The organism is Pontibacter arcticus (assembly GCF_003284895.1).
Taxonomy (GTDB): domain Bacteria; phylum Bacteroidota; class Bacteroidia; order Cytophagales; family Hymenobacteraceae; genus Pontibacter; species Pontibacter arcticus.
The window spans coordinates 1-230,686 of sequence record NZ_QMDV01000002.1; the positions used below are offsets into that span (position 1 = coordinate 1).

Here is a 230,686-nt window from a genome sequence, read left to right on the forward strand (position 1 = left end):
TTTTACTACTTATTTTTAAAACAGACTTTTTATGAAACGCACCCAACTTTTAGCCGCCGCCCTCGTTTCGTTTTTTACAATTTCATGTGAGCAGTCCGAAGTGGCCGCTCCAAGCGTTAGCCAGTCCATTGCAGGCGAGGTAAGCCAGCAGCAGCAATCTGTTATCTCTTCAGTAGAGACGTACCGCAAAAACCTGCTGGTAGAAGAGCGCTTTGAAACCCCTGAACTGGCCGATTTCATTTCGGGCAACTACAGTGCCTTCTACAAGATGCAGTCCTCCAGGCTCTACAGCTTTGATGCCTCCGCCGAGAAGGCAAAGAAAGGAACGCGTTCAGGTAAGTTTGAGATGCTCAAGGCCGATGCCGCCGCAGGCGTGATCCGCTCGGAGGCGGCCAGTCGTAATGCTGAAACCAACCGTCACCGCTGGTACGGGCTGAGCCTGTATCTGCCATCCTCGGACTGGAGCACCTCCAATGACTGGGAGATCATCACCCAGTTCTGGAGCCAGCACGATGCGGGCGAGGAGGCACACAACCCACCTATTGAATTGTTTGTCTCCAAGGGCCGCTTAAAGCTGGGTGTGAAGTGGGCCTCTGCCCCGATCCACACGGATGCCACCCGGGACGGAGAATTAAAGTTTGACCTGGGCCTGCTGCCCAAAGACAAGTGGGCGGACTTTGTCTACCACATCAACTACTCCTACAAGGAAGACGGCCTGATTCAGGTATGGATGGATGGCAAACTGGTGGTCAACCACAAAGGCCCCAACAGCTACAACGACCAGAAGATACCTTTCTTCAAATACGGCATCTACAAGCGCAACTGGGACACCGCCACCACCAAGCGCAGGCTCTTTGTGGATGAGGTGCGGGTAGGAAACGAGAATGCCACCTACAACGACGTGGCCCCGACCAGAAAACTTTAATATAGGTTATACTTCAAACAGCACAGGCAGAAGATCACTCTTCTGCCTGTGCTGTTTTTAATGTGGGAAGGATAAAGTATTGAATGAAAAAAGTTAAAACAAAAGAGCTGCTGGTTTTAAATTAATGCTGATGTGGCGGACATAAATTCAGCAAGTCCTGTACTTCGTTTAAAGTATAGCGGCGGTTTTGGTTGCCGAAGTTTGTCTGGATGTAGTTGAGCAGGTTCGTGATATCATCTTCGGGCATGGTTTCGACGCCGGGCATTTTCTGATTGTATTCCACGCCATTCACGGTTATACTTCCTTCTATGCCATGCCGGATGAGGCAGGGCAGTTCGTTGCGGTGATTTTCCAGGTAATCAGCACCGGCAATAGGTGGAATAACGCCTCGTAATCCTTTGCCATCTTCGAGGTGGCAGCTCTGGCAATGCTCTGCATACAGGCGTTCCCCTTCATTCTTTTTCTGGGTAAAGCATTGGGTTAGACTTACGAGCGCCACTGCCCCGATAAGGCCCGATACAAATCTACTTTTTTGCATGGGGCTGCGCTTTCAGCAGAAGCGGAATTTCGGACAACAATTTATCTACAGCCTCCTCTTTAGTGCCATCGTAAATGCCCCGGATGTGGCGGTTTTCATCTACTAACACAAAATGGCCGCCGTGCGTAAAGCCGCCTTCTATGGTCTGGTCTTCCTGGGCGGGTACCAGGTATTGCATCGCTACATCATAAATACTATCCTTATCACCAGTTACAAACTGCCACTTAGCTGTTTCAACGTTCAGCCTTTCGGCGTACTCTTTTAGAACAGCCACCGTATCGTGCTTCGGGTCGATGGTGTGGGATAGCAGCATCACCTGCGGGTTGTCTTTATACTTTTCGTAGATGCGCAACATTTGGCTTTTCATTTTAGGGCAGATGGTAGGGCAGGACGTGAAAAAGAAATCCGCTACGTAAATTTTACCGGCCAGTGTGGCATTTGTTACCTTCTGACTATCCTGGTTCACGAATGCAAAATCCGGAATCTGGTGGTAAACAGTATCCGTAACCGTTTTACCATCTACTTCTTTTTCAATTGCTTCGCGCTCGCCAAGTATAGGCAAGGTTGTTTCTTCGGAAGATGGACTGCATGAAAAAAGCGCTGTAGCTGCTAACAGGGCCGGAAGTATACTTTTGAAAATGACGTTATTTCGTATCATGTTGGGCTAGGGTTTTACGGGCAGCTACCAAAGTGCTGTCCATAATGGTTTTTACTCGTTCGATCTTTACAAGTTCCTGGTTCAGGTAATGCAGGGCTGCCTGGTTTTCGAGGCTATCCGGGGCGGTGTATTCACGCATCCAGTTCATCATCACTTCATCAGCCAGTGCCAGGCCTTCAATGTCGCGTTCTAAAATGGCTTGTTCGGCCGTATCAGTCTTCTTTTCTTTTAAAGTGCGCAGGCTTCTGCGTAGTTTCGAGATCTCATCCATCTTGTTCATGGCCTCATCGTGTACGGTAAGCACCTCGGTTTCCAGTTCTTTCTTTTGATCTTCTGTGGAGGAGCCGCCTGAGCAAGCGCTAAAAAGCAGTGTAGAAACTAAAGCAACCGGGACTAACATTTTGTTCATAGAAGGCAGATTTCGGTACAGCCTGTAATATTACAAGCCACTCAGGTTTCAAATAAAACATACGATAAACAGCAGCTAAAACGTATATGCGCCCCGCTGTTCCTTCCGGCAAAGGTATACCCCGAAGGTGGCTTGTGCAAGTGCGTTTATACTTTATAACGGGTAGTTTATACTATAATTCAAGTTTTTACCTTGTTTAGCTGCAAAAACAGAAGTACTGCAATTTCGAAAGCAAAGTATAAAAAGTAGCCTAGCTGAGTCAAATAAATGGTTCGGCAGGATGATGGCTTGTAACATGTTAACATGCAGTGGCATAGCTTCTGGTTTGGCAACTGCAGTGCTAGTAAAGTATAGCTTTTACTTGATAATGCGTTGGCAGAGGAAGTATACGTTTGCGTAGCAGGCAGCACGCTGAATTGGCAGACCAAATCAAAGTATACGGGTTGCGCTTGGTGCTGCAGAATTATACTTTGGCGAGTTGATCGGAAGTATAAAAAAAATAACACAGCCCTATGGTTTTGTTTGGCCGAACAAGCCCAGCATCTAAATAAAATCCTGGCAGGGAGCAATCATTTATACTTCAGGATTAAGAAAAACAGGAAAGTAATTTGTGCTATTACAGGGTTGGAGCAAGTATAAAAGGCACGATGGCAGGCACTTTTTTGTTAAGTATCAGGGGGTTATTGCACAGCCACCTAGCGAGGCCTGCACCAGGTAAAGCATACAGTTTACAAGCCGCTTTAAAAGTATAGCGAAAGCCAAAAAAAAGTGGTACTTTTACCTTAGTAAATAAGCATCATTAAGTTAATCCATTTCAGTAAGACAAGGCAGGTTTAACACCTGGAAACAGGTTGTGCAAAACGTTTGCTTTGCTCTTGTTCTTATCTGATCTACCTTTTTACCTATGAGTGAAGTAGAAGATACAAAACAAGCATTTAACGATTATTCGGCAGATAGTATTCAGGTACTGGAAGGTCTGGAGGCAGTTCGTAAACGCCCGGCCATGTACATCGGCGATATCGGCATAAAGGGTTTACACCACCTGGTTTGGGAAGTAGTAGACAACTCGATAGATGAGGCTATGGCCGGCCATTGTGATGAGATATCTGTGTCTATTAACCCGGATAACTCCGTAACCGTTTCGGATAACGGACGCGGTATTCCAACCGATTTTCACCAGAAAGAAGGCCGCTCTGCCTTGGAGGTAGTAATGACCGTACTACATGCCGGCGGTAAGTTTGATAAGGATTCTTACAAGGTATCGGGTGGTTTGCACGGGGTGGGGGTTTCCTGCGTTAACGCACTCTCCACAGACCTGCATGTAACCATTCACCGCAATGGTAAAATATTTGAGCAGCATTATAACATTGGCGCGCCAGCTTACCCGGTACGTGAAATAGGTGTAACAGACAGAACAGGGACAACGGTACAGTTTAAGCCAGACGGTTCTATCTTTACCACCACCGAGTACAAGTATGATACGATTGCCAGCCGCATGCGCGAGCTTTCGTTCCTGAACAAAGGCATCCGCATTAACCTGCAGGACCTGCGCGAACTGGACGAAGAAGGAAAGCCGGTTCTGTTCGATACGTTCTATTCGGAAGGCGGATTGAAGGAATTTGTTGCGTACCTGGATGAAGCGCGCGAAAACCTGATCCCGGAGCCGATCCACGTAGAAAGTGAGAAAAACGGTGTTCCTGTTGAGATCGCGCTGCAATACAACACGTCTTATACAGAGAATATTTTCTCTTACGTTAATAACATCAACACCATCGAAGGAGGTACGCACGTAGCCGGTTTCCGTCGCGCGCTTACCCGTACGCTTAAAGGCTACGCCGAGAAATCAGGTATGCTCGATAAGCTCAAGATCGATATCAACGGCGATGACTTCAGAGAAGGCTTAACAGCCGTAATTTCAGTTAAAGTAGCAGAGCCGCAGTTCGAAGGCCAGACCAAAACCAAGCTGGGTAACTCCGAGGTTTCAGGTGCGGTTGATACGGCGGTTGGCGAAATGCTGAACCGCTACCTGGAAGAAAATCCGAAGGAAGCCCGTATCATCGTAAACAAAGTTATACTTGCCGCACAAGCCCGTAACGCAGCCCGCAAAGCCCGCGAAATGGTGCAGCGCAAGAACGTACTTTCGGGCACCAGCTTACCTGGTAAACTAGCCGACTGCTCGGATAACAACCCTGAAAACTGCGAAATTTACCTGGTAGAGGGTGACTCAGCGGGTGGCTCGGCCAAGCAGGGCCGCGACCGTAAGTTCCAGGCGATACTGCCATTGCGTGGTAAGATCCTGAACGTGGAAAAAGCGCAGGAGCACCGCATCTACGAAAACGAAGAGATCAAGAACATGTTCACAGCGCTGGGCGTAAGCTTCGGAACACCGGAAGACCCGAAAGCCCTGAACATGGACAAGCTGCGTTACCACCGCATCATCATCATGACGGATGCTGACATCGATGGTTCGCACATTCGTACCCTGATCCTGACGTTCTTTTTCCGCTACATGAAAGCCCTGATCGACAATGGGTATATCTACATCGCCTTGCCTCCTTTGTACCTGGTGAAGAAAGGAAAAGAGGAGCGTTATTGCTGGAGCGAGCAGGACCGTATCGATGCCATTGCTGAACTAGGCAAAGGAAAAGACGACAGCGTAGGCGTGCAGCGTTACAAAGGTTTGGGTGAGATGAACCCGGAACAACTCTGGACCACCACCATGAACCCGGAAATGCGCAGCTTAAAACGCGTAACCATCGAATCGGCAGCTGAGGCAGACCACCTGTTCTCGATGCTGATGGGTGATGAAGTTGGCCCGCGCCGCGACTTTATTGAGCGCAACGCCAAATACGCCCGCATCGACGTGTAAAAGTTTAGCTAAAGTATAAATTTGAAAGCCGGTTGTACTACCAAAGTATAACCGGCTTTTTTTGTGTACATTATAATTTAATATCACTATATTTATAAAATTATAGATATACATTATTTCTTTAACCAAACCTAACGCTATGTTAAAAACTTACTTAAAAATTGTTCTTACTGGCTTTCTGCTTTTCGCATCCATTACATCCATACAAGCGCAGGATTGTAAATGTACAGAGGTAATTGACGCGGCAGCAGACGCTTATGAAAAGAACTATTCGCTATTCATTTATAAAGTTACAGACCAAAACAGAGATCTTTATAATGCACACAAAAATGTAATTCGGAATAAGGCTGAACTAGTAACTGATTTAAGTGACTGTAAAGCTATTCTGAACCAGTACTTGCATTTCTTCAGAGATGGCCATACGTATGTATTAAACTCAGATAAGAAAACCTTTTATAAGGAAGAAATAAAAATTAATGAGAAACAGTTTAAGAAAGCTTACAGCAAAAATAATTATAACTTAAATCAGATTATTGGTATTTGGGAAAATGGAAGTTATACAGTAGCTATTGTTCCGAACCCAGCCAAAAGTAGCCGTGAAAGAGATTTTGTAGGTATTGTTCTGAGCAGCACTAACCCGGAATGGAAGCAATCTGACGTTAAATTTGAGTTGACTTCGAAAGCCGGTGCTTCCTACCAGGCAAACTTTATGATGGGGGACCATTCTGTTAAAAAAACGGAAGGAACACTGGTTGGTAAATCATTGCTCGAAATAGATGGTTCAGGCGATTGGAACAAAGTATGGCCTGAAGTAAAAGGCCAGCAACCAAAAAATGAGATACAGGCAAAATACAAGCAGTTTCATCTATCTTATATTGGTGATATCCCTTACTTAAGGCTTCCGGATTTCTATTCTGTAGAACGATCTTTTGTTGATAGTCTGATGAAATCGAACCACGATAAAATCATGAAATCAGATTTTATGATTATAGATGTTCGTGGAAACAGTGGCGGGAGTGATGGTACTTATTTTCCGGTATTACCTTACGTTTTAAGTGGCCCGATAAAGTTACCTATAAACGGTTTCTGGCTGAGCGAATATAATATCCAGAAGGTGATGGATTATAAAACAGGCAAACCAGGAAAAAAGGTGGAAGAGTATACGAAGCAGGAAAAGGAAGACTATGATTATATGATGGCGAATAAAGGGACTGCCGCCTTCGAGAACCCAAATGATTTTTGGACTTTTAAGACAGACACCCTTTACAACGGTCCGAAAAAAATTGTGATTCTAACAGATAAAGAAACGGCTAGTTCAGGCGAGACATTTGTGTTTCGGGCTAACCAAAGCAATAAAGTTGTTGTGTACGGACAGAACACCGCTGGCGTAGTGGATGGTTTTAACGGGCTTTCTAAAGACATTGGTTGTTTTGAGGTTGCATTTCCATCATCTTACAGAGCAAAAGATATCAAACAGAATCCTATTGACCCGTATGGCATAGCCCCGGATGTTTTTGTGAATGAAAAAGTAGATGCATTGAATTATGCCATTGAGCACATGCGGCATCTCCTGAAAAATGAAAGTATTAATCAGTAAAAAAAGCCGGCAAGTATAGCCGGCTTTTTTTGTGCTGTGTAATTTTGAAAATATAAACTGCAAATGCTCACGTATACTTCAACTCAATTCTTCTAATGAGAAAACTTATTACGCTATTCATTTTTATACTTGCTTTGCCCATGCTTTCGGAAGCGCAGCAGCTTAAGAAAATTAGGATTGAGCTTTACGCGCCAGGTTTAGCCGATACGACAACCGTTTTTATTGCCGGTAATTTGCCGGAATTAGGTAGCTGGAACCCTGGTAAAGTAGCTATGCAAAACGACGGAAATCACACCTGGACAATTAATCTGCAAATTCCCCTAGAAACAGCTTTAGAGTATAAGTATACTTTGGGCACCTGGGACAAAGAAGGAACAGATGCTGCAGGCGCCCCGCTTACTAATTTCAGCAAAGTTATACTTTCCGATCCGCTCCTGCGTGATACCGTGGAGCATTGGGGCAGCAAGAAATTAAAAACGATTGCAGGAGGCATTACAGGTACTGTTAAGTACCACAGAAACTTAAAAGCAAAAGGCCTGCAAGACCGTGACATTATAGTCTGGCTCCCGAAAGGCTACACCGAAAACGCAGGTAAAAAGTACCCGGTTTTATACATGCACGACGGACAAAATATAGTAGATCCTGCTACCAGCTCGTTTGGCGTAGACTGGCAACTCGACGAGACCGCAGATAGCCTGATTGCAGCAAAAGATATTGAACCGGTTATAATTGTAGGCATTTACAACACCTCAGACCGCAGCGCCGAGTATACGCCCGGCGAAAAAGGAAGCGCTTACATGGATTTTGTAGTGCATACCGTAAAGCCTTTTGTAGATGCGCACTACCGTACCAAACCTGGTCGGAAACATACGGTAGTCGGAGGTTCGTCGGCGGGCGGTATTATGGCGTTTATGCTGGCATGGGAGTACCCAAAGATGTTTTCGAAAGCCATCTGTATGTCGCCGGCCTTTAAAATTCAGGATATCGATTACGTAGATGATGTGCTGGCTTATAAGGGCAAAAAGAAGAAGCTGTTTTTCTACATTGATAACGGTGGCGTAGAACTGGAACAAAGATTGCAACCCGGCATAGACGAAATGCTGCAGGCACTTCAACAAAAAAAGTATAAACCAACAAAAGATTTCGTTTGGGTAAAGGCGCCGCAGCACAAACACTCCGAAGCTGCCTGGGCCAGCAGAATGCCCTTTGCCCTTAAACTTTGCTTTCCGGCAAAAAAGTAGCGAACTTATACATTAACTTCTCCCGAAAGGGCAGGCAAAGCATGGGATGTGCGTATCCGGTAACTTTGTGAAGTATAAAGTCTTTATAAGATTAAAATGCCTTTTAAGGTGCCCTAAACTATATAATATCCGTTACAAGCTATATATTAGCAGGATTTACTAATTCGTTGGTAAAGTACCTTACTGCCGCGCCCGCAAAGCCCGGGCAGACTATAAACACCCTGAAAGCATGCTTATTAATAAGATTTCCGATCAGATAAAGAAAAGTAAATACATTAGCCGCGACCTGAGCTGGTTGCGCTTTAATTACCGTGTACTCGACCAGGCCCGCGATACGTCAAAAAACTTTTTCGACAGGCTGAAGTTCATGGCCATTACCTCGTCTAACCTGGACGAGTTTTTCATGATCCGGGTTGGTAGTTTATATAATTACATCGATTACGGAAAAGAGCGCCTCGATTACTCCGGTCTGCGCGAATTGCCTTTCCGCAAGAAGCTGCTCGATTATGCCCACCGTTTTGTAAACGACCAATACCTGACCTACAGCAGCGAACTGAAGCCGCTGTTCTGCAAACACGGTTTTGATATTCAGAAAGTAGAGGAGCTCTCGGAAGTAGACCAGAAAAAAGTGGATTCATACTTCCGGAACACTATTTTTCCGTTGCTCACGCCGATGGTATACGATAATTACCATGGGTTCCCGTTGCTGATGAACCAGCTGTTAACCTTTGGGGTAGTTACGCGCACTACCGACGAAGTAAAAGCCCAGGATCGTTTAACCTTTGTACAGATACCACAGAACCTGGCGCGTTTTTACGAGATCAACCACAAGGATAAGATCATTTTTGTACCAATCGAGGAGATCATCCGCTGGAAAATAAAGAAGCTTTTCCGGAACGTCGAGATCACGTCAGTAGACCTTTTCAGGATAACCCGTAACGGCGATTTTACGCTCGAAGAATCCGATGACCTGGAAGCGGACTTTGTGAAAGAGATTAAATCAAAGCTGCGTACCCGTAAAAAAGGCCGAGTAGTAAGATTGGAGCTCGAGCGAAACCCGTCGCCGTTTATGCTTAATATCCTGAAAGAGCGTTGGGCGATCGATAATGCGAATATCTTCGCCATCAGCAGCCTGATGGATTTGCGCAGTTTGTGGCAGATCATTAACCACCGCCAGTTTAAAGATAAAGGCTTTAAGCAACCGGCTTCGGTTTTGCCCTTAAGTATGCCTTCGGATGTTGTAGACCTTTTTAGCTACCTGAAAGAGCATGACGTGTTGCTGCACCACCCTTACAATAGCATGGAGCCGGTGGTCAGTTTGCTGGAACGTGCCGCCGAAGACCCATCCGTACTTGGAATCAAGCAAACGATTTACCGTTTGGCAGACCAATCCAGGGTAACGGCTGCCCTGCTGAAAGCGGCTGAAAATGGCAAGCACGTGTCGGTTTTGTTTGAGGTAAAAGCTCGCTTTGATGAGGAGCGCAATATAAAGGAAGGCGAACGCCTGGAGAAGGCAGGCTGCTTTGTGATCTACGGTATCAGCAAGTATAAAACGCATACCAAAATGATGATGATCATCCGGAAAGAGGGTGAAAAAGTGACGCGGTATGTGCACCTGGGCAGCGGCAACTACAACGAATCCACGGCCAGGTTATACACCGATGTGAGTTTACTGACGACCAACGAAGTATATGCCCACGACGTGTCTGAATTCTTTAATGTCATAACAGGGCACTCGCGGCCAAATGAGTATAAACACCTGCTCACGTCGCCGGTAGCGTTGCGCCTGCAACTGATCGAACTGATACGGAATGAAGCCCGAAACGCCAAAAAAGGCCTGAAAAGTGGCATCGTGATCAAGATAAATTCCCTGGAAGACCGCGAGATAATCGATGAATTCTACAAAGCATCCAAAGCCGGAGTGCAGATAAAATTAATCGTGCGCGGCATCTGCTGCCTGCGGCCGGGACGTGTTGATCTGAGCGAGAATATTACGGTAAAATCTATTGTAGGCGAATACCTGGAGCATACACGTTTATACTATTTCCATAACAACGGCGACCCGAAAGTATACAGCGGCAGCGCCGATTGCATGGTACGCAGTTTCGACAGGAGAGTAGAAGCACTGTTCCTGATCGCGAATGAAGAACTGAAACGCGAGGCGATCAACATCCTGCACTTCAACGAGCTTGATAACCAGAACTCTTACATTATGCGCGAAGATGGCACTTATATTAAGAAGAAAGCCGCCGCAAACGAAGAAATAATTGATGCACACAAAGTGTTTTACAACCGCACGTACGTAGAGGCCAATGTGGTGGAACTGGTGTAAGCAAAGATAAAATCGAATAAAAAAAGGCTGGAGTTTAAACCTGTTATCGGTTTAGCTCCAGCCTTTTTTATACGTTAGATTTATACTTTTGAGCCTGATCAAGTTGTGTGTTGTAAACGGCAAACGCTAACAGGTTATCGGTGAAAACACCAACAACGGCAGCATCGCAGAACAGCGACAAAGTATAAAAATTTTACTTTATACTTCGGATAATGAATTTCTCGGGATGTTGCTGTTCATATAAGGCAGTCAGCATGCCGTCTTTAAGGCCAACGGCGGGCACCTGCATACTTTCGATGCCAGCCCATTTCATGGCAGACAGGTAGATCTCAGCGGCAGGCAGAATAACATCGGCGCGGTCCGGGTTCAGGAGCAGGTTCGTCAGGCGTTCTTCCATCGTTAAAGAGGCAATACTGGATACCACTGCTTCAATCTCGCTTCTTAAAACAGGCAGGCCCATCGGTTTGCGAGCCATCTCGAATATTTTATTGATGTTGCCTCCAGTACCAATGGCGCACGCAGGTTTATAGTTTTGCGAGTTGACCTCAATCCAGTGGCGCATGTTATTCCATAACTCTTCCGAATCGCGGCCGTGCATATGCCGGATCGAACCTTGCTCAAACGAGCGGGAAGCCACTTTATCGCGGTTCACATAAAAGTTAAACTCGGTGCTGCCCCCGCCTACATCAATGTGCAGGTAATTCTGATCATCCAGGAAATTCACAATCACTTTATTGATCAGTTCGGCTTCCATTTCACCGTCTATTACCTGAATGTGCATCCCCAGGGTCTCCTGAACACGGGCAAGTATATCAGGCGCGTTCAGGGCCGAGCGCATGGCCGATGTGGCACAGATCATCAAATGGTCTACTTCGTGCACATCGATCAGCAATTTACAGGCATGCATCAGTTTGATAAACTTCACTATTTTGGCTTCGCTGATGTAGCCTGCCTTAAAAACATCTTCGCCGAAGCGGATAGGGTATCGGATGTATTCGATCCGTTTAAAAATTACTTTACCGTGTTGGTTTAATACGCTGGAAATCTGGCACCGAACTGCGTTGGAGCCTATATCGATAGCTGCTAACTTCAAAAGCTTAAGGTTTTATAATTGGCACAAGTGTAAATATAATCAGAAAACAGGATTTTGAAAGTGCATTTAGCGTTGCCTGCCAGTAAGGAACAGTAAATGCGGTATTAAGTTTTGCGAAGTGTCGCCTAAAACTAAGCGCTAAGAGAAAGGTTTATAAAAGTGACATTCGTGAAATAAAGGACGGTGCCTCTGGCTTTATTACTCAAAAATTCCCAAACTACTATATATTGTTTCCCAAAACAGGAAAAATTGAAATTGGAAAGCATGAGTTATATGGCTTTAGAGGCTTTAATTAGCATTTTATTTTTTTGGCACGTGTCTTGGAAATAGAAAATCAGACACAACAAACACAAACAACCCAAACGTTAATAACCACTTATATGAAAACGCTTCTACCTAAAATCTTCCTTTTCGTTTTTGCAGTAGTATTATTTGCTTCTTGCCAGCAGCGTGCCCTTTGCCCGGCTTACAGCAGCATCAGCACAAAAGCTACTCCAAAATCTGAGTTTGTAAAAGAACAAATATCCTTAGGACGCTAAGCAACATTTTATACTTAACCTTTCGCTTATCGGGAAATAAGAGATGGTGTAAAGTATAGAAATCAGTTTTTGATACCTTGAATAATTTATCCTTTCACGTAGCTGCCGCATCTGGCGCAGCTACATACTAACGGGTAGTTATACTTTGTAATAGCCTTTTATTCTGCAGTGGTAGCTTCTGACGTATAGATCCAGCCTATTTCGCCTTCCGGGTTTTGTACGTAGCTGAACGCATCAAATGTACCTAATACAGCCACGCTGCTTCCTTTTTGGATGTTCGCTTTGGCGGCTGCCTGCGGGTGTGCCTCATCCAGTAACTGCGTTTCTTTTGCGAGTTTTAACGAGCGTATCTGTTTTGTAACAGGCGCAACGATGCTTTCCGCAATATAACCTTCCGCGCCATCCGGCAATTTTATCCTGTACCAATCCGAAGTGCCGCCGGTTACTAATAATGGCGTATGCCTGTTCAAAGTATAAATAACGCTTCCTTTGGCGGACGGCTGCAAGCGCACGTTGGCTTTTGTGGCATCAACCCGTACCCAATTCCCGATCCGGGAGCTTTCTATTTTTACAGCCGGTATTTTTTTAGTGGATTGGTGTACATAATTGTAAGGGTTAACAGCGCCCTGCCCGGACCGATAGATACCAAAATGCAGGTGCGGATTGATGCCACGCGCATTTCCGGTGTTCCCGATCAAACCGATGGTGTCGCCTGCCTGTACCTGCTGGCCTTCCGTAACCAGTTGCGCATCGAGGTGGGCATAGTATAAACGCTGGTTCATTTTAGGGTCCGTCAGCCACACTACTTTGCCGCCCAACCCGTTTGTGCCCACCCTGGATATAGTGCCAGCAGTTGCAGCCAACGCAGGTGTGCCACGCTTTGCAAAAATATCGATGCCTTCGTGGCTGCGTGCGCCGGCATCACGGGCATCGCCCCAGACGCTGGCAATGTGCTGGCTGGTTTTGCCCTGCACCGGAAACGCTAACGTTGGTTTTGCCTGGATGGTAAGGGTATACTGGCCGCTCTGCAACAGTTCTGGCTGCAGGCGCAGAAGGTGTTGCAGGTCTTCGGTTACATCGTACTGCAGTTGCATAGTTGCCGTATCAGCAAAGGCCACAGGGGCTGCGCCCGCCCTTACCGGAACTTCGAAAAGATCGGCAAAAACCTGCAATGTTCCCCTGCTTTTTATCTCCAGCGTTACTTCAATTCTTTCGCCCCGCTTCGCATCGAAACGGTAGTTTAACGCACGCGGATCATCGGAAGCGAAATAGCCGGTTTCTTTAAAAGGAAGCGTGATGGTGATAGAATCCTGTAGGGCATTGTCGGCGGCAGCCAGCCATTTTTTACCGAGTGCCGTTTCATCTAACTTCGCAGATTTTATACTTGCAGCATAGAGCTCGTGGGGCGTTTGCTGCTTAAAAACGCCGCGCAACGTCTGGCTGTTGCTGCAACTGGCAAGTACAAGGATAAGGCAGGTATAAAGTATAATTTTAAATGATCGCATACAGAATTAAACCGAATGGCCGGTGTAAAGTTTAAAAGACTGGTTATAACACGTTTTACTCAGAAATGATGCCCGCGCGCGTTAAGAATACAGCCAAACCGAACCGCTTTGCTATATAGCTAAAGTAATAAAACCAACCGCACACCGGCACAGCCGTAAACTATACCTTGCATACTTACTAAATAAGACCATGAAGAAGATACGCTCGGGAAAAAAGAAAAAACTATCGAAAAAGCTGCTGCCGTTTTTTGCACCGTTGCTGCTTTCGCCGGTAGCGCCCTCGCTGCATTCTACGGCTTCGGGTGTTAATACCAAAGAACTTAAAACACGCATTTCCACGCTTAAAGTATTGGAGTTTAACCAGGCGGCACATACCCTGTATCAGCAGCTCGGTCTGCAAAAGCAGGGGTTGAGTTTCGAAGTGTTTGATAAGGCGCTGACTGGTTACTACAACATGAAACGGGAAGGAGCACTTTCAGATAAATCGATTATTACGATCGTAGACTTTACAAAATCATCCACTCAGAAAAGGTTGTGGGTAGTAGATGTGGAAGCGCAGGAAGTGCTGCACCATACGTTAGTGGCACATGGCCGAAACTCAGGAGAAGAGTTTGCTGAATTCTTCTCCAACGATAACAAATCGTTTATGAGCAGCATCGGTTTTTATGTAACGCAGAATACTTACAGTGGCAAGCACGGCCTTTCGCTGAAACTCGAAGGAATGGACAAAGAGTTTAACACCAACGCCAAAGACCGCTGTATTGTGATGCACGGTGCCGAATATGCTTCCGAAAACTCGATCAAGCAACTGGGACGGTTAGGCAGGAGCCTGGGTTGCCCGGCATTGCCGATGGAAGAGCATAAGGAAGTGATCCAAAGCGTAAAAGGCGGAACGGCTATGTACATACATGCAGCCCACGATGACTATACATCACAGTACCTGGACCATGCCACTGCGTTGGCAGAACTGGTGAAAGAGAAAAATGAAAAGCTTAGTATGCAGGGAGGTTTGGCTTCTTTGTAAGCACGATTCTATACTTTCGGAAGTATAAATAACGTATAAAATGCCTGAACTGAAGCTACTTTACGGATGCTTGTTCAGGCATTTTTTTGTTCAGTAAAGTATAAAGGGTGTAGTTCAGGATCTCATCTTCGCCGGCCAGCAAATGGTCTGCTACAACATAATCCGGTTTTACGCCAGCTAACTTTTCATTGCCGTTTGGCCTCACGATATAGCCTTTCGGGACTTTCGCGATGATGCCGGTTTTAGGTAACGGAAACGAAAACTGGGACGCATACAAGGTAGGTACATCGCCTGTTTCCTCACCAACCAGTTCCGCAAAACCATAATCCTGGATCAGCGCCGCGCTTACAGCTGCCATAGAATAGGTCTGGCGGTTTATGAGCACATATACTTTGCCTTTAAAGCGTCTGGCTGCCGGAACCGGGTTTTGCATGGGTTGGTCGTAGGCAAAGGTTTCGCCGTTCTGGTGGCTTAAAATGGCTTTGGTGTAAGCATCTGTGGTATCGGGTGTGTTTTTTAAAGTATGCTCTTTGAGTACTTTACTTGTCTTGATCTGAAAACTGGAAAACCACCGGAAGGGCTTGTCAGCGAAGTAAGAGATAAGGTGATCGCTGTATGCATTGTGCCCGCCTGCATGATTTCTCAGGTCGAGGATAAGGGTGTTTGCTTTTTTCTGGTGGATGTCTGCAAAAACGGAATCGATGTAAGCCTTAAATTGCTGTTCGCCGTCTGCTGCTGACGAACTGAAAGGGCCTGGATTTAAGTATGCGACCTCATTATGGTAACTAAAAGTTGGTGCCGCACTCAGAATCTCGCCACCGCGCTCTGTTTCGTAAGTCATAACCGGAATAGCTTCCAAGGTATAACTTTCTGTTTTGCCAGTTGCTTTTTTAACTTTTACGATAAAAGTATCCCGAGCTCCAAAGGTAGACCAGTACAACCGCGGGAAAGACCAGAATTCCAGCTTTGCGTTTTTAAAATAAACCCGTTCCGCAGACAGGTAAGGGTGGATGGCTTTCTGAATTTGCCCGATAGGTTTGCCGTTTATACTTTGGAGTTGGTCGCCGGGCGCGATGGCAGTATTGGAAGTATAACTTTTACGCACATAGGCTTTCCCGTTTTCGAAGGCTAGCTCCAGCGGGAAAACCATACCGCCATCCTGAGCAAAAGCAATGTAGGGCTGCACTGCAAAATCCACTTCGCAGTGGCCTGCATTACCGGTAGCGGCCAGTTTCTGAAACAGTTTGGTCGTTTCCAGTAAACTAACAGAGTCTTCCCCGACAGACTTCACCAGGTTTCTATACGCTTTATCATACTTGTTTTTACTTACATAAGCATACAAATTATAATGCGCTTCCTGCAACGTGTTGTACAGGTATGCCAAATCTGTTTTAACATCAGCAGCTGCAAATTTTACTTCTTTGCTTTGGGCAAACGCAACCTGAAACGTGGTAAAAAGCAAGATGAATGGTAAGCAGATGGTGCTCCTCATTTTAGAGTTTTTTTGATTGTAATCGCGCAGCAAAAGGGAAAGCAGCCATAGTTTAAAATATAAAAATGCTCTTTACTCCGATTATTGATAGGATGACGATTTTCTATTTCGGGTTAGTATAAGCATAACTATGCCAAACAGAATTTCAATAGTTGCACCTACTAACAGCGTTGTATGCGAAGATGCATTCATCACTAATAACGCATAAGCTGCTATTCCTAAACCAATGCCGAGTGCCCAGTAAATTTTGAGACCGTATAGTGTAGCAAAATGTAAATATCTGCCTCCGATAATGAGAAGCATCCCCTGGAAAAACCATTCTATTTTATAGAAGGACAGCCCAAAGGCCAGGGGTATGCACATAATCATAAATACGGTTCCTTCCATAGCAAGCTTACCCAGTGGGTTACTTGGGTTATGCGCACCAGGAGCCCCCAAAATTTTGTCGAGTAACATGCTTAGAGGATAGATAAGAACTCCACCGATTAGTAAAGCCCAAACCGCTTTCTCAGGCGACACGAATAAGGCAACAAGTGCTGAAACCAGCCACACCGAACCAGATACGATTACCCCAGGATAGCCGTGCAGGTAAGCAGTACGCATATCCTGTTGGGCAATTTCAATGTGCTGTAAATCTTGTACAGCACATTGTGTATTCTGATCAGAGTTTCCTATTGGCATTTTGATCTTTAGGTTTAGTAGTAGGAGAATTTAGAATAAGCTTCTGTTATTGATTTTATAAACTATTTTTCAACTACTATACCAGCCTGACGCATGCTTAACTTACAGAATTAATGTAAGGTTAAAGTATAAAAATCTTATTAAGCTACCAATAAAAAAGGAAAGTATAGCGTTTTTGAGCTATACTTTCCTTTAGCTTTTAATTTATACTTCGGCTTATACTAAACGGCCATAAGTTTGTGCCAACTCTCGTAATGCTTTTGCTTGTTTCTTAGAAAATTGACCGGGCTGTAGGCGCCATTCCCAGTTGCCATCCGAAGTAGACGGAATATTCATTAGCCCTTCTTTGCCTAAACCCAGGATATCCTGCATCGGAAGTATGGCCAGTTGCGAAACCGAAGCATATGCCAGGCGGTTCATAATCTCGTGCACAGTATCGTTAGTTATCGTCTGGCCTACATAGCGACTCAGGCTTTTGCGTTCTTCCGTTTTGGCGGCTTTGTACCAGGCTTTCACGGTGCTGTTGTCGTGGGTGCCGGTATACACGATGCTGTTTACGTAATGGTTGTGCGGCACAAACGAGCTCTCGAACGCAATGCCATCGCCGAACGCGAAGATCAGAATAAGCATGCCCGGCAGGTTAAATTCCTGTATCAGGTCGCGCACAGGCTGGTCTATTTCGCCCAGGTCTTCCGCTATAATCGGCATTTCAGGGTGGTGCTTTTTGATGAGCGTCAGGATATCATGACCCGGAGACTTTACCCATTTCCCGTTTATGGCCGTTTTTTCTGTTGCAGGTACTTCCCAGTAAGCAGAGAAAGCCCGGAAGTGATCTAATCGTAACACACTAAATAACTGCAAGCTGTGCTCGATGCGGCGCAGCCACCAATCATACTCGTTTTTACCAAGTTCTTTCCAGTTGTAAACTGGCGTTCCCCATAACTGCCCTGTTTCACTGAAAAAATCTGGCGGCACCCCCGAAACACCCGTTGGCCTGCCACCTTTATCCAGCTTAAAGTATGACTGGTGCGCCCATACATCTGCACTATCGTGGCTTACATAAAATGGCATATCCCCAAAAAAGTGAACATCTTTATCAAGACAATACGCTTTCAGTTTCTCCCACTGGCTGTAAAACAGGAACTGCAGAAATGCCTCGTATTCTATTTCATCGCTTAGCTGGTTAGCCAGTTCCTGCATCGCTTTTTCATCGCGTTTGCGTAGTTCTTCCGGCCAGTCGCCCCAGCCTTTTCCCTCGAAGTGTTTCTTAAGGGCAGCGAACAGTGTAAAATCCTGCAGCCAGTGTTTATGGGTTTTCTGGAAATCAGTGAAGCTTTTCTTTAGCGTACCTGGCTGGTTTTCCTGGTAGTTCTGGTAGGCTTTCTGCAGCAGTTCATGCTTAAACGTTGTTACACGCCCGTAATCCACGCGCTCATCCGGGAACTTCTCTTTAACCCGCAAATCCTTTGGTTGAAGCAGGCCATCTTCTGCAAGCAGGTCCGGGCTGATGAGCAGTGGGTTTCCTGCAAAAGCGGAGTGGCTGCTATAAGGCGAATTTCCATAGCCGGATTCTGTCGGGTTTAAGGGCAGAATCTGCCAGTAGCGCTGGCCTGCTTCCTGCAATAAGTCTGCAAATTTATAGGCTTCCGGCCCCAAATCGCCGATGCCATACTTGGATGGGAGTGAAGTGATGTGGAGCAGGATGCCCGCACTGCGTTTTTCTATCGTCATTAGATTGTTGCCGTTAAAAATGCTACCGGGAAAGTTTTAAAAATTTCAGATGCCGGAATGTAACCAGCCGCCTTTACGTCCTCATCGCCATAAACCGATTGCCATACTTCAGGCGCATCATCCGGTAACTTTATCGCGGTATCTTCCCATACTTCACCCAGCGCAAATTCGGTTGGGCTGATAAGGCTGGCAAGTTGAAGCGGCGTAGCTACAATACACCACTTGTGTTCGTAATAGCGCGCAAACGCGATCAGGTGGTGCTGGTGCTTGCCGGTTATCTGCAACGGAATGTAAGCGCCTTTATCAAAAACTGGCTGCCACGCCCGACGCTGGTTCAGGGCTTTGGCCAGTACATAGAGTTTCACTTTGCCATCGGCCGGGTTCTGCAGCAGTTGTTCCTGAAGCTGGTTTATACTTTTTTCTTGGTTGATCTCTTGTAAAAACTGTGCACGCTGCTCGTAATCCACTGGCCGGCGGTTATCGGGGTCAACTAAGCTGAGGTCCCAGAATTCGGTACCCTGGTACACATCCGGCACGCCGGGACAGGTAACTTTTAGCAGCGTTTGGCAGAGCGCATATTGCCAGCCGTAATGCGCTATTTTCCGGAAGAAAGGCAGAAAAGATTCTTTAAATGCCTTATCTTCCTGCACCAGTTTTTGCACCAGTTCTTTTACCGCTTCTTCGTACGGTTCGTTTGGCTCGGCCCAATCGGTTTTCACTTTGGCTTCGCGCAGGGCTTTGGTCAGGTATTCCTGTAGGCGCTCCACCAGTTGCTCGTCCATCTGCTCATCCAGCGTCAGTACACCCAGCATCGTCTGGAAAATGAAGTATAAATCGTTGTTGGTGGGCTTGGAAGTATACTTTTTGCTGATCTCGATCCACTGCTGCACGTGCTGTCCCCATTCTTCGGGCAGTTCGCTGAGTACGTTTAACCGGATGCGGGCCCCCTCGCCGCGTTTGGTATCGTGGGTTGCGGTGGCATTTAAAGAGTGCGGATACGTGCGCTGGCGGTATTCCATGCGCGCATGAAATTCATCATCTTCGAGGTTAAAAATATCCGGGCTGTTGCCCACTTCGTTCAGCGATATCAGGCGGTTGTAGTTGTAAAACGTCGTATCTTCTACACCTTTTGCTGCCAACGGGCCCGTAAACTGCTGGCTCCGCATGACAAAGTATAACTTATCGTGTTTGGTTTCGTCTGTATCGCCGGGCTGCAACGTGAACAAAGTATGCAGGTGGTCGAGTTGGTCTTTTACCTCAGGTGCCTGCTTGTACGCTTCTTCAAAACCTTTGTCTACTACTTCCATTTCGGTTTTGGAGAGCGGCAGACGGTTGCCGTAGATGCAGTAAACCGGCCAGGCAGTTAGTAGATTTGCCAATGCTTTCCGCCATACTTCCTCCTGATCCAATGGTATAAGCTTGCGTTCCTGCAATAAGCGCAACAGGTTTTCGAGCTCGCCCTGCATGTAATTTGTCAGGATGAACATTTTTTTATCAAACACCAGTTGCTCGTAATCGGTGCGTGAGTTGGGGACCAGGCGTTTATAGATCTCAGTAAGTCTGCGGCCTTTTCCGGAAGTATACAGGTTGCTCACCCAGGCCAGGAAATCGTAGCCGCTATTGCCTTCAATCGGCCAGCGTTCGGGAAGCTGCTCTTCGCCTTCCAATATTTTTTCAACGATAATATAACTTTCCGGACCGGCCAGTTTACGTAGGCGTTTCAGGTATGTGGGCGGGTCGAAAAGTCCGTCTACGTGGTCAGCGCGCAAGCCCTGCAACAAACCCTGGTCGCAAAGCTGTTTGATAAACTGGTGGTACTGCTCGAAAACTTCCGGCCGTTCCACGCTCAAACAGATCAGGTCGTTCACGGTAAAAAATCGGCGGTAGTTGATATGCTGCTCGGTTTCCTGCCAGTGGCTCAATATAAAATGTTGCTTCTGAAGTATACTTTGCAGCTTTTCAGAATCGCTGTTTATACTTTCGAGTATACTTTCAATGGCCTTTTTAAGACCGGCCTGTTTGTAAAGCTTGGTTTTGAAATTGCTCCAGGATGCCGGATTTATACTTTCGTGGGCTTCGAGTTGCGTTAGTTCCTGCGCCAGGTATTCCACTGCTTTGCTCACTTCCGGATCACTGGAAAGTTTTAAAGCTTCATCTAAAATGTACCGGTACGTAGCCACACTCAGCGGATAAGCGCTATCAAAATAAGTTACCTGCAGGCCATCGTCGGAAAATGAAAGTTGCAGCTGATTTTGCTCCAGAATCTGATCGAGCGGCTCGCCCAGGAAAGGCACCATCACCTGGCCGGCAAAATCCGGGTGGTTAAAATCAATGTCGAAGAAAGTATAAAACTGCGATTGCGGCCCTTTTTCCAGCACATCCATCAGCCATTTGTTTGTAGGATGAAAAGCCATGTGGTTTGGTACAATATCCTGCAGCCAGCCCATGTTCCGGTTTTTAAGTTCGGTGGCTATCTCTTCGAGTTCTTGTTGGGTGCCAACTTCAGGGTTAATTTCATAGGGTGCCGTTACGTCGTAGCCATGTTCGCTGCCGGGCTTAGATGTAAAAAATGGTGCAGAATAAATGGTACTGATGCCGAGTTCGTGCAGGTAAGGGATCAGCTTTTTAATATCCCGCAGCTTAAATTTAGGCGATACTTGAAAGCGGTATGTGGCAGAAGGTATATAAGTCATATCAGATTTTCAGTTGTAAGGATTCGTAGAGTTGTTCAAATTTTTTGCACCATACTTCAGCTTCCGGCCAGTTGGCGCGGGCTGCATTTCGCTGGTTGTAGGTGCTCTGTTTTAACCGGAAAGCCAGGTTTTGCGCATGCCAGATGTCGGGTTTCAGTTTTAGTCTGGCAAGCAGCGGTAACAGTTCGGTAAGCAGGTTCATTTGGGTGATGCTGTCGGGCTTTTCCGAAAGCTGCAGCATCAGGCGATCGATCAAGCGGGTAGCTTCGTAGTTATGCATTTTGGTTATCAGCTTTACATCCATACGATTTACCTCGTCCAGAATCCGGTTCAGTTTTAAAATGCTGGGTTTTTTGGCGGCAAGCTCGCGCTGCAGCTTCAGGTTGGTAATGTAAGATAGCGTAAGGTGCAGCGGGCGCGGCAATTTGATTGACAGCGTTTTCATGGCGGCCATCAGCGGGTAATTGTTTTCGTAGATCTGCTGAAAACTGTTTTCTACATTGTGCATGGCGCGCGCCAGTACTTCGTCCAGTATTTTGCGCTGGTCGTCTTTAAACAAGTGCCAGAACGAGTAATTATGCGACTCGAAATGCTTATCCAGCAGCATGATCACTTCGTTTATATTGCCCCGGTCGAAGGCGGTGGTTAGCTCTACAGACAGCGCTTCGTAGGCTTCTTCGGAAATAAATTCGCGCACGCCGCCAAACAACTGGTGGTCGCCGAGATGCAGCATGCCAAACGTAACGGTCAGTTCTTCCCAGGTTACAAGCGATTTGATGGTGGCATGGCCGATCGCCATTTTCTGCTTTCCGGCAGTTCGTAATTCATACTTTTCAAGGGTTGGTTTAAAGCTTTGCAGCTTCAGTTCTTCCGGATCATCCGTAAACAAAGAGGTAATGCCAAAATGCGCACCCACCCGCAACAGGTCAATCATCATGGGTTTCACCTTCAGCCGGTAGGTTTGTGCGGCATCCGCTTCTTCGGGGATGTTGCTTTTCGCTTTCTGAAGGATTTGCAGGAAATCTACTTCGAGTTGTTGCCCGCTTATACTTTCGGCCAGTTGTAAAGCACGGGCGGCATACAGCAGATCCTGTACCGTTTCGATGCCGGTCACTTCATCAAAAAACCACCCGCAACTGGTATACATCAGCAAGGTATGGTACTGCATTTCGAGCAGCTGCAAAAATTTGGTTTGCTCAGTTTTACTTAAGTTTCCGGAAGTATGGTGCTTGATAAAAGCCTGTACGTTTGCCTCCGACCTGTCCATGATCACGCTGATGTAAGCGTCGCGTACCAGCCAGGGATCAGTTATGCCGAGTGCGCTCATTTCGCGTTCGTACAGCGGTATCAGCTGGTCGCGGAGCCAGTCATAAGCTTCGCGCAGCGGGGCGCGCCAACGCTGGTTCCAGCCTTCTTTTCCGCCTGTATGGCAGCCGCAATCGCTTCGCCAGCGCTCTACGCCGTGCGCGCAACTCCACGACGAATTTTCGATGATCTGAGCTTCGTAAACAGGCGGAAACATAGCGAGGTATTCTCCATAAATGGTTAGCCTTGCCAGTTTTTCACGCTCGATGTGGTGCAGCGCATACGTCAATGCCATCTCCCCAAAACGGTGGTGGTGCCCATACGACTCACCATCAGTAGCAATATGCATGAGTTGGGGCTCGGAAGTATACGGAGTGAAATTACCGGCCAACCGGTTGGCAAAACCTTCGCCGCTGTTTAATAACCGTTCAAACGCAACACCCTGCGAGGCCGGCCCATCATAAAAGAAAAGCACGATGCTGTTGCCCGACGGTAGGTTGCAACGGTAAGGCTGGCGCGGATCGATGTGAGCACCGGTAGCATCAAACCATTGCCTTTCGCCGATGCGCCGGAATCCCCTGGCCTGGTATGGCGAAAGTATAGTAAATGCGATGCCGTTGGCTGCCAGCACTTCCAGGGTTGGCGTATCCACGGCAGTTTCGGCGAGCCACATGCCTTCCGGTTTGCGGTTAAAGCGCTTTTGAAAATCATAAATGCCCCAAAGCACCTGCGTCTGTTTATCACGGGCATTGGCTAACGGCATAATGATGTGGTTGTATACCTGCGCCAGCGCTGCACCGTGCCCGGAAAAGCGTTTCATACTTTCCTGGTCGGCTTGCAGAATGCCGGCATAGGTTTCGGGCGCTTTCCGCTCCATCCACGAAAGCAGGGTAGGGCCGAAATTGAAGCTGATGCGGGCATAGTTATTCAGCAGATCGGCAATCTCTCCTTTCGGACCCAAAATACGGGAGGCGGCATTGCGGCTGTAGCATTCTTCTGTAATGCGCTCGTTCCAGTCGTGGTACGGGTGTGCCGATTCCTGTAATTCTATTTCGTTCAGCCACGGGTTTTCGCGTGGTGGCTGGTAAAAGTGCCCGTGTATACAGATGTAGCGCGTATTCATGCTTATGTTGTACGGCCAAGTAACAGCATCGTGCTGGCAGGCAGCGTAATTGTTTCCGTTGAGCGGACGGATGTTTTACCTGATCCGCCATTTCCGGCCCATTTCGCATCATCCGAATCAAGTATAACCTCCCAGTCTTGCTGGCCTTCCAGTGCATCAGATTTAAAAGTCTGTGGTTTGTTACTTATGTTAAATAGACAATAGAGTGGTTCATCGTTTCCAGTATGTACTAAGTGCAGTACCAGGTTTTCTTCATCCAGTTGTACCACCATCTTTTCTTTGGAAGGCTTGGCCAGGGCAGGGTGCGTTTTACGAAGCTGTATCAGAGCTTTGTAGAATTCGCGCAGCTGGTTTTGCTTTTCGTTCTGGGTATAGCTGTGCTGTAGTTTCGATTTGTTGAAGGTGTCTTCGCTTTGGGGGTCCGGAACTTCGCCCTGCCAGGTAAAGGCTTTAAATTCTTCGCGACGTCCTTTCTGTACCGCTTTCACCAGGTCTTTATCGGAATGGCTGATGAAGTATAAAAATGGGTTTTCTTCGCCATATTCTTCTCCCATAAACAGCATCGGTACGTACGGCGAAAGTATAACCAGGCCTGCCACCACCTTCAGCATATCAAACGAAACTAGTTGCGTCAGGCGGTCGCCTAACATGCGGTTGCCTACCTGGTCGTGGTTTTGGGAGCAGACCACAAACTGCTGCGCCGGGTTAGCAGTAGCATCGGTGCCTACTGTTTTTTTGCGGTGCTCTGAGTATAAACCGTTGTAGACAAAGGTTTGCTCCAGGGCTTTTTTGAGGTGGGCCGGTTTCCCGAAATCTTCATAATAGCCTTCCTGCTCGCCTGTGATCAACGTATGGATGGCGTGATGGTAATCATCAAACCACTGCGCATCCAGGCCATAGCCGCCTTTGTCTGGAGAGTTAAGAAGCCGTATATCGCTTTGGTCGCTTTCCGCTATCAGCAAGTATGGTTTGCCGGTTTGTTCTGTTAATTGGATTACTTGTTCTTGTAACTCCTGCAAGAAATGCTTGGCACCCATATCGTAAATGGCATGTACGGCATCCAGGCGAAGGGCGTCTATATGGTAATCGCGCAGCCACATCAGCGCATTCTGGAAAAAGAAGTTGCGCACATGGTCGGAGTGGGCCTGGTCGAAGTTTAGAGCAGCGCCCCAGGGTGTATTGTACTGCTCGGTAAAGTAGGGGCCGAAGTCGTTGAGGTAATTTCCTTCGGGGCCGAAGTGATTGTACACCACATCCAGCACCACCGAAATACCTTGCGCGTGGCAGGCATCAACCAGTTTTTTCAGGCCTTCGGGTCCGCCATAAGTGCTTTGTGCAGCAAACGGGTAAACGCCATCATAGCCCCAGTTGCGGCTTCCCGGAAACTGTGCGATCGGCATCAGTTCGATAGCGGTAATGCCCAGGTCTTTTAATTCGGGCAGTTTATTTATAACCCCTTCAAATGTGCCTTCTTCTGAAAAAGTGCCGACATGCAGTTCGTAAATAATGAGTTGCTCCAAAGGCGGGGCCTGCCAGTTTTCATCTGTCCAGCTAAAGGAAGTATGGTCAACTACTTCAGACGCTTCGTGCACATCGTCGGGCTGAAACTGGGAAGCAGGATCAGGGCGTTCTTTGTCGTCGTTTAATTTGTATTTATACTTTGCGCCCGGCTTTGCATCTTCGGCCAGGCCGGTCCAGTAGCCAAAGGCTTCGCGCTGTAAGGTAATGGTCTTCTTTTCGGGCTTGCTCAGTAGAACTTCTACTTTTTCGGCTTCGGGTGCCCATACGGTAAAAGTTACTCCTTTTTCGGGGTGGTAACTGGCCCCGACTTCTCTGGTAATCGACATAAGTTTGTTAGGTTTGGATCAGAGTTTTTAACTGAAAAGAGCGGGTTTGGGTTGTCGGAGTTTTTGAGCAGAAGCTATGAAATTCAGGTTTATACTTAGGGGTTTACATAATTCAGCTCAAAATCTAAAAAGCAGGTTGAGAATAATGTATAAGATACTTGTAAGAGCTGCGTTTTATACTAGGTGATGATAATCAGTTTACTTACCGCTCACTCCACCTTAAAACATACTTTATCAAAGTATAAATGGAGCGATTATACGAATGAAATGTGTTACAGTATTACTTGATAAATCTTTAAACATCTTATACTTCCGGCGGTTAAAGAACTGGAAAACGACAACGTTATGGAAAATATACAAAGTGATAACCTGCTTGCCCCTGATACCCGCACCCGTATTACAGAAGCCTTTGTGCTGCACGTGCTCGAAACTGGCAGAGAGCCTGTTTCGGTGTTTAAGTTTGCCCAGAGTTTAGGCATACGCGAAGAAGAATTTTACACCTATTATACTTCGTTTCTGGGCGTGAAAGGTGGCGTGTGGGAGCAGATATTCGAACGCACCATCCGGAGCATGGAAGCCCAGCCGGTGCACGCTACTTACTCGGCCAGAGAAAAACTGCTGGCCTTCTACTTCACTTGGATCGAAGAATTAAAGAAGAACAGAAGCTATCTGCTGGCTTTATACCTGCAGCCCGAAGGTTTCAGGAAGGCGATGCCCGAAGAACTGAGAGGTTTTAAAGCCAGGTTCGAGGCGTTTGCCAACAACCTGATCGCAGAAGGAAAAGCAACCGACCAGATCGCTGAAAGAAAGTATATTTCAGATAAGTATGCGGATGCGCTTTGGGTAGAGACACTGTTTATACTTCAGTTCTGGCTCAAAGATACTTCGCTTTCTTTTGAAAGAACAGATGCCGCCATCGAAAAATCGGTGAACCTGGTGTTTGATCTTATTGGCAGAACAGCAGTTGATTCGTTAGTCGATTTTGCCAAGTTTCTTTACCAGTCTAAATAATACTCTATGAGTAATCAGCCTCAGGAACAAAATCATATACCCACATCCAAAGTACAACGCGCTTCTAAATTTATTGGCACCGGCGCAAAAGTAGGCGGTAATTATATAAAGCATTACGCCAAAAAGATGGTGAACCCATCGCTGAGCAAAGATGAGTTGCATGCCAATAATGCCGAAGATATTTATACTTCGCTGAGCGAGCTGAAAGGCAGTGCGCTGAAAGTTGCTCAGATGATGTCTATGGATAAAAACGTGCTGCCCGGCGCTTACCAGGATAAATTTATGATGGCCCAGTACAGTGCACCGCCTTTATCTTACCCGTTGATGGTGCGTAATTTTCAGAAGTCTTTTGGCAAAACGCCCGAAGCCATGTTCGATACCTTTACCACTTCCGCTGTAAATGCAGCCTCCATCGGTCAGGTACACAGAGCAACAAAAAGTGGAAAGACGTTTGCCGTAAAAGTGCAGTATCCGGGCGTAGCCGACAGCGTAAGTTCGGACCTGAAAATGGTGCGGCCGTTTGCGTATCGGTTGCTGAACATGAACGCCAGAGAACTCGATCATTACATGGAAGAGGTGGAAGGGAAGTTGCTCGAAGAAACGGATTACAAACTGGAAGTACGGCGGTCGCAGGAAATATCGGGGGCCTGCAGCCACATCCCAAACCTGAACTTTCCGCAGTATTACCCCGAACTGAGCAGCGAGAAAATTATTACCATGGACTGGCTCGAAGGCGCCCATTTAAAAGAGTGGCTCAAAACCAACCCGTCGCAGGAAGCCAGAAATACCATCGGGCAGGCGCTTTGGGAATTTTATCACCACCAGGTACACAACCTCAAAAAAGTACACGCCGATCCGCACCCGGGCAATTTCATTATTCAGGAAAACAATACCTTGGGCGTGATTGATTTTGGTTGCGTAAAAGTAATTCCGGAAGATTTTTACCAGGGCTACTTTTCGCTTCTCCGCAAAGATGTACTGTTGGATGAAGCAGCGCTGAACCAACTTTTCTTGGATCAGGAATTTATCAGCGACCAGGATACGCCGGCAGAACAGGTATACTTTAAAACGGTGTTCAAAGAAATGATCTCGTTGCTGGGCAAGCCGTTCCATACTTCGGAATTCGACTTTGCAGATGATGCCTATTTTAACCAGCTGTATGCGCTTGGCGAGCGGGTTTCGAAAGATAAAATGTTCCGCAATTCGCGGCAGGCGCGTGGCTCGCGGCATGGCCTTTTCATCAACAGAACATACTTTGGCCTGTACAGTTTGCTAAACCAGTTAAGGGCAAAAGTCCAGACCACCAAACCAGCCTGGTTCAACTAAAAAGAAAAGCCGTTTGATTTATTTCAAACGGCTTTTTCGTTTTCAGGGCAGTTTTATACTTCGGAAATACCAGCTGTTAAACACGCATTTCATACTAAAGTATAAACCGACGTTGTTGGCTCTCAGATTAAATGTAACATTTAGCTCCTAAACGTATTTGTTGGCTTAAAACGATTATATACGCTGTTATAGTTCTTTAAATGCTGCAGATTTATACTTCCTGCATTATAAATTGTAACCTAATTCCGGTAGCATAGTACCTATTCTGAGGTAAACCTTAAAGAGTACATGGAAGCATTGGAAGGAACAAAGCGCGTCGTTATCGAGCATGTAAAACCTCAGGTAGATGGCGGAAAATATCCTGCAAAAAGAGTAGTAGGAGAGCAGGTAGTAGTAACAGCCGACGTTTTCGGCGACGGACATGATGAAGTAAAAGCGGAACTGATCTACAGGCATAGCCGCAAAAAAAACTGGCACAAAGTACCCATGGCGTTTCTGGGCAACGACCGCTGGCAGGCTACTTTTACCCCGGATACCATGGGCCGTTTCGAGTATACGATACAAGGGTGGGTCGATCATTTTTATACCTGGCAGAAAGGCCTGAAAAAGAAGTTTGAAGCCAACCAGGACATAACCGTTGAACTGCAGATAGGCGCCCAGTTATTAGAGGAAGCCGCGGCGGCAGCCAAACCCGGCCAACAGAAAAGACTGCGAAAATGGGCAGATCAGCTCAATAGAAATAATTCACCGGCCGATGCCGTGACGCTGGCCACCAGCCAGGATGTAACCGACCTGATGAATGCCTGCTGCGATCGCCGCAACGTAACCATTTACAACCAGGTGTTGCAGTTGGATGTAGAGCGCCACAAAGCCTTGTTCAGTACCTGGTATGAGTTTTTTCCGAGATCGGCGGCGCAGGAGCCAGGCCAGCACGGTACCTTTAAAGACTGCGAACGCCTGATGCCGCGCATTGCTGAAATGGGCTTCGATACGATTTACTTACCACCTATCCACCCGATCGGGTACGCGTACCGCAAAGGAAAGAACAACGCTGTATCAGCGCAGCCCGGAGAGCCTGGCTCGCCATGGGCCATTGGTGCAGACACTGGCGGGCACAAAGCAATACTTCCGGAACTAGGCACGCTCGATGATTTCAGAAGTATGGTGCATGTGGCCCGCGAGCATGGCATCGAAATAGCCCTTGACTTCGCCATCCAATGTTCCCAGGACCACCCGTACGTAAAAGATCATCCGCAGTGGTTTAAATGGCGACCGGACGGCACCGTACAGTATGCTGAAAATCCACCGAAAAAATACCAGGACGTACTTCCAGTAAACTTCGAAACCGAAGACTGGCAGAACCTGTGGATCGAACTCAGAAGTATACTCTTGCATTGGATAAACCAGGGCGTGTATATTTTCCGGGTAGATAATCCGCATACCAAAGCTTTTGCTTTCTGGGAGTGGGTGATCGCCGATATTCACAAAGAGCATCCGCAGGTTATTTTCCTGGCGGAAGCCTTTACACGGCCACGGGTAATGGAACGCCTGGCCAAAATCGGTTTCACGCAATCCTATACGTACTACACCTGGCGTAACACCGCAGCCGAACTGAAAGAGTATATGCAAGAGCTGACGCAAACTGATATGCGCGATTATTTCAGACCGAACTTCTGGCCTAATACACCGGATATTCTGCCGGTTGGCTTGCAGGAAGGTGGCGAAGCGGCTCATATTCTGAGGTTGGTGATGGCGGCCACGCTTTCGTCTAACTACGGCATGTATGGCCCGGTTTACGAATTCGGAATTGCCACGCCGGTGCCCGGTAAAGAAGAATACCTCGACTCCGAAAAGTATGAGATCATGCACTGGGACTGGGGCAAACTGACCAAGATCAGGGAAGTGATTACGCTCATCAACAAGATCAGAAAAGTGAACCCGGCCCTGCAAACGACCTGGAACATTGCCTTCGGCGAAACCGATAATGCACAGCTGCTCTGCTACGGAAAATGGGATGATGCCCGCCAGAATAAGATGCTGATGGTCGTGAACCTGGACCCGCACCAGACGCAGGCCGGCTGGGTAAAAGTGCCTGCCGATGCCCTAGGCTTAGAAACCGACCAGCCATACTTAGTGCACGACCTTTTAACCGAACACAAGTATACCTGGAGCACCGACTGGAACTACGTAGAGCTAAGGCCGCACGAAATGCCGGTACACGTTTTCAGGATAGAAGAAGCAAGCAAAGGCATGGGCCACAACAACCTGGATGATACCTGGCTGCCAACAGACCAGCAAACACATAACTAAAAGATAACTTCCGATAGACCACACATTATGTCAAACGAGAAAGACGTACTAGACGATAACATACATTGGTACAAAGATGCCATTATTTACGAGCTGCACATCAAGGCTTTTAAAGATGGCAACGGCGACGGCATCGGCGATTTTAAGGGCCTGATGCAGAAGCTCGATTACCTCGAAGACCTGGGCGTTACGGCCATCTGGCTGCTGCCTTTTTACCCGTCGCCCCTCCGCGACGACGGCTACGATATAGCAGATTATTTCAGCATAAACCCGAGTTACGGCGATATGCAGGACTTTAAACTGTTCGTGAAAGAGGCGCATCGCCGTGGGCTGAAAGTGATCACGGAGCTTGTTATCAACCATACTTCGGACCAGCATCCGTGGTTCCAGCGCGCACGCAAAGCCAAAAAAGGCTCCAAGTACCGCGATTATTATGTGTGGAGCGACGACCCGACCAAGTATAAAGACGTCCGCATCATCTTCACGGATTACGAACCAAGTAACTGGACCTGGGACCCTGTGGCGCAGCAGTATTACTGGCACCGCTTTTTCCATCACCAGCCCGACCTGAACTACGATAACCCGGATATGCAGCGCGAAGTGTTCAAGATGCTGGATTACTGGTTCGATCTGGGCGTGGATGGTTTCAGACTGGATGCTGTGCCCTACCTGTTCGAGCGCGAAAACACAAACTCCGAAAACCTGCCGGAAACGCACGATTTCCTTAAAAAACTGCGCGCCCACGTAGATAGCAAGTATAGCGGGAAACTGCTTTTAGCGGAAGCCAATATGTGGCCCGAGGATTCGGCGTCATACTTCGGGAACGGCGACGAGTGCCACATGAACTACCACTTCCCGATCATGCCGCGCTTGTTTATGTCGGTGAAGATGGAAGACCGTTACCCGATCATCGATATTTTTGACCAGACCCCGGAGATTCCGGAAACCTGCCAGTGGGCCATGTTCCTGCGCAACCACGACGAACTTACCCTGGAAATGGTAACCGACGAAGAGCGCGATTACATGTATAAAGTATACACTAAAGATCCGCTGGCCCGCATTAACTTAGGTATACGCCACCGCCTGGCACCGCTTTTAGGCAACGACCGCCAGAAAATAGAACTGATGAATGTGTTGTTGTTCTCGATGCGCGGCACACCGGTGGTATATTATGGCGATGAGATTGGGATGGGCGATAACTACTATCTCGGCGACCGTGACGGTGTGCGTACCCCAATGCAGTGGAGCGATGAGCGAAATGCAGGTTTCTCGGAAGCCAATCCGCAGAAATTATACTTGCCAATCATTATTGATCCCGAGTATAAGTATGAATCCGTGAACGTGGATGCGCAGCACCATAACCGCAACTCGCTGCTCTGGTGGATGCGCCGCATCATTAATATGCGCAAGCGTTACAAAGCGTTTGGCCGTGGTACCATCAAATTCCTAAACCCAACCAATTCCAAAGTGCTTGCCTTTATACGCGAGTACCAGGACGAAACCATACTTGTTATCGCCAACCTATCGCGCTTCCCGGAAGCCGTAGAACTGGACCTGCAGGAGTATAAAGGCCGGGTGCCGATGGAGGTATTCAGCAAAAACAACTTCCCTGGTATAAAAGAAGATGCTTACCTGTTCACGATTGGCGCACATGGGTACTACTGGCTAGAGTTGAAACAGCAGGAAGTAGGCACAGATGGCGGCCAGGATACGCAGAAAGCAGCCGTACAAATCAGCTCCCTGAAAGCAGAACTGGACAACAAAACTATCAAAGCCCTCGAAACAAAAGTGCTGCCGGCTTATGTCATGAAGCGGCGTTGGTTTGGTGGCAAAGCCCGTAAGATACAGCGGATGCAGATTGTTAGCAACATGCCGTTGCCTGCCGGTAAAACCTATACTTCGCTGCTTTTGATTGAAGTGAGTTACAACGATGGCTTGCCGGAACTTTACCAATTGCCGGTTGCCTTTGCCACCGGCGACCAGGAAGAAAATCTTACGACCCATTGCCCGGCAAGTATAATCGCACGTGTTTCTATCGACGGAAAAGAAGGGATATTGTATGATGCCGTGTACAGCGAAGATTACCGCCAGCTGTTGCTGCAGCTCATGGTGAAAGCCAGGAAACACAAGTATGGCGCAGCCGAACTCGAAGGCTACAGCAACCGCGAAGTAGCCGCTGTGCTTAAGTCAATGGATCAGCCAATTACGTCTAAAATTCTGGGTGCCGAGCAAAGTAATACTTCTATACTTTTCGATAACAAATTCTTCCTGAAAGTATACCGCAAACTCGACAGAGCTATTAACCCGGACATGGAAGTGGTGCAGATGCTGACAGAAGAAGTTGGGTTTGAACATGTTCCGCGCTTTATGGGTGCCATCGAGCAACGGGAGCAAGGCAAGCTACCGATGGTGCTGGTGATGTTACAGGAGCTGGTACCAAACCAAGGAGATGCCTGGACCTACATGGAAGATGCCCTGAAACGGTTCTATGAGCGGATTTTAACAAATAATGATCGCTTGGAGGTTAGTGCGCCGCAAGGTTCGCTGGCCAGGCCGTTGGCTTTTGCTACCATACCCGAGGAACTTCAGATGCAGTTGGGTGGTGCCCATGTAGAGCGGGTTGAACTTTTAGGGCTCCGTACGGCAGAAATGCATTTGGCGCTGGCATCTGCCACAGATCATAAAGATTTTAAGCCGGAAGAATTTTCGTTGCACTACCAGCGCTCGCTGTTCTCGTCCTTAACGTCATTGGTGCGCAGCAATTTCGACAGCCTTAAAAAGCACTTGCCAAACCTGCCGGATCATGTGCGGGCCGAAGCAGAAGAAGTACTGAACATGCGCGAAGAAATTCTGGAGAAATTCAAGATGATCTTCGCCCATAAAATCGATACACTCAAGATCAGAAACCACGGCGACTACCATTTAGGCCAGGTACTTTTCACGGGTAAAGATTTCTATATCATTGATTTTGAAGGTGAACCAGCCCGTTCGTTCAGTGAGCGAAGATTAAAACGCTCCGCACTCCGCGATGTAGCCGGTATGATACGCTCTTTCCATTATGCAGCTTATAACGCTTTGTTCCAGCACAATGGTCTGCGTAAAGAAGATGCCGAGTACCTCGAAACTTGGGCCGAACAGTGGTTCCATTATGCCAGCGGCTTCTTTATGCACAGCTATTTGGGTACCACCTTGCCAAACAGTGACGGTCTTGTGCCGGCAAATGAAGATGATTTTGAAGTGCTGATGCAAACTTTCCTGCTCGAAAAAGCAATTTATGAGTTGGGTTATGAATTAAATAATCGTCCGGATTGGGTGCTTATTCCGATCAGAGGTATTAAATACATTATGAGGAAGTAGACGAATGGCTAAGAAAAAAGAACGCACAACTACCGAACAGACAGAAATGGGCGCAACTTCCGGCCAGGCTTCCAGCGCACAGACGCCGGAAAGTATAAACCCGCTGGAAGTTCAGAAACCGAAGCGTACCCGAACAAAAAAATCAGATGCGCCACTTGCTGAAATGGGCATTATGGATACGGCTGCAGCTCCCGAAACAGTAGTAACCGTTGAGAATGCACAAACAGCTACATCAACAGCAAAAGGCAGGTCGAAGAAGGCGATTGATACTTCTTCGGAAAGTATAAAACCAGCCAAGCCAGGCCGGGCAAAAAAAATAGCATTAGTGCCTGCTGTAGAGAACATACCAACCGGACCGGAACAACCTGTATACTACAACGCAGGTCACATCACCGATTTTGATATCCATCTGTTCCGGGAAGGCCGACATTATACCTTGTATGAAAAGTTAGGCTCCCATGTTATTTCCCACCAGGGCAGGCAGGGTACTTTTTTCGCGGTTTGGGCTCCCAATGCGGCGCAGGTTTCTGTGATCGGTGATTTTAACGGCTGGAACCGCGAAAGCCACCAACTGCAGGCCCGCCCAGACCATTCCGGTATCTGGGAGGGCTTTATTCCGGGTGTAGCGGCTGGTATGCTGTACAAGTATCATATCAAATCCAGTTACCATTTATACCACGTCGAGAAAAGTGATCCGTTCGCTTTTCAACGTGAATTACCGCCGCATACTGCCTCCATTGTTGCTGATATCAACCACAACTGGCAGGACGAAAGCTGGCTGAGCCAGCGCAGCGCACAGCAAGCTGAGCCGCAACCCTATAGCGTGTATGAGCTGCATGTGGGCTCGTGGCGGCGCAAACCGGAAGAAGGAAACCGCTCGCTTACCTACCGCGAACTTGCCCAGGAGCTGCCGGCTTACCTAAAGGAAATGGGCTTCACACACGTCGAGTTCATGCCCATTATGTACCATCCTTTCAACGGGTCGTGGGGGTATCAGATAACTGGTTACTTTGCAGCAGCCAGCAATTTTGGTACACCCGAAGACCTGATGTACCTGATCGATGTGCTGCACCAGCATGGCATTGGCGTACTGCTCGATTGGGTACCGTCGCATTTTCCGTCGGATGAGCATGGACTGGCGTATTTTGATGGCACTCATTTATTTGAGCATGCCGACCCGCGCAAAGGCTACCACCCTGACTGGAACAGTTATATCTTTAACTATGGCCGTAACGAGGTTCGTTCATTTCTGATCAGCAATGCTTTGTTCTGGCTCGATAAGTATCATATTGATGGCCTGCGTGTAGATGCAGTTGCCTCTATGCTATACTTAGACTACAGCCGTAAACACGACGAGTGGGTACCAAACGAGCATGGCGGCCGAGAGAACCTGGAAGCTATTTCTTTCCTGAAAGACTTTAACGAGGCTGTTCATACCCGTTTCCCGGATGTGCGCACCATTGCAGAAGAATCAACAGCCTGGCCGGGTGTTACTGCTAAAGTAGCAGATGGCGGCTTAGGGTTCGATATGAAGTGGATGATGGGCTGGATGCACGATACGCTTCATTATTTCTCAAGAGAGTCGATTTACCGCCGTTATCACCAGGGAGAGATCACGTTCAGTATCATTTACGCGTTTGCTGAGCGCTTCATGTTGCCATTATCGCATGATGAAGTGGTGCATGGCAAAGGCTCGCTCATCAATAAAATGCCCGGCGACGACTGGCAGAAATTTGCGAACCTGCGCACACTTTATACTTACATGTATGCCCACCCAGGTGCCAAGTTGCTCTTTATGGGCAACGAGCTGGCACAAGGCCGCGAATGGAACCACGACAGCAGCCTGGACTGGCATTTACTTGACCAACTGCCGCACGCCGGAATGAAGGAACTGGTAAAAGAGCTGAACCACGTTTATAAAAACGAGCCTAGTTTATACTTCCATGGCTTTGAAGGGCAAGGCTTCGAGTGGATCGATTTTAACGATAGCCACAACAGCATTATCAGCTTTATGCGCAACGGGCAAAACGGAAGCGAAAAAATGCTGGTAGTCTGCAATTTTACGCCTGCCGTTTACGATCACTACCGCATCGGCGTGCCGCTTGCCGGCAACTGGGCCCAGGTATTTAACAGCGATGATGGCAGGTTTGGTGGCAGCAACTATGCCGCAAATGGTACATTGCATACAGTAGCCGAACCAATGCATGGCCGCGACTTCTCTTTAGAGATAAAAATGCCGCCACTCGCGGTTTTATACTTTAAATATTTACCTTAATTCTGATGTCCGTATTTATCACTTTTACGCTTGATAAATACGGACATTTAAATTTAATTACCTAAAACTTACAGTTTTATATTAAAATATCTATATAGGGTAAACAGTACTAAATAAATCAGCGTATAGAGTAAGGCTAAGCTACGCGCAACTATATCTAATTTCCAAAACTGGAATTCCCATACGTAGAAAGGCATTAGAGCCAACTCCGATGTAGTGTTAAAGCGGGCCTGCTTATAAACCTGAGCACATGTCAAAACTTATCATAGTTTCAAACAGATTACCTGTTAAGTTGCAGGAAAAGGATGGGATGCTTACCTACAAAACAAGCGAAGGCGGCCTGGCAACCGGTTTAGGATCTATTTACAAGCAGGGAGATAATCTCTGGATCGGGTGGCCAGGCATGGTGGTGGAAGAGGAAGAAGTGCAGGGAAGGATAGCAGAAGACCTGAAAAAGGAAAATATGCATCCGGTTTTCTTAACCGAAACAGAGATTAAAGAATTTTACGAGGGCTTCAGCAACGAAACGCTGTGGCCTACCTTCCATTATTTCAGCCAGTATGCCATTTACGAGCAGCAATTATGGGAAACTTATGTGGCAGTAAACCAGAAATACTGTGATGAAGTAGCCAAACTGGCCGGCCCTGATGATACCATCTGGGTACACGATTATCAGTTGTTGTTGTTGCCAAGTATGCTGCGCGAGCGGCTACCGAACAGCACCATCGGCTTCTTTCAGCATATTCCGTTTCCGAGTTACGAGATTTTCAGGTTATTGCCTTGGCGCCGTGAAATACTGGAAGGTATGCTGGGTGCCGATCTGATCGGTTTCCATACGTATGATGACATGCGCCACTTCCTGAGTTCGGTGAACCGGATTATAGGCTATGGCAGCACGCATGGCTGGATCAATACAGGTTCGCGCTCACTGCTGATCGACTCTTTCCCGATGGGTATTGATTATGAAAAGTATGCAGAAGTAGCCGCCACCGAAGAAGTGATCAAACGCGAAAAAGTATACCGTGGCAACCTGGTAGCTAAAAAGATCATCCTTTCCATCGACCGCCTCGACTACTCCAAAGGTATACCGCAACGGTTGCACGCGTTCGAGCAATTCCTTGCCAAGTATCCTGAGTTTCATGAGAAAGTAACCCTGGTAATGCTGGTCGTGCCAAGCCGCGATGCTGTCGGAAAGTATAAAGAACTGAAAGAAGAAGTAGACGAACTGGTAGGCCGCATCAACGGGCGCTACAGCCATATCAACTGGAATCCGGTGCAATATTTTTACCGCTCTTACCCGTTGGAGACTTTGTCTGCTTTCTACCGTATGGCCGATGTAGCACTTGTTACACCCATGCGCGACGGTATGAACCTGGTCTGCAAAGAGTACGTTGCCAGCAAGCTGGATCAGAAAGGTGTCCTTATCCTGAGTGAAATGGCCGGTGCTTCCAAGGAGCTTTCCGATGCGCTGCTCATCAACCCAAATGATATAAACCAACTGGTAGATGCGCTGCATGAGGCCTTGGTTATGCCGGAAGAGGAGCAGGAACAGCATATGCACAGTATGCAGGAAACCCTGAAACGCTTCAATATTCATCATTGGGTGTCGATGTTCATGAACAGGCTGTCGTATGTCAAAATCAAGCAGTTATCGCTGGCTACCACGTACCTGGATGATGCTACTTTCTTTGAGATGAGCGATGCCTACGATTCTGCCAGCTCAAGATTACTGTTCCTAGAGTATGATGGTGCTTTGGTGGACTATAAGAACAAGCCGCTGATGGCCCGCCCGGATGAGGATCTCATCACACTGCTGGAAAAACTGAGCAGCGACCCTAAAAACCGTGTAGTAGTGGCCAGCAGCCGCGAAAGAGCCAATTTACAGGACTGGCTGGGCAACCTGAACATCGATATAATTGCAGAACATGGCGTTTGGATAAAGCAGCGCGGCACTGGTTGGCAAACCATCATGAGCATGATGGACGACTGGAAAAACGACATCCGACTGATTGTGGACCTGTATGTAGACCGTACGCCTGGTACTTTTATCGAAGAAAAGGAATACTCGATTGTTTGGCATTACCGCAAAGCCGAAACAGGTTTAGGCGAGATGCGTGCCCGCGAACTGGTGAACCACCTCAACTTCCTGGCATCTAACAGCAACCTGCAGGTGCTGGATGGACAGATGGCCGTAGAAATTAAAGCGCAGGAAATAAACAAAGGCAAGGCGTCCAGTTTCTGGCTGAACAAGTTCCCGCATGAGTTTGTGCTGGCGATAGGAGAGGATTGGGGCGATGAAGATATCTTTAAAGCCATGCCGCGCGAAGCCTATACGGTTAAAGTGGGCAACGCCTTATCCGTAGCTAAATACCATTTGGATAGCTGCAAGGAAACCCGGAGCCTGTTGAACCGATTGGTGCAGGGGCAACAGCAGGACCAGCTGCCTCCCAGTGCAAGCAACTCCATGATGATGGGGTAGAAATTAAAAAGCCGCTCTGAATTTATACTTCGGAGCGGCTTTTTAATGAGCTATACTTTATACTTTAAAACAGTGTATCCCTGTCGTTATCGGCAACTTTTAATTTCTGAGGTTCTTCGCAATTTTCTTCGTTAAATACCTGGTCAATGGCTTTTTCGGCTTTGCGCAGTTTTTCCTTGCACAGTTTTATAAGCTGCGACGAGCGCTGTACTTTCTGGGTCAGTTCATCTACATCTACGGCATCGTTTTCAATGGCACGTAATATTTCTTCCAGTTCGCGGGTTGCTTCGCGGTAGGTCATGTTGTCTGGGTCTTTAGCTGTCATCTCGGTCTATATTTACAACAAGGCTGTGCAGGTTGCCATCTTTTAACTTGGTTTCCACTACGTCGCCGTCTTTTACTTCATTTATACTTTTTATGATCTTGCCATTGATCAGGGTTAAAGTATAACCACGCAGCAATAGCTTTTCCGGATCGTTGGCTTTTATACTTAATTCCAGCAAATTAAGGCTGTGCTGTGATGTCTGCAGCTTTGTTCTCGTACTGTACACCAGCCGGTCGTTATACTTGGTAAAGCTTAGCTGTTTTTGTTTGAGCTTTTCTTTTACCTCGGTTTCCACGCAATGTACCAGCGTATTCAGCTCGTGTTCTTTCATGTGCAGGTAGCGCTGACTTTTTCCTTCCACGCAAACGGCCAGTTCGCTTAACTGCGTCTGGCGCTCGTGCAGCAGGTCTTTGGTGCCGGCTGCGGTGCAGCGCTCCAGGTTGCTGATGACGTGTTTCTGAGCCTCCAGGTATGATTTTGGCTTTACCAGGAACCCACGCGAAAGTTGCTCCAGTTTATCTCTTCCATCCTGCAAAAACGATTTGGTACGATTCGAAATCCGCAGGCTGATGCGCTCCAGCTTATCGTCTGTCAGGCTGAGCTGTTGTGCCGAAAACATCCGGATGCTGTCAAATAAATTCTCTGCCAGTTCTTCTGCCGACCGGAACTGTTCGATCAGAAAATCGGCCACAGCGGTTGGTGTTTTAAGCCGGGTATGCGCTACAATGTCGGCTATACTTTCGTCACGCTCGTGGCCAATACCGGTGAGTACAGGCAACGGCGAGTTAGCAATAGCGGCGGCAATCGAATAATCATCAAAACAACTCAAATCCGTCTGCGAACCGCCACCTCGTATAATTACAACTGCATCAAACCCGGATTTATACTTTGAAATCAGCTGCAACGCATGCCTCACCGAAGCAGGAGCCTCATTGCCCTGCACCGTAGCCGGAAAAAGCGTGGTTTCGAACGCATAGCCGAATGGGTTATGCTGCAACTGATGTATAAAATCCTGGTAACCGGCCGCCGTAGCCGAAGAAACAATAGCCAGACGTTGGGGCACCAGCGGAAACTCGTGCGCTTTGTTACGTGTGAGCAAGCCTTCCGTTTCCAGGCGTTTCAGGGTTTCCTGGCGTTGGCGGGCAAGGTCGCCGATGGTATAATTAGGGTCGATGTTTATAATGTCCAGGCTCATGCCGTACAGCTCATGAAACCGTACATTTGCCTGGAACAGTATCTTGAGCCCGGCCTTTAGCGGCTGACCTGTCTTGTCTTCGAAGAAGCGGCTCAGCATCTGGTAACGCGAGCTCCAGATGGTCGCTTTAGCCTGGGCCAGCACTTGCCGGGCGTTAGCTCCTTTATCAACCAGCGTAACGTAGCAATGGCCGTTGTTCTGCTGCCGGTTTATGGAAGCAATTTCAGCCACTACCCAATAACTATCCGGAAACGCCATTTCCAGCTCTTCTTTAACCTGCTTATGCAGCTCAAAGAGCGAAAGCGGCGCTTCGAAAACAAGTTCGTGTTTTAGTATAACTGAAGCCATGTGCTGAACAGGTGCCGGAAAGCAGAAGTATATCTGCCAAATAAAAAGACCAAGATAAGCGTTTGAAATGGCCTCTCAAAGTGTTGGTGCTCAGCTTTTTTAACATGAAGGTATGACCATACTTCTATATAGGCTGATGTTCAGGATATTCTACTTATAATTTACTTTATAGACCTGCGCTTCGATTTCCTTTATATAGCTGCCAAGTATAAATTTACTTTCAGGCTGATACCTGGAAAACAACAACATAGGAACCGGTGAACCCTCCTTTACATAAGGCGGCTGCTCGTACTTTACCTCCTGATGAAGTATAAAACCCAGCCGTTTATAGAATGTTATGCGACGCCTGCTATCTTCGTTCGTTGGCATTTCAACTTCCAGTATGATTTGCTGATTGGTTTGTGCTGAAAGCCATTTGATGAGCTGCTGCCCGATCTGCCTGCCCCGCAATTCCTCTACCACGGCCAAATGCTCCAGAAAAACGAAGTCATCCAGGTGCCAGAAAATACAGAAACCAGCAAATACATCATCCAGCACTGCCACATAAATGTGCATGGCTTTGTTAGGGAGCAACTCCAGCAGATCCGTAAAGTCCCGCCGCTCATACTTCGGGAAAGCGCTTTCATACAGGTTCTGCAAGGCTGGCAGAAACTTACCGCTCAAATCAGTTACCCGTAGCATTTCCAAATTATACTTGCTTCGCAGCCAGATCCTCTAAAATACCGGTTACACGTTCCTGCCATACTTGTTTTTCAAGTATAAGCGGCGGAGCGGCACGTTCCAGGCAGTCCAGGGCAGGGCAGCGTTCGCAGGTTTCGTTTACCAGCCTTTTAAGTATACCTGGGTCATCCAGAAAACGGATTTTATGGCGCAGGTTTTCATTGATAAGTAAACCGATGCTGATGGTGCCATGCGCAGTTTCGGCGGGCTGGGCCAGTGCCAGCACCAGGTATTCGTTTGTAGAGTTGATATAGGAAGAGCGTTGCAAACCTACCATAGGTGAAGATGCACCCGATTGCAGTTGCATTTCTACATCCGCAAAAAGGGTTAACGAGATCCAGCGGCGGCAATAATGTTCCTGTAAAAAAGAACCGTGCGGGTTATGCAGGCCAGCCAGATGCAGCTCTTTGGTAAGCTGAAAATTATCCTGGCTTGGCGACTTATGAAAACGCAGGAAAAACAACTGGTTAATGTTGAAAAATTTAGGCAGCAGCGAGGTAAGCCGCTGCAGAAAAGTCTCGGGAGAAGTGTTGTGCTTTTCCATAAGCTGCAGCAACAACTGCGGCTGCCAGGTAGGTTGCGCAAAAAGTAAGCTGATATCCTGCACCAGCCTGTCACGGTTCAGGAGCAAGGCACCGGCAAAGTAAGAAGCTTTAAAGTTGTTCAATACTTCCTCAAAAGAGCCTACTTTAACCCACGTGGAAGTATAAGGACGCGGCTGTAACTGCAGAAACTGGAAGCCTATTTCGCGGGCCACGGCAAAGGCACGCTGCTGCTCCGTTAAAACCGGGTTTAGCTGCAGGCAGGGCTGGGGGCCAGGTACGAAAACAGAACGCAGCGGAGCCAGCTCCGGGCAGCTAGCAAAAATAGTATCTGCTACCGTAATGCCAAATTCCTGTTCCAGTACTGCGGTCAGCTGCGCATAGGTTAGGGTCTGATCGGGATCCAGTTGGTATTTCTCCAGAAACTTTTCGGCCTCTACTTCAATATCGTCAAAGTAATTATCGTGCAGCTCCTGGTACGAGCGCAATGCAGAAAAATAGAACTGTTCTACCCGCAGATCAAACGCCCGGGATATTTCGAGCAGCGTGTTTACAAACGCACTTAACTTAGCAGGGGCTGTGGCAAATAGATCCAGCACCCGGCTCATGTCCAGTCCAAAGTGCTCGAGCGGTAACTCAGAAAGTATATTGGATTGCAATAATTCCCCCACAGGCTGCAGGCGCTTATTTAACTTTAACGATACCAGGTAATCATAACTCACGCCTAAAGCATCGGCAATGGTAGCGGCTTTACTTGGCTTGGGGTGCTTTTTCCCTTTCTCAATTTCATTCAGATACGAAATCGAGATGTTGGTCGTTGCTGCCAGATCGGTCAGCGAAATACCTTTATCGGCGCGTAACTGCTTTACTTTCAGGCCAAAAATTAACCTGATTACTTCTTCCTGAAGTCTCATACTTTCTCTAACTATCAATCTATAACCAATTAAATAACATTTAGCGATAAACTAAGCAAAAGCGAATAAAATATTTTTAGCGAATTTTCGCTAAAAATATTTTATTCGCGTATAGTCCTAAAAAAGACACACATAGTTCTATCAGCCATTAACAATTTGCCTTATGATCTTAGAAACTGCTACCGAGACAAACACTAAGTATAAACCAGGATATGAGGACATCCTGACACCAGAAGCCATCAGTTTTCTGGAGATGCTGCACCAGAAGTTTGATGGCCGTCGGCTTGCGCTTTTGCAGGCACGCACAGACCGGCAAAAGCGCATTGATGCAGGCGAACTACCGGATTTTCTGCCGGAAACCGCAGCTATCAGAGCATATGACTGGAAAGTGGGAAGTATACCGGCAGATTTACAAAACCGTCGTGTAGAAATTACCGGACCAGTAGACCGCAAGATGGTAATCAATGCCTTAAACTCAGGGGCAGAAGTTTTTATGGCCGATTTTGAAGACGCAACTTCTCCCACCTGGCAAAACCTGTTAGATGGCCAACGAAACCTGCGCGACGCCATCCGCAGAGACATCGACCTGACCGTGCAAAATGGCAAAACCTACCGTCTGAACGAGAAAACGGCTGTTTTAAAAGTACGGCCACGTGGTTGGCATTTACCGGAAAAACACTTCACCATCAATGGAAAAGCGATCAGTGGCAGCCTGTTTGATTTTGGATTATACTTTTTCCATAATGCGCACGCGCTTTTAGACCGCAATACAGGGCCATACTTTTATTTGCCTAAACTGGAAAGCCACCTCGAAGCCCGCCTCTGGAACGATGTATTTGTAGCAGCCCAGGAAGCTCTGAACATACCAGTCGGTACCATTAAAGTGACCGTTCTGATCGAAACCATCACCGCCGCTTTTGAGATGGAGGAGATTCTGTATGAACTGCGGCCGCATATTGTTGGCCTGAATGCGGGCCGCTGGGATTACATTTTCAGTGCGATCAAGAAGTTTAGGAACCAGCCCGATATCATTTTTCCAGACCGGACAGCCGTTACCATGCAGGCGCCTTTTATGAAAGCTTATACCAGCTTGCTCGTTAAAACCTGCCATAAACGAGGTGCCCATGCCATTGGCGGAATGGCTGCTTTTATTCCGAACCGCCACGACCCGAAAGTGAATGAGCATGCGTTCGGGAAAGTAAAAGCCGATAAGACTTTTGAAGCGGAAAACGGATTCGATGGAACCTGGGTAGCCCACCCGGACCTGGCACGTGTTGCACGCGAGGCCTTTGATAAAGTACTCGGAGAGAAGCCGCACCAGAAAGAAGTGCTGCGCGATGAGGTACAAGTAAATGCCAAAGACCTGCTCAACTTTAGTATACCAGGCGCTGAAATTACCGAAGCCGGCCTACGGCTGAATATTAATGTGGGCATCATGTACCTGGGCAACTGGCTTTGCGGAACAGGCGCTGCCGCGATCCATAATCTGATGGAAGATGCCGCTACCGCCGAAATATCACGGGCACAGGTATGGCAGTGGCTTCACCATCCGCACACCAAAACCAGCGATGGAAAAGAGATAACCGAAGAACGGGTATTGCAGCTGATAAGCGAGGAAACCGAGAACATTAAAGAGGAAATCGGGCTGGCAAAATTTGTGAACTGCCATTTTGAGCGCGCTTCCCAACTCTTTTCTGAACTGGTGCTTTCCGGGTGCTTTGTCGAGTTCCTGACGCTGCCTGCCTATAAGTACCTGGATTAACAATGCACATCGCAAAGTATAAATAGTAACCTCTCATCTCCAAAACCATGACAAAGCAAGAAAGAATACAGAAGATCGAAACAGACTGGATCGAAAACCCACGCTGGAAAGGTATTGTAAGACCCTACACCGCCGAAGAAGTGGTAAAGCTGCAGGGTTCTGTTAAAATTGAATATACGCTGGCCCGGAACGGAGCCGAAAAATTATGGAAACTCCTGCATTCAGAACCGTATGTAGCCGGCTTGGGCGCGCTCACCGGAAATCAGGCGGTGCAGGAGGTGCAGGCCGGCCTGAATGCCATTTACCTGAGTGGCTGGCAGGTAGCGGCAGATGCGAACGGCTCCGGGCACATGTATCCCGACCAGAGTTTATACCCTGCCGATAGCGTACCGAACGTAGTCAAAAAAATAAACAATGCTTTGCTGCGCGCCGACCAGATCCAGACTGTAACCGGCGAAGGCGAGATAGACTGGCTGGTACCGATCGTGGCAGATGCAGAAGCGGGTTTTGGGGGCAACCTGAACGCGTTCGAGTTAATGAAAATGATGATAGAAGCCGGTGCGGCAGGGGTGCATTACGAAGACCAGTTATCGTCTGCTAAAAAGTGCGGCCACCTGGGCGGTAAAGTGCTGGTTCCCACCCAGGAAGCAATTAATAAACTGGTGGCAGCGCGCCTTGCCGCCGATGTGATGGGCGTACCGACGTTACTTGTTGCCCGTACTGATGCGGACGCTGCTAATTTGTTAACCTCAGACATCGATCCGCGCGACCATGCATTTATTTTAGATGAACAACGCACCAGCGAGGGCTTTTTTAAAGTTCGTTGCGGTTTGGAACAAGGCATTGCACGTGGTTTGGCCTACGCGCCGTATGCCGATTTGGTCTGGATGGAAACATCAAAGCCCGACCTGGAGCAGGCCCGTAAATTTGCAGAAGCCATACTGGCCGAATACCCGGATAAATTGCTGGCCTATAACTGTTCACCGTCTTTTAACTGGGCAGCCAAACTCAGCGTGCAGGAAATGGAAACGTTCCGGGAGGAGTTGGCGGCGATGGGTTATAAATTCCAGTTTATTACGCTGGCCGGTTTCCATGCGCTTAATAGCAGTATGTTTGAGTTGGCCAAAGCTTACAAGCACCGTGGTATGGCCGGTTTCTCGGAGTTGCAGGAACGTGAATTTGAATTGGCTAAAGATGGTTTTAAAGCGATCAGGCACCAGTCTTTTGTAGGCACCGGTTATTTTGATGCCGTTCAGAATACGGTTACCGCCGGTGCTGCTTCTACGGCTGCGCTAGCAGGCTCCACAGAAGAAGAACAGTTTCATTGAAAGTATAAACCTGACCACAGAAAAGCGCCTGACATACAGAATCAGGCGCTTTTTTAGTTTATAGCTGAATGTATACTTTTCAGCTTATTCCAAAGTATAAATTAATGTACAACCCGCAGTACGGGCTCCTACAGCGGCGTTCTGGTATTGGGGTCCACATCAAAATAACCCGCCATGCTGGGGGCGTAACCTAAGTTAATTTTAACGTATTTGTTGCGCTCGGGCAGCATTGCGCTCAATTTGGATTTGAGTTTTTGATAGTCTTGTAGCAGTTTTTCTAGTTGCTGCTCATTTTCCTGTCGTGCTTGCTGGTGGTCTGTGCCAAGTGTAGTTCAGTTATCAGGTTAAGGGTTGTTTTCTTCGTGGTACAGCGGGAGCAGTTCAACTTCCAGCAGGCGTATCTCACGTTCGGCGGCCAGGTATTATTTTACTTTATTATCCAGCGGCAGCAGCGATCCGGTTAAGTATGAGACGAGGTTTTCCATAGTTATTTGTAGCAGTTCAGACAGTATTTACGCAGATTTATGGCTACCGCTGCATTAAAAATCCTGTTCCTTTCTTATCGATCCATCATAAAATCAAGTATAACCTGGCAGCCGGATTACCAACGTATAGCAATAGAGTTTATGCGTTGGCGTTAAGGTAAATTCGTATCTTTGGCAGGCTGCTTTACAGGCGGCTTTATAAACAGGACAACTACTATGAAAATAATAGAATGCCCGCGCGACGCGATGCAGGGCCTGAAAGATTTTATTCCGACACAAACCAAAATAAATTACCTGAACCAGTTGCTCAAAGTTGGGTTTGATACCCTTGATTTCGGCAGTTTTGTTTCTCCTAAAGCTATTCCGCAGTTAAGCGATACCACCGAGGTTTTAGCAGGACTGGAGCTTGCGCATACGCGCACCAAACTGCTGGCTATTATTGCCAATGTACGCGGTGCCGAACAGGCCGCGCAACACCCAGAGATTGCTTACCTGGGTTTTCCGTTGTCGGTTTCCGAAACGTTTCAGCAGCGCAACACCAACAAAAGTATAGCCGAGGCGATGCAGGAACTGGCGCAGATTCAGGAGATCTGCCAGAAAAGCAACAAAACGCTGGTTACGTATATTTCGATGGGTTTCGGTAATCCGTATAACAACCCCTGGAATGCGGAAACCGTGATCCGTTTTGTAGAACAGCTGGATAAACTGGGCATTAAAATTATTTCGCTTTCCGATACGATCGGGGTATCCAACGAGGAGAACATTTCATACTTGTATAAGAACCTGATACCGGCTTTCGGAAGTATAGAATTTGGCGCGCACCTGCATACCACGCCTACCACCTGGCTCGAAAAAGTAGCAGCTGCTTACGAGGCTGGTTGCCGCCGGTTTGATGGCGCGTTACGTGGTTTTGGCGGTTGCCCGATGGCCAAAGACGAACTGGTAGGCAACATGCCAACCGAAAACATGGTCGGTTATTTTGAGGCCGCCGGCATTGAGTTGAACCTGGATAAAGCTGCTTTTGAGGCAGCACTGGCGCAATCCGGCGCTGTATTTAGTTAAGTTATGGCAAGTAAAACAGTAGTTGATATTTTTATACCGTGCTTCGTTGACCAGGTTTTTCCGGAAACAGGCATGAACATGGTAAAAGTGCTGGAAAGCGTAGGCTGCGAGGTACACTATAACCCCAACCAGACCTGCTGCGGACAGCCCGCTTTTAACGCCGGTTTTTTTGATGCTGCACGCGATGTGGCTGTTAAGTTTCTGGATGACTTCTCAAACGAAAACTCCCACTATATTGTAGCCCCTTCGGCTTCGTGTGTGGGCATGGTGCGCAACTCGTACCAGGATATTTTCGTGAAATCATCGAACCTGGTAAAGTACCGCGCCATGCAGAAAAAGGTGTTTGAATTTACCGAGTTCCTGACCGATGTATTGGGCATCACCAGCATACCCGGTGCTACGTTGCCGGGCACCTTTACGTACCACGATGCATGCAGCGCCCTGCGGGAGTGTGGCATAAAAGCGGGCCCGCGCGAGTTACTACGCAACGTGCATGGCCTGGACATGGTGGAGATGGAAGAAAGCGAAACCTGCTGTGGTTTTGGCGGTACGTTTGCCGTTAAGTTCGAAGCTATTTCGTCGGCGATGGCCGAGCAGAAAGTAGATAACGCACTGGCTACCGGTGCCGATTATATTATTTCTACAGACAGCAGCTGCCTGATGCACCTCGAAACCTATATCCGTAAGCAACAGAAACCCATCCGGACCATGCACATAGCGGATGTGCTGGCAAGTGGCTGGTAATTAACCTGTAAAGGAGAAGTATAACCCAAGGCCCGTCTTCCAAAGCCGGGCCTTGTTGTATTTAGCTGGTTACGCAAACACAGGGATTTATACTTATTAAATTCTTGGGAACATACGTAATCTGCCTTCAGCGCAATTTCTTCCAAAATCATAATCCGGCAAGGTACGTATAGTCGATTTACTGTATTTAAGGTTTAAACAGAAATCAGCTATACTTTATGCCAGATGCTCAAGGGCAGTTACGTTTGCACAAACCGCTCAAAAGTTCTCTGAAAGAATATGCCCGGGGTATTGCGGGCGGTTTGCTGTTCAGTTTTCCGTTACTGTTTACCATGGAAGTGTGGTGGGCAGGTTTTTCTGTTACACCCGGCCAGCTCATGCTGCTGCTGCTGGCTACTTACGTGTTGTTGCTGGGATATAACCGTTTTGCCGGCATGCGCCCGGGCAGTTCGTGGCGCAGCGTTTTCATCGATTCGGTGGAGGAGATGGGGCTGGGCCTTGTACTCGCCTTTCTTGTTTTGCTGATGCTAAACCGCATACAGCTGCATGGCATGGAGCTGCTGGAGATCATGGGCAAAACGGTGATTGAAGGAATGGCTGTTGCTATTGGTGTTTCGGTTGGCACGGCGCAGCTGGGCGCCCAGAGCGATGAGGACGAGCAAGAGGCCGATGAGCTGCAAATAGAGCAGTGGTCTGGTAAACTTAAAATGGCTGTATTAGCCTTGTGCGGTGCTTTTATTATTGGCAGCAATGTAGCCCCTACCGAAGAAGTACTGATTATAGCCTATAGTACCACACCCCTGCAGTTATTGGTTATGGTACTCGTTTCGCTGCTGCTAACGATCGTTATCGTATATTTCAGTGATTTTACTGGCACTAACAGCAAAAGATCCAGGCATTTTATGTACGAACTGACTTTTGATACCTGCCTGAGCTACCTGGTGGCATTGGGCGGCTCCGGATTTATACTTTGGTTTTTCGGCCGTTTTGATGGCGAAAGCTTTTGGGGTATATTTTCGCAGTGTATTGTGCTGGGCCTGCTTGCCTCGCTGGGAGCTTCGGCGGCACGTCTTTTAATTAAATAAGGTCTGATGTCAGAAGACAAGGAAAAGAAACTACGGACAATACTCGAGGAAGAAGAAGCTAAAAATCCGCTTGAGTGGGCGGTTTTTGCGCTGGGCCTTGTGCTGGTACTGGCTATTTTAGGTTACCTGGGTTTCAAGACCTATACCTATCGTCCTTCGCCTCCGGATTTGCAGCTTGCGTATGCGCCAGAGCCGACCATGAACGAGCCTAACCGGTTTCGGGTAGTTATCTCAAACAAAGGAAATACAACGGCAGAAGAAGTAAAGGTACAGGTGGTGCTGCAGAAAGCAGGGCAGGAACTTGAAAAAGTAGAGCTACAGCTTCCGTTTGTACCGCGCGGTGCCAGGCGTACAGGCTGGGTTATTTTTACGGAAAGCCCTGCCAGTGCCGATACCGTCAGTGCTAATGTAATAAGTTACAGAACCCCTTAACATGTGTTAACTTGAATAGATAAGAAATGGCTAGAAAACAAGTTTCCAAAAGATACGAAAGACACAAAGATTCGCCTGTACCAAAAGGGCGTTTGCTTGCCATCGGCGGCTCCGAAGACAAAGGCAACAGCGAGTTATCTGATGAACAAAAACAGAATTCAGGTTTTATAAAGGAAGAAATCCTGAAGAGGTTTGTGGATGAATTGAAAGGCGACAACCCTACCGTATTGGTAGTTCCTACTGCTTCCGGCGAACCCGAAGAATCAGCCAAAGATTATATTAAAGTTTTCTCAGATCTCGGTGTAAAGAAAATAGAAATCCTGGACATCCGAACGCGGCAGGATGCCCTGAATCCGGAAGGCTGCGAAATGGTGGAGCGAGCATCGGGTATTATGTTCACTGGCGGCGATCAGTTGCGGCTGACTTCTATTTTAGGGGGTACTGCCGTGCTGCAATTAATGAAAGAGCGCTATACGTATGATAATATTATTATAGCCGGCACCAGCGCAGGAGCTGCCGCTATGTCTACGCCTATGATTTATGAAGGCGATACAGAAGGCGGTTACATAAAAGGAGATGTACGTATTACCACGGGCCTCGAGTTTATGCGCGACGTGGCGATTGATACGCACTTTATAGCCCGTGGCCGCATCGTGCGTATGTCGCAGGCAATTGCGACGAACCCGGGTTGCATTGGCATTGGCCTGGAAGAAGATACTGCTATTTTAGTAACCGAAGGCAAAGAAATGGAAGTGATCGGGAGTGGCTTGATTACCGTTGTAGACGGCTCCAACATCAGCCATACCAACATTTACGAAATAAAAACCGGCGAAACATTCACCGTCCGGGATCTGAAAGTACACCTGCTTTCAAACGGGCAGCGCTATACGTTACCTATCTACGACCAACTGCATATTTAAAAATAAACATAACGATAAAATATAACACCCAGCCTTCGGGTTGCTGTGAAGCAGCCGGAAGGCTGGGTGTTATACTTTAAGCAAAAATCAGGACGTTACTTCCGGGTTTTCCAGGGTAGCATTATTTCTGGCAGCAAGCCATTGCACGGCAATGATGGTTTTGGCATCAAATTGTTTTTGTTTCTGAAGCTCTTCAAAAGTAAATGCCTTTACCTTGATGTGTTCGTGGTGTTCTTCCAGGCCGCCTCCTTCTTCCTGTTTCTGGCTTACTTCTGCATAATATAAGTATACTTTCTCGGTGCAGGCACCCGGCGATGTATAAAAATCCCAGATGTGTTCGAGCTTATCTACAGCGTAACCGATTTCCTCTTTTATCTCTTTTCGTATCGTTTTTTCAGGGTCATCTTTCTCCACTACACCGGCTACTATTTCGAGCATTTCCATTTGGGCGCTGTAGCGGTATTGCTGCACGAAGAGGTACAGGTCTCTGCTGGTGTCGTACACGATAGCGGCGGCGGCACTGCCGCTATCAAACTGCTCACGCTCAAACTCTTCGCCGTTTTCTTCCACAATCAGTTTCCTGAAAGTATAAAATCCGTTGTATATTGTTTCTTTCCGTTTTATCTTCATAACACAAGAAGTTAAAGTTTAGCTACATACGCAGGCAAACTAAGTACGGTCAGATTATTTTCCTTAGCCGGAACAGGATGCCTGCCATATCGATAAGTAAGAGCAGCATGAACAGATTAGCAGGTATAGCAAAGCTACAGGGTATTTACTGGGCCGTAACAGGCATTTGGCCTTTGCTGCACATGTACAGCTTTTTGTGGGTTACAGGTCCTAAAACAGACCTCTGGCTCGTCCGGACGGTGGCCTTGCTGCTGACCGTGATCGGGTTGGTGTTACTGTGTGCAGGTATCCGCAGAAATGTAACCACAGAGATTAAATGGCTTGGAATAGGAGGGGCGGCAAGTATGGCTTTCATTGATTTTTATTACGCTTTGCAGAACGTGATCCGGGATGTATACATGCTGGATGGCGTGGCCGAACTGCTTCTTATTTTGCTCTGGTTCCGGGCAGGCCGAAACGTAACTAACACAAACGCTGCCCATGCCACGCACTAAGAAAGCAATACCCGAATCAACTATCTGGGACGACCTGGAAACGCAGGCTACCAAAAAGGCAGCTGCCCCGGATAAGCCCAAACCTGTTCGTAAAGCCCCGGTAAAGCGCAAGCCCCGCACAGCCAAAACGCAGAAATCACCTGTACGCTTCTGGGTTGGTGTAGGCGTGCTGGCCTCTATTGCGCTGTTGTTTATTTACGTGGAGTTTTTCGTGGAGAAACCTGTTCCGGTATGGCCCGTCGGGCACGAAATTTACGGCGTGGATGTATCGCATTACCAAAAGGATGTAAACTGGCAGCACGTACGCGAGAGCCAGATTACCTTTGCCTTCATCAAAGCCACCGAGGGCAAAAGTCTGAAAGATAAAAAGTTTGACCGCAACTGGAGTGAAGCCGGGAAAGCAGGGTTGATGCGGGGTGCATACCATTTCTACAGGCCACGCAGCAGCCCCGAAAAACAAGCCAACCACTTTGTAGCAAACGTAACGTTACAACCCGGCGATCTGCCGCCGGTTTTGGATGTGGAGCGCCGCGGCTTAAAGCCTATCAAAGCGTTCAGGCAGGATATTAAAGTATGGCTGAACCTGGTTGAGCGAAGTTATGGAACTAAACCGATTATCTATACCGGTTATAAATTTTACAAAGATTACCTCGAAGGTCATTTTGATGAGTACCCGCTCTGGATCGCGCACTACAAAGTACCGAAACTGGCTATGGAACCCACCGAAAAAGCAAAACTACACTTCTGGCAGCATACCGACGGCGGAAGCGTGAAAGGCATTGAAGGCAACGTAGACTGTAATGTGTTTTACGGAAGCATGCGGCAGCTACGGGAAGTATGTTTGAAGTAGGATTACCCCTTTTCTTTGGAAACAACCTCAAGCAAGGTATACTTTAAACTCGACCCGTCAGCGGGCGGGTTTGCTACTTTCTCTATTTTTACTTTCAAAGTATAAATAAAGCCTTCCTGGTAAGTAAAACCTTCGATGTTGTTATAAAAAAGCTGCCAGTTATTGCTGCCAACCTGGTCTCTTTCCTGGGTCAGGTAACAAGAAAACACACCCTCTGCCTGGCACGTCTGTTTATAGGAGTTTACCCGCAACAGGGTTTCGGCCGGTGCTGCTTCCTCTTTTTTGCAAGCAGAAAAAGCTACTAAAAGACCAATCGAAAAAAGTGAATTTCTCATATCGTGATGCATACTGCCTGTGTGTTTCGGATTATTTTTACGATTTAATTTCCAGATCAAGTTGTCTTCCTTCTGCCAATGCCTTCTTATCCATGGCAGTGCCCACGGCGCTCCCGATGCCCAGCCCCAGCGGCAAGCCTATTCCTAAAAAAGCCATATTCCCTGATGTAAGCCCGAAAGCTACCCCTATTGGAATCCCAAAAGAAGCCATGCCTAATCCAAGCCAAATGTTACGGTAATAGGCTTTGGGTACAAGCTTCAGTTCTTTTTCAAGGGACCGGACCAGCCTGGCTTGCCTGCTTTTAAGTTCTTGCGCCAGCAGCTTGCCATCTTCCGGCATCGCGTTTAATGCTTCAACATCTTTATTGATGGAAGCAACCACATGTTCCGGCAATTTCCTTTTAGAGAGCTCTTTCAGCAGTGTTTCGTATTGCAAGTATGCTTTGCTGATTTTAGTGTCCTGTCCAAGGTCCTGCCGAGGTTTTAAGGTGCTGATTTCCATAGTTTACTTATGAGCAAGTATAAAGTACTTTAGTTGTCAGGGCCGATATAAGTTTATAGCTCCCTATTTGAATTTAAGGTATAAGTCGTTGCTTGCAGCATACTTAAAAGAAAGCAATATAAAGTATAACCCCAAAGGCTTACCGAATATAACATTTTTACAGTATAGAGTAGATATTATAGTTGCGGTATTTTCCTCTTCGAAGTATAAATTTAATAAGCGGCTTCTGTCCTTCTGTGAATTAGTATACATGAGCGATTAAAAAGCCTTAGCCACAAAAAAGGCGCTACCAAACTGATAGCGCCTTTCTCTGTCATTTATACTTGTTTAGTACTGGTCGTAGTTGTTTTCTCTGTTGTTCCGGAAGGTGCGTTCACGGTTTCGGCTCTGGATATAGCTGGCATCGTGGTCGCTGTAGCCGCCACCCGAAAAGCCGCTTCCACTAAAACGCTGATTAGAAGATGGATTACTTTGGGTATTAAAACTACCAAAGTTGCCATCGCGCGAGCCATAATCGCCTCTGGATTGGTTGCTGTAGCCGTATTGGCTCTGGTTTCTGCTTTTGTATGGGTCTCTGGAGTAATCGTTTTCCTTGAAGCTGTAGCGGTGTTGTGCCTGCGCACCCTGGAATCTTCGTTCGTTGTCGGAGCCATATAAATCCGGGTTAGAGTTGAAGCCCATATCGCTGCCGTGGCTGTCAGAGTCGCTTTGGTAGCCGTACGCGCGGTGCTGGCCAGTACCGTAGCCACTTCTGCCTGCTTCGCGTGGGTGGCCCATGCCACTATCAAAATCGTGGCCCGATGAGCCGGAAGTATAAGCGCGTTGTGATGAGTAACCGCCCCGGTCTGAGCCGAAACCTTGCGCGCCGCCGTAACTGCCCATATTGCCCTGGTTACGCGATGTGCTGTACGTGCTGCCATGCAGGTCGTGGTTGGCTACGTTTCTGGAGCCAGCGCCTTCATCTCCCTGGTTTCCCCAGGTGCCCGAATATCCTTCGTTGCCATAGCCACCGTGAGCTGCCGAGCCATAATCATCGAAGCGGTAATTGCTTTCCTGTTCCGGAAAACGGTAACGCTCCGACCGGTTGGTACGGTTCGAATTGCTCTGGTTATGGCGGTCAAATTCTGATCTGTTACTGTTCATAGCTTTTAAGTTTTGTAGGTTTAGAATAATGGTTATCCTTTTACTAAACGAAGGCAAAAGGCGGGGGTTTAGGCTTAGGCCTTAAACCTTATGTATTTATAAGTATCTGCCAAAGTATAAATGAAAGTAAAGTATAGAATTATAAAAAGGAAAATCAGCCTTATTTAAAGCTTTTAAGCTTCCCGGTTCGTATTTTACAACCATCACCCTTTTAACTAAGTAAAAGTTTTTATTGCGCATGTGGTACATTCCGGTACCTGCTCAATTTGCACGGCACCCCGCTGTGTAATTTTTCTTCAGATCAAAAAGGAAGTATAAAACTGAAAATAAATAGCATCATGGCTAAAGTAATAGAGTTACAGGGTGGAATTCATCAGCAGGCTGCGCATGATTTTTACCAGCAGGCGCTTGAGCTGCTGCAATCCAGCAACCAGGATTTTATGGTGGGCGGCGGGTTTGCACTCCGGTTGTATACCGATATCATGCGCGACACCAAAGACCTGGATGTGTTCTGCAAAGCCAGCGACATGCCCCGCATTTTAAAGCATTTTGCTGAGAATGGTTTCGATACGGAAGTAACCGATGCGCGCTGGCTGGCCAAAGTAAAGTTGGGCGAGCACTTTATGGATATCATCTTTAACAACCCCGGCAACCACTGCGCCGTGGACGACAGCTGGTACGAGCGCTCCACCAAAAGCGAACTGCTGGGCATAAAAGTACGCGTTATTCCACCCGAAACGCTTATCTGGTCGAAGTTGTATGTGCAGAACCGCGAGCGTTACGATGGAGCCGATATAAACCACCTTATACTTCGGTACGGCACCAAACTCGATTGGAAATGGCTCTGGCAGCACATGGATATCCACTGGCATTTATTGCTGGCGCAGTTTCTTTCGTTTCAGTTTGTGTACCCATCCGAGCGAGAACTGATACCAAAATGGCTTTTCGATGAATTGATACTTCGGGCCAAAGAGCAGTACGATATGCCGACGCCTTTAGAGAAAATCTGCCTTGGCCCGCTTATCGACCAGACCCAGTATGCCCCCGATATTACCGAGTGGGATTTTAAAGTAGTAACCATGAGATCAGTGTAAACTATGACGGAAGAGCTAACCGACCCCCGACCAACCACCAGAATTGCAGCCGTAGGCGATATCCACGTACGCGAAAACGACCAGGGTAAATGGGAAGAGTTTTTCAGGCAGGCATCGCAACAGGCCGATATACTTTTGCTGTGCGGCGACCTGACCGACACTGGCCGAATTGCCGAAGCCGAAATACTGGTAAAAGAACTGAAAGCCTGTACCATACCAATTGTAGCCGTGCTGGGTAACCACGATTTTGAGCGCGATAACCAGAAAACCATCCGCAAAATGCTGATCCAGGAAAATGTGCACATGCTGGATGGCGACCACATTGTGATCGGAAATGTTGGGTTTGCCGGCGTGAAAGGATTTGGTGGTGGTTTTGACCAGGGTATGCTGGGTATGTTCGGCGAAAAGATGATCAAGAATTTTGTGCAGGAAGCCGTAGACGAATCCCTCAAACTCGATGGCGCGCTGGCCCGATTGGATGGTGAGTATACCGATATCAAGAAGATCGTGCTGCTGCATTATGCACCTATCAAAGCAACCGTAGTAGGCGAGCCCGAGCAGATTTTTCCATATTTAGGATCTTCCCGTTTGGCAGAACCTATTAACCGCCGCGATGTGGTAGCCGCTTTTCATGGGCACGCGCACATTGGTACTTTGCATGGCGAAACCTCCAGGGGCGTGAAAATATTTAATGTATCGCGGCCTATACTTTTGCGCGACGGCTACGAAACCGGTTTTTATATTTTTGAAGTATAAACCTATACTATACATGATAAAACGGGTAGCAGATGTAAGATTTGCTGCCCGTTTTTTTTAAGAATTGTTCATACTTTAACGCTTTTTAGCGTTTTAAATAAAATTGTTTTGCTGCCCTTGCTGCGTGTTTTCACCAGCAAATCCTGGCTAACCCGCCATTGTCGGTGAAAACACCAACAATGGCGGGTTAGCCAGGATTTGCTGCTCGTTTTTGTTTGAGACTTGTTTATACTTTGTAATTCAGAACCGGCATCTTAATTTCACTTCTGATTAAACAAGAATGTATGGTAACAATATTTCATAATGCGATGTGCAGCAAAAGTCGCGGCACCCTAGACCTTATCCGGAATGCGAACGAAGAAGTGCAGGTAATAGAGTACCTGAAAACACCCCCTACCAAAGCGGAACTTACTGGTATACTAGCCAAACTTAACCTGAAACCCCAGGAACTGATCCGGAAAGGGGAGAAGGTGTACAAGGAAAACTATGCCGGCCAAACTCTGACAGATGAAGAGTGGCTAGACGCAATGGTGCAACACCCCGCCCTGATCGAGCGGCCTATTGTGGTTAAAGGTGATAAAGCTGTGATCGGGAGGCCACCCGAGAATGTATTATCCATACTTTAAAGAGGCACACTGGCTTTCATACTTTAGCCCTCTTTGTACTTTCCCAAATGTAGCAGCGCAATTCCTATCTTTGGAAAAATTTAAGTATGATTTGCAACATTTAGAACATACTCTAAAAAATATTGAATCATTAGTATGATTTTTTAAAGTATAAATAACTGAAATCAAGCTATTTATACTTGTTAAGTCGATCTTTTTAAGATAGCTCCGGGTTTAGGAAAGAAGTTGGCATGTATTTTTATAGGTAGCTGGTACGCTGCTGCTTTAAACAAGTATTTACAGCCAAAAACTGAACTGCCACGCCATGAAAATACTACCTTATAACCTGACCTCATTAAACGATCAACTTACCTTAAAGCTATTTTGTTCTACAGAGCTTTTCAGTTTATATATCAATTATGTGCACCAGGTAACGGCTTTCGTGTGGCACAAACACACCACAAGCCAGCAGTACAAACAAGGCATTTTATGGCTGAACGAAATCGTTTTAACAAACAACATTAAAACAATTCTGATAGACGCTACCGATGCACATGAACTGGGGCATCAGCAGTACGACTGGACCTTGCAGACCTTTGCCAAGTTCCAGGGTACATCAGCCGTACAACGCGTGGCGCAGATCTTAAACCCTGATTTTTCTGAATCGGATAACGAGGTAGAAGCTTCGGCAGCATCTACGGCTTACCCGCTTGAGTTTTCAGCGCAAACTTTCCATAAAGAGTCCGATGCCGTTCGCTGGCTTTTAAACGAGCGAATTTTTAGTGTGGCATAAGTAGTAGATCTACTACACAAAAAAGGCCTTCCGTTGCTGTAAACGGAAGGCCTTTTTTATGGAATATTAACTATACTTTAAAAAGGATAGCCAATGGCAATGTTAAGTACCATACCTTCTTCGCCTCCAAATTTAGGTTTGAAATTGCTTAATACGTTCTGCTCTCCTTTGGGTAGATATGGTATTTTTACAGGTATACCCAGGTCAAAACGGATAACAAAGAAATCCACATCAACGCGTAAACCGAAACCTGTACCAATTGCCACATCATTTAAAAAATTACTCGCTTTAAACACACCGCCCTGCCGTTCAGGTACTCCTTTCTCATCCAGTGTTTCGTTGGCCAGCCATACGTTACCGGCATCCACAAACACTGCACCTTTAAAGAAGCCGGCAATCGGGAAACGATATTCTATGTTTGCTTCAATTTTTATATCGCCTACCTGGTCGAAGTAGGAGGAAGCCAGCGAATCAGGAATATTGTAACTGCCCGGACCTATACTTCGGGCCCTGAACGCGCGGATACTGTTTGGCCCACCCACCGAGAATTGCTTTACATACGGCAACTGCGATGAGTTGCCATACGGCATGCCAATACCTACGGCCAAGCGCGTTACCAGCTGGCTTTCTTTAGTTAAGTTAAGGTAATGCCGGAAATCGTTTTCGAGGCGGATGTATTGCGAGAACGGCTGTTTGGCAATAGTTCTCGGGAACTCGTCTGTGCCTTTTGGCGTGCCGCCTAATGTTTGTAAGGCATTCAGTATATTTCCGGAAAGGTCGAGGGAGGTATTGTTAAAGAAATGGTTCGTTTTACCCTCGATCATCTGGTTGCTGTACGTAACCTGGAAAATCGACCCGATAATAAACTGGTTTTCGAAGCTGCGTTGTAAGTAAGGCCGGTCACGAAGGATGGTGTCAAAATCGGCCGTAATGCGGCCAAGTTTTACATATTGTAGGTTAATAGGCGTGGCATCGAAAGTCAGCGTTCTTTTGGGGCGCCAGTTGTAGCCGTAGCTTGCGTTAAAAGAGTTCATCTGGTAATACTGCACCCTGTTCAGGAAACTGAAACCAGCTGAAATTCTGGTTTTCGGGACAAACTCTGTACGGAGGTTGCGCAGCTTAAACGGAGAAACAATGCGCGGAAAAGTTAAGGTGCTCTGCACACCTAATTCGTAAGAAGTAAGGCTGGCGTTTCCGCTTGAAGATTCATCTTTTGTTTCCACATCTTTGCCGCGGCCACCACCAACAGAGTTCTCCAGGTTACCGGTAAGTTCTACACTCAGCAACTCAGAACCCCGCAAGGCATTCCGGTTCCGGAACGAGACAGTAATGCCCGGCCCCGCAAAACCATTCGATTTATTGACCATCCGGGCTTCGGCCTGCAATGATTTTTTCAGGGAAGGCGTCAGGTAAATAAAGGCATCCAGTTTGCCCAGTTCGGTCGTATCACGCTCATACTGTACATTCACAAATTTGTAGGCTGGTAAGCCCATCAGCCGGTTCACGGTTAGCAGGTGGTCCTGGCGGGTATGGATGCTGTCTTTCTCCAGGAAAACATTGCGAAGCAGGTACCGTGCTTTTACATAATCCTCGTTAGGCAGGTAATGGTAGCCCCTGACGTGAATGGTATCCCGGGCATAAAGGGTATCGTTCAGTGTGTAATTGGCAAAAATAAAGACTTCATCCAAAGTATAAGGCCGCAGCGCATAACCCGGTACATCCTTTTTTAGGCGTAACAACACATCAGCCTGCCTTCCGCCGGAGGTAGTATCCACACTAAAAATCAGGTTTTCGGGGCTGAAGTAGTAATAGCCCATTTCTTTCAGCTTCTGATCGATGCGTACGCGCTCGGCCGTCATTTTGGAAAGCTCGTAGGGCTCGCCGGGTACTAAGAGTGAGCCTGCCTTTATCCCCTCGATGGCCTGTTGAATCGGCAACGAGTCGCTGAGCGTATATTCTATTTTGCGGATGCGGTAAGGCTCACTTACAGTAGCTGTCCAGTCGATGGTGGCCATTTTCTTGTTAACCGTGGTTGCGCTTTCAACGGTATTTACAAAATAGCCTTTGTTGTGCAGCCTGCCGCTCATTACGCCACTGATGCTGTTTGTATCCACTGCAGAAAGCAGCACCGGTGGTTCACCGAACTTAGTCTGGATCCAGTGTTTCAGTCCTTTTTCTTTTTCGGTATAGAAGGCGTTGTAGATCCATAGTTTAGGGCGCAGGCCAAGTATGGAAGCGTTGGGCTTGGGCCTTACGGTGGCTGTTAACTCAGTCTGTAGCTCGCTGGTACGATTGCTGCTGTCGCGCTCATCGTTGATCTTAACCTGGTAACCGGCAAACAAAGCATCTCCTTCGGGTACTGTTTTGGTACTGCTGCAACCGGAAAGTATACTTGCGGCAGCCAGCAAAAATACCAGCAACGGCGCGTGTAAACGGTTTATGCAGTGTTTGTATGCTATCATAAAGTATAAAACTACTTAGCGTGTAGACTGGCTTTTAATATTTTCTTCTTCGCGGCGGATGGCATCTTTTCGTAACTTGGTTTCCATACTTCTGAAAAGGTCTGAAAAGTTATTGTACTCGCGCTGGTAAATAAGTGCAGCGCCCGTTGCCCGTACGTCGCCTTCAAAATCTTCGTACTGGTTGCGCTGGAATGCCTGTACACGCAGCCTGCCATCAGCCGTAAGAGAATATTCTACGGAAATGTTACCCCCGAAACCGCCCATTTTATTGTTGGCCTCTCTTTGTCCTTCCAGCCCGATGTCGCTGCCTACTCTTACGGTCAGGCGGTCGTTCAGGAATTGCTGGCGGAGCGCTACATTCAGATCGGTGCGGCCTTGTGCCGAGCCGGAAGAATAATCCTCATAAGAATCAACACCCAGTTCCAGACCCAGGCCACCGGCGTAGCGGTTGGTCAGGTTGTTAAGCTGGTCGGTCATGGCGCCGCTTATGCTGTTACGGGCCGAGGCTGCAAAGCCACCACCCGAACTCGCTAACGGATCAGGCGCCATAAAGCGATTGAGCACCAGTAACGCGAAAACCTGTTTGTTCATTTCGGATTCGTCCTGGCGCAGGCGGGCAAGCGCTGCTGTTACTTCGGTGCTTACACTTCCCCGCTCTTCTTCAGGCAACCGTATATCGAAGCCGATCTCCGGTCTCAGCAACTCACCTGATAGGTTAACAAAAACCTGGAAGGGTACCTGGTTGCGTAGAGAAGGATTATCTGTGTTATTTGTTTGAGAAGCAACAAGCTCCATAGGTGCCGTTTCTACGTTGTAGATGGCGCTGATCTGGAAATCGGCCTGCATCGGGTCGCCTTGCCAGGCAATGTAGCTGCCTTTCGCAATATCCAGCTCTCTTGATACGATATCGTAAAAAGCCATGCTATACTTGCCGTCTGTAATGGTATAGCGGCCTGTCATGTTCATTTGCCCGTTTGGAAGAATTCCCACATATAGCGGTTCGGCTGTTCCGCGCACCACTAAATTATCGCCTGTAACAGGGTCAATTATGATCGTGATCGGGGTGGCATCTGTTACGTTTACTTCTACATCAATCTTAGCACCAACAAAACCTGAACTGGCTGAATCCTGGGCTTCCATCCCTAAAATAGCTGAAAGCGAATCGTTCAGGGTTACAAATTCCACGATGCCCTCCCTTCCGGCAGCGCCGGCCTCATCGGCAGGAACAACAGCCGTAAAAGCGGAGCCATCCAGCACATTCACTTCTATATCCATCACAGGCTCCAGCATAGTACCCGTTATTGTGGCATTGCTCCCGATATACACTGTACCATAGTAGAGGTCATTGTCTTTGGCAGTGGAGTTCATGGCCAGGAAACGGTCTGTTTCGGCGCGCAGATCAAAGCGATAATCCATGTAATTCTGGGTTAGCACATTGCCGTTAATGGTCAGGTTCTGGCCCAGCGAATCGGTTATGGTAAAGTTAGGGAAGTTGATGCCCTGCTCGTTAAATACCAGTCGTTCGTTTTGCAGGCGGTACAGCGAGTTTAGCATACTGACGTTGAACTGCGCCTGGTTAAAGTTAAGCTGGCCTAAAATGTTCGGGTCGTCTAGGGTGCCTGTAATCCGGAGTTTTCCGTTCGCGTTACCGCCCATATCTTTCACCATGCCCATGGTAAAGCCCTGCAAAGAGGCCAGGCTCAGGTTAGCGACATTGGCATCCAGGTTTAGTAAACTGGCATTCGGCTGTGCTTCGTAAAAACCTGTTATTGTTAGCTGGTTTCCGTTTCCGGTGAGGGCTGCATCCAGGTTATAGCGGTTAGCTGTGGCCGAGTTGGCTTTCAGGGCAATGTTGCCTACCGGCACCTTCTGGAAAGTGAAATCAGTTACATTGATATCCGAAGTGAATGCGAGGTTACCGGCCATCAGGTTCTCTACCGTGGCGACGCCGTTTATAGTCCCATCAACCAGGCTGTCCTGTTGCTCAAAACTCTGCATCAGGTACCCGATGTCGAAATTGCTGAACTGCGCCTGCAACGGTGCAGCAGGCGAAACAGGGCCGATGCTGTTAAGCAGTATAAAACTGTTATCACGCTGCAGTTTGATGTTGTTGGCATAAAGCAGGTTGGTATCGAACTGTAAGTAGTTGTCTGCTGGCACTGTCCATTTATCGTAATTGATCACGAGCTGGTCCGGGTTAAACACGAAGCGGTAGCCCTGGCCCAGGCCATTTAATAATCCACCCAGCACAAAGCGTTCGCGTCCGTTCTCAGGAGCCATAGCCAAACGCGTGGTGATGCTGTTATCGCGGGCAGCCCCGCTAAGCGACACATTTCTGGCCTGCAACGAAGGCGAAAGTATGGCACCCAGGCCCAGGTTATAAGCCAGTTGATCTTTATCGCCGTTAATGCGCAGGGTCAGGTTTTGCAACGTATAATCGGTATACTTTATACTTCCGAAGCCGCCCTCTACACGCATCTGTTTGGTAGCGGCATTGTACGTACCGGCCAATGGGGCAGAAGGGGAGAGCTGTTCCAGGCCAGGCACAAACGCTTTTATCACTTCGCTGTTCTTCAGTAAAATGCTAAAAGTAAAATCGCCGAGGTTGGTATTGGCCGGATAAGGGGAATCGGGCTGCAGGTCGAGGTAATTTGAGAAATGCTTTTGCAAGGCAACTGGCAAGGTGCCCAGGTCGTTTCCGAAGCGCAAGTCCGCATTCGCGATGTTAGACTGTAATCCGATCAGGGTGCGGTCGCCGGGCTGCTGCAAGTTTAGCCGCAGCGAATCGATCGGATAAGTTACCTGGTTCAGTTTTACTAAAACATCCTGACCTTCCAGAATACCACTTATACTTGCTGCATCGGCACCGCTCATGTTGGCTGCAATTCTGCCTTGCACTTCCAGCGGTTCGTTGTAAAAATTCAGCTTCTGCAGGTCGGCTTCTCTCAGATCGAGGGTGAAGTTATACTTTGGGACATCCGCATTACGCAAATTAAAATCACCGTTCAGCGTAAAATCCAGGTTCTGGTCTCCGGACACCGCATTTACAGTATACAGGTTCTGGTTGATAGTGGCGTTCAGGTTGATGTTGTTGTAAGTATAGTTATTATACTCAGCCTGTTTGATGCTGGCTTTCGCAACGGCCTGCATGGTTTCCGGGGCAAGTCCGGTACCGCGAACAGTGGCATTCATGGCAATAACACCAACGCCCAGGCTATCGGTAAAGAGTTGGGCCATGTCTATCCGGTTGGTGCTTACGGTTGCACTGAAAGGCTCACGACCGGAAGGGCCGGGGTTCATATCTACTACTGCATTCAGGTTACCCACAGAAGTCCGGATATCTGCTCTGGCATCGAAGGCGGTCATGGTGCCGGTATACTTGCCGGTCAGGCTCATGTTGTTGGGTATTCTGATGTTAGGAGGTACCGTGCCTGCAGGCAGCAGCGCCATCACATCGGTGCGGGTAGTGGCAAAGCGGTTAATGTTCAGGTCGGCAAACAGTTTATCCGGGTCCATGGCATTTTTAATATTGCCGCTTACCGCTATGTTCGTGCCTTTTAAACCTGATACCTGCAGCTGTTGTACCTGTATATTATCGAGCCTGCCTGTCGCTTTACCATCTAATTTTACAGTAGAGCCAGCTATACTTCTGAACGACGGATTGGAAGCCAGGTCCGGGGCAAAGTATAAAACATCCTGCATCCCGATGCGGGTGTTGTCGATATCCAGGTTTAGCGTAATCAGGTTGGGGTTATCGGCAATTGTGGTAAGGGATGGGTAGCCAATGGCCAGGTCCTGAGCGATGCGGCTGTTGCCGGTCTGCAGATCGAGGTTGGCCAGGCGTGCACTGGTGGAATCTACGGTTATATCAGCGTTAAAATTATTTACCCGGAAACCGCTTTTTTCCTGTAGCTTAAGCTGGTTCAGGGCAAGGCCCATTTTGCTCTGGCTATACAGGATATCTTCCGCGTTAATCTCTACATTGCTGAACTGCAGGTGGTCGTAATCCATGCCGCGTTGGAGTGGGGCAGCATTAAAATTATCGAACTTCACATTTAAGCCGGCAATATCCAGGTTGTTCAGGTTAAGTACCCAGTTTACAGGCTGGCCCTGCGTGGCTTCCACATCTTTATCCAGTTCATCTACCGTTTGGGCCGGGTTTACGGCAAGCGAATCGGTGGGCTTATACTTTTCCTGTTTGTATATAAGGGCCGTGTTTTTGAGCTCAAACTTATCCAGGTCGATGCGGGCGTTCGGTACATCAATTTTATCTGCCAGCAACTCCGATTGCCCTACTTTCAGGTCGATGTACTGGTCAGCGAGTTTGTTGGCATAGTGTACTTCGATATTATCCAGGGCTACGCGGTTCAGGCCAAACTGCATCTCAATGGGCTCCGATTCGGAAGGCGGTGCGATCTTGGTTTGTTCAAAATCGATGCGGGTATTACTCAGTTCTACTTCATCTACCAGGTAGCGTTGCCCTTCCAGGTCAAGTTCATCCATGGTGGTAACCAGCTTGCCGATGCGGCCTTTGATCCAGTTTCCGCCTGCTTCATCGTTATAGCTCAGCTTAATATTCTGCAAACTGATCAGGTCGAGGTTAATCTTCAGGGGCGCTGCCGAAGTATCTACAGGCTGGGCGGTAGTGGTGTCGGTGGCAAACGCATCCAGTATAAAATCATAGTTGGTGGTGCTGTCCGATTTTACATGAATGTTGGCGGTGGCCTGTTGCAGATCCAGTTTACTGATGTTTACTTCACCCTTCAGGAGGGCCAGTATTTTCATGTCTACGCCCAGGCGCTCGCTGTACCAGAGCGTGTCCTGCTGCTGGTCTTCGAGGTATACTTCCTTCAGCACAATGGCATTGCGAAAATCAGTGGTGAGGCCACCAATCTCGACGCGTGTGTTCAGGGTGTTGGCTAAATACGATGCGCCTTTCTGAGCCAGAAAGTTCTGAACTTTCGGGAACTGCAGTGCAATCACAGCAACCAGCACAATCCCGACCAGGGAAATGAGCAGCCACATCAGCACTTTCAGGAAGACTATTCCGATATGTTTTGGAGAAGCGATAGTTCTAAATATTAAAATTTGCTGATTTGCCTTACGTAAATTCAGGGCCAAGGATAGACTATAGCGCTAAAAATTGTGCTTTTTTTCATAAACCTCCTTCTTTTAAAAAAGCCGGTTTATACTTTTATGTACGATCCTGACGTGCTTGTTATCCTTATACTTACAGATGATGGAAGTATGAGTACAAAAAGATCCCGGCTTTATGCTTGTTGCCTGAAGTATAAAACCGGGATGGAAGCCTGGCCGAAGTGTTGTAATATAAAATTTATATTTCCTGTTCGAGTTCTTTATACTCCGGGTGGCGCTTTACATAGGTATCTACGGCAGGGCAGGAAGGAATAAATTTATAGCCTTTGCTTTTTACAAATTCCATGCTTGCCTTCACTAATTTATCGGCTACGCCTTTCCCGCGCTGGGGCTCCGGTACGAAAGTATGGTCCAGGTCCAACACGCCCTCCTCTGGGTAAGTATAGGTTAACTCGGCTTCGCCTTCTTCAAATTCAATATAAAAACGTAAGTCTTTTTCGTCGTGGATTACCTGCATAAGTATAGTTTTTTATATCGCTATACGCCGGGCTGTAGCCAGAGTTCAGGAATGTGACGGACAGATAAGGGAGACTAAAGAGGGTGGGAGCATTAAATTTCGCTTAAATCTTAACTATAGGCCCACCGATCATCGTACTGCTTTTATACTGGCTGCTACATGGCCGTAATTTTTTCAGAAACATGATCTGATAGAATGATTAGACGCAACAAAACACCCGAAATTGAGACGGACGTAATTTTGATCGGAGCAGGCATTATGAGCGCTACGCTGGGCATGCTCCTGAAACAGCTCGAACCAAACCTCAACATCCAGATATTTGAACGCCTGGATACAGCTGCCGCCGAAAGCTCGGATGCCTGGAACAATGCCGGCACCGGCCACTCTGCCTTCTGCGAACTGAACTATACGCCAGAACAACCAGATGGCACTGTTGATACAAAAAAAGCGGTCGTGATTGCCGAAGCCTTCGAAACATCCAAGCAGTTCTGGGCTTACCTGATCGAAAACAACATACTTAGCCTGCCCGATTCGTTTATAGAGCGCATCCCGCACATGAGTTTTGTCTGGGGACATGATAACGTAAACTTCCTGCGCAAACGCTACGAAGCCCTCACCACCTGCCATCTTTTTAAAGGGATGGAATACACAGAAGACCCTGCGCTGTTGCAGGATTGGATCCCTTTGATGATGGAGGGCCGCAACAACTCGGAACCGGTAGCCGCCACCAGAATGGATATTGGGACGGATGTTAACTTTGGTGAGCTTACCCGCTGCATGTTCAATCACCTGAAAGACCAGGAAGGCGTTACGATGCATTTTGCCCATGAAGTGCGCAACCTGAAAAAAGAAGAATCAGGGAAATGGCGTGTAAAAGTAAAAGACCTGAAAACCGGCGAAAAGCGAAGAATACATGCCCGGTTCGTGTTTATCGGCGCAGGTGGCGGCTCTCAATATCTGCTCGAAAAATCGGATATACCGGAGAGCAAAGGTTTTGGCGGTTTCCCGGTGAGTGGGCAGTGGCTGAAGTGTCTGAACCCGGAAGTGATTGAACGCCATCAGGCAAAAGTGTACGGAAAAGCCTCGGTTGGTTCTCCACCTATGTCGGTACCGCACCTGGATACACGCATGATCAATGGCAAAAAAGAACTGCTCTTTGGCCCATATGCCGGTTTCTCGACCAAGTTTCTGAAAAAAGGCTCTTTCCTGGATCTGCCTCTTTCTATCAAACCAACTAACCTGCGGCCTATGTTAGCAGCTGGGATTAAGAACATCGGCCTGACAAAATACCTGGTAGACCAGGTGATGCAATCGCCGGAAGACAGGTTTGCTGCCCTGCAAGCCTATTTCCCAAAGGCTCAACCCGAAGACTGGAAACTCGAAATTGCGGGGCAAAGGGTACAGGTTATTAAAAAAGACCCGAAACATGGCGGCGTACTGGAGTTTGGGACGGAAGTGGTGACAGCTTCGGATGGTTCATTAGCTGCGCTTCTGGGGGCATCGCCGGGTGCATCTACGGCTGTTTCTATTATGCTTGACCTGTTAAAGCGCTGCTTTATAAACAAAGTAGATTCTGTGGAGTGGCAAACCAAACTCAAGCAGATGATTCCGTCTTATGGGCAATCGCTGGGCAAAGACGCCAGGCTGCTGGAGCAAGTTAGAAGCCATACTTCGCAGGTTCTGAATTTATAAAGTATAGAAACTCAGATAACATAAAAGTGCATCGCCGGCCGGTAAATTCTCTCAGAGATACCGCTGGCGATGCACTTTTTTAATGGTTAAGAGACGATGTTAAGGTGTGTGTTGCAGTAGTTTTTTTAATCCGTTTTCAGTTGCCCATGTGTCATGGCAGGTCGCTGTACAGGTAACATTTCTAGTTACAAAGCAACCCGGGCCGACACCGCTTAGAGCTGTCTGAAAAAGGCAAAGCAGTTTTGTTAATTTTCAGTAAAAAAGAGGCAAAGTCGAAAAGCGTAGTGCGTAATAGGGCGCGTATTGCTTCTTAAGCAAAGCTGCGGATTGCAAAAGGATGTCCCAAACGATCATAAATCACCTGTTGTTCGCGGGGAGTTATCAGACGGTTGTGCAGCTCAATTCCTTCTTTTTTTAGCCAGTTATACAGGGTCTTACGTGTAATTCCGTATTCGTCGGCAATTAATTGTCTTGTTTTTACACCGCTTTTCATTTTGTTGTTGTTTTAGTAGGTGAGTATTAGTTTTATTTTGGTTCGGAACCGGAAGTAGTATCCGGCAGTATTAAGCGCTACTGTGTTTACTTGAAAAACTTATCTCCTGGTGTTATAAATTTAACCAAGCCCTATGTTTGCTTTAGCTATAAATCACATTATAGTCTTGTCAATAAGCTACTTGTAATCAGCTTATCAAATATAAGTAACCTCCAATTCAAAAAAAGGGAAACTTTTCATAAAAAGTAACATGATGTTTTGGGCTAATTTTAAGGGAAATAAAAGCTTAACGCTATTTAAAGCATGTTTGTTTCTGTATAATGTGGTTAATAAGTAACATTATTTCAAATAAAAATTCATGCTTATTTTCTGATTTTACAGCAAGTAAAAGCACTGATAATCCGCAGCAACTAAAGTTGCCGGTACTTTTGTCTCAATATTTGTTTTGGGAAATTAGAAAAGCCCTGAATAACACCCGGAAGTATACTTTGTAGCGTAACTTTATGAGTCGGCTTAACCTGCTTTGGTTTGCCCAAATGGCAGATCAAGCAAATCTACGTTACCACCTGATAAAAGGATGCCAACTTTCTGGCCTTCGAACCGGCCTTTTTCAATTAACAGTGCAGCCAGGGCAACGGCGCTGGATGCTTCCACAATGATTTTCATGCGTTCCCAGATCAGGCGCATCGCTGCTATAATAGCTGCTTCCGAAACCCGTATAATTTCCTGCACATGTTGTTGGATGATCGGGAAATTACGGTCGCCGAGTTCGGTGCGTAAGCCATCTGCAATAGTGTTAGTAGCCGTATTGGTTTCAATGCGACCCGCTATAAGGGAGCGGTAGGCATCGTCTGCGGCCTCAGGTTCGCCGCCAATTACGTCGCAGTTATTTCCGAAATAGTGCGCCGCAAGCGCTGTACCTGCAATTAAACCGCCACCACCCACCGGCGAGAAAATAGCGTTCAGGTTTGGGTGGTCTTCCAGCAGTTCGAGCGCTGCAGTTCCCTGGCCAAGTATAACTTCATCCTGGTTGGAAGGGTGGATGAATGTAGCGCCATACTTTTGTACCAGGTCGGATGCGGTTTTTTCGCGTGCTGCTAAGGTCGGTTCGCATTCAATGATGTGCCCGCCGTAGCCGGAGACTGCATCTTTTTTAACCTGTGGCGCTGTGCGCGGCATTACAATATAAGCAATAGTGCCTACCTCGCGCGCAGCCAATGCTAAGGCCTGCGCAAAGTTGCCCGACGAATGTGTAACCACGCCTCTTGCCCGTTGCTGTGCTGTTAGTTGCAGGATGGCATTAGTCGCTCCTCTGAACTTAAAAGCACCCATTCGCTGAAAATTCTCACATTTAAAGTATAAACTGGCTCCCGCCAAATCGTTGAGCAATTGGGAGGATAGTACGGGTGTGCGGTGTATATAAGGAACGATGCGGGCTTGGCAATCAAGCAGATCCTGTTTCAGCATAAAATTGGATAATAAAGTTTAAACTAAAATACGAATAAGTTGTAAGTTCTGAAACGGCTGATGGTTTATACTTTATAATGAGACAAGTACAGGCAAGTTTAGAAGTATAAAAGCAGTTGCTTTAAAAGATTGTTAACTTTGAAGGCCGTTATTAAAGAAACATACTTTGAACCCGGCTTACGTTTAAGATTTCTATGAAAAGATACCTATCCGTTTTAGTTGTTCTGTTTTTGTTTTTTTCAGCGTGTAAAGAAAGTGACAGCCCATCGCCTTATAACCTGAACGGGTTGTGGGAAGGAAGCCATACCTTAACCAGAACAGCAGGCGAGAATTGTGAAGCCGAATTAAAAGCAGACCAGTTCCGGATGATCTGGCGCGTGGATTTCCGGGATACCCTAACGGCAACTGAGCAGCAATATTCTGATTTTTCGAAGCGCTGGTTTAACCTGACCACAACCTGGCGCGGCACCGTAGCCAGCGATTCTGTGGTGCGTGTAACCAAGTATTACGACAGTGCATGCAACACATTGGCTAAACGGGATTCCGTAGTTTTCAGGGGAACTGTCCGGTTGCAGGAAGGGTACCTGGTTTTAAATTTAGCTGGCAACGAAATACGCTGTACCACTACCGATACAGTTTCCTGTGCTTATACCAGCAGCTACCAGATCCGGAAAAAAATCGAAGAATAACAAAAAAGGCCCGGTTCTATACCGGGCCTTTTTGTTAAATATACTATGGTTACCAATCGGAGGCTTGTTTGCGGTGTTCTATAATACGGAAGCTTTCCACCATCTTAATTGCCTCCGGTATATCCTCTGAGAACATCGTGATAAAAGAGCCATCCGGGGCATATTCCAGGGCATATGCCAGCGCGCGGGCTTCCTGTTTTATTTCCCGCGGCTCCAGCTCCGGTTTCACTGAAAAAATACCTTCTTTTAGTAAAGAGTTAATTTCTTTGCCGGTTCTGCCACGCAGGTCTTTGTCCTGCCGGATAATGATCTTATCAAATATCTCGGCGGCCAACTTGCCTACGGCCCGTATATCTTCATCGCGCCGGTCGCCTACGCCTGCAATAATACCTATTTTAACCGGAGCCTCTACGTTGCGCATAAAATCAGCAATGGCCTCCATACTTGCTGTGTTGTGTGCATAATCAATTAACACATCCAGGTGCGGTAGTTTAAACAGGTTCATGCGGCCCGGCGTTGTTTCGGAAGAAGGCAGGAACGTACGCAAAGCGGTTTTGATCTCGTTCACTTCCATATGAGACGTATAAGCTGCCAGCGTAGCTGCCAACACATTTTGTATATTAAATCTGGCTTTTCCGCCAAAGGTCAGCGGTACATCCGCTACGCGGTCTACCCGAATCTTATAGGTGTTTTTAAAAATAGAAATGTACCCATCTTCCAGCACAGCTGCTAACCCGCCTTTGGCAATATGTTCTAAGATGCGGGGATTGTTTTCATTGAGGCTGAAGTAGGCTATTTTGCAGCGCAAGCCGGTTGCCATTTCGTAGACCAGGTCGTCGTCTGCATTTAAAACAGCATAACCTTCGGGGCAAACGGTTCGGGCAACCACCACTTTTACGCGCGCCATATCTTCGAGCGTGTTGATATCGTTGAGGCCCATGTGGTCTTCGGATACATTTAACACAATTCCGACATTGCACATCGTAAAAGCCAGCCCGGAGCGTAACATACCACCGCGTGCACATTCCAGTACAGCGTAATTTACGGTTGGGTCTTTTAAAACGAACTCGCTGCTGTAAGCGCCTGTGGTATCGCCTTTAATAATTTTGCGGCCTTGTATGTAAATGCCATCTGTGGTTGTGTAACCTACTTTATACCCTTTAAACTGCAGCATATGCGCAATCAGGCGCGAAGTAGTTGTTTTGCCGTTGGTACCTGTTATGGCTACAATCGGGATACGCGACGGCTGCCCATGCGGGAAAAGCATATTTACGATGGGTTCTGCAACGTTACGCGGTAAACCTTCGGTCGGGGAGATATGCATCCGAAGGCCTGGTGCGGCATTCACTTCAATAACGGCACCTCTTGTTTCGGGCAACGGAATGGCAATATCGGTGGTCATCACATCGATGCCGCAAATATCCAGGCCAATAATGCCTGCAATGCGTTCGGCCATCAGTACGTTGTAAGGGTGTACAATATCGGTTACATCGGTGGCGGTGCCGCCTGTGCTAAGGTTGGCGGTGGTTTTTAAGTATAAAATTTCGCCTTTCGGAAGTATGGATTGGAGCGTTAACCCTTTCTGGCGAAGTATGGCCCTGGATAGTTTATCTATTTTAATGAAAGTAAGCGCTTTTTCGTGCCCAACACCGCGTCTGGGGTCTTTGTTAACTTCGTTTACCAGTTCTCTTATTGTTGAGTTGCCATTGCCGGTAACCATGGCGGGCGTGCGCTTGGCGGCGGCAGTAAACTTGCCATTAATAACGAGCAACCGGTAATCCAAGCCTTCAATAAACTGCTCCACCATAACTGATTGGGAGTAACGCTGTGCTTCTGTCAGACCCTTCAGGGCATCTTTCCAGTTGTTGATGTTCACGGAAGCGCCTTTGCCCTGGTTGCCATCCAGCGGTTTTGTTACGATCGGGAAGTCCAGTTCCTCAATAGCCTGCTCCAGTTCAGCCACATTCCGGGCAATGGTGCCACGCGGAACCGGAATACCTGCTTCTTCCAGAATTTCTTTGGTAGCGTTTTTATCACCGGCATGTTCTACAGCAAAAAAGGACGTACTGCTACTCATGGCAGCCTGTATATGCCGCTGATGTATACCGTACCCCAATTGTATAAGCCCGCGCTGCTTGTTCTGGATGTAGGGGATGTTGCGGTTAACGGCTTCGGTAACAATGGCTTCGGTGCTTGGCCCGAAATACTCATCTTCGCGTATCTGGTGCAGTTTGGCTACATCCTGAATGATGTTCACTTTCTCGCCACGCGCCAGGCATTCGGTTATTTTTACGGCTGCTTTAACGGCATATTCACCGGCACGCTCTTCCTGGTAAGATACTACAACGTACTCGTGGCCAGGCTCATTTGCGGTATAACGGCGCCCATACCCGCTTTCCATCCCAGCCATTGTTTGCAGCTCGAGGGCAATATGCTGCACCACTTTGCTAAAGGATGTTCCTTCCTGGATCAGCTTAAAGAAACCACCTTCGCTACCCACTGACGCGCGGTGCAGGTACATCTCGGGGAAAAGTTTTTCGAGTTTTTGTGAGAGGTTGGGAATGTCTCTGGTGGATGCCTCTGCGAGGTCTTCCAGGTCGAGTTTGAGTACGATGATTTTAGGATGCTTGATAGACCAGTAGTTTGGCCCCCGCATTATTTTCAGTTCTATGATTTTCATCTTTCAGGTCTGTAAAACTGATTAGCTGAACAGTTTTGCTTTAAAGAAGGAGCTGATAGAATAAGATATTTAGAAGCATCTCCAACTAGAGAACTATACGCAGTAACATTTTTAAAGTAATAAGTAAAGGCCTGATTTATCAGTAAATAAGTATAAAAGACTCGTGGGCGTAAGTATAAACTGACCAGGGTTACAAGTATAAAATTTAAATCGGCCGATAATAAAAAAGCCGTCCATACTTTTAAAGTATGGACGGCTTTGGGAAAGAAGTATAAAGTTATACTTTACTTGGCAGGATACCAGTTGCGTAACCGCACATCAATCTTCTTGTTAGAGGTGTTTACCAGTTTTTTAAATTCTTCCACATCACTGAAGCCATCTTTGCCTCTGAAGTGGTACGGATAAACAATGCCCGGTTTAAAAGCCAGTACGCCGCTTGCCGCCTGTTTCACATCCATAGTATACGGTAAGTTCATGGTCACAAAAGCTACATCTATATTTTTAAGCGCACGCATTTCAGGAATATCCTCTGTGTCGCCTGACAAATAGATCGTTTTACCACCTACCAGCATCAGGTAACCGTTGCCGCGGCCTTTCGGGTGCATCGCATCAGCGGCTTCGGGCAGGTTATACATAGGCACGGCGGTAAGCGTAATGCCCAGTTTCTCGGTTTTGGCACCGTTCGCCAGTACGGTTGTTTTGGCTTTCATAGCTTCCGGAAGCTTGTCGGCTACGGCTTGCGGGGCTACAATCACAGCTTTTGAAACATCTATACTATCCAGCGTGCTCATGTCCAGGTGGTCGCCGTGAATGTCCGTGATCAGGATCAGGTCGGGTGCTGCCATGCCTTTAAATGCCGCCGCGCCGCCGTATGGGTCCACGTAAATGGTTTTGTTATCCCAGGTAAAAACAACCGTACCATGCAAAATTGGCTGAATAGTGAGTTCTCCTTTTTTGGTTGCCAGTTTATCCGGTGCGGCCAGCTGGGCCTGTGCACTTAAAAACGTAAGTGCGAGTAGTAATGTGAAAATAGTTTTCAGTTTCATACGTGTTATTTGTTTTGAAGTATAAATAGTAGAATTCCCGTTCAGATCAACTTAAAAAACGACCCTGCTTTGTATTAGTACGGATTAAAACGAATCATATAGCACTGTATTAAATGAAACAATGCGCGGTAAAATCCGGAAAATATATACGATAACAGTTTTCGCTTTGGAGCGTTGCCCTGGGAGAACAGGAAAGTGCGGATTTTGTTAAAAACAAAAGGGCTCCTACGTATAGGAGCCCTTCATTGTGTGATCAGTTTATAAAACCTTTCAACTTTTAGCCGTGCAAATATACGGAGCTTATTTCTGATTTGTTCTCCCTTTTCTGAAAATAAACTAAAAATTTTCCAAAAAAGTGGTTTAATAATAATAGTAAATTGATTATCAGTATGTTGTATTATTTTATGATTAAGCAATAACACAGGATGTTCTGCAGTTACATAGTTTTATCGGGCGTTTATATAGTATATCTAATACCACATGTATCTAAACAGTAAATTAACCGTTGAAATGCTAGTTTATGCTTTACCACGTCCAAACCGGGCATTACAAATTTCGCGTTAATACAAGTATAAACTTTGGAATATGTTTTGCTTTGTGCATCTTAAACAGATAATCCAATGCAAGGCTTTCACTCTAACTTTATTTCATGTCGCTAAAAAAGTATAAAAGCCATACAAGTTACCTGCTGCTGGGTATGCTGCTGCTATCCGGTTGCTTCGAAAAAAAATCAGCTAACCAGGAAACAGAGCCGGCTGCCACTACAGAACAAACACCGCAACCGGAACCAATTGCACCTGCTGCAGATGAAAGTATGGAAACCCCGGTTAGTGCTCCGGATAAAGTGGATGTGCAGGTTTACCTCGAGATATCGAACGGCATGAAAGGTTTTATGCCGCAAGCCGCTGCCGACAAAGAGCCAACCGGTTTCCAGAGCAAATTAAACAAGCTGATCTCCGAAGTGCAGGACGGCCGTTACGTGGTCAGTAAAAGCTATTACCTGGCCAAACAGGATGCGAAAGGTAACCCGGTACTGGATAGCGTGAGTTACCAGACCATGAAAGGCACTATAGTAGGTGGTATAAAAAGTGATGTACTGGGTACGCCGTTGCCTGCCATGCTGGAAGTCGCTTTAAAAAACGCCGTTTCGCAGAATGCCGTCAGCATCATCGTTTCTGACTTTATACATGGACCGGACCCACGCAAGCCTGAGCAATTCATTTCTTTGGATTCTGATATCCGCAGCAGCCTGAAGCTGGCTGAGCAGAAAGGGTTGGCCATTGCCGTATTAGCAGATGCTTCCGAGTTTTATGGTTCGTACCATCCGGCTGTTAAAAAACCGGAAATTAAGCGCACCCTTAACGGCGAGTTAATACCTTATTATATATGGGTGATCGGCAAGCAGCAGGAAGTACAGGTGGTTACCAGTAAGGTTTTACGACAGCTTCCAGCGCAGCAGGCATATTTTGGCTTCAGTTATACTTCGGTGCCGTTTAGCGCGTTACTCAAATCAAAAACATTTAAGCCGAACGGTAATGTATATTGCGCTTCGCGTACGGCTGAAGTTTGCAAAAGTATAAATCTGCTGCCTGAGAAGAACGTACCGGTTGAGTTTACAATTGGCCTGAATTTGAACAACCTGCCGCTATCGATGCAACAGTCGACTTACCTGAAATCAAACCTTAAACTAAAGAACAACGGCATCAAGGCAAGTATACTTTCGGTACAAGCGGCCGACGAAAATACCAAAGCAACACCGGAACTGGCAAAGTATAGCCATTTTGTAAACCTGCAGGTGCCGCAACTTACCGCTTCGTCCGGGGCAATATCGTTACACTTACCGCAGCAAACACCTAACTGGATCGCAGCCTGGTCTACCACAAACGATAACAACCCGGCGGCGGCTCCTAAAAAGACGTACCAGTTAACCAAAATAATCGAAGGCGTATACGCCCTTTACCGCGACCGGAGCGAAGACGTTTTTCAGGCAACCATACAATTTAACAAAGCAGACTAACCATGATTCAGAACTTTTTTTCAGGGCTTTACGAGCTGTTTTTAGGCAGGCCGCTCCCTGCTAATTTTACCAACGATTACCGCGAAGTTATTTTCCCGAACACCGGCCTAATGCTGCTTCTTATTACCCTCGCGCTGGTTCTCATCTATTATTATGTACTGAACAGTATGATGAGCACAGGCTTGTATAAGACCAAACACTGGGTACTTTTCCTTGTTCTGAATGCGATCATCGCGTTTGCCATTCCGATTTTCCAGGTGCAGGGCAACGAGGTGGAGGTGCATTCTTATACTTACACGTTTGCTTTCGTGAACACGCTATACAGTATCGTCCTTTTCTTCGTTTTCTCTATACTGTTAAAAAGAGGCTCGGTGCAGGCCTGGACAACGCCCACCAAATGGCCCACTAAAAAATAAACTATGCCAAAATTATTTGTATTCGGAATAGGAGGGACCGGCTCCCGTGTGATCCGGTCGCTGGTGATGCTGATGGCAGCCGGCGTAAAAGTGCAGAACTGCGATAAAATTGTGCCTATCATCATCGACCCGGACACACAGAACGGCGACATGAACCGCACTGTGGATCTGCTCAAAACTTATAAACAAATTCACCAGCAATTAGGTCGCCGCGACGAAGGATTTTTCCATAAAGATATCAGTACGCTGTCCAGTATAGCCGGCGACGGCAGTTCCAAGATCAGGGATAGTTTTGTGTATGATTTTGGGGGCATCAACAAGCCGTTTAAAGACCACGTAGGCTACAACCAGCTCGACATTGATAGCCAGGCTTTGGTTGATCTGCTTTTCACAAGAGAGAATTTAGGAAACAGTTTGGATGTTGGTTTCCGGGGTAGTCCGAACGTAGGCAGTGTAGTTCTGAATGAGATCATCGACTCGCCGGAGATGCGTTTTTTTGCTTCCAACTTCCAGGAAGGCGACCGTGTCTTTTTTGTGAGTTCGATATTTGGCGGGACAGGAGCAGCCGGTTTTCCATTGCTGCTGAAGAACTTTAAAGATGCCCATACTTCACTGCCGAATGGTGCAAGCCTGAACAGGGCGTTAACCGGTGCGATGGTGGTGTTGCCATACTTCTCTCTGGAGCAACCAGCCGCCGGCAGCGAAGCAGATTTTATCGATTCCAACGCCTTTACCACCAAAGCCAAAGATGCACTTTCATACTACCAGCATCATCTGGATGGCGTGAACGCTTTGTACTATATCGGCGATACCCCTGACAAACCACTCGAGAATAACCCGGGACGAGCCAGCCAGAAAAACGATGCGCACTTGATTGAGTTGCTGAGCGCGATGGCTATTGTAGACTTTATGGACTACTCGGATAATGAGCTAGACAATGGCCAGGTATACCACGAATTTGGTTTGCGCGAAGATGTGGACCAGGTACAATTCGCACACCTCGATTCAGAAACCCGCGATAAAATAGCCAAACAACTCATTCGGTTCCATTATTTTGAGCGTTACTTCACCATGCACACCGCCAGCGATGCACAGGCCGCTTACGCAAAAGGAGTAGACCTGCCAGGTGCCATGCGAAATGAACCTGTTTTTAAAGAGCTCAACAAATTTCTGACGCACGCTGAGTTTGGTTACCAATCGTGGCTGCGCGAGCTAAACCGCAAAGAGCGCACGTTTGCTGCGCTTAATCTGGATGAAACTGATTTTAACCGGATGGTTTCGGATAAGCAGATCGAAACCGGTCTGTTCAACAAAGGCATTAACCAGAACGCTTTTGTAAAAGAACTGAACAAAGCTGCAGAAGCCAGCTCAGAGCGCAATGCCTTTAAAGCAACCATACAAGCCTTCGAGAAAGCAACCGATGTGCTGGTAGAGGGTAAGCTGAAGTATAGCTAAATATAATGTGAGCTTCCGGGCTGGTGTTTTCTATAAACAGAAGTAGTGTGTGTTGTCATCCTGAAAGGATCTTGTGGAAAGTGAGTATAGACTTCAACAATGAAAAGTCACAACTACTTTGTGTACATTATTACAAACCCAGGCAAAACAGTGCTATATACAGGCGTAACGAACGACTTATACAATAGAATTAATCAGCACAAAGCAAATCGGGGAAAGCCGGATACTTTTGCCGGACGTTACTTCTGCTACAAGTTGCTGTACTTTGGACGCTATACTTATGTACAACATGCTATAGAACGTGAGAAAGAGATAAAGCTTATGAGTAGAAAAGATAAGTTACAATTAATAAAAGCAGAAAATCCTGCTCTGCTGTTTTTGGATGTGTGGGAGTAGTGAGGCTTATTGGTTCTTGCCTACAAGATCCTTTCAGGATGACAAAAGAGTAAAGTGTTATTGAATGTAAATAAGTGGCCGGAGGCCCAACTATAGTCAGTAAAGAGCCAGGAGGCTCGCGCCATTTTTGGCAAAAAAACATTACAATAAAAGAAACAGAATATGCCGAAAGTTCTTCGTCTACATAAAACCGGCTCTAACGTAGAAGGCTGGTCCAAAACAGCACAGATCACCAGCACCGAAATAAAGGATATGGTGGATGGCGCAGGTGGTCGCGCGCAGAAAATAAATGCTTCCATACCCACGCCGTTTGCGCGCATGCACCTCTTCGAAACCGCTTTCGATTTTGTGAAGCAGGGCGTAGCCGGAAATGGCAACAGCATCTATCATAAATTTGTAACGCACTTCTGGGACCTTTGGGAGCTGCTTTATAACTATGAAAATTACGCGCAGGCAGGCAACAAGATCATCATCCGGCGCTGGAACAAAAACCAGCAACTGGCGGCCATGCAAAGCAACCCAAACACCAGGCTGCTGGGCAAAACGCTGGAGCTATTCATGAACGATACCCGCTTTCAGGGCATCGAAGACCTGTTCCTGGTATACTTCGAAAATATCAACGCATACGGCAACAAACATACCCAACTGATCGGGGGTACTTCGCCACTTACGATGCTTTTTGTGTCGCCTAATGTGGAACCATTAACCATAAATAGGCCGCAGAATGTGGGTGTATACTTTGATAACCGCTTTGTGCCGTTAGAGGAGCGCAACCCGGAATTCAAGGAATATATTCACAGGCTTTTCCTTTCTGATCCTGCGTATTCATACTCTTTTCCGAAGGTATTTAACAGCCTCGACGAAAACCTGCTGCGCAACCTGAATATGGCTGGTGCAGCCGGAGCGCATGCCATAACTGCAGAGTATACACCATTGGTAGATTACCAGCAGAACCCGGTACACGTCGGGCATCTTAATTTCCTGATCAAAAAAGAGCAGAGCGCCGTTAACAGCAGCGACCTGTTCATCAGGCCAACCAACCCATACTTCAGCAGCGACAGACCTTTGGTTTTAAAGCCGGATCTGCGCCTGGCGCCGCATGTAAAGTATGTAAATAACCTGGCCTGGCCGGTAAATACAGTGGTTGGGTACGCAGATAGCAAGCCGCTTGCCAGTCGCTCGTTACCCGGTGTTGGTTTTAATTATCCCTACTTAACGATCAACGACCTGTTGCAGGAAACACTGGTGCAGGTGCCTTATGAGGTAAACACCGACCGATTTTATAGCGGCACCGTAGTGTACCAGCCAGGCGTAACCGATAAATCTTTTAGTTGCTTATTACCGCTCACCAGTTTATACTTTGATTTCTTCACGCCCCAGGACCTTGCCAACCAGCTTACTTTTTATGTGGATGTGAACCATGTGCGCGTAACGCTTCAGGTGCCAACCGAACAGGGAAATGTGGTATATGAGCGCAGTTATTACGACAACCCGTTGAACGCTAAAAATGAGCAGGGCGAGGTGATACCGGAGAAAGGCCGCATCCTGAAAGCAAAGATCGGATTAGGCATTTTCCCTTTTTACAAGTTTACCGATACCACCGCACTGAATGATTTTTATAAGGTGATGCTGGTAGATGAGGACATTGATCCGTTGCTGGTCAATAAAAACCATGCGCTTAACTTTTACTTAGGTGGTAAATTAATAGAAGCGGGTGGCGGCATTATCTCTGCATCCGGCCACAAGCGTACCAAAAAGAGTAACAGCAGCGCCGGCAGTACCTACTACGAGATCAAAGGAACACACTTCGATTACGCTGAACTGGATTGCGTAGCAGCCGATATAACCGGAAAAGCGTTAATCGTACCAAAGTATAACGAGGTACAGCAGGGCATTCATACCTTCACGTTTGCCATCGATTTTGGTACATCCAATACCCACATCGCTTATACTTCCGGGCCAAACCAGGCACCAAAAGAATTTGCCGTTACAGCCAACGATCTGCAGGTGGTGATGCTGAACAAGCCTTCCGATGATCCATCGTTAACAGATTACCAGCGTTTCCACAAGCGTGGTTTCGGGCGTTTGTTTGCTGTGGAAACCTTGCTGAAGCGTGAGTTTATACCACTGATCATCGGCTCCGGTGGTTCGTTATTTTCGTTCCCGACCAGAACGGCTACCTGCGAGTCTGTGGATTTCGAAAACCAGATACCGAACCTTTTTGGCAATATCAACATCGGCTTTGCTATTAATACCGAAGGCACGCATCAGGACCAGTACAAGCAAACCTACCACACCGATCTGAAGTGGAGCGAAACGCTTACCAACACCGGAAAGCGCCGTATCGAAGCGTTTTTTACGGAAGTAATGTTGCTGCTCAAAAACAAAGTTGTCCTGAACCACGGCAATGTAGGCGCAACTAAGATTGTATGGTTTGCACCGTTGAGCTTTGATGACTATTCGCGCAATATGTTCCAGAATGTTTGGGATGGCGTGTATAACAAAGTATTCCAGAATGGCAGGCAAACCGTTTGCATCACAGAGTCGGTTGCGCCTTACTATTACTTGTCAAGAACGGGGGCAGTGGTACCGAGCCAGGATGAAAATCTGATTAACGTGGATATTGGCGGCGGCACGACCGATGTGCTTTTATTTACGAACCGAAGGCCTTCCTATAGTTCCTCGTTCCGGTTTGCCGGTAACGATCTATGGGGCGATGGTTTTGCAACGGTCAAGACCAAAAAAGATAACGGCCTGCTGCAGTATGGTATCGAGCATGTGCTGCGCATCCCGTTAACAGAAGAAGGAAAGGAGTATAAAAAATTCCTGGAGACGGCGCTGGATAACCCGGATTTTGATTCGGCGGACATTGCCAGTTTGCTGTTCAGTTACGATAAAGAGTTGCATTACAGCTCGCAGTTGTTGCAGGCGCGCCAGCTACGGTTAATGTTCTACCTGCACTTTGGGGCATTGATGTACCATTTGGCGCAACTCACAAAACAACTCGATGTGCAGACGCCACGCTACATTTGCTTCAGCGGACAGGGCAGTTTATACATTAAATTGCTAAGTGCCGGCAATAACCTGAGCAACGTAGAGCGCTATGCCAAAGCGATATTCAAAAAAGTAACAGGGCAGGAGCCACCGGCTAACTTTAAACTGGTGCTGGTCGATAACCCGAAACAGGTAACAGCCAATGGCGGCGCCATGGCCCTGGAAGGTGCCAATCTATCTGACCTGACTGAGATTCCGATTATCAGGCCAACTGGTTCTGCCAACCCGGAAGATGCTTTGCAGCCACTTAACAGCAGCCAGGTTACAGGTATGTTGCGCCAGGAGGTGCTGGATAATGTAATGAACTGCCTGGAGCTTTTATTGGATGACCCGGAAATTGCGCCGCAAATGCGCTCGATGGGCGTGGAAGTAGAGCCGACTCAGGTGCTCAGTTTCATGAAAGCCAATATACAGGACAGTTATACCCTGGTGCTGGAAGAAACGCTCCGTGGATTATCGCCGCGCGAACTGTTGCCAGAAACGATGTTCTTTATGCCTTTGAAGCAAACCTTATACTTGCTCTCAAAAGAGCTGTTTCAGGAGCAACAACAGGTAAGGTAAGTATAAATGCAGCTGTACAAGGGAAAACCAGGTATGGCTGCATTTTTTGAGCATGATGAATCAGATCCGGCTTATTTCCGGACAATTTTAAAAGTATAAAACTGTATAGTTATGGATGCAATTGCCCTTGTCGTTGGAGGTTTGGCACTATTGGGTGTCATTTACGCTATCCTTCGCATTAACAGAGTAGCTCAGGATCAGGACCGGGATATCAAAGCGCTCCGGTCTAAAGTGAGTGCGATAGAGCAGGAATTACGGAAATCTAAAACGCCATCTGGCCAGGGAAACAGAAACAACCCGAACCCGGCGCAGCAACAAAACAGAAGCCGCAACGAACCGATGCAGCCATCTGAGCCTCGGCAAAGTGATCGATCATCCCAGCAAAACCAGCCTAAAAAGCGGAACGAGTTCAAGCAAAACGAACCCCGTCAAAACGAGCGGCCTCCGCAACAGAATGAACGTCAGAAGCAGCAGCGGGAACAACAACCGGAAAAGCAGCCGCAGCAACAACGCGAGCGGGCACAGCAACCTCCAAGAGAAAAGCCCAAGCAGGCAAACACACCGAAGCCCAGGCCACTACCCATGCCCGAAATAGACCTGGACCAGATAACCGGGCAGGAAGCCACGGTACAACAATCTGTTCAGGAGCAGCCGGCACCGGAAGCTTTTGCAGCACGCAAGTATGCGATTATACCGGAAGATGGCATGATCCGGCAGCACCAGTTGCAGGTACAACCCGACTCCGACAGTTATATTGAAGTAGATATGCCACAGAGCGGGCAAAGCAATTTTACCAAGTATAGATTTAACTTATCCGGAAACCAGGCTTTTGTTATTTCGCAGGGCATCGACAGGCTGGAAAACGCCTTTGCTTTCGAGAAGCCGTCAAACCGCATGGTAAGCCGGATTCTGCAGCAAGGCGATGGCGTGCTGGCCAAAACCGAAAGCGGTTGGCGCATCCAGGAAAAGGCCAAAATTGATTTCAGATAAACAGGAATAGCTGCTACCTTTCATACTTCGGGGCAGCTATTTTTGTAAGTGGCATAACCGGAGCAAGCATCATCCAAGTATAAATTATACTTGCACCCCAATTTTTAATAGCATAGAATGGAAGTCGTATTTATTTTAGAAGCCCTTTTGGTGGTGGCCATTATCGGTTACCAGTTTTACGTATACCGGGGCACCAAAAGCCGCATCGAACTTTTAAAAAATCTTTACCCAACCCAGGAAAAACTAGCTGTAAAAGCCACCGCTTTTGGCGAGGCAGCACCTGCAAACGCAGCTTCTTCAACAACAGAAACCCAATGGCAGCAACTACTCACCGGAAAGCCATTTAAAGAGTATGCCCTTACCAACCTGGTGACCAAACGTGCTGTATCTGCTGATGAAAAGACGGTGCAGATAGAATCCATGGATGGAAATGAGGTGCAAAAGTATGATGTAAGTATAGAGCGGCTCCAAAACCTTTTACAAAACGGGAAGATCTTTTTTCTGGAAGAAGGCTTCGTAAATGCACCTGCCGAAAAAGTTGGCTTAAGCCAGAACGCCGTATACTTTGATCTGATCGAAGTACAAAACCCGTCCGCCACCTTCAGCAAGATCATTCACAGCACCAACGAGTACCTCAAGCGCAACAAAGGGGCCGCTGCAGACTTTAACATCCTCAAAGATATATCGGAACGCTACGCTGAAGCCCTGGATAATGAAGTGCAGGCTACCGTTGCGTCGCCGCTATACATTGGTTTGTTGGGTACTTTCTCAGGTGTGATCATCGGTCTTTCGAGTTTGGTTTTTGCCGGTTTCAGCGCCGGCGATTCAGAAGTCTCCTCTTTTATCACAGATCAGAATATACCTTCGTTTTTGTTTGGTGTGCTGATTGCGATGGCGGGTAGTTTCTGTGGTTTACTATTAACGTTGCGTGGCAATTACGAGTTGAAAGATGCCCGTAGCACCCGCGACCGCCTCAAAAATGATTATTATACTTTTCTGCAGGCCTACCTCTTGCCCAAACTGAACTCCGATATGGCCGCTAGTTTGGGTAACCTGAAAGCCGTGCTGGATTCGTTTAATAAAGATTTCCTGGATAAGATCATGGGTTTCCGGCCAATTGTGGATACCCTAACCGAGAACATCAGCATACAAAAAGACTTTGTAGAGCGGCTCGATAAAATTGGTTTTACGCAGATGGCCAACGCGAACCTGATGGTATTTGATAAACTAAAGGAAAGCGAATACCTGTTCCAGAATTTTATACAATACCAGGTGGCCTTAAACGAATCGGTACAGAAAGGTGCAGAACTGACCGGCACCATCGAACGTGTATTGTCTCGCTTGACAGGATTGGAAGAAGGCTTCAATAAAATGCCCGGTTACCTCGAAAAGCACGATGAATCTATCCGGCGGCAGGTTAACTTCTTTTCGTCGCATGAACAGGAGTTACAGACTATTGCCGCGCGCGTAGAGCAGTATTTCGATAAAGCCACGCTGCAACTTACCAACCTGATGGAAGCCCGCCTGGAACACCACGAGCGCGACGCACAGAACGCGTACAGTAAGTGGCAGGAGCATTTCAGCCGCCTGAACAACGATAATGTGTACCAGCGCATTGTGGAATACATGCAGCCGTTCAGCCACCTGAAAGAGGAGCAGGAAAAGCTCAACCAAAACCAGTTGCAGCTGGCGCAAAGTATAAACCAATCGAATGAGAGGTTTATGCAGAAGCTCGAAGCAGATGCGGAAGTACAACGCCGTTTGTTGGAGCAGATAACCCTGAGTAATGCCCTGATGGCTAAACAGGCTGAACCCGGTCCGTTGAAAGCAGCTCTAAACAAAGTGTTTGGCACAGGCGATAACCGTAAACGTTAGGCGGCATGAGCAAGGAAAGCAGGGATTTTTTCTGGCCGAGTTACGTGGACCTGATGACGGTGCTGTTTCTGGTGATGCTGGTGCTTTTTGTGCTGAGCTATAAAATGTTTCAGAACAAGGACATCGAAAACCGGAACAATATTGCCAGGCTGCAGGTAGAAGTGCGCGAAAAACGGAAACTGGATGAGATAAAAGCAGCTCTCTCGAAGCTGGAAGGCCGTTATTTTACTTACAACGAAAAGTATAAACGCCACGAGTTGCTGGTTGATGTGGTATTTGAGCAAAGCAGCGCGCGCATTCCGCAACGGGCCCTGGAACCGCTCCGCAAAGCAGGAGAGCAGTTAAGCAAAGTTGTAAATACCGTTACCGACCAGGATGTAAAATACCTGATCGTGATTGATGGCCGCGCTGCTCGTTTCCCCGAAGGGGATAGCCGCAATGTTACCCAGCGTGATTATGCCCTCAATCTGAGTTACCAACGGGCCTTGGCGCTGGTGCAATACTGGCGAAGTGCTGGTATACAGTTTCCGAGCAATAGAATAGAGTTGGTGGCGTCGGGGAGTGGTTTCGAAGGCGCAGGCCGCACCGGCGATATTCGTGACAGGCGTTTTGTAATCCAGGTGCTGCCAAAAGTCGGGACGCTGGAATCAGAGGAAATAAACTAAGTATGACTTAAAAAAAGGAAGGCTCCCGAATCAGATTCAGGAGCCTTCTCTTTATGTGATCAGTTTTTGAAAACTTTTCAACTTTTAGCCATCCTTTTATACGGTAGTGTTTTAAGGAAGGTTATACTTTAGTAAAAAATAGTTGAAATTATTTTTTTGGAAGTATACTTTTTAAGTATAAGTTATTGAATATCATGTTTATAATTCGGAATATGCTTGGTTAAAAATTCATCTAAGCTTAACCCAATGCTGTAAATTAAAAAATTAGCTCATTCGGATTTGTAATCCGAATGTTGCCATGATCCGGATTTACAATCCGCTTTCCTGCCTCTATCCCTTTCACTGAACTATAGAAGTATAAAATCGGATTACAAATTCTGATAGTACGTGCTTTCGGATTGCAAATCCAGAAGAGCGAAGCAAGTTGTTGGTCAGAAGACGCAACAACGGCGCCTAAAACCCTTAAGTTGGCGGCATTGCCACGAACCTCACCGAAGAGGGGAATTTTAGAAGAACATTAATTTATCGTGATTCCCCTCCTCGGAGGGGCTGGGGTGGGTTAACTCTTGCTCCGTATTTATGAATACAAACTGTTTATACTTCCTTATCAAAAGTATAAAATGCAAAAAGGCCGCTTAAAGTATAAGCGGCCTTTTTGTTATTCTTTAATCTTAAAAACTACCAGATTTTGTTTCTGTCTTCTGGTTTTTTGTAAAGCTTATCTCCAGGCTTCACATCAAATGCTTTGTACCAGGCATCCATGTTTACAGGTGCACCAATAGTACGGAACTGACCCGGAGAGTGTGGATCGGTTACGATCTGCTGTGCAGCACTTTCCGGAAGAATGTTGGTTCTCCATACCTGCGCCCATGCCAGGAAGAAACGCTGATCCGGCGTAAAGCCATCGATCTTCTCGTTAGACTGCCCTTGTTTCGTCATTTTAAAGGCTTCGTACGCAGCATTTAAACCACCTAAGTCACCGATGTTCTCCCCTAAAGTAAGTTTACCATTTACATGGATGGTATCTAAAACTGTGTAAGCGTTATACTGCTCTTCCAGTGTTTTCGCTTTTTCCTTGAAGCGGGCCAGGTCTTCCGGCGTCCACCAGTTGCGCAGTGTACCGTCTTTGTCGTACTGGCTTCCTGAGTCATCAAAACCGTGCGAAATCTCATGGCCGATTACTGCACCGATACCACCGTAGTTCACTGCATCATCAGCTTTGGCATCAAAGAACGGGAACTGAAGTATACCAGCCGGGAAAACGATCTCGTTCATTACCGGGCTGTAGTAAGCATTTACGGTTGGTGCCGTCATGCCCCACTTGGTTCTGTCAACGGGCTTGCCAAGCTGGCTTACCATGTCGTTGTAGCCCCAAACACCGGCGTTGCGCACGTTCTGGAAGAAAGACTTACGGCTGATCGCCAGGCCATCGTAGTTTTTCCAATTGTCAGGATACCCAACTTTCGGACGGAACGCATATAGTTTGGCAAGGGCTTTTTGTTTTGTTGCATCGCTCATCCAGTCCAGCCCTTTGATACGGATCTCATAAGCCTTTACCAGGTTCGAGATCAACTCATTCATGCGCGCTTTGGCTTCCGGCTTAAAGTGTTTCGCTACGTAAAGCTGGCCCAGTAATTCGCCTACCGTGCCGTCTGTTAAAGACGACATACGCTGCCAGCGTGGTGTTTGTACTTTCTGGCCTGTTAAAGCCTGGTTGTAAGCAAAGTTAGCATTTACGAAAGCAGAGCTCAGGTATGGCGCTGAAGACTTCAATACATTCCACTGCAAGTAGGTTTGCAGGTCCGTGATCGGCGTAGATTTTAGTAAGCCGTTCAGGGTTGTGAAGAAAGCAGGAGAGTTAACTAAAACGGTATCCTGTCCGGTTACTTTCATGTTTGCCATCAGCTTCTTCCAATCCATGTTCGGAGTGGTTTTCGTGAAGTCAGCAACGGCAAATTTGTTGTAGGTTTTGTACGGGTCGCGCATTTCTACGCGGCTCATTTGTGCTTCAGCCAGTTTTTTCTCGAAGTTGAAGATCGTTTCTGCGTTTTTGGCAGCTTTATCCTTCGGAACGCCGGTTAACGTGAAAAGCGTCGTGATGTAAGTTTTGTAGGCATCCTGAATTTTTGTGCTACGCGCATCATTTTTCAGGTAATAGTCACGGTCAGGTAGGGTAGTACCGCCCTGGCTCAGTTGCGGAATCATTACTTCCACATTTTTGCGGTCCTGGCCTACGTAAAATCCGAAGAAAGGAGAACCGGCACCAGACGTACGAAGCAAAGCTGCCTCGGTTAATACGCCATCCAGGTTTTTAACGCTTCCAACTCTTTTCAGATCGGCTTTGATGGGCGTATAGCCGGCTTTCTCGATGGCAGCGCTGTCCATAGCAGCGGCATAAAAATCGCCTACGCGTTTTTCTACAGATCCGGCAGGCGCCTTTGTGTTTTTAGAGGCTTCGTTCAGGATGTCTTTTACTGCCTGAATGTTGAATTCGCGCAGCTGGTTAAAGCTTCCCCAACGTGTTTCTTTTGCAGGCACCGGGTTGTTTTTGATCCAGTTGCCGCTGGCGTAAGTATAAAAATCATCGCCTGGTTTTACGCTCAGGTCCATGTTGGCTTTATCGATAAACTTACCGTTAGCCGGAGCCTGTGCAAAGGTATCTGCAGAATAAAGCGCAGCTGCACCAAAAAGGGCCAGCTTCAGGTTATTCTTCCAGAAAGAAGTGTTTTTAATTGACATAGAATTGTATGCTTGTTTTAGTTTAGGTGTAATCCGGTTACTTTGACTCGAATTTAATAAAACAGTTTAATTCAAGTATAAATAAAATTCGAAAGGATACTTAGGGAAAATATAGGGTTAAAAGAATTGTAAAGCATATAGCTGAAAGAAAGTTGCTTTTAAACGATCACATCCCCATGGGTATAATGGTGATAATCTTTGACTATGGTTTGCAGAAAGGGCCATTCATCCATATCAGAAATTATGCCAGTAGTTTCTTTTACCCGGATAGCCACTTTCTCTAATAAAGTATAATTGTTATGTTGCTGAGCTTTAAAGAGCAATTTCCTGATCAGGGCTACGTCGCTGTCAGTCAGTGCACTCACTTCAGGGAATCTGATCTGATAATCTGGTTCAAGGATAACCTGGATCCTGTCTTTAACCCGGATAACCCGCTGCTTGATGACACAAGTGCCAGCAGCCATATCGCCGAGGCGTTGACCATGCTTCGTACTGGCAATGGTTACAATAGCTACTACACCACTCGTTAAAGCGGTATCTACCAACCTGAAGAGCCAACGTAGCAGATAATCGCCTACAGTTGGTGCCTGGCCGGATAACTTTATCACCTGTATATCCCGGGCTCTCTTGCCGATGCTCTGCCCGTTAAAAAATATTTCACAGATCAAGTGATAAAAAACAATAGGCAGCATCAGAATCAAAAAGAACATGATGTCATCATTCGCACCGATACCCTGAAGGATAATCACTACCAGGATCATCCATACGAAATAGACGGCATAATCAATTAGTTGAGCCACTATTCTGTCGCCTACGCTTGCCATAGGGTATTCAACTTCAACATTTTGGGTAGTTCTTATTTTAATCGTCTGCATATACCAACTTTACTTTTATTTATATTACAATGTACATATATTTGGTAAAGATTAAAATTCTATTCCAGTGCGTGAGGCAGCCTTTATCAAGAAAAACAAGCTTAAGTGGAAATCTTTCGAGTCTCAGGCACCCGGTAATCCGGATGAGCTGGCCGATAGATTTATTGAACTGACAGACGACCTGGCCTATGCGCGAACGTTTTATCCTGAGTCAGATACAACAGCTTACCTGAACAACCTCGCAGGTAAGTCGCATATGAGCATTTACAAGAACAAGAAACTGGAAAAGAACCGATTTGTGTCTTTTTGGAAGTATGAGTTGCCCTACCTTTTCCGTGACCACCAACGACAACTGCTTTACGCGTTTCTGATTTTTATACTTGCCGTAGGTATAGGTGCGCTCTCTGCAGCCCTCGATGACACATTTGTGCGCTTGATTCTGGGTGATTCGTATGTGAACATGACGTTGGAAAACATCCGGAAAGGCGACCCGATGGCAGTATACAAAGGAGAAGGCGAGGCGGAAATGTTTCTGTTTATTACTTACAATAATATAAAAGTATCTTTCCTGGCTTTTGTACTTGGTGTTTTCTTTTCAATTGGTACCGGCTGGATATTGTTTCAGAACGGAATTATGCTGGGAGCCTTTCAATATTTTTTTTACAAGCAGGGCGTTTTACTTCCGTCCTTATTAACCATCTGGATACACGGCACCCTCGAAATTGCAGCCATTGTTATAGCAGGATGCGCTGGCTTAGTGATGGGTAACAAACTGCTTTTCCCTAAAACGTATTCCCGCCTGTATTCTTTTAAGCAGGGAGCCAGGCAGGGACTTAAAATCGTTATCGGGCTGGTGCCTGTGTTTGGCATGGCCGGTTTTCTGGAAGGTTTTGTAACGCGCCACACCGAAATGCCTGTGTGGCTTAGCCTGGCAATCATACTTTCATCTGCTGCTTTTATCATCTACTATTTTATACTTTACCCACGCTTACTGCACAAACAAAATGCAACCGACAAGTCAGAAGATTAATCTCAGGGAGGAAAGAGGTTTTGGTGAGAAACTGAATGCTACTTTCGCTTTTATCAGGGCAAATTTCAGGTCACTTCTTAAAACCTTATTTTTTTATGTTACTCCCGTTGCGCTTGTTTCAGGGTTGGTGTCCGGGTTTTACCAGGCGCGGCTTATGAAAAGAGTTGCAGGCGGGCAGGTATATGAATCTTATGGTGAATTCAATTTTTTCAACCAGGTAAATTCAGTTAATTACTATTTTTCAATCCTGTTCACCCTGATCAGCTTCTTCTTCTTATCGCTTACGGTTTATAGTTTTATGGTAGTATACCAGGATGAGGAAGGGGAAGTAGAACCGGCAGCAGTATGGCGACATATCAAAGAAAACCTGGTAAAGGTGATTTACAGTGGGGTGGTGCTGTCTGTTTTTACCTTTCTGAGTGTTTTTATGCTTGGCTTTGGTATTTATTTCGGAGTAGTGATCTCGATGTTCGTGCTTATTATGGTACGCGAAGAACTTGGTTTTGTAGATACCATCGAGCGAAGCTTTTACCTGATAAAAGGGCATTGGTGGGCTACCTTTGGACTTTTGTTTGTGGCAGGATTTATACAAAGTATAATAGGTTACCTGGCAGCTTTGCCAGTAGGTATCATCACATTTTTACGCGTAATGCAACTGCCCGGTGCAGAAAGCGACCTGCTGCTGGTGAGCGCTACCACCCTGGCAACGGTACTTACTATCTACATCTACTCCGTTAGTGTCATCGCCTTAGGTTTTCAGTATTTTAATTTAGTAGAGAAAAAGGATGGCATCGGCTTCATGGAACAGGCAGAGCTAATTGGTCAGCAACAACAGGGTGCAACAGCAAATGCAGGCCAGTATTAAAACTGTTTTAAGTTTATTTCTCTGTTTTAGCCTGTTTTTCGGGAATGGGAGGCCAAGCTATGCCCGGCAACAGGATAGTGCGGCAGCTGCAACTGCACCCATTAAGTTAAGAATGCCCGACCAGAAAAAGCTGGAAGCCCTGAAGAACGACAGTGATTTTAATTATTTCGAAGAAGTTAAAACGGATAATACGAGGTGGCAGGGCTTTTTGTACAAAGTAAAACAATGGCTTAAAGATTTCTTTTATCAGCGCCAGGCAAGCGGCTTCTGGGAGTTTCTGATGTATGTTGCACTGGTAGGTGTGATCGGCTTTGTAATCATTAAAATGCTGAAAATGGACATGCGTATGCTGTTTGGAAAAAAATCCAGCTCAGTAGAAATTCCTTATGATATAGTAGAAGAAAACATACACGAACTGGACCTGGAAAGCCTGCTTGAAAATGCCATAACACAACACGAATACCGCAAAGCTACACGTCTGCTTTACCTGCAAAGCCTGAAAAAACTAACAGAAGCAGAACTCATAAACTGGAAGCCTGGCAAAACAAACAGAAGTTATATTTCGGAAGTGAAGCAACCGGTAGTGAGACATGAGTTTGAGCAGCTTACCAACATGTTTGAATATGTTTGGTATGGTGGCGCAACACTGGGCGATTCACTTTTTGCAGAGGCCCATAAGAAGTTTGGGCAATTCCATATCCTTTTAAAAGAACATAAATGAAAGGGTACCGCCGTTATATAACCTTAGTAGTACTGCTTTTTGGAGGACTTATTCTGCTTGATTATTTTCGGCCGAAGCCAGTTGACTGGACCAGGACCTTTTCGAGCAAAGACAAAATACCCTATGGAACTTATGCTCTTTTAGAGCTATTGCCGGGCATTTTTGAAAATGCTCCTATTCAGGCGGTGCAACAGCCCATCTTTAACCAGCTGCAGGACAGTACGCTGCAGGGAAATTACATTTTCATAAACCAGACTTTTAACGCAGATAGCCTGGACACAGACCGGTTACTTGATTTCGTTAAAAGGGGTAATTATGTGTTTATCGCAGCCGAAAGTTTTTCAGATAACTTTACAGACACACTTCGTTTTCAGACTAAGTTACTCAATACCACAGATCCTGACTCTACTGGCCTATATTTTAAGAACCCGGCACTGCAGGGCGTTTACAGGTATCCACCCAATAACAATACAATCTACCTGCTAGCGGGCGATAGTCTAAAATATACTCGTTTAGGGGGCAACAAAGCCGGGAAAATGAATTTCATGGAGCTGCCTTTTGGCCGCGGTTCCTTTTTTATAAGCACCGTGCCACTATCCTTCTCGAACTATGCCCTCCTAACTATAGATCAAAGTGAATATGCAGCAAGCGCGCTGTCGCATTTACCGGTAGCGCCCGTTTTATGGGACCAGTATCAGAGCCAGGGTATGTCCGGAGGAAATACCTCTGTATTCAGCGTCTTGCTCAGCCACGAAGCATTAAGCTGGGCGTATTATGTGGCTTTGTTGACAGTTATACTTTTCCTGCTGTTCAAGAGCAAGCGTACGCAACGCATTATTCCGATCATTGAGCCTCCCCGTAACACAACCCTGGAATTTGTAAATGTAATCGGCAATCTATACTATAACAACGGGAACCATAAAGATATAGCAGAAAAAAAGATCACTTATTTTCTGGAACACCTCCGCTTACATTATCATGTTGCTACAAGCGAGCCAGAAGAAGAAATGCGCGGGCGGGTAGTAACCAAATCCGGTGCAGCGGAAGAACTGGTAACACGCATCTTTAATTTAATTGAAAGCATCAGGCGCAGTGATAGTTTAGGCGAACAAACGCTCCTGATGCTGAACACTTACCTGGAAGACTTTTACGAACAAACATTAAGCAAGCCTGAAGGCTCTAAATAACATATGGAAAATGAAGCACTAACTTTAGTACAGGAAAATAAAACCGACTACAGCGTCTTACAAAATGCCATGCAGGCTATCAAACAAGAGTTACGGCAGGTAGTAGTAGGGCAGGATAACTTAATAGAGCTTTTACTGGTAGCCTTGCTTGCAGACGGGCATGTACTGCTCGAAGGGGTGCCCGGCGTAGCTAAAACGCTTACAGCCAAATTACTGGCGCGCACCGTGCAGGTAGATTTTAACCGGATTCAGTTTACACCGGATCTGATGCCTTCTGATGTACTCGGTACTTCTGTTTTTCATCCGGTAACCGGCACATTCGACTATAAAAAGGGACCTGTTTTCGCTAACATTGTTCTGATTGATGAGATTAACCGCGCTCCAGCCAAAACCCAGGCTTCGCTTTTCGAAGTAATGGAGGAACAGCACATCACCCACGATGGTGTACGTTATACCTTAGATGCTCCGTTTATTGTGCTGGCAACCCAAAACCCAATAGAACAGGAAGGTACTTACAGGTTGCCGGAAGCACAGCTGGACAGGTTCATGTTTAAAGTTCTGGTTGCCTATCCTAGCCTGGCCGAGGAAGTGTTTATACTGGAGCTCCAACATAAAGGAGCCAACTTAAAAAAAGACCTGGAATGTGTAAAACCTGTACTTACTGCTGCTGAATTAATTGACTTGCGACAAGCCGTGCAAGCTGTACATCTTGATAAAAAACTACTGGAGTACATAGCACAATTGGTAGGCGAGACCAGAATCAGTAAATCGTTGTACCTGGGCGCTTCCCCGCGAGCTTCTATTGCTTTGCTTAACAGCGCGAAAGCACTAGCTGCTATCCGCGGCCGCGGTTTTGTTACGCCGGAAGATATACAGGAGCTTGCGCCAGTTGTACTTCGACACCGCGTTATGCTTACTCCTGAGCGCGAAATGGAAGGGAGTACACCGGATGAGGTCATCAAAATGATCATTCAGAAAATAGAAGTACCTCGCTAGTGCAGTTTTTACGCAGTTTATACTTTACAAACCGGTTATACCTGAGCCTTTCGGGTATCGTGTTTCTTTTTGTGCTTGCTTTTTTCGTTCCTGTACTTTATGTAATTGCTAAAGTAGTTGCGGGCTTACTGTTATTGTTTTCCCTGCTGGATGTGTTCCTCCTTTACCGGACGCGTGAGGGAATGTTTGCCAGCCGTAGCATGCAGGAAAAACTATCGAACGGAAGCGACAATGAGATTTACCTGTACCTCGAAAATAAGTATACTTTTGCTGTGCATGCCGAAATAATTGACGAACTGCCGTTTCAGTTTCAGAAACGCGATAACCTGTTTGAGGCGCATATTCCCAAGAACCGTACACATGTGCTGCAGTATACTATCAGGCCTACGAAGCGGGGCAGCTATAACTTCGGGGCCATTAATGTTTTTGCAATAGGCATGCTACAACTTGTAAAACGGCGCTACCGCTTTGCCCAGGATCAGGAAGCCAGCGTGTACCCATCGTTTATACAAATGAGACAATATGAGCTGATGGCTCTGTCAAACAGGCTGCAGGAGCGCGGCATTAAACGGGTAAGGCGCATTGGGCAGAGTACAGAGTTTGAGCAGATACGGTCTTATGTAGCCGGAGATGATCAGCGCTCCATCAACTGGAAGGCATCCGCACGCAGGTCAGAATTGATGGTAAACAGTTTCCAGGATGAAAAATCGCAACAGGTATATTGCCTCATCGACAAAGGCCGTGTGATGCAATTGCCATTTGCTGGTCTCAGTCTGCTGGATTATGCCATTAACGCGGCCCTGGTTATTGCTAACATTGCACTCAAAAAGCAGGATAAGGCCGGCGTTATCACATTTTCCAATAACATCAGCAACATACTTCCGGCCCAACGGAATGCCGGACAATTGCGGCACATTTTGGAGCTGCTTTATAACCAGAAAACCATGTACCAGGAAACAGATTATGAACGCCTGTACGTAACTGTCCGCCGAAAAATTACGCAACGTAGCCTCTTACTGTTATTTACAAACTTTGAAACACTGAATGGTTGCCAGCGCCAGTTGCCGTACCTGCGTGCGCTTGCAAAGCATCATTTGTTAGTGGTTGTGTTTTTTGAAAATACCGAACTGCAGACTTTACTGTATAAGCCAGCCGCTACAACAGAAGCTGTTTACACTAAAACCATTGCCCAGCAGTTTGATTACAACAAACGCCAGATTGTAAAGGAACTCCAGCAACACGGAATCCATACTATCCTGACAGCACCTGAACAGCTGACCGTAAATACCATCAACAAATACCTGGAACTGAAAGCCAGAGGTCTGATCTAAAACAAGCACATCAAAAGTAACTGTTACGCATTTATACCGATATAGGACATGAGATTAGATGCAAGCGTTACTCTTTTACTGCTGATGTTAAAGTTTGCCAGCCAGCTCCATAAGCTTATTGACAGTGGCCCAGTTGCGGGTGGTGGCCTTCAGCTTTAGTTTGTTCTCGAAAAAATTGTTGCTCATTTTGGCTTTGCCATAATTTGCCGGCGAATAAAAGTATAGCGTTGTACCAACCAGGCGGTATTCTTCCGGATCGTAAGCTGAGGCGTTAATCTTTACCAGGTTCTCAGGTGCGGGTACCTCAGATAGAAACGTAACATATTGCCTGCTCAATTCCTTTTCAGGTTCGTGCAGGAACGGATTGGCGTTTATAGCTTCTTTAAGTTCAGGGGGCGTTCTGAGCAACGTAACTACTTTAAAATTATACTTTGCCAGGATCATCTTTTCGATCTCAGCCTGAAGTATAGCTGCATTTTTTTCTTCGGATTGAAAGAGCACGTTCCCGCTTTGGATGTAAGTCTGTACGTTGGTAAAGCCCAATTCCTCGAAATGTTTTTTCAGATCAGACATCAGGATTTTCTTCTGGCCGCTCACATTGATGCCTCGTAGCAAGGCGATAAAAGTCTGCATGTTCTGTTAATTAAAGCCTTGTGGTCTTTTCTTGGTTCCTCTGATTGCCTGTGCAGTTAAAGGGTCGTCGGGCCAGTGGTGTTTGGGGTAGCGGCCGCGCAGGTCTTTGCGCACGTCAAAATAGCCTGTGTTCCAGAAGCTGCGGAGGTCACGGGTAACCTGTACCGGGCGCGAAGCCGGCGAAAGCAAATGTATGAGCAAGGGCACTTTTCCGCCGCCAATCCGGGGCGTGTCGAGCATCCCGAAAACTTCCTGCAACCGTACGGCAAGTATAGGCGTTGCTGGTTCAGAATAATCCAGTGCAATGCGGGAACCGCTGGGTACGGGCAAATGGGTAGGCGCTAACCGGTCCATTTCCTGGCGCTGCTCCCAACTCAGTTCAGAAAGCAACATTTCGTTAAAATCCAATCTTGCCACCTGTTCCAAAGACCGTAACCCTGCCAAATGGGGAAACAGCCATACTTCTATACTTGCCTCCAGTGCTTCATCAGATACATCAGGCCATTGCTCAGGGTTAAGCTGCTGCAGAAATGCCAGTCTTTTGCGGGTTTGGTGTGCTGTTTCAGACCACGGCAAGCGGGCAATTCCTTTTGCTAAAAGCGCTTTTAGTAGCGCTGCTGCCACCAACTCCGGGTCAGGTTTGGGTTGCGTTTTCTCATCCAGCAGGAGTGCTCCTAATTTGGTGGTCTGCCGCGCTAAGACGCGTTCTGTTTTCTCATCCCAGTATACTTCCTGTACTTCGGCTACCTGTTCGGCAAAATGTTCCAGTAGTTCTTCTTTCGTAACTGGTGCTGCCAGCATCACGCGGGCCTGCTGGTTATTTTCGAGATGGGCCACGCCATAAAAAGGTGCTTCGCTGAAGAACTCGGTTGGCAGAACGGCGCGCTGACCGGTGATCAGGCGTACTTTACCGGAGGTTTCGCGCTGTGCCAAACGGTCGGGGTAGGCGAGGGCGGTCAGCAAGCCTGCCATGTCGGGTTTTATACTTAAGTTTTGTTCCCGAATGCGTTGCTGCAAGTATAAAGTCTGCTCGCGCACTCTTCTCAACCCATTTTCATCTACCTGAAAACCGGGAGTATGAGGCCGTTTGCCCTGAAGGAGTTCTAAGCGTAAAGCCAGATCGGGGAGCAGGTTGCTGCGGTTTTGCTCTACGGATTTCAGAACGTCTTTTTCAGAAAGTATGGCTGCAATGGCGCAGGCAGTGGCCCCAAGCCCCATTTCCTGGCCACGTACCACCAAATGGCCCAACCGGGGGTGCAAGCCTAAGGCAGCCAGTGCTTTGCCGTGTTTGGTTGGTTTTTGATCTTCGTTAATGGCCTGTAGCCTGACCAGTAAATCTTTCGCAAGCGAAAGTGCGGCCGGTGGTGGTACATCGAGCCATTTTAAAGTAGTGGCATCTTTTACGCCCCAAAGTGCTAGTTCCAGTACTAAGCCTGTCAGGTCAGCTTCACAAATTTCGGGGGCTTGGCGGGGAGTTAATTGCAGTTGGTCGGCTGAAGACCAAAGGCGGTAACATGTACCCGGTGCCAGACGCCCGGCACGCCCGCGGCGCTGGTTGGCGGCAGCTTCTGAAACAGGAATGGTAACTAAAGTGGTTAATCCGGTGCGGGGCACAAACTTGGGTACACGCGCAAATCCGCCATCTATTACAATGGTCACGCCTTCTATAGTTAAACTGGTTTCGGCAATACTGGTGGCTAAAACAATTTTGCGTTTGCCTTTGGGGGCAGGCTGGATGGCGGCCAGTTGTTTGTTTAAAGTGAGGTCGCCGTGGAGCAGGTGCAGGTCGGTAGCAGCGGGTAGTTTGCCATCCAGTTGCTGCGCGATTTTCCGCATCTCGCCCATGCCGGGCACAAAAACAAGTAAGTCGCCTACCGGGTGTTTTTCCAGCGCTTTCCGGATCGCTTTCGGAACCAGGTTCGCCAATCGTTCGGCAGGGCGGTTGCCGGCAGCGGCCACCTCAGCAGGCGAAAGGTAAAGCGTCTCTACCGGAAACATACGGCCTTCGCTGCGCACAACAGGCGCTTCCAGCCAACTCCCCACCGAAGCCGCATCCAGCGTTGCGCTCATAACAAGCAAACGCAGATCGGGGCGCAGCACAGCCTGTGCATCCAGTGCCAGTGCCAGCCCTACATCAGCAGGCAAACTGCGTTCATGAAACTCATCAAATATAATAGCTGTAACACCTTCAAGCGCCGGGTCTTCCTGCAAAAGCCTGGTGAGGATACCTTCGGTTACCACTTCAATTTTAGTTTTTGCAGAGGCTACATGCTCCATGCGCACCCAGTAACCTACCGTTTGCCCGACTGGCTCGTTAAGCAGTTCGGCCATGCGTTGTGCGGCAGCGCGTGCCGCCAGGCGGCGGGGCTCCAGCATCAGTATTTTACCATCGTAGCGCCAGTCGGCTTTTAGCAAAGCAAGGGGAACCAGCGTGGTTTTTCCGGCTCCGGGAGGCGCTTCAAGTACGGCTCTGGTATGGGTGTGTAAAGCAGCAAGTAACGCAGGCAGCGCTTCTTTTACAGGCAGGTCGGGTAAATCAGGAAAGGGGGTAGCAAATGACATAGCTAGGCAAAGTTGCGTAAACTTTTTGAAATATACGTATCCGCTTCCTGCTTCCGAAATGGAGTTGATGCAGATTTGGAAAGTATAGCGAGGATATACTAACTGGCAGGGGTAAGCTTTGGTAAAGAGGCTCTGGTTTTCCTGAAACAAAGTATAAATGTGGTTCCCTCCCCCGGCTGGCTTTCCACTTTGATGGTTCCGTTTATGGCTTCCATCTGCGTTTTAACCATGTACAGGCCAATGCCCCGACCTTCGGCCTGCCTGTCTATTTTGCCATAAAGTTTAAAGAGCTGGTTACTGTTTTTTTCCAGGTCAATCCCTTTTCCGTTATCGCTCACGCTGATCTCATACCTGGTTTTAAGCGAAATATATCTGATCGTGATCTGCAAAGGCCGGTGCCTGTTTCTGTACTTAATGGCGTTTGTGATCAGGTTAAAGAAAATACTGTACAGAAAAGCCCTGTTTGCCGTCACACAAATTCTGGCCGGAATCGCAATTGTAACGCTGGCATTTATACTTTCGAGTTTCCCTTTCAGGCTGTTTATGATCTCCTGGCAGATCACCTTAAAACTTACTTTTTCATACTTTACAAGCCCGTTGGCGTTCCGGACGGAGAGGATTTCGTTCAGGTCTTTGATAACGGTATCGAGGCCAACGGATGTCTGTTTCAGGTTGCGGATGGTTCTGTTGACGACCTCCGGCGAGTTGTGGTAGTTTTCAAGGATGGAAGTAAGACCAAGGATGTTGGCTACAGGCGCACGCAGGTTATGGGAAACTATGTAGATGAACTGCTGTAAGTCTTTGTTATGCCGGATCAGGTCTTCTGTGAGCAGGCGCATTTTCTCCTGTGTTTTCTTTCGTTCATCAATATCATTCTGAATGGCAAAAAACTGGATCAGGTTACCACCCGCATCAAAAAGCGGAATAATATCCATGTTAAACCAGAATTTTTCGCCGTTCTTCCGGTAATTGATCACCTCTACATAAAACGGTTCTGCTGCCCGTATCTTTTCGCGCATGAACTGGATGGTGGCCGTATCAGTGTCTTTGCCTTGCAGTAACTGCCCCGGTGTAATGCCCATCGCGTCCTGCAAGGTATAGCCGGTAACGCGTGTAAATTCATCGTTTACCCATTCGGTTTTACCGGCAGCATCGGTTATCAGAACACAACTTACAGCTTTACTGGCTACCAGAGATAACTTCTCGAGTTCCCTGCGGGCTGCTTGCTCGGCACTTATGTCGCGGGCAATGCCCAGTATACCCAACTTTTTCTCATCCAGGAAAACGGGCACAATTACAAAACGCAGGGCTTTCGGAACACCGGCTGCTGTTAAAATGGTATCTTCAAAAAAAGAAGGATTGCGGTCTGTTAAATTTTTTAAGGTGTGTTCGATCTCTTTTTGGAAAGCTGCTCCCGAAAGCAAAGTATAAGGTTGGCCGGCCACATGATCGGTGGTGTAACCCAGCAACTGCAAAACATTTGTATTCACCTTCTCAAAAATACCTCCCATCGAAATTGTAAACACAAACCCCGGGTGGGTGCTGAATAATGCGTGGTAATAGCTCAGATCTTTGGTTGCGCCTGCACTTTGGCTCGCGGCCTTTTTTAAGATAACAACAAAGCCCTGCCCGGTGCTATTGCAGTTAAATTCCATCAGAAGCCAATTGCCGGTGGCAGTTCTTAGATGGCCATAAGTTGTGCCGGGTTCTTTATACTTATTAAAAGTGCAGGTTTTGATGATATCGGCCTCCTGTGGGTGCAGGTAGTCTGTCCATTTTTTGCCGGTCAGTTGTTGTGGGGGATACCCAAGTATGGCCTCACTCGATTCGCTGACATATGTAAGTACGCACTCCTGATCTGATACAAAAACCAACAGGTTACTTTGTAGTAACAGAGTTTCATAAAAAGCTGTCGTAAGCGCTGGCTTATCCATAGTTTAGGTTTGCGTATCTGGTCTACATAATAAAGGAAAAATACAGGGCAAGCTAAGTAGTTATACTTTTAACTTTACTGGTATACAGCAAACATGTTTAAGTTAATTAAAATAAAATATTAAGCTGAAGCTAAATGCAAGTGATTATTTATCAATTAGATTGAAATTGAAATTGCTGCTGCAAACCCTGTGCTTGCCGTGGATTGATTGTTTGGTTTTTATTTTCTGGCACACCGTTTGACTTTGGCACAAACAGATTCGTATAGTGTTCAGAATTTAAAATTTAAGATCATGAAAAAAGTAACTTATATCTTAACCCTCTTGTTTGTCTTCACGCTCGCTTATTCAGGCTCAGCACAAACACAAGAAAGAAAACGTTGGAGCCCGCAGGCTAAAGGTGCCGTAATAGGTGCCGGTACAGGTGCTGCTGCCGGTGCTATCATTAACAAACGTAACCGTGTAGTAGGTGGCGTTGTAGGTGGTGTAGTAGGTGGCGCAGCCGGTTACGGTGTTGGCAAAATAGTGGATAACAAACAGAAGAAAAGAGAAGCGGAACGTATTGCAGCCGAAAACAGAGCCGCAGCAGCCAACCGTGCCATACTTGCCAGCAACAACACGCCGGCAGTAAGCTCGCCGGCCAGAAAGCAGCAGGCAGTTCGTAACAGCGTGCAATCCGACAGAGCCGCGATGGCTTATACAGCTAAAAACGATGAACCTACGCCTTACCTGATGAGTGCGATCTATTTACCAAACGAAGCCTACGGCGACCGTACCAAGCCTTACTCTACTTCCGAATACAGAAGAAAAAGCTGGTAATTTTTATACTTAATATGCCCGAAACTACTTTAGCTATTTTACGTTTCAGGCAACACATTTAGTACAAACCATAAAAAAGAGAGCAGCTTAAGTCGCTCTCTTTTTTTGATAAAAAACGTGATATTATGAAAAATCTAATCTTATTACTCACCCTGGCGGTAACATTTGCCTCATGTGCTGATAAAGAAGCGCCAGTAAATGTACAGCAACTGAACCAGCAATTTATCGGAGCCTGGAACAACAGAAATGCCACCGTGCTGGATTCGCTTTTAGCCGACGATGTTAGTTTTGTGCAGGGCGAAATTCATTTTAACGGTAAAGCTGAAGTATCTGAAAAGTGGGTGGATGAAACGCTTGGTACCATTGCCGACCTTAAAACAAACGTGGTAAGCTCCGGCACTGACAGTGAGATTGCCTATGAAGCCGGTACTTTTTCAGTGGATGTGCTGCCGTCTGGCCCCGGCGAACCGGCAGGCGAAGGGGAAGGTAATTTTATGCTTCTCTGGAAAAAGCAAAAGAACGGTGCCTGGAAACTAAGCTATGCCCAACTCGAAGACTTGCCCGTTGAAGTGAAAAATAACTAACATACATTTATGCCTTATTACAAAAGCCATACTTGCCGGGAGCAAGTATGGCTTTTGTAATTGTAAGCAAGTATAAAGTATAGCCTGCTGTAAAAACTATTTGATGGAGATCTCTTCCTGTACAGGTTTGTTCAGGTTTTCTGCAGTCGGTGCAACAATCGTATCGGGTTTGCTGAAGGCTTTGGCTGCCCAGCGCGGGAACACAATCGCACCCAGAACCAAGTATAAATAATAGGTTAACAAGCGGTAAAGTAACACAATTACGGTCGTAAAGCTGCCCACAAAAACTCCGAAAAAGGCAGGGAAAGCAATCTCCGCCAGACCGGCAGCGCCCGGTGTTACCGACATCATCAGCACCACTTTATAGATCAGGTTGCGGGCGAAAATAATCACATGGTCGTTGAGGCTGAGTTCTGTAAAAGCGGCAATCATACAACCAATAATGGCATAACGGGCCGTCCAGACGAAGATGGTAGATATACTTGCCCGTAACCAGTAAGAAGCATCCTTGTGGCGCATGTGTCTGGAGGCAACCAGCAACTCGTTGGCATGGTTAAATAAGGAAACGCGCCAGCGCTTAAACAAACGCAGCATACTAATCCGGATCAATAGTCTTTTAACGGCACGCGGGTTTATAAACAGCGCATAAGACATTAAAAAAGCATAGAGCGTTACCAGTATATAACTTACCAGAAAAGCCACTTCAAGGCTGTTAAGCACAGCCTGATTTAACACATCCAATCCGGGCATGGCCGCATCCCAGGCAAAAAGCACCACCAACGGTACAGCCAGCACAAAGTATAAATTATCGAGCAGGGCCGTTACCATTACCTGCGCAATAGATTTGCCTAACGGGATTTTCTCTTTGTAAAGTATAAACGCAGCCACTGTAGAGCCACCCACCACCGAAGGAAGCGCACACGAGGCAAATTCCCAGAGCAGGATCACGTTCAGGCTTTGTTTCCAGCTAAGGGCTTTGTCGGTCACGTAACGGATGCGGTAGATGTAGCCAAAATCACGGATAAAAAGCACCAGAAACATAATCCCGATCCAGAGCGGGCTTGCCTGCATTAAGGTTTGTAGCTGGCCGGGCTCAAAGTTTCGGTATAACATATAACCGATGACACTCAACCCCAGCGCGACTGGCAATAATATTTTGCGAGCTGAAAATTGTTTCTGGAGTTTTTGCTCATTCAATGCCATACTATTCTTTCTACTGATTTAATATTGACAGCCCCGGCAAAGGAACAGAAGCTGTGGTACCAAAATTAGCGTATTTTTTTAACCTTTCAGCAACGCTAAACTTAACCTTGGTAATTGCTCTTACTACATCTACCTGTAAATTACGGTTCCTTTTTAAACAGGTCTGTGTTTTTATAAAGTATGACTTACGGCTACAATGTAAACCGGGATCTTAGCTTATTGCCTTTAAAAGTACAGAAGCCATATTTGCCTTAAATTGTTTTCATGCAGGGCCTAAATCAGGTCTGGCCTATAGAGCAGGGCCCCAGTCTTAAACTGAAAGAAAACGAAAGAAGTATAAAACAGACAGGCTTTTGCTGCTTTTTTCTGGCTTAGGAATCTTTTTAAATGTAATTTAAATTCAATTTAGCTGCCGTAACAGGTATCTTTGTAGCAACAGGCTATCGTGCTGCAAAGTATAAATGGCACATTTGCAGAAGTTTATAAAACTGAAGGCAGTTTGTACAGTAAACAAAAAAGAGAAAAATTGAGCGATAACCTCCAGAACTCCGATCCAAACTTAGATACCCGCTCACGGTTAAAAGCCATTATCGATACGGCCATTGATGGCATTATCACGATTGACCGGCATGGTACCATTGAAACGGTAAACCCGGCGGCGGCACGCATTTTTGGTTTTGACCCTGACGAAATGATCGGCCATAACATACGCATGCTGATGCCCGAGCCCGACAAAGGCCTGCACGATAGCTACATCAAAAATTACCTGACTACCGGCATCGGGCAGATCATAGGCAAAGGCCGCGAGGTACAGGGCAAGCGAAAAGACGGAACCGTTTTTCCGTTTTTGCTAAGTATAAGTGAGGTAAAGCTTCAGGACCGGATCATATTTACAGGCATTGTGCACGACATCACGGAGCTGAAAAGAGCGGAAGATGCCCTGCGCGAAAGCGAAAACCAGATCAACTCTATTATCCAGACTGCTGTAGATGGCATTATTACCATTGATATGCGCGGAAAAATGGAAATGGTAAACCCCGCTGCCTGCAAACTGTTCGGTTACCAGCCCGAAGAGATGATCGGCAACAACGTAAGCATGCTGATGCCCGAGCCCGACCACAGCCTGCACGATAATTACCTATACCACTATCACCAGACCGGCGAAAAAAGAATCATCGGGATCGGGCGCGAAGTATCAGGGCTTAAAAAAGACAAAACGATTTTCCCGCTATACTTAAGTATAAGCGAAGTACAGCTCAGCGACCGAAAAGTATACACCGGCTTTGTGCACGACATCACGCAGCAAAAGTTAAGCGAAGAGCGCCTGCGCCGTTATGCCGCCGAACTCGAACGCAGTAACCGCGAGCTGCAGGATTTTGCCTACGTTTCGTCGCATGACCTGCAGGAGCCGTTGCGCAAGATACAGGCCTTCGGCGACCGGCTGAAGACGAAAGAATACAACACCCTAAGCGACCAGGGTAAAGATTACGTGGACCGCATGCTGAATGCTGCCTCGCGTATGCAAAACCTCATCAACGACCTGCTTGATTTCTCAAGGGTGGCCAGTAAATCGAAGCCTTTTGTTAAAATATCACTCGAAACGGTACTGCAGGAAGTGCTCTCTGACCTGGAAGTTTCGATAGAGAACAGCCATGCCACGGTAACTTATGAAGCGCTGCCCGAAATACAGGCTGACCCGCTGCAGATGCGCCAGCTGTTTCAGAACCTGGTAAGCAACGCCATCAAGTTTAAAAAAGAGAACGAGGCCCCGCGCATCCATATTTACGCCCGCGATGTACAGGCCCGCGCCCATTTAACCTCTACGCCCGGCGATGAGCTGCTACAGATTTATGTGCAGGACAACGGTATCGGGTTTGAGGAAAAATACCTCGACAGAATTTTTAATATCTTTCAGCGCCTGGAAGGGCAAAAGTACGAAGGGTCGGGCATAGGGCTGGCTGTTTGCCGCAAAATTGCCATTCACCACGGCGGCGATATTACGGCGCAAAGCAAGCCCGGCGAAGGCACAACGTTTATCATCACCATTGCAAAACAACATTTTAAGGATTAACTATAGCATACATGAGCCCTCAGAAAAGATCAATTGTAATACTTATTGCTGATGATGATGCCGAAGACCGCATGCTTGTAAAAGACGCGCTGGAGGAATGCCATCTCTCAAATAAAATGCACTTTGTTGAAAACGGGGAGGAGCTGTTGGATTACCTGCATAACCGGGGCAAGTATACGGATAAAATTGCGCACCCGGCACCCGGCATTATTTTGCTGGATCTGAATATGCCGAAAAAGGACGGCCGCGAAGCGCTGAAAGAGATCAAAGCTGATGAAAAGTTACGGATCATTCCGATTGTAGTGCTAACCACTTCCAAAGCTGAAGAGGACATTATGCGCACCTATAACCTGGGCGTAAGTTCGTTTGTAACAAAGCCGGTTACGTTTGCGGCGCTGGTAGATACCATGGCCACGTTAAGCAAATACTGGTTCGAAATAGTGGAGCTGCCGCGCCCCTGATCAGTAATAAACTAAACGTAAGCGGGTTGAAAAGTATGAATACCCTTATTCGGCTTAAAACTCAGAACACGACTCAAAACTAAAATGATGCCCGAAAAGATTCAGGTTTTGTTGATTGATGACGACGAAGATGATTTCGTGATCACGCGTGATATTATAAGCGATATACCGGGGCGAAAGTATACGTTGTCGTGGGCTTCTTCTTTTAAAGAAGCCGAAGAACTTATAAAACAGCAACTGCACGATGTGTACCTGATCGATTTCCATTTGGGCGCACACGACGGCCTGGAGTTACTTACCAGAGCTGTTGCAGCCGGCACCAAAGCCCCGTTTATACTTTTAACGGGCCAGAGCGACATCGAAACAGACGAAAAAGCAATGCGGGCCGGCGCGCTGGATTACCTGGTAAAAGGAACCTTTAACCCCTTCGACCTTGACCGCTCGATCAGGTATAGTATAGAACATGCCAAAAGCCTGGCTGAGATACAGAAACTGAACGCAGAACTGGAGTTGCGCGTGGAAGTACGCACCCAGGAACTAGCCGAAGCCATAGAAAAGCTCGAGAAAACAAACGAAAGCCTTTATGAAGCGCAGCAGGAAATTTACAAAGCCCTGCAGAAAGAAAAAGAACTGCACGAACTTAAATCCCGGTTTGTAACCATTGCTTCCCACGAGTTCCGGACACCGCTCAGTACTGTACTGTCCTCGGCTTCGCTGATCGGCAAGTATAAAACAACAGAAGATGACGAAAAACGGCAGAAGCATGTTAACCGCATCAAGTCTTCGGTTAGCAACCTTACCACTATTCTGGATGATTTCCTGTCGTTGAGCCGCATTGAGGAAGGTATGATCCACAATGTGCCAAGCACGTTCAATATAAAAAACCAGTCCACCGAGATTGTAGATGAGATGCAGGGTTTCCTGAAACAGGGCCAGAAGATTACTTACCAGCACCTCTCCTCACACGAAACCGCTAATGTAGACAGGCAGCTTTTTAAAAATATCCTGCTCAACCTGTTATCCAACGGTAGTAAATATTCGGGGGCAGACAAAGAAATCCTGTTAACCACCAAAGTAGAGAAAACAGCTATAACCATACAGGTACAAGACCGGGGCATAGGGATACCTGAAGCTGATAAAGCGCATTTGTTTACCCCTTTTTTCAGGGCACAGAATGCGGTAAACATACAAGGCACGGGCATGGGCCTGAACATTGTAAAACGTTACGTAGAACTGATGCAGGGCACTTTAACTTATACCAGCGAACTGGGCCAGGGCACTACTTTTACCATCACACTTCCCACTAATTAAGAAACATGAAAAAGATACTCTTAATAGAAGACAATCCCGAAATACGAGAAAATACAGCCGAAATTCTGGAACTGGCCAACTACACGGTAGTTGAAGCAGATAACGGAAAAACGGGCGTAGACCTGGCCCGGAAAGAGCTTCCTGATCTGATTGTGTGTGATATTATGATGCCCCAACTGGATGGCTACGGCGTACTGCATTTGCTTAGCAAAAACCCGGAAACGTCTGGCATCCCTTTCATTTTCCTGACGGCGAAAGCTGAGAAAGAAGACTTCCGGAAAGGCATGAACCTGGGTGCAGACGATTACCTGACCAAGCCATTTGACGATGTGGAATTGCTGGACGCGATTGAAATGCGCCTGAAGAAAAACGAGATTCTGAAAGCTGAATTCCAGAAAAATGCCACCGGTCTGGCCCAGTTTATCGAAGAAGCAAAAGGCTACGAAGAACTGGAGAAATTCATTTCGGAAGAGTGCAAAATGACTGTTTTCAAAAAGAAGCAATACCTCTTCATGGAAGGCAACCGGCCCAATACTTTATACTTCCTTAATAAGGGCAAGGTAAAAGGTTTTAAGTCGAATGAGGAAGGCCGCGATTACATTACCAACCTCTACAAAGAAGGCGACTTTATCGGCTACCTCGACCTGCTGGAAGAATCTCACTACCGCGAAACAGCCATTGCCATGGAGGATTCTGAAGTATATAGTATCCCGAAAGAAGACTTTTTCTCGCTGATGCACCGCAACCGCGATGTGGCGGCCAAGTTCATTAAAATACTGTCTGATGACCTGGCTGACCGGGAAGAGCGGTTACTGAAACTGGCTTATAACTCGGTGCGCAAACGTGTGGCAGAAGCTTTGTTGCTGGTGCATAAACAGTTTCAGAGCGATGAGGCACAACCGCAGATCCTGATCACGCGCGAAGACCTGGCCAGCATCGTGGGCGCTTCCAAAGAAACGGTTATCCGGACACTCGCCGACTTTAAAGACGAAAAGATCCTCGATAGCCAGGGTAGCAAAATTACGATTCTGAACATGGATAAACTGACCAAAATGCGGAATTAGTGCTCAAATGCTTGCAGCGTACATTTTTGCGATAAATCATTAGGGATAGCTCCGGCGTATAGCTGTGCTTGTTTCTGGCCGGTACATATTACTAAGTTGCAGTCTGGCATTTAACCATTTAGCGCATTACTGACATCAATCAAGTATAATAACTGACATAGATCATGTTTTTGAACCGGCTTTATGCTGAAATTTGCATCCGAAGATTAATACTCCACCATGCAGAACAGATTTAAAGCCCTTACTTTATCTTACAAATCGGCCCCGATTGCCGTGCGCGAAGCCGTAGCACTGAATGAGATCGCGAGCCGGAACCTGCTGGCCAAGATAAGCGAATTTACAGATGCCACGGACGTACTCGTACTTTCGACCTGCAACCGCACCGAGGTGTATTATACTTCCGAAGCCGATCTTTCGCAGCCACTGATCAAGCTGATTGCGATGGAAAGAGGGTTTATGGCAACCAAAAATATCGCGCCCTATTTTACAAGTATAACTAACGCAAAGGAGGCTGTGCAGCATTTGTTTTATGTAGCGCTGGGCCTGGAGTCGTTGGTGGTGGGCGATATGCAGATCCTGAACCAGGTAAAAAAAGCGTACCAATGGACGGCAGATGCAAACATGGCCGGCCCTTTTCTGCACCGCTTGCTGCACACTATCTTTTCTGCTAACAAACAGGTTTTTAACCAGACATCATTTTTTGATGGCGCAGCTTCGGTTTCGTATGCCGCTGTTGAACTGGTAGAAGAGCTGACCAAGAACATCGAAAACCCACGCGTATTAATGATCGGAGTAGGGGAGATCGGGGCGAATGTGTGTGATAACTTCCAGAAATCTTCTATTAACAATATCATCATAGCCAATCGTACCTACCACAAAGCGCTGGAACTGGCCAAAAATACCGGTGCCACTGCGGTTTACTGGGAAAACGTGCAAGCTGAAATAAAGCTGGCTGATGTGATCATTTCTTCCGTACCCGGCGATTGCTTTTACATTTCTAAAGTGGATATAGCCCCACTACAGGCGCCTAAGTTTTTTGTGGATTTATCGATGCCACGCAGCATCGATCCTGCTTTAACAGAGCTGGAAGGCGTTACGGTACACAACATCGATAACATAAAGAACCGTGCAACCGAAGCCCTGGAAATACGGTTGGCAGCCATCCCGGCGGTAAAGCAGATCATTGCGGATAACATGGAAGAGTTTGCCACCTGGACCAAAGAACTGGCTATGTCGCCGGCTTTGCAACAGTTTAAAAGCCGCCTCGAAGAAATCAGGCAACAGGAAGTTAACCGTTATTTAAAAAAGCTGGGCGATTCTGAAAAAGAAATGGTGGAAGCCATTACCCGCAACATCCTGAACAAGATTGTAAAACTGCCAGCGTTAGAGCTAAAGGCGGCCTGTATGCGCGGCGAATCCGAGGCCTTGCTGGAAGGCTTAAGCGCGTTGTTTAACCTCGATCAGCAGGAAGCTTAATTCCAACTCCTGTACCAAGTATAAAATCTCTGTAGGGCTCTCAGTGGCATACTTGTAATGGCGTTGTTAAGCACAATTATCCATTTATAACCTTAACTGAGTTCAGCAACCGGCTCCATTCTTAACAGAGCTCCCGCACAACAAGCCGAAACAGCTTGTTGTTCAAAGCAATAACCTGTCTGTTAACTCAGCATGGCTTCGTGGTGCCCGGAAATGTAATGTTCCAGTTTGCCAATAATGAACTGCTGCTCTTCGATAATATACTTCACCAGATCACCTATAGAAACAAGGCCTTTCAGTTCGTTATTTTCGATAACCGGTAAATGGCGGATAAACTTTTGGGTCATCAGGTTCATGCAATCCTGCACGGTGGTATCAGAAGTAACGGTCAGTAATTGTGTGCTCATAATTTCCCGGATCGGCGTTTGTTTAGAGGCCTTGGCTTTAAGGATTACTTTGCGGGCATAATCCCGTTCCGTAAAAATACCGGTCAGCTTACCTCCATCCAGTACCAGCAGCGACCCTACATTCTTTTCAACCAAAAGCTCCAGCGCCCTGAACACCGTAGCATCCGGGTTTATCGAAATGATTTCATGCCCTTTTTTCTGTAAAATGTGTCGAACTGTTCCCATCTGCACCTCCTTTTAGATTAAAACACAATATTTAAATAGTTAAGTCTTATATACGATTATTTAAAATAAAGTATAGCTAAAGCTGAGTTTAATACAGAATGAATAGCTAAACTTTCATGGATAAAAAGCATGGCTAAATCCAAGATAGGGGAAAGCAGTTAATGTAATTACTGTAATCAAAGTATAAATTCCACTTAAAAACACTTGCAGCAGCTAAAGAGAATCAGCATTGGAAAAGCAGTTTATATGTTGTAATAAAGTATAATATAGAGCAAAAAGAAACCGGCCAACGCATCGGGTTACAGAGACGTTGGCCGGTTGAAGGCGAAGTATAAAACAGCTGTTACTTTACGAACTGCACGATAACATAGAGCAACCTGCTTTCTGGCTTGCCCAGTCGGGACGCCTGGCAAAGAACTCCTTATGTACGGTTTCGTAAGGCTTCTTCATGGCTTCCTGTAGTTTCAGGAACAGCGTGTTTTCGCCTTTTTCCAGTTCTTCGATAGCCTGGTGCAACAGGTAGTTACGAAGTATAAATCGTGGGTTAGCGGCCTGCATCATCTGCTGCGAAGCTTCCCTGGAAATGCTGTTCTGTTGAATCCGAGTTGCATATTGCTGCATCAATTCAAATAGCAAAGTGCTTTCTTTATTAGTCAGCTCTTTGTAAAAGCTTTCCTTGAAATGATTTGCAACTTCTATCTCATTATCAACTGATAACGGTAGGTTTATCAGTAACTGGTAGAAAATTGTCATATCGGGTTGCAGTTCGCCGAGCATCTCCTCGAATTGCGTGATAAAGGCTAGGTCTGCTTCCTTTATTTCGTCAAAGCCCAGTTTGTTGCCCATCATGGTGTAATACTTCTCTGATACTACTGCCTGGTAGCTTTCCAGCAGCGCGATCAGTTCTTTGGTATCCGGAAGCAGCGGAGCAATAGCGCTGGCCAGGCAGCCCAGGTTCCAGTGCGCCACAGAAGGCTGTCTGCCGAAAGCATAGCGTCTGCCGGGTAGGTCGGTGGTGTTGGGCGTAAAGTTCGGGTCGTAATCATCCAGGAAGGAGTAAGGGCCATAATCGATGGTGAGGCCAAGTATAGACATGTTATCTGTATTCATAACGCCATGCACAAAGCCGACCCGCATCCATTCCACCACCATACTTGCGGTGCGTTCCATCACCTCTTTAAACCAGGTGAGTACTTTATCTTCTCCTTTAATGTGTGGATAGTAACGGTCTATCGTCCAGTTGGTAAGGTTGCGAAGATTGTCCAGTTCTTTGCGCGCAGCCAGTATCTCAAAATTACCGAAGCGCAGGAAGCTGGGAGCTACACGCATCACAATGGCGCCGGGCTCATACTTGGCATTGCCGTTGTAGAACATATCGCGCAGTACAGGTTCCTCCGTTTCCACGAGGCTGAGGGCACGGGTAGTAGGTACGCCCAGGTAATGCATGGCTTCGCTCATTAGATACTCTCTAACAGACGATCTCAGCACAGCGCGGCCATCTGCCCTACGCGAGTAGGGCGTCGGTCCACCGCCTTTTAATTGCAGTTCCCAGGTCTTGCCATCCGGGGCTTCCATTTCGCCCAGCGTAATGGCCCTTCCATCGCCGAGTTGCCCTGCCCAGTTACCGAACTGGTGGCCCGCATAGCAGGCAGCGTACGGGTACATGGTATCGGCAATGCGGTTTCCGCCCAGGATGTCTACTTCCTGCTGTTCGGTGGGCTTCTCGATGCCAAGTTCCTGTGCCAGCTCATCAGACCAGGCTATGAGCGTTGGTTGCGCTACTGGCGTAGGGATGGCTTTGCTGTACAGCACACCAGGTGTCTGGCGGGGCTTCTTGTCGCCGCTCTCATCTCCCGGAAAATGGTCTGTAAATTCTTTTTTATATGTTTTGGTGCTTAAGCTTTGCATGTCTCTCTTTTAAAAGTAGGGATAAACCGGTTTAAAGGTACGGCTGGCGTGCTTTAGTTCCGGTTGTTTTTAAACAGAATTTATACTCGAAAAGTTGAAAAAGTGGTCTGTTTACTTAAAGTATGTATATTGGTTTATGCATATAATATACTGATTATGAAAAGTATAAAGATTTTAATTTAATTTAAAAATTAAATCGGGTAGTAAAGTATCTAATGTAAACAGCTAAAAATCTGAATTTATACTTGGGGTGATTTTGAGCGTAACAGGAAAACTCCAACTACTCATACTTGCATGCGCGTTCTCTGGAACTACCTGAAACCCCACCGTGGCCTGGTTATACTTTCGCTGTTACTGGCAGGCATTAGCCAGGTGCTGGCCCTGCTCGACCCGGTTATCTTCGGAAAAATAATTGATGATTATGCCACGCCGCCTTATACGATGCCGGCCGATGAACGGGTAAAAGGTGCCGTTACCCTGATGGCGCTGGCAGTTGGCATTGCGTTGCTTTCGAGGCTGGCCAAAGCTTTTCAGGAGTATATGACCAACCTGGTGGTGCAGAAATTCGGAGTGCAGATTTTTAACGATGGCCTGAAGCAGACGCTGCGCCTCTCGTACCAGGAGTACGCCGACCAAAACAGCGGCGAAACATTGTCTATACTTCAGCGGGTGCGCCGCGATACTGAACGCTTTATCACAGCTTTCATCAACATCCTGTTTTCGTCTATCGTGGGGGTTGGGTTTCTGGTTTGGTATGCCATAACAAAACACTGGGCGCTGGTGCCTATTTTCCTGATTGGAATTGTGGTGCTGGGCGGACTGACCAGCTTGCTGAGCGCGAAGATCAAAACGATGCAGCGTTCCATTAACCGGGCAACCAACAAAATGTCAGGAGTGATCACCGAATCGCTGCGCAACATAGAACTGGTCAAAAGCCTGGGGCTGACGTTTCAGGAAGTACGCCGGCTGCGGCAGCACACCGAGCAGATCTTTGAGCTGGAAATGGTAAAAGTAAAGCGCGTCCGGACCTTGTCTTTCCTGCAGGGCACGGCCCTCAACCTACTCAAGCAATCTATACTTTTTACCTTGCTCTGGCTGATTTTCCGGGATAAACTGACTACAGGAGAACTGATCTCGATGCAGTTTATTTCGGTGAGCATTTTCGGGCCGTTGCAGGATTTAGGTACTATCATACTTGCTTACCGCGAAGCGGAGGCTGCCCTGTTTAACTTTGATGAACTGATGAAAAAGCCGGTTGAGAAACGCCCCGAATCTGCCATCGACATTGGCCCGATACAGCAGTTGCGTTTTGAAGACGTGGTATTCCGGCACCGCGATGCGCCACAAAATGCTTTAGACGGAATTTCGTTTGAAGCCAACACTGGCGATACCATTGCGTTTGTGGGACCGTCGGGTTCGGGTAAATCTACGCTGGTAAAATTGCTGGTCGGGCTTTATGTACCCGTTACCGGCGAAGTATACTATAACAACACGTCGGGCAAAGAGATCTGGCTGAACGAGGCGCGCCGGCAACTTGGCTTTGTAACCCAGGAAACCAACCTGTTTTCGGGCACCATCAAAGACAACCTGCAATTTGTAAAACCAGACGCGACTGACGACGAAATTGTAACGGCTATGCAGAAGGCATCCTGTACCAATTTGCTGGCCCGCTCTAAAAACGGAATTAACACGCAGATAGGGGAAGGCGGACTGAAAATGTCTGGTGGCGAAAAGCAGCGTTTGTCTATTGCCCGCGCCCTGATCCGGAACCCGCGTCTCCTCATTTTTGATGAAGCCACCTCCGCTTTAGACTCCCTGACAGAAGAAGAAATTACTGCGACTGTGCGGGAGATCTCCGCGTTGCGCGAGCAGATCACCATCCTGATTGCGCACCGGCTTTCCACGATCATGCACGCCGATATTATTTTCGTACTTGAAAAAGGAAAGATAGTGGAGCAGGGCAGCCATAATGAGCTATTGGAGCAAAAAGGCTTATACTATGCCATGTGGCGACAGCAGATTGGGGAACGTAAGCTTGAGTTGATTAAATAAGTGGTAAGTTATACTTTGCCTGCGTTGCTGGCTGCTTAGGTTAATTGAGAAGTTCTTTTTTTATAGTGTGCTTTTTCGCCTCGCCGGCTAGGCCTCACTTTTCTCCTTGATGAGAACAGAGGGCCCCTACCCCCAAAGTAAGCAAAAGAATCAAGACAATTCGAAACTCGCTGAACGCTCAAACAGCGAATTGTCGGCAACGTGCACCTGGCTAAGGTCTATTTCTCTTTGCGGTAGTATAAATTATTATTCGTTATGCGAATAATTTAAGCTGATAGAAGAGAAAAACTTATCCCAGTTCTTGGGTTGAGCGCCTTGTGAATTTCCGGTGCGCAGCAGCCGTAAGGCAGGGAATGAGCACAGCGCGATACCCGAGAACGAGTCCCAGCGGACTTGGAGCGAAAAAGCTAACTATAAAATAAAAACTTCTCAATTGAGTCAGGAAGAAGTTACGCTAGCAAAGTATAAAACTCACTACTAACCACCAATTTTATACTTTACCTATCCTTACGATGGCTTCCCTTTTTGGCTCTTCTTTCTTTGGCGCGGTCGCTTTTCAGCTTCTGGAATTCGTCGTTCGAGATAACGACAGTATAAGTTAGAGCAGACAAAATAGAAAGGCCTTCGTCAAAATCCACTTCAATGCTGAGCTCCAGGCGTTTGTTTTCATTTAAAGTATAAGTACCGTCCTCGGCTTTATCATATACCTTAAACTCAAAATCACCTTCTTCGGTATGCTTGGTGTTATCGCGCGCCAGGCAATCGCCGGTAAGGATGAGGGGCGTTTCCAGTTCATCAATGTAATCGAAAGGCTGGTGGTATTTTCCGTCTTTTTTGTACGTAATGTACTCGATCTTATCAATCTCCAGTTCGATATCAGCGTTGTTACTGTCGCGTTTGGATTTGATATTCAGAATATTGCCCTTTAATTTCATGTGCTGTGCGATTTGTTTTGCTGGCCAAAGTATAAAACAGGCTACAGGCCGTTGTTGCAAAGTATGCTACAAAAGTACGTTTTAATTTCTGTAGGCGTATCTTTAAAATGGATTTCCGGTTTATAGCTACTTTAAATTTGTAGCTAAGCGCAACAATTTGGTTAATTTTGGTTGCTGCTATTTACCACCTGTTTACGTCATTTTATACTTTCGTTTCCGTATGTCTACAGCCGATACAAGCGATTTTTTTAAAGAACAACGCAGCACCTCCGAAATCAAGTCGGAGCTGCTGAACGAGTTTTTCAAGGCCTGGTGCAGTGCACAACTGGGAGGGCAGCGGTATGTAGCCAACCCGGCACTGGCTTTTATAGACCTGTATGCCGGCGACGGAACCAATGAGGAAGGCAAACCAGCCACGCCCGTTAAGATACTCAACAGCATTTTTGGCTCGCAGCAGAAAGTAAATCTGAATAAAATTGTCCGCACATTTTTTAACGACGAAAAGCAGGCCACAGCAGCCAAATTAAAGCAGCACCTGTTGCAATTACCTTACTACGCGGAGCTGATTCATAAACCGGTGCTGCTGCACGAAGAAGCCAACTTCAGTTTGCTGGCAAAACTTCTCGGCACCGATACGCCTACCTTGCTCTACCTCGATCCGTTTGGTTATCCTTTTTCGCAGCAGTTGCTTTTGCAGTCCGTTAAGAAATGGGGCCTCGATGTGTTTATGCTCTTTAGTCCGGCGAAGATACGGGCGGCTGTAACCAATGCATCTGAGAAAGATATTTTGTATGAGTTGTTTGGTGCAGACCGCATCGCAAGTATAAAAGCTTTCTGCGAAAAGCACCAGGACGCCAACCAGCGCGAAGATTTCATCACGGATCAGCTGGAAGAGATATTTAAGGAGAAGCAGTATAAAACTTTCAGGTTCAAGATCAGTTTGCCCAAAAAGAACCAGACCAGCCATTATTTGTTTTTCGTGTCTAAGACGGATGCGGCCTACATGAAAATGAAGGAGCTGATGTTGTCTTACAGCGATTACCAGGAAGACGGCGTACCTTTGTTTGGAGCTAACATCAAGCACCAGTTATCGCTTTTTCAGGAGCAGTATCGTTACTCTATCAAAAACCTGACTGCCGATTTAGCCGCTAAAGCCAGCTTTTACAACAACCTGCCCCTGGAAAGTATTTACAAGCACCACAACATCGGCACGAACTACATTCGCGGTAATTACCTCGAAGCGTTCGAGCAGCTTAAAAAGGCGGATGTTGTTACAGCTATCAATCCGGTTTCCAGGCAGCCCATGCGTAAGTTGGGTTTTACTTCTATTATTGCTTATAAATAAGATGTGATTTATACTTTGCTGGCGTAGTTTGCCTTTTCAACTTTTAAAGTATAAGTAGTATGGTTGGCTTTTTCGCTCCAAGTCCGCTGGGACTCGTTCTCGGGTATCGCGCTGTTTACTTGAAGCTGCCCTCGCTCCGCTGCGGGCTGCCCCTATCGTGGCATCGCAACAATTAAAAGGCGCTCAACCCAAGAACTGGGATAAGTCTTTTTCTTCGATCAGTTAATTCTTCAACAAAGTATATATCATACTTCTGTTAAATCAGACGGCTTCAGCGGTTCTAACTCCCCTCCTTTTTCAAGGAGGGGTGCCGCAGGCGGGGTGGTTAAACGCATCAAGTCGCAGATCCCGATGAATATCAGGAGAGAAAAGTAGGGCCCAGCCGGCGAGGCGAAAAAGCATGTTATGAAATAAGAACTTGTATGATAGGGCACTTAAAAGTTGAACTGCAACAATCAAAACAAACATGAATAATCTCTATTTTTGCTTTAACTAAAGTATACTTTTACCATGCAGGATTTAAAACTTTTTATGCTGATGCTGGGGTGCAGGCCGGCTGGCAGAAACACCGAGCAACACGACATGCTTTTCGGAATTGCAGAAACTGTAAAAGATCTGGTACCAGAGATCAAAGCATTCTGGCCCGAGGCAAAGGGCAACATACACGTCGATGCCTGGCGCGCAGTAACATGTGTGAACGGTTACGCTATCAAAGTAGTACCGAAGCAGGAGGCAACACCATCAGAAAACACGGACAAGCTTTTCTTTTTGAACCTGGGCGGATACAAACCGAACGAGTTTGATGAGTTTCATTATAAGATGTTGGTAGTGGCCAGCGATCAGGCTGGCGCCGTAAAGCAGGCCAAGCAAACCGCTTTTTACAAGCACACCGGTTTTGCAAGTGCTACCTCACACATCGACGATAAATTTGGGGTAGACGTGGATGATCTGGCTGAAGTAAAAGACATGCTCTCTGCAGAGGTAAAGCAAAAGTATAGCCTGCAGTTAACACCGCATTCAGCTGCACCGGAAGACGAAATGCACCTGGGTTATTTTCAGCTGCATAAGTTATAACCCTTCGCCAAGTATAAATAAAAAAGCCCGGCATATAGCTGGGCTTTTTTTGTAGGTATAAAGTATGAATTAGTCTTTCTCGTTGCCAAGGTTTTCGTTGCTCTTATGGCCTTTTAAGGTGCTGGCATTAGGCTGGTCATTCCGGAACTCTTTATCAGAACTGTCGGCTCCACGGCTGGTTGTTGTCAGGTTTGCGCTGTTGGCAAGTGTGTTCTTGTCTGGTGAGTCTTTGCCAGCTTTAGCTCCGCCGCTATTTCCCTCACGGCTTGGCTTATTTTCGCCGCGTGTATTATCGGCTCCGCCTACTACAGGCCCGCTTTGTGTGCCTTGTCCTAATCCGCTCACGCCTTCGCCTTTTCTTGAATTTTCGTCTTCCTGGATATTTCTGTTATTATTGCTCATAGCTTGGTTTCTTTTAGTTTAATAGAAAAAGTATTAACTCCTGTTTTATACAACATGGAGATATCCGGGTGTACGCAGGAACAAGGGGTAGAGGTTTTGGTTAATAATATAAGTAATTGATCATCCATACTTTAAAGTGTAAGGTAGCTGCTGAAATGATTCAAGCTTCTTTTGCGCAGGTGCATTTATTTCAGAGGAGCCAGTAACTGAACACCTTTCAGCAGAATATTTAAACGTGCCACAGCCTCATTCAGTAATTCTCTGTCTAATGGGTTGGTAATGGCCTTATCTGCATCCTTTAATACTGCGGTTGCATGGCTGCATATGGCCTGTACCTGTTCGGGGGCGGGTTGCTGATGTAGCATATTCTCAAAGCATTTCAGGAGGCGTATATTTATTTGCAGGTCACCCTTGCCATACGTCCGGATAGGGCTGAGGTAGCGGGTCATGAGCTCGTTTAGCGTAACCGTTTTATCTATAACCCGCACTTGTTGCTGCTCGTCCAGTAAGCAATTATGCTCCGTACATTTTAAGCGTCTTATAAACAGGAGGGTCAGAAAATCGATCGCTTTCTGGGCTGTGCCAGGGTCGTTAATACCGGGGCTAAGCGCTTTTACCGCAATTTCGGATATCTGTTTTACGCCCTGTTCATAATCCTTCATCACCACCTCTTCCTGGCTAAATGTAAAGCAACCTTGCAATTCTTTCTGTGCTTCCGGTGGCAAGGGGCTGTTTGTATAGTTTAAAAGTGGTGTTCCTTCTACCGCAAAACCTCCTACTTCCACAAGTATTTCTAGCTGTACCTGATGTTTGGTAGCCAGTTGCTGCAGCGCTGATAAGTCTATTTGTTTCAGGTACCCGTTGGCATCGTTTTTCAAGGTATGGTCTGGTGCAGCATTCCGGAAATTAGCCGGGGCATGCGTTTTCTTTACTGCTTTTTCTTCCTGGTTTAAGGCTTGCGTGGCATTCAGGAAAATGGTATTCAGGATGTTATCAACCTGTATTGCTTTGGAAACGCTATGTATAAAATATACAAACAGGATAAGGCATACAATCCCCAGTAGCAGCCCTATAAGTATAGCAATGGCAGGCGTTTGCTGTGTTTTCTCGTCAGGTTTATAACTCAGCAGCAAAAGGAATATATAAATGATAGTACCAATGTAAAAACCCAGTACAAGTTGGTGTGGCCGGGCGGTGGTTAGGCCCGGTATAACCCGGGGCGATAAGTTACTGGATGCCTGGCTCAAAACGATCATAACCATCGAGAAACTAAACACTGTAAGCGAAATAGTACTGGCTGCCAGTGTACTTAGTATGATCCGCGCATTTTCCTTATCACGAACCAGGTCGAAGGGCAGCCTTTTTTCAATAGCAGTGCTGTAAGGTGTAGTTTCAAAGTAGAGCATAACCAGCGCCAGCAGAAAAAATGCTGTCGTTATAATTGAAGGCAGAAATGCAATGCTGCTTGTAATAGATGCTTGCTTCCTGTAGGTCGAAGTTGTGAATTTAGCCATGTTTTAAAGTAAACCTTTGCTGGGTAGTGTTATACTTTCTCTTTTGTGATGGTGTAAATGACTTGCCAGCTTCGAAATATTTGCCCCCGCTGGCAAGTAGCGGCTTAGTTTCTACGGAAAGTATGAAATACGGATTGTGCAGGCCGGCTTTAAAGACTCTTGTTTTGCTCTGGTTTATACTTTGGTTTTAATGGTTTCATGCATCTGATTTAAGTAATATAAATATTGCTATCTGTATATTATAAAGACTATATATCTTTTAATTATGCAATTGCTTGAAACTTTGACACTATAATTAAGTATCTATTACTCTGTGATACCCTGGGTCTGGGGTATTGTTTTTAAACCAGGCTCGGGCAGTATCATATCGAATTATATGTCTCACATTAATAAAGCAATGTTTTATGCTGGCAATGAACTACCGTGGCCCGAGAAGGGTGCGAATTGATAATAAGCCAATGCCCGAGATCCTGCATCCGGAAGATGCCATCGTTCGGGTTACCCGCTCCTGTGTTTGCGGGTCTGACCTGCATTTATACAACGGCAACGTGCCCGATACCCGCGTAGGTATGACTTTCGGGCATGAATTTACCGGCGAGATTGTAGAAGTTGGTTCTGAGGTTACAAAAGTAAAAGTAGGAGATAATGTACTGGTACCGTTTAACATTGCATGCGGCAAATGTGCGTTCTGTAAACAAAAGCTGTTTGGTAACTGCCACGAATCAAATTCACAGGCAACAGCTGTAGGTGGTATTTTTGGATACTCGCATACGGCGGGTGGCTACGATGGCGGGCAGGCAGAGTATGTGCGCGTACCTTATGCAAACGTAGGCCCTACCGTAATACCGGAAGGCATGCACCCCGATGATGCCGTGATGCTGACCGATGTTGTGCCAACAGGTTACCAGGCTGCTGAAATGGGCGGCATACAACCCGGCGATACCGTGGTGGTTTTCGGGGCAGGGCCGGTAGGTATTATGGCAGCAAAATGCGCCTGGCTGTTTGGTGCAGGCCGCGTTATCATAATCGATCATGTAGAATACCGTCTCGAGTTTGCACGTAATTACGCACAATGCGAAGCTTACAATTTCAGGTCGCTGGAAGATCCGGTTGTGTTCATCAAAAAAACAACCGACTGGATGGGAGCTGACGTTTGTATTGATGCCGTAGGAGCCGAAGCAGCCGGTAATGCCATGCAAACCATAACAGGGCGTAAATTACTTTTGCAGGCAGGTTCGGCTACGGCCCTGCACTGGGCCATCAATGCTGTTAAAAAAGGCGGAATTGTTTCGGTAGTGGGTGTATATGGCCCAACCGATAACCTGGTACCGATCGGTAACGTGGTGAACAAAGGACTTACCATCCGTGCAAACCAGGCTTCTGTAAAACGATTGTTGCCTAGGCTGATCGAGCATGTGCAGAACGGTATACTTGATCCGAAGGCGCTGATCACGCACCACTTTGCTTTGGAAGAAGTAGCCGATGCCTACCATATTTTCTCTGATAAATTAGACGAGTGTATCAAGCCTGTTCTTGTTCCACCTTCAGCACAGTAAGTTAAATTTAGAACATCATGGAAAACATACCAGAAGATAAAAGACACATAAAAGGGTGGGGCGTGGACATCGATCCTAAAAACGACCCTACTTACCCAATGAAGCACCGCACCAACGAAGAGCACAAAGGCTATAGCTGGGAGCGGCCATCGCTGCAACCGGTAAACATCGAAGTGCTGCATTCGAACGAACGACCAAATGTAACAGCTGTGTTCGGTACCTCTACACCGCCCAGCGGCCTGAGTGGCATGATCCGGCGTTATGCTTTTAAGCACAGCGAGAACAGTTACCTGCATTGGTTGCCTTTATTACTGGCAGATCGCGTAAATGTAGTGGAAGGGATCGTGGATGATTTCAAGCAGGGACATGTACCAAACATTTTTGCTGAGAAAGGCATGAAAGCAGACTGGAAACACGACAAAGCCGGCCTGTTTCAGAAAGTAGCGATTACAGCACTTGTTACAACAGCGGCTGTACTTATACTTACCGGCAAGCACAAAGAACTGGCTAAGAAGTTCTAGAAAAATGGAAGTATAACTCTTCTTAATACAGGAGTTAGGAATGAAAAAGGCACCACTTGCATCGTAATTTATACGTTGGGAGTGATGCCTTTTTATATGCCATTGCTAGTATACATTTTGAGTAAAAAATAAAAGGGGCGGTTAAACTAACCGCCCCTTTTACATCCTGTATAGTTGTTAAATCTAAACGATTAACCTCCAGTAGTTCCGCCGGTTGTTGTGGTGGTACCAGATGTAGTAGTACCAGAAGTGGTCGTCCCTGTAGTAGTGCCGGATGTTGTCGTGCCACTCGTGGTAGTTCCAGTAGTCGTAGTTCCACTCGTGGTAGTTCCAGTAGTAGTGGTACCACTAGTTGTGGTTCCGGTTGTGGTAGTTCCACTAGTGGTAGTACCTGTGGTAGTCGTTCCTGTTGTGGTAGTACCTGTCGTCGTGGTTCCAGCTGTTGTTCCGGTTGTCGTTGTACCTGATGTCGTTGTTCCTGCAGTAGTTCCTGTTGTTGTGGTTCCTGCTGTTGTACCAGTAGTTGTCGTACCTGTTGTTGTTGTACCCGCTGTCGTCCCGGTCGTTGTTGTTCCAGTTGTAGTACCAGTAGTGGTCGTGCCGCTGGTAGTAGTTCCAGTAGTAGTTGTACCCGTTGTAGTCGTTCCGGTAGTAGTAGTAGTAGTAGTACCCGTGGTAGTAGTTCCGGCTGTAGTGCCTGTTGTAGTTGTGCCGGATGTTGTAGTCGGCATATCAGGAATCTGATCGTCGTCATCGTCGCATGATACTAGAACGACTGAAGATAGAAGCAATCCGCCTGTTATTAATGAAATCCAGTTCTTTTTCATAGCTTGTAGGTTAATGTTATTTTGTATTTAATTTATCCTTTTACGGAATGAAATAAATTTGATGCTAAAAAAATAACTCATAAATGCCTGATTAATTGTGTTTACGATTTTATTTAGGGATAAACAGGCGAAAAGCGGTTAGAAATCAGTTATATATAAAATATAAATATAATAATGTGTAAAGTATGAATATAGTCGCTTCATAACCTCAGCATTAAGTTGGTACAGCTTGCTGGGGCACTGATGCGGGGTTTTATCCCTGCTTCAGTATAAAAGAAAAACAAGCCCTACGCACTGTCGTAGAAAGCTTTATACTTTTATAAGCCAACCTTAACAATTAAACTAATGGCAGACGCTTCAACACCTACATTTAAGAAAACATACTTGCTGGGCAACGATTTTACAGTAAACAGAATGGGCTACGGTGCCATGCGCATTACAGGCGAAGGCATCTGGGGGCCTCCAAAAGATCACGACGAAGCGATCCGGGTACTGCAGCGCGCCGTAGAACTGGGCATTAATTTTATCGATACCGCAGATAGTTATGGCCCGAACGTATCAGAAGAACTGATTACAGATGCTTTATACCCTTATCCGAAAGATCTGCTGATCGCGACCAAAGGCGGCCTCACCAGAACCGGCCCCAATGTATGGCCCATCAATGCAGACCCTGCTTATCTGAGAAAAGCACTGGAAGGTAGCCTGAAACGGTTGAAGCAGGACCGGATTGACCTTTACCAACTGCACCGCATAGACCCGGAAGTGCCGTACGAGAAAACCCTGGAATTTTTGCAGCAGGCACAGGAAGAAGGCCTGATCAAGCACATCGGCCTTTCGGAGGTAACGGTGGATGAGATCAAAAAAGCGCAGGAGTATTTTAAGGTCGTATCGGTACAGAACAAGTATAGCGTCGATTTCAGGAAGTGGGAAAGTGAACTCGAATACTGCGAGCAGCAGGACATGGCCTTTATTCCCTGGAACCCGATCAACGCCGGTAATATAAAAGACCTGAAGCCGCTTACCCAGGTAGCTGAAAAGTATGATACCACACCCAACCAGGTGGCGTTAAGCTGGCTGTTGCATAAATCGCCGAACATCCTTCTGATTCCGGGAACATCCAAAGTAAAACACCTGGAAGAGAACTATAAAGCGGCATCGCTGGCGCTTACGCAGGAAGATATGGCTGCACTCGAAACAATCGGTAAAAATGCTTAAGTACCACAGCAGCAAAGTATAAATTCAACTATTTTCTGAGCGTATAAAATGAAAGCAGGTAAGTATGTTTGCCTGCTTTCATTTTATACTTTAACCCAGCTGTTTTGCAAAGTTTATTACAGTAAATTATACCCTCGCCTAGACCTGAAATCAACCTGAAGTATAAACAGCCTGCAGGTAACCAAAGTATAAAAAGGGAATGCACAGGATTGAAAAATTAGCTGTTACTTGCATATAGTTACGCATAAATCAAATCTGAAAGCTTATACTTCTTTGCCCATGAGATTTTACTTGTTCGGGTTACTTTTTATACTTGCCTTGGCTGCCTGCTCTAAAAAGCAGGAAACAACCCAGGCTGCCGTGATGGATATTTCCGAATCGGTGTATGCTTCCGGGGTTATAAAAAGTAAGAACCAGTACACTGTTTTCCCGATGGTGAGCGGCATTTTACAGCAGGTGCTGGTAACCGAAGGCGACGAGGTTAAAAAAGGCGACCCGCTGATGCTGATAGAAAATGAAGCCGCCCGCTTATCAACCGAAAATGCACGCATTGCCGCTGAATATGCCCGGCTGGATGCCAACCGCGAGAAACTGAACGAACTACAGGCCGCTATTGAACTGGCCGAAAGTAGCAAACGCAACGACTCGCTTTTGCTGGTACGCCAACGTAATTTATGGGCCGAAAAAATTGGAACGCGTGTAGAACTGGAGCAACGCGAACTGGCTTATAAAAATGCTGTAACTGCCCATCGCTCGGCCATACTTCGTTACAACGACCTTAAAAAACAACTCGATTTTACTGCCCAACAGGCACGTAAAAACCTGCAGATCAGCCAAAGCCAGTCAGATGAGTATACTATCAAAAGCGAGATGGATGGCAAGATATACAACATCCTGAAAGAGAGAGGCGAACTGGTAAACCTGCAGACGGCTGTAGCGCTGGTAGGCGATGCAACAGAATTTATACTGGAGTTGCAAGTAGATGAGTACGATATTGCGCGCGTAAAACCGGGCCAGCAGGTGCTCCTGAACCTGGATAGTTACAAAGGGAAGGTGTTCGAAGCCAAAGTATACAAAGTAAACCCGGCCATGAACGAGCGCACCCGTTCGTTTACCGTAGAAGCCAGCTTTGTAACCCGTCCGCCCGTGCTTTTCCCTAACCTGACCACCGAAGCCAACATCATCATCCGGACAAAGAAAAACGCCTTAACCATACCACGCGAGTACCTCCTGGACAGCTCGTATGTACTTACCGAAAACGACGAAAAAATAAAAGTTAAAACCGGCCTGAAAGATTACCGGAAAGTGGAGATACTGGATGGACTTACCAAAGAACAGGTGCTCGTAAAACCGGTGCAATGAACAAAAAACTGATCATCAGCATAGCAAAGTCGTTGTTACTGGCGCGCTGGCGGCAAAGCCTGGTTGCTGCGGTGGGTGTTACCTTCAGTATTGCCATGTTTATTACACTGCTGGGTTTCATGACAGGCTTAAACGACCTGCTGGATGGCCTTATCCTGAACCGGACACCTCACATACGTCTCTACAATCAAATAAAGCCCAGCGAAAACCAACCTGTAAATGCAGCAGCTGAGTTCAAAGATTCTTACAACTTCATCCATTCGGTAAAGGCTGGTATTACGCGCCAGGAGCTTTATAACAGCGGCCCGGTTATGCAGGCTGTGAAAGCAGATGCGCGCGTGGTGGGGGCAGCACCAAAATTAACGGCGCAGGTTTTTTTTAACGAAGGCACCATCGATATTACAGGCGTGATAAATGGCATCGAAGTAGAGGAGGAGATGCGCCTTTTTAACTTCCGGGATTATGTAACGGCCGGTTCTGCCATTGATGTAAAAAATGTAGCCAACAGCATTATTCTGGGCAAAGGCCTGGCCGACATCCTGGTTGCCGATATTGGCGATGTGGTGCAGGTTACAACGGCACAGGGCGAGCGTTTTCCGCTTAAAGTGGTGGGCTACTTTCAGTCCGGCATTCAGGAGATAGACAAAGTACAGAGTTTCGCATCCATTGGCACCACCCAGAAGCTGCTGGGCAAACCCGCCAACTACATCACCGATATACAGATAAAACTTACTGACCTGAACCTGGCGCCTGCCGTTGCTAAAGAATATACAACGCTTTTTGACGTGGATGCAGAAGATATACAAACGGCAAATTCGCAGTTCGAGACGGGCAGTTCGGTGCGCACGCTTATTTCTTATGCCGTTGGTATTACGCTGCTTGTGGTGGCGGGCTTCGGTATTTTTAACATCCTGAACATGATGATCTATGAAAAAATGGATTCCATCGCCATCCTGAAAGCCACTGGTTTTTCGGGTTCAGATGTAAACGCCATTTTTATCGTGATCGCGCTAAGTATAGGTTTTTTCGGCGGGCTGGTTGGGCTGGTACTGGGCCTGGTTTTTTCCCTGATCATCGACCAGATTCCGTTTGTAACAGCAGCGCTGCCAACCGTCACGACTTACCCGGTAAATTACAGCCCGATGTTTTATATTATCGGCGGCGTGTTCTCGCTGGTAACCATGTATTTTGCAGGTTTTTTTCCGGCGCGCAAAGCCAGCAAAGTAGATCCCGTCGAAATTATCCGGGGCAAATAAAGTATAAATCAGCGTTGCGTTATACTTGCCGAAAACACGTTCATCATGCAGGATATCATTTTAGAAGCCAGGCACATCAATAAGTATTTTCATGATCCGGTTACAACCCAGGTACTGACGGATGTGTCGTTTTCGATCCGTAAAGGTGAGTTTACGTCCGTGATTGGGAAGTCGGGTTCCGGGAAATCAACACTGCTCTATATTTTGTCTACAATGGATACCGATTACGAAGGCGAAGTGTTGATCGATCAGGAATCTATGGCTAATAAAACCGATAAAGCACTGGCCCTGATCCGCAACGAAAAGATCGGTTTTGTGTTCCAGTTTCATTATCTGCTAAACGAGTTTTCGGTGCTCCGCAATGTGATGCTGCCCGGTTTAAAGCTGGGCAAGTACAGCGCCCAGGAAGTAGAGCATAACGCCATGCAGCGCCTCGAAATGCTGGGCATCGGACACCTGGCCACCAAAATGGCGAATAAAATTTCGGGTGGCGAAAAGCAGCGGGTGGCCATTGCACGCGCGTTGGTAAACAACCCGCACATCATCATGGGCGACGAACCTACCGGTAACCTGGACAAAAAGAACAGCGAAATTGTGTTTGATATTTTCAGGGAACTGACGCAGGAGCACAACCAGACTTTGTTAATTGTAACCCACGATCAAAGCTTTGCGGAAAGAACAGGCCGCATCCTGGAGATGGAAGATGGCAAATTGATCAGCGGCTAGCCAATGCTACCATTCCGGTTCATCTTCGTCATCATCAAATTCATACTTTTCCAGGTAATCAGTTTTGGCCAGCAAGGCATCGATCAGCGGCTGGTTTGTTTCTTCGTAGATCAGTTCGCCGCGCAGCAGAAACCTGTTGGCATCCAGCAGTACTTCATAAATAGGGGTATGGATGTGCTTTGGGATCTTAAATAAACGCGGGTCGTGCTTAGTAAAAGGCGTGGCAATTTTGGAGCTGAACAAATAAGGGATCAGCGTTTTAGAGCAGCTGATGGCAATGCGGTGGATTTCGTTCTCCTCAAAGTATGATTGCAGCCGCTCGTTTATATTCTCGAAAAACTCCATCGTTTCGCCTAACCGCACTCTAGAGCCAGCTCTCGATTTGCCTTTGGTTTTAAGGTATTTGATCTGGCTTTTGCCCTGCTTTTTCCGGACCATGTACGAACGGAATACTTTATGATCGAGACACCTTCCGTTCTCAAAATAGCCCAGCGCGCAGTTACCAGATTGCACCAGCAGGATCACATAATGTACCGGATCATCCGGCTGCGACTTTAAGTTCGGCGGAGATATCGTCAGTGGCAACCGAAAGTATAGCTGATCTTGCCCGGCATTATCTGTTACAACCAGCCGGTGTTTTTCAGGTTCGTAGGTAGTTTTGAACGCAGATGTCTCCAGTGTGCGGAGCAGCTGGCGCGCGATCTCTTCGGGTATGTAGCGGTTCACTGGCATTTCTGGTTCAAGCTTACGTATTTTCCCTGAAATTGCAAGGAGCTTTACCAAAGTATACTTTACATTTCTGATGGGTTTATACTTTCCTTAACTGCCCCCAGCACCTCAGAACAGGCTATTTATAAGCAGCTACATTTTCCCTGTAATTGATGTGGTAATGTACTCTAAATAAGTGCTATATATCCGGTTATACTTGATGGGTACGCGTATACAAAGTATACTCTAAAGTATAGCAAATTATGAAAACCAAGACCTTACTATTATCTGTTTTTCTGGGAGTTACGATGTTGCTGACAACTCATGTCATGGCGCAGAGTCAGGAACAAACCAGAGAGCAAATCGAGATGAATAAGGAGAAGCAGCGCCAGGACAAACAACGCCTAAGCGATGCAAAAGACCTTAAAAAAGAATCCAAAAAATCAGCAAACGAATCGAAAGAACGTGCCCGTGAAGCCAAAGCTATTTCCAAAGAAGCGAATCGTGTGGAAGATGATGCCTCGGATGCAGCAAAGCAGGCAAACAGAGCTGTAAAATCAGAAGAAAAAGCCCAGCGCAACCGCGAAAAAGCTGACAAACAAGCTAAAAAAGCTGCCCGCGCCAGCCAGAAATCGATCGATAACTAAATGGTAGTTGTTGCTTGATCTATACTTCAGTTAACAAGTATGATTTGGTTTATACTTGCTTTGTGTGATAAACACACATGCCGCACCGCCATTGTTGGTGTTTTCACCAATAACTCTGCTTTATCAATGAGTGCTTGATACTACTCACCTACAAATAGATCATACTTTAAAAGCGACTATTCCAAACCGGGATAGTCGCTTTTTTATAGTTTAAATTCAGATTGTTATTTGAACAACTATATTACTTCGGATGCTGGCAACCCACCCCTAACCCCTCCCGGGAGGGGAATATTTCTGTGGAAGTAAGCATCCTTTATATATCCCCTTCAAAGTACTTTCAGAAGTAAGTATAAATTTCCCCTCCCTGGAGGGGTTAGGGGTGGGTAAAACTTGCCGGTGTCAGTTTTATACTTTTACAATCTATAAAACTGGATTCCAAAGTATAAACTTACTGTACTAACAGTTGCTTCAGGAAGGGGGCTGTTTTACTGTCCGGTGAGGCTGCAACCTGTGCGGGTGTGCCGGCTGCTACAATTCGTCCGCCTTCTTCACCTGCGCCCGGCCCGACATCTATTACCCAATCACTGTCAGCCACCACACGCATGGTATGTTCTACCACCACCACAGTATTGCCGGCATCAACCAGGTTATTTAACTGCGCTAGCAGCTTTTCTACGTCGGCGGGGTGTAGGCCGGTTGTTGGCTCATCGAGTATATAAAGGGTGTTGCCGCGCTGGGCTTTTTGTAGTTCTGTGGCCAGTTTGATGCGTTGCGCTTCCCCACCCGAAAGCTCTGTTGCCGGCTGGCCCAGACGTAAATAACCCAACCCAACTTCGCGCAGCACAGACAGTGCCCGGTGTATGAGTGGTTCTTCTTCAAAAAACGAATGGGCAGCATCTACCGTCATGTTCAGTACATCGGCAATATTCTTATTGCGGTACAAAACTTCGAGGGTAGCAGCATTGTACCGCGCTCCGTGGCAGACAGGGCAGGGAGCATACACGCTTGGCAGAAAAAGCAGTTCGACCATGACAAAACCTTCGCCCTGGCAGTTTTCGCAGCGGCCTTTAGCCACGTTAAACGAGAAACGGCCGGCATCATACTTGCGCGCACGCGCCATTGGCGTGGCCGCAAAAAGCTTGCGAACATAATCGAAAAGGCCGGTGTAGGTGGCCATGTTGGAGCGGGGCGTGCGACCAATCGGTTTCTGGTCTACGCGCACCAGTCGTTTTATACTTTCCATACCTGCGGTTATATAACCACCGGTTTCCTGCGGTTCTGTCCGTTCGAGTGTATCGGTTTCTTCTTCTTCCAATGGCAACGCATGGCCCAGGTGTTCGGCTACCAACTCCACTAAGACCTGGCTTACCAAACTCGATTTGCCTGACCCGGACACGCCTGTTACGGTTGTAAACACACCCAGCGGAAAAGCAGCTTCTAAGTTGATCAGGTTATTTCTGGTAACACCAGCCAGCTTAAGCCAGCCCATTGGTTGGCGTGGGGTACGTGCAGGCAAAGTAAGTTCTCCGAAAAGATAAGGTGCTGTGCGGGAAGTGGTTATTTGTTGCAAACCCTGCGGCGGACCGCTGTATAAGATCTGGCCGCCTTTTTCGCCGGCATCCGGGCCTACATCTACCAGCCAGTCGGCGTGCCGGATAATGTCCAGGTTATGCTCTACCACAAACAGCGAGTTTCCGGCTTTCTTCAGACCTTCCAGTGCTTTTAAAAGTGCCAGCGTATCGGAAGGGTGCAGCCCTGCAGACGGTTCATCCAACACATATACAACCCCAAACAAATGCGAGTAAAGCTGGGTGGCAAGCCGTAGCCGTTGCAACTCCCCCGGCGACAAGGTAGGCGTGCTGCGCTCCAGTGAAAGGTATCCCAGGCCCAGATCGAGCAATACCTGTATGCGCGCTACCAGATCCTGGGTAATGCGTTGTGCAACAATGGCCTGCTCCGGATGGTCGGTTTGCTGCTGAGAGTTTAGGTTGGCTGTGCCATCAGTATAAGGAATAAGTATACTTGCCATCCGTTTAAGCGGCAACCTGGACAGCTCTGTTATATCATACCCGGCAAATTTAACCGATAAAGATTCGGGGCGCAGGCGCTTGCCCTGGCAATTGGGGCAATCTGTACTGAGCATATATTGCTGCACCCGCTTCTTCATTTGGGGGCTGTTGGTGTTGGCAAACGTATGGAACACATGGCGGCGCGCGCTACTGAACGTGCCCATATAATTTGGTTCTTCTTTGCGTTTGAGGGCGCGTTGGGTTTGCTCTGGTGTGTAACCCGGATAAACCGGCGCTACAGGCTGTTCCTCTGTAAACAAGATCCAGTCGCGGTCTTTTTGCGGAAGTTCGCGCCAGGGAGTATCTACATCAAAGCCAAGCGTAACCAGAATGTCGCGCTGGTTTTGCCCGCCCCAGGCTGTTGGCCAGGCCGCAATAGCTCGCTCGCGTATAGTAAGCGAGTCGTCGGGTACCATTGATTTTTCAGTTACTTCATAGATGCGGCCCAGGCCATGGCAAACCGGGCAGGCACCTTCTGCGGTGTTGGGAGAGAACGCTTCGGCGTAAATAATGGATTGTCCCGCCGGGTAATCGCCCGCCCTGGAGTACAGCATTCGTACCAAGTTAGAAAGCGTAGTAACACTGCCCACCGAAGAGCGGGTAGTTGGCGTGCCACGTTGCTGCTGCAAAGCCACTGCAGGCGGCAAACCTTCAATGGCGTCTACTTCCGGCACTGCCATCTGGTGAAACAAGCGCCGCGCATACGGCGAAACAGACTCCAGGTAACGGCGCTGCGCTTCGGCGTACAGGGTGCCAAAAGCCAGCGAAGATTTGCCCGAACCGGAAACACCAGTAAAAACTACCAGCGCATCGCGCGGAATGGTAAGGTCTATATTTTTGAGGTTATGCTCGCGCGCGCCACGAACGGTTACATACCCTGTAAAGTTTTTTGCAGTTGAATTTGTTGGGTCTTTTGCCATGAAAGAGGATACGAATCTATACGAAAGTAGAGGCTTCAGCAAAGCCATCAGTTGTAAACCGTCTTTTACTAAAATAGCAGCAGAATGGTTGGTGTGGAAGTATAAACAGGCGTAAACAAAAAATCCCTGCAGGTTATCGGCCTGCAGGGATTTTGATGAGTGTATTTATACTTAGTTTGTAACGGCACGGAAGGCATTTACTCTGCCATAGCCATACTGCGGATCGCGACCTGGTTTGCCCAGGTCATCTGCTGATTCGCGAAGTTTGGCAAGTACTTGTGCCGGATTCATGCTGCCGCCATTTTTACTGATGATCAGGGCAGCTACACCTGTTGCATGCGGTGCAGCCATACTTGTACCCACAGACCAATAGTAAGAAGCTGTGCCTGGTGCCAGGTTGCTGCCCGCACTGAACACATAATCGAATACATACGCATACTGGCGAACACCACCGATCGTCACGATTTCGTTACCCGGATACTGGTAATCACCGCCTGGTGCTGCAAAATGAACATCAGATGTACCGTAGTTAGAGTAAGAAGCTAAATGATCCATGAAGGTAGAGTAGGGGTTAAGCGCCCAGCCACGTGGAGCAGTTGCGGAAATGGAGATTACGCCAGTTGAGCCCGATGGTAAATGTACCAGCGACTTATCTACGTTACCATCATTGGCTTCGTTACCGGCAGATGCAATTACTGTTACGCCGTTTTTGGTAGCATAACTTGTAACACGGCTAAGCGCTACGAGTAATTCCTGCGTTGCTTTGGTATCACTTACAATAAAGTCATCAGACGGATCGTCCGGAGTGCCGTTATCATCCAGGAATTTACCGTTACGTGGCAAAGCAGCACCAATACTCATGTTGATCACATCAGCTCCCTGGTTTGTAGCGTGGATAATACCATCCATGATCCAGGAGAATGCTCCGGAACCTGAGTCACGCAATACTTTTACCAGTATCAGTTTTGCCTGTGGAGCTACACCGATAATACCGATGCCGTTATCTGCAGCAGCAATAGTGCCGGCTGTATGAGAACCGTGGCTACCAACGCCTGGCAGGGCATAGCCTAATTGTTCGCCTACAACAAAGTTTTTGCTGGCGGCCATGTCAATATTAGGGGCAAGGTCCGGGTGGTCCAGGTCGAAACCGGAATCAAGCACAGCTACCCGTACACCCTCGCCGCGTACGCCTGTGTTCCATGCTTCTGATGCCTTGATGGCAGCATGTCCCCACTGCAGGTCAAAATAACGGTCGTTGTCGCCGCTGGCAGGAGGGGTACCAAAATCTTCCAGGGTAATGATCTTCTCATCTTCCGGGTTAAACCATTGGATGTTAAGGTCACGTACCACCGAGCGTACACCGGCAATTTTACCAGCTTTAGCTGCAAAAGCAGGGTCATCAGAATAAACGGTGGCAACACCGGCTTCTGTCATCAGGCTGGTAACCTGTCCGTTAGCAGCAGCCAGGTTATTAGCCAGGCCTGCAGGCAGTTTTTCGCCCGTAGAAAGTACGATGTAGTGTTTAGACCGGAAAGAAATTTTTGAATTTGTGGCCCCTGTTACGGCGCTGGTTGCGCTTTGGCTAAGCTGAGAAGAAGGTTCAGCCAGTTCGTTATCCTGGCTACAGCCAAATAAGCCTGCAAAAGCAAACATAACCGGCAGCACTAACTTCGTCGGGGTTAACTTTTTGTTATCCATACTACACAATAAGGTTGAGGTGAAAGAATTATAAGAGAATTATTAAATGCTGAAAAAGGATGCCAGACGGCGAAACAGAGGATTTGTGGTTATGTGTGATTAACCAATCGTTTCTCATCATACTATCTTATTGTTAAACTGAAAGTAGAGCCTTATACTATGGTTGCGTGTAAGGGTTACACGTTCATTATGAATAAGTTAACGATGTTTAAACAGTAAAATAAGACAGGCAGGTATATACCTATTCTCTAATAAATCTGAAGTATAAAATTACTTGTTACCTGTGTGCTATAGCTTGTGTTATACCTTGCCAAAGTTATACTTTTACCAAGGGCGAAGAAGAATCCAAAAAAAGATAAAAAAATTTAAAAAAAATATGGCAGCCAACCTGTTCAGCCTGGGTTTCTGGTCAGCTACAAAAAAGCAGCAAGTATAAGTAGGCCGGATACTTACTGCTTTTTTTAAGATGTGGTAAATAACCTGACCTTTGTAAGGTATACCGTTTGGCTAGTTTTTAAAGTATACATTAAATGTTGTTCCCTTGCCGACTTCGCTTTCCACGTCGATGCGGCCGCCGGCATTTTCAACAATTTTCTTTACCATATAAAGTCCGATGCCAGAGCCTTCGACGTGGTCGTGGAGGCGGGTAAACATGGTAAACAGTTTTGTGTTTTCATCCAGCGCCATGCCCAGGCCGTTATCCTGCACCGTTAATAAAATGTAGTCACCTGCAGGCCTGCAGCGGATTTTTATAAGGGGCCTGCGATCAGGAGAATGGTATTTAACCGCATTCGAAACCAGGTTATAGACAATGGAGCGCAGGTTTTTCTGTGTAAAGTTAATGCCTGAACAATCCTTTAGATCGGCATCAATTGTAGCGCCGGCCGCCTGGAGTTGCGGGGCCAGGTCAAGTTTCACTTCCTCCAGTACCTGTTCCAGGTTAACCCTCACTACTTCCTGGTTATTTTCTTTCTGTAGTTTCACTACTTCCGTCAGGTGGTCGATGGTGCGTTTAAAGCGGCGGATAGATTCCCGGATCATTTCCAGCACTTCGTCCAGTCCTTCAGCAACGACCAGGTGCTCCGGCAACGAGTCGACCATGATATTGATCAGCCCTTCAATGTTACTGATTGGTGCTTTCAGGTCGTGGGAGGCAGTATAAATAAAGTTATCCAGGTCGATGTTGGTACGTGTGAGTTGTTCGTTTGCCAGGCGCAGTTCTTCTGCTATTTCCTTTGCCTGTTTTTCGCTTTTCTCAATGCTGTTTCTGGCCTCCACCTGTTCTGTTACATCGTTTACTAAAGTATAAAAGCCTTCTACCTGGCCGTTCCTGCTATCGGGTACATAGCTTGTTTTAATATACTTCACAAAGTTTTCCCGGTAGGGCATCCTGGATTCAAAATCAAGCCGCTCGCCTTGCAGGGCACGATCAATGTATACTTTTACGCCCTTATAAGCGGTGTCTCCAACAATACTGCGCACGGTTTTGCCAAGCAGTTCGCTTGGAGGGCGGTTAAACCAGGCTTCGTAGGCTTTGTTTGCAAACTGGTATTTTTCTTCTTTATCGAGGTAACCGATCAGTACAGGCAGGGCATCGGTAATAAGCTGTAGCCGTTCCGCTATTTGTTCAACGGCTTTACGTGCTTCTACCTGCTCGGTAATTTCCAGGGCAAACACAACAATGCCATCTACTTTTCCCTGTTCATTAAAGCGGGCCTGCTGCACATACCGGAAGTAGCGATCCTCTACCTGGCCTGTCTGGTCGTTTACAAAAGGTATAAGCAATTCGGGCTGGTTGTGTGTAATGCCTGTCTGGTACACATCCTGAAACGTTTTATACACCAGGCTTTCCTTTATTTCAGGCAGTACTTCCAGAATGGGTCTACCCAGAAATTCTCTTTTCGGAAACAGGCTGGCGTAGTTTGGGTTCACAAGTTCGTATACCATCTCCGGGCCATCCAGAATACAGATAGCTGCCGGGGCCTGCATAAACAAGCTCTCCAGGCGTTTGCTCTGGCGCTCCGCTTCAGCTTGTGCCAGCTGCAGTTCTTTCGTACGGCGTGCTATACGTTCTTCCAGTTCCTGATTCAGGTCCTGTAAAGATTGTTTGGTTGAGAGTAGTTCTTCATTTGCGGCCCGTATCTCCTCATTCGAGGCCATTATTTCGTTGTTTGCGGCATTCAGATCCTTGTTCAGGAGCCTGAGCTTCTGTTCACTTTCTTCTACCTGTTTGCGGGCCAGCACCATGTCTGTTACTTCCAGCGCCACATTCAGCACACCTAACATCCTGCCTTGCTCATTATAAAGCGGCTCGTAAGCAAAGTTGTAGTAATTTGTCTGTATCTGGCCGTTCCGTACCAGTTGAGCAGGCACTTCATTGCCTTTATAGGGGATGCCTGTAAAATAAACTTCCCGTATCTGCTCATCAAAGCCCTGGCCAGCAAGTTCCGGCAAGGCTTCCAGTAATGGTTTTTGAAACACTTCCTCAGGTTCGCGGCCCCAGATCTGGTACATCATGTTATTGGCCTTTATAATCACCTGATCTTTGCCTTCGTACAAAGCCATGGCTACAGGCGCATTGTTCAGCAACGACTGCATCAGGCTGTACTGTTTCTGTACCTCGGCCTGTGCAAACAGCTCGCCTTCTTTAAAGATTTTTAACTTCTGATCCAGCGAATCCTGTTGCTCTGAAAAATGCAGGCGTGCCTTTACCTGGTCAGTTATATCGCTTACTTTGTGAATGATGTATTCGATTTCCCCATCCGCATCCAGTACAGGTGAGTTTAAAGGTAGCCAGTATTTTTTTTCAAATTCGTTTATGGAGTTTGGGAGCAGGATATCGTAGCGTTGCACCCCCATCTGGTGCGGCAGCTTATTTTCGAGAACCCATTCAAGCGATTTTCTGAGGTTCAGAGTCGCGTCAGCTTCGAGTACCTCCGGGTTATCCGGAAATACATCAAAAATATACTTGCCCTTTATACTTTCCCGTTTCTGCGAAGTAGCTTTCAGGTAAGTTGTACTTGCTGTAAGTATATTAAAATCAACAGAAAGGATCAGATACAGATCCGGGGCCTTTTCTAAGGCAGCGAGCACTTCAGGCGTAGGGTTAGAGGCGTTTTTCATATTACTAAGTTGATGGAGCCTGTTGTTAAAGGCCCGGCAAAATCCTGAGCTTCAGTAGAAATCAGGCGGAACGCAGCAACAGGTTTGTTGCAGATCGGGGTAGTATCTTTAAGATGTCTCACGGATTTCTGATGCTGGCTTTCTAATATGTTACAAGGTAGTGTAAATTCAGAGAAAGTCCTGCTACAGTTTTGTTTACATGAAGCCATAAGGCAACGGTTTTTAAAATACAAAGGCCAGACTTAAGCGTTGGCATGTACGTCCTGCTACACCGGTCAGTTTTACTTTTTACAGTAAGAATTTATACTTCGTATTATTTTAAAACTGCAACTTCAGTTTTTGATATCGGCGCGTAAAGCAATTCGTACTTTAAAGGATGTATTGTAAAGTATAACGTCTGCTGATACAGTATGCCTGCAAGTTCTTACCTTGCAACAGGTTTCCAGTAACATGTATGCATTTATACTTCCGGTACTTCAGCCGGCGGCAGATTTAACTATGGCACAAACAAAAAAACTAAAGAACGTAACGGTTGCACAGGTATTTAAAACGATCATCTGGCCCCGTAAAAAGTACCTGGGCATGGGCCTGGTGCTGATCATCATCAGCCGGCTGGCCGGGCTGGTATTGCCGGGCGCCAGCAAGTACCTGATCGATGATGTGATTCCGAACAACGATGCCACCATGCTGAAATGGCTGATCGGGGCGGTGTTGCTCGCGATTGTGATTCAGTCGGTTACTTCTTTTGCGCTTACCCAGATTTTGAGCGTGGAAGCTCAGCACCTGATCTCACAACTGCGCGCCAAAGTACAGCGCCACATCATCCAGTTACCCATCCGCTTTTTCGATAATACCAAAACCGGAGAGCTCGTGTCGCGCATCATGACGGACGTGGAAGGCGTGCGCAACCTGGTGGGTACCGGCTTTGCCCAGATGATCGGGGGGTACTGACGGCCCTGATCTGTTTGGTGCTGCTAATTTACATCAGCCCGCTGATGACTGGTTTTGTACTGCTTCCGGTGGCCATTTTTGGGTTGATCTCGCTTAAAGCCTTCGGAAAGATCAGGCCCATTTTCAGGGAGCGTGGTATTATAAACGCTGAAGTTACCGGCCGTTTAACCGAAACACTGGGTGGCGTACGCGTGATAAAAGGATTTAATGCCGAAGCGCAGGAAATACGCATTTTCGAAGCCGGCGTGAACCGCCTGTTCCTGAACGTAAAGCAAAGCTTGGTAACAACGAGTATGGTAACAAGTGCCGCTACTTTACTACTTGGGTTTGCTTCGGCGGGCATTATGGGTATTGGCGGTTACCTGATCATGAATGAGGAGCTTACCTTCGGCGATTTCCTGGCCTTTACCTTATACCTGGGTTTCCTGATCGCGCCGATTGTGCAGATGAGCAACATTGGCAGCCAGTTTACCGAAGCCTTTGCCGGCCTCGACCGTACTGAAGAAATCCTGAATATGCCTCTTGAAGACGAAGGGGGCACGCGCACACTAAAACTTGATGCGATTGATGGCCATGTCGTTTTCGATAAAGTATCGTTTGCCTACGAGGCCGGTAAAGAAGTTGTGAAAGAAATCAGCTTTAACGCACCTGCTGGGTCTGTTACGGCGCTGGTGGGAACTTCGGGCTCCGGTAAAACTACCATCGCCGGACTAGCCGCTTCGTTCCTGAACCCGGACAGCGGCCTCATAACCGTAGACGGCCACGACCTCCAGACGATCAGTTTACGAAGTTACCGCAGCCAGCTAGGTGTTGTGTTGCAGGACGATTTCCTGTTTGAAGGCACTATCCGGCAAAACATACTTTTCCCAAGACCCGAAGCAACCGAAGAACAACTGATGCAGGCCGTGCAGGCAGCCCATGTGCAGGAATTTACCAACCGCTTTGAGGATGGCCTGGATACCCTGATTGGGGAGCGGGGCGTAAAACTTTCCGGTGGGCAGCGCCAGCGCATTGCCATTGCCCGCGCCATACTAGCCGACCCGCGTATTTTGATACTGGATGAAGCGACTTCCAACCTCGATACCGAAAGCGAGAGCCTGATACAGGCCAGCCTTAAAAACCTGATGCAGGGCCGTACCACTTTTGTGATTGCCCACCGCCTCAGCACCATTCGCCAGGCCGACCAGATTCTGGTGATAGAGCAAGGCCACATAGCCGAGCAAGGCAGGCACGAAGAGTTACTCGCAAAACAGGGCAGGTATTACCAACTTTATACTTACCAGGCCAGGATTTAAAGCAGGACTGATTTATACTTTAAATGTATACTTAGACTTCGTCTTCCAGTTATTCCGGTAGATTAAAATTTATACTTAAATTGGTAGATCGATCTTCATAAAATAAAAACCCATGCGATACATCCTGAGACCCCATGTGCTCCTGTTGCTTTTACTCATTTATACTTCGTCCTGCGCTACAAAAGACAATGCCGGTTCTAAAACGGAAGTGGCTAAGTGGGAGGAACAGGCTGCCCGCGTCACCATTATCCGCGATGATTTTGGGGTGCCGCATGTGTATGGCAAGACTGATGCAGATGCCGTTTTTGGCTTGTTGTATGCCCAGTGCGAAGACGATTTTAACCGCGTAGAGCGTAATTACCTGTGGGCAACCGGCCGGCTGGCCGAAGCAGAAGGAGAGGAACAACTCTACAGCGACCTGCGCGCCAAACTATACATGACCGAAGCAGAAGCAAAGGCTGAGTATGAGAAAAGCCCCGAATGGCTCAAAAAGCTTTGCCAGAGTTTTGCTGATGGCATCAACTATTACTTACATACTCATCCCGAAGTAAAACCTAAACTTCTTACCCGCTTCGAGCCGTGGATGCCGATGTACTTCAGCGAAGGCTCTATTGGCGGCGATATTGAAAGTGTGTCTACTAAAGGCATTAAGGCTTTTTACGAGGATAATAAGTCGGTGGGGTTGAACAGCGCCGGCCATGGACTGATACAGCCTGCCTTGCTCGAAGAGCCGAAAGGCTCCAACGGCTTTGCTATTTCGGGTAAGCTGACCGCTTCCGGAGATGCCATGTTGCTGATCAACCCGCATACGTCGTTCTTTTTCAGGGGGGAAGTACATGCCGTGAGCGAAGAAGGGTTAAATGCTTACGGTGCCGTTACCTGGGGGCAGTTCTTTATTTACCAGGGCTTCAACGAGAAAACAGGCTGGATGCATACATCCGCTTATGCTGATGTGGTGGATGAGTTTGAGGAAACGATCGTTAAAAAAGATGGAAAGCTGTTCTATAAGTATGGCGAGGAACTACGCCCGGTAACAACACACGAAGTAACATTAGTTTATAAAGACGGCGACCAAACGAAACAGAAAACCTTTACCACGTACCGCACCCATCACGGCCCCATCACACATAAAAATGGCGACAAATGGGTAGCCACTTCGCTGATGTGGAAACCGGTAGATGCACTTATCCAATCGTATACCCGTACCAAGAAAAGCAACCTGAAAGAGTTTAACGAGATGATGCAGCTGCGCACCAACTCGTCTAACGCAACCGTGTATGCCGATGCCCAAGGAAACATCGCTTATTACCACGGCAACTTCTTCCCGAAACGCGATACTAATTTTGATTATTCGAAGCCGGTAGATGGCAGCAACCCAAAAACCGACTGGAACGGCATTCATCCGCTGGATGAAACGATAAAAATTGTAAACCCGGGCAACGGCTGGATCCAGAACTGCAATTCGACTCCCTATACAGCTGCCGCCGAGTTTAGCCCTAAAAAAGAAGACTACCCGGTATATATGGCGCCTTCCGCCGAGAATTTCCGGGGCGTGCACGCCATCCGCCTTCTCGAAAAAGCAAATAACCTGACGCTGGATAAACTGATAAACCTGGCTTACGACCCCTACCTGCCGGGCTTCGAAATGCTGATTCCGGGACTAGTGAAAGCCTACGATAACCAGAAACCAACCGACCCGAAACTGAAGCAGGCCATCGACGTGATGCGCAACTGGAATTATGCCGTAGCAAAAGAATCAGTGGCGATGTCGCTTGCCCACTTTTATGCTACTAACCTGATACGCAACGGCAGCGCGCCCAAAAACATGCATATCATGGAGCGATTCGAATATTATACCCGCACAGCACCGGAAGCAGAACGGGTAAAGATCTTCAGCGAAACCATTGCGCAACTGGAAAAAGACTTCGGAAAATGGAACACGCCGTGGGGTGAGATCAACCGTTTCCAGCGCCTGACCGGCGATATACAGCAGCCTTTTAATGACGCGGCTCCAAGTATACCGGTAGGCATGGCGTCGGGTAACTGGGGAGCGCTGGCTTCTTTTGGCGCGAATACTTACAACAATTCCAAGCGCTTGTATGGCACAGCCGGTAACAGTTTTGTGGCCGTAGTAGAGTTTGGTGATAAAGTAAAAGCCAAAACCATGCTGGCCGGTGGACAAAGCGGAGACCCCGCTTCCCCGCACTTCGATGACCAGGCACAGCGCTATGCCGATGTGCAGTTTAAGGACGTAGCCTATTACCGCGCAGATGTAGAGAAACGGGCCAAAGCGACTTACAAGCCTGGTGAAAAGGTGAGTTGGTAAGTTTAATAATGTTATTCGTTAAAAAGCCCGCGCTGCAAAATGCGGGCTTTTTTTGTTTTGAGTTGTTTTGAATGACTGTTTAGCATCTGAGTGCAACGCAGTTCCAACCACCTCCAACCCCTCAGAGCTACGCTCGCTAGTTTCGAACTCACGTTCTCACTAGTCTAAGGCGGGGAGTTTGTCCTGTTTTTTGCCAGTTATAAGTTCTATTGTTATTGCTAAAACTTTAGAATAGCAATAGATCTGGCTATACTTGATGAAGTGTGAGGCTTTAACTCCCTCTCCTGTTTTTAGGGGAGGGCTGGGGAGGGGTAATCTCCCCGACTTAAACAAAGAGCTGAACCTTCAACCCTACTTATCAAAAGTATAATTTGCCCTGCCATACTTCTCTGTGTAACTTTAAGCAGCTTACATTTGGGGTACAGGTTTCGCTTCGTAATTTCTGAACAGCGCCTGCCCTTATTTTAGAAGCTGAAACGGCTGTACTGGCCTGCTCGCTTTCACCTGAAATACGCTTATGGAAAACCCTATACAACTCACTATACCGCTTACGATTTCTTACGCTGCCCTGGAAGGTGTGCTGCAACAGCAACTGATCGGGATGTATATTCCGCAACCCGAAGAAGGTGAAGCCGCAAACCCCTATGCGCAGGTACAAGCCGTTGGCGTATCGGGGAGCAGGGGAGGAGGCTATAATCTGCTGCTGCGGGTGCAGCTTCGGATTTTGCGTACTGTGCTGAAGCGCGATAAGGTAGAGTTGTATGCCTCTGTTGCGCTGGCCTACGATAACGATACGCAACAGGTATACGTGCAGCATTTCTCCATGGAGTCTGCTACCTCCAGTGGTTTTTATAACACGGCGCTGGAGGTGCTGGTAAACAAAGTGGCTTATAACCAGATCATCGAAAAAGCGCGGGTGAATGTAGGAGAAATCATCGCAAAAGAACTCGAAAAAGTGAACAGCCAGCTAACCGAAGGCATGGACCTGAAAGGTATTAAACTGAAAGGAGCCGTAACCACCGTAGCCGTACAGGACATTGAGCCAAAGCCGGACGGACTTTCGCTGCGGTTGCTGGCACAAGGCAACCTGGATGTAGCCATTTTTGATCTGATCAGCCTGATGCCTCCGAAAACAGAATAGTGCTTTGTTGCAGTCAACTTAAAATTGAGATAGACCATCGCGCCAGCAAATAACCTTGCTGTAACGTACCGCACCTGGCCTGATCAGCTTTTGTCTTTGGTTTCGTGGAGCTCTTTGATGCAGGCTTTCATAAACATCTTGCCATACTCCGTGAAGTAGTAATAACTCTTTTTAGTATACAGGGCATAGGCTATATCCGGTTGCTTTCTGTTCAGTTCTTCTACCCAGCGTTCGCTTTTTCGGATGTTGGGTTTGTAAATTTCCTGCTCCAGCTGCTCAAAAGTGGCCAGGTCCTTTTTCAGGAGTACTTCAGTTTCCTGGGTAATGATGCCAAGCTTTTCCAGGTTCTCGATGTAGACATCCACGTTTTCAGGGAAATCCAGCTTTACAAAAACTTCTATCCCGGTCAGGTTCCAGGCTACTTTGGTGTGTACTTCCTGTGCAGTAGTATAAGGTTGCTCGGCTTCCAGCATTGTGATAGCGGGATTAAAAGGAAGCACCGGGCCTTTTGCCGAAGCGCTCTGCTTTTTAATGTACAGATCCAGGCGCGGTATACTTTCCTGGTGCTTGTAATGAAACAGGATCCGGGCTTCGTCGGCACACAGGTTATGCAGCGCGCTGATAAACGAAGGATGCGCCAGGTTCAGGGTAGCCTTGGTAGATGCTTTTGTAAGCAGGTTGATAAACGCCTCGGACAGCTCATCCTGGTCTAAATAAGTGAGTTTATCTAAAATGGGTAAGCCCACGTAGGGGGGCACTTCACAGATGTCTTCGGCAGCGCTGGCTTCCAGTTTTTTGGCGTAGCGTTTCAGGTTGGCATCAAACTTCAGCCGGGCTTTCTGCTCGTGCAGCTTCAGGGGTAACAAAATCAGGTTGCCCATACTGAACAGCGTGCCCAAAGCTTCTCCTACATTTTTAAAGCTGGGCTGCAGCAGCTCTTCATAAATCTTATCGGTCGGGATCTTGTCTAAAAATTTGTCTAACATAGCGGTCAGGGGATGCAGGGATTTATACTTTTGATGGTCTTATTAATACTTAATTTGCTAAATTAATTAGTAATTTATACTATTGTATACTAAATAAATTAGTTTTAGTTGAGCTATGAAACAAGAACCTATCCTGCCTTTCTTCCAAAGCGGAGGGCATGAGTTGTACAAGATCGAGGAATTTGATATCCTGAAAGTGCCGTATTATACTTCCAGCATTTCGGCGGGCTTCCCGTCGTTGGCCGATGATTACCTGGACGAACGCGTGAACCTGAACGAGTTTTTGGTGAAGAACCCGACTGCTACCTATATGCTGAAAGTGCGCGGAAACTCCATGGAAGATGCCAACATAAAAGACGGTGCCGTCCTGATCATTGATTACCTTCTGGAGCCCGAAGATGGCCGCATCGCTGTTTGCTACCTCGACAATAATTTCACGGTTAAAACCATCCGGAAAAGGGAAGGAAAACTGTTTCTGGAAGCCGCCAACGCTGCCTACCCTGCCATAGAAGTAACGGAAGCCATGAGCATGAAAGTACTCGGAATCGTTACCTTTATCATCATGAAACCTGAAGTGCAGTAAAGTATAAACTGCTATCAGCGTTCTACTTCCCGGGGTATATAGCTGCAAATTCCGGGTTTGGGAGGGTGTTAAGGCTGATTTATACTTTGCTCAATTGTTTGCAAAGTATACTTTCTGCGCGCACGCAGGGTGCTGGTAAAACTATTCTAGCACACGGCTGCTTGGGGAAGATCGAAAAAGGTGCTCACGAATTTATACTTTGCGGCAAGTACACGTAAAGCTAGTAAACCAAACACAGCAGTATGAACCTGACAGTAGGTTGTAAAGTTGCCTGGACGGAGTCGGTGTACACGCCTTATACAGCAGGGCAGACCTCTGACTTTATCGGGGAGCGGACGATAACCGGCCGGATAACTGCAGAAGGCTACGCGAAGAAAACGAACTACCATTTCTTCACAATTCATGTATACAGCGCAGAAGGCATAAACGCCCACGAGATCGAACCAAGCAGCAAGATCGTCCGGCGCGGGGTGGTACTTTACCCCAAGTGCCGGATACTCGCTACCCCGGATAACTACGAACAACTGGCGAAGGAAAAAGCCGGACGTAAGGAAAACAGCAGCCCAGTATGTTATGCCAGCATCAAAGGGTTACGGGCAGGCTTCGAAGACTAAATGAAGCCATAATTCGAGGTATAAACTGCCTGGTTAGAACAACGACCGGAACAACAATAAATACAAGTGACAAGGTAGCCGGTAGGTTGCTTCCGAAAGCTGTAATTACTTGGCCTTGCAAGTATAAAACGTATCGCTTACGATGTTTATAAGTGCTTTTTAGTAAATAACCCGACGATACTTTTTGTGGTTAGCCATGCCGCTAAACATCCGATAGCTACTATTTTTACTACCCGCTGCGGATCGGGGATGCTCCTGAACCGGCTGGTTCCGTCTTTGATCTCGATATAGCCAACCGGGGTTAACACCATGCCACCGCCTCCGCCGCTACCAGACCCTTCTTCAGACCCCTTTGCGCCGGCACCGCTTCCGCCCCCAAAACCATACATGGCTTTAGATACAGGAATAACCGTAATACCATCCCGCTCAACAGGCTCACCGTAAATAGTAGCGCTGTTAGCTGCTATGCCCAGCTTTTCTGCCAGTTGCTGTACTATATTATGTTCAGCCGCTGTAAAGGGCGTTTCGTTTTTTTCCATAGGAAGGCGCTTATTTTTAGTTTTCAATAGGAATAAGCAGGTACGTTTTCGTTTAACTGAAGTTCAGGTGCAAGTTTATGTAATGCTGTAAACTCCCGGTAGCAGGAAGTTAGGGAAGAGGTGAGCGCACGCTCTACCATTCTGACTACGTATACATGCTATTTCTTTTCTTGTGCTGAGCTTGCTTCGGCTTCCAGGCCTTTATCGAAGGCTTTAAAGAAGGCGTGGCGCAGCACGTTAACTACTGTGGTAGAAATATCCGTATCGGGTTGGTTTACATTGCCTCTGATCGGAATTTTTGTCGCGATTTGGTCTCTTGGCTGGTTTTCAGCAGCTTCTACAAACAGGCCGGCTACAGCTTCCCAGGCTGTCCGTAACAGGCCTTCTTCTTTCACATCCTTTTTCAGGTTAAGTATTTTAACGTTCTCGAAGAAGGGTTTCACATACCCGTCCAGCTGTCCATCTTTCAGTTTCAGCTCGCTGTACATATCCAGTTGGCCTCTTTCCACATCAAACTTGGCGTAAGCATCAATAAAGTCGTTTATACTTGTCAGGTTTACCCGCGTCAGTTGCATTTTCATATCAAAGTCGGGCAGTTCCTTTAGCAGGTTGGCTTTCATGTTGCCTTTCAGGTTGCCGCCGCCAATCGACTTCCCGGTGAGGCGTATTGTAGAGGGAAGTTCGGTGGCGGCGTTCTCCACGTTTGCCAGGTTCAGGGCCACCAGCTGCATGTCCGAAATGTGCATATCGATCAGTTTCTTATTCGAAAAATCGAGGTAAGCCAGTTTGCCGTTGTTTACCACAAAACGGTTGATCGTGATCGGCATCAGGTCCTTAACAATTTCAGACCAATGCTTCCGGGTAGGTTCGTTTTTGGCGGCAGGCGCTTTTTTTGCTTCTACTACATTCAGCTGCGGCGCTTGCATGATTACTTCTCCCACCAGCTTGCCTTTCAGCAACGTTTTCCACTCCACAGAAAGGTTGGTTGTAGGAATCTGCAGGAAAGGGTATTTGGGGTTGCCGCCATCTTCTTTCAGCACCAGGCCATCTATGGTATAAGCGCCCCGGTACAGGTGCAGGTCAATATCTGCTACATGGCCCGTATAGCCGGGCAGTTCCTCGAGGGTTTTGTTCACGTAGTTTTTCACGAGGTAGGGCAGCGCCAGCCGGATGCCGATGAGTAAGAGAATAACGAGGGCTGTAATCTTGTATGATTTCTTAAAGGTCATCACTTTTATACTTTAACGTGTTTTGCTTTAGCCATTCTTTTGCAAAGTATGATCGCCACAAAGTATGGCAGATGGATGATTGCTAACCCTTTGTACCGGATTTTGAAGTATAAATGTTTTGCTATAACGGCTTTTGGCTATGTAACCCCGGAATTTATACTTTAATACACTGGTTCATCCGCTTGTAATCTACCCTTACTTTACTGCCACTAGCCATTAATTCAATATGTTATACAAAAATAAAGTAGGGATTAATTACGCAACCGAACGATTGCGCGTATATTAGCAATAAAACGGTTGCATATTTAACAGAGAGATGAGAAGAGACGTTTTCCAGGCGATAGCAGACCCCACCCGAAGAGCCATTATTGCCTTAATTGCCTTGCAAGCCATGACGCCCAATGCGATAGCCGAACATTTTGACACCAGCAGGCAAGCTGTTTCAAAGCACTTGCAGATACTTGTAGAATGTCAGCTTGCAAAACAGGAACAGCAGGGGCGGGAAATCTTCTATCAGCTGGATGTTGCTAAAATGAAAGAAATAGACAAATGGCTGGAACAGTTCCGAAAGATCTGGGAAGACCGCTTTAACCAACTCGACACGATATTTTCTAACATAAAACAAAATAAGCCATGAAACATAACCTTGCATTCGAGTTCTTAGTGAACAAGGAAAACAACTCCATTACCATTAAAAGAGAATTTGCCGCAGAGCTCCCGTTGGTGTGGGATGCCTACACCAAAAGCGAGATACTGGACCAGTGGTGGGCGCCTAAACCATGGAAATCCCGCACCAAAACCATGGACTTCAGAGAAGGTGGCCACTGGCACTATGCCATGGTTGGTCCGGAAGGGGAAGAGCATTGGGCGTTGGCTAATTACAAGACCATTGATCCTAAAAAGTGCTTTACTGCACTGGATGGTTTTGCTGATGCCGAAGGCGTGGTAAACACAGAAATGCCGCAATCGAAGTGGGAGGTAAGCTTTACACCCAAACAGGAGCTTACCTTAGTAGAGAACCTGATCACATTCGATGACCTGGCACAACTCGAGACCACCATCCAGATGGGCTTTAAAGAAGGCCTGACAATGGCTATGGAAAATCTCGATCAACTATTGACTGTTCAGAAACAGGAGGCCTAAGGGCTGTAAGCTGCAGAAAAGAGAATCTATTTAATAGCATACTATAAAAGCGGGGCTGGTGCATAACCTTCAAGCCTCGCTTTTTAGAGTTTGTTTCTCGTACTGGTACTCGTGCTGGAAGTATAGCTGTGTTGAAAGGAAGCACTAGATATAAACTCTCGCTAGCAGGGAAATAGCTGGATAACAAAAAAATCACAATAAATAGTCTCCCACATCAAATTGTTTTTATATCTAATTATATCGTTAATAATGTATCTGCTGAGAAAATTGTGCTTAAATTGGGAGCATAATCAAAGGTGGAGCTCTTGTATGTCAAATATCTTAATTCTTAAATTAATTGTTTTGAGGGTAATTTTACATATTAAGTCTTTTAATTCAATTATTTAGGGTCATAATGGAGCTTTTTGCGCTTCAAGTTTAATATTATAAGTCATAATTATAATTAGATGGTTACTAGAATTTCATTTAAAAATTATAAGTCATTTAAAGAGAGACAAGAGATTTCCTTAAGACCAATTACTATTCTAATTGGTAAAAATAGCTCTGGAAAAAGTGCTGTTTCAAAACTATTGACTCTAATTGAAGGAAGTCTTAGTGGCGACTATGAGCAACCAATTAGATGGGAAAATAAAGGTGTGAAGTTGGGGTCTTCTAACAGTGATTTAGTATATAACAGAAACGTTACAACTAGCATTTTAGACTTTGAACTAAGTTCAAAAAAGGAAAAACTTGCTGTAACTGTAGCTGTAGACAGAAAGGATAGAGCAAGCTTATTAGCATGGGCATACAATAATAAATCATATGAATGTGCTGACATAAAGTTTAAAGGATTTTTAAATGATCAAGTTCATTTTAAAGATTTAAGCTTAAATGTCGACTATATAGGTCCAATTAGAGAACTTCCTAAACCTAATTACACAAACACTTTTGAAACAATCAATACAATAGGCATTACTGGAAGCAATGCTTATCCTATACTCATACAAGATTCGGAAAATTCTGGTGAATTAATTAAACAGGTTAGCGAATGGTATAGAATGAATTTTGAAGGTTGGAAGGTTGAAGTATTACCTATAACAGCCCCAGTGCCTACTTTTCAAATTGTCTTATCCAACAAAAATATTATTCATATTAATATTACAAATGTAGGGCAAGGAATGAATCAAGCGCTACCATTAATAGTAAGATCCTTTATGGCAGATGAGAAGGATGTAAGAATAATTATTGAAGAACCTGAAACTCATTTACATCCTGCAGCTCATGGAAATTTAGCTGAAAGATTTGTAGACTCATATCTTAATGATAATAAAAAACAATACTTTATTGAAACCCATTCACAAAACTTTGTGCTAAGAATGCGTAGGTTAGTGGCTCAAAATAAGCTTAATGTAAATGATTTAGCAATTTATTATGTTGATTTCGATGAAGAGAAAAATGAGAGTATAATAAACCCAATAAAAGTATATCCAGATGGGAATGTTGAATGGTGGCCAGATGGAATTTTCTCAGAAGCATTAAATGAAACAAGGGCAATAAGGAATGCTCAAATACAAAATCCTATCAAAAATTAGTTAAAATGTGGATAGAGATTAGTAAAGATATCTTTGAATCTAAAAATTATAAGGGGTTTAATTATTTACTACAAATTCTTACTTGGAACCCAATCAGCTCAATAGCTAGATATAATATAGTAGTTGAAAGTGAAAACATAAAAGAAACTGAAAACTATAATCTTCTGTCAATTACTGATAAACAACTAATAGATGAAGAGTATAATCACTATGTAAACTCTAGTGGTCAAACTAAGTTTCATATAACAACAAGTTTAGGTCCTAATAATTATAATCTAGAGGAGGCTATAAGGTTTTTTAATCAGCCAGTATCCATCATACTTGAGAATAGTAAAAATGACGCTTCATTTATCACTGCTTTAGTTTCTCATTATGATAGAAAACTAGATAATGGTCTTCGCGTCATTGAAGAACATATTAACAATGGTTGGATTCAATTTGAAAATGCTGGAGGATGCTCAAACGTAGAAAATTTTATAGAAGGCAAACTTCAATCTTTCAACTCGTTATCACTAATTCATGGAAAGCAAAATTTCTCATATCTCAGATGTATTTTAATTTTAGATAGTGATAAAGAATATCCAACACAGCGAAAGAAGTCTCAATATGAGAAATTAGAAAATTATTTAGAAGCTAATGGGATAATTCCATATCATATCTTGGAGAAAAGGATGATGGAAAATTACATGCCAGATGAAGTGTTTTCTGAATTAAATAATGCGGTTACAAGTAGTTGGATTAGTGTTTATCTTACATTAACTAAAGATCAGAAAGACTACATTAACATAAAAAATGGTTTTCCTAAAGAATATGATCAAAACGGGAATCGTTTACCGATTAAACAAGATATTCTTAACTTATATAATATTTCTATTCATAATTTTAATATTCTTGATAAAGGTCTAAATTTTCCAGACTTTAAGAATAAGTTTCCTTTACTTTTTAGTATTAGTACTCAGGTAAATAAGTATACACTCTCACGAAGAGATGGTTCCAATGAGTTGGAACGGATTTTAGAGAAAATAAGGAACATGATATGAATGCAAATAATATTCAAATTCATACAAGAGTTAGGAGATTGTTCCATTATATTGATGATTTTCAAAGAGGACTTATTAGAGTCCCTGCTTTTCAAAGAGAGTTTGTATGGACTAGGAAGGATAAAATAGATTTATTTGATAGTATAAAAAAAGGGTATCCGATAGGCTCAATTCTCTTTTGGCGACCAGATGAACATACAAAGTCAAACTTTTTCAGACTTGAATCTGAAAAAATTGGTTCATATTATATTCCTAATAGAACAGGTGATTTCTTCTACATCTTAGATGGGTTCCAAAGAATGTCAACACTTTTTGGTTGCTTAGTAAACCCATATCAAACTGATTTGCTAAGAGATGACAAAGAATGGTTTAAAGAATTCAATTTAGTATACAATCTGCAAGAAGATAAATTCGAATTCTATAATAAAGTAGAATTTTATGACTTACCAATTCATAAAGTGCCTCTTTATAGATTTGTTGATAGTAAAGAATTTTTTAGCTTTCAAAAGCAATTATTAGTATCTAATCTTCCTGAAAAATCAATTAATGATTTCTTAAAGAAATATGAAAATTTAAGTTCGAAACTTATAGACTACAATGTTCCTTCTATTGATATTATTGGTGGAACTGTAAGAGAAGCGGTTGATATTTTTTCAAGAGTTAATTCGACAGGAGCGAAAATTTCAGATGATTGGAAGATTTCAGCATTGTCTTTTGATGAAGAAAAAAATTTTAGGCTAGGTACGGAGATAGATAAACTTCTAGAGGAGTTAAAGAAGTATAATTTTCAAAATATAAAAAGAGAAGTAATACTGCAATGCATTATTAACTCCTTTGGTAAAGTGTTTTTTGACAATACGACTAAGCTTGAAGACCTAGCAGTTAGCAGAGATTTTGTTGATAAAGCAAGAGAAACATTAACAAATATCAAAAAAGCTGTATATTTTCTATACAATGAACTCTTAGTATTAAATCATAAACTCCTACCTTATAACAATCAACTTATTTTTATTACTGACTTTTTTGCAAAAATACAACAGCCTTCTTTTGCTCAATTGGAAACCTTAAAAAGGTGGTTTTGGATAACATCTTACTCAAATTATTTCACAATTTACAACTTAAGTAAGCAAAGACTTGCTTATAATAAATTTCAAGATTTCATTAATGGTATAAGTTTTGAACCAGTTTATAAAGATAATCCTGATAAAAATTTTATAGTTACGAAATTACCATCCAAAATTAATTTAGGGAGTGTTCGTGCTAAATCATTGGCATTGTTCATGCTTAACAGATTGAAAGATTTATCAAGTAATTATGAAAGAATACAAGGCTATAAAATGTTACCTTTATTTCAAAAACTTGATTCTAGTGAGGAACTAGCTTCTATAGAGAATACTTTTTTTATGTTAATATATGATAATGAAGGGTTATTAAATGATAGAGGAAAAGATTTAGAATCTTGGTTGCTATCAGACGATGACTTAGCAAAATATTTTATATCTGATGTAATTAAGAATGTTTATAGGAGTTCATTTAGTAAGTCAGCTGTTCTAGAGCTGAGAAGAAAATCTATAATAAAAGCAGAAAAGGAGTTTGTTTATAATTTGGATATGATTTATGGAGATGAAATTTAATGCTCAAACATTATTTCAGAAAAACATTTATTATAAATAATTATAGCAGAAATACCTTCCCCCTTGCCTTTCAACCCATTTACCATAGACTTACCCGTTCGGGAAATTATACCTGCCGTTAGGGAGCACCTGGCGGTGCAGAACACGCTGATCGTAAACGCCCCTCCCGGAGCCGGTAAAAGCACTTTGTTGCCGCTGGCTTTGCTCGATGAAGTATGGCTGACAGGCCAGAAGATCATCATGCTGGAGCCCCGGCGGCTGGCAGCCAAAACCATTGCCGAGCGCCTGGCACAGCTGCTGGGCGAGGAGGTTGGTCGGACCGTCGGGTACCGCATACGTTTCGAGACGCGCATCTCCGATAAAACCCGCATCGAGGTCGTAACCGAAGGCATCCTCACCCGCATGATCCACAGCGACCGTGCGCTTACGGGTGTGGGCATTGTGATCTTCGACGAGTTTCATGAGCGCAGCATCCATGCCGATGTAGCCATGGCCCTGAGCCGGGAAGCGCAGCACACGCTTCGCCCGGATTTGCGCATCATGGTGATGTCAGCGACGCTGGATATGCCGCAGCTGACCAAACTGTTGCAGGCCCCGGTGGCGCAAAGTATGGGCCGCCAATACCCCATCGAAACTTTTTACACCGGCGACGCCGACGACCGCATGCTGCCCGAAATGGTTGCCAGAGTAGTGCAGCAGGCCGCCAAAGAGCAGGAAGGCGATATCCTTGTATTCCTCCCCGGCGAAAACGACATCCGCAAAGTAGAAGAACTGTTGCGCAGACAGCTCCGCGATTTCAGAATACACCCGCTGTTCGGAATGCTGCCGTTTGGCAAGCAATACGCCGCCATCATGCCCGACCGCGACGGCAAACGCAAAGTGGTACTCGCCACCAGCATCGCCGAGACCAGCTTAACCATAGAGGGTATTTCGGTGGTGGTGGATACGGGTTTCGGCAAAACTTCCCGCTTCGATCCGAAATCCGGTTTGTCCAGGCTCGAAACGGTGCGCATCTCCAAAGACGCTGCCGACCAGCGTGCCGGTCGGGCCGGTCGTTTGGGCCCGGGCACCGCTTACCGCATGTGGAGCAAAACCACGCAGGAGCGCATGGCCCCGCACCGCACGCCCGAGATCATGGAAGCCGACCTGTCGTCGCTGGTGCTGGACATGGCGCAGTGGGGCATTACCGATATCCGTCGCCTGACCTGGCTGAACCCGCCACCGCGCGCCGCGTTGCAATACGCTACCGAGATGCTGCACCATTTGCAGGCGCTGGAGCATGGCCGCATTACGGCGCATGGCCAGAAAATGCACGCGTTGCCTTGTCACCCGCGTATTGCCCACATGCTGCTGAAAGCCGACGAAACCGACCAGGTGGCGCTGGCAAGCGATATTGCCGCCATCCTGGAAGAGCGCGACCCACTGGACCGCAACGCCGGCATCGACATTAATTTAAGAATAGAAGCCCTGAGAAGGTATAGAAAAGAGCAGGGACAGGGCAAGAAATTCGGGAAGATCGAGAAAGTAGCGCGTTCGTACCGTTCGTTGTTCAGCATTGAGCCGGATAACAGTAAATTCGATGAATATGAAACCGGCGTTTTGTTAACACATTGCTACCCCGAGCGCATTGCCTACGCCCGCCCCGGTAACAACGCGCAGTTCCAGCTGGCGAATGGCAAATACGCTTCTGCCGGACACCGCGACGACCTGGCCCACGACCCTTGGCTGGCGATTGCGCACCTGCACGCCGGCAACGAAGACAACCCGGGCCGTATTTTCCTGGCTTCGCCGCTTAACCCCCGCGATCTGGCTCCGCTCGTAAAACAGCAGGAAAGCTACCACTGGGATGTAAATGACGGCGAACTGACCGCTTCGATGGATACCCGCATTGGCAGCATCGTGCTGCAAAGCAAACCCCTGCCTGCCCCCGACGAGAAGCACCGCGTGCCTGCCATGTCCGAGGCCATCAAAGTGGAAGGCGAGCACCTCCTGGATTTTAACGCCGACGTAACGCAATGGCAAAACCGCGTGCTGAGCCTGCGCAAATGGCGTCCTTCCGAAGGCTGGCCCGATGTAAGCACCAGCACCTTGCTCATAACCAACCGCGACTGGCTGAAACCCTACCTGGCAGACATCGAACATCCCGATGAGCTGATGGAACTGGAACTACTGCCCATTTTTCAGAAATCCTTAACCAGCGAACAACTTCACCGCCTAGATTTGCTGGCCCCGCAAAGTATAAAACTACCGGACGGTTCTTTAATTAACCTGGAGTATAAAGCGGATGGTTCTCAGCCACAACTGGAGATTCGGTTACAGGATGTACTTAGCTGGGAGCAAAGCCCAACGGTAGACGAAGGCGAAATGACCGTAGAATTACATTTGCTGACTCCCGACCTGAAAGCAATCACCACTGTATCGGACCTGGCCAGTTTCTGGAAAGGGAATTACCGCGTGATCAAACGGCAACTGGAAGTGGTTTTCCCGGAGGTGAAGTGGGAGCGGGGTTAGTGCAGTCCCGGATCCAACCACCCCCAACCCCTCCTTATCCAAGGCGGGGAGTTTTTACTTACCACTTTACCTGTTTGTACCGTTTAAGTTAAGTGCAAAGTATAAACTGATTGAATATGTTGCATAACAGGAAATATTTGAAGGAGACCCGTAGGGAACTGAGATGCAATCTTACTCCTGCTGAGGCTGAACTATGGAAGCACCTGAAAAGCAGCCAAGTGGCAGGCAGGAAGTTCAGGAGGCAACATAGCATCGGCAACTTTATACTTGACTTTTACTGCCCGACTGAAAAACTGGCCATCGAACTGGACGGTCAGCTTAATTTTCACACCGCAGCCGAACAAAGCGATTTGGAAAGAGACAAGGCCTTAATGGCATTAGGAGTGAAAGTGCTCCGGTTCGAGAACAAAGAAATTTTCCAAAACCTAGAAGCAGTCCTGCAAAGTATAAGCAGTTGTTTTAGCAAGTAAAAACTCCCCGCCTTGGATAAGGAGGGGTTGGGGGTGGTTTGACCCGGACCTGTACTATTACACTACAAAAGCTACCTATGGAAGGCAAACCAGCTACCTGCGCATCTTAATCAAAATAAACCCCTACACCCACCAAACAGCTTTCTCATCCAGCTCCAGGTAAACTGTATCACCTACCTGATATTCAGCTGACTCCGTTCTGAGCAGCAACAAAATCTCAGCGGTCTGCACCTCCAATTCATAATAACTTCCGAAGTAGTGTATACCTGAGATCGTGGCAGGCACACTACTTTTGGCAACCAACTTTATACTTTCCGGGCGAAGAAGTAACTGCTTGCTCTCAGGAAAAGCGATTTTGAAAAGCGAATTGGCAGCAGCTGCCGGAACCAGGTTATACTTGCCGAACAGCGAAGCGGCATATTCGTTTACGGGCTCTTTGTAAAGCTGTTCGGGTGAGCTGAGCTGGATCAGTTTGCCTTGTTGCAGCACCATAATCTCATCAGCCCACGAAAGCGTATCGAGTGGGTCGTGGGAAATGAGGATGCAGGTTATGCCGAACTCCTGGCTGATGTCGTGGATGACGGATTTAAGCACCTTTTTGTGGGCCATATCCAGGTTCGAAAACGGCTCGTCGAGCAGGAGCAGGTCGGGCCAGGTACTGAGCAGGCGGGCAAGAGCAATGCGCTGCCGTTCGCCTCCCGAAGCCTGGTTTGTTCTGCGTTTGGCCAGGTGGCTGATGCGGCATACGTCATACAACTGTTTGGCTTCTTCGGAAGTTAGTTTGTTGCTGTACTGCAATACCTGCTCTACACGCAAAAACTGCGGCAACTCAAATTCCTGCGACAAATAAGCAATATCGGCGTGGCCGGGCACTAGCCTGTCGTGGGGGCCGCGCACTTTTTTATCGTTCAGGTAAACGGCGCCTGCGCTGGGCTGCACAAAGCCGGCTATGGTTTGCATAAGGGTGCTTTTGCCGGAACCGGTTTCGCCGGCAAGTGCTATCTTCCGGCCTTTTGCCTGGCTGAAACTGATATTATCAAGTATGGTGGTACCTTCTTCCTCCACAGAAATTCCGGCAACGCGAAGTAATGTCATAAGTATGATTTTGCCTGATGAGACAGAAGTCCATTTTAATCAACTGTCGCGCAAAGCGTAATTTTAAAGTATAAAGTTAACACATCTTACCTTATCTATTCCTCGGGTAACTTCATTTAGTAATCTTATTAAAACCGGTCTGCCCGCGTGCAAGTATAAAACATGTCCTGTTTAAAAGTATAACCGAAAAAAACTCTGCTCCATTGCTTTTAAAAACACCCTGTAATCTCAAACCGATAGTCTATGTTAAAGTTAGCATTTGAATTTTTCGAGGTAAACGAAGTAACGCTGCATGTGGCAAGAGCTGGCGATAAATCCGGGGAAACGATCGTGTTGCTGCATGGTTTTCCGGAATTCTGGTATGGCTGGCGCAAGCAACTGACTTTTTTTGCTGATCACGGTTACCAGGTTGTAGCACCCGACCAGCGTGGCTATAACCTGAGCAGCAAACCCCAGGAAACAGAAGCCTATACACTGGAAAAACTGACAGCTGATATTGTAGCATTGATCCGGCAATTAAATAGCGGAAAAGTAGTTTTAATAGGCCACGATTGGGGCGGCGTGGTTGCCTGGGCCATTGCCATACATTTCCCGGACCTGCTGCACAAACTGGTTATTCTCAATATGCCACACCCGGCTATTATGCAGCAGCACCTCAGAAGTAACCCAAGGCAGATGTTCCGAAGCTGGTATGCTGCTTTTTTTCAGATTCCAGTGTTACCCGAGCAGGCAGCGCAGGCTTTCGACTTTAAGCTGTTGGAACAAAGTATGGCCGGCACGGCAAACGCAGGTACTTTTTCAGAAGAAGATCTGGCCACTTACCGAGAAGCGTGGGAGCAACCCGGCGCGCTCACAAGTATGATCAACTGGTACAGGGCATTTAAATACACAAAACTTGAGCTGGATAAAGATATAACCGTGCCTACCCTGATGCTCTGGGGAAAGAAAGATGCCTTTTTAGGTGCTGAAATGGCCCTGCCAAGTATAAACCGCTGCACCAATGGCAAACTGCTTTTTCTGGACCAAGCCACGCATTGGCTGCACCACGAAGAACCCGAGAAAGTGAACCAGGAGATTATTGCTTTCTTAAAATCAACATAGTCTGGCATTAAAGTTCATACGGATTTTCAATCCATAGTTTCCGGGCTACCCCAACGCCGGTCATACTTCCTTTGCCCCCGCCGCGAAGTATAATTGCCACCCGTTGCCCTTGCTGCAATTCGCTTAAACTGATGGTTTGTCCGTCCAGTCCGAACATTTGAGAGGTAGGCAGCACCAGTACATAGGCCCGGTTATAACGCGAATCGGCGGTGGTCGTAAAGCCTTCAATTTCCAGCATCACCTGTCCCTGGTCGTAACGCCGCATCACAATACTGCCTCGTATATCCACGCGTTTAGGGGCCAGACTTTGAGAAGCTGCTGTTTCGGTGCCTGCGTTTGTAGCGCGGGTGCTGGTCTGGCAGGCGGTTAAGGTTAGTAGGACAAGTATGAATAATTGACCGAATCCCTGTTGTATGTACTTCATAGATTAGTTGTTAGCTTATTAAAGTATAACGCATTTGAGCAGGGTTGCGGTTGGTTTTATAGCAAGGCCGTTGAAAGTTTTCTAATGAGGTAGTGCTACACGCAGTAGGGGCATGGAGTATATAAGGCTAAAAGAAATCAGCAGAAATGGAAACGAAAAGCCAGCTTAAACTTTTGCATTTTTTAGAGTAGGAATGATGCAGCTTTTGCTCAAAACCAAACCGGAAAGCCGCTCAGCCGTTTAAACAGGAAACAAACGTATAAACCCTAATCTACAACTATGAACAGACAAGATAACGATCGTTACGATAACCGGAACACTAACTATAGTGGCTACGACGGCTACAACCCCAACGACGACCACTACCACAGCGGTCAGAATTTAACCAACCGTTTCGAGCAGGAATACAGACGCGAGCATGGTTACGGCAACAGGAACCAAAACTCACCCATCCGCTCGTATCACGAAGGCGACGGCGGTGATCTGTACGAACGCCTGAGCAGGGAACGCAGCTATGGCAACCAGCAGGATAACCAGTTCCGCAACAGCGGCGGCTATAGTTCTTCCAACAGCTACCAGAACAACGCACGCGATTACCAGGACAATGCCCGCTCGGACCGCGGCATGTATAACCGCGATAGCAACCGAAGCCAGGAGCTGCGCGGCAACATCGGCCAGGGGTACGGCGTTTCGAGTTTCGGAGGCACATCAGACCGTTACAACACATTAAACAGCAGCCAGAACCGGGGCGGCTCAGAATATAACACCTACGACAACAGGCAATCAGATAGCAGCAACCGAAACCTGAGCAGCGGAAGCAACAGCGGTAATTTGTACCCATCTTCGCAAACCTATGGCCGTAACTATGCCGATGATTATGGCGAAAGTTTAGGCAATACACCAGGTTTTACAAGCTTCGGCAGCGGTACCAATGCTAATTATTCGCAAGGCAGCCGTGGAGGCAGTTCCTCCGGAAATAGCTCGTATGGCAACCCATCGGGTAACTACGGTGGCTCCGGCTCAATGGGAAATGATTCGTATACCGGCCGTGGTTCGAACAGAAGAAATTACTCTTCTTTCCGTCCGGATCACGACTCAGACGAATACGACAGATATTAATCCGTTTTTTTAAAGTATAAAAGCAGCCGTTGCCCTTCAGCAACGGCTGCTTTTTTTTGTACCGCTAACTTATGAACAGGAACTACTAAAATGGTAAAAGTATAAACTGATAAATGAGGTGCTGCAACGGGCCACTTTAAAACGGCAGGTATAAAAACATTTTAGTTTGTCCTCTGTTGTAAAATCAGGAAAAGGGAAAAATACTTAGAAATAATTGTGCATAATTACGTATCTAACTTCGATAATGAGTCAGGATATGGATTAAAGATTGTTGTATAAATGATAAAAACCTGTAATGTGTAAGAACGGGTGGTGGCAAATTAAGGAAACATGATGCCGGGAATAGATTTGCAGGGAGAAACGGAACAAAGCCTGGTGGCAGCCCTGCAACAGGGAAGGCAGGAAATGCTGGGTAAATTGTATGATGCTTATGCCCCAACCATGATGGGAGTTATAAACAGGATTGTACAGCAGCATGAACTGGCCGAACAGGTATTGCAGGAAACATTTGTCGCCATCTGGGAACGTATCGGTATTTACGATGCATCCAAAGACCGCTTATTAACCTGGGGGCTTGCCATTGCACGGGGGATTGCGCTGGAAGCCGTTAAAACAAATCGTTATTCACCTGGAACGAATCCGTCAGATAAACAACCTGCTCTCCGGGCAACTCCGGATAAAAATGTACCTTTACAGCATAACGGCATCGTCAAAAAAGATCTTTGCACGTTGCCGCCGCTTGAGAAAAAAGCGCTGGAGTTATTGTACCTGCAGGGCCGTACCTGCACCGAAACAGCAGGTGAACTGAACATGACAGTTGATGCATTAAGAAATATTGTAAAAAAGGCTTTCACTCATCTAAAGGCAGAAAAAACTGCATGAGGTCCCTTTCAGAATTGATGGAATCCGGGGTGCTGGAACTCTATGTGCTTGGTGCCGCCAGCTCAGAAGAAATACAGCTGGTGGATGAAATGGCCGCAACGCACCCGGAAGTGAGAAACGAGCTGCTGCAGATCAGTGCTACCCTGGAGCAATACGCCCAGACAAGCGCCGTTAAGCCCCGCGCCAGTGTAAAAGCCTTGCTAATGGCAACCATTGATTACCTGGAGCGCATGAAAAAGGGGGAGTTGCCTGAGTCGCCGCCGGAGTTAACTGCAAATTCCCGTATCAGTGATTTCGAGAAATGGCTGAACAGAGCCGATGCTGTTTTGCCGGCACATGCCGATGATATATATGCCAAGCTTATTGGCTACACCCCCAGTGCTACCACCGCTATTGTCTGGCTTAAGACCCAGTCCGATAACGAGGTGCATGACGATGAATACGAACGCTTCCTGATCGTGGAAGGAACCTGTTGCATCACAGCAGGAGATGAAACGCATGCCTTAGCAGCCGGCGACTTTTTTGCTGTCCCGTTGCATACAACCCACCAACTGATCGTGACCTCTGCTATTCCCTGCAAAGCTATTCTACAGCGCCTGAGCGTAGCCTGACGATTTTTTTGAGAAGCTTGTCTCTACCTTCACCAGGAGGCGATTGGATGCAGCATATTACTTTCTTAGCAGGGTTTTTACTGCCTTTAGTGTACTTTGCTGCTGCTCCTAATCTGGTGTTCTGCTTATTCTTCTTTTCCGAGTAAATAACCATAAGGTTCCAGCTGCGGGATCTGATCAAATATAACTTTCAGGATAGCAAACAGGGGCAGGAACAGAATCATGCCGGGTACGCCCCATACCAGGTTGCCAAGTAAAATAGCCATGATGGTAGCCAGCGGATTCAGTTTTACTTTAGATCCGGTAATATAGGGTGTCAGTAAATTGGCTTCCAGCAGTTGCGTTGCCATAAAAAAAAGCAGCACCAGCACGGGGTACCAAAACGAATCCTTGGTGAGCAGTGCAAACACAATCGGGAAAACGATTCCCAGAAATGAGCCGAAATAAGGAACAAGCCGTAGCAAAGCCGTAACCAACGCAAAAAGGATGGCATGCTCGATCCCGATAGCCCGGAAGCCCAGTGCATAAATAACTGAAAGTAGCATAATCACCAGAAACGTCCCCTTCAGGTAATCGTGCACAATGCGGGAGATACGGGTCATCATTACTCTGGATGCGCGCTGACTTTGAAACCAGCGCACGCGCACAAAAAAAGTATGAAGCTTGTGCTGATAGAGCAGGAAAAAGAAGGTGTAAGAAAGCACAATGAACAGGAATAACAAAACCGAAAGCCCCTGCACCAGCAGCTGTTTTATACTTTTAAAAACTGCTTTGGCTATATCAGGCTTCTTTTCTTCAATTATCTGGTCCTGTTCGTTCGCCGAAAGGTCGGTGGCCTGGTACAGGAAGTCCTGTATGCGCCTGCTTTTCTCTGTTACTTTCAATTCCAGTCGGGGCAGGTCGGCATCCAGGCTGCGGAGCTGGTAATATACCACCGTTCCCAGCGCCACCAGTACGGCAAGCAAAAGCAAAATAGAGAGAAAAGCGGCCAAAGGCTTTTTAACTTTTCTGCGTTGCAGCCGGTGTACCAGCGGGTAGAGCAGCATGGCAAAAAAAGCGGCTATGGCTACAGGGACCAGAAAGGATTTACCAAAGTATAGCAGCAAGCCCAGCAGCGAAATGGTAAGCAGGCTTTTGTTTAGTTGGGCGTGGTTGATGTTTCTTGTATGCATACCTGAAGTGCCTAAACGCAAAACCGATCGGGATGTTTATACTAAAACCCGCTGTAAAACTATTTTTAGTTTTAAAATTTGCAATCCTCCGCCCGCCAGCCTTACCTTTGTGGCATCTTTATCAAGATTTATAAAGAAGAGGGAAGAGAGCAGGCTCCGCGAACCTCTAGCAACCAGCAATCAGATTGAAAAGGTGCTAACTCCTGCCCATTTTTGGGACATATAAACGATCACACATGTACGCAGCACAACCCTTCTCGGCTTTCCATTTATTTCCGTTTTCATACCCGGCAGCAACTCCTGTTGCCTGTATGCGCTGTTGCTGCTGTAGCTAATCTGTTGCTTTAATTCCCGGTTTCGCCGGGCTCCTCTCATCCTTTTATTTTTCAATTTATACTTCATACGAGGCTTTCAAGCGTCGGGTGGCTGCTTTTGCGGTTACCTGCCTGCCAGAAACCGGCCTGTCTCAATTCAACTTTTATGGATCATATCAAAAAAACGGGCGGTTTTGCCCTGGTTCCTTTTGCAGTTTTTGTGTTGTTATTTCTGGGTGCGGGCATTGTACTCGATGATTTTTATGCGTTGCCTTCGCCGGTCGCGGTAGTGTGTGGCATTATAGCGGCGTTTATACTTTTAAAAGGAAGTATAAACGCTAAAGTAGAGGCATTGGTGCGTGGTTGCGGCGATTCGCAGATCATTACGATGTGCATTATTTACTTGCTGGCCGGGGCTTTTGCCGTTGTGTCAGGGGCCATTGGTGGGGTAGAGGCTACCGTAAACCTGGGTCTTCTTTATATACCGGTGCAGTACCTGGCGCTGGGCGTTTTTATATTGGCCTCGTTTCTTTCTACGGCTACGGGTACGTCAGTAGGGGCAATCGTGGCGCTGGGTCCTATTGTGGTGGGGCTGGCTACGCAAAGTGGTTTGCCGCTGCCTTTACTATTAGGCGCGCTGCTGGGCGGTGCAATGTTTGGCGATAATCTTTCCATTATTTCGGATACTACCATTGCCGCCACGCAAACCCAGGATTGCCAGATGAAAGACAAGTTCAAAGTAAATATCCTGATTGCGGGTCCGGCGGCGTTGCTAACCATTGCCCTGCTGCTTTTTACAGGCCTGCAAAGTGCACCGGTGCTGGATGTGCTGCCAGCAGCGCAGGACATTAGCCTGCTTAAGATTGCGCCTTATCTGCTGGTTTTGTTTTTAGCGATTTACGGAGTTAATGTGTTTGCCGTGCTGGTGCTGGGTATACTGGCTTCGGGAGCGGTTGGCCTGGCCAGCGGCGAACTGGACCTGCTGCTGTTCAGCAAAAAAGTATACGAAGGCTTTACCAGCATGACCGAGATTTTCCTGCTTTCGATGCTGACAGGCGGCCTGGCTGAAATGGTGCGCGAAGCCGGTGGCATCCAGTTTTTACTGAACAAAGCCAACCGCCTGATACACGGGTATAAGTCTTCGCAACTGGGTATTGGCCTGCTGGTGGCCAGTGTAAATGCGGCCATCGCCAACAACACCGTATCTATTGTGGTTACAGGGCCTGTCGCCAAAGAGATCGGCCACCGGTATCAGGTCCAAAAACAGAAAATTGCAGCCCTGATCGATATTTTTGCCTGTATTGTACAAGGTTTGCTGCCCTATGGCGCCCAGATGCTGATCATGCTGAATTTTGCCGGAGGGAAGGTTTCGTTTGTGGAAGTACTGCCTTATGCCTGGTATCTTTACCTGCTGCTTTTCTGTGCCCTGGTGGCCATTTTTACGCCGCTCGTAGACCGGATCTTACTTCGAGAACCGCAGGCTTTGCAGCCCGTAAAAACTGCGGGCTAAACTATACTTGCTGGAAGTATAAAAACTAAAAGTGAACGGCGCTGCTTGTGGCTAGCGCAGCGCCGTTCACTTTTAAAGTATAAATAAAGTATAAAATTACCTTGGGCCCACTTGCTGGCGCAGCGCGTCACGAATTTCGGTTAACAGTACTTCTTCTTTGGTTGGGGCTGGCGGTGCAGCGGGGGCAGCCGCTTTTTTGCGCATCAGTTTGTTCATCGCTTTGATGATCATGAAAATAATAAAAGCTAAAAGTATAAAGTTGATCAGAACCGTTACAAAGTTACCCCAGGCAAAAACGGCACCCAGCTTACGGGCTTCTTCCAGAGCCAAACCGGTAGGCACTTCAGCTGAAAGGGGGATATAGAGGTTTGAAAAATCAACATTGCCAATTACGCTGCCAACCAGGGGCATAACCAGGTCGTTCACAACAGAAGTTACAATTCCGCTGAAGGCCGCCCCGATAATGATACCAATGGCCAGGTCCATAACGTTGCCGCGCATGGCAAACTCTTTAAATTCTTTTAGCATAATAAATTAGAGTAGGGTTTATAAATAGAACGGGTAAATAAACCTGGTTCGTTGCCGGAAGCAGGAGCAAATAAGCCGCAAATCCATTTTGTACCTGAATAAGTAATTGGCAATGCCTGCCCTGTTAGGCTGAAAACCTTTCCTAAGTACAACTACTTGCAGTTACTATGTAGTCCGGGTAATGTACCGTAATACTGTAACCGATGCAGCTGCGTGCACTGCCTGATTATATGGGAATAATTTAGCAAAAAAAAAGTTTTATCAAATATTTATAAAGTATAAATCTGCAAAGCGAAACCTCTTGCCTCTTTTTAAGTTGAAAAGAATAAGCTAAATGTTGGGTAAATACAGCCGGGCTAGCTTGTCAGATTGTTAAAATCGTTTATATTTAAGGCAGATGGCCGTTTGAAGAATAGTTTGTAGAAGATGCCTTGCATTTATTGTAAGAAGAGTACGGCTGAAAGAAATAGAAAGCAACGCCTGCTTAGTTATAAAATCTTATGGACAGCTCAGAACAAACCCGTAATTTCTTTCTGGCGTTACTCGAAAACAGTACCGATCTGCTGTCTATTATTGATGCACAGGGAAATTATCAGTTTGTAGGTGGCTCTGTAAAGCACATTCTTGGCTTTACCCCGGACGAGTTGGTAGGCAAGAGCGCATTTGATTTTATTCACCCTGAAGACAAAGAAAACGCCCGCACATTTCTGCAGAAAGCTGCCAGCACAAAGGTGCTTGTTATTCCGATTTTCAGGTTTACTAACAAACAAGGCAATTGGCGTTGGGTAGAAACCACGCTTACCAATATGGTAAAGGATGCTGCCATACAAGGCTACGTTACCAATACCCGCGATGTAACAGAACGTGTAGAAGAGGAGCAGCGCAAAAAAAAGAGCCAGGCCCATTACGAATCGCTTTTCTATAACCACCCCGATGCCGTTTTTGAACTGGACAGGGAAGGATTTATGCGCAAGATAAACAAACGCATGCCTTCCATTACAGGGTACACCGAAGAGGAGATTCTGGGATCGCATTTCCGAAAATTTGTGCATAACGATTATTTGCCGGTGGCGATGGATGCTTTCCTGAACGCATTGGGCGGTATTGCGCAGCACATCGAAATAGCCGTCTTAAAACCGACAGGCGAGCTGGTAGATCTGAACATTGCCATTGTGCCGGTTTTACTGGAAGGCCATATCGAAAGTATACAATGCATTGCCAACGATATAACGCTGTTGCGCAAGTATGATACGTTCCTGAAAGAGCGCAGTGAGCAACTCAACAGCATCATGGAGCGCATCCCGGAGTCATTTTATGCCCTGGATACCAACTGGCGTTTCACTTATGTAAATTCATTTTTTACGGCTTACACCAAATTAACCCGGGAAGAATTACTGGGCCACTCGATCTGGGAGCTGTTCCCTAACACACTGGGTTCAAAATTTCATCATAATTGCCTCAAGGTCATAAAAACCGGTTTGCCTGCCAACTTTGATGAGCAATATTCTGAAGACAAAGATGCGACCATTTCCTACCATATTTTTCCGACTGGCAAAGGGGTAGGTGTGCATTTTGTCGATATCACAGAAAAGAAAAGAGAACTGGATAAGCTGGAGAAGCTCTCTTTGGTAGCCAGTAAAACAACTACCTGTGTGATGCTGATGAATAGTGAACTACAGATAGAATGGGTAAATGAGGCCTTTGAGAAATTAACACAGTTTTCCCTAGAAGATTGCTTACATAAATACCCCTGGGATTTGCTGACGGGCCCCGAAACCCAGGCCAGAACATTAACTAAAATACAAAAGCAGATAAGCCGGGGCAAACCGTTCAGGGGAGAAATCCTGAACTACAAAAAATCAGGAGAGAAAGTATGGTTTAACCTGGAGATTACCCCGGTGCATAATAACCTGGGCAGGATGGTAAAGTTCATAGCCATTCGGACCGATATCACAGAAAAGAAAATAAAAGAAGCTGAACTGGTACACGTAACCCAGGACTTGTTTCAGCAGAACCACGATCTGCAGCAATTCAGTTACATGGTATCGCATAACTTAAGGGCCCCGGCCGCCAACGTACTTGGCCTGACAGAGATCCTGCTGGTGATGGATAAGCACGCACGCATGTTCGATGAAACGCTCCGGAAATTAAATCAATCAGTTGCTACTTTGGACCAGGTAATACGCGATATGAACCATATCCTTACTATCCGGGACAACAGCTATGCCCAGAACCGCGATTATGTAAACATTACCCAGGTTTGTGAGGAGGTACTCGAAAGTCTGCAGGAAAAATTATATTATATACCGCACACCATCAGCGCCGACCTGGATGAAAAGATAGAAGTATGGTCTAACCGCGCTTATATGTATGAGATTTTCCGGAACCTGTTATCCAATGCCATCAAATTCCGGAAACCCAACGAAGTTCTGAAGCTAGAGATACGCATGAAAAGACAGAAGAACGGGGTAACCATACTGGTAAAAGATAATGGCATCGGGATGGATGTACACGCAGTAGAAAATGATATATTTAAGCTGTACATGAAATTCCATAAAGCATATGAAGGGCGCGGCATTGGCCTGTTCCTGGTTAAAACGTACGTGAATGCACTCGGAGGCAGCATTAAGGTAAAATCTGAGCCGGCTATCGGAACAACATTTAAGATCAAACTGAAGGGTAATGCAAAATAGTGTCTATATAATTGATGATGATGAGGTATCGCTTTACCTGACCAGTATGGTATTTGAGCTGTATGCGCCGCATATGCAATGTATTTGTTTTGATAATGCCATACAGGCGCTGGAAAGCTTACAAAACTCAATGATAACGGATACAGTACCGGACTTGATTCTGTTGGACCTGAACATGCCGGTTATGAGCGGTTTCGGATTTCTGGATGCTGTTAAAACACTCCCGCTGGAAGATAAAGGCGCTGTATTTGTATTAACCTCATCGGTAAGCGAGCAGGATAAACAGCAGGTTTACGAAACAGGCCAGGTTGTAGACCTGATCCAAAAGCCCTTTTCGATGGAAAAACTGGAAATGGTGCTGGAACTGATAGCCCGGAAATAAGTTAAATACGCCTTCTGCTTTTTTATAAGGATTACAAAGTATAAACCCAGGTATAAAAATCTTTATACCTGGGTTTATACTTTGTAATGTAAACTTCTGCTTAAGCCTGTACTGCCTGCGCAGGTTGGGTTTCGAATAACTCGGAAAGAAGTTTATACGAGTGCAGCCTGGCCGCATGATCGTAAATGCCGGAAGCCACCATAATCTCATTTACCTGCGTTTCTTCAACAAATGCCTGTAGCTCGTCCTGTACCGTTTTGCGGCTACCCACAAAAGAATAGCGCAGCATCTGGTACACGTTATACTTTTCAGATGCATCCCAGAGGCCTTCCATACTTTCTACGGGAGGCTGTGCCGGTTTGCCCGTTCCGCGTATCACATTAAGAAAAGACATATACAACGTAGTAGCCAGTTTATTTGCTTCTTCATCGGTATCGGCAGCCACTACATTCACACAGGCTACGGCATAGGGCTCTTTTAAAGTATCAGAAGGCCGGAAGCTCTCGCGGTATACTTTCAGGGCATGGTGCAGGGCGGCCGGTGCAAAATGGCTGGCAAACGCATACGGCAAACCAAGTATACCAGCCAGTTGTGCGCCATAAGTGCTCGAGCCCAAAAGCCAGACCGGTACCTGCGTGCCTTCCCCCGGAATTGCCCGCACCCGCGCCCCCGGAGTGGCTGGGGCCAGGTAAGACTGCAGTTCGGTTACGTTCTGCGGAAAATCCTCTACGCTGCCCCGCAGGTCGCGGCGAAGCGCCATGGCTGTTCCCTGGTCTGTACCCGGTGCGCGGCCTAGGCCCAGGTCAATTCTGCCGGGATACAATGTTTCGAGAGTGCCGAACTGTTCGGCTATAACAAGTGGTGCATGGTTTGGTAACATAATGCCGCCGGAGCCCACCCGTATGGTAGAAGTATGGCCTGCGATATGCCCTATTAAAAGAGAGGTAGCAGAACTGGCGATGCCTGCAATGTTATGATGCTCGGCGAGCCAGTAACGCGTGTAGCCCCATTTTTCGGCATGTTGCGCCAGGTCCACGCTGTTTTTAAACGAATCTGCCGCCGTCTTGCCATCCAGTACAGGAACCAGGTCGAGTATGGATAGTTTTGTGCCGGAGAGTGTTATGTTATCTTTGCTCATTTGCTGAGGGGTTAAGATCCTGATTTATTTAACTTCCTGTTCCTGCCAGGCTTGTTGTAAGGCATTTAAGAACAACTCGGTAGGCTGAGCGCCCGAAATGCCATATTTACGATCGATCACGAAGAATGGGACGCCGCTTACACCCATATTACCGGCATCCTGAATATCCAGTTTTACCTCGTACGTATAGGTATCGGAAGCTAACATGGTACGGATATCCTGTGCCTCCAAACCTGCTTTTACTCCAATTTCAACAAGAGTTTCATGGTCCTGGATATTTTTGCCCTCCGTAAAATGCGCTATAAAAAGTTGCTCTTCCGCTTCGTTCTGTACACCATGGCTGGCAGCCAAATGGGTCAGGCGGTGGGCATCGAATGTATTGGCAGGTTGTACGTTATCAAAATTATAAACCAACCCTTCGGCTTTTGCCATCTCCGTTACATGTCCGATCATTTCCTTTGCCCGTTGCTTGCTGATACCTTTCGATTCTGACAGGGAAGTATAGGTGTCTTTGCCTGGTTCATGCTGCAGATCAGGTTGCAACTGGTAACTGTGCCATTCCACCTGCACCTCGTTTTTATGAGCAAATTGCTCTAAGGCCATTTCAAATTTCCGCTTGCCGATGTAGCAGAACGGGCACATAATGTCTGACCAGATATCTATTTTCATAGGAGAAAGTTAAATTAAGGGAACACTAGCTCTATATCAGTGTTTAAACATTTATTATAAAAAAATCTGCCTCTGTTAAATAGAGGCAAACTGATTACTTGGAAAGTGGAGCACCCACCGGAATAGCACAATCGTGGCCGGGGGCGCCGTGGGCCGGGTTAACGGCTGGCGACGCGATGCCTTGGGTTTGAGGCGTTAGTTGCGGGGCTGGTTCTGTTTGTACTGCCGGTTGCGTTGCCTGTGTGCCTGCAGGTGCATTTAACGGCGCACCCACCGGAATAGCACAGTTATGGCCGGGAGCTCCGTGCGCAGGGTTTACAGCACCTGGAGCAGCATTAGCGGCAGGCTGTGCACTACCTGGCGAAGAGAAATTAACCGGGGCACCTGTTATACCACTGCTTTGTGTACTATCTGCTTTATCTGAGCAGCTTATAAGAAGTAAAGTAGAGGCAGAAAGTATAAAAGTTGAAAGAATCTTCATGGTTATTTTTTTAGGTGACCAAACGTTACTTAACTATTGTAACAACAAATATTGCGAATTGTTTCCTTTTTAACAGGGAACGGCCTGTATTTATCACTTACAGGTTTCCCATAACATTCTTTAAAGTCTGCCACTCGTATAAAATGGCTGTAAAAGAATTTTTTTATCAAATCTATCTTTACAATTAAAAGGGCACTTTGTTTAAAAGTGCAGGAGATAAGAAGCAAAAAATAAGTGCGGATTTCAAAGTTTGTTTTGCCGGATCAGGTAAGTAGGATTTGTATTAATTTTATAGTTTAGTGTTTATGCTTACTTGTAAAAATGTTTCAAGTACAAATTAGCTGGCTATATTAAGTATAAATTGTTAATTGGATGTAAGAATAAGTATAAATCCGAGTAATTTATACTTTGTGATTATTTATGAGTGCTCCTGCCTGAAATATTATTTACATAAATCACAGAAGTTTTCATCTTTTTTATTTTCGTTTGCCTTCCTCGTTTTTATGTGCCTATATTTAAGATCGTAATATTTAAGCTTTCATAAGATAGGATACTGGTTTTAAAATTTTACGCCTAACTAACATGTGTCGCAAACGTACTAGCACGTGTTTTAACTTTTACTATGAATCCGGAATCAGAGATTGTTTCGACACTACATCCTGAAAATTTGAATGACGGCTATTACCGTTTATTAGTAGAAAGTATAACGGATTATGCCATCTTCTTATTAGATACCAAAGGCCACATTGTTACCTGGAATACGGGCGCCAGGAAGATCAAGAAGTATGAAAAGTCGGAAATAGTAGGCAAACACTTTTCTATCTTTTATACCGAAGATGCCAAAGCAAAAAAACTTCCTGCCCAGGAACTGAAAGATGCTGTCCGCAACGGTAAATTTGAAGAAGAAGGCTGGCGGGTCCGGAAAGACGGTTCTTTATTTTGGGCAAATGTTATCATTACGCCCGTTTACAATGCAGATAAGGATCTGATCGGTTTTTCTAAGATCACACGAAACCTATCCGAACGAAAAAAGGCCGAAGATGACTTGTTTAAAGCCTACGAAGGCCTGAAAGAAAGCGAAGAAAGATTCCGGTTGCTGATAGATGGGGTAACTGATTACGCCATTTTTATGCTGGATGCTGCCGGCAATGTTGCTTCCTGGAACCAGGGCGCCAAGCGCATGAAAGGATACGAGGCAAGTGAGATCATCGGCAAGTTTTTTTCCAAGTTTTATAACAAAGAAGCTGTCGAAAGCGGCTTCCCGGAGTATGAGTTGCAACAGGCCAGGCTCGTTGGCAGGTTTGAGGACGAAGGGTGGCGCTACCGCAAAGATGGTTCTGTGTTCTGGGCAAATACTATTTTAACAGCCCTCCGGAATACCGAAGGCGAAATAATCGGCTTTTCTAAAATAACCCGCGATCTTACCGAGAAAAAAAGGCTGGAACAGCAACTCTACCAAACAAACGAAGAGCTGAAAGAAAGTGTGGAAAGAAGCCGCCTGCTGATAAACAGTGTGAAGGATTACGCTATTCTGATGCTTAGCCCGGAAGGGGTCGTGATGAGTTGGAATACAGGCGCCGAATACATCAAGGGCTATACAGCGGAAGAGATCATCGGGAAAAGTTTTTCGACCTTTTATCCCCGCGAAGCTATCGAAAGCGGTTTTCCGCAGTACGAACTCAAACGTGCGCAGCTCGATGGCCATTTTGAAGACGAAGGCTGGCGCCTGCGTAAAGACGGCTCCGCTTTTTGGGCGAACGTAATTATTACGCCAATCTATAGTGCCCAGAACCGCCTGATCGGGTTTACAAAAATTACACGCGATTTAACGGAACGCCGGCGCAACGAAGAGTTGATGCTGAAAAACAGTGAGCTGCTGAAAATCAATAACGAACTCGATAACTTTGTTTACGCTGCCTCCCACGATCTTAAATTGCCGATTATTAACCTGGAAGGGCTGATCATTGCATTGGAAGAAGATATGGGAACGGAAGCTGAGAAGCACGAGCAGTTACTTACCATGATGCATCATGCCATCAACTCTTTTAAGAAAGTAATTGCTGACCTGGGCGATATTGCCAAACTGCAAAGCCAGGAAGTGCAGCAGGACAAAATCTGTGTTCCTGAGCTGATAGCGGAAATAAAGGAAAGCCTGCATGATCTGATCAAGAAAAGCGGAGCTGAGATCGTGTTCGAAGAAATCGGGTTTGATACCATCCTTTACTCTCACAAAAACCTGCGCAGTATTTTATATAACCTTATATCCAATGCCATCAAGTACGTTGACCCTGCCGAAAAACCAGTCATCAGAATAAACGCTTACATTTCCGAAACAAAAGAATATGTGTTGTCTGTGGCTGATAATGGGCTGGGGATTTCGGAGTCGCAGGTCGGGAAGATATTTTCGCTCTTTAAACGCGCCCACGACCATGTAGAAGGTTCGGGCATAGGCTTATACCTGGTTAAAAAGATTCTGGATAACTCCGGAGATAAGATTAAAGTAACGAGCAAGCAGGGGAAGGGCTCTACCTTTGAGGTATATATTAAACAGAACTTCTACCAGGCTTAAAAACAAAAAAGGTTACCAAATTGAGTGGTAACCTTTTCTGTTATATGATAAAGCTTAGGGCTTATAAAGGATTTTCCGGAAGATAAATACGAACCGGATTTATACTTGCTGAAAGGCTAGTTCTGTATTTGAGCTTCCTGAGTTGGTAATAATTGCACTGTGTGCTTTGCAGATATTAGAGAGCGTATGGGCGTTATCTTCTGAAAACTGTGAACTGGCATAGGCGCAGAATAGCGAAAATGAAAGCTTTTCGGCTAACGAATTCCAGAAATGCTCCAGCATCACGGTTGCGCCACTATTGTTTTCCTCTAACAGCACCGCCACCATCTCTCCATAAGCCCGTACAGGTCGCTTATTCCCATGCAGGCTGCTGAATAGGCCTGTCAGCGTATCCATAAATAAGCTATAATCCGGGCACCCCTCTACCATAAACATGGCCAGCACTTCGTGTACATCTAAGGGTAAGTATTGTTTGTTGTTCTGGAGGGCATCTAAATTTATACCGCTGAGGCGTAAACGAAGTTCGAGGGCTGCTATATGTGCTTTGGTAGCAATTAAAACAACATTTTCGTTTGCAGAAAAGCCTCCCGCCACAAAACCTTCCAATAAATTTAAAAGAGCATCATCGTCTTCGTAAACCTGCACAACATGTGAGCATGTTGTCTTGTCGCGCCAGAAAATTTCTGAGTTACAATTCTGCCAGGCAGTATTAGTTAAAGTCATCGTACCCACATCCACTAAAATTTCAGCTTAAATCGTAATAAAACCAAGCTGTAAAAAATCTAAAAAAATAATATAATGTTAAAACTATACTTTAGATTTACTATAAGTATGTTTTGATATATTAAGCTTATACACAATTAGTTATCTACGCAGTGAAATCAGATTGGTTGTTGCGCTAAAATTATTTCTACTGAAAACTTACTTAAGGGTCATATTAAATCTCCTGTAATTCATCCAAACGTTTGCAGAAATATGGTTTTTGCCGGTTAAATGGCCTTTTGTATAAGTTACCTGCTTCCGGAAAAAAAATCAGCTTTTAGGTACCGATTATACGCAGCTGTAAAAGAAGGATTTTATACTTTCTAAAAGAATTCAGCTAAAATCCGGGCGTTCATGCAACGCCTCTAAAGTTTATGTGTCTTTAGGACATTACGCTGGCATTAGCAATTAACAATCGTTTCTTATTTCCATACTATGAAAAAATGGCTACTTTTTTCGCTGGCATACCTGTGCCTTTACTTTACCTTCTCTTTACCTGTTGCAGGGCAGCAAAATCCTGTTGGGGCAGGAAAAATTTCGGGTGTTTTAGTTGATTCGGTTTCAGGAAAACCTGTTGAGTTTGCTACGATAGCCTTGCTGCCTGGCGGTACAACACAATCCATTGATGTAAAACTAACCGATAGCGGCGGCAAGTTTACTTTCAATGGCCTAAACCCCGGCTCCTACGATGTAGCCATCAGCTTTATCGGGTACCAAAGCAAAATCATCAAACAGGTAGCCATTACGCCCCAAAAGCCGGAAGCAACGCTTGCAACCATCCGTTTCAGGGGAACAGCTACCCAGCTAAACGAAGCAAAAGTGGTGGCGCTCAGACCAACCATAACACAGGAAGCAGACAAAATGGTGGTAAGCATAGAAGGCACTGCCCTGGCAGCCGGTAAAACAGCTTATGATGTGCTGGCAACCGCCCCCGGTGTTTTTGTGGATCAGGAAGGAAATATTCAGCTGAACGGCCGGCCGGGCGCAACGGTGATGTTAGATGGCAAATTAACTTACCTGTCTGCCCGCGACCTGCGTTCTATGCTGGAGGCAATGTCGGCAGAAAATATAAAGAACATCGAAATCATCACAAATCCTTCCGCCAAGTATGATGCTGAAGGCTCGTCGGGCATTCTTAACATCAACCTTAAAAAGAACACGCTTTTTGGTGTAAACGGAAATGTAAGTATAGGCAGCACTTACAATGGAAAACAGTATGGTTACAACTCCTCAGGAAGTATAAATTACAAAACCGGTAGCTGGAATTCGTTTCTGAACGTGGATGTGGCACGACGCACAGGTGGCCGGGAAGCCACCTTTACCCGCATTTTTAAAGGAGCCGAAGAAACCACATATTTCGACCAGGTTGCTACAGGGAATTATGAAGTAGAAGGGCCGCCCTCCGTACGCCTCGGAACAGATTACATGATAAGCGACAAACACAGCGTCGGGTTTATGGCTTACTTTAATACAAATAATTTATACAGCGATTTCCTGACCGAAACTTACATTGGGAATTCTCCCGCAAACCCAGCCTTGTTTATTGATGCTAAAAACTATAATACAAACCGCTTCACTAATTTTACATCCAACCTGCATTACACGGCAAAGTATGATACAATGGGTACACAGCTTACAGCGGGGCTGGATTTTGTAAAAATCAAAAACAAAGGCGAAGGCGATTTTTACAACTATTACGATTCGTTGGCTATGGGCAAGCCGGTCGTGCAGGATTTTCTATACACAAGTACTCCGGGCGGTTTCGATATTTATGCTGCCAACATCGATTTTGTGAAGCCTTTATCAGGAGACCGAAAATTAGAGCTGGGAGCCAAAGCCAGCCAGGTTACTTCAGACAACGATTCAAGGTTTTATTTTAATAATGGCGAGGTACCGGTGCTGGATAGTAAACGCACGAACCATTTTATATACAATGAAAATATTTACGCCGCCTATGTAAACTGGAATAGCAAACTGGCAAAAGAGGTAACGCTGCAGGCTGGCTTACGGGCAGAGCAAACGGTATCAGAAGGGGAGTTGCGTACCACGTTTGAAAAATCTGACAGGAGCTACCTGAATCTGTTTCCGAGCATATTTGTGCAGCAGAAGATCAGCGATAATTACGAAATCAATTATAATTACAGCCGCAGAATACAACGCCCGAATTATGGCCAGTTGAATCCTTTTCTGTCTTACCGCGACCCGTACACGTACTGGCAAGGTAACCCGGGTTTGCGCCCGCAATATACCCACTCCATTGGCGTTACGCAGGTTTTTAAAAAGACCTATAACCTCATCCTGAATTACCAGCTTGTACAGGACGTGATCGTAGAGTTGCCTACTATCATACCAGAAACCTCCACCACTATTTATACCATCGGCAATGTGGATGATTATAAAAATCTGAGCCTGACAGCTATTTTGCCTTTTCGCATTTTAGAAAACTGGGACAGCAATAACACCTTCCTGGTAGCTTACAACGAATACAGCGCTATTGTAAACGGAGAGCAAATAATCAACGACCAGGTTTTTTACATGCTGCAATCAAACCATAATCTTGCACTGCCGCACAATTTTAAGATGGAGCTGAACGGTACTTACCAGGGGCCGGGTGTACATGCTTTGTATAAAGTAGAACCGCGCTGGTGGATAAATGCTGCAATCAAAAAAAGCTTCCTGGATGATAAAATTGATGTTAGCTTAAATGTAAACGATATTTTTAAAACACAACGCCTGAAGATTGCTGCAAAAGTGGGAGAGGGGAACGTAAACGATTTTGACCAGTATTTCAGGAGCCAAAGTATAGGGTTAACCCTGCGCTACAAGTTTAACAAAGGCCAGAAAGTAGAAGAGCGCAAACGCAACAACAGCCTGGAAGAACTTAACAGAACTGGCGGTTAACTGTGTTTAAAATATGCCAGGCAGCAGTATTCTTTACATAAGTGTACTGCAGTTTGCTTTTAAGGCGAAAGCTATACTTTTAAACTACACACCGAATTGGGTGAGGTGATGATCGAGGTGTTTGTAGAACAGGTTGTTCCATTCCTGGCTGGTGAGCGGCCCAAACGAGTGCGAAGGCCTGTTCTCGAAACTGCTTCGGCCTAGTTGCTGCGTTTTCCGGATGTAAGTGATCAGGCGTTGCTTTTCGGCTTCGAAATTGCGGTTATCCTGTACTTTAAAATCAGGAGTGGTTGGGATGTTGCGCTTGTAAGGCGTTTCGTTTACCACCATTCTTTTTACAAACAGTTGCAGCAACAGCGTTTTCAGGAAGCCGGGCTTCGGGTACTTGTTTTCGTAAACCTGCTCATAACTGACGCAACAGTGTGCCAGCATTTGCGACACGCTCATTTTTCCCCACAACGGCCTGGTTGCAGGCGTAAGTCTGTTGATGCGGCCGATCAGCTCCGCCGTTACTTCCGAGTCAAATATATTTTTCATGGGTAGGCCAGCTTTATACTTTTATAACGAGTTCTACAGAAAATCTATTAACCTGATTACTGCATTATCTGAAAGTATAAAAAAGCCCGGTCAAGTAAATCATACTTTGTTTTTATTCTGCTCGGCTTGCTCATCACATCTTTCAGGCGATTCGTCACATTTATTATTTTTCTGGAGCACTTTCGCTTATCATTGAACCATGAATCAGATAACAATGAAAAGCTTTCTTGCCGAGCCACTTCAGCGCAACAAAGCAGAGCTATGGGTAGCCACCAGTTTGTACTTTTTAGTGCTGTTTACGCTCACAACCGGCAGCGGCCATAACATGCCGGATTTTAGAGAAGCCAATGTACGGTTTAACTACTTCGAGCATTATTTCTGGCCGCAGTTGGTACGGTATACGTTGCTCTACCTGGCCTTTTTATTCATGAATTTCAAGGTGATGCCCAGGCTCATCCGGAAAGAAAAAGTATGGCTGAATGTGTTTTTAACGCTGCTCACTTTTGTAGCGGTAGGGTTGGTGATCGGGATTCTGAATACATACACCCAGGCTTATCTGTTTGTAAGATTCTCCGGTGAACAGGAGGTATATGATCATCTGTTCCAGGGGAGTTTTTACACGGCCTTCTGGCTGCTGCTGATGTTCGGTTTCTATTCTGCCATCAAATACATCGGGCTTTACCTGCTTTCGAATTCAGATGCTATCCAGACAAAGTATCATATCCTGACCAAGGATGTTTTGATAGCCTTTATTATTTCGATGGTGAATGTTTTCGTGCTGCTGGCTCTTGATGCTGAAGAGGAAATTACAGCACTCTGTGCCGTGCTGTCGCTATATGCTATACTTTTATACTGTCTTTCTTTTTATACTTTCATTCCGAAAGCGCTTCAGGCAAAGCGGCCGGGCCGGTCGTATGCGTGGAAGGTGCTGCTGCTGGTGGCCCTGACTTCTTTCCCTATTGTATTGATGTTGCTGCCGGTTTTTTACGATGAAGATAGTGCGATCGGTATTACTGCTTTTAACGCTGTATTCCAGTTAGTGGTAGTGGCGCCAGTAATTTGGTCGCTTTATAAGCGGCAGGCAAAGGGGAAAGAGGAAGTTTACGTACTCAGAAAAGAACTGGGCCGCTCAAATGCCAACCTGGATTTTCTGCGCTCGCAGATAAACCCGCACTTTCTATTTAATGCCCTGAACACGCTCTACGGAACTGCCCTCCAGGAAAACAGCGAACGCACCGCACAAGGTATACAAATGCTGGGCGATATGATGCGGTTTATGCTGCACGAAAACCATCAGCAAAAAATCTTGTTGTCGCGCGAAATTGAGTACCTGCAAAATTACATCGAGCTGCAGTTATTGCGTACTTCCTCGTCTCCCAACATCGTCATCGAAACCAAAATTGATGAGGTGCTGACCGAAAAATATATTGCCCCGATGCTGCTAATTCCGTTTGTAGAGAATGCGTTTAAACACGGCGTGAGCCTGCAGCACAGATCCTGGATAAAAATCACCTTGCATTGCGATGAAAATAAGCTGTACTTCGATGTATACAATAGCAAACACACGCGCTCTGACCAGGACCCTGAGAAAGACCGGTCTGGCATCGGCCTCAGCAACGTAAAACAGCGCCTGGAACTGCTTTACCCAGCTAAACAGGAACTGATTATCCGGGAAACACCCGACGAATTTTTTGTGCACCTTACATTGCAGTTATAAAGTATAAATCTCTGCAAAGTATAAACTCCTGAAGTATGAAAGCAATAGCGATAGACGACGAACCGATGGCCCTGGAAGTAGTAAGGTCGCATGCCGGGAAAGTGCCTTTTCTGGAGCTAGCTGCCTGTTTTACCGATGCCTTTAAAGCGCTGGAATACCTGCAGCAGGAGCAGGTCGATCTGTTGTTCCTGGATATAAAAATGCCGGACATTTCGGGGTTAGAGTTTATGACCAGCCTGCAGAAAAAGCCGATGGTGATTTTTACAACGGCTTACTCGGAGCACGCCGTTACCAGTTTCGAGCTGGATGCCGTGGACTATTTACTGAAACCGTTTTCGTTGCCGCGCTTTATAAAAGCCTGTAACAAAGCCCAGGAGTTGTTGCAGTTAAGAGGAAACGGAACGCCTGCCAAAGACTACATTTTCCTGAAGACCGGTTATGAGCAGGTGAAAGTATACTTCGAGGAAATGCTGTACATGGAGGCCGCCGGCAATTACGTCACCTTCGTACTGACAGATAAAAAACTGCTCACCCGCATGACCATTAATGAAGTAACAGAGCAACTCCCCGCCGATAAGTTTATTCGCGTGCACCGCTCTTACATTGTGGCTAAAGATAAGATCGATAAAATTGAACGCCACCAGCTTTGCATCAAAGGAAACGAAGTACCCGTCGGCGCCTCATTTATGCAGCAACTACAGTTGGTATAATGTACATTTTGATCATAACAGAAAGCGGAAGTATACTTTATACTTCCGCTTTCTGTTATATTATACTTTTGAGTGACGCTTTAACGTATGATTATAAAGTATGATTTCCTGTTTATCTCCAAAATTAAAATCTGAAGTATGAAGCCTGCGGAAACCGGTAAAAGCTACGATAAAATTGCTGACTGGTGGCAGGCGTACCACAAAGATTCTGATTATGGTATGGCCCAGATTAGGCGGGCGATCAGCTATTGTAAAAATAAAGGAGTTGCACTGGATGTAGGCTGCGGAAGCGGCGGAAGAATTACAAGCGAATTGCTGCGCGAAGGGTTTGAAGTAACCGGCCTCGATGTATCCAAAAAAATGATAGAACTGGCTTTAGAACAGCACCCGGAAGTTACGTTTATGGTACAGGATATTTGCAGTTGGGAGCCAATCCGAACGTATAACCTGATCATCGCCTGGGACAGCATTTTTCATGTGCCATTGGCAGAGCAACCCGCTGTAGTAGCCAAGTTGTGTAATGCTTTGCAACCGGATGGAATTCTCATTTATACGTTTGGAGATGCTACCGGAGAGCATACAAGCGAGTGGCTAAACGATACCTTTTATTACAGCAGCATAGGCATCACGCAAAACCTGCGCGTTATCCTAGAAAATAACTGCCAGCCCCGTCACCTGGAGTTTGATCAGTTTCCGCAGAACCACGTCTACCTGATCGCTCAAATAACTAGCAAAATATAACCAGAAACTATAGCTTTAATATTATGAGGCTGTTCAGCGTTTTAAACAAATAAATTACTGCGGCCCTTGCTGCGTGTTTTCACCAGCAAGTATTAACGTATTGTTGTCGGTGAAAACACCAACAACGGCAGGTCCAGTTACTATAATTGAAAACGCTAAACAGCTTCTATTTGTCTACCGATCTAAATTATAAAAGCAGAAGTGAAAATCCAGTTTTAAAAGTGATGTCTTATAGGGTATTAGCTAAGTAATGATAGAACGTTTTTTAGATAGGCTTAAACTTTATGCAAGTATCGGAGTAAAAACATTTCGGTTAGCAGGTTGTTAAATTGCAACTGGTTACAGTAAAAGTATAGTTTTTAGTCCGAAAGAATACCTAACGCAGACACTATGAATAAACCACTTCACATTTTTTTAGCGGCAGTTTTACTGGCAGGCGCTGGTACAAGCTGCAAGAATTCCGTTAACTCAGATGATCCTTCGCAGGCACCGGAAATCCCTGAAAATTGCTCGCCACTGGAAACCCGTGCGGCCAATGTACCCGAGCAAAAACCTGCCTTTGCCGGCCAGACCCGTGCGTGCGGCATTAAAACGGAAGCTGCTTACAAAGTGGATGTGCTGGCAACCGGCCTCGAAAAACCGTGGGCTGTAGAGCCGCTGCCAGACGGAACCTTGCTGGTGACCGAAAAGCCGGGTCGCATGCGTATCGTATCTGCATCTGGTACAGTAGGCGAGCCAATCAGTGGAGTGCCAAAAGTAGATCCGAAGGGGCAGGGTGGTTTACTGGATGTAGCCCTCAGCCCTGATTTTGCTTCGAACCGAACAATTTTCTGGAGTTTTTCTGAGCCCCGCGATGGCGGCAATGCAACCAGCGTAGCCAGAGGCGTACTTTCTGCAGACGGTAAAAGCCTGAGCCAGGTCAGCGTCATTTTCAGGGCCATGCCAACCTACGACGGCGATAAACACTTTGGATCACGTTTAGCTTTCGGATCTGATGGTATGATCTATATGACCTTAGGCGAGCGTTCCGATATCGAAATCAGGCCGCAGGCACAGCAAATGAACAGCCACATGGGCAAAATATTACGCATCACCACGGATGGCGCTCCGGCTCCGGGTAACCCGTTTATGGGGCAGCAAGGCGCCTTACCGGAAATCTGGTCTTTAGGGCACCGTAACATGCAGGCGTCTGCTTTTGATGCCGAAGGTAATTTCTGGGTAGTGGATATGGGCCCGCAGGGTGGTGATGAGCTGAACAAAATAGAAAAAGGGAAGAATTACGGCTGGCCTGTGGTAACCTACGGCGAAGAATATTCCGGTAAACCAATTCCTAATTCTGTAACGGCAAAAGAAGGCTACGAGCAGCCTGTTTATTACTGGGATCCGGTAATTGCCCCTTCGGGCGCACAGTTTTATTCGGGTTCTGCATTTCCGGAGTGGCGTGGTAACTTGTTTGTGGGTGGCCTGAAAGATAAACTGCTGGTTCGTCTTAAACTGGAAAACGGACGCGTAACCGGCGAAGAACATCTGTTAAAAGATCGTAACCAACGCATCCGTGATGTACGCCAGGGCCCGGATGGCGCGCTGTATGTTGTAACCGATGCTTCGAACGGCGAACTCTGGAAAATCTCTCCCGGAAATTAAATTGATTTGATCTCTACCTGAATATAAATAAAAGAGGCTCCCCTAACAGGAGCCTTTTTTATTTCATACTTTACAAAGTATAAATCGGGCTTAATATTTATACTTGACTGCCGTTGTTGGTGTTTTCACCAACAACTATACTTCTGCCATGGAACTACTGCCTAATTGCTTGCTGGTGAAAACACGCAGCAAGGGCAGCCGAATCAGTTTTAAGTAAAACGATGAACAGCTTCAAAGTATAAAAAGGGTTTAAGAAGTATACTTTATAACGATAAAATCAGGATTTATAGGTTGCTACAACAGCCTCCAGGTTCTGCATAAACAGGTGCATGTGGTAGCCATCTGCCAACGCATGGTGAAGGCCAATACTCAGCGGGAGTATAACCTTATCCTCTTCTATTTCGAGTTGACCAAAGCCCAGTTTAGGTACGCCCGCCTCTTCGCCATTTAAAGCAAAAGCATGTTCCATCCCTTTAAATTTAAACCACGGCAGAGTGGTCATGTGCAGCAGGTCTACGCCCTGGTAGCCATTAAAGAGTTTAGTGCTTTTCTTTACTTCGGCAATTATTTCAGCTCCCTGGCGGCAGAAATCTTCGAGTGTTTCGTGATAAGGGAAGTGCGTAAAGCCAACGTTGAGATCATCTTTTAAAACGGTACTCGATAGGTCAAGACCATTATACTTTACAACTTCGCCGTTTTGGATGCGGTAACAAAAGTTTTCGGTAGCGCGGGCAGCCTGCAAAGTCGCGTGCATGTACCCCAGCGAAACGGCTAATTTATTGGCTTTGCAATAAGTATAAAGTGGTGTTATATCGAGCTCGGTGTGTACGTTAAAGTATGGCTGCGAGAAAGTACTGAAAAACCGGAATGTCTCTTCGCGGTTCCAGCCGGTAATCGGGATCAGCTCTTGGCTGTAGCGGGTCTGCATGGGTAAGGAGTTGGTAAGCTATTCCCGGCAAAATTAGTTTTTTTGCTGATCAATCCGCTACACCTGGTTAGCAGTTACTTCACTACTTCTGAAAGTAAATATAAATACTTTAAAAATCCTGCCCCAATGAGATCTGGCCTACATGTTTCAACTCGTTAAGCTCTTTGTAAAGTTGTTTTACATGCAGATCGGTCGGCACAAAAACGTAAAGCTTCAGGGTGGTGTGCTGCTTGTTAGTAGATTGCACAATGTTAATGCTTTTAGTTGTGATCTCGTACTTCTCAAGTATAGACATCACTTTGCTGGTCTCGATCTTGGTGGATGCAAAATTAACCTTGAGCGTTTTTAAAGACTTCCCGTTAAAAAACCGTTTTCCTATTTTATCAAGTATGGCAAGTACAAAAAGCAGCAGCAACGTAACCACAACAGCTGCATCGTACAAGCCTACGCCAACTGCCAGCCCTACCGCCGCAACTGCCCAGATGGTAGCCGCCGTAGTAAGGCCGTGCGTATTACCGCCCAACCTGAAAATGGCCCCTGCACCCAGGAAGCCAATTCCGGAAACAACCTGTGCGGCAATTCTGCCCGGGTCTACGTTCGGGTAATTAGAGAAAGTTTGGGGAATAAACACCGAAATGATCATCAGCAGACACGAACCTGCTGAAATGATCATGTGCGTTCTCAGGCCGGCCTGCTGGCTGCGGCTTTCGCGTTCCCAGCCCAGCAAACCACCTAATACCGTACTTAAAAATATTCTGAAAACGATAGTGCCCGTATTTATTTCCGTTGATTCCAGGAAGCTCCAATCCATATAAAGGCTGCTTAAATTGCCTATTCCTTTACTTAGGATGCTGCTGAAAGTTTAGAAAAAACGCCGATTTAAATGGCCGGAAAGCAACGTATAAACGCAAACACCCAGGTATAAACGCACTTGTTTTTTATCTGAAGTATAAAACGTGCCTATTTATACTTGATGATCAGCGTATTATGCCGGGTTCACATTGGCATACATAGAACCGATCAGGTCGTCGTATTTTTTTACGATCACCTGCCGTTTCAGCTTCAGGGTAGGAGTGAGTTCACCGTTTTCGATGGTCCACTGCGACGGCATCAGCACAAATTTCTTTACCTGCTCTACCGGGTTAAAATTTTTGTTGTAATTATTGATGGCTTCCCGGATGAGGGCTTTGATCTGCGTATCCTGGGTTACGGCTTGGTTGCCGGGGTACGTTTTGCCCTGGTTGGTGTACCATTCTTTTAGCGCCTGGAAAGCCGGTACGATCAGCGCTCCCACAAACTTCTGCTGTTCGCCAACCACCATAATCTGCTCGATCCAGTCGCTTTCCACCATCTTGTTTTCGATGGGTTGCGGGGCAACATACTTGCCGCCACTTGTCTTGAAAAGCTCTTTTTTGCGGTCGGTTATCTTCAGGAATTTACCATCTATCAGTGTGCCGATATCGCCGGTACGCAGCCACTCGCCGTCCATTACATCGGCGGTCAGGTTAGGGTGTTTGTAGTAGCCCAGCATTACATTAGGGCCTTTGCAAAGTATTTCGCCATCGGCTGCAATTTTTACTTCCACACCTGTTAACAAAGGGCCAACGGTACCAAACATCCTGTCTTTTTCAGGGTAACGGTTTCCGCTGATGATCGGCGAAGCTTCTGTTAAGCCATACCCCTCCTGGATAACGATACCGGCTGCTGTAAACACTTTGAGCAAACGCATTTGGCAGGCAGCTGCTCCGGTAATAATGGCTTTCACTTCGCCGCCCAATGCTTCGCGCCACTTGCTGAAGATCAGTTTATCAGCCACGGCCAGTTGCAGGCGGTAACTCAGCGGTTTGGGTGTATTGATTTCGTACTGCTCGGCCAGCTTCAGTGCCCAGAAAAAAAGCGTGCGTTTAACGCCTGTCAGCTCGCGGCCTTTGGCTAAAATGCCTTCGTATACTTTCTCCAGCAGGCGCGGTACGGTGGTAAATAAAGTTGGTTTTACTTCGCGCAGGTTGGCGGCAATTTTATCCATGCCTTCGGCATAATAAACAGCAGTACCGGCATACATAAAACAATAAGTAGCCATGCGTTCGAAGGCGTGGTTCAGTGGCAGAAAACTAAGCGCACGTTTGCCCTTCACGCCAATTTCTTCGATGATCTCGGTGCTGCCAAATACATTGCTGATAATGTTACGATGCGATAACATCACACCTTTTGGTACGCCTGTTGTGCCCGAAGTATAAAGTATAGTAGCCAGGTCGCTTTCTTGTATATTATTCCGGCAGGTGTCAAGTTTAGCCTGGCTGGCAGGGGTTACGTTAACCAGCAGCTCAGACCAGTGCGGCACATATTCGATCTGCTCAAACGTATAAATGGTCTTAAAAGCGGGGAGGTGCGGCAGTATACTTTCTATTTTTTGATAAAGCGCTTTATCGCCCACAAAAATGTGCTTGATGCCGGCATCCTGAAGTATAAATTGCAACTCGTTTAAGTGTATGTTGGGGTAAACTGGCACTGATACAGCCCCAATCTGCTGAACCGCCAGATCCACCAGCATCCACTCCGGGCAATTCTGGCTGATAATAGCAATCTTATCGCGCTGCTCTATGCTGCCATCTCTCCCCGAAACGCCCAATGCCAGTAAACCCGCACTTAATTTATCTACGGTCTCCTGCACTTCCTGCGTATTATACTTACGCCATTCGCCATTTTCTTTGGCTGCGAACATATCCTCCAGCGGGAAATTTTCCAGCTGATACGTCATGAAATCGAAGAGTCGTTTCGGGGGTGTGGTCATGGTAGTATTGTTTTTGTCAGGCTGCTTCAGCTGCATTGTGTTAAATAAACGCAGGCATAAGTTTTACGGGCAAATAAAACTGCTGTTCAGCATGCAAAAGTACGTGTTACAAGTTGTATTATAAATGCAGAAAGTTAGTTAGCACCACAGTACATATCATTTTTATTTTTCGGATGATGCAAACGCTGTGTTTTAAGTATAAACCAGCGCTACAACTAGTGTTCTGACTTTTTGAAAGTGCACACCAATTGCTTTTCAAAGTATAAAAAAGGCCACTTACAGGAGCGGCCTTTGTATACAGTCAAATTTATACTTTTTTCTAAAACATATATGTGAGGTTCAGCATGGTTCTGTTATTGCCTTTGGTAGCATGGTGCGCTTCGGTGCTGCTGACCGGAAGCTGGTACGTACCGCCAATTGCCAGATTTTTTACATACACGTTCAGCCCCAGGTTAGTGAAGTATGAATCGCCGCCTTTCTGCCTGTTCGCTACGCCGTGTTCTTTGTCTCCTTCGGCATGCTCATAATATATACCGGCACTTGGCAGCACCGAAATACGACCAACCTGCTGCCAGTAAAAAACATTGGAAGATGCACTGATCCTGTCACCGAATTTATAGCCGTCCTTATTTTCTGAATTGAAGCGGTAGGTAACATCGTTATTCAGGCCCATTTGCTTATAGCGGATGGTGTATATGCCATTCAGCAGGTAATCGGTGCTGCCGGTGCCGGGCTGCATGTTGCTGGCCAGCGTTTCTTCGTGCTGTTTGATATTTGTAGCGCCGGTCGCCAGTTTAACTCCTCCACCCAGTTGCAGTGTGTGTTTTAAGGGATGGCGCAGGCTGTCTCCGGTATTGATAAATGAATAATTGGCCAGCAGCGTTACATCTCCGAAACCCTGACTTTTAACAGTGCTATGGCTGCCAGCCTGGTTGTTGAAAGTATAAGGTACAAAAGCAAAAACCTGCACATTTTTAACCGGTACAATCCGTCCCCAGAGCTCAGTGGTTGTAAAATGCTCTTCTGTAATTTCGGTGTGGTGGCCGTGGGTTGCTGTAATAGTATACGAGCGCGAAGTATAACGCAGACCCGCAAAGTTTTTATGGAACTGTGGCAGAATACCAAAATAGCTTCCGCCCATGGTGCAGCCTTTGTCGCAGGCGTGTGTGTTAGTATTAAAAGCAAGCAGGGCAATGAGGAGTAAAAATAACTTTTTCATGACTTGAATTTTTGAGGATTTCATACTTGGTTTTCCTGGTGAGAAAGGAGGTAAGTGGATTAAGAAAACCGGTATGCAGGAGGGTGGAAGATCATCATGCTAAACTCGCTTGATGAGCCAGCCAGATACGTATGTTTTTGAGTTTTAATTTCTGCTGATACTTCCTTTAACGGAGCAGCAAGTGGATAAAGGAACAAAACCAGATCAGTACCCTGAGCGAAATGGCGATGTGTCTGCTTATTCTGTTCCTGCGCTTTTTTTAATTCCTTTTTCAGGTAGCAGGACCCCTGGCAGGTAGATTCCGGCACTGCTCTTTCCTCACACAGCGTAGCTGCGATAACGGCGCGGTTTAGCTGATAAAATACATACATGCCACTTCTGCTCATGGCGTTTGCCATAATACCGATTAGCAGGAGAGAGCAAATGAGGTGTTTCATTTTTCAGTACGGGTTACTGCGTCAAAGGTCAGGGAGAGATGCAGCCTTAAAAATGACAAAGATCATTAATAAAAGAGATTAAGGTCTTCTATTCTGTTAATACCAGCCTATACCTTTGTTTCATCATCAACCCGAAAACTGATGAGCCGAAACTAAAACACTAAAATCATGAAAGATCAATTTACCCCACTAAAAGAGAAACTGACCAGTACTCTTTTCAAACCTTTCCAGTTAGCAGCTATGGCGCTGGTGTGCAGCACACTGCTTTTTGGCTGTTCCGGAGATGCTGAAAACCAGGCTACAACTACACAGGAAGAATCTAGTCTGGCGCAGGAAGCACCAGTTGAGGATGATGGCAAAGGAATAGGGCCTGTCGCTACAGTAGAAGTAGGAGCAGAAGTAGACGAAGCACTCGCTGCCAACGGCAAAACAATCTTCGAAGGCAAATGTGCAGCTTGCCACCAGTTATCTGATCAGAAAATTGTAGGCCCGGGCCTTGCCGGCGTAACCGAAAGGCGCAAGCCGGAATGGGTAATGAACATGATCATCAACCCGGAAGAAATGACCAAAAAAGACCCGCAAGCCAAAAAACTGCTGGCCGAGCACTTAACCCAGATGACCAACCAGGATATAGCTGAAAACGATGCCAGAGCGCTGCTCGAATTCCTGAGACAAAACGATAAGAACATCTAAAAAAGATCAAATTAACCCATACGATAATGGAAACTTCAATTTTTAAATTGAAAAAATTTGTACCCAAAGCAGCCTTGCTGATGGCGTTGGCTACTGGTACCATGCTACAGGGCTGTAGCAAAACAGAAGGAGGAAGTGCCGGTGCAACCGATAGTGTCTCTTCTGACGCAGCAACGGCTGTTTATGTAGCACCTGGCAAGCACGACGAACTTTACTCTTTCCTATCAGGTGGTTTTAACGGGCAGGTATCGGTATATGGTTTGCCTTCCGGCAGATTGCTGAAGATCATTCCGGTGTTCTCGCAGTTCCCTGAAAACGGCTACGGCTACAGCGAAGAATCGAAGGCGATGCTGAATACGTCTCATGGTTTTATACCCTGGGATGATCTGCACCACCCGAAATTATCGCGCACCGATGGGCAGACTGATGGCCGTTGGTTATTCGTGAACGGTAACAATACGCCGCGTGTGGCACGGGTAGACCTGAAAACGTTTGAGACTGTCGAGATCATGGAAATTCCGAACTCGGCTGGTAACCACTGCTCGCCTTACCCAACTAACAACAACGAGTACGTGATTGCAGGTACCCGTTTTAGCGTGCCCCTGGATATGAAAGGCGGTACAGGTGATGTAAGCCTGGAGAAGTATGGCGAAGAGTTCAGAGGTTCTATTTCGTTCATCAAAATAGACCCGGAACACGGCGACATGGACCTGGATTTCCAGATTCTGGTTCCTGGTTTTGACTACGACTTAGCCAACGGTGGCAAAGGCCCATCAGGAGATTGGGTGTTCTTTACAACCTATAACTCTGAGAAAGCCGGTACGCTGAAAGAAGTAGGCGCTTCGCAAAACGACAAAGATTACCTGGCCGCAATCAACTGGAAACTGGCAGCCAAGTATGCCAAAGAAGGCAAAGCGCGCGAAATGCCGGCTAATTATTACCACAACAAGCTGGATGAAAACTCGCACATTGCCAAGTCTACCATCAAGAAAAAAGTACGCTACCTGTTACCAGAAGATTGCCCGGGCATGATGTACCTGTTACCTGCACCTAAATCTCCTCACGGCATCGATGTAGACCCAAGTGGCGAGTTTATGGTAGTAAGCGGTAAACTGGCTTCTGCTATTCCGGTGTTCTCTTTCTCTAAAATGCAGGCTGCAATTAAAAACAAACAGTTCGACGGCGAGAAAAATGGCATCCCGGTACTGAAGTATGAAGCTGTACTGAAAGGCGAAGTGAAAGAGCCTGGCTTAGGGCCATTGCACACCGAGTTTGATGGAAAAGGGAACGCGTATACTTCCATGTTCGTGTCTTCTGAAGTAGTAAAATGGAAACTGAACGAGTTGAAAGTAGTGGACAGAATACCGGTGTTCTACTCAATTGGTCACTTAATGATACCGGGCGGCGATACAAAAGAACCGTATGGAAAATACCTGGTAGCCATGAACAAAATCACGAAAGACCGTTACCTGCCAACCGGCCCTGAGTTAGCACACTCTGCCCAGTTGATCGACATCTCTGGTGAGAAAATGAAGATGCTCCTGGATTTCCCGACCGTAGCAGAACCGCACTACGCGCAAGCCATACTTGCTGATAAAGTTGCTCCGAAAAGCACTAAGTTCTATAAGCTGGATGCAAACTCACACCCGCACGCTGTTAAAAAAGAAGCGGACGTGAGCGTGAAACGTGAAGGCAAAAATGTGGTGCGCGTTAAAATGACAGCTATCCGAAGCCACATGACACCGGATAACATCGAAGGCATCCAAGTTGGAGACACCGTATACTTCCATGTAACAAACCTGGAGCAGGACTGGGATGTACCGCACGGATTCGCGATTATGGGAGCCAATAATGCGGAGACGCTGATTATGCCGGGTGCCACCCAAACCCTGAAGTGGGTAGCCAAAAAAACTGGCGTGTATCCGTTCTATTGCACCGACTTCTGCTCTGCGCTGCACCAGGAAATGCAAGGCTACATCCGGGTATCTCCAAAAGGTGCCAACGTACCGATCAGCTTTTCTACTGGTAAAAAGAAACCGGTACCAGCTGTCGCCTCAACTAAATAGAATTTAAAATAATGCATTCAGCGGAGGTTACCCAGGTAGCTTCCGCTGAGTCTTTATAGCAAGGGCAGTTTATACTTCATTTCAGCTCTTCACCTGCAAAAGAAAACGCAGAAAATAGATAGCACTCAAGTATAAAACAGCCTTTCGTACAAGCACTTTTACTTTTAAACCATGAAAACTTACCAGAAAATACTGATGATCGGGGCGGCTTTGTCGCTTGGGTTATTGTTTCTGTTTCCGATGTGGAAGATTTTCTTAAAAGCGCCCCAGTACCCCGAAGGACTGGAATTACACATCTGGGTAAACAAGCTTGGGGGCAGCTCAGAAAGCGTTTTACAAAACTTTAATATCCTGAACCACTATATCGGGATGAAGCCGATCCATGCGAACTCGTTTGCCGAACTTAAATTTATGCCTTATATCGTAATCGCTTTTATGATAACTGGTGTAATAGCCGCGTTCATCGGAAAAAGAAAAATTATACTTGCCTGGACGGGGATGCTTATGTTGGGCGGCGCAGCCGGCATCCTCGACTTTTACCTGTGGCTGGTTAAATTCGGTACTAACCTGGACCCGACCGCGCCTATAAAAGTACCCGGCATGACCTATGTGCCACCGCTGCTGGGCAGCAAAACGCTACTGAACTTTGATGCATTATCGTTGCCGGCCTTAGGTAGTTTAGGAATTTTGCTGGCCGTAGTTCTGGCGCTAACGGTATATTGGCTAAGCGGCAAAACAGAAAAGCAGCTCGCAGCGCAGAGTTCTAAAAAAGTATTTGCATCATGAAAAACCTAACATTTTATCTTTTTGGGCTGATGGTGCTGGCCGTATTAGCTGGCTGCCAGGCAGAGCAGAAACCTATACCGTATGGGGCTGCCAACTGCGCACATTGCAACATGACCGTGGCAGATAACCGGTATGGAGCAGAATTGGTAAACGAGAAGGGCAAAGCTTATTTCTTCGATTCGGCGGAATGCCTGCTTGCTTACGCGAACGAGCAACCGGAGCAAACCGAAAAAGCAGCCTTCCTGCTGGTGTCTGATTATACCAAACCCGGCGAACTGATAAATGCCCGCGAAGCCTATTTCCTGCAATCAGCCAAACTGCCAAGCCCGATGGGTTATTACCTGACTACTATAGCCCAAGAAGCGGAAGCAGCTAAGATGCAACAGGAGTATGGCGGGCGTTTGCTAACCTGGAACGAAGCGGCAACTGCCGTTAAAAACAATGAAAGACCTGAATAAGCCCTGCTTTATATTTTTAACTTTTATACTGCTGCTTACAGTGGAGGTTGCCTTTGGCGCTACTCTGAAAGTATGTAAAACGTGTGCGTATACTTCGGTAAAACAGGCCATCAACAAAGCTAAACCCGGCGATACTATCCTTATTGAAGCTGGAAATTATAAGGAATACGGCATCGAAATAAATAAACCCCTTACCATACTTGGCAGAAATAAACCGGTGATCGATGGAAATAACAAAGGCCAGATCATGACGGTAACAGCCAGTAACGTTACCATCGAAGGCCTTACCCTGAAAAACATTGCCACCAGCTATCGCCAGGATGATGCCGCCATACGCGTGATCGAGCAGAGTAATGTTCGCATCCTGAATAACATCATCCTGAATACATACTTCGGTATCTACCTGCAAAATTCTGATAACTGTGTGGTGAAAGGTAACATAGTGAGCGGCAAAGATATAACCGGCCTGAACGAATCTGCGCTTGGCAACGCCATCCATTTATGGTATTGCGACAACGCCGTGATCAGCAATAACAAAGTAGAAGGGCACCGTGATGGGATTTACCTGGAGTTTGTAAAAGACAGCGAAGTAAAAAACAATCTCAGCCGCAACAACCTGCGTTACGGCCTTCACTTCATGTTCTCGGATCGGAATGTGTATACCCACAATACGTTCCGTAAAAACGGGGCAGGTGTGGCTGTGATGTATACCCGCGATATACGAATGGCACACAATACCTTTGAAGATAACTGGGGCGCTGCTTCGTATGGGTTACTCTTGAAAGAGATCACCAATAGTGCGATCTACAATAACAGGTTCAGCCGCAACACCACCGCCATTTACATGGAAAGCTCCAGCCGGCTGGATATCCAACAAAACGATTTTGATAAGAACGGCTGGGCGATCCGGTTGCTGAGCAGTTGCACCGAAGATACCTTTAAACTCAACAACTTTACCGGAAATTCTTTTGATGTGAGCACCAACGGCAACTCCACCATGAACTACTTCAAGCATAACTACTGGGACAAGTACAGCGGCTACGATCTGGATAAAAACCTGGTGGGCGATGTACCGTACCGGCCGGTAAGTTTATACGCGATGCTGGTAGAGCGCGTGCCACCTTCGGTTATGTTTATGCGCAGTTTTATGGTGGATATGCTGGATAACATTGAAAAAGTGCTGCCAAGTTTTATACCCGAAAACCTGGTAGACGAACAACCCATGATGAGAAAGATTAAACATGATAACGATAGAAAACTTACGCAAAACTTACGGTAAACTGCAGGTGCTGAATGATGTAAGTGTCAGCTTTGCGGCCGGAAGAGTGGTGTCGGTTATCGGGCCAAACGGTTCCGGCAAAACAACCCTGAGCAAATGTATACTGGGGATGGTGCTGCCGGATAGCGGCGATATTAAAATAGCAGGAGAGAGTATCCTTAAAAAGTATGCGTACCGCAGCCAGATCGGGTATATGCCGCAGATTGGGCGTTACCCCGAAAACATGAAGATCAGGCAGGTTATCAGCATGATCCGCGATATCCGGAAAGATGTGAAACAGGTAGATGAAGAACTGATCGGGCTGTACGGGCTAACTGCGATGTACAATAAAAGTATGGGTTCCTTATCGGGTGGTACCAAGCAGAAAGTTAGTGCGGCGCTGGCTTTTATGTTTGATCCTAAGATTCTGATCCTGGACGAACCAACCGCTGGCCTTGACCCTATTTCTGCGGAAATCCTGAAAAGCAAGATCCTGAAAGAAAAGAAAAAAGGAAAGCTGATTTTGATCACATCCCATATCATGAGCGAGGTGGAGGAGGTAGCCGACGAAGTGATGTGCCTGGTAGACGGCAGCGTAAAATTCCATGAAACCATTGCCGACATTAAAGCACAGACAAACGAAATGCGCCTGAGCAAAGCAATTGCCAAGATTATGAACGACGAGGAGGACTAAGCCATGAGCAAGATCATTAAATACGTTTTCTACGACATCATCAGAAACAAAATTGTACTCGGTTATACGTTGTTTTTGCTGCTGCTTTCCATCGGTTTATTTAACCTGAGCGGCAACCCCGATAAAGCCATACTTAGCTTACTGAACCTGGTGCTGTTAACGGTGCCGCTTATCAGTATTATTTTTGCGACCACGCACTTTTACAATTCCTATGAATTTATCGAGTTGCTGGTAGCGCAACCTATCAACCGCAAAAAGATCTTCCTGAGCGAGTACCTGGGCGTGGCCTGTTCGTTAGCTGGTGCGTTTATACTTGGCGTGGGTGTGCCTGTGCTGCTTTTCGGGGCAAGTATAACCGGTTTATACTTAATGCTGACAGGTATTTTTATCACATTCATTTTTGTGGCGATGGCCTTTCTGGCTTCCGTTATAACCCGCGATAAAGCCAAAGGCATTGGCATAGCATTGCTGCTGTGGTTTTATTTTGCTTTGATCTACGATGGCATCGTACTGTTTATACTTTATACTTTCGCAGATTACCCGTTAGAAAATGCCACGCTTGTCCTAACCGCGCTTAACCCCATAGACCTGGGCAGAATCATTGTTTTACTGAATCTGGATGTGTCGGCGTTAATGGGGTATACCGGCGCTTTGTACAAAAGTATACTGGGCAGCTTGTGGGGAATAGGGCTGGCGTTCGGGCTTTTACTACTCTGGATTGTGGTGCCTTACATTAGCTCGAGCAGTATATTTTCGAGGAGAGATCTTTAGATAGAAGTTGAATATTGAAGTCTAGAGTTATTTATAAATGCAAAAAAACGCAGACCATATGCCTGCGCTTTTTTGCATTTATAAAAGTATGGATTGTACCTACGTTTATAGCTGAAAAGTAACGGTTGCCTGTAACCTCCGTACGAAAACTTGGTTGTGTTTAACTCACCCACTTTCTAAGTTGAAAAGTATGAAATCAAAACAGATGCCGCTAAACAAAATTGCTACAGCTACGCTTTCCGGACATTTCAAGTATGACATGCTGATCGCTATTGGTTGGTACCGGTAGTTGCTGAAATAGTATCCACTTCAGAGTTTTGCGAAGTCGCCATCAAGTCCGGGTTGCGGATTTATCTCTTCAACGGAGCCAATCTTTACATCCTCCTGCATTGTATTATCATCGGTGGTATTACTGTTACAACTAAATGTAAAAGCACCTAAAAGTATAAATAATAGCTTTTTTACAGTATATAATGTTGGTAAGTTATCAAAAGCATACGACTTTCTACTTGGTTACAACTCATTGCGCAGCACAAGTTACTTACACTTATTTCGAAAGTATAAACTGCTTATACCTGATCGGCTGCGTACCATTCTGCAAACGAATTCTGAGTTTCCCAGAGTTTTATACTATGCAACTCAACATGCAAAGGCATTTGGTTTTGCAACCTGGTTTTAAAATCGAGCAGCATGTTTTCGCAAGTGGGCTGGTAAGGCGTAAGTACCAGCTTATGATGCAGTTTCTGCAAGGTTTCTACCAGTTCCGGGTTACTTGTATCGGGCAGCAGCAAGGCATGGTCCAGCTCATCCAGTATGGCGTGGTAAACAAGTTTTTTCAGGTTACCAAAGTCCATGACCATTCCGTTTTTAGGATGTTCCGTTGCTTCCAGGGGCGTACCAATTACGGTAACCTGTAACTTGTAAGAGTGCCCGTGTATGTTTCGGCAGGCGCCATCGTAACCGTTCAGCGCGTGCGCCATTTCAAAGGAAAAGAGGCGCGTTAACCTGATCTTCGCCATCTTCCTATTTTGTTATAGCCAACCCTTGTAATCTTGCCAGCCACAGCTGGTCTTCTGCTTCCAGTAATTCATCCAGCATCAGTACCTGTTTTTCCAACTCGTTTTTATAGATCAACGGCAGTTGTTCCTTGTAATATTGGATGCCCATCTGCAGGTTATCCCAAAAGCTTTGCAGGTATTTAAATTGCTTATCTGTCAGGTTTTCGAGCTGTTCTGATTTCTTGTTTTTCCAGTAGCTCACATACATTTTCAGTTCGTTGATGAACATATGCGGCCGGTACGTATCGTTCAGGGCATTAAAGCGGCCATAGATATGATCGACCATTTCCTGCAGTTTAAAGATGCCGGAGAAATAAGCCAGGTTCGGGCCCGGGCAAATGGTAACTGCTTTGGATGCCGCCTTTTTCCCAATTCCAAACAAGTGCAGCGCCGAGTTCGCCAAGCCATCGCACAGGCATTCTTTGGCCAGAACCTTGGCTTCTTCCATCAGGTACGTGATTTTATCCAGTTGCTGGGCCTGTAGCTGTTCGAGTTTGCGCCGCTGGTATTTGCGGGAGGCCGTACAAATGGGTTCGGTTGTAAACTCGGTATTAGATACCAAATGCTTTTTTATGCAAGGGCTTCCCGGTTTTCCTTTGTCGGCACGCTCTTTTTTTAGTAGCTCTCCGGATGTATCGCGCAGGGCATTAAACGGTACGCCCAATGGCGAAATAGGGCTTAAGTATAAATCTTCGGCTTTGGCGGCAGACAGTTGCTGCAGGGTAGGCTCATCTACCGTGGAAGCTTCGGGTACCAACAGGAAAGGTGTTCCCCAGCCGGTGGCATCAACCCCGTAATTTTCCATCAGGTAAGTATGTTCCTGGTGTGTTCCGATGCCGCCCTGCACCGTTACTTTCTGAACCGGAATATCGAGTGGAACATGCAAACCCTTGGTTGCCAGCGCTGCACTAAAAATACTGTAAAGCTCTTTTTTTAACGCCTCGCGGTTCTGCTTGAATTCTTCTAAAATCGGCCCGATCAGGTAGCCGTCGGTTGCAAAAGCGTGGCCGCCACAATTTAACCCGGACTCTATTCTGAACTCCGATACCCACAAGCCTTTCTTGGCAAGTATTTTTCCCTGCACCATTGCAGAACGGTAGTCGCTTACTTTTATAATAATCTGTTTTGAAAACCGGCCTTCAGCATCCGGGGAAAAAGCCGGAAACTGATCCATATACCCATACAAGCGCATGTTCATTCCGGCCGAAAAAATAACGGAGCTGCTTACGGTACTTTGCGCAAAACCGCGCACGGCAGCCATCGCATCGGCATACTCAGCAGGCAGCGGCTCGCCATCCGGACCGTAGTTGGTTTTATCCAGCTTGGTCATGATGTTCACATCTATACTTCCGGGTACTACCGCATCTCTTAGCTGAGCCTGCAAATGCGCTCTCCAGGCCGGTTCGGTAACCAGTTGCATTTCACGGTACTGTTCTTTGAGCGGAGTATTATCCGGCAGCATTTCAAAATACTTGGTCAGCTCGGTGCCTGCGGTAAAATCCTGCTCCTTCATCTCCGAAACCTGCTGCTTAACCAGCTCATCTACCAGGTTAAGGTAAGCTGTAATTCTTTTGGCCCGGTAATCTTCTTCCTTTACGGAGATGGGCACAAAGGGCTTTTTGTACTGTTGGCTGTAATGAGCGCGCACCTGCTCCAGAAGCGTATCATCGCTTAGAGACAGAACAGAAGAAATGCCGTAGCGGGCTACTTTCAGCGGCGAATCGATTGAAAAAGCCAGCCCCATAACAGGGATGTGAAATGTGTGCGGAGTAGCTAGTTGCATAAGCGGAATAGTGCAGTTAACGTATGGATCTCAATATTTGTCTTGTTAACCAGCAATTCTGATGATGCAGAACCTATCAGTTAGGTGCTCCGGAAGCAGGTATAGCTTCTGGAACTTGTAGCAGCATCGGGTTTAGTTTTCATTGCCGGAAGTGCCGCTAAGGTATAGGGGATCCGCCTGCATCAAAATGAGCAGCATCAGTTTAAGAAGTGACCTGCGTCATTTCTTTTTACCCAGATAGGACAGGTGTTGGTAGGCGAGGGACCGTTGCCGGGTGAGGAATAGGATAAATTAACCCTGAAAAAGTAGCGCAGAATTTTATACTTTAAAGTATGGATCTGAGCTGGTGCTTTTTATAATGTTCGATTTTGCCGGAAAACATAGCGGCCATTTTCTCGGCGCGCCATTTGGCTTCGGTTGCTTTTTCGCCGCTGAATAACTCATCTACCGTCGTAAAAAACAGGACCAGCCAGCGTTCGAAATGTGCTACATCAACAGGTAAGGTAATGTGTTTGGCGCCCGGCCTGCCCTGGTATGTTTGCTCGCCGAGCAGCACCGTTTGCCAGAAGCTGTACATAGTGGCCAGGTGTTTTTCCCATCTGTCTTCAATACGCACCTCAAACACAGGCCCCAGCATTTTATCGGCCCGCACCCGTGCGTAAAAAGTATCTACCAAAATTTTAACGTCTTCTAACTTCAGTATATCCTGTTTTTCGGTCATGTTATAAAGTATAAATTTTAGTCCGTATCAGGAGCTGCGAAATCAGCGCAACTCCTGATACGGGATATATCAGCTGCAACCCAGACTGTTGCCGCAGTTCAGGCATTTGTAGCAGGTACCGGAGCGAATGGTGATGTGCCCGCACACATTACACACCGGCGCATCGCCCATCATATTGGCCAGCACCTGCTGCGTTTGCTCCAGTAACACGGTGCGGCGCTTGGTTACAACAGTATAACCATCAGCATTAGTTTTAGGAACCGATTTTTCTGGGGTGGCAAGTATAACTTTTGGGGTTTCCGGCTGTGTTTCGTTCAGGATCTCCGGTTCTTCGGGCTGCACATGTACCAGGTCTGTGCGGTTGAGGTATTCATAGCCCAGCATCCTGAAAATATAATCGAATACAGAGGTCGCGGATTTTATATTGGGATGCTCCACACGACCAGCCGGCTCGAAACGGGTAAACGTAAAGCGGTTCACAAATTCTTCCAGCGGCACGCCATACTGCAACCCAAGCGACACCGAAATGGCAAAGCAGTTGAGGATAGACCGGAACGAAGCGCCTTCCTTATACATATCAATAAACAATTCTCCCAGCGAGCCATCTGCATACTCGCCCGTCCGGATGTAAACCGTGTGGCCGTCTATCTTTGCTTTTTGGGTAAAACCGTTGCGTTTGTCCGGCAACTTGCGGCGCTCCACCATGCGCGATAATTGCTGCCGGAACACTTCACTTTCTGAATTTGAAAGGATGGCTTGCGCCGCTTTCAGCACTTGCTCGGAGTTATACTTTTCTTCGGCTGCTTTTGCTTCGGTTTCAGTCGAATCAGCGCTGCTGCTTTTAGAAGAAAGTGGTTGAGACAGTTTGCTGCCATCGCGGTATATAGAGCAGGCTTTCAAGCCCAGTTCACACGACAGTTCATAGCAACGCGCAATTTCTTCTGCTGTGGTTTCGTGGGGCAGGTTGATGGTTTTGGAGATAGCCCCGGATATATAGGGTTGCACCGCCGCCATCATTTTAATATGCCCATCGGCCAGGATAAAGCGTTTGCCCTTGCTGCCACAGCGGTTAGCGCAGTCAAATACCGGGTAGTGTTTTTCTTTTAAGTATGGTGCTCCTTCCACGGTCATGGTGCCGCACACGTATTCATTGGCTTCTTCAATTTGGCTGGCAGTATAGCCGAGCGCCTGCAACAAATTAAACTCCAGGCTCTGGTACTGCTCCGAAGTATAACCCAGGCGTTCCAGGCAGGCAGCGCCCAGCGTATAAAAACTGAACAGCGAAGCCACATCGTAAGCGGTAGGCAGGGCGGCTTCGAGTTGCGCAATTTCTGCCGGTAAAAGTCCTGCAGCCAGTAACGCCTCCGGGTTAATATGAGGCGCATCTATCAGCGAAGTATGGCCTTTGGCGTAGTTCACGATGCTTTCTATTTCATCGGAAGTATAACCCAGTTTTTGCAGCGCGGCAAGCAAGGATTGGTTGATGATCTTAAAGTAGCCGCCACCTGATAATTTTTTATACTTCACCAGCGCATAATCCGGTTCAACGCCGGTCGTGTCGCAATCCATCAGCAAACCGATGGTGCCCGTAGGCGCAATTACAGTAGCCTGTGCGTTGCGGTAGCCATACTTTTCTCCCAGCGCTAACGCTTTATCCCAGACGCGTTGTGCTGCTTTCAGTAAATATTCCGGGCAAAGCTGCTGGTGCAAGCCTACCGGTTTTATACTTAAGTGTTCGTAATTATCGGGTTGGTTGTAGGTGGCGTAGCGGTGGTTCCGGATCACACGCAACATCGCTTCGCGGTTCATTTCATACTTGTTAAAAGCTCCTAAACCGGCCGCTATTTCTGCTGAGGTCCGGTAAGCGGTGCCAGTCATGAGGGAGGTGATTCCGGCGGCCAAAGCGCGTGCTTCTTCGCTGTCGTAAGGCAGGCCCTGCACCATCAGCAAAGCACCCAGATTGGCATAACCTAATCCGATGGTTCTGTAATCGAAAGAGCGCTGCGCCACGGCTTCGGAAGGGAACTGCGCCATCAAAACAGATATTTCCAGCACAACCGTCCATAAACGGCAGGCATGTTCAAAAGCGGCCACATCAAATTGCTGCATGGTTTCATCGTAAAAACGGAGCAGGTTCAAGGAAGCCAGGTTGCAGGCCGTATCATCCAGGAACATATACTCTGAGCATGGATTTGAGGCGTTAATTTTGCCCTCGGCAGGGCTGGTGTGCCACTCGTTTATCGTGGTATCGAACTGTACGCCGGGGTCGGCACAGGCCCAAGCGGCATCGGCCACCTGTTTCCATAAAGTGCGGGCAGGTATTGATTTGAGGATGCGGCCATCCGTTCGTGCTGTTAAATGCCAGTCGCCCTTTTCATGCAGTGCTTTAAAGAACGTGTTGGGTACCCGGATGGAGTTATTGGAATTTTGCCCGGAAACGGTGGCGTAAGCTTCTCCTTCGTAATCGGATGAATAACCGGCAGCGATCAGGGCAGCTACTTTTTTCTCTTCTTCTTTTTTCCAGTTGATAAATTCCTGTATCTCGGGGTGGTCCAGATCCAGACACACCATCTTAGCCGCACGGCGTGTAGTACCACCCGATTTGATAGCGCCGGCAGCGCGGTCGTTCACTTTCAGAAAAGACATAAGCCCGGAAGAAGTACCACCACCCGACAGCTTTTCGTCTTTGCCCCGTACACCCGAAAAATTGGTGCCTACGCCGGAGCCATACTTAAAAATGCGCGCTTCCTGTGTCAGCAGATCCATAAGGCCGCCTTTGTTGGCCAGATCATCCTTTACCGAAAGTATAAAACAGGCATGGGGCTGTGGCCTTTCGAAAGCCGAAGTAGACTCTCTCAGTTCTTCTGTTTCAGGATCAACATAAAAATGCCCTTGTGCTGTGCCCGTGATGCCATACGAACTATAAAGCCCTGTATTAAACCACTGCGGTGAATTGGGGGCGGCATATTGGCCCAGCAGCATGTAAACCAGTTCGTCATAAAACACCTGCGCATCCTGTTCCGAGGCAAAATAACTAGACCTGTTTCCCCATTGTTGCCAGCAATTTACCAGCCGGTGTACGACTTGTTTTACAGACGTTTCGGAGCCAAGGCTGCCATCCGGTTGCGGTACGCCTGCTTTGCGCAAATATTTCTGGGCCATTATATCGGTAGCGATCTGCGACCAATGCGCCGGCACTTCCACATCCTTCAGTTCGGTCACTATATCGCCGGCAGGGTTGCGGATAGTAGAGGAGCGGAGTTCATAGGTAAACTGTTGGTATGGTGAGGCGTTGGGAGTTGTAAATTTTCTTTTGAAGGTGAGGCTTTTATCGTGGAATACTGTGGCTTTTTTCATGGGGTTAGGAGAAGAGTACTTTATTGTGAACAAGCAGAATAAGTATTCAAAGGTGCTATATAGATTTCCCAACGGAAATGATAAAGATCATTTTAATAAAAGACTTTTGTATCTTCTTTTGTGAAATCAACCTGATACTTTTGTAACAATACGAAGTAAGACTTTTAATCTTAACGACATGGAAATCACACAAACAATTGACACACTGGATGTAACCGTTCTGGAGCCCCGCATGAAACACCCGACCATTTTTGAATGGTTCGATAAACTAAAAGGCGGAGAAGCTTTTGTAATTCATAACGACCACGACCCGAAACCGCTGTATTACCAGTTGTTGGGCGAGCGTGGCAATATTTTTAAATGGGAGTACCTGGAGCAGGGCCCGGAAGTATGGGAAGTACGCATCAGTAAACTAACACCAGCCGAAGGAGAGACCGTGGGCGAACTGGTTGCAAAAGATTTCCGAAAGGCGCAGGTGTTTAAAAAGTATGGCATCGACTTTTGCTGTGGCGGTAAAAAAACGGTAGCCCAGGTTTGCGAAGAAAAAGGCATCAGCCAGGATGTACTCGAGCACGAGTTACTGGCAATGGACGAAGCCGAGCAAACCCGGCAAGCCGAATACGATAAATGGGAGCCCGGTTTTCTGGCAGATTATATCGTGAACATGCACCACAGTTATGTGCGCGAAGCTATCCCGGCACTCTATGAATACACTACAAAAATAGCCCGCGTGCATGGCAAAAACCACCCGGAGTTACTCGAAGTTGTAAAGCATTTTACAAATGTTGCCAACGAACTGGAAGCGCATATGCCGAAAGAGGAGCGCGTTTTATTTCCATACATCAAGCAGCTAAGCGAAGCCAAGATAAGCAGTGTTAAAATAGAACCGGCATCCTTCGGTACAATCCAAAACCCGATTAATATGATGGAAATGGAGCACGACCACGCCGGACGTGAGCTGGAAATGATCCGGGAACTGACGAATGATTATACATTGCCTGCCGATGCCTGCGCTACCTATACCGTTGCTTTCAAAAAACTGAAGGAGTTTGAAGATGATCTTTTCCGCCACATCCACTTAGAGAACAATATCCTGTTTCCGAAAGCAGTGGAGTTGGAAAAAGAAGTTGTGAAATAAAGAACTTAGTCTGTACCAGGGCTTTCAGAAAAAAGGAAACAAACTTAATATTTTATATTTCCCTGTAACCCACCCAGCCCCTCCGATGAGGGGAATATCCGAAAGTATAAGCTTCCCTCTCTAGAGGGGCTGGGGTAGGTTATTTTTATTTATAAGTTTCTGCTACAGCCATAAAACCATCAGGTCATGAAAAAGACATTAGCACCTCAGAAAAGAGACAAAAGTCTGATTCCACTTTCGCGCGAGCACCATTTTGGCTTACTATTTTGCTGGAAGATCCGGCAGGGGTTAAACAACGGCACCGACCTGGAACTGCTGCGCAGTTATGTGCGCTACTTTTGGGAAAACATATTGAAAGCACATTGCGAGGAAGAAGAATGGCTGCTGAACCGCCTCCTGAAAGAAGACGATACTGTTCGGGAACGATTGGCAGAAGAACATCATCTGATCCATTCGATTGTGGAGTTGATCGAGAGCGGCAACAAAATAAACAGCAAAATTCAAAAAGAGCTGTTTAAAGTACTGGAGCGAGACCTGACCGACCACATCCGGTGGGAAGAACGCGAGCTTTTTCCATACCTGCAGGCTGTTACCAGCCCAGCTGAAATGGAGCTTGCCAGGGAAATGCTGAATCACAAACACGAACCACGGCTCGACGACTTCACCCCAAATTTCTGGATACCAAAAGTACAAGCTGAGTAACCATGAAGATAGCAGCCATTACCAAAATTTCTGCGCTGATAAAAGAGAACCCGGAGGCGATAGATACGATAGCAAGTATAAACGGGCATTTTGAAAAGCTGCGTAACCCGTTGCTTCGCAAAGTGCTGGCTTCGCGGGTAACCATAGCCGATGCCGCGCGCATCGGTGGCTGCGATGTAGAGTTGTTTTTCCAGAAACTGGCGCCTCTGGGTTTTGTGGTAGAAGGTAAGTTTGTTCATATTCCAAACCAACACGCAGAAGCTGCCTCAATAGAATCACCGGCGTACCTAAAAAACCTTCCGGAAAGTAATTTGATTACGTTGGATGTTCGAGAAGCGATTACGGAAGGCAAAGATCCGTTTACGCAAATAATGAGTGCCGTAAAAGAAGTTACTCCCGGAAAAGCGCTGCTGCTGATCAACACCTTTGAACCTACACCACTGCTGGAAATTCTCAAAAAGAAGAACTTCCAATACCATCTTGATACGAAGTCTGAGAACCTGGTTTATACCTACTTCTGGCCTGAAAACAAAACGAGAAGTATAGCTGAACCAAGTTTAGAAGGTGCTGATACTGAATTTGAAACTGGCATCGCACGCTTTGCCGGAAAAGTAAAACGCATTGATGTGCGCCACCTGGAAATGCCGCAGCCCATGGTTACGATCCTGAGCGAACTGGAAGATTTAGCCCCCGACGAAGCGCTATATGTAGTGCACAAACGGGTGCCGCAGTTTTTGTTGCCGCAATTGCAGGAGCGTGGCTTCCAGTTAAATATTAGCGAAGCAGGCCCTGACCAAGTATACTTACTCATCTATACCTAAACAAATTATGAGCACCGCCACGTCATCCAATTCTCCGGGCAAATGGGTTGTGCTGCCGCATTACGCTTTTGCTGCCCTGGCTTTTGTTGCCTTAAGTATACTTTTGCTTTTCTCTACAGATGCGTTCGGTGGCCATTACTTCCATCCCAAACTACTGACCTTAACACACGTGGCCACACTTGGATGGGCCACCATGCTCATTTTTGGGGCGCTGTACCAGTTGCTGCCTGTGGTGCTGGATTGCAAACTATACTCTGAAAAACTGGGTATTTTTGCCTTCGGGTTTCTGGGCATCGGCACTATACTTTTGGCTTGGTGTTTCTGGCATTTCGAGCTGGGGTACAGCATGCACCTGGCCGCCTGTAGTCTGGTAATCTCTTTTATACTTTTCACGATCAACGTGATACAAACAGCACGGCTGGCTCCCAAGTGGACCATTGAGTCTGATTTCATTGTAACGTCGGCTATCTGGTTATTAGTAACTGGTATTGTAGGCCTGGTGATGGTGCTTAACTTTACCATGGCTTTTCTGCCGGTAGAGCATACCCACTACCTTAAACTGCACGCACACATTGGTATGAGTGGTTGGTTTTTGCTTTTAATTATAGGGGTAGGAGCAAAGCTGATCCCGATGTTTTTGCTGGCACATGCCGAGCGTACTGAAAAGCTGAACTGGAGCTATAATCTGATCAATGTAGGGCTTGTATTTTTCATCATCGACCACATTTTTCTACACACCGTTTTTCTGCCTGTTTATGCAGCGTTGGTAGTGGCTGGTGTGGCATTGTTTTTACTTTTTATTTACGAAACTGCTAAAACCCGCAAGCGTCAGGATGTAGACCTGGGTATGAAACAGACCTTCGTAGCTTTGGCTTTGCTATTGCTGCCGCTTTTACTGGTAATGGTGATAAGCAGCCAGTTAAACTTCCCGCAACAACTATTATCCGCTGTTTACCTGGTATATGGCATCTCGGTTTTCCTGGGGTTTATTTCTGCGCTTATACTTGGGCAAACCTTTAAAACATTACCTTTCATTGTCTGGATGCACGCGTACGAAAATTACGTGGGCCGCTTTAAAACTCCTTTGCCTAAAGACCTTTACAGCCATACACTGCAACGCTGGCAGAATGTCTTTTACCTGCTTGGGTTTATACTTTTGATAACCGGCGTTCTGTTTCAAAACCAACAAATCATACTTGCGGGAGCCATCGGATTTACCTTAACATCAATTCTGTACACCATAAATGTGTATAAACTATTGCTGCACAAAGTTCAGGAACTAAAACCTTTCACCTATGGAAAAGCAAGTGTCTGAGGATTTCGGGCAGCAAGTGTTCGAAACCCTAAAGTATATAATCGACCCGGAAGTGGGCATTAACATCGTGGACCTTGGCCTGGTGTATGAAGTAAGCCTTGCAGGCGATACCCTCGAAATTGCCCTGACACTAACCACGCAGGGCTGCCCCATGAGCGGCACGATCATAAATGCAGCAGATCAAATTTTAAAGGAGCGTTTTCCGGACCTCGACGTACATGTAAACCTGGTGTGGTCGCCGCCCTGGACAATTGATATGATGACTGAGGACGGAATGCGGCAGCTGGAAGGGAAATAATATTTTATACATTACATTTGCGGGATCAGCTTTAAACGGTTTGTATGATTTTATCCAAAACAACTGAATATGCCTTGCGCGCCGTCGTTTACATTGCGCTTGCTGCTGCTGCTCAGCACAAAGCTGGTATAAAACAAATAGCAGCTGAGCTCGATCTGCCCGTTCATTTCATAGGAAAAATACTGCAGGACCTGGTTCGTAAAAATATTATCGCTTCCAGCAAAGGCCCCGGTGGCGGCTTTTACATGCAACGCAACGCCCACGAAATCACCATACTCGAAATAGTGCGCAGCATTGATGGTGTCGAGCTTTTCAGGAGGTGCGGCATGGGCATGCAACATTGTTCCGATACGCATCCATGCCCGCTGCACGACGATTTTAAAGTGATCCGCGATAAATTGTTGCACGTTTTAAGTTCCAGGACCGTAGGCAACCTCGTTGAAAGTATAAATACCGGTACAGCCTCCATCATCAACATTCACAAAGTATAAATAAAGTATGAATGTTCTATTCTTCAGTGCCAAGCCTTACGATATTCATTTCTTTAACCAAGCCAACCAGGAAGACGCGCATCAACTAACTTTTCTGGAAGTGCCGCTTAACCACAATACGGCTGCCCTGATCAAAGGGGAGGAGGCTGTCTGTGTGTTTGTGAATGATACAGTTGATGCTGCGGTGTTGCAGATTATGGCAACTGCCGGTGTAAAAGTAATTGTACTGCGCTGTGCCGGCTATAACAACGTAGACCTGCGCGTGGCACAGGAACTGGGCATTAAGGTGGTGCGTGTGCCTGCGTACTCGCCGTATGCCGTTGCCGAACATACCTTGGCACTTATACTTACCCTTAACCGTAAAACACACCGGGCATACAACCGCGTGCGAGAGGGTAATTTTGCACTGAGCGGTCTGATGGGCTTTGACCTGCACGGGCGCACCGTCGGGCTCATCGGCTTAGGAAAGATTGGTTTGGTTACGGCCCGTATCCTGAAAGGCTTTGGTTGCCGGGTGCTGGGCTACGACATCAGTAAAAGCAACGAAACAGAAGAGATTGGAGTGGAGTTTACAGACCTCGACAGCGTTTACAGCCAATCCGATATTATCTCGCTGCATTGCCCGCTCACTCCGCAAACCTTTCACCTGATCAATGCGGAATCGCTGGGTAAAATGAAAGATGGTGTGATGCTGATCAATACAAGTCGTGGGGCCATTATAGATACCAAAGCCGTAATCGAAGGACTCAAGAAAGAAAAAATTAGCTACCTGGGCCTGGATGTGTACGAAGAAGGAGGCGACCTTTTCTTTGAAGACCTGTCTGATAAAGTAATTCAGGATGATACGTTTATGCGCCTGTTGTCTTTCAACAACGTACTTATAACCGGCCATCAGGCTTTTTTTACCACCGATGCCCTGCAAAGTATAGCCCAGATCACCTTACAGAATGTTTCCGATTTTGAAGCCGGTAAACCGCTTCAGAATGAAGTGTTATCCTGATTCAGAACAACACTCCTTCGTTTTACTTTATAACAGGTTGGCTTTTACCAAAGCGAAAACCGCGATCAGCAAAAAGATAGAATTAAGTACCCAGCTGGCATAAGCCTTTTTCGAAACAGCGTACAGGATCAGGCAAAAACAGCCGATAATGTTGGCACCTAAATATTCTACAGACTGGCTGCTGATAACATTCAGGCTGTTCAGGCCAAAAGCCAGCAACGAAAAGAGCGCGCCTACCCAGCCAATTCCTTCTAAAATATATTTTCGTAGAAACACCATCTTACCTTTTTATGAATTAATTACAAAGTAAGTGTGCGTTTGTATGCCCTGAAATGCTAATATTGGCTTAACTAATGCGAAAAACAGATTAAACCGGATGGAGCTACAGCAGATACGATATTTTCTGGCCTTGTCGGAAGAACTGCATTTCTGGAACACAGCAGAACGTATGTTCATCACGCAGTCGGCGCTCAGCAGGCAAATAAAGGCGCTGGAAGAGGAGCTGGGTGTGCAGCTTTTCGAGCGAAGCAAGCGCAGCGTAAAACTGACCGAGGCCGGCACGTTCCTGAAAAAGCAATGGCTGCCTTTGCTCGATGAGATTAACCGCATCCACCTGCAGGCCCGGAAAATTCATGAAGGCACCTTTGGCACGGTTAAGATCGGCTACCCAGGCTCTACTGCCTACCGCTTTATGCCCGAACTGATAACCGACATTTCCCATACTTTCCCCGAATTAAAACTGGAGTTAGTGGAGCCGACCGATATCAGTTTCGAACAGCTGCTGCTGGATTACCAGATGGACCTTGCCTTCAGAAGAGATCCCGCTGAAAACCCTTCGCTGCAATCCAAGTGTTTGTACTCCGAGCCGTTTGCTTTGATCGTGCCCCTGAACCATCGCCTGAACGAACAAAACTTTACCGGCCTGCACGACCTGGAAAACGAACGGTTTATACTTTCCAATTTGCTGCAAACCACCTTTTATACTTCAAGTTTACGGCAGATGCTCGAAGAGCAAAACCTGAAACCCAACGTGTATATCGAAACTGATTTTGGCGGGATGATTTTGCGGCTGGTTTCAAAAGGGCTGGGCGTTTCCATACTTCCTTACTCGTACTCTTTCAGTGCGCTGGCCAATGTGCGCTATATTCCGTTGCCCTACAAAGTAAACCTGTATGTAACCTGGCGGCGCGACGATAAAAGTCCGGTGCTGCGCAACATTCTGCAGATGGTAGAAGATACGGTTACCAAGTATATGGCAGAGAATAACGCCGGGTTCGACCGCGTGGGGTAACGTATAAATTTATACTTTCAGGGTTGATTTATGCTTTAATCTTTGGCTTTATCAGCTGCGCTACTTAAGTTTGTTTATTAACAACAAACCATCTTGAAAGCCAGAGTTATCTTTTTTACAGTTTTTATTTTTATAGGCTCGCTGTTGCCTCACTCTGACCTGCATGAACTTTCCAAGATACCGGTGCTATTAGAGCACTTCCAGCAACACCGGCACGGCACCGGCAACACGTTAAGTTTTGTTGATTTTCTGAAGATGCATTATGCCCACGCCACAGATGCCCAATCTGCTGCCGAGCACGAAAGCCTTCCGTTTAAGCAAATGGGTAACTCCGCCTACGATTATTTTGTAAGTACGCCCACCGTACCGCATCCCGAGTATTTTGCCATTCCAATACCCTCTGAGCAAATCAGCTATCTCAACTTAGCGTCACCCAGCTTTTTTAAAGGCAGCATCTGGCAACCGCCCAAACACTCCTGATTTTATACTTTACTGCGTAGGGTTTTCGCGTTCCGGCCACTTTTGGCAAACGCCGCATGCTCCTGTTAGCAGTACTTTTTCAGTTTATACTTTGCGGAGCTAATTCGGGCTTCCTGTAAAGTATAAAACCGATTTGTATCATAGCGAAGGCTTCTGCTGAAATAACTTGTTGGCAGTTAAGCCTGTTGCGTCAGGTTTTAAACTAGTACCATGCTAAGTAAGATCATCTTATTTTCCATCAAAAATAAACTTATTATCGGGCTGATGACCTTTGCATTAATTTGCTGGGGAGCCTATAATCTAACCCGCTTGCCGATCGATGCCGTGCCGGATATCACCAATAACCAGGTACAGGTCATTACGGTTTCTCCGTCTCTGGGCGCGCAGGAAGTAGAGCGGCTTATTTCTTTTCCGGTTGAGCTTTCGGTAGCCAGCATCCCCGAAATTATCGAGATCAGGTCTTTTTCCCGTTTCGGACTGTCGTTGGTAACGGTGGTGTTTGAAGAAGACACCGACATTTACTGGGCACGCCAGCAGATAACCGAAAAGCTAAAAGAAGCCGAAAGCCAGATTCCAGCCGGTGCGGGCGTACCGTTTCTGGCGCCTGTCTCCACGGGCCTCGGCGAAATTTACCAGTATGAGCTGCACCCCGAAAAAGGCTACGAACACAAGTATGACGCCACTGAACTGCGCAGCATACAGGACTGGATTGTGCGGCGGCAGTTGCTGGGGACATCCGGCGTAGCCGAAGTCAGCAGCTTTGGCGGCAACCTGAAACAGTATGAAGTCGCCATCGACCCGGACAAGCTCCGAGGCATGGGCATTACCATTACAGAGGTGTTCGAAGCCCTGGAAAGTAACAATGCCAACGCCGGTGGCGCCTACATCGAGAAAGACCCGAACGCTTACTTTATTCGCACCGAGGGTCTGGTTAAAAGTATAGAAGACATTGGCCGCATTGTAGTAAAAGATGCCCGCGCGGGCGTACCTGTGCTGATACGCGATGTGGCCGATGTGCGCGAAGGTACCGCTATTCGCTATGGCGCGATGGTGAAAGATGATACCGGCGAGGTAGCTGGCGGCATTGTGATGATGCTGAAAGGGGAGAACTCCTCTAAAGTGATCAAAGATGTAAAAGACAAGATCGCTGAAATTCAGAAAACCCTGCCCGAAGGCGTGGTCATAGAACCCTTCCTGGACCGCACCAAACTTGTAAATCGCGCCATCAGCACCGTAGAAAAAAACCTGGCGGAAGGCGCTTTGATTGTGGTATTCGTGCTGGTGTTGCTGCTGGGGAATTTGCGTGCCGGTTTGCTGGTAGCATCCGTTATTCCGCTGGCCATGCTGTTTGCTATTTCGCTGATGAATGTGTTTGGCGTAAGCGGTAATCTGATGAGCTTAGGCGCCCTGGACTTTGGTCTGATCGTGGATGGGGCTGTTATTATTGTGGAGAGTGTGATTCACCGGATACAGATGAGCAAGCACCACCACGTCGGCGTAAAAATGCTGAGCCGCGACGAAATGGATGCCGAAGTACACGACTCAGCCAGTAAAATGATGGGCTTCGCTTCCTTTGGCCAGATCATCATACTTATTGTTTACCTGCCTATACTGGCGCTGGTAGGCATCGAAGGAAAAATGTTTAAACCGATGGCACAGACCGTTGCGTTTGCCATTCTGGGCGCTTTCCTGCTGTCGCTTACTTACGTGCCGATGATGGCGTCTCTGGTGCTGAGCCGCAAAACAACGCACAAAGAGAACATCTCGGACCGCATCATGAAAGCCATAAACCGCGCCTACCAACCGTTGCTCAACTTTGCATTGCGGGCTAAAGCGATGGTGCTCATACTTGCTGTCGGGCTGTTTGCCTTATCCCTTTTCCTGTTCACGCGCATGGGCGGCGAGTTTATTCCTTCCTTGGATGAAGGCGATTTTGCCATCGAAACACGCGTACTGACGGGTAGCTCCCTCAACGAAACCATTGAAGTTGTCAGCAAAGCGTCGGGTATACTAAAAAAGAATTTTCCGGAGGTAGAAAAGGTCGTTACCAAGATCGGCTCGGCGGAAGTGCCCACCGAACCTAACCCGGTAGAACTGGGCGATATGATTGTGGTACTGAAAGACAGAAGCGAATGGACCAGCGCAAGCAACAAAGAAGAACTGGCCGATAAAATGGCAACTAAACTGCAGCAACATTTGCCACAGGCATCATTCGGCGTACAGCAACCTATCCAGATGCGTTTTAACGAACTGATGACCGGCGCACGGCAGGATGTGGTGGTAAAAATTTACGGCGACGACCTGGACTCACTGGCTATTTATGCTGAGAAACTGGGCAAACTCGTGCAGCCCGTGGAAGGTGCCGAAGACCTGTACGTGGAGAAAATGACAGGCCTGCCACAGATATTGGTAACCTACAACCGCGAAATGCTGGCGCGCTACGGCCTCAGTATAAACGAAGTAAACAGAACCATTACGGCCGCTTTTGCCGGCGAAATTGCCGGGCAAGTATACGAAGGCGAAAAGCGTTTCGATCTGGTTGTGCGCATGGCCAAGCAAAACCGGCGCGATATAACCGATGTAGAAAATTTGTTTGTTAGCAATGCCGCCGGCTACCAGATTCCGCTGAACCAACTGGCCTCAGTGGAAATGAAAGACGGCCCGAACCAGATACAACGCGATGGCACGCGCCGCCGCATTTCGGTTGGTTTTAACGTGCGTAACCGCGATGTGCAAAGTATCGTGAACGAAATACAAACCAAAGTAGACAGCGACCTTGATCTGCCACCCGGCTACTCAGTTACCTACGGCGGCCAGTTTCAGAACCTGATCGAAGCCACAAACCGTTTATCTGTTGCTGTGCCGCTGGCCTTGCTGCTGATCTTTACGCTGCTGTTTTTCGCTTTCAAATCCATTAAACAGTCTATCATCGTTTTCACCGCTATTCCGCTTTCTGCCATAGGTGGAGTGTTTGCGCTGTTGCTGCGCGATATGCCTTTCAGTATTTCGGCGGGCGTTGGGTTTATTGCTTTGTTCGGAGTGGCGGTACTAAATGGTATCGTGATGATCGGGCATTTTAATCAACTCAAAGAAGGTGGTATGAAAAGCATCGAAGAGATTATCCGGAAAGGAACTGCTGCCCGGCTACGGCCTATTATCATGACGGCTACGGTGGCCTCGCTTGGTTTCCTGCCGATGGCACTTTCCAACTCGGCTGGCGCTGAAGTGCAAAAACCGCTGGCAACCGTTGTGATTGGTGGCCTTGTATCCGCAACGCTGCTTACGCTGGTGGTGCTGCCGATTATTTACTACTTCTCAGAAACAGGTTTTAAGATGAAAAAAGTGCCGAAAATAACAGCGACCCTTTTATTCTTCTTAGCTCCTTTTTTAACGCTGGCACAAGCACCGCAGCCCATGAGTTTGCAACAGGTACAGCAACTGGCCCGCGAGAATAACCAGCTTTTAAAGACAGGACAATTAAATGTCGAATTAAGCGAGAGTCTGCAAAAAACGGCAGTTGAAATTCCTAAAACCGATATCACCTATTCGCGGGGGCAGCTTAATACGCCGCTCACGGATAACCGGTTTGATGTGCGACAAAGTATACCTTTCCCGACTGTTTGGGGTGCGCAAAGCAAATTACTGACCGAGCAAAAAGTGTTGGATGAACGCCAGTTACAGTTGCAGCAACGCGACCTCGATTACCAGGTGCAGCAGGTCTATACCCAGTTAGCGTACCTGTTTGAGGTTACTTATTTGCTGCAGCAGCAGGATAGTATTTACAAGGTGCTGGTGCATGCAGCTGATGTAAAATTCAGAACAGGGGAGAGCGGCATCCTGGAGAAAACGACCGCCGAAACCGAACGCTTCGAACTGGCAGACCGTCTGCAGCAAAACGAGGCAGCTATTCTGGCAGAGCAGGCTAAATTAAGCGCGCTGGTGCAATCACCGCAACATCTACAGATCATCCCGGAACGGTTAAAACCACAAACTGCAACGCTACAGCAAACATCTGACGGCCTGAACCATCCGCAACTTGCCGTATACGAGCAGCAGGTAAACGTAGCCGAACGCGCCAAACAACTGGAAAAACATAAGTTAGCGCCAGATCTTTCAGTTGGGTATTTTAACCAATCCTTTGCCGGCACGATGGATGTGAACGGTCAGGAGCAGACTTTTTCCAGGTCAGACCGCTTTTCAGGTTTCGAAGCGGGGGTGTCGGTGCCACTCTTGTTTGGTGCCCAAAAGGCAAAGATTAAGGCCGCCGGCATAAGCAAGCAAATAGCAGAAACTACTTTAAAAGACCAGCAAACCCAACTGGAAAGCCAGCGCAACGCAGCCCTTGCTCATTATAACCGCCTGGTGCAAAGTATGGATTTCTATCAGCAGAAAGTATTACCTAATGCAAACCTGGGCCTGGTACAAGCCGATAAAGCTTACCGCAGCGGCGAAACCGGCTACTTAAATTACCTGCAGGCAGCCAGTCAGCAACTGCGCATCCGCCAGAATTACCTGCAACTGCTACTGGATTATCAACTGGCCATTTATCAACTTAATTACCTCCAAGGACAATAACCATGAATAACTATAAAATCATACTTTTAGCTGGTGCTACTTTTCTTTTCTCCTGCTCAGAACCAGCAATGCAAGAAGCCGATGAAACAACTGCCGCAGCACCTGCCAACCCGGAACTGGTAACGTTATCCGCGCAGCAATTGCAGAATACCGGAGTTGAACTGGGCGGCGCACAGGAACTGATGATGGGAACCACGCTGCGTTTATCCGGTGAGATTGATGTGCCACCGGCTGGGATGGTGCATATCTCGGTGCCTTATGGCGGTTTTGTGAAACATACAAATCTTTTGCCTGGCTCCAAAGTTAGAAAAGGGCAGGTATTGGCCGTACTCGAACATCCGGATTACATACAGTTGCAGCAGGATTACCTGGATACAAAAGCTAAATTAGGGTACGCCCAACTCGAATATAACCGCCAGAAAGAGCTGACAGACGAGAAAGTTAGCGCCCTTAAAAATTTCCAGCAGGTACAGTCCGAGATGCAGATGCTGCGTAACAGCCAGGCCGCGCTAAGGCAAAAACTGCTCATGATCAACATCAACCCGGATCGTTTAAGCAGCAGCAACATCAGCAGAAGTATACGTATCCTTTCTCCTATAAATGGTTTTGTGCAGAGCGTAAATGCCAGCATCGGTAAAATGGTAACAGCCAGCGATGTATTGTTTGAGCTGATGAACACGGAAGATTTGCACCTGGAACTGAACGCCTACGAGAGAGACGTAAACCTGCTGAGCCCCGGCCAGAAAGTAACTTACCGCCTGGCAAATGATACCAGGGACAGAGCAGCGGAAATAACCTTGGTAGGGAAAAGTGTGGAAGGCGCTAAAATAATACCGGTGCATGTACATTTAAACCAGAAAGATGCCAGCCTGATGCCGGGTATGTTTGTGAACGCGACGGTAGAAACCACCCAACGAAACGTAACGGCCTTGCCAGCTTCGGCACTTGTTCAGTTTGAAGGCAAAACTTACTTTTATGTGAAAACCGAAGACGGATCGTTCCGGCGCGTGTCGGTGGAAACCGGTATGAAAAACGAGGAACTGGTAGAAGTTAAATTGCCCGATGCTTACCGTAGTTCAAAAGGTATTGTGCTGAAAGGGGCACATAATTTACTGGCCATGCAGGCAAACTCCGAAGAGGAAGAATAAGGAAATTACAGAAATTAATGCCAGACCGCCTGATAGCTCAGGCGGTCTTTTTTTGTAATTGCAAATCCAATGGTTTTATAGTGCCTAACATTGGATAGCCGCTTACTAAAGTATACTTTCAGATCAACCTGTCAGGTAAATTTACAATTAATTTGGTTTGCCTGTAAATTTATTGTATAATGTAACTGGCAATAAAACAACAACTTATACTTTAAAGAAAGCACTATGAAAAAAAGTATGGTAACCTTTCTGTTCGGGTTAATTGCAACTGCAGCCTTCAGCCAGACATCCATTCCTACAGCTGAAGTACAGATCAAAACAGCTACCTTAGCCGCTCCGGCGGATAAACGCGCGGGTGCTACTGTGTATGGCTATAATCAGAAAGGGGAGCTTGTGCAGTTACGCAAAGGTACAAACGAGATGGTTTGTCTGGCTGACGACCCGGCAAAAGAAGGTTTTTCAGCTTCATGTTACCATAAAGACCTGGATCCGTTTATGGCGCGTGGACGTGAACTGAAAAAAACCGGTAAGGCAACAAAAGAGATATTTGATACCCGGGAAGCGGAGGTTAAAAGTGGCAAGCTGAAAATGCCCAAGCAGCCTGCCTCGCTTTTTGTTTTTACAGCTTCAGATGAAAACGTGAACCTGACCAGCGGCGAAATAAAAGATGGTTACCGGCGCTATGTGGTATACATTCCGTATGCAACTGCAGAGAGCACAGGTTTGCCCTTAGCGCCCGAAGGACCCGCAATGCCCTGGATCATGCACCCTGGTACGCACGGAGCGCACATTATGATCACTCCTCATCCCGACACAAAAAAGTAGCAGGTAGTTCAGGGCTTTTTAGAGTATAGATTTCGGATTTTATACTTTGGAACAAGTTCGCTTGAAACTATACTTGAGCTTACTGGCCAAAACAAGCAGCAGGCACAAGTATAGTTTTTTAAAAGCTGGTTACTTTACTTAAAGAGCCAACGTTTTAACCTTATCCTCTCCTGAAATTTCGTTAACAGCATTTTGTATTTTCGGAAGCAGAATCGTAAACGTGCTGCCTTTTCCGGGCTGGCTGTCTACCTTCATTTTACCATTCATACTTTGCAGCAGTTCGTAACTGAATACAAGTCCAAGGCCTGTTCCTTTTTCCTGTTGCGTTCCTAAGGTCGAAAAGCGTTTTTCTGTAAACAGATTACTGACATTTTCTGCCGCAATGCCTTCGCCTGCATCTATTACGTGGATGGCCACTGCAGTATCCAGTAGGTTTGCTTCGAGGCGTATCTCTCCATCAGGCTGCGTAAATTTTATCGCATTTGTTACCAGATTGCGCAGCACAAAACTGAGCCGTTCTTTATCGGCTGTCACGCTGAAATCTGGATTTATAATAAGCTGAATTTTAATGTTTTTTATACTTGCCTGGGCTTCCGTTTCGCTGATTACGGTAGCTGCCAGCTTAGCTATATTAAGTTCTTCCAGGGCCAGGGTAGAGGCTTCCAGTTGTGCCTTGGCCCAAATAAGTAAATTCTGAAGCATGTTGGCAGCCGTTACCATTTCTTTTTCAAGCAACCCGAAAATAACTTTGATCCGTTCTTCCGTCAGGGAGGGAGAGTTGGCCAGGCTCAGGATACCTTTCAACGAATTTAATGGCGCACGCAAATCATGCGAAATAATAGAGAAGATTTTATTTTTGAAGGTGCTATGTTTTTCCAGGGCTTCGTTTTGCTGTTGTAAAAGTAAGGCCTGGGTAGCCAGATCGTCTTTCTGTGTACTGATGAGGACATGTTGTTGCAGCAGTTTAGAGTTAACTTCTACCAGATCGGTATGCGTTTTTCTGATCTTTTTCCGGCTTATATAAAGAATCAGAAACGAGATTAACAACAGGATGATGATAACACCGCCTAAAACCAGAATAAGCTGCTGCTGCGCAATCATCAGCCCTTGTTTTTCTTTTTCGGCTTCGAGGCGTTGTAAGGCTTCTTCCCGGCCTTCTGCTTCGTACCTTGCCGTTATTTCTGCTGCCGCTTTCTGCTGGCTTTCAAGATCTAGTCTGGCCTCATGTTTGGCTATAATAACCATTAACTGATAGGCAGGCTCAAACTGACGCATCGAGGCATAAATCTGCTGTAAAAGCTGGGCGGCTGCCGAGATTTTCTTACTGGAGTTAGTGGCCAGTGAGGCGTCGTAGCTTTGCTTTGCTGTTGCCAGTGCTTTTAACGTATCGCCGGTTGCCAGGTAAATATTGGCGATACTTCCCAGTGTGGTTGGTAAGAGCATCTGGTTGCCTATTGATCTGTTAAGCTGAATGGACTGATATAAGTAGGGCAAACCCTGAGCCGGTTCAGCAAGGTTCAGGTGGATGTTGCCGATATTATGCAGGTTGATCGCCTGGCTTTGTACATCGCCTAAAGCAGCCTGCAGCATAACCGCTTTTTGAAAATAGCGAAGTGCTTTTCTGTAATTGCCTTCTATTTCGTAGAGGTTGCCTAAGTTGTTATAGGTTTTCCCCAGCCAGCTTTTATTTGTTGTTTTGGTAGCCAGTTCTAAGGCCGTGGTGTAATGTAATTGGGCGTTTGTGGTATCATCCAGCTTAAAATACATAATGCCCAGCATATTCTGGGCACCAAACATAATCGTCGTATCCTGTAGCTGCGTGCCAATTTTAAGCGCGCTGAAGGCACGGTTAAGCCCTCTGTCGTACTGGCCTAAGATCAGGTTGCCCCTGGATAAGAGTAAAAGGGCTTTTGCTTTACCCAAGTGATTTTTTGCTTTGGTTGCCATTGCCAAAGCCTGTGTAGCATGCTTAATGCCGCGCATGGCATCTTGCCCAAAATAGGCAGTAGCCAGTGCATTGTGCAGCCTGATCCGGGTTGTGTCAGAAGTGGCTAACCGGAGTTTCTGAATCAGTGAGTCCGTTTTGGCCGGCTGAGCTGTTGCAATACCGGTTATCAGTAACAGTGAAATAAGTAATAAACGCATACCTTTTATGTTTAAAATAAACCAGGCAAATCAGCTCATCTTGTTTGATTTCTATTCCATACAATTTTAACTGTAGGAACATTCAATTGCGTATGGTTATTTGATGAACAAGTTACAGAATAAAGCGTAACTGCACTTCTAACAGGTACCTATATACTGTTCGCATCAACTTTTATTAACTGGGAAAGCCAGAACAAGCGCACCTAAAGCGTGCTTTCAAGAGAGTTCGAACTCTTCTTGCAACACAAAATTATGATTCTGTAAAGTGATTTTATACTTTATAAGTACAGGAAGCAGAATATTACTTAACCGTTTTTAAAGTAGTTTCTACTAGATAAAGAAGTGAGGCATTACAGCAGTAAAAGAAGGAAAAGGGCGCTATAAGCCATCAGTAGCTCGCTTTACATTAGGTCGCTTTACATTAGGCCTGGAAGCAGACAACTTAAGAAGGGTATTATGGCAGTGCTTCGAGTGGGGGCTGCGTATCTGTTGCCAGGTATAGTTGTTTCAGTTTTGCAATGCCCGGCGCGTTTATCTCGTCTCCCTCACCCAAAAGTACATGCAGCTCAGCTAACAAAGCCGGATCGCTTACATACATGCGGTCTAGGTATACGCCATCCTTAAAAAACCGGCAATAGGTACGCTCTGTGTTGCGCGTAAGTATGATCAGGTCAGAAGAAAGCAGATTATTTAAAAAAATAGTTAATTCGGGCATGGGCGTAGTATTGGTAGGCTATGGCTAATAGAAACAGGAAAACAAAACTAACTTCGGGTGTGGGTGTAACATATGATGTTCGTCATGCTTTCTGAGTTTAATGTCCTTTTTAAGGAAATTGGAAGGAGAACAATTGTCAGTTTATTGTCTGATTTGTGATCAGGCTGCTACACTTGTGTAAAGCCACCTGCAACGAAGTTGAAAGTATACTTTAAATGCTGCGCTTCCAAACAACCCAGATCAGAGCTAACCTTATACAGTTTCCATTAATTCAGGCTGGTTAAGCTGTACAGAAAAGGGTGCAGCAGGTAGCGTTACAAAAAAAGTACTACCCACATTTTCCACGCTCGATACGTTTATACTTCCTCCCATACTTTCAGCCAGGTCTTTGCAAAACTTTAACCCCAGACCTGTTCCTTTCTCCCTGGCTGTGCCGAGTGTGGTAAAGCGAACAGTATCGCTAAACAGCTTGCCTATGTTGTGTGGGGCAATTCCGCGCCCGTTATCACGTACCGAAAGTATAACTTGGTTTTGAGATACCTTTGCATCAACCGCTATAATACCACCTTCAGACGTAAACTTGATCGCGTTCAGTACTAAATTGCGCACAATAAAATTAAGCCTTTCCTGGTCTGCCAGCGCCACTGCCATAGCGGGTACCTTGTTTTCTAAACTGATTTTCTTTTCGTGTGCCTGGCTACTTACAAAAGCCAGATTCGCTTCTGCAAGTGAGTGTAAACTGATGTTTTCCACTACTACGGCAGCGCCATCCAACTGGGTCTTGGACCAATCAAGCAGGTTACTGAGCATCCCGAGCACCACATCTACTTCCCGTTGCAGCATACCAAACATACGCTTGATTTCTTCCGGAGACATAGGGCGTACCTGTACTAAATTTAGCAAGCCCTTTAAAGAAGTAAGCGGACTTCTCATATCATGCGATACGATCGTGAACAGCTTGTCTTTCATCAGGTTGCTTTCTTCGAGGCTTTTGTTCTGCTTGGCAATGGTCCGGTTCAGGGTATCCAGCTCACGGGCACTTTTCTCGATTGCTTCGTTTTTGATGGCGAGCATGTTACCGTATGCACGTGCCTTTTTATAGTTTTTAAACCACATCAGCGCCAAAAATGCCAGTAAAACAAGGGCTAGCGCTACCACAGAAAGTATACTTCGGGTGAGGAGCTGTTTTTGTGCAGCTTCCTGGGTTTGCAATTCATTACGCATTTTTGCTTCCTGGATTTCCTTCAACAAAGTCGAAAAGTCCAGGGCATAACTGTTGCCTTGCTCAAATACCTGTTTTTGCTTTTGTATAAGCTTGTCCTGCCAGACTATAATCTGTTTATGATCCTGTAACTGCCTGTGTACAGCCAGCATGCTTTCCATGGCTTTTATTTCGATAGCAGAGGCTTTAACTGCCTGCGCATCGTTTAAAGCAGCTAATGCCCATTTGCCGGCTTCCTCATACTTTTTTTCCTGAAGGGCGATCAGCGCGAAATCACTTTTCGTTTGTGCCAGTCCGTACTTGTCTCCACGTTTTTCATCCAGGGCATAAGCTACCTGCAAATATTTTTTTGCCAATGGCAGGTTCTTTTTTTTCAGGTAAACCTGCCCCATGTTATAGTTCGCTTTTTTCAGGCCATAGCTATAACCCAGCAATTCACTTTCCAGTAAAGCACGCTCGAAATAGGCCTTTGCGATCTTCAGTTCGTTCTGTTGAAGTTTAACGAGCCCCAGGCTGTTAACAATGTTGATTATGTCCTCTTTATAGCCCAGCGTGCTGTAACTGTGCATTGCTTCCTGGTAAAGCCTTTCAGCTTCGGTTAAATTACCATTCTGCAGCAATGCATTTGCTATCTGTTGGTTTGCCCGTGCAATATTAAAGGTATCGTTGGCCGCCCGGCTTACTTCCAGCGCCTGGTAGTACAGCGACAAGGCTTTTTTAGTAAAATTATATTGCTGGTAAATGCCACCTTCATATAAATACCTGACCGCTATACCCTTTTGGTAACCTTGCTGCGTTGCTAACCGGTATGCTTCGTCTAAAAGAGCAAAAGCTGTATCCAGGTTGCTGTATTTAGCGGTAAATGCTGCCTCATTCAACGAATCGATGGTAGCATTGATCTTGATTTGTGAGGAGGAAAGAGGCTGTTTTCGAACTTGGTGGGGAGCAGAGTCCCAGACGTTAAGCAGCAAACTGTTAATAAAAAAAGAGAGAAGTAATACTATATGCATAAAAAAGGTGCGTCAAAAAATCAGGCCAATTTGCTAAAACTAATTAACGGTATTGTACCATAATCAGGATGGCGAAATTTTATACCGTAAATGTACTTATTTTTATAGAGTAAAATGATTTAATCTTCTTAAACGTAATGGTAAATCTGTTTACGCACTACAAACAGCTTGCCATCTTATTTGTTTACTCTTATATAGTAAAATTTAAAAGTTTATTAAATAAACTTGCAACGGATTTATAAATTGGATAAAATTAATATTTTAGTATTATAATAGTAGGAATTGGGAAGAGGCGGAGCGTTGATAATTCAATTTCAGAGGTAGTGTTTATAAGGCAGTACGTTAGTAATGATGATTTGAATAATAAAAAGGGCAGAGAGTTTCCGCTCTCTGCCCTTTTTATTATTCAAATCATTTCACCGGCTTAGTCTGGCCTTTGTTCGGAAATATAAGTGGCCATAATTTTAAGGGGCATCCGAAGCTGATCTTGCCTTAAAAACAACCTGGCTTAATTTTACTCTTTTACCATATTCTGCAGAAATTCTATCACCTCCGGAGTATTGTAATCGGCCATGCCTTCCTGTTTGGCTACTATCTTGCCGGCCGGCGAAATAATGAAAGTAGTAGGAATGGCTGTGGAGTAAAACTCCTGCGGAAACTGGCTGGCTGGCATGTATACCGGGAAAGTATACTTTTTCCTGTCGATAAATTTCTTCACTTTGGCCATACCGCCTTCATCAACCGAAAGCATTACGAAAGCAATTTTATCTGAGCCAACCTTATCGTATAATTGCTGGATGTTGGGCATTTCGGCAATGCAGGGTGGGCACCAGGTGGCCCAGATGTTCAGGAATACCACTTTGCCTTTCAGGCTTTCAAACGCAATCTGCCTGCCCTGCATATCTACCATCTTAAATCCAGCGCCAGCCATTTCTGAGTTGGCAACTGCTGCGGCATTTGCAACAGCCTTGGCATCCGGGTTCTGAAGCGCTTCCGGTACATCGGCATTTTTGATGCCGGTTGCCAAAAGCAAACGCTGTACCTGCCCGATGGCTTCGGTGTGCAGGCCGGTAAGGTATAAAATCCCGAAAATGCCCAGCATCACGGCCCAGCCCGGAATATCTTTCAGCGAAAATTTATTTTTTAACATATGGTTGATTTTTAATTTAAGTATATACTGCTGAACGCTTTATGTAACTCCGGAAACAAAGGTGCAAAAAGGTATAACTCTGCCTGGTTGATCTAAAGTATAAAACTGCCCTATGTTACATTATTAATGTGGCAGCCTGTCTTTGATAACGCCGTATGTAAACGTTCCGGCAAGCGCCCCAAGTATGGCCAGTAAAAAAGCCCAGTAGCCGTGCCCCACATTTACAAACAACGGGCCCGGGCAAGCCCCGGTCAGGGCCCAGCCTAATCCGAAAACGGATCCCCCGATCAGGTAGCGCGCAACTGACATTTCTTTTGGTGTGAACGTGATAGGGTTGCCTTCAAAATCGCGGAGTTTATACTTTTTAATAGCATAGACCATGAGCACGCCCAGCACAACAGCCGTACCAATAATGCCATACATATGAAACGATTGAAAACGGAACATCTCCTGTATCCGGAACCACGAAATTGCTTCGGATTTGCTCATCACAACTCCGAAAAGTATTCCGGCAAGTATAAATTTTAGTCCATTCACGGCCTTAATATTTTTTATGTTGAAGAAATTAGACAGACCTGTTTTCCTTAGAAAATAAGCGGAAGTATAACCCAGGTAGTGAACAGCCCGCCAATAAAGAAACCAATTACGGCAATAAGCGAAGGCAACTGCAGGTTAGAAAGGCCACTAATGGCATGACCCGATGTGCAGCCCCCTGCATAACGCGTCCCGAAGCCGATGGCAAAACCACCCAGCAACAGCATCAGAAAACCTTTCAGGGTAAAAACTGCCTCCAGGCTAAAGAGTTCTGCGGGTTGCAAACCTTGGGGCACTGCAATACCAAGTGCGCTTAAGTCTTCAATGGTTGCCTGCGATATCTGAACGGCCTCGCCGCTCGATAAATATTCGGATGCCACATACCCGCCGATAACCGAACCTGTCAGGAACAGCAGATTCCAGGTTTGGGCACGCCAGTCAAAATCAAAGAATTTTACTTTTTTACCGGCACCACAGGCAGCGCAAATAATGCGCAGGTTCGATGAAAAACCAAACGATTTACCAAAGAACAACAACACGAACATGACCAACGCAATAACAAAACCCGAGGTATACCAAGGCCAGGGCTGGCTCAAAAATTCTAACATAACACGTTTATTTTTAATTTATTAAGCTATTCAGGCAACACAGGTTAGCTTCTTGTTACCCGAACAACTTGGTATTTATACTTTCGATAGCACAAAGGTCGGTATACTTTTCTGGTTTGTATGTGATATAAGTCACGCTGGCAGACTTAGGTGAAGAATAGCTCTTTAATGATAATATATAGGCCCATTACCAGCACAAACCAGCCAAAGGAAGTCTTCAGTTTATCGGCGTGTATTTTAGTGGAAAGGAATGTGCCAACAAAAATACCGGCAATGGATATGGTAGAGAAAATGCCCAGCAGAAGCCAGTCGATCTCATAATTATAAATGTCACCAATAAAGCCGAACAGAGATTTTACGGCAATGATGAGCAGCGAAGTGCCCACCGCCATTTTCATATCGAGTTTACTGAAAAGTACGAGCGCCGGAATGATCAAAAAACCGCCGCCTGCACCCACCAGACCCGTAAGTGTACCTACCACAAGGCCTTCGGCTAGAATACCGCCGTAATTAAACTTAGGTTTCGGGTGACGTTCTGCAGGCTTGGTTTGTGTTATAGCGGGTTCGGTGTCCATGTTCTCGTCTGCCACATCGGCCGGCGCTTTTTTCTTTTTGATCATCGATACAGACGCAAATACCATCAGTCCGGCAAACAGCAGCATCAGCAGCACACCTTTTGTAACTGCCAGATCGCCAACAGAAAAGAGGTTCTCCGGGATGGCTGGCACCAGGAAGCGGCGCGTTAAGAAAACCGCCATTATGGAAGGCAAGCCAAAGACAACAGCTGTTTTTAAGCTGACAAGGCCTTTCTGATAGAACTTATAAGAGCCTACCAAACTGGTTAAGCCCACTATAAACAGCGAATATGCTGTGGAAATAACCGGACTCAGTCCCATTAAATAAACCAGTACAGGTACCGTAAGTATGGAGCCGCCGCCGCCGATCAGACCCAGAGATAAACCAATAAACAAGGCAGCGATGTAGCCAAGTATTTCCATTCGTTGTTAATTTTTCCGTTGTAATGATACAAAAGTATACCCTGTAATAAAGAGTGGCAGTGACTCGTATTACAGAAGAAGTTATTCCGTTATTAAGTAAGTAAAATCAGGAGCTATACTTTTTCCAGATCGTGCACCTGAATGTAATTGCGGTTTAACGTAATGGCCCCGGTTTGTTCCAGCTTTTTAAGTAACCTCGAAATAACCTCGCGGGAGCTGCTGAGCTCGGTTGCGATTTGCTGGTGCGAAAGCCTGATCTGCTTGCCGCTTACTTTTACATGGCGTTTCAAGTAAAAAAGCAGGCGCTCGTCCAGGCCCTTAAAAGCGATGCTATCCAGTGTCTGCAACAGTTCCTCGAAACGCTGGCGGTACGAAGCAATTACAAAGTTATGCCAGCTTTTATACCTGGCCAGCCACAACTCCGACAAGTGCGACGGTATCAAAATGATCTCAGCATCATCTACCGCTTTTACCCTGATCTGGCTCTGCGTATCTCTGGCAGAGCACATCATGGAAAGTGCACAGGCGTTGCCAGGCTCCAGGTAATACATCAGAAACTCCTTTCCTTCGTCGTCTTCGCGGTATACTTTCAGGAGGCCTTCGGAGAGCAACACTGTAGAAGTAATATACTGGCCGGTGCGCAGGGCTTCTTCGCCTTCTTTCAGGTGTTTGAAAGTACTATGTGCCAGAATCTCCTCACGTAAGGGTTGCTCCAGTTGCGCGAAGTGCTGCAGAAATGCGCTTTTATCCAGGTTTTCCATAAGCTTGCTCTATACGTAGTTCTTACGTAACCGGTCCTGATGTATTTATACTTCATCGCCAGTTTAGAAAGAGTAAAGCTACCAGGTATACTTTGAAATCAGCCTTTATTTATTTTTGAGTTCAGTGACAGCTTCGCTCATGTCCAGCACTTTTAAATTTGGCAAGGCCGCTTCTATTATGCTGCTGCCTGCTGCCGAACGGTAACCGCCTGCGCAATGCACTACTATCGGTTTGTCTGACGGAACTTCCTGCACGCGTTCGCGCAGTTCGGGTAAGGGAATGTGGATGGCCTTATCGAAGAATGTGCCGGACTTAACTTCGGAAGTATTGCGGATATCCAGGATGGTATAAGCGGCCTTGTTTTCTTCAAAGGCAGTTCTGTCGAAAGGGTTGCTTTTTTCGCCGTCTTGCTGGTCGTATACAAAAGCGCCTTTTAGCAGCAATTCATAGCCTATTTTCGAAGCTTTGGAGATCAGTTCGTTCAGTTGTGCATCGCTTTCGCCGATCAGGTAATAGTTTTCGTCGGGCCCGACGATACTGCCGAGCCAAGTTTCAAACTTAGCCCCATTCTGTATGTTGATCGCGCCTTTGTAATGGCCTTGTTTAAATGCCTTTTCCGGGCGCGTATCTATGATAACCGCACCAGTTTCAGGTTTGTAGTTTTTCTCGAGCCTGGTAATACCTGTTATACTTTTGTTGTAATTTGGAGCTCCCTGCTTGTTCAGAGAAACATCATAGGCAAAGTATTTCGGTATAAAGGGCTGGTCTTCTGTCAGTACTTTTACAAAGGCATCTTCGCTCATTTCCTGCAGGGCATAGTTGCCTTTTTTCTCGTCGCCGATGGTGCTGCTGTTCGCATCGCTCAGCCCTTTGCCACATAACGAGCCTGCTCCGTGTGCCGGATAAACCACCACATCGTCTGCCAGTTTCATTAGCTTCTCTCGGGTACTTTTGTACATTTGGCGGGCCAGTTCTTCGCGCTTGGCAGTTACGTTACCGGCATTTTCGCGCAAATCCGGGCGGCCCACATCGCCTATAAACAAAGTATCACCTGTAAAAACAGCTTTGTCTTTGCCCTCATGCTCCAACACCATGCTGATAGAATCCGGGGAGTGGCCCGGAGTGTGCAGCGATTTTAATTTGATTTTACCCAGTTGCAACACAGCACCCTCGTCTAATGCCTGGTGCGGATAATCGGCACCCACCAGGCTGTGTGCGTAAACAGTAGCGCCGGTTTTCTGGTGTATTTCCAGGTGAGAGCTTACAAAATCGGCGTGCGGATGGGTTTCTATTACGCCTACAATTTTAGCGTTATGTTCGGCTGCGTAATCGTAATAGGGTTGCGGATCACGGGCTGGGTCTATCAAAACTATTTCGCTGGCGCACTCACTTAAAATGGCATAAGCATAATGAGCTAAACCTTTGTCTTCGAACTGTTTAATTTTCATAGGTATTCTATTTATACTGTTGGTGAATAAATGTCTGCTACAAAATTAAAGTATACGAACCCTGCAATCAGTGATGTTTGTCACATAAGGTTTATACTTTCAGGATCGAACTTTTGCCTGTAGAATAAGCATGCTGAAAGTATAAAAGCAGCCAGGATAGGGAAGTTTGTACTTCGATACTGTTCATCATTTTAAAACCAATTAAGTGGCGCTTGCTGTTTTTTTTATGCGTAAGCACCAAGCTTATAACGTAAAGTTGTCAATAGAAATACCATTAATGGCAGGGGTGGGATTGTGTTAGCTATAATTTTATACTTTCTGAAAATAAGCCTTACTTTAGCTATCACGCTTGAATTTATACTTTGAAAACAGCTACACAAATGAGAAACCTTGTACTGCCGTTCCTTTTGCTTGCTTCCATACTTTCTTTTGCCCAGACCAGGCCTGTCGTAAACCTGGTAAAATATGTAAACCCCATGATCGGGACAGCTAAAATGGGCCATACGTACCCGGGTGCTACAGTGCCCTTCGGGATGGTGCAGCTCAGCCCCGACACCGACACCATTCCGTATGAAGTTAACGGAAAGTATAACAAAGATGTCTATAAATACTGCGCCGGTTATCAGCATGATGATAAAACGATTGTGGGCTTCAGCCATACACATTTCAGTGGCACCGGCCATTCCGACTTGGGAGATTTCCTGATTGCGCCTACTACCGGAAAACTGCAGCTTAACCCGGGCACTGAGGCCAAGCCGGAAAGTGGTTACCGATCAGCTTTCACTCATGCCAATGAGGTAGCCGAACCTGCTTATTATAAAGTAAAACTCGACGACCATAACATCCTGGCAGAGCTCACAGCCAGCAATCGCGTGGGCATGCACCAATATACGTTCCCGAAGTCGGATGAAGCTCACATTATCCTGGACCTGATGTCGGGCATTTACAACTACGATGGCAAAACCACCTGGACCTTTGTGCGTGTCGAGAATGATACGTTAATAACCGGTTATCGCCAGACAAATGGTTGGGCACGTACCCGCACAGTATACTTTGCGATGGCTTTCAGTAAGCCTTTCCACCAATATGGCAACAAAGATTATTCGGAGGCGCAGGTATACAAAGGCTTCTGGCGCAAGTTCGACCAGACCAAGAATTTCCCGGAGTTTGCTGGTAAAAAGCTGCGAGCCTATTTCGATTTTAAGACAGAGGAAGGAGAGAAGATCAAGATAAAATTTTCGCTCTCGCCGGTAAGTACCGAAGGCGCACTGGCTAATATGCGCGCCGAAATTCCACACTGGGATTTTGACCGCGTAAAGCGCGAAGGACAAGCCGCCTGGAACAAAGAGCTGAACAAAGTAGTGGTGGATGCCGGCAAAGATGACCTGGTAAACTTCTATACGGCCATGTACCATTCTTTTTTAGGACCAACTACTTACATGGATGTGGATGGCAAGTACAGAGGCCTGGATATGAACGTGCACCAGGCAAACGGCTTTACCAATTATTCCAGTTTTTCGCTTTGGGATACCTACCGCGCCCTGCACCCTTTGTTTACCATTGTGCAGCCGGCCCGCAACAACGATATGGTTAAATCCATGCTCGCGCATTACGACCAGAGTGTGCACAAAATGCTGCCTGTCTGGTCGCATCACGCCAACGAGAACTGGTGCATGATCGGCTACCACGCTGTGCCGGTAATTGCTGATATGGTGATGAAAGGAATGGCTGATTTTGATGCTAACCGCGCTCTGGATGCCAGCGTGCAAACAGCCCGCACGCGGTACTACGATGGCCTGGATTATTACATGGACCTGGGTTTTGTGCCAGAGGATAAGAACGGTTCTTCGGTTTCTAAAACGCTGGAATATGCCTACGACGACTGGTGCATTGCGCAGATGGCTAAAAAACTGAACCGACAGGATATTTATGAAGAGTTCAGCAAGCGCGCCCAGAACTTTAAAAACGTGTACGATGCCCAATCAGGCTTTATGCGCCCAAAACTAAGCGATGGCACCTGGAAAAAAGAATTCGACCCGCTGGATACCCACGGCCAGGGCTTTATTGAAGGCAACTCCTGGAACTACAGTTTATACGTACCCCACGCGCCCGCCCAGATGATTGCCATGATGGGAGGGAAGCTACAGTTTGCGCAGCACCTCGATTCGCTGTTTACCATGGAGCTGCCGGACAAGTATTTCGAGAATACAGAAGATATTTCGAGAGATGGTATTATAGGCAATTACGTGCACGGCAACGAGCCCAGCCACCACATAGCTTACCTGTATAACTGGACCGACCAACCCTGGAAAACGCAGCAACGCACCCGCATGGTGTTAAAAGCCATGTACAAACCAACCGTAGATGGTCTGGGTGGTAACGATGATTTCGGGCAGATGAGTGCCTGGTACATTTTCAGTGCGCTTGGTTTTTACCCGGTTGCGCCCGGTTCCGATCAGTATGCCATCACAAGCCCCGCTATCCGTTCGGCAAGTATAAACCTGGAAAACGGCAAGACCTTTACGATCGACGTTAAAAACCAGAAAGATAAAAATGTATACATCCAGAAACTGGAACTGAACGGCCGTCCGCTTACCCGCACTTACCTGACTCACAGCGAAATTATGAATGGCGGCAAGATCACATTTTACATGGCTGCCAAACCAAATACAAAGCTATTTGCCAAAGCGCCTTAGATGCGTATTCTGAAATCATAGTTTCAGATGAAAAGGACATCCCCGCAAGTATAAATTATCGTTTTAAAACAGAACCCTTAACCTGCTGCACTATGCTGGATATTGTTATTGAAGCCCGTAAAGCCGCTCTGGCCCCCGGAATGGATGTCAGGCGCATATTACCTTTCAGGCAACGCCGCATGGTAGGCCCTTTTATCTTTATGGACCATGCTGGCCCGGTAACTATGGAGCCTGCGCTTACACAAAATATGGATGTGCTGCCGCACCCGCATATCGGTTTATCAACGGTCAGTTATTTATTCGGCGGACAGGTAACGCACCGCGATAGCCTGGGTGTGGAGCAGATCATCCGGCCGGGCGAAGTAAACTGGATGACGGCGGGCAGCGGCATTGCACACTCCGAGCGGTTTGAAGACCCGGCGGCGCTGGCAGGAGGTAACCTGGAAATGATACAAACCTGGGTGGCTTTACCGGAAAAAGACGAAGAAGCAGCGCCTGCTTTCGAAAACTACAAGCCCGAACAATTACCTATTTACACTGATACCGGCATCTGGATGCGGCTGATCGCGGGCGATGCCTATGGGTTACGAAACGATGTTAAAACGCATTCGCCGCTCTTTTACCTGCACGTGGTATTAACTAAAGGCGCTAAGTTTACGCTGCCCCGGGAGCACCCGGAGCGGGGTATTTATGTAGCGAAAGGAAGTATAGAAGTAGCAGGGAGAACCTATACAGTTGGGCAAATGCTGGTCTTTAACAAAACTGCTGAACCCGTTATACTTGCCAAAGAAGATACTACCCTGATGCTGCTGGGTGGCGAACCGCTGGGCGAGCGGTTTATCTGGTGGAACTTTGTTTCTTCGAGAAAAGAGAGAATACAGCAGGCCAAAGCAGACTGGAAAGAAGGCCGCATTTTGTTACCGCCCACCGATAACGCCGAATTTGTACCCCTGCCCACCGACAAATCAAAACCTGCCGGTGGACCAGCCCCGCAAGCGCTATCGTAAGCAAGATTTTATACTTTCAGGAAGTTAAAAGAGGCAAACCTAGTTCAGGCTTGCCTCTTTTAACTTCCTGAAACCTCATAACCTTGTATACCGCCAGTTTTAGTGAAGCAGTAACTGGTGGTAAAGTATGGCAGCCAGTTTGTAACTGGCGGAAGTATTGATTTGTGGTTCCCGCCAGTTACAAACTAGCCTCATGCACAGCCACAAGTTACGCGCTCACTAAACTTGCGGCATAGTATAGCAACCCTCTGGGATAAGTAAATTGCAACTAAAGTATACTTCTACCAGCCAATGCCGTAATCTTCGCCGTGGTTACTGGAGCCGCCCCAGAAGCTGTTGTGTTTCCAATCAAAATAAATGGCGTTGATGGGGCCACTGGTGCGGTCATCGAAGCTCAACGTATAGCCCATCTTTTTCAGTTCTTCCCGCACTGTGTTCGGGGTGCTGTCGTGGAGGAGTACGTGGCCGGGCTTCGGTTTACGGTCCTCGGTTTTTGATCCACCCAACGAGAGCCACAGCTGGTTTGTGTTAATGTTAGCCGCTTCGGAAGCTTGTTGCACATTCATCCCAAATTCTACTACATTCAGGAAAAACTGCAGCAGGTTTTGTTCCTGCGTATCGCCGCCCTGTACCGCAAAAGATAAGTAGGGCTTTCCGTCTTTCAGGGCCATGGATGGTGTTAAGGTAACGCGTGGCCTTTTGCCGGGCGCTACCACATTAAACGGGTTAATGGTATCATCTAACACAAAACTCTGCATACGCTGGCTCATACCGATGCCGGTATTGCCTGCAATGGTAGCCGGCAACCAGCCCCCGCTCGGGGTAATCGACACAACCCAACCGTCTTTATCGGCTGCTTCGATGGTGGTGGTACCTCTCCAAAGCCTGTCCTGGTACTCTGATTCTGCCTGGGCTGATCCGTTCCGGATGTCGTGGGCAGGAGCGAAGTTGCGTTTAGTGGTATCCATTTCGAAGCCTCTCTTTTTAAGAAGTTTCAGGTAGGGGTTCTTTTTGCCTTCGAACGGGTAAGGGTCGCCGGGGCCGATGGTCGGGTCGTTTTTATCCATCCGGATAAGGCTGGCACGTTGCTTTGCATACGCTTTGCTCAGCAAGCCCTGCATCGGTTCCTGTGGCGCTACATACGAATCACCGTAATAAAAATCACGGTCGGCAAAGCTCAGGTTCATGGCCTGGTATATAGTATGAATATATTTAGTGCTGTTGTAGCCCATACTTTTCAGATCGAAATTTTCGAGAATATTAAGCGCCTGCAACAAAGCCGGGCCTTGTGTCCATTGCTGTAGTTTGTAAACGTCCACGCCTTTGTAAGTAACTTTCAGTGGTTCTTCTTCCAGTGGTTTCCAGTTTTTAAGGTCCTGCATGGTGATCAGGCCGCCTTGTTCTTTAGAGCCACGCACAAACTCCTCGGCTATGTCGCCGGTATAAAAGCGGTCGTAGGCAGCCATGATCGCTTCTTTGCGAGTTTTTCCTTTTCTAAGGGCTTCTTTTTCGGCTTCTACCAGTTTGGTAAGGGTTTGCAATAAATCTTTCTGCACAAATATTTCACCTGCTTCGGGGGCTTCGCGCTTTTCGCCGGGGTGCGTCAGAAACACTTTTTTACTGTAAGGCCACTGCTTGATCATGTCTTTGCCTCGTTCGATGCTGTTGGCTGTCTGAGCCTCTATCGGGTAGCCGGCTGCCATTTCCATGGCAGGAGCCAGCACCTGCTCTAAACTAAGCTTACCATAATTGGCCAGCATGTGCAGCAGTCCGCCTGCGGTACCCGGCGTGGTAGCTGCCAGGGGGCCATTCTCAGGCGGAAAATTATAGCCTTTGCTTTTAAAGAATTTGGGTGTGGCGCCCGTTGGGGCTACGCCCATGGCATTAATGGCAATTACTTTTTTAGTTTCGGGGTTGTAGATCAGTGCCTGGGTTTCACCTCCCCAGCTCAGCACATCCCACATGGTACAGGTAGCGGCCAGCATGGCACAGGCTGCATCCACGGCATTTCCGCCTTTCTGGAACGTCATGGCGCCCGCTGTGGCAGCGAGGGGTTTGCCTGTAATGGCCATCCAGTTTTTGCCGTGCAGTACCGGCTTTTGTGTTTGCTGGGCGGCAGCCGTTAAAGTAAAGGCAAGCAGTATAAGTAGTGAGGCGAGCTGTTTCATAAACGTTAGAAAGTTTGGAAGTTAGAAAGTTAGAAAATTTTAAGTAAGAAATTAAGAAAGTTTAAAAGCTGTTCAGCGATTTCGATTGTTTGCCATACGCCGGCCGTGTTCGGTGTTTTACAGACAACTATACTTTAAACTTACAAGTGCTTGCTGGTGAAAACACACAGCAAGGGCAGGAGTTGTTCTAAGGCGCTTTCCTAAGTATGAAAGATGCTTTTTTATTTCCAGATCAACTTCTCAACGCGCTAGCTTTCTGCTCCGATGTGGCTAACGTATAAATATCTCCCGCCCTTGCTGTGTGTTTTCACCAGCAAGCACAAAGGGGCTAACGTAAAGTTGTTGGTGAAAATACCAATAACGGCGGGACACTACACAAATGGCAAGTATAAGCCACCACCTTTATTAGGGCGATTTTATACTTGCTGCAGCCCGGCAAAGGCCTGGCAGGCGTTCTAAAAAAAACTTTCATCACAAAAAAAACACGAAAAGTTAGCCGTTTTAAAATCTTAATCGTAATATTGCAATAAGACGATATGTAATTATGGGAATTACTAAAACCGAGCACTTTACCGATAAGCAAAACGAAACAGCCAGGCTCCTGAAAGCCCTGGGTCATCCGGCGCGCATCGCCATTATCGAGCACCTGCTTAAAATGAAGTCCTGCGTGTGCGGCGACCTGGTAAGCGAACTGCCATTGGCGCAGGCTACCGTTTCGCAGCACCTCAAAGAGCTCAAAAATGCGGGCATCATCAAGGGCACTATAGAAGGAAACGCCGTTTGTTATTGCCTCGATGCGCGCGCTTTCAGTTTCCTGAATTTATACTTTGGCGGCCTGCATTCTGATGTACAGACACAGTCTTCTTCCTGTTGTTAAATTTAAAATACGATACTATGAAACTATCAGAAGTAAAGCACATTTTACAAACAGCCGAATCCGTTGATTTTGAGCTGGCCAATGGTACTAAAGTGCCGGAGCATTTCCATGTAACCGAAGTGGGCGTGGTTACCAAGCATTTTATTGATTGCGGCGGCACCGTGCGCACCGAAAAAGTTGCCAATTTCCAGCTCTGGGATGCCAACGATTTTGATCACCGCCTGAAACCGCAAAAGCTCCTCAATATCATTTCCCTTTCCGAAAAAACACTGGGCATGGAAGACCTGGAAGTGGAAGTTGAGTACCAGAGCGAAACCATTGGCAAGTATGACCTGGGCTTCAGTGGCGAAACATTTGTGCTGCAACCCAAAACCACCGCCTGCCTGGCCCCGGAAAAATGCGGCGTACCACCCCAGAAAATAAAAATAAGCCTGCTGGGCCTGCAGTCCGGGGATGTGTGTGCGCCGGGAGGCGGCTGTTGCTAAACTTTTATACTTTAAAACCGATGAGCAAGATTGCACTGTTCAGCGATATCCATGCGAACCTGCCGGCACTGGAGGCTTTTTTTACTGATGTCGAAACCCGAAACCCTGACTTTATTTACTGCCTCGGCGACCTGGTAGGGTACAACATCTGGCCAAATGAGGTAGTAGACGCGATCCGGAAGCGGAACATCCCGACCATTGCCGGTAATTATGACTTTGGCATTGGCAGAGAAAGTAACGAGTGTGGCTGCGCCTACAAAACCGAACAGGATAAAGCCGACGGAGCCGTCTCTATTTCTTTTACCAACGAGCTTATAGGGCCTTTACAACGCCAATATCTGCGCGCACTGCCAGCCCATATGAAAGTTGAATACCAGCTGAACAGCGATAAGCTGAACCTGCTGCTGGTACATGGCAGTCCCCGGAAAATAAACGAGTATCTGTTTGAGGACCGGGACGAGAGAAGTATGCTGCGCATTATGCAGGATGCTGATGCCGACATCCTGTGCTTCGGCCATACCCACAAACCCTACCACCGCATCCTCGATTCGGGGAAAGAAGGGAAGCCGCATTACCGCCATGCGATAAACATTGGCTCGGTGGGAAAACCCAAAGATGGCGATAACCGGGGGGGCTACGTGCTCCTGACCATTGATGAGAACAGTTCGGTACATGCTAA

General features: G+C 46.6%; 182 protein-coding genes, 1 pseudogene and 1 riboswitch (1 of these 184 cut by a window edge). Of the genes and pseudogenes, 109 read left to right on the plus strand and 74 right to left on the minus strand.

All coding sequences use genetic code 11. The annotated features are described in order from the left end of the window. The first annotated feature begins 31 nt into the window (after positions 1–31). Positions 32–925 carry a polysaccharide lyase gene (locus DP923_RS05330; protein ID WP_112304832.1) on the plus strand — a complete coding sequence of 298 codons (894 nt, stop codon included), beginning with the start codon at positions 32–34 and terminating at the stop codon, positions 923–925. 121 nt (positions 926–1,046) lie between these two features. Here the strand turns inward: DP923_RS05330 and DP923_RS05335 are convergent, their stop codons facing one another. Genes DP923_RS05335 through DP923_RS05345 form a run of 3 tightly spaced genes read right to left on the minus strand, consistent with a single transcriptional unit; the run spans position 1,047 to position 2,530 of the window. Then, positions 1,047–1,463 (minus strand): c-type cytochrome, encoded by a 417-nt coding sequence (locus tag DP923_RS05335; protein WP_112304833.1) that lies wholly within the window; start codon positions 1,461–1,463, stop codon positions 1,047–1,049. Then, positions 1,450–2,121, minus strand: coding sequence for an SCO family protein (locus DP923_RS05340; RefSeq protein WP_112304834.1), 672 nt, complete (start codon positions 2,119–2,121; stop codon positions 1,450–1,452). Before DP923_RS05340 ends, DP923_RS05335 begins: the two co-directional genes overlap by 14 nt. Then, complete coding sequence (locus DP923_RS05345; RefSeq protein WP_112304835.1) at positions 2,108–2,530, minus strand: hypothetical protein; 423 nt, start codon at positions 2,528–2,530, stop codon at positions 2,108–2,110. The genes DP923_RS05340 and DP923_RS05345 overlap by 14 nt, the downstream gene beginning before the upstream one ends. A gap of 904 nt (positions 2,531–3,434) precedes the next feature. Here DP923_RS05345 and gyrB point away from each other — a divergent pair. The 4 genes from gyrB (at position 3,435) to ppk1 (ending at position 10,569) form a co-directional block, all read left to right on the plus strand. After that, entirely contained in the window at positions 3,435–5,399 is a 1,965-nt protein-coding gene (gene gyrB / locus DP923_RS05355) for a DNA topoisomerase (ATP-hydrolyzing) subunit B (protein ID WP_112304837.1), read from the plus strand. A 139-nt stretch (positions 5,400–5,538) separates the two neighbouring features. Next, entirely contained in the window at positions 5,539–6,996 is a 1,458-nt protein-coding gene (locus DP923_RS05360) for a S41 family peptidase (protein WP_112304838.1), read from the plus strand. A gap of 95 nt (positions 6,997–7,091) precedes the next feature. After that, positions 7,092–8,237 (plus strand): alpha/beta hydrolase-fold protein, encoded by a 1,146-nt coding sequence (locus tag DP923_RS05365; protein WP_112304839.1) that lies wholly within the window; start codon positions 7,092–7,094, stop codon positions 8,235–8,237. 229 nt (positions 8,238–8,466) lie between these two features. Continuing rightward, entirely contained in the window at positions 8,467–10,569 is a 2,103-nt protein-coding gene (gene ppk1 / locus DP923_RS05370) for a polyphosphate kinase 1 (protein WP_112304840.1), read from the plus strand. A gap of 193 nt (positions 10,570–10,762) precedes the next feature. Here ppk1 and DP923_RS05375 read toward each other — a convergent pair whose 3' ends face one another. Further along, on the minus strand, positions 10,763–11,662 hold the full coding sequence (locus tag DP923_RS05375) for a Ppx/GppA phosphatase family protein (protein ID WP_112304841.1): 900 nt from the start codon (positions 11,660–11,662) through the stop codon (positions 10,763–10,765). 380 nt (positions 11,663–12,042) lie between these two features. Between DP923_RS05375 and DP923_RS16655 the strand changes: the two genes are divergently transcribed. Continuing rightward, positions 12,043–12,201: a hypothetical protein gene (locus DP923_RS16655; protein ID WP_165838152.1), complete on the plus strand. Its 159-nt coding sequence runs from the start codon at positions 12,043–12,045 to the stop codon at positions 12,199–12,201. 158 nt (positions 12,202–12,359) lie between these two features. Here DP923_RS16655 and DP923_RS05385 read toward each other — a convergent pair whose 3' ends face one another. After that, a complete protein-coding gene (locus DP923_RS05385; protein ID WP_112304843.1) occupies positions 12,360–13,706 on the minus strand; it encodes a M23 family metallopeptidase in 1,347 nt (448 codons plus the stop codon). Positions 13,707–13,896: 190 nt separating this feature from the next. Between DP923_RS05385 and DP923_RS05390 the strand changes: the two genes are divergently transcribed. Then, a complete protein-coding gene (locus DP923_RS05390) occupies positions 13,897–14,730 on the plus strand; it encodes a murein L,D-transpeptidase catalytic domain family protein (protein ID WP_112304844.1) in 834 nt (277 codons plus the stop codon). A gap of 55 nt (positions 14,731–14,785) precedes the next feature. Here the strand turns inward: DP923_RS05390 and DP923_RS05395 are convergent, their stop codons facing one another. The 6 genes from DP923_RS05395 to treZ all read right to left on the minus strand — a co-directional run bounded on the left by DP923_RS05395 (position 14,786) and on the right by treZ (position 25,602). Beyond that, entirely contained in the window at positions 14,786–16,222 is a 1,437-nt protein-coding gene (locus DP923_RS05395; protein ID WP_112305582.1) for a S41 family peptidase, read from the minus strand. Between the two features lie 81 nt (positions 16,223–16,303). Further along, on the minus strand, positions 16,304–16,903 hold the full coding sequence (locus tag DP923_RS05400; RefSeq protein ID WP_207801942.1) for a DUF7010 family protein: 600 nt from the start codon (positions 16,901–16,903) through the stop codon (positions 16,304–16,306). A 216-nt stretch (positions 16,904–17,119) separates the two neighbouring features. Next, the gene (gene malQ / locus DP923_RS05405) at positions 17,120–18,634 is read right to left on the minus strand and encodes a 4-alpha-glucanotransferase (protein WP_112304845.1); all 1,515 of its coding nucleotides are present in this window, start codon (positions 18,632–18,634) and stop codon (positions 17,120–17,122) included. Further along, the gene (gene treY / locus DP923_RS05410; protein ID WP_112304846.1) at positions 18,634–21,327 is read right to left on the minus strand and encodes a malto-oligosyltrehalose synthase; all 2,694 of its coding nucleotides are present in this window, start codon (positions 21,325–21,327) and stop codon (positions 18,634–18,636) included. Before treY ends, malQ begins: the two co-directional genes overlap by 1 nt. Position 21,328: 1 nt before the next feature. Continuing rightward, positions 21,329–23,755, minus strand: a complete 2,427-nt coding sequence (locus DP923_RS05415; protein ID WP_112304847.1) for a DUF3536 domain-containing protein — start codon at positions 23,753–23,755, stop codon at positions 21,329–21,331. A gap of 2 nt (positions 23,756–23,757) precedes the next feature. Further along, positions 23,758–25,602 (minus strand): malto-oligosyltrehalose trehalohydrolase, encoded by a 1,845-nt coding sequence (gene treZ, locus DP923_RS05420; RefSeq protein ID WP_112304848.1) that lies wholly within the window; start codon positions 25,600–25,602, stop codon positions 23,758–23,760. A gap of 345 nt (positions 25,603–25,947) precedes the next feature. Between treZ and DP923_RS05425 the strand changes: the two genes are divergently transcribed. The 6 genes from DP923_RS05425 to DP923_RS05450 all read left to right on the plus strand — a co-directional run bounded on the left by DP923_RS05425 (position 25,948) and on the right by DP923_RS05450 (position 38,360). Then, complete coding sequence (locus DP923_RS05425) at positions 25,948–26,613, plus strand: TetR/AcrR family transcriptional regulator (RefSeq protein WP_112304849.1); 666 nt, start codon at positions 25,948–25,950, stop codon at positions 26,611–26,613. Between the two features lie 6 nt (positions 26,614–26,619). Further along, positions 26,620–27,939, plus strand: coding sequence for an ABC1 kinase family protein (locus DP923_RS05430; RefSeq protein WP_112304850.1), 1,320 nt, complete (start codon positions 26,620–26,622; stop codon positions 27,937–27,939). Positions 27,940–28,227: 288 nt separating this feature from the next. Further along, a complete protein-coding gene (locus tag DP923_RS05435; RefSeq protein WP_112304851.1) occupies positions 28,228–30,249 on the plus strand; it encodes an alpha-1,4-glucan--maltose-1-phosphate maltosyltransferase in 2,022 nt (673 codons plus the stop codon). Positions 30,250–30,276: 27 nt separating this feature from the next. Continuing rightward, positions 30,277–33,606 (plus strand): maltose alpha-D-glucosyltransferase, encoded by a 3,330-nt coding sequence (gene treS, locus DP923_RS05440; RefSeq protein WP_112304852.1) that lies wholly within the window; start codon positions 30,277–30,279, stop codon positions 33,604–33,606. Positions 33,607–33,610: 4 nt separating this feature from the next. Beyond that, entirely contained in the window at positions 33,611–35,881 is a 2,271-nt protein-coding gene (gene glgB, locus DP923_RS05445) for a 1,4-alpha-glucan branching protein GlgB (RefSeq protein ID WP_112304853.1), read from the plus strand. 250 nt (positions 35,882–36,131) lie between these two features. Further along, complete coding sequence (locus DP923_RS05450) at positions 36,132–38,360, plus strand: bifunctional alpha,alpha-trehalose-phosphate synthase (UDP-forming)/trehalose-phosphatase (RefSeq protein ID WP_112304854.1); 2,229 nt, start codon at positions 36,132–36,134, stop codon at positions 38,358–38,360. 64 nt (positions 38,361–38,424) lie between these two features. Here the strand turns inward: DP923_RS05450 and xseB are convergent, their stop codons facing one another. From xseB to DP923_RS05470, 4 genes are all read right to left on the minus strand, one after another. After that, positions 38,425–38,685 carry an exodeoxyribonuclease VII small subunit gene (gene xseB, locus DP923_RS05455; protein WP_112304855.1) on the minus strand — a complete coding sequence of 87 codons (261 nt, stop codon included), beginning with the start codon at positions 38,683–38,685 and terminating at the stop codon, positions 38,425–38,427. After that, on the minus strand, positions 38,675–40,228 hold the full coding sequence (gene xseA, locus DP923_RS05460; protein WP_112304856.1) for an exodeoxyribonuclease VII large subunit: 1,554 nt from the start codon (positions 40,226–40,228) through the stop codon (positions 38,675–38,677). Before xseA ends, xseB begins: the two co-directional genes overlap by 11 nt. A gap of 150 nt (positions 40,229–40,378) precedes the next feature. After that, positions 40,379–40,909, minus strand: coding sequence for a GNAT family N-acetyltransferase (locus DP923_RS05465; RefSeq protein WP_112304857.1), 531 nt, complete (start codon positions 40,907–40,909; stop codon positions 40,379–40,381). Positions 40,910–40,916: 7 nt separating this feature from the next. Continuing rightward, positions 40,917–42,404, minus strand: coding sequence for a helix-turn-helix domain-containing protein (locus DP923_RS05470; protein WP_112304858.1), 1,488 nt, complete (start codon positions 42,402–42,404; stop codon positions 40,917–40,919). 163 nt (positions 42,405–42,567) lie between these two features. Between DP923_RS05470 and aceB the strand changes: the two genes are divergently transcribed. The 7 genes from aceB to DP923_RS05510 all read left to right on the plus strand — a co-directional run bounded on the left by aceB (position 42,568) and on the right by DP923_RS05510 (position 50,222). Continuing rightward, positions 42,568–44,166, plus strand: a complete 1,599-nt coding sequence (aceB, locus tag DP923_RS05475; protein ID WP_112304859.1) for a malate synthase A — start codon at positions 42,568–42,570, stop codon at positions 44,164–44,166. Positions 44,167–44,213: 47 nt separating this feature from the next. Then, the gene (aceA, locus tag DP923_RS05480) at positions 44,214–45,494 is read left to right on the plus strand and encodes an isocitrate lyase (RefSeq protein ID WP_112304860.1); all 1,281 of its coding nucleotides are present in this window, start codon (positions 44,214–44,216) and stop codon (positions 45,492–45,494) included. 701 nt (positions 45,495–46,195) lie between these two features. Further along, positions 46,196–47,041 (plus strand): hydroxymethylglutaryl-CoA lyase, encoded by an 846-nt coding sequence (locus DP923_RS05490; RefSeq protein ID WP_112304861.1) that lies wholly within the window; start codon positions 46,196–46,198, stop codon positions 47,039–47,041. Positions 47,042–47,044: 3 nt separating this feature from the next. Next, positions 47,045–47,785, plus strand: a complete 741-nt coding sequence (locus DP923_RS05495; protein WP_112304862.1) for a (Fe-S)-binding protein — start codon at positions 47,045–47,047, stop codon at positions 47,783–47,785. Positions 47,786–48,003: 218 nt separating this feature from the next. Continuing rightward, on the plus strand, positions 48,004–48,870 hold the full coding sequence (locus DP923_RS05500; protein WP_112304863.1) for a TIGR02587 family membrane protein: 867 nt from the start codon (positions 48,004–48,006) through the stop codon (positions 48,868–48,870). 6 nt (positions 48,871–48,876) lie between these two features. Further along, positions 48,877–49,302, plus strand: a complete 426-nt coding sequence (locus tag DP923_RS05505; RefSeq protein WP_112304864.1) for a hypothetical protein — start codon at positions 48,877–48,879, stop codon at positions 49,300–49,302. 26 nt (positions 49,303–49,328) lie between these two features. Further along, positions 49,329–50,222 carry a cyanophycinase gene (locus DP923_RS05510; RefSeq protein WP_112304865.1) on the plus strand — a complete coding sequence of 298 codons (894 nt, stop codon included), beginning with the start codon at positions 49,329–49,331 and terminating at the stop codon, positions 50,220–50,222. An 87-nt stretch (positions 50,223–50,309) separates the two neighbouring features. Here DP923_RS05510 and DP923_RS05515 read toward each other — a convergent pair whose 3' ends face one another. Continuing rightward, positions 50,310–50,852, minus strand: coding sequence for an NUDIX domain-containing protein (locus DP923_RS05515; protein WP_112304866.1), 543 nt, complete (start codon positions 50,850–50,852; stop codon positions 50,310–50,312). Positions 50,853–50,959: 107 nt separating this feature from the next. Between DP923_RS05515 and DP923_RS05520 the strand changes: the two genes are divergently transcribed. Beyond that, positions 50,960–51,346, plus strand: coding sequence for a hypothetical protein (locus DP923_RS05520; RefSeq protein ID WP_112305584.1), 387 nt, complete (start codon positions 50,960–50,962; stop codon positions 51,344–51,346). After that, entirely contained in the window at positions 51,333–52,196 is an 864-nt protein-coding gene (locus DP923_RS05525; RefSeq protein ID WP_112304867.1) for a glycoside hydrolase family 25 protein, read from the plus strand. Before DP923_RS05520 ends, DP923_RS05525 begins: the two co-directional genes overlap by 14 nt. Positions 52,197–52,198: 2 nt before the next feature. Here the strand turns inward: DP923_RS05525 and DP923_RS05530 are convergent, their stop codons facing one another. From DP923_RS05530 to DP923_RS05540, 3 genes are all read right to left on the minus strand, one after another. Continuing rightward, entirely contained in the window at positions 52,199–52,531 is a 333-nt protein-coding gene (locus tag DP923_RS05530) for a DUF4377 domain-containing protein (protein ID WP_207801943.1), read from the minus strand. 37 nt (positions 52,532–52,568) lie between these two features. Next, complete coding sequence (locus tag DP923_RS05535; protein ID WP_112304869.1) at positions 52,569–53,033, minus strand: hypothetical protein; 465 nt, start codon at positions 53,031–53,033, stop codon at positions 52,569–52,571. A gap of 327 nt (positions 53,034–53,360) precedes the next feature. Next, the gene (locus DP923_RS05540; protein WP_112304870.1) at positions 53,361–54,176 is read right to left on the minus strand and encodes a hypothetical protein; all 816 of its coding nucleotides are present in this window, start codon (positions 54,174–54,176) and stop codon (positions 53,361–53,363) included. Between the two features lie 338 nt (positions 54,177–54,514). On the opposite strand from DP923_RS05540, the gene DP923_RS05545 reads away from it, so the two are divergent. The 4 genes from DP923_RS05545 (at position 54,515) to DP923_RS05560 (ending at position 57,424) form a co-directional block, all read left to right on the plus strand. Next, complete coding sequence (locus DP923_RS05545; RefSeq protein ID WP_112304871.1) at positions 54,515–55,270, plus strand: nucleotidyltransferase; 756 nt, start codon at positions 54,515–54,517, stop codon at positions 55,268–55,270. A gap of 3 nt (positions 55,271–55,273) precedes the next feature. Beyond that, positions 55,274–56,026 (plus strand): metallophosphoesterase family protein, encoded by a 753-nt coding sequence (locus DP923_RS05550; protein ID WP_112304872.1) that lies wholly within the window; start codon positions 55,274–55,276, stop codon positions 56,024–56,026. 284 nt (positions 56,027–56,310) lie between these two features. Then, positions 56,311–56,652, plus strand: a complete 342-nt coding sequence (gene arsC / locus DP923_RS05555; protein WP_112304873.1) for an arsenate reductase (glutaredoxin) — start codon at positions 56,311–56,313, stop codon at positions 56,650–56,652. A 304-nt stretch (positions 56,653–56,956) separates the two neighbouring features. Further along, a complete protein-coding gene (locus DP923_RS05560) occupies positions 56,957–57,424 on the plus strand; it encodes a hypothetical protein (RefSeq protein WP_112304874.1) in 468 nt (155 codons plus the stop codon). A gap of 77 nt (positions 57,425–57,501) precedes the next feature. Here the strand turns inward: DP923_RS05560 and tamL are convergent, their stop codons facing one another. From tamL to DP923_RS05575, 3 genes are all read right to left on the minus strand, one after another. Further along, entirely contained in the window at positions 57,502–59,886 is a 2,385-nt protein-coding gene (gene tamL / locus DP923_RS05565) for a translocation and assembly module lipoprotein TamL (RefSeq protein ID WP_112304875.1), read from the minus strand. A 15-nt stretch (positions 59,887–59,901) separates the two neighbouring features. After that, the gene (locus DP923_RS05570) at positions 59,902–65,007 is read right to left on the minus strand and encodes a translocation/assembly module TamB domain-containing protein (RefSeq protein WP_125047647.1); all 5,106 of its coding nucleotides are present in this window, start codon (positions 65,005–65,007) and stop codon (positions 59,902–59,904) included. 214 nt (positions 65,008–65,221) lie between these two features. Next, positions 65,222–65,500: a GNAT family N-acetyltransferase gene (locus DP923_RS05575; protein WP_112304877.1), complete on the minus strand. Its 279-nt coding sequence runs from the start codon at positions 65,498–65,500 to the stop codon at positions 65,222–65,224. A gap of 195 nt (positions 65,501–65,695) precedes the next feature. On the opposite strand from DP923_RS05575, the gene DP923_RS05580 reads away from it, so the two are divergent. Next, positions 65,696–67,192: a malate:quinone oxidoreductase gene (locus tag DP923_RS05580; protein ID WP_112304878.1), complete on the plus strand. Its 1,497-nt coding sequence runs from the start codon at positions 65,696–65,698 to the stop codon at positions 67,190–67,192. Between the two features lie 310 nt (positions 67,193–67,502). Here DP923_RS05580 and DP923_RS05585 read toward each other — a convergent pair whose 3' ends face one another. Both DP923_RS05585 and DP923_RS05590 read right to left on the minus strand, forming a co-directional pair. Beyond that, positions 67,503–67,685, minus strand: coding sequence for a helix-turn-helix domain-containing protein (locus tag DP923_RS05585; RefSeq protein WP_112304879.1), 183 nt, complete (start codon positions 67,683–67,685; stop codon positions 67,503–67,505). Positions 67,686–68,198: 513 nt separating this feature from the next. Then, positions 68,199–69,152, minus strand: a complete 954-nt coding sequence (locus DP923_RS05590) for a pyridoxal-phosphate dependent enzyme (RefSeq protein WP_207801944.1) — start codon at positions 69,150–69,152, stop codon at positions 68,199–68,201. 194 nt (positions 69,153–69,346) lie between these two features. Here DP923_RS05590 and DP923_RS05595 point away from each other — a divergent pair, with 194 nt between their 5' ends. Then, complete coding sequence (locus DP923_RS05595; protein ID WP_112304880.1) at positions 69,347–69,841, plus strand: hypothetical protein; 495 nt, start codon at positions 69,347–69,349, stop codon at positions 69,839–69,841. A 49-nt stretch (positions 69,842–69,890) separates the two neighbouring features. Here the strand turns inward: DP923_RS05595 and cphA are convergent, their stop codons facing one another. Then, a complete protein-coding gene (gene cphA, locus DP923_RS05600) occupies positions 69,891–72,521 on the minus strand; it encodes a cyanophycin synthetase (RefSeq protein WP_112304881.1) in 2,631 nt (876 codons plus the stop codon). A gap of 284 nt (positions 72,522–72,805) precedes the next feature. Then, positions 72,806–73,567, minus strand: a complete 762-nt coding sequence (locus tag DP923_RS05605; protein ID WP_112304882.1) for an MBL fold metallo-hydrolase — start codon at positions 73,565–73,567, stop codon at positions 72,806–72,808. A 649-nt stretch (positions 73,568–74,216) separates the two neighbouring features. Between DP923_RS05605 and DP923_RS05610 the strand changes: the two genes are divergently transcribed. The 8 genes from DP923_RS05610 (at position 74,217) to DP923_RS05645 (ending at position 84,996) form a co-directional block, all read left to right on the plus strand. Next, entirely contained in the window at positions 74,217–75,584 is a 1,368-nt protein-coding gene (locus DP923_RS05610) for a hypothetical protein (RefSeq protein WP_112304883.1), read from the plus strand. Positions 75,585–75,586: 2 nt separating this feature from the next. Continuing rightward, positions 75,587–76,000 carry a hypothetical protein gene (locus DP923_RS05615; RefSeq protein ID WP_239020948.1) on the plus strand — a complete coding sequence of 138 codons (414 nt, stop codon included), beginning with the start codon at positions 75,587–75,589 and terminating at the stop codon, positions 75,998–76,000. A gap of 3 nt (positions 76,001–76,003) precedes the next feature. After that, positions 76,004–77,455, plus strand: coding sequence for a hypothetical protein (locus DP923_RS05620; protein WP_112304884.1), 1,452 nt, complete (start codon positions 76,004–76,006; stop codon positions 77,453–77,455). Positions 77,456–77,554: 99 nt separating this feature from the next. Then, a complete protein-coding gene (locus DP923_RS05625; protein WP_112304885.1) occupies positions 77,555–77,851 on the plus strand; it encodes a GIY-YIG nuclease family protein in 297 nt (98 codons plus the stop codon). 162 nt (positions 77,852–78,013) lie between these two features. Continuing rightward, a complete protein-coding gene (locus DP923_RS05630) occupies positions 78,014–81,466 on the plus strand; it encodes a cell division protein FtsA (RefSeq protein ID WP_112304886.1) in 3,453 nt (1,150 codons plus the stop codon). A gap of 111 nt (positions 81,467–81,577) precedes the next feature. Next, complete coding sequence (locus tag DP923_RS05635; RefSeq protein ID WP_112304887.1) at positions 81,578–82,456, plus strand: hypothetical protein; 879 nt, start codon at positions 81,578–81,580, stop codon at positions 82,454–82,456. 117 nt (positions 82,457–82,573) lie between these two features. After that, positions 82,574–84,331, plus strand: a complete 1,758-nt coding sequence (locus DP923_RS05640) for a hypothetical protein (protein WP_112304888.1) — start codon at positions 82,574–82,576, stop codon at positions 84,329–84,331. Between the two features lie 5 nt (positions 84,332–84,336). Further along, positions 84,337–84,996 carry an OmpA family protein gene (locus DP923_RS05645; RefSeq protein WP_112304889.1) on the plus strand — a complete coding sequence of 220 codons (660 nt, stop codon included), beginning with the start codon at positions 84,337–84,339 and terminating at the stop codon, positions 84,994–84,996. Between the two features lie 678 nt (positions 84,997–85,674). Here the strand turns inward: DP923_RS05645 and DP923_RS05650 are convergent. Continuing rightward, positions 85,675–87,606: a M13 family metallopeptidase gene (locus DP923_RS05650; protein WP_239020985.1), complete on the minus strand. Its 1,932-nt coding sequence runs from the start codon at positions 87,604–87,606 to the stop codon at positions 85,675–85,677. A 287-nt stretch (positions 87,607–87,893) separates the two neighbouring features. Continuing rightward, positions 87,894–88,610 carry an RDD family protein gene (locus DP923_RS05655; RefSeq protein WP_112304891.1) on the minus strand — a complete coding sequence of 239 codons (717 nt, stop codon included), beginning with the start codon at positions 88,608–88,610 and terminating at the stop codon, positions 87,894–87,896. Between the two features lie 67 nt (positions 88,611–88,677). On the opposite strand from DP923_RS05655, the gene DP923_RS05660 reads away from it, so the two are divergent. From DP923_RS05660 to DP923_RS05685, 6 genes are all read left to right on the plus strand, one after another. After that, a complete protein-coding gene (locus DP923_RS05660) occupies positions 88,678–89,640 on the plus strand; it encodes a stage II sporulation protein M (protein WP_112304892.1) in 963 nt (320 codons plus the stop codon). Positions 89,641–89,794: 154 nt separating this feature from the next. Beyond that, on the plus strand, positions 89,795–90,505 hold the full coding sequence (locus tag DP923_RS05665; protein WP_125047649.1) for a hypothetical protein: 711 nt from the start codon (positions 89,795–89,797) through the stop codon (positions 90,503–90,505). A gap of 112 nt (positions 90,506–90,617) precedes the next feature. After that, positions 90,618–91,226, plus strand: a complete 609-nt coding sequence (locus tag DP923_RS05670) for a DUF4129 domain-containing protein (RefSeq protein WP_165838153.1) — start codon at positions 90,618–90,620, stop codon at positions 91,224–91,226. Next, positions 91,223–92,413 carry a DUF4350 domain-containing protein gene (locus tag DP923_RS05675; RefSeq protein ID WP_112304895.1) on the plus strand — a complete coding sequence of 397 codons (1,191 nt, stop codon included), beginning with the start codon at positions 91,223–91,225 and terminating at the stop codon, positions 92,411–92,413. Before DP923_RS05670 ends, DP923_RS05675 begins: the two co-directional genes overlap by 4 nt. A gap of 3 nt (positions 92,414–92,416) precedes the next feature. Further along, positions 92,417–93,409 (plus strand): AAA family ATPase, encoded by a 993-nt coding sequence (locus DP923_RS05680; RefSeq protein ID WP_112304896.1) that lies wholly within the window; start codon positions 92,417–92,419, stop codon positions 93,407–93,409. Continuing rightward, positions 93,409–94,740, plus strand: coding sequence for a DUF58 domain-containing protein (locus DP923_RS05685; RefSeq protein ID WP_112304897.1), 1,332 nt, complete (start codon positions 93,409–93,411; stop codon positions 94,738–94,740). Before DP923_RS05680 ends, DP923_RS05685 begins: the two co-directional genes overlap by 1 nt. An 87-nt stretch (positions 94,741–94,827) precedes the next feature. On the opposite strand, the gene DP923_RS05690 is transcribed toward DP923_RS05685, so the two are convergent. The 3 genes from DP923_RS05690 to DP923_RS05700 form a co-directional block, all read right to left on the minus strand. Next, complete coding sequence (locus DP923_RS05690; RefSeq protein WP_112304898.1) at positions 94,828–95,373, minus strand: DUF1697 domain-containing protein; 546 nt, start codon at positions 95,371–95,373, stop codon at positions 94,828–94,830. Between the two features lie 6 nt (positions 95,374–95,379). Further along, positions 95,380–97,935: an ATP-dependent helicase HrpB gene (hrpB, locus tag DP923_RS05695; protein WP_112305587.1), complete on the minus strand. Its 2,556-nt coding sequence runs from the start codon at positions 97,933–97,935 to the stop codon at positions 95,380–95,382. A 98-nt stretch (positions 97,936–98,033) separates the two neighbouring features. Continuing rightward, positions 98,034–99,869, minus strand: coding sequence for a PAS domain S-box protein (locus DP923_RS05700; RefSeq protein ID WP_112304899.1), 1,836 nt, complete (start codon positions 99,867–99,869; stop codon positions 98,034–98,036). Between the two features lie 291 nt (positions 99,870–100,160). Between DP923_RS05700 and DP923_RS05705 the strand changes: the two genes are divergently transcribed. Together DP923_RS05705 and DP923_RS05710 are read left to right on the plus strand one after the other, a co-directional pair. Further along, the gene (locus DP923_RS05705) at positions 100,161–100,685 is read left to right on the plus strand and encodes a YMGG-like glycine zipper-containing protein (protein WP_112304900.1); all 525 of its coding nucleotides are present in this window, start codon (positions 100,161–100,163) and stop codon (positions 100,683–100,685) included. Positions 100,686–100,810: 125 nt separating this feature from the next. After that, positions 100,811–101,269, plus strand: a complete 459-nt coding sequence (locus DP923_RS05710) for a YybH family protein (protein WP_112304901.1) — start codon at positions 100,811–100,813, stop codon at positions 101,267–101,269. 96 nt (positions 101,270–101,365) lie between these two features. Here DP923_RS05710 and DP923_RS05715 read toward each other — a convergent pair whose 3' ends face one another. Next, complete coding sequence (locus DP923_RS05715) at positions 101,366–102,472, minus strand: lysylphosphatidylglycerol synthase transmembrane domain-containing protein (protein ID WP_112304902.1); 1,107 nt, start codon at positions 102,470–102,472, stop codon at positions 101,366–101,368. A gap of 526 nt (positions 102,473–102,998) precedes the next feature. Between DP923_RS05715 and DP923_RS05720 the strand changes: the two genes are divergently transcribed. From DP923_RS05720 to hemA, 5 genes are all read left to right on the plus strand, one after another. Continuing rightward, complete coding sequence (locus tag DP923_RS05720) at positions 102,999–104,543, plus strand: PAS domain-containing sensor histidine kinase (protein WP_112305588.1); 1,545 nt, start codon at positions 102,999–103,001, stop codon at positions 104,541–104,543. An 11-nt stretch (positions 104,544–104,554) separates the two neighbouring features. Continuing rightward, positions 104,555–105,004, plus strand: a complete 450-nt coding sequence (locus DP923_RS05725) for a response regulator (RefSeq protein ID WP_112304903.1) — start codon at positions 104,555–104,557, stop codon at positions 105,002–105,004. Between the two features lie 84 nt (positions 105,005–105,088). Beyond that, positions 105,089–106,315, plus strand: coding sequence for a hybrid sensor histidine kinase/response regulator (locus DP923_RS05730; protein WP_239020949.1), 1,227 nt, complete (start codon positions 105,089–105,091; stop codon positions 106,313–106,315). A 5-nt stretch (positions 106,316–106,320) separates the two neighbouring features. Beyond that, positions 106,321–107,379, plus strand: coding sequence for a response regulator (locus tag DP923_RS05735; protein ID WP_112304904.1), 1,059 nt, complete (start codon positions 106,321–106,323; stop codon positions 107,377–107,379). 219 nt (positions 107,380–107,598) lie between these two features. After that, a complete protein-coding gene (gene hemA, locus DP923_RS05740) occupies positions 107,599–108,855 on the plus strand; it encodes a glutamyl-tRNA reductase (protein WP_112304905.1) in 1,257 nt (418 codons plus the stop codon). Between the two features lie 182 nt (positions 108,856–109,037). Here the strand turns inward: hemA and DP923_RS05745 are convergent, their stop codons facing one another. Both DP923_RS05745 and DP923_RS05750 read right to left on the minus strand, forming a co-directional pair. Then, positions 109,038–109,487: a CBS domain-containing protein gene (locus DP923_RS05745; protein ID WP_112304906.1), complete on the minus strand. Its 450-nt coding sequence runs from the start codon at positions 109,485–109,487 to the stop codon at positions 109,038–109,040. Positions 109,488–109,835: 348 nt separating this feature from the next. Then, on the minus strand, positions 109,836–111,395 hold the full coding sequence (locus DP923_RS05750) for a protein adenylyltransferase SelO (RefSeq protein WP_112304907.1): 1,560 nt from the start codon (positions 111,393–111,395) through the stop codon (positions 109,836–109,838). 294 nt (positions 111,396–111,689) lie between these two features. Here DP923_RS05750 and DP923_RS05755 point away from each other — a divergent pair, with 294 nt between their 5' ends. Beyond that, the gene (locus DP923_RS05755; protein WP_112304908.1) at positions 111,690–113,447 is read left to right on the plus strand and encodes an ABC transporter ATP-binding protein; all 1,758 of its coding nucleotides are present in this window, start codon (positions 111,690–111,692) and stop codon (positions 113,445–113,447) included. A 497-nt stretch (positions 113,448–113,944) separates the two neighbouring features. On the opposite strand, the gene DP923_RS05760 is transcribed toward DP923_RS05755, so the two are convergent. Next, positions 113,945–114,382, minus strand: a complete 438-nt coding sequence (locus DP923_RS05760) for a hypothetical protein (RefSeq protein WP_112304909.1) — start codon at positions 114,380–114,382, stop codon at positions 113,945–113,947. 220 nt (positions 114,383–114,602) lie between these two features. Between DP923_RS05760 and tcmP the strand changes: the two genes are divergently transcribed. Continuing rightward, positions 114,603–115,727, plus strand: coding sequence for a three-Cys-motif partner protein TcmP (gene tcmP / locus DP923_RS05765; protein ID WP_112304910.1), 1,125 nt, complete (start codon positions 114,603–114,605; stop codon positions 115,725–115,727). A gap of 510 nt (positions 115,728–116,237) precedes the next feature. Further along, complete coding sequence (locus DP923_RS05770) at positions 116,238–116,801, plus strand: DUF1543 domain-containing protein (protein WP_112304911.1); 564 nt, start codon at positions 116,238–116,240, stop codon at positions 116,799–116,801. A 69-nt stretch (positions 116,802–116,870) separates the two neighbouring features. Here DP923_RS05770 and DP923_RS05775 read toward each other — a convergent pair whose 3' ends face one another. Both DP923_RS05775 and DP923_RS05780 read right to left on the minus strand, forming a co-directional pair. Further along, complete coding sequence (locus DP923_RS05775; protein WP_112304912.1) at positions 116,871–117,203, minus strand: hypothetical protein; 333 nt, start codon at positions 117,201–117,203, stop codon at positions 116,871–116,873. A gap of 185 nt (positions 117,204–117,388) precedes the next feature. Then, positions 117,389–118,717, minus strand: coding sequence for a DUF2254 domain-containing protein (locus DP923_RS05780; RefSeq protein ID WP_112304913.1), 1,329 nt, complete (start codon positions 118,715–118,717; stop codon positions 117,389–117,391). A 404-nt stretch (positions 118,718–119,121) separates the two neighbouring features. Here DP923_RS05780 and DP923_RS05785 point away from each other — a divergent pair, with 404 nt between their 5' ends. Continuing rightward, positions 119,122–120,273, plus strand: a complete 1,152-nt coding sequence (locus tag DP923_RS05785) for a zinc-dependent alcohol dehydrogenase (RefSeq protein WP_112304914.1) — start codon at positions 119,122–119,124, stop codon at positions 120,271–120,273. 17 nt (positions 120,274–120,290) lie between these two features. Beyond that, a complete protein-coding gene (locus DP923_RS05790; protein WP_112304915.1) occupies positions 120,291–120,794 on the plus strand; it encodes a hypothetical protein in 504 nt (167 codons plus the stop codon). A 191-nt stretch (positions 120,795–120,985) separates the two neighbouring features. Here DP923_RS05790 and DP923_RS05795 read toward each other — a convergent pair whose 3' ends face one another. Continuing rightward, positions 120,986–121,621, minus strand: a complete 636-nt coding sequence (locus tag DP923_RS05795; RefSeq protein ID WP_207801945.1) for a hypothetical protein — start codon at positions 121,619–121,621, stop codon at positions 120,986–120,988. A 345-nt stretch (positions 121,622–121,966) separates the two neighbouring features. On the opposite strand from DP923_RS05795, the gene DP923_RS05800 reads away from it, so the two are divergent. From DP923_RS05800 to DP923_RS05815, 4 genes are all read left to right on the plus strand, one after another. Next, the gene (locus DP923_RS05800; protein ID WP_112304916.1) at positions 121,967–122,836 is read left to right on the plus strand and encodes an aldo/keto reductase; all 870 of its coding nucleotides are present in this window, start codon (positions 121,967–121,969) and stop codon (positions 122,834–122,836) included. A gap of 279 nt (positions 122,837–123,115) precedes the next feature. Continuing rightward, on the plus strand, positions 123,116–124,198 hold the full coding sequence (locus DP923_RS05805) for an efflux RND transporter periplasmic adaptor subunit (protein WP_112304917.1): 1,083 nt from the start codon (positions 123,116–123,118) through the stop codon (positions 124,196–124,198). Beyond that, entirely contained in the window at positions 124,195–125,454 is a 1,260-nt protein-coding gene (locus DP923_RS05810) for an ABC transporter permease (RefSeq protein ID WP_112304918.1), read from the plus strand. The genes DP923_RS05805 and DP923_RS05810 overlap by 4 nt, the downstream gene beginning before the upstream one ends. A 45-nt stretch (positions 125,455–125,499) precedes the next feature. Continuing rightward, positions 125,500–126,180: an ABC transporter ATP-binding protein gene (locus DP923_RS05815; RefSeq protein WP_112304919.1), complete on the plus strand. Its 681-nt coding sequence runs from the start codon at positions 125,500–125,502 to the stop codon at positions 126,178–126,180. 6 nt (positions 126,181–126,186) lie between these two features. Here DP923_RS05815 and DP923_RS05820 read toward each other — a convergent pair whose 3' ends face one another. Beyond that, the gene (locus DP923_RS05820) at positions 126,187–126,912 is read right to left on the minus strand and encodes a hypothetical protein (RefSeq protein ID WP_165838154.1); all 726 of its coding nucleotides are present in this window, start codon (positions 126,910–126,912) and stop codon (positions 126,187–126,189) included. 239 nt (positions 126,913–127,151) lie between these two features. On the opposite strand from DP923_RS05820, the gene DP923_RS05825 reads away from it, so the two are divergent. Continuing rightward, entirely contained in the window at positions 127,152–127,535 is a 384-nt protein-coding gene (locus DP923_RS05825; RefSeq protein ID WP_112304920.1) for a hypothetical protein, read from the plus strand. Positions 127,536–127,983: 448 nt separating this feature from the next. Here DP923_RS05825 and uvrA read toward each other — a convergent pair whose 3' ends face one another. The 3 genes from uvrA to DP923_RS05840 form a co-directional block, all read right to left on the minus strand. Then, a complete protein-coding gene (gene uvrA / locus DP923_RS05830) occupies positions 127,984–130,524 on the minus strand; it encodes an excinuclease ABC subunit UvrA (protein ID WP_112304921.1) in 2,541 nt (846 codons plus the stop codon). A 171-nt stretch (positions 130,525–130,695) separates the two neighbouring features. Continuing rightward, positions 130,696–132,222: a S8 family peptidase gene (locus DP923_RS05835; RefSeq protein WP_112304922.1), complete on the minus strand. Its 1,527-nt coding sequence runs from the start codon at positions 132,220–132,222 to the stop codon at positions 130,696–130,698. A gap of 507 nt (positions 132,223–132,729) precedes the next feature. After that, positions 132,730–135,345, minus strand: coding sequence for a PAS domain-containing protein (locus tag DP923_RS05840; RefSeq protein ID WP_112304923.1), 2,616 nt, complete (start codon positions 135,343–135,345; stop codon positions 132,730–132,732). 498 nt (positions 135,346–135,843) lie between these two features. On the opposite strand from DP923_RS05840, the pseudogene DP923_RS05845 reads away from it, so the two are divergent. The 3 genes and pseudogenes from DP923_RS05845 (at position 135,844) to DP923_RS05855 (ending at position 141,058) form a co-directional block, all read left to right on the plus strand. Further along, positions 135,844–137,591: pseudogene (locus tag DP923_RS05845) on the plus strand (ABC transporter ATP-binding protein). A 112-nt stretch (positions 137,592–137,703) separates the two neighbouring features. Continuing rightward, positions 137,704–139,917, plus strand: coding sequence for an acylase (locus DP923_RS05850; protein ID WP_112304924.1), 2,214 nt, complete (start codon positions 137,704–137,706; stop codon positions 139,915–139,917). A 517-nt stretch (positions 139,918–140,434) separates the two neighbouring features. Then, positions 140,435–141,058, plus strand: a complete 624-nt coding sequence (locus DP923_RS05855) for a DUF4403 family protein (protein WP_112304925.1) — start codon at positions 140,435–140,437, stop codon at positions 141,056–141,058. A gap of 83 nt (positions 141,059–141,141) precedes the next feature. Here the strand turns inward: DP923_RS05855 and DP923_RS05860 are convergent, their stop codons facing one another. Further along, complete coding sequence (locus tag DP923_RS05860) at positions 141,142–142,044, minus strand: DUF4393 domain-containing protein (protein WP_112304926.1); 903 nt, start codon at positions 142,042–142,044, stop codon at positions 141,142–141,144. 115 nt (positions 142,045–142,159) lie between these two features. Here DP923_RS05860 and DP923_RS05865 point away from each other — a divergent pair, with 115 nt between their 5' ends. From DP923_RS05865 to DP923_RS05870, 3 genes are all read left to right on the plus strand, one after another. Continuing rightward, positions 142,160–142,627 (plus strand): LexA family protein, encoded by a 468-nt coding sequence (locus tag DP923_RS05865; protein ID WP_112304927.1) that lies wholly within the window; start codon positions 142,160–142,162, stop codon positions 142,625–142,627. A gap of 86 nt (positions 142,628–142,713) precedes the next feature. Continuing rightward, complete coding sequence (locus tag DP923_RS16870; RefSeq protein WP_262510384.1) at positions 142,714–142,845, plus strand: hypothetical protein; 132 nt, start codon at positions 142,714–142,716, stop codon at positions 142,843–142,845. Between the two features lie 24 nt (positions 142,846–142,869). Continuing rightward, complete coding sequence (locus DP923_RS05870) at positions 142,870–143,241, plus strand: hypothetical protein (RefSeq protein WP_112304928.1); 372 nt, start codon at positions 142,870–142,872, stop codon at positions 143,239–143,241. A gap of 146 nt (positions 143,242–143,387) precedes the next feature. Here DP923_RS05870 and DP923_RS05875 read toward each other — a convergent pair whose 3' ends face one another. Together DP923_RS05875 and DP923_RS05880 are read right to left on the minus strand one after the other, a co-directional pair. Beyond that, on the minus strand, positions 143,388–143,780 hold the full coding sequence (locus tag DP923_RS05875) for a spore germination protein GerW family protein (protein ID WP_125047651.1): 393 nt from the start codon (positions 143,778–143,780) through the stop codon (positions 143,388–143,390). A gap of 158 nt (positions 143,781–143,938) precedes the next feature. Next, complete coding sequence (locus DP923_RS05880; protein ID WP_112304930.1) at positions 143,939–145,009, minus strand: DUF748 domain-containing protein; 1,071 nt, start codon at positions 145,007–145,009, stop codon at positions 143,939–143,941. Between the two features lie 316 nt (positions 145,010–145,325). On the opposite strand from DP923_RS05880, the gene DP923_RS05885 reads away from it, so the two are divergent. The 7 genes from DP923_RS05885 (at position 145,326) to DP923_RS05915 (ending at position 153,378) form a co-directional block, all read left to right on the plus strand. Then, the gene (locus DP923_RS05885) at positions 145,326–145,646 is read left to right on the plus strand and encodes an ArsR/SmtB family transcription factor (protein WP_112304931.1); all 321 of its coding nucleotides are present in this window, start codon (positions 145,326–145,328) and stop codon (positions 145,644–145,646) included. Then, the gene (locus tag DP923_RS05890) at positions 145,643–146,152 is read left to right on the plus strand and encodes an SRPBCC family protein (protein WP_112304932.1); all 510 of its coding nucleotides are present in this window, start codon (positions 145,643–145,645) and stop codon (positions 146,150–146,152) included. Before DP923_RS05885 ends, DP923_RS05890 begins: the two co-directional genes overlap by 4 nt. A 446-nt stretch (positions 146,153–146,598) precedes the next feature. Beyond that, positions 146,599–147,723: a DUF3696 domain-containing protein gene (locus DP923_RS05895; protein ID WP_112304933.1), complete on the plus strand. Its 1,125-nt coding sequence runs from the start codon at positions 146,599–146,601 to the stop codon at positions 147,721–147,723. Positions 147,724–147,728: 5 nt separating this feature from the next. Beyond that, positions 147,729–148,763 (plus strand): hypothetical protein, encoded by a 1,035-nt coding sequence (locus tag DP923_RS05900; protein ID WP_112304934.1) that lies wholly within the window; start codon positions 147,729–147,731, stop codon positions 148,761–148,763. Then, positions 148,760–150,397, plus strand: a complete 1,638-nt coding sequence (locus DP923_RS05905) for a DUF262 domain-containing protein (RefSeq protein WP_112304935.1) — start codon at positions 148,760–148,762, stop codon at positions 150,395–150,397. The genes DP923_RS05900 and DP923_RS05905 overlap by 4 nt, the downstream gene beginning before the upstream one ends. A 63-nt stretch (positions 150,398–150,460) precedes the next feature. Then, positions 150,461–152,908, plus strand: coding sequence for an ATP-dependent helicase HrpB (gene hrpB / locus DP923_RS05910; protein ID WP_112304936.1), 2,448 nt, complete (start codon positions 150,461–150,463; stop codon positions 152,906–152,908). Positions 152,909–153,024: 116 nt separating this feature from the next. Then, positions 153,025–153,378, plus strand: a complete 354-nt coding sequence (locus DP923_RS05915; RefSeq protein ID WP_112304937.1) for an endonuclease domain-containing protein — start codon at positions 153,025–153,027, stop codon at positions 153,376–153,378. 123 nt (positions 153,379–153,501) lie between these two features. Here DP923_RS05915 and DP923_RS05920 read toward each other — a convergent pair whose 3' ends face one another. Then, on the minus strand, positions 153,502–154,473 hold the full coding sequence (locus DP923_RS05920; RefSeq protein WP_112304938.1) for an ABC transporter ATP-binding protein: 972 nt from the start codon (positions 154,471–154,473) through the stop codon (positions 153,502–153,504). Positions 154,474–154,716: 243 nt separating this feature from the next. Here DP923_RS05920 and DP923_RS05925 point away from each other — a divergent pair, with 243 nt between their 5' ends. Then, the gene (locus tag DP923_RS05925) at positions 154,717–155,574 is read left to right on the plus strand and encodes an alpha/beta fold hydrolase (protein WP_112304939.1); all 858 of its coding nucleotides are present in this window, start codon (positions 154,717–154,719) and stop codon (positions 155,572–155,574) included. A gap of 7 nt (positions 155,575–155,581) precedes the next feature. Here the strand turns inward: DP923_RS05925 and DP923_RS05930 are convergent, their stop codons facing one another. Further along, positions 155,582–155,998, minus strand: a complete 417-nt coding sequence (locus tag DP923_RS05930) for a hypothetical protein (protein ID WP_112304940.1) — start codon at positions 155,996–155,998, stop codon at positions 155,582–155,584. 279 nt (positions 155,999–156,277) lie between these two features. Between DP923_RS05930 and DP923_RS05935 the strand changes: the two genes are divergently transcribed. From DP923_RS05935 to DP923_RS05945, 3 genes are all read left to right on the plus strand, one after another. Continuing rightward, positions 156,278–157,117: a hypothetical protein gene (locus DP923_RS05935; protein ID WP_112304941.1), complete on the plus strand. Its 840-nt coding sequence runs from the start codon at positions 156,278–156,280 to the stop codon at positions 157,115–157,117. A gap of 330 nt (positions 157,118–157,447) precedes the next feature. Continuing rightward, positions 157,448–157,999 carry an RNA polymerase sigma factor gene (locus DP923_RS05940; protein WP_112304942.1) on the plus strand — a complete coding sequence of 184 codons (552 nt, stop codon included), beginning with the start codon at positions 157,448–157,450 and terminating at the stop codon, positions 157,997–157,999. Then, positions 157,996–158,610: a cupin domain-containing protein gene (locus DP923_RS05945; RefSeq protein ID WP_112304943.1), complete on the plus strand. Its 615-nt coding sequence runs from the start codon at positions 157,996–157,998 to the stop codon at positions 158,608–158,610. Before DP923_RS05940 ends, DP923_RS05945 begins: the two co-directional genes overlap by 4 nt. 125 nt (positions 158,611–158,735) lie before the next feature. Here the strand turns inward: DP923_RS05945 and DP923_RS05950 are convergent, their stop codons facing one another. Next, positions 158,736–159,782: an AI-2E family transporter gene (locus tag DP923_RS05950; protein WP_125047653.1), complete on the minus strand. Its 1,047-nt coding sequence runs from the start codon at positions 159,780–159,782 to the stop codon at positions 158,736–158,738. A 125-nt stretch (positions 159,783–159,907) separates the two neighbouring features. Further along, positions 159,908–160,011: riboswitch (SAM riboswitch) on the plus strand. 251 nt (positions 160,012–160,262) lie between these two features. Between DP923_RS05950 and DP923_RS05955 the strand changes: the two genes are divergently transcribed. Continuing rightward, positions 160,263–161,606, plus strand: coding sequence for a Na+/H+ antiporter NhaC family protein (locus DP923_RS05955; RefSeq protein ID WP_112305590.1), 1,344 nt, complete (start codon positions 160,263–160,265; stop codon positions 161,604–161,606). A 96-nt stretch (positions 161,607–161,702) separates the two neighbouring features. Here DP923_RS05955 and mscL read toward each other — a convergent pair whose 3' ends face one another. Next, positions 161,703–162,134: a large conductance mechanosensitive channel protein MscL gene (gene mscL, locus DP923_RS05960; RefSeq protein ID WP_112304945.1), complete on the minus strand. Its 432-nt coding sequence runs from the start codon at positions 162,132–162,134 to the stop codon at positions 161,703–161,705. Between the two features lie 500 nt (positions 162,135–162,634). On the opposite strand from mscL, the gene DP923_RS05965 reads away from it, so the two are divergent. Together DP923_RS05965 and DP923_RS05970 are read left to right on the plus strand one after the other, a co-directional pair. Then, on the plus strand, positions 162,635–164,827 hold the full coding sequence (locus tag DP923_RS05965; RefSeq protein WP_112304946.1) for a PAS domain-containing sensor histidine kinase: 2,193 nt from the start codon (positions 162,635–162,637) through the stop codon (positions 164,825–164,827). After that, positions 164,817–165,209, plus strand: coding sequence for a response regulator (locus DP923_RS05970; RefSeq protein ID WP_112304947.1), 393 nt, complete (start codon positions 164,817–164,819; stop codon positions 165,207–165,209). Before DP923_RS05965 ends, DP923_RS05970 begins: the two co-directional genes overlap by 11 nt. A 100-nt stretch (positions 165,210–165,309) precedes the next feature. Here the strand turns inward: DP923_RS05970 and DP923_RS05975 are convergent, their stop codons facing one another. The 3 genes from DP923_RS05975 to DP923_RS05985 all read right to left on the minus strand — a co-directional run bounded on the left by DP923_RS05975 (position 165,310) and on the right by DP923_RS05985 (position 167,497). After that, positions 165,310–166,347: an LLM class flavin-dependent oxidoreductase gene (locus DP923_RS05975; protein ID WP_112304948.1), complete on the minus strand. Its 1,038-nt coding sequence runs from the start codon at positions 166,345–166,347 to the stop codon at positions 165,310–165,312. Between the two features lie 24 nt (positions 166,348–166,371). Continuing rightward, positions 166,372–167,016 carry a DsbA family oxidoreductase gene (locus DP923_RS05980; RefSeq protein WP_112304949.1) on the minus strand — a complete coding sequence of 215 codons (645 nt, stop codon included), beginning with the start codon at positions 167,014–167,016 and terminating at the stop codon, positions 166,372–166,374. Between the two features lie 94 nt (positions 167,017–167,110). Continuing rightward, on the minus strand, positions 167,111–167,497 hold the full coding sequence (locus DP923_RS05985) for a hypothetical protein (protein WP_112304950.1): 387 nt from the start codon (positions 167,495–167,497) through the stop codon (positions 167,111–167,113). A gap of 622 nt (positions 167,498–168,119) precedes the next feature. Between DP923_RS05985 and DP923_RS05990 the strand changes: the two genes are divergently transcribed. Then, positions 168,120–170,066, plus strand: a complete 1,947-nt coding sequence (locus tag DP923_RS05990; protein ID WP_112304951.1) for a PAS domain-containing sensor histidine kinase — start codon at positions 168,120–168,122, stop codon at positions 170,064–170,066. 99 nt (positions 170,067–170,165) lie between these two features. On the opposite strand, the gene DP923_RS05995 is transcribed toward DP923_RS05990, so the two are convergent. Further along, positions 170,166–170,789: an MEDS domain-containing protein gene (locus DP923_RS05995; RefSeq protein WP_112304952.1), complete on the minus strand. Its 624-nt coding sequence runs from the start codon at positions 170,787–170,789 to the stop codon at positions 170,166–170,168. A gap of 474 nt (positions 170,790–171,263) precedes the next feature. Here DP923_RS05995 and DP923_RS06000 point away from each other — a divergent pair, with 474 nt between their 5' ends. Then, a complete protein-coding gene (locus DP923_RS06000; protein WP_112304953.1) occupies positions 171,264–173,729 on the plus strand; it encodes an outer membrane beta-barrel protein in 2,466 nt (821 codons plus the stop codon). An 84-nt stretch (positions 173,730–173,813) separates the two neighbouring features. On the opposite strand, the gene DP923_RS06005 is transcribed toward DP923_RS06000, so the two are convergent. Then, on the minus strand, positions 173,814–174,266 hold the full coding sequence (locus DP923_RS06005; protein WP_112304954.1) for a DUF1569 domain-containing protein: 453 nt from the start codon (positions 174,264–174,266) through the stop codon (positions 173,814–173,816). A 199-nt stretch (positions 174,267–174,465) separates the two neighbouring features. Here DP923_RS06005 and DP923_RS06010 point away from each other — a divergent pair, with 199 nt between their 5' ends. From DP923_RS06010 to DP923_RS06025, 4 genes are all read left to right on the plus strand, one after another. Continuing rightward, on the plus strand, positions 174,466–175,983 hold the full coding sequence (locus DP923_RS06010; protein WP_112304955.1) for a sensor histidine kinase: 1,518 nt from the start codon (positions 174,466–174,468) through the stop codon (positions 175,981–175,983). Positions 175,984–176,018: 35 nt separating this feature from the next. Beyond that, positions 176,019–176,693, plus strand: coding sequence for a LytR/AlgR family response regulator transcription factor (locus DP923_RS06015; protein WP_112304956.1), 675 nt, complete (start codon positions 176,019–176,021; stop codon positions 176,691–176,693). A 138-nt stretch (positions 176,694–176,831) separates the two neighbouring features. Beyond that, positions 176,832–177,434 (plus strand): class I SAM-dependent methyltransferase, encoded by a 603-nt coding sequence (locus DP923_RS06020; RefSeq protein WP_112304957.1) that lies wholly within the window; start codon positions 176,832–176,834, stop codon positions 177,432–177,434. Between the two features lie 390 nt (positions 177,435–177,824). Then, a complete protein-coding gene (locus tag DP923_RS06025; protein ID WP_112304958.1) occupies positions 177,825–179,078 on the plus strand; it encodes a PQQ-dependent sugar dehydrogenase in 1,254 nt (417 codons plus the stop codon). A 277-nt stretch (positions 179,079–179,355) separates the two neighbouring features. Here DP923_RS06025 and DP923_RS06030 read toward each other — a convergent pair whose 3' ends face one another. From DP923_RS06030 to DP923_RS06050, 5 genes are all read right to left on the minus strand, one after another. Further along, complete coding sequence (locus DP923_RS06030) at positions 179,356–180,006, minus strand: CatA-like O-acetyltransferase (protein WP_112304959.1); 651 nt, start codon at positions 180,004–180,006, stop codon at positions 179,356–179,358. 109 nt (positions 180,007–180,115) lie between these two features. Continuing rightward, a complete protein-coding gene (locus tag DP923_RS06035; RefSeq protein WP_112304960.1) occupies positions 180,116–180,817 on the minus strand; it encodes an MgtC/SapB family protein in 702 nt (233 codons plus the stop codon). Positions 180,818–180,991: 174 nt separating this feature from the next. Then, positions 180,992–182,833 (minus strand): AMP-dependent synthetase/ligase, encoded by a 1,842-nt coding sequence (locus DP923_RS06040; RefSeq protein ID WP_239020950.1) that lies wholly within the window; start codon positions 182,831–182,833, stop codon positions 180,992–180,994. Positions 182,834–183,116: 283 nt separating this feature from the next. Further along, on the minus strand, positions 183,117–184,016 hold the full coding sequence (locus tag DP923_RS06045) for a hypothetical protein (RefSeq protein WP_112304961.1): 900 nt from the start codon (positions 184,014–184,016) through the stop codon (positions 183,117–183,119). Positions 184,017–184,075: 59 nt separating this feature from the next. Beyond that, positions 184,076–184,453, minus strand: a complete 378-nt coding sequence (locus DP923_RS06050; protein WP_125047655.1) for a hypothetical protein — start codon at positions 184,451–184,453, stop codon at positions 184,076–184,078. 168 nt (positions 184,454–184,621) lie between these two features. Here DP923_RS06050 and DP923_RS06055 point away from each other — a divergent pair, with 168 nt between their 5' ends. The 7 genes from DP923_RS06055 (at position 184,622) to DP923_RS06085 (ending at position 191,179) form a co-directional block, all read left to right on the plus strand. Beyond that, positions 184,622–185,146 carry a c-type cytochrome gene (locus DP923_RS06055; RefSeq protein ID WP_239020951.1) on the plus strand — a complete coding sequence of 175 codons (525 nt, stop codon included), beginning with the start codon at positions 184,622–184,624 and terminating at the stop codon, positions 185,144–185,146. A gap of 26 nt (positions 185,147–185,172) precedes the next feature. Further along, positions 185,173–187,212, plus strand: coding sequence for a Sec-dependent nitrous-oxide reductase (nosZ, locus tag DP923_RS06060; protein ID WP_112304963.1), 2,040 nt, complete (start codon positions 185,173–185,175; stop codon positions 187,210–187,212). A gap of 171 nt (positions 187,213–187,383) precedes the next feature. Beyond that, positions 187,384–187,998: a hypothetical protein gene (locus tag DP923_RS06065; RefSeq protein WP_112304964.1), complete on the plus strand. Its 615-nt coding sequence runs from the start codon at positions 187,384–187,386 to the stop codon at positions 187,996–187,998. Further along, the gene (locus DP923_RS06070) at positions 187,995–188,456 is read left to right on the plus strand and encodes a nitrous oxide reductase accessory protein NosL (RefSeq protein WP_112304965.1); all 462 of its coding nucleotides are present in this window, start codon (positions 187,995–187,997) and stop codon (positions 188,454–188,456) included. The genes DP923_RS06065 and DP923_RS06070 overlap by 4 nt, the downstream gene beginning before the upstream one ends. Further along, positions 188,440–189,735: a nitrous oxide reductase family maturation protein NosD gene (locus tag DP923_RS06075; protein ID WP_112304966.1), complete on the plus strand. Its 1,296-nt coding sequence runs from the start codon at positions 188,440–188,442 to the stop codon at positions 189,733–189,735. The genes DP923_RS06070 and DP923_RS06075 overlap by 17 nt, the downstream gene beginning before the upstream one ends. Continuing rightward, the gene (locus tag DP923_RS06080; protein ID WP_112304967.1) at positions 189,698–190,408 is read left to right on the plus strand and encodes an ABC transporter ATP-binding protein; all 711 of its coding nucleotides are present in this window, start codon (positions 189,698–189,700) and stop codon (positions 190,406–190,408) included. Before DP923_RS06075 ends, DP923_RS06080 begins: the two co-directional genes overlap by 38 nt. A 3-nt stretch (positions 190,409–190,411) precedes the next feature. Continuing rightward, entirely contained in the window at positions 190,412–191,179 is a 768-nt protein-coding gene (locus tag DP923_RS06085; RefSeq protein ID WP_112304968.1) for an ABC transporter permease subunit, read from the plus strand. A gap of 569 nt (positions 191,180–191,748) precedes the next feature. Here DP923_RS06085 and DP923_RS06090 read toward each other — a convergent pair. The 4 genes from DP923_RS06090 to DP923_RS06105 form a co-directional block, all read right to left on the minus strand. Next, positions 191,749–192,198, minus strand: a complete 450-nt coding sequence (locus tag DP923_RS06090; RefSeq protein WP_112304969.1) for a 6-pyruvoyl trahydropterin synthase family protein — start codon at positions 192,196–192,198, stop codon at positions 191,749–191,751. 4 nt (positions 192,199–192,202) lie between these two features. Further along, positions 192,203–194,020 (minus strand): hypothetical protein, encoded by a 1,818-nt coding sequence (locus tag DP923_RS06095; protein ID WP_112304970.1) that lies wholly within the window; start codon positions 194,018–194,020, stop codon positions 192,203–192,205. A 325-nt stretch (positions 194,021–194,345) separates the two neighbouring features. Then, the gene (locus tag DP923_RS06100; RefSeq protein ID WP_112304971.1) at positions 194,346–194,741 is read right to left on the minus strand and encodes a group III truncated hemoglobin; all 396 of its coding nucleotides are present in this window, start codon (positions 194,739–194,741) and stop codon (positions 194,346–194,348) included. Between the two features lie 69 nt (positions 194,742–194,810). Next, complete coding sequence (locus DP923_RS06105; protein WP_112304972.1) at positions 194,811–198,098, minus strand: vitamin B12-dependent ribonucleotide reductase; 3,288 nt, start codon at positions 198,096–198,098, stop codon at positions 194,811–194,813. A 178-nt stretch (positions 198,099–198,276) separates the two neighbouring features. Between DP923_RS06105 and ric the strand changes: the two genes are divergently transcribed. The 7 genes from ric (at position 198,277) to DP923_RS06140 (ending at position 203,863) form a co-directional block, all read left to right on the plus strand. Then, the gene (gene ric / locus DP923_RS06110) at positions 198,277–199,236 is read left to right on the plus strand and encodes an iron-sulfur cluster repair di-iron protein (protein ID WP_112304973.1); all 960 of its coding nucleotides are present in this window, start codon (positions 198,277–198,279) and stop codon (positions 199,234–199,236) included. A gap of 186 nt (positions 199,237–199,422) precedes the next feature. Continuing rightward, on the plus strand, positions 199,423–199,938 hold the full coding sequence (locus tag DP923_RS06115) for a hemerythrin domain-containing protein (protein WP_112304974.1): 516 nt from the start codon (positions 199,423–199,425) through the stop codon (positions 199,936–199,938). A gap of 2 nt (positions 199,939–199,940) precedes the next feature. After that, positions 199,941–200,759 carry a DUF2249 domain-containing protein gene (locus DP923_RS06120; RefSeq protein ID WP_112304975.1) on the plus strand — a complete coding sequence of 273 codons (819 nt, stop codon included), beginning with the start codon at positions 199,941–199,943 and terminating at the stop codon, positions 200,757–200,759. A gap of 7 nt (positions 200,760–200,766) precedes the next feature. Beyond that, positions 200,767–202,074, plus strand: a complete 1,308-nt coding sequence (locus tag DP923_RS06125; RefSeq protein ID WP_112304976.1) for a hypothetical protein — start codon at positions 200,767–200,769, stop codon at positions 202,072–202,074. Beyond that, positions 202,055–202,372 carry a metal-sulfur cluster assembly factor gene (locus DP923_RS06130; RefSeq protein ID WP_112304977.1) on the plus strand — a complete coding sequence of 106 codons (318 nt, stop codon included), beginning with the start codon at positions 202,055–202,057 and terminating at the stop codon, positions 202,370–202,372. Before DP923_RS06125 ends, DP923_RS06130 begins: the two co-directional genes overlap by 20 nt. A 44-nt stretch (positions 202,373–202,416) precedes the next feature. Then, positions 202,417–202,863 carry an RrF2 family transcriptional regulator gene (locus DP923_RS06135; protein WP_112304978.1) on the plus strand — a complete coding sequence of 149 codons (447 nt, stop codon included), beginning with the start codon at positions 202,417–202,419 and terminating at the stop codon, positions 202,861–202,863. A 7-nt stretch (positions 202,864–202,870) separates the two neighbouring features. Then, positions 202,871–203,863, plus strand: coding sequence for a 2-hydroxyacid dehydrogenase (locus DP923_RS06140; protein ID WP_112304979.1), 993 nt, complete (start codon positions 202,871–202,873; stop codon positions 203,861–203,863). Positions 203,864–203,890: 27 nt separating this feature from the next. Here the strand turns inward: DP923_RS06140 and DP923_RS06145 are convergent, their stop codons facing one another. Further along, positions 203,891–204,142, minus strand: coding sequence for a CBU_0592 family membrane protein (locus DP923_RS06145; protein WP_112304980.1), 252 nt, complete (start codon positions 204,140–204,142; stop codon positions 203,891–203,893). A 97-nt stretch (positions 204,143–204,239) separates the two neighbouring features. On the opposite strand from DP923_RS06145, the gene DP923_RS06150 reads away from it, so the two are divergent. The 5 genes from DP923_RS06150 to DP923_RS06170 all read left to right on the plus strand — a co-directional run bounded on the left by DP923_RS06150 (position 204,240) and on the right by DP923_RS06170 (position 212,182). After that, positions 204,240–205,154 (plus strand): LysR family transcriptional regulator, encoded by a 915-nt coding sequence (locus tag DP923_RS06150; RefSeq protein WP_112304981.1) that lies wholly within the window; start codon positions 204,240–204,242, stop codon positions 205,152–205,154. A 93-nt stretch (positions 205,155–205,247) separates the two neighbouring features. After that, entirely contained in the window at positions 205,248–205,634 is a 387-nt protein-coding gene (locus DP923_RS06155; RefSeq protein WP_112304982.1) for a hypothetical protein, read from the plus strand. A gap of 210 nt (positions 205,635–205,844) precedes the next feature. Further along, entirely contained in the window at positions 205,845–210,209 is a 4,365-nt protein-coding gene (locus DP923_RS06160; protein ID WP_112304983.1) for a CusA/CzcA family heavy metal efflux RND transporter, read from the plus strand. Positions 210,210–210,211: 2 nt separating this feature from the next. Next, the gene (locus DP923_RS06165; protein WP_112304984.1) at positions 210,212–211,357 is read left to right on the plus strand and encodes an efflux RND transporter periplasmic adaptor subunit; all 1,146 of its coding nucleotides are present in this window, start codon (positions 210,212–210,214) and stop codon (positions 211,355–211,357) included. Between the two features lie 225 nt (positions 211,358–211,582). After that, positions 211,583–212,182, plus strand: coding sequence for a hypothetical protein (locus DP923_RS06170; protein WP_112304985.1), 600 nt, complete (start codon positions 211,583–211,585; stop codon positions 212,180–212,182). Between the two features lie 138 nt (positions 212,183–212,320). Here DP923_RS06170 and DP923_RS06175 read toward each other — a convergent pair whose 3' ends face one another. From DP923_RS06175 to DP923_RS06215, 9 genes are all read right to left on the minus strand, one after another. Then, positions 212,321–214,327 (minus strand): ATP-binding protein, encoded by a 2,007-nt coding sequence (locus DP923_RS06175; protein ID WP_112304986.1) that lies wholly within the window; start codon positions 214,325–214,327, stop codon positions 212,321–212,323. 454 nt (positions 214,328–214,781) lie between these two features. Next, complete coding sequence (locus DP923_RS06180) at positions 214,782–215,042, minus strand: hypothetical protein (RefSeq protein WP_112304987.1); 261 nt, start codon at positions 215,040–215,042, stop codon at positions 214,782–214,784. A 252-nt stretch (positions 215,043–215,294) separates the two neighbouring features. Further along, complete coding sequence (locus DP923_RS06185) at positions 215,295–217,274, minus strand: tetratricopeptide repeat-containing sensor histidine kinase (protein WP_112304988.1); 1,980 nt, start codon at positions 217,272–217,274, stop codon at positions 215,295–215,297. Positions 217,275–217,788: 514 nt separating this feature from the next. Continuing rightward, positions 217,789–218,424 (minus strand): TlpA disulfide reductase family protein, encoded by a 636-nt coding sequence (locus DP923_RS06190; protein WP_112304989.1) that lies wholly within the window; start codon positions 218,422–218,424, stop codon positions 217,789–217,791. 123 nt (positions 218,425–218,547) lie between these two features. After that, entirely contained in the window at positions 218,548–218,961 is a 414-nt protein-coding gene (locus tag DP923_RS06195) for a DUF6691 family protein (protein WP_112304990.1), read from the minus strand. Positions 218,962–219,008: 47 nt separating this feature from the next. Further along, positions 219,009–219,566, minus strand: a complete 558-nt coding sequence (locus tag DP923_RS06200; RefSeq protein ID WP_112304991.1) for a YeeE/YedE family protein — start codon at positions 219,564–219,566, stop codon at positions 219,009–219,011. 146 nt (positions 219,567–219,712) lie between these two features. Further along, positions 219,713–220,564, minus strand: a complete 852-nt coding sequence (locus tag DP923_RS06205) for a sulfite exporter TauE/SafE family protein (protein ID WP_112304992.1) — start codon at positions 220,562–220,564, stop codon at positions 219,713–219,715. A 113-nt stretch (positions 220,565–220,677) separates the two neighbouring features. Further along, positions 220,678–221,325 (minus strand): Crp/Fnr family transcriptional regulator, encoded by a 648-nt coding sequence (locus DP923_RS06210; protein ID WP_112304993.1) that lies wholly within the window; start codon positions 221,323–221,325, stop codon positions 220,678–220,680. A 105-nt stretch (positions 221,326–221,430) separates the two neighbouring features. Then, on the minus strand, positions 221,431–222,774 hold the full coding sequence (locus tag DP923_RS06215) for an MBL fold metallo-hydrolase (RefSeq protein WP_112304994.1): 1,344 nt from the start codon (positions 222,772–222,774) through the stop codon (positions 221,431–221,433). Positions 222,775–223,154: 380 nt separating this feature from the next. Between DP923_RS06215 and DP923_RS06220 the strand changes: the two genes are divergently transcribed. Beyond that, on the plus strand, positions 223,155–225,470 hold the full coding sequence (locus DP923_RS06220) for a GH92 family glycosyl hydrolase (RefSeq protein ID WP_112304995.1): 2,316 nt from the start codon (positions 223,155–223,157) through the stop codon (positions 225,468–225,470). 92 nt (positions 225,471–225,562) lie between these two features. Beyond that, a complete protein-coding gene (locus DP923_RS06225; protein WP_112304996.1) occupies positions 225,563–226,477 on the plus strand; it encodes a pirin family protein in 915 nt (304 codons plus the stop codon). Positions 226,478–226,758: 281 nt separating this feature from the next. Here the strand turns inward: DP923_RS06225 and DP923_RS06230 are convergent, their stop codons facing one another. Next, positions 226,759–228,645 carry a gamma-glutamyltransferase family protein gene (locus DP923_RS06230; RefSeq protein ID WP_112304997.1) on the minus strand — a complete coding sequence of 629 codons (1,887 nt, stop codon included), beginning with the start codon at positions 228,643–228,645 and terminating at the stop codon, positions 226,759–226,761. Between the two features lie 544 nt (positions 228,646–229,189). On the opposite strand from DP923_RS06230, the gene DP923_RS06235 reads away from it, so the two are divergent. The 3 genes in view from DP923_RS06235 to DP923_RS06245 are tightly spaced (at most 20 nt apart) and all read left to right on the plus strand, a layout consistent with a single transcriptional unit that may run on beyond the window. Further along, entirely contained in the window at positions 229,190–229,522 is a 333-nt protein-coding gene (locus tag DP923_RS06235) for an ArsR/SmtB family transcription factor (RefSeq protein ID WP_112304998.1), read from the plus strand. A gap of 17 nt (positions 229,523–229,539) precedes the next feature. Beyond that, positions 229,540–230,007: a DUF6428 family protein gene (locus tag DP923_RS06240; RefSeq protein ID WP_112304999.1), complete on the plus strand. Its 468-nt coding sequence runs from the start codon at positions 229,540–229,542 to the stop codon at positions 230,005–230,007. Positions 230,008–230,027: 20 nt separating this feature from the next. Then, a protein-coding gene (locus tag DP923_RS06245; protein WP_112305000.1) for a metallophosphoesterase family protein crosses the window boundary here: on the plus strand, positions 230,028–230,686 show its 5' portion. The gene runs 118 nt beyond the window's last position; only the first 659 of its 777 coding nucleotides appear in the window; the start codon lies at positions 230,028–230,030; its stop codon lies beyond the right edge, outside the window.

Excerpts from the sequence above, each read along its gene's own strand:
- DP923_RS05330 (WP_112304832.1), top strand. The coding sequence starts at position 32 with ATGAAACGCACCCAACTTTTAGCCGCCGCCCTCGTTTCGTTTTTTACA.
- DP923_RS05335 (WP_112304833.1), bottom strand. The coding sequence starts at position 1,463 with ATGCAAAAAAGTAGATTTGTATCGGGCCTTATCGGGGCAGTGGCGCTC.
- DP923_RS05340 (WP_112304834.1), bottom strand. The coding sequence starts at position 2,121 with ATGATACGAAATAACGTCATTTTCAAAAGTATACTTCCGGCCCTGTTA.
- DP923_RS05345 (WP_112304835.1), bottom strand. The coding sequence starts at position 2,530 with ATGAACAAAATGTTAGTCCCGGTTGCTTTAGTTTCTACACTGCTTTTT.
- gyrB (WP_112304837.1), top strand. The coding sequence starts at position 3,435 with ATGAGTGAAGTAGAAGATACAAAACAAGCATTTAACGATTATTCGGCA.
- DP923_RS05360 (WP_112304838.1), top strand. The coding sequence starts at position 5,539 with ATGTTAAAAACTTACTTAAAAATTGTTCTTACTGGCTTTCTGCTTTTC.
- DP923_RS05365 (WP_112304839.1), top strand. The coding sequence starts at position 7,092 with ATGAGAAAACTTATTACGCTATTCATTTTTATACTTGCTTTGCCCATG.
- ppk1 (WP_112304840.1), top strand. The coding sequence starts at position 8,467 with ATGCTTATTAATAAGATTTCCGATCAGATAAAGAAAAGTAAATACATT.
- DP923_RS16655 (WP_165838152.1), top strand. The coding sequence starts at position 12,043 with ATGAAAACGCTTCTACCTAAAATCTTCCTTTTCGTTTTTGCAGTAGTA.
- DP923_RS05385 (WP_112304843.1), bottom strand. The coding sequence starts at position 13,706 with ATGCGATCATTTAAAATTATACTTTATACCTGCCTTATCCTTGTACTT.
- DP923_RS05390 (WP_112304844.1), top strand. The coding sequence starts at position 13,897 with ATGAAGAAGATACGCTCGGGAAAAAAGAAAAAACTATCGAAAAAGCTG.
- DP923_RS05395 (WP_112305582.1), bottom strand. The coding sequence starts at position 16,222 with ATGAGGAGCACCATCTGCTTACCATTCATCTTGCTTTTTACCACGTTT.
- DP923_RS05400 (WP_207801942.1), bottom strand. The coding sequence starts at position 16,903 with ATGCCAATAGGAAACTCTGATCAGAATACACAATGTGCTGTACAAGAT.
- malQ (WP_112304845.1), bottom strand. The coding sequence starts at position 18,634 with ATGACGATAGAAAAACGCAGTGCGGGCATCCTGCTCCACATCACTTCA.
- treY (WP_112304846.1), bottom strand. The coding sequence starts at position 21,327 with ATGACTTATATACCTTCTGCCACATACCGCTTTCAAGTATCGCCTAAA.
- DP923_RS05415 (WP_112304847.1), bottom strand. The coding sequence starts at position 23,755 with ATGAATACGCGCTACATCTGTATACACGGGCACTTTTACCAGCCACCA.
- treZ (WP_112304848.1), bottom strand. The coding sequence starts at position 25,602 with ATGTCGATTACCAGAGAAGTCGGGGCCAGTTACCACCCCGAAAAAGGA.
- DP923_RS05425 (WP_112304849.1), top strand. The coding sequence starts at position 25,948 with ATGGAAAATATACAAAGTGATAACCTGCTTGCCCCTGATACCCGCACC.
- DP923_RS05430 (WP_112304850.1), top strand. The coding sequence starts at position 26,620 with ATGAGTAATCAGCCTCAGGAACAAAATCATATACCCACATCCAAAGTA.
- DP923_RS05435 (WP_112304851.1), top strand. The coding sequence starts at position 28,228 with ATGGAAGCATTGGAAGGAACAAAGCGCGTCGTTATCGAGCATGTAAAA.
- treS (WP_112304852.1), top strand. The coding sequence starts at position 30,277 with ATGTCAAACGAGAAAGACGTACTAGACGATAACATACATTGGTACAAA.
- glgB (WP_112304853.1), top strand. The coding sequence starts at position 33,611 with ATGGCTAAGAAAAAAGAACGCACAACTACCGAACAGACAGAAATGGGC.
- DP923_RS05450 (WP_112304854.1), top strand. The coding sequence starts at position 36,132 with ATGTCAAAACTTATCATAGTTTCAAACAGATTACCTGTTAAGTTGCAG.
- xseB (WP_112304855.1), bottom strand. The coding sequence starts at position 38,685 with ATGACAGCTAAAGACCCAGACAACATGACCTACCGCGAAGCAACCCGC.
- xseA (WP_112304856.1), bottom strand. The coding sequence starts at position 40,228 with ATGGCTTCAGTTATACTAAAACACGAACTTGTTTTCGAAGCGCCGCTT.
- DP923_RS05465 (WP_112304857.1), bottom strand. The coding sequence starts at position 40,909 with ATGCTACGGGTAACTGATTTGAGCGGTAAGTTTCTGCCAGCCTTGCAG.
- DP923_RS05470 (WP_112304858.1), bottom strand. The coding sequence starts at position 42,404 with ATGAGACTTCAGGAAGAAGTAATCAGGTTAATTTTTGGCCTGAAAGTA.
- aceB (WP_112304859.1), top strand. The coding sequence starts at position 42,568 with ATGATCTTAGAAACTGCTACCGAGACAAACACTAAGTATAAACCAGGA.
- aceA (WP_112304860.1), top strand. The coding sequence starts at position 44,214 with ATGACAAAGCAAGAAAGAATACAGAAGATCGAAACAGACTGGATCGAA.
- DP923_RS05490 (WP_112304861.1), top strand. The coding sequence starts at position 46,196 with ATGAAAATAATAGAATGCCCGCGCGACGCGATGCAGGGCCTGAAAGAT.
- DP923_RS05495 (WP_112304862.1), top strand. The coding sequence starts at position 47,045 with ATGGCAAGTAAAACAGTAGTTGATATTTTTATACCGTGCTTCGTTGAC.
- DP923_RS05500 (WP_112304863.1), top strand. The coding sequence starts at position 48,004 with ATGCCAGATGCTCAAGGGCAGTTACGTTTGCACAAACCGCTCAAAAGT.
- DP923_RS05505 (WP_112304864.1), top strand. The coding sequence starts at position 48,877 with ATGTCAGAAGACAAGGAAAAGAAACTACGGACAATACTCGAGGAAGAA.
- DP923_RS05510 (WP_112304865.1), top strand. The coding sequence starts at position 49,329 with ATGGCTAGAAAACAAGTTTCCAAAAGATACGAAAGACACAAAGATTCG.
- DP923_RS05515 (WP_112304866.1), bottom strand. The coding sequence starts at position 50,852 with ATGAAGATAAAACGGAAAGAAACAATATACAACGGATTTTATACTTTC.
- DP923_RS05520 (WP_112305584.1), top strand. The coding sequence starts at position 50,960 with ATGAACAGATTAGCAGGTATAGCAAAGCTACAGGGTATTTACTGGGCC.
- DP923_RS05525 (WP_112304867.1), top strand. The coding sequence starts at position 51,333 with ATGCCACGCACTAAGAAAGCAATACCCGAATCAACTATCTGGGACGAC.
- DP923_RS05530 (WP_207801943.1), bottom strand. The coding sequence starts at position 52,531 with ATGAGAAATTCACTTTTTTCGATTGGTCTTTTAGTAGCTTTTTCTGCT.
- DP923_RS05535 (WP_112304869.1), bottom strand. The coding sequence starts at position 53,033 with ATGGAAATCAGCACCTTAAAACCTCGGCAGGACCTTGGACAGGACACT.
- DP923_RS05540 (WP_112304870.1), bottom strand. The coding sequence starts at position 54,176 with ATGAACAGTAACAGATCAGAATTTGACCGCCATAACCAGAGCAATTCG.
- DP923_RS05545 (WP_112304871.1), top strand. The coding sequence starts at position 54,515 with ATGGCTAAAGTAATAGAGTTACAGGGTGGAATTCATCAGCAGGCTGCG.
- DP923_RS05550 (WP_112304872.1), top strand. The coding sequence starts at position 55,274 with ATGACGGAAGAGCTAACCGACCCCCGACCAACCACCAGAATTGCAGCC.
- arsC (WP_112304873.1), top strand. The coding sequence starts at position 56,311 with ATGGTAACAATATTTCATAATGCGATGTGCAGCAAAAGTCGCGGCACC.
- DP923_RS05560 (WP_112304874.1), top strand. The coding sequence starts at position 56,957 with ATGAAAATACTACCTTATAACCTGACCTCATTAAACGATCAACTTACC.
- tamL (WP_112304875.1), bottom strand. The coding sequence starts at position 59,886 with ATGATAGCATACAAACACTGCATAAACCGTTTACACGCGCCGTTGCTG.
- DP923_RS05575 (WP_112304877.1), bottom strand. The coding sequence starts at position 65,500 with ATGCAGGTAATCCACGACGAAAAAGACTTACGTTTTTATATTGAATTT.
- DP923_RS05580 (WP_112304878.1), top strand. The coding sequence starts at position 65,696 with ATGATTAGACGCAACAAAACACCCGAAATTGAGACGGACGTAATTTTG.
- DP923_RS05585 (WP_112304879.1), bottom strand. The coding sequence starts at position 67,685 with ATGAAAAGCGGTGTAAAAACAAGACAATTAATTGCCGACGAATACGGA.
- DP923_RS05590 (WP_207801944.1), bottom strand. The coding sequence starts at position 69,152 with ATGCTGAAACAGGATCTGCTTGATTGCCAAGCCCGCATCGTTCCTTAT.
- DP923_RS05595 (WP_112304880.1), top strand. The coding sequence starts at position 69,347 with ATGAAAAGATACCTATCCGTTTTAGTTGTTCTGTTTTTGTTTTTTTCA.
- cphA (WP_112304881.1), bottom strand. The coding sequence starts at position 72,521 with ATGAAAATCATAGAACTGAAAATAATGCGGGGGCCAAACTACTGGTCT.
- DP923_RS05605 (WP_112304882.1), bottom strand. The coding sequence starts at position 73,567 with ATGAAACTGAAAACTATTTTCACATTACTACTCGCACTTACGTTTTTA.
- DP923_RS05610 (WP_112304883.1), top strand. The coding sequence starts at position 74,217 with ATGTCGCTAAAAAAGTATAAAAGCCATACAAGTTACCTGCTGCTGGGT.
- DP923_RS05615 (WP_239020948.1), top strand. The coding sequence starts at position 75,587 with ATGATTCAGAACTTTTTTTCAGGGCTTTACGAGCTGTTTTTAGGCAGG.
- DP923_RS05620 (WP_112304884.1), top strand. The coding sequence starts at position 76,004 with ATGCCAAAATTATTTGTATTCGGAATAGGAGGGACCGGCTCCCGTGTG.
- DP923_RS05625 (WP_112304885.1), top strand. The coding sequence starts at position 77,555 with ATGAAAAGTCACAACTACTTTGTGTACATTATTACAAACCCAGGCAAA.
- DP923_RS05630 (WP_112304886.1), top strand. The coding sequence starts at position 78,014 with ATGCCGAAAGTTCTTCGTCTACATAAAACCGGCTCTAACGTAGAAGGC.
- DP923_RS05635 (WP_112304887.1), top strand. The coding sequence starts at position 81,578 with ATGGATGCAATTGCCCTTGTCGTTGGAGGTTTGGCACTATTGGGTGTC.
- DP923_RS05640 (WP_112304888.1), top strand. The coding sequence starts at position 82,574 with ATGGAAGTCGTATTTATTTTAGAAGCCCTTTTGGTGGTGGCCATTATC.
- DP923_RS05645 (WP_112304889.1), top strand. The coding sequence starts at position 84,337 with ATGAGCAAGGAAAGCAGGGATTTTTTCTGGCCGAGTTACGTGGACCTG.
- DP923_RS05650 (WP_239020985.1), bottom strand. The coding sequence starts at position 87,606 with ATGGACCTGAGCGTAAAACCAGGCGATGATTTTTATACTTACGCCAGC.
- DP923_RS05655 (WP_112304891.1), bottom strand. The coding sequence starts at position 88,610 with ATGCAGACGATTAAAATAAGAACTACCCAAAATGTTGAAGTTGAATAC.
- DP923_RS05665 (WP_125047649.1), top strand. The coding sequence starts at position 89,795 with ATGAAAAGAGTTGCAGGCGGGCAGGTATATGAATCTTATGGTGAATTC.
- DP923_RS05670 (WP_165838153.1), top strand. The coding sequence starts at position 90,618 with ATGCCCGACCAGAAAAAGCTGGAAGCCCTGAAGAACGACAGTGATTTT.
- DP923_RS05675 (WP_112304895.1), top strand. The coding sequence starts at position 91,223 with ATGAAAGGGTACCGCCGTTATATAACCTTAGTAGTACTGCTTTTTGGA.
- DP923_RS05680 (WP_112304896.1), top strand. The coding sequence starts at position 92,417 with ATGGAAAATGAAGCACTAACTTTAGTACAGGAAAATAAAACCGACTAC.
- DP923_RS05690 (WP_112304898.1), bottom strand. The coding sequence starts at position 95,373 with ATGCAGACTTTTATCGCCTTGCTACGAGGCATCAATGTGAGCGGCCAG.
- hrpB (WP_112305587.1), bottom strand. The coding sequence starts at position 97,935 with ATGTCATTTGCTACCCCCTTTCCTGATTTACCCGACCTGCCTGTAAAA.
- DP923_RS05700 (WP_112304899.1), bottom strand. The coding sequence starts at position 99,869 with ATGGATAAGCCAGCGCTTACGACAGCTTTTTATGAAACTCTGTTACTA.
- DP923_RS05705 (WP_112304900.1), top strand. The coding sequence starts at position 100,161 with ATGAAAAAAGTAACTTATATCTTAACCCTCTTGTTTGTCTTCACGCTC.
- DP923_RS05710 (WP_112304901.1), top strand. The coding sequence starts at position 100,811 with ATGAAAAATCTAATCTTATTACTCACCCTGGCGGTAACATTTGCCTCA.
- DP923_RS05715 (WP_112304902.1), bottom strand. The coding sequence starts at position 102,472 with ATGGCATTGAATGAGCAAAAACTCCAGAAACAATTTTCAGCTCGCAAA.
- DP923_RS05725 (WP_112304903.1), top strand. The coding sequence starts at position 104,555 with ATGAGCCCTCAGAAAAGATCAATTGTAATACTTATTGCTGATGATGAT.
- DP923_RS05730 (WP_239020949.1), top strand. The coding sequence starts at position 105,089 with ATGATGCCCGAAAAGATTCAGGTTTTGTTGATTGATGACGACGAAGAT.
- DP923_RS05735 (WP_112304904.1), top strand. The coding sequence starts at position 106,321 with ATGAAAAAGATACTCTTAATAGAAGACAATCCCGAAATACGAGAAAAT.
- hemA (WP_112304905.1), top strand. The coding sequence starts at position 107,599 with ATGCAGAACAGATTTAAAGCCCTTACTTTATCTTACAAATCGGCCCCG.
- DP923_RS05745 (WP_112304906.1), bottom strand. The coding sequence starts at position 109,487 with ATGGGAACAGTTCGACACATTTTACAGAAAAAAGGGCATGAAATCATT.
- DP923_RS05750 (WP_112304907.1), bottom strand. The coding sequence starts at position 111,395 with ATGCAAAGCTTAAGCACCAAAACATATAAAAAAGAATTTACAGACCAT.
- DP923_RS05755 (WP_112304908.1), top strand. The coding sequence starts at position 111,690 with ATGCGCGTTCTCTGGAACTACCTGAAACCCCACCGTGGCCTGGTTATA.
- DP923_RS05760 (WP_112304909.1), bottom strand. The coding sequence starts at position 114,382 with ATGAAATTAAAGGGCAATATTCTGAATATCAAATCCAAACGCGACAGT.
- tcmP (WP_112304910.1), top strand. The coding sequence starts at position 114,603 with ATGTCTACAGCCGATACAAGCGATTTTTTTAAAGAACAACGCAGCACC.
- DP923_RS05770 (WP_112304911.1), top strand. The coding sequence starts at position 116,238 with ATGCAGGATTTAAAACTTTTTATGCTGATGCTGGGGTGCAGGCCGGCT.
- DP923_RS05775 (WP_112304912.1), bottom strand. The coding sequence starts at position 117,203 with ATGAGCAATAATAACAGAAATATCCAGGAAGACGAAAATTCAAGAAAA.
- DP923_RS05780 (WP_112304913.1), bottom strand. The coding sequence starts at position 118,717 with ATGGCTAAATTCACAACTTCGACCTACAGGAAGCAAGCATCTATTACA.
- DP923_RS05785 (WP_112304914.1), top strand. The coding sequence starts at position 119,122 with ATGCTGGCAATGAACTACCGTGGCCCGAGAAGGGTGCGAATTGATAAT.
- DP923_RS05790 (WP_112304915.1), top strand. The coding sequence starts at position 120,291 with ATGGAAAACATACCAGAAGATAAAAGACACATAAAAGGGTGGGGCGTG.
- DP923_RS05795 (WP_207801945.1), bottom strand. The coding sequence starts at position 121,621 with ATGAAAAAGAACTGGATTTCATTAATAACAGGCGGATTGCTTCTATCT.
- DP923_RS05800 (WP_112304916.1), top strand. The coding sequence starts at position 121,967 with ATGGCAGACGCTTCAACACCTACATTTAAGAAAACATACTTGCTGGGC.
- DP923_RS05805 (WP_112304917.1), top strand. The coding sequence starts at position 123,116 with ATGAGATTTTACTTGTTCGGGTTACTTTTTATACTTGCCTTGGCTGCC.
- DP923_RS05810 (WP_112304918.1), top strand. The coding sequence starts at position 124,195 with ATGAACAAAAAACTGATCATCAGCATAGCAAAGTCGTTGTTACTGGCG.
- DP923_RS05815 (WP_112304919.1), top strand. The coding sequence starts at position 125,500 with ATGCAGGATATCATTTTAGAAGCCAGGCACATCAATAAGTATTTTCAT.
- DP923_RS05820 (WP_165838154.1), bottom strand. The coding sequence starts at position 126,912 with ATGCCAGTGAACCGCTACATACCCGAAGAGATCGCGCGCCAGCTGCTC.
- DP923_RS05825 (WP_112304920.1), top strand. The coding sequence starts at position 127,152 with ATGAAAACCAAGACCTTACTATTATCTGTTTTTCTGGGAGTTACGATG.
- uvrA (WP_112304921.1), bottom strand. The coding sequence starts at position 130,524 with ATGGCAAAAGACCCAACAAATTCAACTGCAAAAAACTTTACAGGGTAT.
- DP923_RS05835 (WP_112304922.1), bottom strand. The coding sequence starts at position 132,222 with ATGGATAACAAAAAGTTAACCCCGACGAAGTTAGTGCTGCCGGTTATG.
- DP923_RS05840 (WP_112304923.1), bottom strand. The coding sequence starts at position 135,345 with ATGAAAAACGCCTCTAACCCTACGCCTGAAGTGCTCGCTGCCTTAGAA.
- DP923_RS05850 (WP_112304924.1), top strand. The coding sequence starts at position 137,704 with ATGCGATACATCCTGAGACCCCATGTGCTCCTGTTGCTTTTACTCATT.
- DP923_RS05855 (WP_112304925.1), top strand. The coding sequence starts at position 140,435 with ATGGAAAACCCTATACAACTCACTATACCGCTTACGATTTCTTACGCT.
- DP923_RS05860 (WP_112304926.1), bottom strand. The coding sequence starts at position 142,044 with ATGTTAGACAAATTTTTAGACAAGATCCCGACCGATAAGATTTATGAA.
- DP923_RS05865 (WP_112304927.1), top strand. The coding sequence starts at position 142,160 with ATGAAACAAGAACCTATCCTGCCTTTCTTCCAAAGCGGAGGGCATGAG.
- DP923_RS05870 (WP_112304928.1), top strand. The coding sequence starts at position 142,870 with ATGAACCTGACAGTAGGTTGTAAAGTTGCCTGGACGGAGTCGGTGTAC.
- DP923_RS05875 (WP_125047651.1), bottom strand. The coding sequence starts at position 143,780 with ATGGAAAAAAACGAAACGCCCTTTACAGCGGCTGAACATAATATAGTA.
- DP923_RS05880 (WP_112304930.1), bottom strand. The coding sequence starts at position 145,009 with ATGACCTTTAAGAAATCATACAAGATTACAGCCCTCGTTATTCTCTTA.
- DP923_RS05885 (WP_112304931.1), top strand. The coding sequence starts at position 145,326 with ATGAGAAGAGACGTTTTCCAGGCGATAGCAGACCCCACCCGAAGAGCC.
- DP923_RS05890 (WP_112304932.1), top strand. The coding sequence starts at position 145,643 with ATGAAACATAACCTTGCATTCGAGTTCTTAGTGAACAAGGAAAACAAC.
- DP923_RS05895 (WP_112304933.1), top strand. The coding sequence starts at position 146,599 with ATGGTTACTAGAATTTCATTTAAAAATTATAAGTCATTTAAAGAGAGA.
- DP923_RS05900 (WP_112304934.1), top strand. The coding sequence starts at position 147,729 with ATGTGGATAGAGATTAGTAAAGATATCTTTGAATCTAAAAATTATAAG.
- DP923_RS05905 (WP_112304935.1), top strand. The coding sequence starts at position 148,760 with ATGAATGCAAATAATATTCAAATTCATACAAGAGTTAGGAGATTGTTC.
- DP923_RS05915 (WP_112304937.1), top strand. The coding sequence starts at position 153,025 with ATGTTGCATAACAGGAAATATTTGAAGGAGACCCGTAGGGAACTGAGA.
- DP923_RS05920 (WP_112304938.1), bottom strand. The coding sequence starts at position 154,473 with ATGACATTACTTCGCGTTGCCGGAATTTCTGTGGAGGAAGAAGGTACC.
- DP923_RS05925 (WP_112304939.1), top strand. The coding sequence starts at position 154,717 with ATGTTAAAGTTAGCATTTGAATTTTTCGAGGTAAACGAAGTAACGCTG.
- DP923_RS05930 (WP_112304940.1), bottom strand. The coding sequence starts at position 155,998 with ATGAAGTACATACAACAGGGATTCGGTCAATTATTCATACTTGTCCTA.
- DP923_RS05935 (WP_112304941.1), top strand. The coding sequence starts at position 156,278 with ATGAACAGACAAGATAACGATCGTTACGATAACCGGAACACTAACTAT.
- DP923_RS05940 (WP_112304942.1), top strand. The coding sequence starts at position 157,448 with ATGATGCCGGGAATAGATTTGCAGGGAGAAACGGAACAAAGCCTGGTG.
- DP923_RS05945 (WP_112304943.1), top strand. The coding sequence starts at position 157,996 with ATGAGGTCCCTTTCAGAATTGATGGAATCCGGGGTGCTGGAACTCTAT.
- DP923_RS05950 (WP_125047653.1), bottom strand. The coding sequence starts at position 159,782 with ATGCATACAAGAAACATCAACCACGCCCAACTAAACAAAAGCCTGCTT.
- DP923_RS05955 (WP_112305590.1), top strand. The coding sequence starts at position 160,263 with ATGGATCATATCAAAAAAACGGGCGGTTTTGCCCTGGTTCCTTTTGCA.
- mscL (WP_112304945.1), bottom strand. The coding sequence starts at position 162,134 with ATGCTAAAAGAATTTAAAGAGTTTGCCATGCGCGGCAACGTTATGGAC.
- DP923_RS05965 (WP_112304946.1), top strand. The coding sequence starts at position 162,635 with ATGGACAGCTCAGAACAAACCCGTAATTTCTTTCTGGCGTTACTCGAA.
- DP923_RS05970 (WP_112304947.1), top strand. The coding sequence starts at position 164,817 with ATGCAAAATAGTGTCTATATAATTGATGATGATGAGGTATCGCTTTAC.
- DP923_RS05975 (WP_112304948.1), bottom strand. The coding sequence starts at position 166,347 with ATGAGCAAAGATAACATAACACTCTCCGGCACAAAACTATCCATACTC.
- DP923_RS05980 (WP_112304949.1), bottom strand. The coding sequence starts at position 167,016 with ATGAAAATAGATATCTGGTCAGACATTATGTGCCCGTTCTGCTACATC.
- DP923_RS05985 (WP_112304950.1), bottom strand. The coding sequence starts at position 167,497 with ATGAAGATTCTTTCAACTTTTATACTTTCTGCCTCTACTTTACTTCTT.
- DP923_RS05990 (WP_112304951.1), top strand. The coding sequence starts at position 168,120 with ATGAATCCGGAATCAGAGATTGTTTCGACACTACATCCTGAAAATTTG.
- DP923_RS05995 (WP_112304952.1), bottom strand. The coding sequence starts at position 170,789 with ATGACTTTAACTAATACTGCCTGGCAGAATTGTAACTCAGAAATTTTC.
- DP923_RS06000 (WP_112304953.1), top strand. The coding sequence starts at position 171,264 with ATGAAAAAATGGCTACTTTTTTCGCTGGCATACCTGTGCCTTTACTTT.
- DP923_RS06005 (WP_112304954.1), bottom strand. The coding sequence starts at position 174,266 with ATGAAAAATATATTTGACTCGGAAGTAACGGCGGAGCTGATCGGCCGC.
- DP923_RS06010 (WP_112304955.1), top strand. The coding sequence starts at position 174,466 with ATGAATCAGATAACAATGAAAAGCTTTCTTGCCGAGCCACTTCAGCGC.
- DP923_RS06015 (WP_112304956.1), top strand. The coding sequence starts at position 176,019 with ATGAAAGCAATAGCGATAGACGACGAACCGATGGCCCTGGAAGTAGTA.
- DP923_RS06020 (WP_112304957.1), top strand. The coding sequence starts at position 176,832 with ATGAAGCCTGCGGAAACCGGTAAAAGCTACGATAAAATTGCTGACTGG.
- DP923_RS06025 (WP_112304958.1), top strand. The coding sequence starts at position 177,825 with ATGAATAAACCACTTCACATTTTTTTAGCGGCAGTTTTACTGGCAGGC.
- DP923_RS06030 (WP_112304959.1), bottom strand. The coding sequence starts at position 180,006 with ATGCAGACCCGCTACAGCCAAGAGCTGATCCCGATTACCGGCTGGAAC.
- DP923_RS06035 (WP_112304960.1), bottom strand. The coding sequence starts at position 180,817 with ATGGATTGGAGCTTCCTGGAATCAACGGAAATAAATACGGGCACTATC.
- DP923_RS06040 (WP_239020950.1), bottom strand. The coding sequence starts at position 182,833 with ATGCAGCTGAAGCAGCCTGACAAAAACAATACTACCATGACCACACCC.
- DP923_RS06045 (WP_112304961.1), bottom strand. The coding sequence starts at position 184,016 with ATGAAAAAGTTATTTTTACTCCTCATTGCCCTGCTTGCTTTTAATACT.
- DP923_RS06050 (WP_125047655.1), bottom strand. The coding sequence starts at position 184,453 with ATGAAACACCTCATTTGCTCTCTCCTGCTAATCGGTATTATGGCAAAC.
- DP923_RS06055 (WP_239020951.1), top strand. The coding sequence starts at position 184,622 with ATGAAAGATCAATTTACCCCACTAAAAGAGAAACTGACCAGTACTCTT.
- nosZ (WP_112304963.1), top strand. The coding sequence starts at position 185,173 with ATGGAAACTTCAATTTTTAAATTGAAAAAATTTGTACCCAAAGCAGCC.
- DP923_RS06065 (WP_112304964.1), top strand. The coding sequence starts at position 187,384 with ATGAAAACTTACCAGAAAATACTGATGATCGGGGCGGCTTTGTCGCTT.
- DP923_RS06070 (WP_112304965.1), top strand. The coding sequence starts at position 187,995 with ATGAAAAACCTAACATTTTATCTTTTTGGGCTGATGGTGCTGGCCGTA.
- DP923_RS06075 (WP_112304966.1), top strand. The coding sequence starts at position 188,440 with ATGAAAGACCTGAATAAGCCCTGCTTTATATTTTTAACTTTTATACTG.
- DP923_RS06080 (WP_112304967.1), top strand. The coding sequence starts at position 189,698 with ATGATAACGATAGAAAACTTACGCAAAACTTACGGTAAACTGCAGGTG.
- DP923_RS06085 (WP_112304968.1), top strand. The coding sequence starts at position 190,412 with ATGAGCAAGATCATTAAATACGTTTTCTACGACATCATCAGAAACAAA.
- DP923_RS06090 (WP_112304969.1), bottom strand. The coding sequence starts at position 192,198 with ATGGCGAAGATCAGGTTAACGCGCCTCTTTTCCTTTGAAATGGCGCAC.
- DP923_RS06095 (WP_112304970.1), bottom strand. The coding sequence starts at position 194,020 with ATGCAACTAGCTACTCCGCACACATTTCACATCCCTGTTATGGGGCTG.
- DP923_RS06100 (WP_112304971.1), bottom strand. The coding sequence starts at position 194,741 with ATGACCGAAAAACAGGATATACTGAAGTTAGAAGACGTTAAAATTTTG.
- DP923_RS06105 (WP_112304972.1), bottom strand. The coding sequence starts at position 198,098 with ATGAAAAAAGCCACAGTATTCCACGATAAAAGCCTCACCTTCAAAAGA.
- ric (WP_112304973.1), top strand. The coding sequence starts at position 198,277 with ATGGAAATCACACAAACAATTGACACACTGGATGTAACCGTTCTGGAG.
- DP923_RS06115 (WP_112304974.1), top strand. The coding sequence starts at position 199,423 with ATGAAAAAGACATTAGCACCTCAGAAAAGAGACAAAAGTCTGATTCCA.
- DP923_RS06120 (WP_112304975.1), top strand. The coding sequence starts at position 199,941 with ATGAAGATAGCAGCCATTACCAAAATTTCTGCGCTGATAAAAGAGAAC.
- DP923_RS06125 (WP_112304976.1), top strand. The coding sequence starts at position 200,767 with ATGAGCACCGCCACGTCATCCAATTCTCCGGGCAAATGGGTTGTGCTG.
- DP923_RS06130 (WP_112304977.1), top strand. The coding sequence starts at position 202,055 with ATGGAAAAGCAAGTGTCTGAGGATTTCGGGCAGCAAGTGTTCGAAACC.
- DP923_RS06135 (WP_112304978.1), top strand. The coding sequence starts at position 202,417 with ATGATTTTATCCAAAACAACTGAATATGCCTTGCGCGCCGTCGTTTAC.
- DP923_RS06140 (WP_112304979.1), top strand. The coding sequence starts at position 202,871 with ATGAATGTTCTATTCTTCAGTGCCAAGCCTTACGATATTCATTTCTTT.
- DP923_RS06145 (WP_112304980.1), bottom strand. The coding sequence starts at position 204,142 with ATGGTGTTTCTACGAAAATATATTTTAGAAGGAATTGGCTGGGTAGGC.
- DP923_RS06150 (WP_112304981.1), top strand. The coding sequence starts at position 204,240 with ATGGAGCTACAGCAGATACGATATTTTCTGGCCTTGTCGGAAGAACTG.
- DP923_RS06160 (WP_112304983.1), top strand. The coding sequence starts at position 205,845 with ATGCTAAGTAAGATCATCTTATTTTCCATCAAAAATAAACTTATTATC.
- DP923_RS06165 (WP_112304984.1), top strand. The coding sequence starts at position 210,212 with ATGAATAACTATAAAATCATACTTTTAGCTGGTGCTACTTTTCTTTTC.
- DP923_RS06170 (WP_112304985.1), top strand. The coding sequence starts at position 211,583 with ATGAAAAAAAGTATGGTAACCTTTCTGTTCGGGTTAATTGCAACTGCA.
- DP923_RS06175 (WP_112304986.1), bottom strand. The coding sequence starts at position 214,327 with ATGCGTTTATTACTTATTTCACTGTTACTGATAACCGGTATTGCAACA.
- DP923_RS06180 (WP_112304987.1), bottom strand. The coding sequence starts at position 215,042 with ATGCCCGAATTAACTATTTTTTTAAATAATCTGCTTTCTTCTGACCTG.
- DP923_RS06185 (WP_112304988.1), bottom strand. The coding sequence starts at position 217,274 with ATGCATATAGTATTACTTCTCTCTTTTTTTATTAACAGTTTGCTGCTT.
- DP923_RS06190 (WP_112304989.1), bottom strand. The coding sequence starts at position 218,424 with ATGTTAAAAAATAAATTTTCGCTGAAAGATATTCCGGGCTGGGCCGTG.
- DP923_RS06200 (WP_112304991.1), bottom strand. The coding sequence starts at position 219,566 with ATGTTAGAATTTTTGAGCCAGCCCTGGCCTTGGTATACCTCGGGTTTT.
- DP923_RS06205 (WP_112304992.1), bottom strand. The coding sequence starts at position 220,564 with ATGGAAATACTTGGCTACATCGCTGCCTTGTTTATTGGTTTATCTCTG.
- DP923_RS06210 (WP_112304993.1), bottom strand. The coding sequence starts at position 221,325 with ATGGAAAACCTGGATAAAAGCGCATTTCTGCAGCACTTCGCGCAACTG.
- DP923_RS06215 (WP_112304994.1), bottom strand. The coding sequence starts at position 222,774 with ATGAAAATTAAACAGTTCGAAGACAAAGGTTTAGCTCATTATGCTTAT.
- DP923_RS06220 (WP_112304995.1), top strand. The coding sequence starts at position 223,155 with ATGAGAAACCTTGTACTGCCGTTCCTTTTGCTTGCTTCCATACTTTCT.
- DP923_RS06225 (WP_112304996.1), top strand. The coding sequence starts at position 225,563 with ATGCTGGATATTGTTATTGAAGCCCGTAAAGCCGCTCTGGCCCCCGGA.
- DP923_RS06230 (WP_112304997.1), bottom strand. The coding sequence starts at position 228,645 with ATGAAACAGCTCGCCTCACTACTTATACTGCTTGCCTTTACTTTAACG.
- DP923_RS06235 (WP_112304998.1), top strand. The coding sequence starts at position 229,190 with ATGGGAATTACTAAAACCGAGCACTTTACCGATAAGCAAAACGAAACA.
- DP923_RS06240 (WP_112304999.1), top strand. The coding sequence starts at position 229,540 with ATGAAACTATCAGAAGTAAAGCACATTTTACAAACAGCCGAATCCGTT.